The organism is Methanobrevibacter sp. V14 (genome assembly GCF_963082475.1).
Taxonomy (GTDB): domain Archaea; phylum Methanobacteriota; class Methanobacteria; order Methanobacteriales; family Methanobacteriaceae; genus Methanocatella.
On sequence record NZ_CAUJAM010000007.1, the window covers coordinates 115,343 to 346,028 of the forward strand.

Below are 230,686 nucleotides of genomic sequence, written 5' to 3' on the forward strand. Positions count from 1 at the left end.
TATGTGGTCTACTGGTATGATGGGATCTGAAAATGCTGATATTCCATTAGGTGGAAGTGTATTGGTTATTGGTATTGGTGCTGTAGGACTTTCCGCTATTGCAGGTGCAAAATTGTTAGGTGCAGGTAGATTATTTGCAGCCGGTACTCGTCCAATATCTGTAGAAGTGGCAAAGAAATATGGTGCAACTGATATTATTAACTATAAGGAAGGACCAATCGACGAACAAGTAAGAGAACTAACAAATGGGGCAGGTGTTGATTCTGTAATTATCGCAGGGGGTAATTTAGAAAACACTTGGAATGAAGCTATTTCATCCGCAAAAGCTGGTGGTACAGTTTCAAATGTAAATTATTTAAGTGGTGCAGATAATGTATTAATTCCTCGTGTAGAATGGGGATGCGGTATGTCTAACATTAACATTAAAAATGGATTATGTCCTGGTGGTGCTGTAAGAATGGAAAGACTTGCAGACTTAGCGTTAATGGGAAGACAAGATCCGGAGTTATTAGTTACCCACAAATTTGAAGGTCTAGATAAAATCGAAGATGCTTTGTATTTAATGAAAGAAAAACCAAAAGATTTAATTAAACCGGTTGTATTATTAGATTTAGATTAAATAAGAATTTATGTGATTTTTATCATTACATATTATTTAAAAATCTAGTAAATGAAAATCAGTATTATTGGAAAAGTTTTTTTTGTTAAGCTATTTCAATAATATTGATTTATCTTTCTAAATTAATAATGGTGAAATTATGATTATTGTTTTAGCAAAAGCAATACCAAAAGATAAATCTGCAAAAATTAAAGTTATTGATTTTGCGCAAGATTTAATTAAAAATTCCAAATTAGAGGATGGAAATATTGATTATAATTTATTCGAAAACGCTGGTGATAATTCATTAATGTTTATTGAACAATGGCAATCAAAAGAAATTTTACAAAAACATTTAGAAACAACCCATTTTATTAATTTCGGTGAGAACATTGAAGGCTTGCTTTCATCAGATCTTGAAATAAAAGTCTTTGAAGCATCTGAAATAGATTTATCTTGATATAGTACATAATACTATTTATTCGGTATATCAGATTTGGAAATTATTATATCAACCTGTGGAATTGGGAAATAAAAGGATAGGTCTATCTGCTAGCATATAATTTATTAAATTTAAATCCTCAACTTTTATAAGTTGAGGTCCCAATTCCAGATTTTTTTTAAAGTATTACTTCATTAATACTCGTTTATTAAATACTTTTATTAATAAATAAAACAATACATATTATATTAATATTTATTTATGGGGGAGTATTATAATGCATGAATTATCTATGGCTCAAGGTATTATTAATGCCGTACTGGATACTGCACAAGTTAATAATGCAACTGAAGTTACTAAAGTCACTATTGAAGTTGGCAGATTAGCCATGATTAATCCAGAACAGTTGGAGTTCATATTAGGTGTCTTAATAGACAACACTATTATGGCCGATGCAGAAATTGATTTTATTGAAATTCCCGCTGCAGTAACTTGTTATGATTGTGGATTTAATGGTGAAGCTGTACTTGATGATAGTGATCATTACGCTCCAATTGTTAAATGTCCTGAATGTGACAGCCTAAGTGTAGACGTCTTAAATGGTAAAGATATCATTGTAAAAAATATTGTTATAGAAAAACCTGATGAATAAATGGTGATAGTATGCATATGATTGCTGATGTAGAAATAGAAAAAAACATTATGGATGCTAATAAAAAATTAGCCGATAAAAACTTAAAAAATTTAGATGAAAAGGAAATATTCTGTGTTGATTTTGTAGGAGCCATTGGCTCTGGTAAAACAACTCTTGTAGAAGAAATCATTGACAATACTGATTATAAAATTGGTGTTCTTGCAGGAGATGTCATCTCTAAATTTGATGCAGGACGTATAGAAAAACATAACGTTCCAGTTGTAGGCTTAAATACTGGTAAGGAATGTCACTTAGATGCTCATTTAGTGGGGCATGGATTAGGGGATTTGCCATTAGATGGCTTAGACATGGTCATTATTGAAAATGTTGGTAATTTAATCTGTCCGGTTGACTTTGAATTAGGTTCACATTTAAGAATTGTAGTTGTAAGTGTCACAGAAGGTGATGATACTGTCGAAAAACACCCAATTATTTTCCAAACTTCTGATGTGGTTGTTATTAATAAAATTGACCTTGCAGATGCAGTTGGAGCAGATGCTGATAAAATGGTTGCTGATGCTCAAAAACTGAACCCGAAAATTAAAGTAATTAAATCTAGCCTTAAAGAAGGCATTGGATTGAATGAAATTATTAAAGTAATTGAAGATGCAATGAATTAATTTTTATCAGGTGGTAAACATGAAAGTATGGATAGATATTTCAAATGCGCCTCATGTAAGATTTTTTAAAGATGTAATTAAGTATTTAGAATCAGAAGGTGAGGATGTAATTGTCACGGCAAGACAATTTGGAGATATCCATAAACTGCTTGAAATGTATGATATTGACTTTATTTCTGTTGGAAAACATGGAGTAAGCTTATATGATAAATTAAGGGAAAGTACTCAAAGAGTATATAATCTTGTCGATATAATACATGGTGAAAACGTAGATGTTGCCCTTAGCAAACACTCTATTGAACTTCCAAGAATCACTTTTGGTTTAGGAATTCCAAGTTTATATGTTTTAGACAATGAACATGCTCTAGCAGCTAATAAACTAACTCTTCCTTTATGTGACAGAATTATCACACCGGACATTATTGATTTTTGGAAGATAATGAAATTTGGAGCTGATCCGAATACTATTATTCCATATGACGGTACCTCTGAATTAATGCACTTTAAAAGCTTTAAATATAATGATAATGTTTTCAATGATTTGAATTTGAATTTAAATCATAAAAAAACAATCTTAATGAGGCCGGAACCTTCACTTGCATCATATCTTGATGCGGATTGTAGAAAATCTGTTCTCTCACCTATTGTTGATGAGCTAAAAAATGTGGCGAATATTTTGATTCTTCCAAGATTTAAGGAGCAGGCCGAAATATTTGAAGGAATTGAAAATGTTCATATTTTAAAGCCGCCTGTTGATACTTCCAGTATTATTAAAAAGTCAGATTTAGTAATTGGCGCTGGTGGAACAATGAACCGGGAAGCTGCAATCCTGCAAACACCGGTTATATCTTGTTATCCTGGAGAAACATTGTCTGTTGATCAATATTACATTAACAAATCTTTAATGTATAGATCTCATGATACTGATGATGTTATAAAAAAAGCTCTAGATTTCATTGTAAATCCACATGAGAAAATCGATGTTAAAACAGATGATTTATTCCAAATTATTATAGATAATTTATATGATTTGGCGAAGAATGGTAAATAGTTATTTATAGTAATACTTACATACATACCATATAATATTTTGTTTAATCTTTTTGGGCTGGTAGCTCAGATGGTAGATCGTCGCCTTGGCATGGCGGAGGCCCCGGGTTCAAATCCCGGTCAGTCCATTTTTTATAATTTAAAAAAAGAAAATTGTGATCATAATATGTTGTTAATTGCTCAAAACCACTTACAATTAATTGTAGAAGTAGCTATAATAATTTTTGTTACATGGATTTTTGTTTTGAACTTAATTCCATTATCACTTAGTGTTGTTACCTTTTTATCCCTGTTTCTAATGGGAGGTTTCACATTGCTTTTCGGTGCGGATATTGCGCTTTTAATTATATCTTCAAGTCAAGCGGAGTTTACACATCCATTCGGACCACTTGCGCTTCTAGGTGCAGTTACTGCTTTAGCATCGCTGAAAGTAATGAAGGAATCGGGTGTAGACATACGGCCGCTTAGAAGATTTGTAATACTCTTTTTAGCAGGAATTACAATATTCGGTGGATTAATGCACAGATCCTTTTTAGTATTGTGGGTTATTGGTTTGTTCTTTGGATATTTGATAATTTCCAAATCATTTAGAGAAAAATCAGTATTTACAATGAAAAGAATTTTAACATTCTTAGGCGTTATTGCTGTTGGATTTGTACTTCTAGAGATTGTTGCAAGAGTAAGTGGTATGACAATCTTTTCACCATTATTGAGATTATCAAGAATTGAACAATACTCTTTGTCAAGTATTAAAACCGTATTAAATAATATTCAATTAATTGGTCACAATGCAAACGCTTCTTATTGGGGAGCAGAGGGTACAGCCTTTGCTGAAGGTTATATTACATTGCCAATGCAATTAGTATTGTTCTTCGGATTACCATTCCCAATGTTTTTCGGTATATTGGTAAACCAAAAAGATACAATCGATTATATGCTTCCAGGTATCTTTGGTTATGGATTTGATTTCGGAATATTGGGATTAGTTGGTTTAATGGTATTTGTACTTGGAACCATGGTTATTGGATTTAAAGTATTGAATATGTATCGTGAAAAAAGAGAAAAAAATAATAAAAAATACCTTGGTCGTGAGGTATTGTTAACAGGTGCACTAGCTGCATTCTGTGCACAATCATTAATCGGAATGTTTGTATTTAACCGATCCATTAATGGGATGGCGTTATTAACGTTTATATTTGTAGGTACATTGATTTTAGCAAATGCAGTTACACTTAAAACAAGATCATAAATAAATATAAGAGGTAGTTATATGAAAGCATTGGTGTTATTAGGTTGTCCTGAGACTCCGTCACAAACTCCGTTGGCAGTTTATGTATTTGATAAATTAACAAAAATGGGTTATGATGTAACAATTGCTGCAAACCCTGCAGCTAAAAAATTAGTAAAAATATCCGATCCGGAAGATTTTTATCATTTACAATTAGTTGACTTGGAAAGAGCTTTAAGTGATGTTAATCAAGGGGATTATGATTTACTAGTTGGATTTGTACATAAAGATGCAGCAGCATCATTTTTTGTAACCTTTGACCAAATCATTCAATGCAAATCTCTTGCATTAGTATTCTCAAGAGATGCTGATGAAGTAGCTGAATTTGTTAGCATGATTGAAGAAAGCGGAAGTAATGCTAAAATTGCAGCTGTAAGGGCTTTCCATAATCCTTCACCGGTTAAAGTCAAATTTGATAAAGCAATAAAGGAGTTTGAATAAAATGTCTTTTTGTTTAGATACATATTTACAACAATCTGATAATTATGAAATTCATGCTTCAAAAGCAGGTTTTAAAGACTGTGCAATGATTATCCGGTTTAAAGCAGATGATTTAGTATATATTAAACCTGGTGATGAAGTATTAGGAGTTCGTGTGATTGGAATTCCACCAATCCCAATCGGATTTGACCATGAAAAAGGAACAGTTTTATTGCCATACACAAAACCTTGCCATGGGACTTCTGTAGTTGAATTGCCAATTGATGAAGAAGAAATTGAAAGAATAAGAAAATTAGACACCGGTAAGAAAAAATGAAATCAACAGTTGTTGGAAGTTTTCCAATTAGTGAAAACTCCCCTTCTAACTTTAAAGACAAATTAATGAAATCATTTGGATTATATGATCCATTCAAACAATCGATAAAAGATAGTGTAATAGCTCAACTTGATGCTGGAGTAGATATTATCTCTGATGGACAAGTTAGAGGAGATATGGTTTCCATTTTCACAGAATTTATTCCTGGAATGAAAATTGAAGATGGAAACACTGTAATTGTTTCTAAAATTAGAAATCCAATACAGGAAATTTCTATTAAAGACTTGTTATATGCTAAAAAAGTTATGGGCGAGTATTATGGTGGCAATATTCCTGAAGGCAAAGGTATCAAGGGAATAATCACAGGTCCAAACACTATTGTTCACTCATCAAGAATCGCTAGTTTTTATAAAAATAAGGAAGATGCTATTATTGACATGGCACATAGTTTAAAATTTGAAGTAGATGCAATTGCAAAGAAGGTAAATCCTGTTTATATTCAAGTCGATGAGCCATTCTTGTCAACTGGTATGGTAGACATGAAAACAGCTCGTGAAGCTATTGACATCATACATGATGGTTTAGAAGTGCCATTAGCAATGCATGTATGTGGTATTTTAAAGGATGCATTTACGGACATTTCAAAATTTAATGTTGATATTCTGGACTTTGAATTCGCTGGAAATAATGTAAATTTAAGTGTTTTGGAGAAAAATGTATCACTTGTATCCAATAAAAAAATAGGCTTTGGGTGTATTGATTCTGCTGTAAATACAGTTGACAGCGAAAGTGATGTTGATGGACTTGTCACAAAAGCTATTGAAATAGTTGGTCGTGAAAATTTACTTCTTGATCCTGATTGCGGACTTAGAAGAGCGCCAAAGGATGTTGCATTTTATAAATTAAAATTAATGAACGAAATTAAAGACAAATATTCATAAAATGACAAAATATTGTAAGAGCTGTGGTGAAGAGCTTCAAAATGAAGCTTTATTTTGCGCTAATTGTGGTGAAAAAGCATCTCAAAAGCATAAAAGTTTTTTAAACAAATACATAGTATTGGCTATCATTATATTAATTGTATTAGCTATTTTTATAACTTCAACTTTTGTTTTAAACCAAACACAAACTGTAAAAGTTGACAATGTTGAATTTCAGTTGCCTGTTGATTATGTGTCCGAACCATCAAGAACAGATGTAAGTTATGATGGAAATGTAAAATCAAGTGCAATGGGTTGGAGTAATGATGAAAACTACATCGAAATTGGAGTTATGCGGATGACTGGAAGGGATAAACAGCCAGAAAGTTGCATCAACTATTGGTGGCACTCCAACAAAAATGTTGGGTTATTCGGGTTATTATTTTGAATATGAAAACGAAGGATGTGCATTTGTCTTCGGCATTAAAGATGAAGTTATTATGATTTATGTATCTGATTATGATGCATTTGATGATGTAAAAGTCATTGGAAGGGTTTAATAATAATTTATCCTATTTACATTTTGGATTTACTTCAAAACCACATATTTTATGGCAAATCTTCTTTTAGGTATGGTGGTTATATAAAGATTGAACTTGCTTGTGAATTTTCAGATTCTATAATTCAGAGGATACTGTTCATATAATATTATTTGTTTCTGTTGATAGCGGTGAGATAGAGAATCGGATATCGATATTTTGATTGTATCTAATCATGTGGAGGTATTGATGATAATGTAAACCTGAAATAAACTTCAAATGAAGTTAGATTAAAGATATTGGGGCATGTTTGTACAAATTAAAAGAAATGTGTATTTAAAAAGGAGTAATTTGCCTCTAAAAATTAATTTTGAGGATTTAAAATTTAACGATATTCATGTTTAAAGTTTTTGTCATATAGCTTAGATGCATTAAAGTCTCCAGGATCTAATACATCTCCCACTACAATCATTGCAGTTTTTGTTATGTTGGCACCTTTTACTTTTCCTGCAATATCTTGAAGGGTTCCTCTAATTATTTGCTGGTCTGGCCAAGTTGCCTTTTTGACAACTGCAACTGGAGTGGTTTCCTCATATCCTTCAAGTAATTCCTCAACTACTTTGTCAATCATGCCGATTCCTAAAAAGATACACATGGTAGCATGATGTTTAGAAAAGCTTGCAAGACTTTCACCAGAGGGTTTTGGGGTTCTGCCCTCAGGTCTTGTAATAATAACACTTTGAGAAATTTCAGGCAATGTCAATTCAGCTTCAAGTACACTGGCTGTACCGAATAGGGAACTTACTCCTGGAATAATATCATATTCAATGTCGTGTTTTTTAAGTTCACGAATTTGCTCACCAATCGCTCCATAAATTGAAGGATCACCTGTATGAACACGAGCAACTAACTTCCCTTGACTAACCGCTTCAGTTATTATCTCATCAGTTTCTTCTAAATTTAAATATGCACTATTATGAATTACACATTCTTCTTTTGCAGGGCACAAAACATTTTTATTCACAAGCGAACCAGCATAAATAATAACATCTGCATTTTCAATTACTTTTCTTCCTTTAACGGTGATTAAATCAGGATCTCCTGGACCTGCACCAACAAAGATTACTTTTCCTTTCATGATATAATTTTTTAGCCACATTATTATTTAATATTTATGTATCAAAATTGAGCTTAATTTTGAGTAAACTTTATGTATCGTTAAAATAATTAAAAATTATGGATGATAAAGGTTTTATTTCAATTGAATATTTATTTTCATTATTCATTGTCTTGATTATTGTTTGTGGAGTACTATTTTATGCATCTGCTTCAATTTCATCGAGTTTAAATATTGGAGATAGCGTTGCACATAGGATAGTTTTAGATAATGTGGCTAATGAGATATCTCAAGTAAACTCAAATGGGGTAGGTTATTCAAAAACAGTTAAACTAACTCGTGATATGGGTTATTTTGAAATAAGAGTTGAAAGGAATAAACTGATTATTGAATATGGGGATAAAAAAGGTGAAACATTGCTGCCATCAGTTAATATTGACTCAAAATATAGGCTAATAAGCGGTAGAAGTTATATTGTCACCAAAACCTCTGAAGGAGTTGAAATCAGATGATGGACAATAAGGGTCAAATTTCAGCTGAACTATTATTTTTGTTTGGAGTTTTAGTGATAGTTGTGATTTTATCAATTGCTTTTATCTCACAGGAGCAGGAATTAACATTGGCAATGGGTGCTGCTCGAAATGGCGTAATTGAAGGCAGATCCACATCTGCTTTAGCAATTTATCCAAGTGATACTTATCGAGAGTACTCTCACTTTAAGGCAACTTTATTAATCCCATATTCTGTTGAAATAGTAAATATTTCATATGCTGAATTAGGATATGATCAAAACTATGATAAAAAACGGATTCAATTCAAGGTATATGCAAAAACCTCAGATAGATTTAAAAGTGATGAATTGGTATCAATTGGAGATAGGATTAATTATAATTTAAGAAAATCAATTGCAATCAGTTTCAATTCAACTCCTTCAACTAATAAATTATACAATCCAGTATTTTCCAAACATTATGTTTACACAACCGCTAATGTTAAATGGATTTAAAAATATAACTTATTTCATGTCATTTGAAAAAGGTAAGAAAATTGTCGAATCTATAGAATTAGCATATTAAAATAACATTTTTACCTAATTCATATAATATTTTAAAATTAAACTTTAAATTAGTGATTTTATGTATGGGGATGAAGAAAAACAACAATTGATGGATGATTTGGCCGAAATGGAAACATTTAAAGTAGATGTTGGCGATGAAGGAAAAATCCTGCAAGAAGACTTGAGGAAATTCTTTATTGAAGGTGAGGGGGATAGGAAAGATTTAATTTTCAGACTGGAATTATACTTCTATGCTTTTAAGCTGTTCTGCCGTAGAAGTGTAAGGATTGAGAGAAATCAATTTATTATATACTTAAATGATTCGCTTCTTGATTATCATTTAATTAATCTTGTAAAGAATGAATGACTTAACAGACTTCGAATTGGAAATTGAAGCTGTAAGTGAAAATAATGAAGTATTAATCAATTTAAACTTCACAATTAATTTTTAAATTTTAAAAATTTTACGTGCATTGTTGGTGGTTATCTCATCAACACTTGCAACATCCATATTTTTTATCTCAGCAATTTTATGAACCGCTTTCATGACATTTACAGGTTCATTCCTATCTTCTTTTCGCATTGCAAGATATGGGCTATCGGTTTCAGTTAAAACATAGTTCAAATCTATTTTTTCAATTAAGTCCTGATGATGTTTGGAGTAACATAACATTGTAGAAAAGCTCATATAGGAATCTCCACGATTCATTATTCTTTTCGCTGTTTTTAAACTTCCACCATAGCAATGGAATACAAAATAGGGAATGTTTTCATAATCTTCAATGATGTTCACCGCCTTTTTCTCACAGTCTCTTACATGCATTACAATTGGAACTTTATATTCATTGGCAAGGTCTAAAAAACCTCTAAAGATTTCCTCCTGTCTTTCACGCAGATCCTTATCGCTAACATAGAAATAATCCATTCCTACCTCGCCAATAGCCACAATATCATCAATATATTTTCTAACATTTTCATGAGCTATTTTGATATCTTCTTGTGTTGCATTCTGTGAACTAACTGGGTGAAAACCAAAAGTAGGGTAAATAAAACCTTCATTGTCTTTTGAAAGTTTCAATACCTTTATGTTGCTATCATTACTATATCCTGAAACGATTACATGGTCTAGATTATCTTTGGCTCTTTGGATAACTTCCTCGCGGTCGCTGTCAAAGTCTTCAAAATCAATATGGCAATGTGTATCGATCATATTACACTCCAAATCTCCTGTCTCTTGCTTGATATGATCTTATTGCCCTTATAAAATCGACTTTTCTAAGTTCAGGCCATAGGGTTTCACAGAAGTATAACTCAGAGTATGATGATTGCCAAAGTAAAAATCCGCTTAAACGTTCCTCGCCGCTGGTACGTATTATGAGGTTTGGATCTGCTAGTCCGCCAGTGTAGAGGTTTTCACTTACAAGCTCCTCATCAACATCATCAATTGTGATTTTGCCTGCCTGTACATCAGCAATAATCTTTTTAAAAGAGTCTATGATTTCCAAACGTCCATCATAACCAATAGCTATATTAAATAATCTTTTATCATAATGTGCTGTTGCATCTTCAGCTTCTTCAATTGCCTCCCTTACATTTTCAGGAATCAACTCGGTTCTTCCAACAACTTTTACCTTAACTTCATTTTTATGTATTTTTTCATGATTAACCAATCTTTTGAAGTTAGTGATGAATAATTTCATCAGCCCCTCAACTTCATGTTGAGGTCTGTTAAAATTCTCTGTTGAAAATGCATAAACGGTGATTATTTCAATTCCAAGTTCAATGCTCCAATCCAGAACTTTCTCTAAGGTATCTACTCCGATTTTATGTCCTTTAACAACATCTATATTCCCCTGTAGTTTGGAATATCTTCTGTTTCCATCCATGATTATAGCAACATGTTTTGGCATTTTATTGGGGTCTAGACCGCGGGTAATGTACCATTCATATATTCTATAAAGTATGTTCTCTTCCATTTCAATCCTCTTATTTAGATAAATCATCAGCTAAGGTTAAACTACGGACATAACCTTCTATACTTTGGTCTCGACTTGTGTCTATGTATATCCTATCAATGCCAAAAGTTATAGCTCCATAACTTGGCCAGGAATTAAGCAAAATTAATGTTCTAAATATTATATTTCCAACTCTGCCATTTGGAGCAATAATAATATTTGATTTGTCCTGTATTGCTTTTTCTATTAGGATAAAGTAATTTTTAACATTTTCATCAGTATTTTCCTCGATGAGTTTTGTTAATTTTTTGCTGTCGGCAATTGAGTTAGACACTTCACTTCCCCTTCCAAAATCATCATCTCTTCCTTCAGCGAGAATTGCGATTTTAGGATCTTTGCCAAATTTCTTAAGAAAATCAACGCAGTTTAGGGCAATATCAAATCTTTCATCTACATTTTTGCCCTCATCAATCCCAACTGGAGACAATAAAAATTCATATTCCTCTCCGTTAACATAGGTTGCTCTTGATAAATTCGGGTAGTATTCTTTGAGCTCTTGCATGATGTTGGATGCTGGAAGTGAACCACGTACAACAGCAGCAATATTGTCATCAAGCACTGATTTTACCAAATCTTCATCCTTATAAATTAGTTTTATGTCCGTTTTTGGGTGTTTTTCTTTGAAAATATGACATGCCTGTATTATATTTTCATTTTCACCAACACCAATAGCTATTGTTTTCATTAATTTAATTGTTTGTATTTTAATATAAATTAAAGTTTTCTAATAAAAGCATATTTTGTGAAAAATTTTTAAATAATTAAGTAAATAGTAATTAGTAATCTGTGAAATTTGGAAGTGGATTGTGTGTTAAAACTAAATGAGTTAAGCAATTGCAGAGTTGATGATAGGGAAAAAATACTTTTGATAAATGAAATTTTACATCCCAAACATATTCTGGCTTATGAGATGGAACCCCTTGAGTTTTATGAGCCGATTAGTTGTCATGAAAAATGCGGGGCTAATTTAACTAAATATTGTCCTGAATGTGGATGTAAGTTTAAAGATGATGAAAATGTATGTATGGACTGTCTGGTTCATTTGAAAAACCTCTCGGAGGTAATTGAAGTTTGTGAGGTCAAATCATATTCGCAATTTGTTTTTAAAGGTGAAAATAAGTATTCTACTTTTGATGAGCTATTGGGTGATGACAATATCTTAAAGATTAATCAATTCAGCTTCAATATCCTTGATTATCAAAATATCATACATGACATTAAATCACAGGTATTTAGAAATTTTGATGCCATTGTCAAATCAAGTGAAATAGATATTAATAATCAATTTTTACAGGATTCATTGGATAAACCAAATTACAATGCTTTGGAAATGGAAAATTGCCAAATCTTAAATGATGAAGGGTTTATTAGATCCATTTGGTTAATGCTGTATGATGGCTGCAGGATAGCTTGTCTAAATAAAGATAAATTAATCTCCATAAATGGTGGTCCGGCATGATTTCAAATATTCCAGAGGGACTTAGATTTGAAGTTCAGCATGATAAGATAAGATTTGATCTTAACGGAATCACCACCAACTGGATGAGTCAAAGTGATGGATTTATCAAAAGAATAGATAAAGAAAACATTAATCAAAATCTTATTATTAAACATTTAACTAAGGAACTTGAAATTAAGAATACTTTGGATCAGGGAATTAGTTATCTAAAAGCTCAAAAGTATCTAAAAGCAATTGACATGTTTGATGAGGTCATATTTTATGATGATGAATATGGCGAAGCTCTATTGAATAAGTCATATTGCCTAAAAGGCCAGAAACACTTTGTAAAATCATTAAGATATTACCGAAAAGCCATAACTGCCGATGACTCCCTAAAAGACATTGGGTACTATAGGACTCTTTTAAGAAAAGCCAATAGTGAAAGAGATAACTTTCCAAGGTTGAAATTAAATATTTATGCTGGTGACGAGTATTTTTCAAAAGGGGAATTTGCCAGGGCTATTGTCAGCTATGATAAAGCATTAGCAAATCCGTCCAAATTTAAAGACAAAATATTAAATAAACTTTTAAATAAAAAAGCGAATGCTCTTTTTAAACTTAAGGACTATGGGGAGGCATTGGGGTGTTTTAGAAAATCTCAGGAAGTTAAACTTAATGATTATGCTATTTTTGGCGAAGCCTTATGTGAATATGAGTTGGAATTGGAGGTTAATGAGAAGTTCAAAGCTAAGTTGGATATCACTAAAAAGCAAATGTTAAAACAAGTTTTAATATTAAATGATTTAGGATTTTACTCTCAATCTTTAGCTATTTGTGACTTTTTATGCCAAAATCATTTTAAAGAGGATGAATTTTATTTTAAATTAATTAAAGCACGGGAAGTTTCCATTAATGGATAATTTCAGCTTCATCAAGTTTGATAATAATCATAATGGATATTGCTCCGACAAACAGAACTGCTGGAGAGATCAACCAAGATATTTTCAGATATGCTAGAAGAAATATTGGAAGACCACTAAAAATAAATAGGATTATTAGGACTTTCAAGGTTTTTGAGCCATTTGCATTGAATATATAAGTAAATATTATTAAAAATAACATTACTAAAGTAATTGAGATTATTGCATTGGTGTCTAAATCAGTAAACGCTGTTAATGTTAGTATAATTAAAATTAGTGAAATAAATGCAGCTAAACGCAGATAATTGCTCATATTAATCATTTTATTTATCGTATTTTAACTGTTTTTTGTTTGGATTTTACTAAGTTATATATCTGACTTTTACAAATAGTTTACCATGAATAAGGATTATATTATTGTAGTTATTTTAATTGTAATAATTATTGCATTAATTATTGGAATTCTTACTTTATCACCAGATATTGCCAAAGAGGATTCAAAATTAACTATGAAAATTAATTTTCCAATTAACGAAGGGGATTTAATTAAAATTAAACTTACCGACCTAAATGGAAATCCAATTCAAAATCAAACTGTAAATATATTCATAATGGACATGGATAATAAGACTTCAAAATATTCACTAACTCTAAATGAAAAGGGCAAGGCTAATTTTAAACTTGATAATTATGAAGGTGAATATATAATTAAAGTGAATTACGCTGGTAATGATTACTTTAAAGGCAATTCCACTGTTAAAAAAATCAATATTGGAAAAATTGTTAATAAAACTGAAATTCAAGGCAATAATCGTTCTATTGATAATGATGCTGGAGCATTTTACAGTTATCAAGATGAACGAATGATATATACAGGTGAAGTTCACAACGCTCCAGATGGTCATAGATGGAAACATTTGGGGGACAATGAATGGGAAAGGATAGATTAAATAGTATTGTGATAGTCAAACATGCCATTTTGTTGTGGTGAACTTAAAAAGTATTTAGGATAATTTAAATTATTTCCAATGCTCAAAAAGCATAGTATTTATTTTTTTAAATCAGGTCATTGTCCAAATGCACCTTGTAAATGTAGGGCAGGGTGAAAATTTGGATTTAACATTTTCAAGTGAATTTAAAAGTAAAAATGATTGTCTTGACTTTCCGATAATTAGCATCCTAAGGTTTTTACAGCTAGTGATTAATGAATATTATTCATCAATTTTAATTGGTTTTTATAAAATTTAGCTTTCATGTTTATATACTATTAGTTTATATAATATTAATTAGGAAAAACATTCGGGTTTTTTTTAAAATTAGTGGGGATATTATTCTGGTTTAAACTTAATTGTTTATGCTGGATGATGGCTAGTTTTGAGTGAATCAAGTGTTTTTCTAAAATCATCTCTCAATTTATCTTTTGATGGTATTAAGTGTTTTTGCAACTTACTTTAGGGGCAAACACGTTTCAAAAGTTGTTAAAATTAAATATCATCTTTTTATAAATTATTGGTGTGGAAAAATTTGTTGTATTAAAAAATGGAGTATCATTTGGTTTAAGCTTAACTGCTTGTCAGCTTTACTATGCTAATCATTTGAGGCAATAGTATCATTTGATTTAAGCTTAACTGCTTGTGCTGGGTGATATTTTAATACTAAATTTTTTTTCATTGGAGAATAATTTCTCTTAGTATCTAGTTTAAAGTTTTTACTTTAAGCTAGGTTACTACTTTTCATCTAAGCTAGTTTTATTTAAAATGAAATCAACTTTAAACGATCTGTGGGCAATCTCCAAGTGAAATAATGCTGGGGCTATTTCAAATCACTGACGTTATAGTTTGTATTTAATTTATGATTGACCATTTTCAATCGTTTTTCAAACCAATCATTACTATTTTCAGTTGTATTTATTGGAGGTGTTGCATAATATGATTTTATTACTTTTAATTCACGATCATAATCATTTATTCTCTCTAAACAAAAACATAAATGTTGATAAAACTGATAAAAATTAAACTTTTTTGCATTGATGATTTTGGTATAATGATTAATAGCAAGCTTGAAATTACCCACTCTCTCATAAACTTTTCCAATTTCCTCAAGAGCATATTTTTCTTGGATAAAATTGAACTCCTCATCATTCAAAATAAAAATTGAATCTTTGTCTTTTTTAAATTTGTCCGCTAAAAACTTATTTAATTTTTTTTCTTTTAACCTTCCATGAATTTCATAGTATTCAAGCCATTCTTTAATTTTATATTCGCTTATGTTTGTCTTTTCCATCAGTTGCCTTATTTTTTCTGTAAACCATATGAAACATCTAATAGTACAGAATTAATAGCTAAGCTAAATAATCTATTTCCATATTCTTCATCAACATAAACGCCATTTTCTTCGATGTCTCTTGCACCTTTATCAATGTTTGGATCATCATGACGGGCTTTTTTAAATCCGTATAGGCCAATTTCTTCATATTCATTGACGTTTGCCTGATTTATAACTTCCTCCTCATTGACAATGCCTAAAACTTTTGCCATTGATAATTCACCGCTTCCTCCATGAGGGCCTTCGGAAGATATTACTTTATTGTTAAATGTAATTGTTAAACCGGTTTTATCCTCAATATCCCATAATTCACCTATTAATGGGATGTTTCCCCCATGTGCATTTACGATAACAACCTTTTCAATATCTAAGAATTCTTTTGCCTGATTTAATGTAGCAGTAACATTTTTTTTTAATACGTCAAGGGAAACATGCACTCCATGGTCAATGCTGTCCAGTTCATAAGCAGGAAAGATTATTCCTAAAAATTTAGCACCGGTTAAAAGTGAAGATTGAAAAGCAATATGCGCTCCTATTTTAGCATCGGTATCAATTGGGAGGGCGGGACCATGATTTTCTAGATGTGATCCAAGTGCTATTATTCCAATTTTATGGACTCTGGGGTTTGTAATATTTCCTGCCCTATATCTTAATTCTGCCATAGTATCATCTCATAATTCAAAGTTCCAAATTTCGTCACCAACATAATGCTTAGTTTCAATAGCTTTTCCAGAATCATTTTCAACCATTTCTTCACCATCGATTAAACTAATGCCAATAGCTAAGGGTTTTCCATGTGTTTCATCAATGATTAATACAATATCTCCTGCTTCGATACCGTCTGAAGCATCTACAATTCCAGGACTCATAATATCGGCGCCATTGCTTACAAATCTAATGGCCCCCATATCTACAGTAACGGTTTTTCCATCAATTTGATTAGCAAGTGCCGCTTTAAGCGTTGGAAATGGTTTGTCATCAATCATTATGATGTATGGTTCGCCGTCTATTAAAATGAATGAATTGGGTTCTGCTTCAAGTATTTCAACATTCTTTTTACTTTTAAGTAAATCCCCATATTCTCCTAATTCTGCTCTTATTTCTTTAATTTTCTTTTTTTTCAAAAAATTTCTTTTTTTAACTTTAATTGCCATGTTAACCCGTATTATTTTTTTTTAAATAATATTTTGTATTCAAAATAAATAAATCTATTTATTTAATATGAAATATTTGTCATTTTTTGAAAAAACCTATTTAAAATCCGGATTTTCGCCATTATTGTTGTTTGATTTTTAATTACCTCTTTAGTTTAGAGTAAGGTTTCTGATAATTAAAATGGGTTATGAAGTGCAATTTTTAATATCTGTACAATATATCTGGTAACTTAAATTCCATCAATATCCTAGTTATGGGGGGTTAAAGTATTTTTGTAGTGTGGAGGATTGTTTTTAAGGGATTTTTTTGTTATTATCTTTATTTATGTTTAATTTTCCTATTTTTGCTTAAATTAAGATAACATTTATATACTAGGTTAGTTATAGTTAATAGTATTAGTTTTAATTAGGTTTTGCCTATCTTAACTTGATTATATTATGTCTAATAAAGAGTATAAATATATGCTCGATTCATATTAAAAAACTAAAAATTTGTAATAATATAAGGTGATATAATGAGCGGACAAAATGTTCAAAGACCACTTGACGCATTAGGAAAATCTGTGGATGCTCCTGTGTTAATAAAACTCAAAGGAGATCGTGAATTTAGAGGTATACTTAAGAGCTTTGATTTACACATGAATTTAGTTCTTAATGATGCAGAAGAGTTACAAGACGGAGAAGTTACTAGAAGACTCGGTGTTGTGCTCATTAGAGGAGACAATATTGTTTACATTTCACCATAGTATTATTTTTCGAGATTATATTGTTCACGATGAATTAAGGAGGTGTGTCAATGTCAAAGGGTACTCCATCAATGGGTAAAAAAAATAAAAAAACCCATATCAGATGTAGAAGATGTGGTAAAAACACTTACCATGTACGTAAAAAAGTCTGTGCTTCTTGTGGATTTGGTAAATCTAAAAAAATCAGAAGGTACAGCTGGCAGAATAAAAAACCAACTACTAGACAAAGATTAGTATAGGTTGGTTAAAATTGTGAAGATTATTTATTAATCTTCCCTTAAACTACTTTTTTATAACTTTTAACCGCTGCTTATTTTAATGCGCTATTTTTCAGATAACTTTATTAACTATTGTTAGTTTAAATTAATTTATATATAACTAAGTTATTTAGGAGGAATAAAATGACTGATTTAAATGATATTGCAAAAGAAAATGATGTAAATTTAGAGAATTCTGTTGTTTTTGTAAGGGGTGAAGATGATATATTGTCTGTAGATCTTTCTAATGCAGGCATTAAACAAAGAAGTGATGATACTATGGGTTTTACTTTTTCAATCACTCCAAAACAAGCATTGGACCTTGAAGAATACTTTAGTAGATTTGCAGCAGGTGAAAAATTCTATTATGATATTTCTCAAACTGGTTATAGACCTGCTTTTTATCGCGGATTATCTTCAATGACTAAAGAAATTAGTGAAGAAGAGGATACAAAATTTAATATTACATTATTTGCTCAAAAAGCTATTGTTGAAGCTGAAGATTCCTACTTCACACCAACATGTGTAGGTTGTGCTTTTTGTCATATTGGATTGTGATAAATTGTTTCCATCTCAATTTTCTAATAAAATTAAATTAACTTTAAAAAAAACAAATGAGAGCATTGAGCTAGATCAAAGGAGAGCTCATATCCGTGAAAATCAAAATGGTCTAATGGCTTTAAGTTATGTTGCACCAGTGTTTGAAACAATGGAGTTGGAGCGATTTTTTGATAATGTGCTTGCTAGTGAAAAATTAGATATGAATATTGGGGATACAGGAGATTTTACTGTAAGTTTTAGAGGCCTAGTTGAAGGGAAAGAAAAGAATTTCCCTCAAAATTTAGACCATAAAATTATTCTTTTACAAGAACCAACTTGTTTGGATTCAAGAATGAATGTTCAACTTACAGGATTTTCTACATTTAAATTAAAAGATGAAATTTAATATTTTGGTTAAAATTCATCTTCTAATGCATCCCATAAATCAACTGCCCAACCTTGTTTACCGTCGATTACCATATCAAGTAATCTTACTTTACCATCTCTGAAACGGAATAATCGATAATCTTGCTGTGTTTTTTTACCACTGCCTTCCTTGTTGCAGTCAAGATATATTCCTTCGTCATATTCCTGTTCAAAATCACCTGCTTCTACAAACTCACCCACTAATGAATAACCGTTTTTAACATTTTTATCTAGTCTTTCCACGGTTTTTAACCATCCTCCTTGTGCTCTGAATTTTATATCTGGGTCAATTATTGTTATTTCTTTTTGCCAGTTTATTATCATGTTACCAAATCCTTTTTAATTATAATTTGACATATCATATATAAATTGGAATTGCAAGAGAGCATTTGGAAAGTATTAACTATAATGTTGGCACTTTCAAAAACTTGTGTGATAATTAATTTTTTCGATTAATTTATTCATTTAAATTTTTCAAAATAACGGATTAATTAGCTTTAAATTATAAAAATAACTCCGAATATTAAGAAAAGTTTTTAATAAAAAACTTGAAGATATTTAAATCAAACAAGTTTTTGAAAGAGCCATAATGTTTTTATATATTAATTATATATAAGTTTAAAAACATAATTGATAATATTAGTAATTAATAATGCTGGGCTTTGAAATGAATTTATTCGAGAAATTTAATATAAAAACTGAAAATGAATATTTATATGAAATGGCATTTACACATGCTTCATATTCAACATTGCATAATTTAGATTACAATTATGAAAGATTAGAGTTTTTAGGTGATTCAGTTCTTAGTTTAATTGTATCTGAATATTTGTATAAAAAATATCCTAATTATGGAGAGGGAAAACTAACAAAGAAAAGATCTAACTTCGTATGTCAAAATGCATTAGTATATTACTCTGAAAAGTTAAAATTAAAAGATTATCTCAATATTTCAGTTGAGGAATCTAATTTGACTAAAAATGAAGTAATATCTGTAACTGCTGATATCTTTGAATCATTTTTAGGTGCTATATTTATGGATCAGGGTATGGAATTTGCAAAAGAATTCTTAGCTACTTGGATTTTCAAATACATTGATCAGGACCGTGTATTTTTTGAAGATTACAAATCTGCAATTAAGGAATATGGGGATGCTAAAGAATTACCTATCGGATACGAAATATTAAAAGAATATGGAGTTCCTCATGATAAGACATTCATCATGTCATGTTTAATTGATGGTAAAGAAAAGGGTGTTGGAAGAGGTAAAAGTAAAAAAGAAGCGGAACAATCTGCTGCAAAAAGTGCTATGCGTAAATTAAGAATTTGGAGAAAATGAATGAATGAAGAATCTGTCGGTATTGTAGAGACAAAATATCTACATATATCTGAACCAATCGTGCTGGAAAGTGGCAAAACTTTAGAAGAGGTCAGTGTAGCTTATGAAACTTATGGAGAGCTTAACAAAGAAAAATCTAATGCTATTTTAATTTGTCACGCACTAACTGGAGATGCACATGCCGCTGGCTGGCATGAAGGAGATAAAAAACCTGGCTGGTGGGATATTGTAATAGGGCCTGGAAAAGCATTGGATAGTGAAAAATACTTCATTATCTGTTCAAATGTTTTGGGGGGTTGTAAAGGAACAACGGGTCCGAGTTCAATCAATCCAAAAACAGGCAATCCTTACGGTTTAAATTTTCCTGTAGTCACTATAGGGGATATGGTTAATGTTCAAAAGAAACTTATCGATTCATTGGGAATAAACCAATTGTTTGCAGTTATTGGCGGATCTATGGGGGGAATGCAGGTTCTTCAATGGATGGTATATTATCCTAAAATGATAAAAAAGGCAATGCCCATAGCAACAACCGGAAGTTCATCTCCTCAACAGATTGCTTTTAATGATGTAGGTAGACAGGCAATAATTGCAGATCCCGATTGGAATAAAGGCAATTACTATGAAACTGATAAATTACCTGTTAATGGTCTATCTCTTGCTCGTATGATTGCACATATTACTTATTTAAGTGATGAGTCCATGGATATTAAATTTGGGCGTGGACTTCAAGACAAAGATGAAATAACTTACGATCTTTCAGTCGATTTTCAAGTTGAAAGTTACTTAAAACATCAGGGTGAGGTATTTGTCAAACGTTTTGATGCTAACAGTTATCTGATTATTACAAAAGCGGTCGATTATTTTGATTTATCTATTAAGGGATCATTAATTGACGGTTTGAAAAATGTTGAAGCTAAAACTGAACTTGTTTCTGTGGATTCAGATTGGCTATATCCAACAGAACAAAGTACAGAATTGTTAAATGCATTAAAAGCCAATAATGTTGAGGCATCATTTTCAGAAATAAAATCTAATTTTGGTCATGATGCTTTTTTACTTGAAAAAGGACAGCTAAACCACATGATTTCAAAATTCTTATCTGATAATATCGTTGAAGATATTATGATAGAACAAATAGCAACAATTCGTGGTAATGTCAGTATTCAATATGCTGCTAAATTAATGTTGGACAAGCATGTAACTCATATTCCTGTTGTAACTGATGAGTATAAGTTAATTGGAATCGTTACAAGTTGGGATTTATCTAAGTCAATCGCCACAGGTGCCAACCAGCTAAAAGATATCATGACAACAACTGTAAAATATTGTCATGCTCATGAAAGCATTGAGGATGTAGCTCGTCAGATGCGTAAATTTGACATATCATGTCTTCCGGTCGTTGATGAGGACATGAAGGTTTTAGGTTTAATTACAACAGACCAAATCAGTAATTTACTCAGTTAAATTACACTTTTTTTTAATTTTTCCCGGAGAGATATTATTTCAAGAGCTGCTAAATTCATTGAGGGTGCTAAAAAGGCTATTCCAATTACTTTTGGATATATTCCGATGGGAATAGGTTATGCTGCAATCGCCATAAAAGCGGGCATGACTCCTGTTGAAACAGTTTCAATGTCTTTTTTAGTTTATGCAGGTGCCGGCCAAATCATTGCCGCCTCAATGGTTTTAAGTGGTGCAACACTCATGACAATTATTTTAACTAATTTCGTTGTTAATTTAAGATATCTTGTTATGTCAACATGTGTCTTAAACAAAATTGAGAAATCTAATTTGCCTTTAAATATCTTAGCTGCACATTTAACTGTCGATGAATCATTCGCAATGTTTTCTTTAAGTGAAAATTCAAGTATTTGGATATTTTTAGGAATTGGTCTTACTTCCTGGTTAAGCTGGTGTTTAGGAGCCGGAATTGGTGTAGTCGTTCTAGATTTGCTCCCAATAATTGTTACAAACAGTTTCAATATCTCATTATATGCTTTATTTGTTGCAATTTTAATTCCTTCAATTAAGGAATCTAGACAAATTGCCCTTTTAGTTTTGATAACTGCTGTTTTAAATATTGTGTTAAGTCAATTTTTGGGAAATTGGTCATTAATCGTATCAACACTTTTAGGTGCTTTAATTGGAATGAATATAGTTGATGACGGATATTTGCTCTCAGGTGATTGCTAATGGATTTCATGGCGTTAGTTGTAATTGGATGTGCTTTGGTAACATTTATACCCCGTTTAATTCCAGCATTATTTATTGATAAGTTAAATTTCTCACCAAAAGTAGAAAAATTCTTAAATCTAATACCCTATACTGCCTTATCAGCTTTAATATGTCCTGGTGTATTGACTGTTGATAATCAGTTATGGTATATTGGTTTAATAGGAGCTGTTGTAGCGGCAAGTCTGGCCTGGAAGAAAGTTCCAATTGGAGCTATTGTAATTTTAACAGTAATGATTTTAATTACAGTTTATTCGATTATACCATTTTTTTAAGTCGATTTATTTTATTGATATATGAAAATAATCCATTGTCAGTTGGAAGTTTGATTAAGGGATTTTCAATACCAGTATGGATGAAATTTTAAGTATTATTAAAATGTAATATAATACTATGAGTTCAATAGTAGGGTTACAGGGCAATTTTAAAAGAAACGACATTATTTCAATGTTGGAGACTTCTAAAAATAGAGGGCCTGACTTATCAAGAGTTTTTTTAGATAAAGTTTATAATTTAGAGGATTTTGATTGTAAAAATGACTATGATTTAGTTTTAGGACATAATTTACTTAAAGTTTATGATTCTAACAATAGGATTTCTTACCCTCAACCTATTAAAAAGGATAAACTTGTTTTAGTCTTTGATGGAGAGTTATATAATTTCAATACTATGAGAAACTTTTTATCAAAAGTCGGTGTTGAAGAGACATTTGTATCTGATGCACAAATTTTAATTAATCTAATTGATTTTTATTCAAAAAAAATAGGTTTACTTAAAGCTGTAGAATCTGCAATACGCCTAATCGATGGAGATTATGCATTTGCAGTTTTTGATGGTGAAAACCTAGCTATTGCACGTGATCCATTAGGTGTAAAACCATTATTCTATGCTGAAAGAGATGATCTAAAAGGTTTTGCATCTACAAAAAGATCCTTAAAAGAAATTGGTCTAACTGACATTAACACCTTAAAACCGGAACACATACTGTATAACTGGAGGGATATATCTCCGGCACAACCCATTCATGAAAAAATCTTTGAAGGGGATGTGGCTAAAATAGAGAAGCTATTAAAATTAAGTGTTGTTAAAAGAATCGCTGGATTAGATGAGATTGGAGTAATATTTTCAGGCGGTGTTGACAGTTCGTATTTAGCATTACTTTTAGGTCAAATTGCAGATAATGTTCCATTGAAAATAACTCTTTATGCAGTTGGTGTTAAAAATTCAAAAGATATTGAATCAGCAATTTATGCATCAAAATTCTTAAACCTAAATTTAAAAATCTGTGAAGTAACCGAAGAGATGCTACGTGAAAGTCTACCGAGTGTTGTAAGAGCAATTGGTGATGATAATCTTATGAAAGTGGGTGTGGGAATGACTACTTATCTTGCAACAAAAATGATTGCTGAAGATGGAATTAAAGTAGCAATTTCAGGTCAAGGTGCAGATGAGCTATTTGGCGGATATAAACGTTATTTGAAAAGTTTTATAAATGGAACTCTAAATTCTGATTTAAGAGACGATATTGCAAATATGTATCATGTTAATCTAGAACGTGATGATGCATGTTCAATGCTTAATGGAGTTGAATTAAGACTACCTTTTTTAGACGAAAACCTAGTGGAACTAGCTTTAAACATTCCAGATAATAAAAAAATTGTTTCAATGCATGATGACATGCGTAAAAGTATTTTAAGAAAACTTGCTTTTGAAGAAGGTCTTGATTATGAAATAGCCTATAGACCTAAAAAAGCAGCTCAATATGGGACAGGTATTGATCTATATAGAATTACATTATATTATGATTCAAAATGAATTGTAATATCTGCCGATGGATGGCATAGCCAGATGAAAAAGGAGGTATATTTTATGGCAAACATTTATGTAAAATTTGACACACCTGAAGAATTAGCTAAACAAGCTGAAGAAGCATTAGAAACCGCACAAGCTACCGGTAAAGTAGCAAAAGGTACTAACGAAGTAACTAAATTCATCGAAAGAGGAAGTGCAGCATTAGTTGTTATCGCAGAAGATGTAGATCCTGCTGAAATCGTTGCACACATTCCTGTTCTCGCTGATGAAAAAGAAATTCCTTATATATACTTACCAACCAAAGAACAAGTTGGTGTAGCTGCTGGTTTAACTGTTGGTACTGCTTCCGCATGTATTGTTGATGCTGGTGAGGCAGAAGCTGCTGTTAGTGATATTGTAGTTAAAGTTGCTGAATTAAAAGAATAGATATATTTTTTTAGAATAATTTACGGTGATTTAAATGGAAGAAGGAACTCCTGCTGAAGTCATTGAAGTTTTAAAAAGAACTGGTATGACTGGTGAGGTAATGCAAATTAAATGCAGAATCCTCGAAGGTAGAGATAAAGGAAGAATTTTAACAAGAAACATTATGGGTCCTGTAAGAAAAGGTGACATGTTAATGTTACTTGATACAATTAGAGAAGCTAAAGAAATTAGGACTCCTTAAGAAGGTGTAAAATCATGAGAACTTGTTCATTCTGTAATAAAGAAATAGAAGAGGGTACCGGAAAAATGTATGTTAAAAGAGACGGTTCAATTTATTTCTTTTGCAGCAGCAAATGTGAAAAAAATATGATTAAACTTGGAAGAGTTCCAAGAAAAGTTAAATGGGTTAAAGAATGATTCAAAAAAGTTTTGTTATGATGAAACCTGACGCTGTTCAAAGACGTCTTATGGGTAAAATATTGTCTCGCTTTGAAGAGAAAGGTCTTCAAATCGTTGCATGTAAATTAATTCAAATTGATGAAGATTTAGCAAAAACTCATTATGGAGAGCATGCTGAAAAACCATTTTTCCCAAGTTTAGTTGAATATATTACTTCTTCACCATCTTTTGCTATGGTAATTCAAGGAGAAGAAGCTATTACTACTATTAGGAAAATTGTTGGAGCAACCAATCCTTTAGAAGCAGATTTCGGAACAATTAGAGGAGACTTTGGTATGGATACTGGTAGAAATATTATTCATGCTTCAGATGCTCCTGAATCTGCAGAAAGAGAAATTGGCCTTTTCTTTAACGAAGATGAAATTTGTGATTATCAGATTATCGATAATGATTTAATTTATGAATAAATTTAAAAATTTAGAATTTTATTATTAAAGAAGATTAGCATGAAAATCAGATCCCCAATTGTGTCAGTTTTAGGACATGTAGATCATGGAAAAACAACATTATTAGATTATATTAGAGGTAGTACTATCGCTGATAAAGAAGCAGGCGGTATTACACAGCATATTGGTGCTACAGAAATCCCAAATGACACTATTGAAGAAATCTGTGGTAATTTTATTTCAAGATTAACTATCAAGGATTTAATCCCGGGATTGTTCTTTATTGATACTCCAGGTCATGAAGCATTTACTAGTTTAAGGAAACGTGGTGGTGCATTGGCTGATTTAGCTGTTTTAATTGTTGATATTAATGATGGTTTTAAACCGCAAACATATGAAGCATTAAATATTCTTAAAATGTATAAGACTCCATTCATTGTTGTTGCTAACAAAATAGATAGATTATTTGGTTGGGAGACTCATGAAGGAGCTTCATTCAAAGAATCTTTCTCACAACAAGCTCCAAGTGTTCAACAAAATTTAGACACTAAAGTTTATGAAATTGTTGGCACTCTTCACAAAGAGGGCTTCCAATCTGAAAGATTTGATAGGATAAGTAATTTTGCCTCACAAATTAGTATTATACCGATTAGCGCTAGGTCTGGTGAAGGAATTATTGAAGTATTAGCAATGCTTTTGGGTCTTGCTCAGGAATACTTAACCGAACAGCTTGAAATCAATGAAAATTCTCCTGCTAAAGGTACTATATTAGAGATTAAAGAAGAAGTAGGATTGGGTCTTACTGTTGACAGTATTATTTATGATGGGGTTTTACGAACTAATGATGAGATAGCTTTAATGACATCTTCAAATGAGGTGTTAACAACTAAAGTTAGATCTATTTTAAGGCCTCTCCCTCTTGAGGAAATGAGAGACTCCAAAAAGAAATTCCAAAAATTTGATGAAGTTGTTGCAGCTGCAGGTATTAAAATAGCTGCTCCTAATTTGGATGAAGTTGTTTCTGGTTCTCCACTTAGAGTTTTAAGTGACACTGAGAACGTCAAAGAGGAAATCTTAAAGGAAATTGAAGATATTACTATTCACACTGATGATGAAGGTATTTTAGTTAAAGCTGATACATTAGGTTCTCTTGAAGCTATTGTTACATTGTTAAGAGAATTAAATATATCTATTCGTGAAGCAGACATTGGAGATGTTAATCGTAGAGATATTATTAATTCATCCATTGCTTTAAATGAAAATGATGCACATGGTGCAATCATTGCTTTTAATGTAAATGTTAATCCGAATTCTCAAGAAGATTTAGAAAATTCAGATGTAAAACTCTTTAAAGGCGATGTGATTTATCAGATTATTGAAGAGTATGAAGCATGGATTGACGAAATTGAGGAAGCTAAGAAAAAAGCATTTTATGATGCTATTATCAAACCTGCTAAGTTCATGTGTTTACCTAAATTGATTTTCCGTCAAAGTAAACCTGCTATTATTGGAATCGAATCCCTCAGCGGTACAATTAAACAAGGTCAAACTTTAATTAATAAAAATGGGGAATATGTTGGAGTAATAGTTAGTATGGAAGATAAAGGCGAAACATTACCTTCTATACCTAGAGGTCAAAGGGTTGCAATGGCTATTAAAGATGCTATTGTCGGAAAACAATTTGATGAAGGGGATGAATTGTATGTTGATGTCCCTGAAAAACATTATAAATTCATTGAAAGAGAATTTAAAGATAAATTAACTGAAAATGAGTTTGAAACTTTATACGAATTTGTAGAAATTAAACGTAAACAAGATCCAGATTGGGGTAAATTTGGTCTTTTTGAATAATAAAATAGTTATGGAAATAATTAATGGAGGAAAATACCATGGCATTCAAAGTCGTTGTGTCTCAAAAAGCTGAAACTTATCAAATGGAAGTTGATGATACTAAAGCTCTTAATGGTTTAGTCATTGGAGATGAATTTGATGGTGGAATTGTTGGTTTAGATGGTTACACTTTAAAAATCACTGGTGGAAGTGATAAAAACGGTTTCACTATGAAAAAAGATGTTTCAGGCACTAGAAGAATCAAAAGTTTATTAAGTGGTGGTATTGGTTATCATCCTAAAGCAGATGGTGTTAAAAGAAGAAAAACTGTTAGGGGAAACACTATTGCTGAGGATATTGTACAAATCAACACTGTAGTTGCTGAAGCCGGTAGTAAATCAATAGCTGATATTCTCGGTGTTGGTGATGAAGAGGAAGAATAGTTTTACTATTTTTCTTATTTACTTTTAAGTCGAATTAAAATTATTAAAAAAGGTGGTTATCTGTGAACGTACAGTCAGATGTTAACATAGGTTTAGTTGGTCATGTAGACCATGGTAAGACAACCCTTACTAAAGCATTATCCGGAGTATGGACTGATACTCACAGTGAGGAAACTAAAAGGGGTATTTCAATTCGTTTAGGTTATGCGGATATTGAATTTAAAAAATGTCCAAAATGTGATGAACCTAAATGTTACACTACTTCAGATAAATGCGAACACTGTGGAAGCGAAACTGAATTAATAAGAAAGGTATCTTTTGTTGATGCTCCAGGTCACGAAACTCTTATGGCAACTATGTTATCTGGTGCTGCAATTATGGATGGTGCAGTGTTAGTAATTGCTGCAAATGAGTCTTGTCCACAACCACAAACTAAAGAACATCTCATGGCACTTGATGTAATTGGTGTTAAAGATGTTATTGTAGTTCAAAATAAAATTGATATTGTTTCAAAAGAAAGAGCTATTGAAAGCTATCATGAAATTAAGGAATTTGTTAAAGGCACTTGTGCCGAAGATGCTTTAATAATACCAGTATCTGCTCAACAAGGTGCTAACATTGATATATTGATTGAGGCAATGCTTGATAAAATTCATCCTCCTGAAAGGGATGTTGATGATTATGCGTTAATGCATGTTGCAAGGTCATTTGATATTAATAAACCTGGTTCTGGCGCTGATAAAATTAGAGGAGGAGTTATTGGCGGTACTTTAGTTCAAGGCATTTTTAAACTTGGTGATACTATTGAAATTAGACCTGGCCCTACCAATAAAGGTAAAAGAATTACCCTGAAATCAGAGATTATTGGTCTTGAAGCTAATGGTAAACAAGTTGAAGAAATCGGTCCGGGCGGACTTGTTGGTATTGCAACAAAATTAGATCCATCTTTAACAAAATCAGATTCATTATCCGGAACTGTTGCTGGTGAGGAATTTACTTTACCTGATGTTTTAGATTGTTTCACAATGGAAGTTAAGTTATTGGATCGTGTTGTTGGAACTAAAGAAGAACGTGATGTTACTCCAATTAAAATTAAAGAGCCATTAATGATTAATGTTGGAACTGCAACTACTATTGGTGTTGTTACATCATCTAAAAAGAATAAAGTTGATGTTACTCTTAAATTACCTGTATGTGCAAGTTCAGGAGATAGGGTTGCTTTAAGTCGTAGAGTAGGGGCACGTTGGAGATTAATCGGTTACGGTATTATTAAATAGAGGTAAAATAATAATGGACTCTAAAGAAGTTGTAATTGATACCAATTTTTTTATGGTTCCTTTTCAGTTCAATGTAGACATAATCACTGAACTTGAAAACTTACTACCTTCTTATAAATTAACTACTCCAAGCTTTGTTATCAATGAATTGAAGGGTTTGAAAAGAAATACTAAGGGTAAAACAAGGTTAAATGCGAATTTAGCTTTGAAGTTAGCTAATTCTTCAAAAGTTGAAATAAAGGATATTTCATTACTTGAAAATGAAACTGTGGATGATGCGTTACTGAGAGTTTCAGAAGTCTTAGCTACGAATGATATTGAATTAAAAAATCGTGCAAAAAACAAAGGGATAACAATAGTATATTTAAGGCAAAAAAAATATATTGCTGTTGAAGGTAAAATATAATATTAATTAAACTTATTAAAAAATGAGGGATTATTTTGTATTATAAAACAAAAATTGAGGATACTGTAAGAATTCCACCTTACAAATTTGAATATCCTCTTGAAGAAGTTGCAATTCAAACTTTAAACGAAACCTATGAAGGCCGTTTAGATAAAAAACTTGGTTTACTCATTTGTGTTAATGAAATTGATGAAATTAGCGATGGAAAACTCATTATGGGCGATGGAGCTTCATATCATAATGTTGTTTTTGATGCTATTTTCTTTAAACCAGAGCAACATGAAATTTTTAATGGTGAAGTTATAGATATAGCTGATTACGGTGCTTTTGTGAGAATTGGGCCTATGGATGGTTTGATACATGTTTCTCAAGTAATTGATGATTATATTAATTATGATGCTAAAAGAGGAGCATTACTCGCTAAAGAATCAAATAAAACTTTAGATGTTGGTGACTTAGTAAGGGCTAGAGCAGTAAGTGTTTCTATTAAAGATGAATCTATTAACAGTAGAGATAATCATAGAAATTCTAAAATCCCTCTCACTATGAGACAAACAAATCTTGGCAGATTTGAATGGATTGAAGAAGCTAAACAAAAAACTAAGAAGGTTTAAAAATGAAAGCTTGTACTGTTTGTAAAATGATTTCTAGCAAAGACCACTGTCCTAGTTGTGGAAATCCAACTTCCGATAATTGGAGTGGTCTTTTGATTATAACTGATCCTACGGAGTCTAAAATTGCTCGTGAATTGAATATTGAGATTCCAGGCGAATATTGTTTAAGAGTAAGATAGAGGGTTTTTTGTGTTACATTTAGATGCAGAATTAAATAAAGATATAATATTGGAGCTTAAAAGACCTTTAGGCAAATTATATCCTAACTTTGAAGATGCAATTGATGATATTAAGTCTTCCGAGTATTTAATTTCTGTTGGTGATGCGACTTTCGCCAATCTTACAAAACATGGATTATATCCGAATATTGGCATAATTGACAATTTAATTCAGAGAAAAAATCATACTCATGAAGTTATACGTGCAGAGCATATTTTAAAAGCAGAAAATCCTGCGGGGTATTTGACTGATAATCTATGGGAAACCATAGGTAAGGCTCTTGAATTATCTAACAATGGTGAATGTTATGTAATTGAAGTGGCAGGGGAAGAAGATCTTGCGGTTCTTCCTTGTATAATATTGGCAAATCCGGAAACTACCATTTTATATGGTCAGCCTAATGAAGGATTAGTGCTTTTAAAAGCTCGTGATTTAAAAAATAAAGCTCAAGAACTTCTTAACGGATTTATTAAAATAAAATGAAGAGGTTTTATCATGGAAATTGAAATTTTTGAAGAAAAAGAAAATAAAATATTTAACAGAAAAGAAATTAAGTTTTATGTTGATTACAGTGGAGAAGCAACTCCTAAAATATTGGATGTTAAATCTAAATTAGTTGCTTTATTAAACAGTAAAAAAGATTTAGTTGTAGTTGATAAGATACAACCACACTACGGTGAACCTAAAGCATTAGCTTATGCTAAAGTTTACGATACTGTAGATGATTTAACTTACATCGAAGCTAAACATGTTGTTGCTAAAAATGAAGAACCTGAAGAAGAACCTGCTGAAGAAGCAGATGCAGAAGAATAGGTGATTTGAATGGTAAAAAAATCTGATTTATATGAAGTAGATGGAGACAAAATTGTAAGAAAAAACCAAATTTGTCCTCGTTGTGGTGATGGTGTATTTATGGCTGACCATGGTGACAGGGTTGCCTGCGGTAAATGCGGATACACTGAAATGAAAAAATAAGATTTTTTTAATCTTTATTTCTTTTTTTTATTTATTTTTGATTTTTATTTATTTTAAAGAAGGGATTCTTTTGGATAACATTAGAAATGGTCGTTTTAAGACTGGAATGACTGATGAAGCAGCTGAATACACTTCATCACTTGAAGCGGATAAAATTATTTTTGAAGCTGATATTAAAACTAATTTTGCACATACTTCTATGTTGAAATATGAAGGGATCATTGATGCTGAAATTGCGGATAATATTTTATGTGCACTCGATTCACTTAAAGAAGAAGGTTATGATGCATTAGTCTTTGATCCTTCAGTTGAAGATGTTCACATGGCAATTGAGAATTATGTTACTAATAAAATTGGTTCTCAAGCCGGTTTTATGCACACTGCCAAATCCCGTAACGATCAAGTTGCATGTGATGTTAGATTAGTTTTAAGAGAGAAAATCATTGAAATTCAAATAGGCATTTTAGAATTTATGGAAGGATTGGTTGAAATGGCTGGAGAACACTTAGACGATGTTTTCATTGGTTTTACACACTTGCAGCATGCTCAGCCAATTACAATTGCTCATCATTTAATGGCTCATGTACAGGCATTAAAAAGAGATTATGAACGTTTGGCCGATACATATAAACGTGTCAATTTAAATCCATTAGGTTCAGCAGCTATGGCCACTACTAGCTTTCCTATTAACAGACAATTAACTACTGATTTACTTGGATTTGATGCTTATTTGGAAAATTCCATGGATGGCGTTTCAGCAAGGGATTTTATTGCAGAATCTGTCTTTGATTTTGTTGTATTGTCTTCAACACTTGCAAAAATCTGTGAGGAATTGGTTTTATGGAGTACTTATGAATTTGGTGTTATTGAAATGGCAGATGAATATTCATCAACTTCTTCTATTATGCCGCAAAAGAAAAATCCTGATGTAGCTGAACTTGCCCGTGGTAAAACAAGTATTGCTACCGGTGAATTAATTACTATTTTAACAATTCTTAAGGCTATTCCTTATACTTACAACAGGGATTTACAAGAGATAACTCCTCATTTATGGAATGCGATTAAAGTAACTCAAGATACTTTGTCTATTGTAACCAAGATGTTGCTTTCAGTTGAATTTAAAGTTGACAGATGTGCAGAGCTTGCTGGTAAAAACTTCGCAACTGCAACTGATTTGGCTGACATTATGGTTCGTGAAAAACAGATTCCATTCAGAACCGCTCATAAGATTGTTGGAAGAATTGTAAATGAAGCTAGTGCAAGCAGTATGGCTGAAGAGGATATCACTTCTAAATTCATTGATGAAATTGCAGTGGAATTAGGTTTTGATGAACTGAACTTAAATGGTGATTTAATTCAAAGAGCCTTAAATCCTGCTGAAAATGTTAGAATTCGTGCTGTTCCTGGAGGTCCGGCTCCCGAAATGGTTGAAATGGCTAGAAGTAACATTAAAGAATTTTTAAATGAAGAATTCGAGAAAAAAGGAATATGATTCCTTTTACTTTTTTTATTCAAAATAATTTAGGTATTCCTAAACTTTATATACTTTTATAGACAATAAAATATTGTCGATATAATTTTTGGTTATGCGGCATGGTTATTTAATAATTTGACTTTGATGGAAACTTATTAATTATTCCTCAATGAATTCAATAAGTAAAGCTCAGCTCCATTATAGTCATCTTATTTTTATAATCATTTATTTTGAAGCTGGGACATGATTAGTGTTCAAAATAAATATAATTTCCAAATTTGATTTATTTTTGAATTATTAAAATAATTGTATAATTTTTATTCATATAAGGTATACAAAATTTTGAGTCATGTCACGTCCTCATTTTTCAAAAAAATAATTATTCAGAATCTTTATGCTTTTTAGATTTTAAATAATTTTCATGTATTTCATCAGCTAAATCTTGGTTTCCTTCAATGATAGGTCCTGTATAATCACAGTCATAACAAACCCATTGGGACCAATTTTGCGGAATGATCCATTTCACCTTATCTGATCCACATCTCGGACAAATATTTTTCATATTATTACCTCTTTTAATTTATTTTTTTTGTAAAACTCCAAATCAAATCAAGTGCTTCACCCGGTTCGAGTGCACCTGAACGAGTTTCTCTTAGTATTCTCTGTATTGAAAATTTCCTCATATATGGAAATTTTTTGTGAACTTCATAAAGAAGGGGACAACCAAATCCTTTAAACTCTTGTAAATCATATTTCCGGATTAAGGATTTTATCTCTTGTTTTCCAACACTCAAACTAGCTGGAAGGTTTAATCGATATAATGATTCTTCTTGCAAATTCATACATTGGCTGCCAGTTGCAAGCATATCTCCGAAGATAATTATTGGAATTTCTTTATCTTTTGCATATTCCTTAACTAATTCCAATGTGTTTTTAGAACATTTTCCACAAGGGTGAAGATTGCCTGTAAATGATTCTTGGATTACTTTCGTGTAGTTAGATGGAATATATTCATGAGCTATTTCTAAACGATTGGTTAGACTTTCAATATTTTGTTTAAATTGCTTTGGCAAAATTATAGTTCCCGGATCAACCGTAACTGCAATGGGATTGAAACCTAACTTTTTAGCCAATATAAGTGAAAAACTACTGTCAACACCACCTGAAAGTGCAACAAGGGCTTCTGTATTTTCTGATTGTTCAAATTCATTTTGAGCGAAATAATCATCGAAGTTGAAACTATAAATCTTATCTAATTTATTATCAATTGTTTTTTCTAGGTTTTTTAAGCCGGTTGAATTCAAGTTCAAGTTATGCAATGTTTTTTTAGATAATTTTAATTTATATTCCTTATTTAAAAAGTCGCCATAACTTTCAACATGAATGCTATTTAGACCCAATTTTTCTCTAAGTTTACCTACTACCCAACCGCCTTTTCCAATAATGGATGATTTGTCTGGTCTGTCTTCAGTTATGACCCATAATTCATTAGTTTTTTCATCAAAATATATTTTTTCAATGAAAATATTAACTTTATCATGACCGATTTCTTCTCGAATGGAATTAACTTCATTTAAAATGAATTCTTTTTCATACATTATATTTTATTTATGTTAAACTACCTTAAATATTAAACTTTTAATTATATAGAAATTAAATAGTAGTATAGAGGAGTTATATGCAATATCGTGAACTAGGCAATACAGGCATTAAAGTATCTGAAATTGCTTTTGGTGCTGAATTTTTGGTAGAAAGGTCATATGAAGACACTGAAGAATTAATTAAAGTATGTGAAGCTAATGGGATTAATTTTGTTGACTGTTGGATGAGTGAACATGATGTACGTTCCCATTTGGAAGGGCTATTAAGGATAATCGTGAAAATTGGGTAATACAAGGCCATCTAGGGGCTACCTGGCAAAACAATCAATATGTTAGGACCCGTGAAATGGATAAAGTAATTCCTGCATTTGAAGATTTTATGCAAAGATTTCAAATTGACACATTAGATTTCGGCATGATTCATTATGTGGACCAAATTGAAGATTATGAAGAGATAATGAACGGTCCATTTATGGAGTATGCTAAAAAACTTAAAGGAGAAGGAACAATAGCTCACATTGGATTAAGTACACATAATCCCGACATTGGATTATTGGCTGCTGAAAATCCAGAAATCGAATTATTAATGTTTTCAATTAACCCGGCATATGATATGTTTGGTGCAATGGATGATATTGAAGAATATAGAAAGGAAGATGCATATGATAATGAACTATCAAGTTCAAATCCTCAAAGGGCGGAACTTTATGAATTATGTCAAAATAATGGAACTGCACTGACAGTAATGAAAGGATTTGCTGGTGGAAACTTACTTTCAGATGAAACGTCTCCATTTGGCGTAGCTTTAAGCCCAATTCAGTGTATACATTATTGCTTAGAACAAAAAGGAGTAAACAGTATTTTTGTAGGTGTTAAAACTCCAGAGGAATTAATGGAGTCTCTTAAATACTGCGATGCAACACAGTCGGAAAAAGATTATAGTGAAGTTTTAAAAAATGCACCTAAACATTCATTTGAAGGGCAATGTACATATTGTGGCCATTGCGTTCCATGTGCTTCTGAAATTGATATAGCTATGGTGAATAAGTTATTTGATCTTGCAAAAAATCATGATGAAGTACCTGCGAGTGTCCAGGAACACTACAACAATTTAAAGTTCAATGCATCTGAATGCATATCCTGTGGGGACTGCGAACCAAGATGCCCATTTAATGTGCACATTGTTGATGTAATGTTGGATGTGCAAGATTTATTTGGATTTTAAGGTGATAAAATGCAATATTTAACATTAAACAACGGTATTAAAATACCAATACTTGGATTTGGAGTATATCAAATACCTCCAGAAGATACAGAACAAGCAGTACTAGATGCAATTAGTGCAGGTTATAGATTAATTGATACAGCACAAAGCTATTTCAATGAAAAGGAAGTGGGTGAAGCTATTGGAAAATGTGGAGTTCCACGTGAGGAATTATTCATCACAACAAAAGTATGGATTGAAAACTATGGATATGACAAATGCAAATCATCTGTTTTAGAATCCTTAGAAAAATTAGGCTTAGATTATATTGATTTAGTATTGCTGCACCAACCGTTTGCAGATTACTATGGTGCATATAAGGCACTAGAAGAGTTATATGAAGATGGAATCATCAAAGCTATAGGAGTATCAAATTTTTATCCAGATAGATTAACTGATATCTGTTTATTTGGACGTAAGATAATTCCTGCAATTAATCAAGTTGAAATTAATCCATTTAATGCTCAATATCCAGCTCAAGCCAATATGGAGAAAAATGGTGTTCAAATTTCTGCATGGGCTCCATTTGGGGAAGGAAAAGATAATATTTTTACTAATGACACTCTTGTTGGAATTGGTGAAAAACACAATAAGACGGTTGCCCAGGTGATATTGAGATGGCTGTTACAAAGAAGCATAGTTGTTTTATCAAAGTCAACTCATAAAGAAAGAATGGAAGAAAATATTGATGTATTTGATTTCGTTTTAGATGAAGATGACATGTTGGAAATAATGAATCTTGATAAATCTGAAAGCTTATTTTTCAATCATCAAGACCCGGAAGTTGTTGAATTGTTCAATGACCTAGTTGGAGCTATAAAAAAACAAATGCATAATGAAAAATAGTTATCGTGTTTTACTTTTGTATGGTACCAAAAAAGACTTGGATACATTAATATGGTAATTTCAAACTTTGGAGTTCATTTTAAACAAATTTTTCATCAAAATCTGTTTTCTGATGTATATTAAATAGCTAATCAGAATATCTTACAAACTAAAAGAACAAAATTGATGGTGACATGTATTTCAAATAATTTAATATAATGCATCTAACAAATATTCACATGATTATTATGCCATATGAATTTAAAAATAAAAAAAATATTTCAACAATTGGTGTTCATGCAGGTCAAGAAGAAGTTGATGAAACAGGTTCGAGAGTGACACCAATTTATCAAACAACCTCTTATGTATTTGATTCACCCAAACAAGCTGCAAATCGATTTGCACTCAAAGAAGGAGGAAATATTTACACTAGGTTAAATAACCCAACAACAGAAGCTTTTGAAAAAAGAATGGCTGCTATTGAAGGTGGAACCGCTGCTTATGCAACTGCTTCCGGAATGGCGGCGATTTTTTATGCAATAATTAACCTGACCCAAGTAGGGGACAACATTGTATCGGCAGATAACTTATATGGTGGAACCTATGAATTATTTGAAAATACTCTAGAAGAATTGGGACGTAATGTAAAGTTTGTTGACTCACAATCTCCAGAATTATTTAAGAAAGCTGTTGATGATAAAACCCATGCAATTTATGTTGAATCCATTGGAAATCCGAAATTAGATATTCCTGACTTTGATAGATTATCTGAAATCGCACATTCACATCAAATTCCATTAATTGCAGACAATACTGTCGGTATTGGTTCTGTAAGGCCATTTGACCATGGAGCAGACATCATTACATCTTCTGCAACTAAATACATCGGCGGGCATGGTACAACTCTTGGCGGAATTGTAATTGAAAAAGGGGATTTTGATTGGATGTGCGGTAAATTTCCAACACTATCCAAGCCTGATGAAACATACAATGGTTTGATTTTTGCTGAAACTTTTAAAGGATCTGCTTTTACAACAAGATTAAGGACAGTAGTTGGAAGGGATACAGGAGCAATTCCTTCTCCATTTGGATCGTTTTTACTATTGCAAGGTCTTGAAACATTGGGTTTGAGAATTGAAAGACATGCGGAAAATGCAATGGCGGTAGCTGAACATTTAGAAGCTCATCCAAAAGTTGCATGGGTAACCTATTCTGGCTTGAAATCTTCTCCTAATCATGAAATAGCTAAAAAATATGCTGAGAAAGGTTATGGGGGAATTGTTTCATTCGGTCTTAAAGCAGGTTATGATGGAGCTTTGAAGTTCATTGAAAATGTTGAATTGATCTCATTTTTAGCAAATATTGGTGATGCAAAGTCATTAGTCACTCACCCTGCATCAACAACACATTCCCAATTATCTGAAGAACAGCAATTATCCACTGGTGTAACTCCTGATTTGATAAGATTCTCTGTTGGTATTGAAGATATTGAAGATATTTTAGCTGATGTCGACCAAGCTTTAGATAAAATTTAATTAAATTTTATCTTCTTACTTTTTTAAATATTAAGTGTTTTAAATTTAAACTCTAGCTAAATCAAATTTTAATCAGCTCACATGCCATTAACTCAAAAAATAGATAAACACCAGTTTCTGCTAAAAAAATCCACAGCACACCATTTAAAACTCAATTTATTAATAGTTTAACAAATAAATCAACAAATCTGCTAAAACTAATTTTTTCTGACAATAATTCTGTTGGATATCCTTCTATAAAGTAAATACTTTATTTTACTTAAATATTTTTTTAATAATATATATTAATTGGAGGTAATATTATGGATGTATCCGAAATACTTGGCGCCACATTAGGGGCACTTATAAGTTTATTCATAGTTTTAATTATTCTATCTGCAGTAGTACACTTTGTTTTAGGAGATAATATTTTATTAGTATTTATCTTGTATATTCTCATGGCAATTATGGCAGGTGCGATATTAAGTTCTGCAGCTACAACAAAATCAACGGCAATAGTTGGAGTTATACTGACAATAATTATTGCTTTTTCAATGTTGAATTTTGGTTTTACAAGGATATTTGGTCCAGATATCAGTTTTCCATATTCAATGTTAAATTTAGGTTCAATATATACTGGATTAATTATTTCATTATTTGTTGGTTTAATTTTTGTTTTCCGTAGAAATTAATGACTATAAAACTAGTTTCACATGATTAATGGAGTTTACATACATTATATTAATTTCAAATATTATTATGAGGTTAAGACATGGTTAGATTATCTAAAAGTGTATATTTGGCATGGAATTAGGTGCGCTGAAGCCGCCAATCTCAAACAAAATTTTTTCTGAAGATGAACTATTAATCGGTATTTGCAGTATGGAAAAAATAGTATTTTGATTAATGAGAATAAGATTAATTTTAATGATGATTATGCGGAAATATCAATATTGAAAATGATGAAATAATCGATTTTTTTAAAAAATTTAATATTGAAACTTCATTCATAAGACATGAAATTCGTAAATTAAAGGGAAATGGGAATTTTGAATCTGAAAACCAAATGATTTCAAGGTCTGAGTCTTGTAAAGCTATTTTTAATGATGCAAATAATATTGCTGAAAATACAAACAGTGAAGAGGTTCGCTGTATTCACGTTTTAAAAGCCATTTTAAATAATCCTTCAGATATTATCAAGACTTTTTTTGAAGATAATAATGTGGAATTTGAGGAATTGAAAACTAATTTAAATATTAATGAATCAAAAAGATTAAAATTATCTTCTAATAGTATATTGGTTAAATATGGTACTAATTTAACTGAATTAGCTAAAGAAGGAAAGTTAACTCCTGTAATTGGACGGGACGATGAATTATTGCAGGTTATTAGAACTTTAAACAAACACAAAAAGAATAATCCTTTAATTATAGGCGAACCTGGGGTTGGTAAAACTGCTTTGGTTAATGGTTTGGCTATAAAACTTCTTGATGGAAGTATGAAAAACTTCCTAAATGATAAACAAATAATTGAAATAAACATGGCTTCTTTAGTTGCAGGAACTAAATATCGCGGAGACTTTGAAGAAAAAATAACTAAACTTGTCAATGAATCTAAGGATAATCCTAATGTTATTTTATTTGTAGATGAAATTCATACGATGCTGGGGGCAGGTTCTGGTGGCGGCAGTTTAGATGCTTCCAATATTATAAAACCTGCATTAGCTAATGGTGATTTGGTAATGATAGGTGCAACTACATTACAAGAATATCGAAAATATTTTGAAACAGATCCTGCATTTGAAAGGAGATTCCAACCGGTTGTATTGGAAGAACCTACTCCTGAAGATACATTATTCATTCTTAAAGGTTTAAAAGAGAATTATGAGGAATATCATAATGTTACAATTTCAGATGAAGCAATTAATGCTGCTGTGAATTTATCGGTGAGATATATTCCTGATAGAAACCTTCCAGATAAGGCATTAGATGTAATTGATGAAGCATGTTCTCGTAAAATTATTCCAAAATTAGATATAACTAATTCTTTAAGTATAGAATCTATTGTTAGTGAAGAAGATGTTAGAACAGTTGTTTCTGAATGGGTTGGAGTTCCTATTTCTGATGAATCATCACAATTGGATAAAGCTCAAAAAATTGAAGGATTTCTGAAATCAAAAATCATTGGTCAGGATCATGTTATTGAAAAAGTTTCAAGAAGAATTAAAAATTCTTATGCAGGCATTAATAATCCGGATAAACCTCTGGCGGTTTTTTTATTTTTAGGGCCAACCGGTGTTGGAAAAACATTTTTCTCGAAAACATTAGCTAATTTTTTATTTGATAATGAAAAATCTTTAATCAGGGTGGACATGTCAGAATATAAAGAAGAACATTCAATTTCAAAATTAATAGGTGCTCCTCCAGGTTATAAAGGCAATGATGAAGGAGGATTTTTGACTAATGCAATTAAGAATAATCCTTATTCAATCGTGTTATTAGATGAAATTGAAAAATCACATCCTAAAATATTCGACGTGTTTCTGCAGGCATTTGATGAAGGACGTCTAACCGATGGAAAAGGGAATACCATAAATGCTAAAAATTGTATTTTTATAATGACTTCAAACATTCAACTTGAAACAAGACAAGATTATAATGTTGCATTTGGAGGGACTCAGGAAGATATGAATACATTAAATATATTGGATAATTTAGCACAAGTAATGAGACCAGAATTAGTAAATAGAATTGACGATGTCATAATTTTTAATTCATTAACGAAATCTGACCACGAATCTTTAGTAAAATTGTATGTTGATGAATTTGCAAATCGCCTTTTGTCTGAAAAAGCTATTGGACTTACAATCAAGGGTTCAGTTTATAAATATCTTGTAAGTAAAGGGTATAATGCAAACTTTGGAGCTAGATATCTTAAAAGAACTGTAGAAAAGCTTGTAGAATATCCAATTTCTGACATGATTGTCAATAGAGAAGTTAAAGAGGGAAATACAATTGTTATTTCAGCAGTACGTAATGATTTAAAATTTAAGGTTAACTAAGGGTGTTATTATGAATCATGATGAAGTAAAACAAATGGTTGAGGAATTTTTTAGAGGCCAGTATGAAATTGAAAAATTTTTGGGCGCTGGAGGTTTTGCAGATGTTTATCTTGCAAAACATATTTACTTAAATGATCGCCGTGCAATGAAAATTAACAAGGAACCTTTGCCTGCTAAAAATATTGATAATATTTTTAAAGAAGCAAGAATTGCTACCTTGATTAGGCATAAAAATGTTATTAGTATGCATGATGCAGGGATTATATCAGTTTCGGGACAGGATAAAAATGGACTTTTTAATTTCGGCTTAAAGGATAGGCGTGATAAAAATTATGCCTATTTTGTTATGGAATATGTTGTAGGTGGTGATTTATGGGAATATTGGAAATCTTTTGAAAATCAGGATAAAATAATGCCTATAATTGAGGTTTTAGACATAATGAAACAAATTGCCATGGGATTGGATGTTTTGCATAATAACAATCCTAAAATTATTCACAGGGATATCAAACCTCAAAATCTTTTAATGAAAATAGAAGATGGTAAGCCACTTATTAAGATTACTGATTTTGGTTTAGCAAATGCAAAAGATAGTGATAAATCATTTGATAAATTATCTGTTGCAGGAACGCCACTTTACATGGCTCCTGAATGTTTTAAAAAGAGTTATTCTGCAATGAGCGATATTTATGCATTGGGAGTTATATTTTATCAGTTATTAACAAATAAATTCCCTTATGACATCTTACATTTTGATATGGGGGACATGTTTTTTGGAAAACCGTGGGAAAGGCAATTAAAACCTCCTAGTATGTATAATTCAGAAATATTTCCAAAATTAAATGAAATCGTAATGAAATGCTTGGCAGTTAATCCAAGGGAAAGATATAGTAATTCAGGAGAACTTTTAAAAGTTATCAATGACTTTATGGAGGATGATTTGGGAGTAGATGAAACAACTATGATTTATACTTCTGAAATATCTTCTTCAGGTTCGATTGATGAGGATGATGAAGGAAACATTAATGATCCAGAATTCAGCGAAAGTATGGAAGACATGTTGTCAAAAGCTTTCAAATTAGCTAAACAGGAAAATAAACTTGAGGAAGCTATTGAAATTCTTGAAAAAGCAATTATTAACAATATTGATGTTCGTGAAAAATATACTTATCGCCTTAGATTATGGAAAGATGAAATGCCTGATGAAAAATTAAAAAAAGAGGCGTTTAATGTATACAGTCAAAATAACCCTAGTTATTCACTTGCATGCGACCTTTTAGAGGAAGCAATTGCATATAATCCTAACTTAAATGGAAAATATGAAGGTTATGTGTGTTTATGGTCATTATTGTCAGATTTGTCTGAAAACAAAAATATTAATGAGGCGGTTGATTACCTTAATGAATTAATGGAGGATTATCCATATATTAAGAAAATGTATGAACCGGTTATTAATACTTTAAAAACATGCTTTTCCTTATACCAATCTCCGAGCCCACGAGACCTCTCTACACTTCGTATGCCGTCTTCTGCTTGAAAAAAAAAAAAAAAAATACACATACAACACCCGTAGTATTGCAACCTACAAATAAATCCCAAACTCTCCCTGTCACTTCTCGTCGACACCAATCAGCTGTTGTCTCTCTGTCGTCCCCATCTGCTCGGTATATGATTCATATCTTAAATTCTCAGTAAATGGGGAAACTATTTCTGATATTAAGTTTAATGAAACAACTGGAGTTTATACTTGTGAATATAAAATTGTATCAGCTGGTGAAAATATAATTTCATCTATTTACAATTATGGTAATGTAGAAAAATTCATCGGTATTTATAATGTTCCAAAAGAAAATGTAACTTCATTTATTGTTGTAACAGGTCAAGACAATAAATTTGCGTATGGTGAAAATGTAACAGTATTTGTAAGTTTATATGGTGTAAACGGTGCTGGATTAAACGACAATGTTATTGTTATTGTTAATAATACTCCAATTACTGTAAATGTTGTTGATGGTAAAGCTTCATTTAATGTAAGTGGATTTGAACCTGGTCAATATGCTATTTTAGGCATATTTGAAGGTAATAATAATTATAATGGCTTTAAATATGCATCCACTACATTTGATGTCTTATTGCCGGACAAAATATTGTCTATTGAAGTTGAAGATATTAAATATGGTGAAGTTGCTATAGTAAACATTACAGTAACTGATGCTAACGGTGAAAAAGAACAGGGTATTGTTATCTTAAATATTAGTGGTACTGATTATGTTGTAAGAGTAGATGGTAAGGCATCTTTAGAAATCAAAGATTTACCAATTGGTACATATCTCATAAATGCTACATTACTCCACGGTTCACTTGAAGCTGAAATCATAAATGATACAGAATCATTTAAAGTATCTATTCAGGATGAATATGATATGAATGCTATAGGTATTGAAACACATTGTGGTCAGGCTGTTGAAATTGATGTTGTTTTACCTGAAGATGTTGTTGATGGTATTGTATCTGTAACTATAAATGGTATTGATTACACAGCTAACGTTAACAACGGTAAGGCAGTTATTCACGGTCCAGCTGATTTACCAATAGGTAATTACAGTAATTTAGTTGTAACTTACAGTGGGGGCAGTAAATATGCTGATTCTTCAGTTAAAGTTAATCTTACTGTAGTCGGTGCTAATTCACAATTAAAATCATCTGCTGCTTATTATGTAATTGATTATGAGCAAATGCTAATAATATCAGTTAATGCTGATAATTTAGTGTCTGGTGAAATTGATGCATATAATAATGGAGAATATTATTCCTCATTCGATGTACAGGATGCACTTGAAAATGGAATTAGTATATCATCATTAACTGTTGGTACTCACAATATTACATTAGCATACAAAGGTAATCAATACTTTGCACCTGCTAATGTTAGTGTATTGTGTGTTGTTGAAAAAATCACTCCGGTAATTAAATCTAATGTAACTCAGGATGCTTCTGTTGGTGATATTATTACTATTAATGCAACTATATCTGGGCATACTGAAGGAAATGTAACTATTACAGTAGATGGTGAATTGGTATACAATGGCAAAACCAATCATGGCGTTGTATCTGTTGATGTTGATAGTATCGTTGCGGGTAAACACACTTATATTGTTTCTTTCTTAGGTGATGATAATTACTTAGCATGTGACAATGTAGGCACTTTTAATGTTGTTAAAGTTGTTCCGGTTATAAGTATTGGTGAGATTTCTGGTAATGTTGGTGATACTGTTAATGTAGTTGTTACTGTTGCCGGTGGAGATGCATCTGGTTATGTTTTAATTGATGGTGTCAGTGCTGTTGTTGAAAATGGTCAGGCGACTATCCCGATCAATATTTTAAATGCTGGTGAAAATACTATTTCTGTTGTTTACACTGGTGATGACAAATATAATGGTGGAACTCAAACCGCTACTTATGCTGCTGGTAAATACGCTTCTAAAGTCACTATTGTTCCTATTGTTAATGTGACTTATGGTAATGTTGTTGAAATTGCATATGTTATTGATAATGAAACTGAATCCGTTACCGTTTCTGTAAATGATGCTGCAGGAGGTACTTATGAGGCTGTTGTTAATAAAGGTGTAATTGCTGTAAGTAATTTACCTGTTGGAACATACACTATTACTATTAAAAATGGTGAAAACAATAAATACAGTGGATCTGAAGCTGATGCTAACTTTATAGTATCTAAATCTGAAGTCAATATTGTTGTTAGTTCTAATACTCCTGCTTTCGGTGAAGATGCAATTGTTAGTGTAACTCTTCCTGAAGATGTAACAGGCAATGTAACTGTTACTATTAACGGTATATCTTACAAAAATACTGTTGAAAGGGGTTCTGCAACTGTAACTATTCCTGCTAATGCTTTAACTGCCGGCGAGAATAACATTACAGTTACTTACTCTGGTGATAAGAATTATGCTTCAAAAGAAGTCAAATCATCAATTAATGTTAAAAAAGCAGTTCCAAAATTCACTTCTGATGTATCTGAAAACAATATTTATGGTGGGGATGTAACTATTACTGTTACTGCCTCTAGCGATGCTACTGGTGCAGTATCTCTCTTAGTTGACGGCAAAATTATCTCAACTGGTAAAGATTTAGATAATGGAAAAGTTGTATTTGCAGTTGGAGGATTAGCTGCTGGTTACCACTCATATAATGTAACTTATGAAGGTGATAACAATTATGAATCTAGTTCTAATTCAGGAGCATTTGAAGTCACTAAAGTTTCAACTGTAATTATCTCACAAAACTTCGCACAATACTCTTGTGAAGCATCAACTGGTGAAAAAGGAGGATATTACACAATACGTTTAACTGATGTTAATGGTAACCCATTAGCAAACAAATCCGTTGGAATCGGATATAATGGTATTCTTGCATGGTATACTACTGATGAAAACGGAACTGTTAATAAATTAATTGGTTTACAAAATGCAGGCCCATACACATTTGCAACCGCATTCCTAGGTGATGAAAATTACACAGCTTCCTATGCTGTAAATAAAATCACTATTAATATGAAACCTACATATATTAAAGCCTCTGCAAAAACATATAAAGCGTCTGCTAAGACCAAAACATTTAAAGTTAAACTCACAACAGTTAATAACATTAATGGTAAAATGTATTTGAATTCTGGTAAGAAAATAACCTTGAATGTAAACGGCAAAACCTATACTGCAAAAACAAATTCCAAAGGTATTGCAACATTTAAACTTAAACTTACCAAAAAAGGCAAATACACAGCCATGATTTCTTATGAGGGTCAATATCTGTTATATGAAAAGTCAACTAAAAGTGTAAAAATAACAATTAAATAGTGAGAAAAATTTTCTCACTTAAATTTTCTTTTTTTTAAATTCAAATTTTAGCTATTTTTATATAATATTAAACATAAAAATTTAATCACTAATATATGGTGATTAAATGAGAATACTTCTTATTCATTCTGATTATTTAAATTATACAGTAAAAAAAGAAACACCTGTAGCTGAAGAAATTGAAGAAGCTAAAAAAAAGGGTTCATTTGATGATTCTTTAGTTGTATTTACAGCTGTTGAAAAAGACGACGAAAATAATCCAGAAGGTATTGTTAAAAATTTAGTTAAAGAAGTTATCAAAACTAATGATCAAGTTAAAGCTGAAAATATAGTCCTGTATCCATATGCTCACTTATCTTCATCATTAAGTTCTCCAAAAGTTGCTGTTCAAATTTTAAAAGATGTAGAACAAGCATTATTGGATGAAAACTTAACTGTTAAAAGAGTACCTTTCGGATGGTATAAATCATTTGAAATTTCCTGTAAAGGACATCCATTAAGCGAACTTTCAAGAACAATCACTGCTGATGACGAAGAAACTAAAGTTGAAAGAAAACCTTCTAAATGGCAAATTCTTGAAGGAGATAAAATCACAGAGATTGATGATTTCAAATTTGAAAACCATGCTTTCAAACAATTAGTTGATTATGAGACCGGTCGTGGAGCATCTGATGAAGGTGAACCGCCTCATGTTAAATTAATGAGAGAAAAAGAAATCTGTGATTACGAACCGGCATCTGATGTTGGAAACCTTAGATGGTATCCTAAAGGTAGGTTAATAAGGGATTTATTAACCGATTATGTTTATAATTTAACTGTTGATCATGGGGCAATGCCAATTGAAACCCCAATTTTCTATGACTTGGACAATGAAGCAATATATCAGCATGCTTATAAATTTGGCGAAAGACAATACAGGACAGATACCAAGAAAAACTTAATGCTTAGATTTGCATGTTGTTTTGGTGCATTCCGTGTAATGGGAGACTCATATTTAACCTGGAAAAACTTACCTGCTAAAGTTTATGAGTTATCAACTTACAGCTTTAGGTTTGAGAAAAAAGGTGAAGTAGTTGGTCTTAAAAGATTAAGAGCATTTACCATGCCGGATTTTCATTCATTCTGTGCTGATGTGCAGGCTTCCTTAGAAGAATTTTCTGCTCAAACTGATATGTGTATGCAAACAGGTAAAGATTTAGAATTAGACTTTGAAGTAATTTTTAGAGCAACCCAAGACTTCTTCGAAGAACATGAAGAATGGATGTATGAAATTGCAAGTAAATTCAACAAACCTATTCTTTTGGAAGTTTTGCCTGAAAGACATCATTACTGGACATGTAAAATTGATTTAGCCAATATTGATGCTTTAGGCCGTCCAATTGAAAATCCTACTGTTCAAATTGATGTTGAAAGTGGTAAAAGATTTGATATCTCTTATCTTGGCGAAGACGGCAAGCAACATAATCCTGCTATTTTGCATTGTTCACCAACAGGAAGTATCGAAAGAGTTCTATGTGCAATGCTTGAAAAAACAGCAATGGAAATTAATGAGAAATCTCCAATGTTACCATTATGGTTAAGTCCTATTCAAGCTCGTGTAATCACTGTCGGAGAATCACATAAGGAGTTTGCAGAAGATATATATGAACAGATAAATACTGCAAAAATCCGTGTCGACATTGATGATAGGGACGAAAGTGTAGGTAAAAAAATCAGGAATGCGGCTAAGGAATGGATACCGTATATCTTTGTTGTTGGAGATAAAGAAGTTGAAACTGGTAAATTCCAAGTGACTGTTCGTGAAACCGGTGAAAAAGTCGATATGACTGTCGATGAATTAATAGATGAAATTAATCAAAAAACTATTGGCAAACCATTTAGAAGATTACCTTTACCAAAAGATATCTCAAGAAGAATCAACTTCCAATAGTTTATTACAAATAAAAATTATAATATAATATGGAGGAAATTTAATGGACCCAATGTATAGAATAGGAGAAGCTCTTATTGGAGACGGCCCAGAATTAGCACACATTGATTTACTAATTGGTGATAAACAAGGGCCTGTTGGTCAAGCATTTGCAAATGGTTTATCCAATTTATCTGTAGGCCACACTCCACTAACTAGTGTAATTAGACCTAATTTAATGACAAAACCAGCTACTTTAATTATTCCTAAAGTAAGTGTTGGAGATTTAGACGATGCAAGTAAAATATTTGGACCTGCACAAACAGCTGTTGCAAGAGCGGTAGCAGATGCGGTAGCAGATGGATACATTCCAATGGATATTGTAGAAGACATTGTTATTAATGTTAGTGTATTTATTGATCCCTCTGCAAAAGATTTCCGTAAAATCTACCAATACAATTATGGGGCAACCAAATTAGCAATCAGAAGAGCTATGGAAAACTACCCATCAATTGAAAAAGTACTTGCAGAAAAAGACCGTGGAACTCACCCAATCATGGGATTCAAAGTCAAAAAACTCTGGAGTCCACCATACTTACAAGTTGCACTTGATCTTGATAACGAACAAGTAATGGAAAAAATTATCAACGATTTGCCTGATAATGACAGAATACTCCTTGAAGCAGGTACGCCCCTTGTTAAGAAGTTCGGTGTTGGAATTATTGGAAAGATCAGAGCTTTACGTCCAGATGCATTCATTATTGCCGATTTAAAAACTTTAGATGTAGGTCGTGTTGAAGTTAAAATGGCAGCTGATGAAACTGCAGATGCTGTGGCAATTTCTGGTCTGGGTACTGTTGAATCAATTGCTAAAGCTATTCATGAAACTCAAAAACAAGGTATTTACTCAATTCTTGATATGATGAATGTAGCAGAATTTGAGCAAAAATTAGCTAAATTACCTGAAGACTTAAAACCAGACATTGTATTATTACACAGAAATGTTGATATGGAAACCTACAGAGCAGAACACGGTGAAGACACTAGTGATATGACCGAATGGGGTAATATTAAAGATATCAAAGCATCACTTGGTGAAAAAGGTTTAATCGCTGTTGCTGGTGGAATCAAACCTAATAATGTTAAAGAAGCCATTGATAAAGGTGCAAACATTATTATTGCTGGTAGGTACATTATTGGTTCAAGAGATGTAAGAAGAGCTGCACAAGACTTCTTAGAACATTTTGACCCAGATCCAGACAACATGAGACTTGCAATGGATGAAGACGAAAACATTGAAGTAAAAGAGTAAATTAGGCAAATTTCTAATTTACATTCTATTTTTTTTTAAGGTGTATTTTTCATGGGATTTTGTAATTCATGCGGAAGACCAATCGTAAAAGAAGATTATGGAACCAATAAAGATGGTAGTCTAAATAATGAGTTCTGTAAGGATTGTTATCATAATGGTGAATACACAGAACCAGATATAACATTAGAAGAGATGATTGTTAGAAAAACAAAAGAAATGATGGAAAAAAATCCTAGACTTGCTGAAACCCAAGCAACCGGTATAACTGCAATGTTTATTCCAGGATTAAAAAGATGGAATCCAGAGTTTCAAGATGATTACAAAACTCTTTAGGATCTGTTTAGTATAAATTCTTTAACTCTACTGGCTATATAATCATCACGAGTTTGATTAGATTTAATATTGTATAATTCTTCTTGCAAATCATTGAATTTGTCAACCAAATCATTATATTCTAGAAGTAGAGAATCATAATCTTTTTCTAAATTTTCATTCATTTCAAAGATTTCAGCATAGCTAGTTTTTGTATTTAAATTTTCTTGTTTTAAAATGTCATATTTATTTGAAACTTTATTGTAACTGTCATGAATTGATTCACGTTCTTCTTTGAGATTAGAACACTTGTTTTTAAGGTTTTTATTTTCTTCTTTTATGTTAGTATACTTTGCTTTCAAGTTTTCATTTTCAGTTTTAATATTGACAAATTTATTTTTTAAGTTTTCATTTTCAACGATTAACTTAGAATGCTTGTCTTTAATAGTTTCATTTTCTTTTTTTAAATTATCTTGATGTAAATTTTCATATTTACTTTCCATTTCACTTAAAGCATTAGTTTGCTTTAATAATTTTGCTTTAAGGGTTTCGATTTCTTTTTCGTATTCTAAATTTGTTGAGTCTCTACCCTCTTTTAATTGTTTTTCCAATTCCTTCACATCCTCAACATGTAAGTAATTAGCTATCTTTAAAAACTCGTTTTCTTTTTTTCTATTTTCAAATTCTTTAATTTCAGAATTTGGGATAATCAAAACATTTTCTTTGTTTTCGTAGATGTCTTCGTTTTTCGGTACTGTAATTTGGATTTGTTCTGTGATATATTTCTTTTTCTCACCACTTTTGAGTGTTCTATTATATTCTCTTGAATATTTTTTTACAATGCCTTTTCCGACTTTCATATTATCCCCAGTTTATCAATATTCTATGTTTTGATTTTTAGATGTAATAAATATTTTGTAGAACCTTTTCATCATGAGTATTACTTTTTTGTCCAGATTAGTAATAATTATATCTAAATACTTATTAATTTAATTATTATAAATTATAAAATATATATTAAAAAAATTATTGGGGTATTGTATGAATAAAAAATATATTTTTATAATGTTGTTATTATTGTTTTTATGTTTGCAAGTAAATTTTGCTGAAACATCTAATGATAATATAACTTTAGATGAAAATACTCAAGAGGATTTAGAAGATATTAACCCGCCAGACAAAACGATATTTATTATTTCAGATACTCCTGGGACAAACATTGTTGATTATGCTTGTGAGGAACTCTATAATAAAGATAATTTGTCCGGGTTTAATATTGTTTTGAGAAGTGGTGAACAAGTAAAAGGCATGAAGGAGGAAGAGTTGCATTCATTATTTGTTAACTCTGATGCATTCATTGGTGAATGGATAAGTACAGATGTCGATTCTGTTTTAACAAATTTATTGGGCAAATATCCGGAATTATCTCATAAAGAACTATTTTTAATACTGGAACTTCCTTCTGGTAATTTAAATTCTGGTTCAACTTCATTAAACTTGATTAGAAACAATACTATAAACTATAATAAAATATTTGCCTCAAATACTAATGATGAATTAATAGATTATTTCAATCATACCAAAAGAGGAACGTCTTATGTTAATGTTAACAATTATATTACAAATGAAGGATATAAATTTAACAGTATTTTAAATCAGTTAGTTCTCTATAAAGACCTAAACGATAAAAATAATCTTAAAAATCAAATTTTATACACTTTGAATCTTATTGGTTATAATTTTTCTTATAATGTTCCTGATTTCACAGGCAGTAAAAATTATGGGATTTATCGTGATAGGTGGTACTCTTTAGAAGAGTATATGAGTGTATTTTTCGATGCTTCGAGGATACGGACTGTAGGAATTTTAGAAAGTACAATGTATATTGCATCTCAACAGTTACATCCAACAATTTCAATCATTGAATCATTAGAATCAAAGGGATATAATGTTATTCCAGTTTATGCAGCTGGAGGATCAGCAGAACAATTACGAGTGATGGTTGAATCATGGACTAGTGCAGGTAGTGATATAGGTGGGTTTTTATTAAATTCTTCAAATTATGATACATATGTTGATGCAATCGTGTCTATGGTTGCATATGGTGTTGGCGGTGAAAATTTCACAAAAGCAACAGATTTTTTTGAAAAAGTTGGAGTGCCTGTTTTTAGGTCAGTTCATTCAGATTATGTATCAAATGAGATGTGGGAGTTAGGATCCACAGGTCTTACAACAGAACGTAGTGATAAATGGTGGCATATTACTATTGCTGAGACTCAGGGTATTATAGATGCAACTTTTGTTGGAGGTCAAGATTACTACATTTCAAATTTAACCGGTGCTAGAATCGTTACTTATATTCCTTATGAACGGAATGTTGATTTGTTAACTGATAGAATTGATTCATGGGTTGATTTAAAATACACTCCAAATGCTGATAAATTATTATCTATTATTTATTATAACTATCCTCCAGGAAAACAAAATATTGGTTCTAGTTACCTGAATTCAATAACAAGTATTTACAATATTCTTCATGTTTTAAAAAATGCAGGTTATAATGTTGGACAATTGCCTTCAAGTGTTGATGAACTTGAAAATTTAATGCTTAAGTGTGGTATCAATGTAGCTACTTGGGCACCGGGAGAGCTTGAAAAATTAGCCAACCAATCAGGAATTACCCTTTTATCAGTTGATGAGTATACTGCTTGGTTTAATTCTCTAGATGAGATTGTTAAAATACAAGTTACTCAAGGTCCGGTTGCTTATATTGGGGAACTTTCAAGAAGGGCCGTTGAGTTAAATTATACTGTAACTATTGGAGATACGATTGATGATTGGTATAATCAGGTTGTTGCGCTTCTTCCTGAAAAGAATCTAGATGGATCTAAAAGTATTTTAACCAATATTGTCAATGCTTTAAAGAGATATACCTCAACACGTGATGATAGTTATTTTATTTTATTTAAAAAATACTTTGAAGAATTTAAAAGTTTAAATATTTCAGGTTTAAATGGCTGGGGTGATGCGCCAGGTAATGTAATGGTTGTTAATAGAAATGGCAGTGATTATTTCGTTATCCCTGGTTTAACTTATGGTAATATTTTCATTGCTCCTGAACCTCAAAGAGGATGGGAATCCGATATTGAAAACTTATATCATTGTACTGCTGTTGCTCCAACTCATCAATATTTGGCCGCTTACTATTATATGCAAAATAAATACGATAATGCAATGATATTTGTTGGAAGGCATGCCACTCATGAGTGGCTGCCCGGCAAAGAGATTTTACTTTCAGTCACTGATTATGGTTCTGTTGTTGTCGGGGATGTTCCACAGTTATATTTCTATATTGCCGATGGTCTTGCCGAAGCCATTCAAGCTAAAAGAAGAGGTTTTGCGGTAATTATTTCACACTTAACTTCTCCAATGTCTTATACTCATGTATATGGTAATTTATCTGTCATGGCCAATAATTTAAATAATCCTGAATTGCTTCGCCAGTTAATCATCAGCAATGATTATTCTACTAATTTGGGGTTAACAAAAGAAGAGGTTCAAACAATAGATGATAATTTGATTATGGATAAGGTAAATAACTTCTTAAAAACAATGCAATCAACATTATATCCATTAGGACTTCATGCACTAGGTCAAGCTTGGAGTGATGATGATATTGCAAGTACAGTATCAGCCATGTTATCTTATAATTATGTACTCGAAAATAATCAAGGAGTGTTGAATTTATTTGATGAGCTATCAGATTATTATTATTCCCGCGGGTATAATGATTTAAATGTATTGCAAAGAGAAGTAATCTTAAATAAATCCTATGACATTGTCAATGCATTAATTTATTGGGATACTCAAAAAGTTTATGAGTTATTAGTATCACAAGACTCTAAATTCGACAATCCTATATTTTTAGCATGTTTGGAGTTAGGTAAAAAATATATTGAGTTAATTAAGTTTTCCGTCGGCAATGAATTAAATGCAATGCTTGATGGATTAAATGGGAGATACATTCCAGTTGGTGAAGGAGGAGAGTTGGTTATAAAACCGGCTATTCTTCCAACAGGCAATAACATGTTCCAAGACCAATCAAGCGAACTTCCAACAATGGAGGCTTGGGATTATGCTAAAACTTTAGCTTTATTAACTCTCGCTGGATTAAATGATACGACTGAAAAGATTATAATGGGAATTTGGTGTGTAGAAACAGCAAGAGATGACGGAGCTCTTGTTTCAACAGTTTTATATTTATTGGGCATGAAACCAGTTTGGACAAATTCGTCAAGTGCGGGTTTTGATGATGAAGGAAACCCAACAGGTAAAAAGGTAAGTTCAATGCCTGAAGTAATTAAACTGAATAATTTAATTCGTCCTAATGGTTGGAGTAAAAAAAGAATTGATGTAACTGTAATCACTAGTGGATTATTTAGAGATTTGTATTCTTCACAAGCTATTTTAATGGATAATGCATTTCGTGTATCACTTGCAAGATCATACTTCGCAATAATTAGAAATTCCACATTAATGAACTCAGAAAATGGTATATATTTAAGAGAAGCTCTTGAAGGAGTAATGGAAAGTATTAATTATTATGGGGTTTCTTCAGAGGCATTGAAAAATAATTATGTAGCTCAACATTGGATAGAAGATACTTTATACTATAAAAGTGTAGGATATAATTCTACTTACGCAGGTGAATGTGCTATAACAAGGATATTTGCACCGCCAAATGGGGATTATGGTGCAGGAATATCAAAATTAGTATCGATGTCATGGACATGGAATGATACAAGCGAATTGGCTGATTTTTATCTTGGAAGAATGGGCAATATGTACTCTAAGAAGTATTGGGGAGATACAAATCCATTAGTTTTCTTAAGAGCACTATCAAACTCAGACACAATTGTAGCTAGTCGTAATACAAACCAGTATGGAGTTTTGGATAATGATGACTTCTTTGATTATTGGGGAGGTTTGTCAATGACTGTAGAAAAAATTTTAGGTAAAGCTCCAAAATTCAATGTATTGATGTATGCTGATAAAAATAATGCATATATTTCATCATTGGAGGAAGTAATGTATAAAGAAATTGCTGCAAGATATGATAATCCTGAATGGATCAGTGGAATGATGAAAGAAGGTTATAGTGGAGCTCGTTATATGTCAAATAAATTTATAAGTAATTTACAGGGCTGGCAAGTAACAAGACCATCTGCAGTTTCTGATGACTTATGGAATAGGATTTATAATACTTATTACAAGGATAAATATGGAATTGGTGTTAAAGATTGGTTAATGAAGGGTAATAATGCTTATTCACTTATTTCAATGAGCGGAACAATGCTTACAACAATACATAAAGGTTATTGGAATGCAGATGATGAAATTATTAGGGATATAGCAAATACCTGGGCTCAAGCAACAGTTCAAAATGGTGTGGCATGTTGCGATTGTAGTTGTGGTAATATTGCAATGATGCAATGGGCTGTACAATATGTAAATCCTGATATTCTGGCTCAATTGCTTCCAAAACTATATGACGCAACTAAAAATCCAAAATTTAAAAACAATACTCAATCAACACAACCTCCAGAAAGTGATACAAATGAAAATCAAAAAGAAGCTTCAACTCAAAATCCAGTGGAGGGTTCAAATTCCTCTTCAACAATAAAAACTAATTCAACTACAACTACAACTCAAACTAATGCTCAAAATGGTGAAAATGGATATGATGAAGCATTTTCAAATGTTGGTGAAAATTCACAATCTCCTCAGGCAGGACAATCCTCTTTGGAAGGTGTTGATGTTAAAAAATCAGTTGAAATCAATCCAATTACTTCACAATCAGCTAGTGAAGTTGGTTTGTCTGTTTTAGCAGTATTAGCAATTTTGTGCTTAATCATGGTCGTTGCAGTTGGATACTTTAGAGATAGCGATAAATCTAATAGAAATCAAGATTTAGATAATCTCTTCAATGAAAAATTAGGTGATTAATTTGGATGCAGTCAATATTTTATGGCAGGTAGGTATTTTATCCGCTGTTTTAATTTTTGGAATAAAATTGGGTCTTGCAACAGGTCTTGCGAATATGTCAAAGAAATATTTGGCATTGGTTTCAATTGGTTATGGTGGGGGAGTGTTAATCTTAACTGAAATTTCTTCACATTTCACAAACCAGATTACAGATTTAATTTATACCTATAACTTTGAATTCTTCTTGATCATGGCAGTAATCATGATTTTAGCAGGAATTTTTACAATTAGAGAATATAAGGTATTTGAAAAAAATACAACTAAAGCTACATGCATGGCTGTTGTAGCACCATGCCCATGTTGTTTTGGATCAATTATTGTAAGTATAATGCTTGTTGCGCCAAGTGTTGGTTTAGGTTTGATTGATTTGAGTTTTATTGTAGCTGGAGCATTAGTTCTAACTATTGTTTTAACCTATTTTGCATCTAATTATCTAGTTAAATTCATCAATAAACCATATCCAATTGTGCTTGGCAATTTTATGTTCTTTTTAGGAATATATTTCCTATTGTCAGCATTATTTTTACCAAACATTGCAGCAATGATACAAAATCCAATGGATGCAATTACGATATCCTCACCTTACTCATTGATCGGGGCATTAATGTTGATGATTGTAATTGTAGTGATTGGGGGATTAATTTCAAGGAGAAATAGTAATTTCAATTAAGGTGATTTAATGGTATCGACAATTCCGGGAAGTGAAATATTAACATCAGCATTAAATATGATTTCACAAAGTTTACAAATTCCTGTAATCATATTTTTAGTAATCTTTGCCATATTTGCAATATTGGCTATTGGAGGTTTGATTTCTGAGTATACATCAAGAAAAAAGGTAACGCCTGATATTATTGAAGAGTTAATTTATTTGATTTCAAATGCTAATTCAATTGAAGATATTAAAAACATAATTAAAAATGCAAAAATTTATGAATCCCAAAAGGTTGTTTTGATTAAAATATTGCGTTCAAACTCTCTAACTCGTGATTCAAGGCATGCTCTTGCTAAAAAGCTAATTGAGTTTGAAGAGAATAACTTCACTAAAAAAATTGAAAAAACTGATGTTGTAACCCGTATCGGACCAACATTAGGATTGATGGGTACTTTAATACCAATGGGTCCGGGTCTCGCTGCTCTTGGTGCAGGGGATGTAAATACATTGGCCAATGCTATTATTATCGCATTTGATACAACTGTCGTTGGTATTGGAGCAGGTGCAGTTGCTTATTTTGTATCTAAAGTAAGGCGTCGGTGGTATGAGGAGTATTTGTCCAATTTAGATGCTTTGGCAGATGCATTATTGGATAAATTGAATCAATAGGAGGTTTTAGTTATGGTTCGCGATAAGTCTAAAAAACGCTTTGCTGAAGGGGAAGAAGATCCAATGGCTGGAACATCAAATCTAGTTGACGCAATGCTTGTAATAGCTGTTGGATTGTTAATTTTTGTTGTTATAAGTTGGAATATGCAAAGTGTAATATTTCAGGATTCTCAAAACCAACAGAAAGCTATTGAAGAATCATCCCCTGATGTAATTGAGGTCAATGAAGGAAAAGTTTTGAATGAAACTCCTGATACTTCTGATGATTCTGGTTCTGGATATATGGAAATGGGCAAAGTTTATAAAGATCCTTCAACGGGCAAATTAATCATGGTTGAAGGTTAAAATATTCTTTTTTTATATTTTTAAGTTTTATAAATTCATTATTTTATATATGAAATAAGTAATAATAAAATTTAAATATTTATTATTTAATATAATAAAAATAGGCATATTATTATTAAATTTAATTATATTAATTATTTTTTTAAATAAATGCTTCAATTTTATTAAAAAGGTTATGGGTAGAATGAAATTGAAAACAAAAGTTAAAAAATTGGCATTGTCATTAACTTTATTATTTGTTTTAATCATGGTTATTTCATCGGTTTGTGCACATGATTTGGATAATCCAACGGATAATTTAATTTGTAGTGATGATGGAAGTATTGAAAGTTCAGATAGGGGATCTGATTCAAAATTAGCTTATTCTCAAAGCACTTCAGGCGCATACATTAATTCTGATCAGGAAGATATTACAATCACCAAAGGAGACACGCCCAATGTTTCTGGCTCTCTTGTAGATATTGATGGAAATAATCATGATGGTGAAGATTTTCCAATAACAATATCTTCAAATGAAAAAACAGCATCTCGGGAATTATCAAATCATAAAATTAGTTGTAATTTCGATGATTCTTTGAATTTTATTGCAAGCGATAATCCATATAGTATAGAATTTGCTCCTGATGAATCTGAATACGGATCGGGATATTTAGAACAAGGTTCATCTGATCTGGACAAATCTTGGGTGAAATCGACTGTAAAATCAAGAGTAATTGAACCTTCATTAACATATGAGGGGGTTGTTTCTGGTGATGTAGAGGTAAATAGTACAAATCCTTGGACAACTAGTGGGGTACTTAATTATACAATTCCAAATAATGCAAAAGAAATTAAAAATGCAATAATATACATAAATATTTATTCTGGTAGTGGTAGTAATCCGAATTATGCTTTGGATTCTAATGCCAGTATTACAACTATCAACGGCAATGTGAATCTTGGATATGAGGAACTATTGACTTTAGAATGCAGTCCGGATGCTACTGTTTATACACTTAACGGTCATGTTACAAGAGTTTATTCAGATTATCAACTTCTTTATAATGTTACTGAAATAGTCAATGGTTTAAACGGAACTTCAGTATCTGTTAATGTTGATTCTATTCAAAAGGAGGGTTATCAGTTTGATGGTAGAATTAAATTAATCGCTTTATTATTAGCTTATGATGATGGAGATGAAGATATAATTAATTATTGGGTTGATGCTAATCAGAGGTACACAACTGAAAGCATGAATTTAGAATTTGATACTTCTTCTATAAAATACGTTGATGAATCAATGTGGAAGAATATTCTTTTATCAAGTGCAGAGGCAAGCTATAAAATTAATTCACAACCGGTTGATGATGCATTGGTACATGTATCTGGTCAGTATTATCAATTCAATAAATGGAATGTAACTGAAAGTCTTACTCCGGCTACTAAAACAACATTAACTTATTCAAATAATGGGTTTTCAGCAAAATCAGTTCTTGCGGTTTTAACTGTAAAAACCCACGAAGATCCAACTGCTGAAATCAATAGCATATCTCCGGAATATTCCGGAATTGCTTATCCTGGAACTGTTAATGCATTGAATATAAAAGTTACACCAAGTAGGACAGGTAAATATATTATCCGGCTATTGGCTGATGATGTAGTTGTAAATACTACAGAATTTGATTTGATTGGTGGTCAAAATACATTAACAATCATTGACCCAACAATTAGGGCCATTGATGAAACAACTGTTTTAAATAACAATAATAAAAATGTTAATTGGACAGTTGAGGTGGGTTACGGTGAAAACACAATCGCTACTAAAAATTTAACTGTTAAAATATTATATAATGGGTATTTGGGCAGTGAATATGCTTATGGTATTGATGGTTATGATTCATTAATGAATATTTCCTTCACCGGAGATGTTGTTGTTGATATAAAAGGAGATTCAACTTATATGTCTTCTGGTAATAGTGCAAGAACCGATGTTTGGGATGTTAATTTAGACAACAATTCAAATATTGCTGGCGGATTTATTATTGTTCCATATAATTGGTTTAATTATGCAAATGGTGCAAATGTTGAAAATAGTAACATGATTAATGCCACATTTAACGGACACTCTTTAACTGCTATCGCATTTAATCATGATAATCCAAATTTAGGATGGAACTATGGGTATGGATCTTTAATTTATGATGTAAGTGGTTTAATTAATTCTTCCGGTGAAAATTCTTTAGTTTTAAATAGGATAATCGGCGATCCTGCTTTAAATCCAAGTATTTTTGTTTACTATTATAACACTACTGGAAGCACAACACTTAAAAACATGTACATTGTAAAGGGATATGATTTATTTAATAATAGGTTTAATAAAGCAAATAGAACCAATCAAGCTAAATCTATAATAAATGTAGAATCTAATAAAATAACTAATGCAACTATTTATATTTTTGCAGCTGGTGCTGATAAAACAGACGGACATGTTGTTGTAAATGGGGAGATATTTGAAAATTGTTGGAATGGCGGTTCTAAAACTACTGATTTATTCCAAACTGATGTAACTAGTATTGTTAAGGATTCGAATAATGTATCTTTTGTATGCACCGGTGAGACTATTTCTTCTTTAGCTCAATTTATTGTAACATCTAAAGATTTTGCTCAGGTTACCGCTTCGATGAAAGTATTACAAAACACTAAAAACATTATTTATCCCGAGTTTAATAATACATTATCTATCACTGTTAATACAAATAAGGCAGGTAGATATACATTTAATTTATTAGCTAATGGATTAATTGTCAATACAACTGAAATTGATTTAAATAATGGTAATAATACTTTAAGTTTGGTTGATCCTACAATTAGGCCATTGAATGAATCTGCTAAATACATTGGATCATCTGGTAGTTATAATAATGTAGATTATCAACTTCAAGTTTTATTCAATGAAGAAAAAGTAGGTGAAACTTCTTGTCAGGCTATTGTGTTATATAATGGTTATCTTGGTAAAGATATTTATAATGAAACTGGTTTAGAGCCATTTTATAATGCCACTATTACAGGCAATATTGTTTTCTTAACAAATGGAACTTATGCCTCTGGTATCAATAAATATGATTTAACAAACTTCACTGTTAATTTAACAGAAAAAGATTTAATTGTTAAAGCATTTTTATATGTTACATATACTTATGGTGGAGCTAATGACAATATTGACATGTTCATTGTCACTTTAAATGACAATAAATTGAATCCTGTCTTTTTTGCCCGTGATCAAAGTAATTTAAAATCCAATACTGGATCAGGTGTTGTTGTTTATGATGTAAGTAATTATATCATAAATGGTACTAATGTATTGGATTTAAATAAAACAGGTTCTGCAGGAGTTTATCCAGCAACTTTAGTTTATATGTATAATACTACTGGCAGTAAACTTATAAAAGAAGTTTATATTTCTAACGGAGCTGATTTATTAGGTACTTATGGGGGATTAAACAACCCTATTCAAGTTAATTCACTCATCAATGTTGATTCATCAGGCATGATTAATGCTACTGCTTATATTTTCGCTAATGGTGCTGTAGATGGTAGAGGTACTGTTGTAATAAATGGGGAAAGTGAAAGTCATCCGTGGAAGGGTTCATCTTTATCAACAGATTTATATGTAAAAGATATGATCTCTACAATTAATGATAAAAACAATATTTCCGTAATATTCAGCGGAACTTCTGGCAGCTTTACAGTATTGCAACAAATCATTGTTTTAACCAAGAAGGTTCCTGAAAAACTTCCAACCAAAATTATTGCTCCTAGTGTAAAAACAGTTTATAACTCCAATAAAAAATTAATTGTAACTTTAAAAGACAGTAATGGAAATTTAATTGCCAATGCTAAGATTACCATAGTTTTAAATGGTCAATCTAGTGAAATAATTACAAAGGAGAACGGTCAAGCTAGTTTATCTATTCCAAGTAAATTATCTCCAAAAGACTATACTGTAAGCATTTCATATGATGGTGATGAAACACATATTAAATCCACCGCTATTACAAAAGTTATAGTTAAAAAAGCAACTCCTAAACTAATCGCCAAAAAGAAAACTTTCAAAGCTAAAGAAAAAATCAAAAAATATAAAATTGTTTTAAAAGACAATGGATATAAGGCTATGAAGAAAGTAAAGGTTAAACTCAGAATTAAAGGCAAAATCTATAATGTAAAAACTAATTCTAAAGGTAAAGCAGTCTTTAAGATTAAAAAGTTAACTAAAAAAGGAAAATACACAGCTAAAGTTATATTTAATGGTAGCAAATGTTTTAACGCAGTAAGTAAAAAAGTCAAAATCTATATTAAAAAATAGGGATGGCTCTCCTTCCCTATTCTTTCTTTTTTTACAAAATTATTTTAATTAAGTTTTATAAACTATCTTCATGAAAGTTTTTGGAATTTGTGCAAGTCCCAGAATTAATACAACAAATCATGTTTTAACTGAGGCATTAGATAAATTAAGTGGGCATGGTTTTGAAACAGAATTGTTTAATTGTCAGGCTAAAGATCTTAAACCATGTCTTCATTGTGATTATTGTTTAGAGCATAAAAAATGCATTATACAAGATGATATGGGGGAAGTTTATGAAAACCTCCAGAATTCCGATGGAATTATTCTGGCCACTCCAATTCAATCTGGTTCTATTTCAGCAAATTTATCAATAATTATGGATAGGACTCGAGCTCTGGAAGCTATTGATTATAATTTATTGAGAGGTAAAATCGGTATGAGTATTGCTATTGGTGGCGATCGTACTGGTGGTCAGGATTTTGCTCATTTAGCCAATATAACTTATTTTATGATACATGGCATTATTCCTGTTAGTGGCGGACCATTCGGTTCTAATTTAGGTGCATCTTTTTGGTCTCAAGATTCTTTAGATGGAATTAAGAAAGATGAATATGGTATGGAGTCATTAAACAGGACTTTACATGAGTTTGAAAATTTCTTAAATAAATATATTTAAATACTATAATCAAGTTAAAATACATTAAAAACTTTTTTTTAGGTTATAATATGGCTAATAAGTTGATAAGAGGTAGTTTGATAATTCTCATAGGTAACATAATTTTTCGTTTAGGTGGTTATGTTTATCGTTTTTTAATGGCTATACTTTTAGGCCCCACTGCCTATGGTATTTTAGGGATTACTCTTCCGTTTCAGGGAATTTTTCAGACTTTATCAGCTGGTGGGCTTCCTCCTGCAATAGCTAAGTATGTTGCTGAGTATGAAGCTATTAATGAGCATGACATGGCTCGTCACACGATATATACGGCTTTAAAAATAATGATATTTTTAGGTCTCTTCTTTGGAATTTTAATGATTTTCGTTGTTTCTCCATGGTTGGCTTATGGGTATCTTGAAAAACCGGCAGCATTAATACCTTTACAGATTGTTGGTCTTATTACTCCGTTTAGTGTTATTGTCGGTGCTTTTAGAGGAGCATTTCAGGGCGTTTATAAAATGGAGTATATTGTCTATACTCGTGCTGTTGAACAATTGGGGATGATTCTATTTGCTACTGCTTTTGTTTTAATCGGTTTGTCTACTGTTGGGGCTCTATGGGGTACAGTTTTAGGTTATTCCTTATCTGTCGTGGTTGCAATTTATATTTTTAAAGTTCATATGCCTAAATATATTCCAAAACCCAGTGAAAACTTTGTTTTTACAAGAAAAGATGAATTAACGCTTGTCGGAACTTTAGTTAAATTTTCAATTCCGGTTATTATCACAGCTATTGCAGAAATGCTTATTTATAATATTTGTACTATTGTCATGGGCAGATTTTTAACTTTTGAGGATATTGGATTTTTTGCAGCAGCAGATCCTATCGCACGTTTGCCGTTAATTATTTCTATATCTATTGCAACAACAATTTTGCCTGCTTCTTCGGAAGCTTTTAAACTTAAGGATAATCTAACTTTGCAGAAATATGTTTCTGAAGCTTATAAATATTCATTATTATTTATTGTTCCTATGTGTGTAGGCCTTGCATTGTTCGCTTCTCCTACTTTAAGAATTTTATATTTTAAAAATCCGGCTTATGTTGCAGGTGCATCTGCTTTGGCCATTCTTTCCATTGGAATGACATTTTATTCAATATTTGCTATATCAACTAGTATTATTCAGGGTATTGGCAATCCGAGGATTCCTATGTATATTTTAGTTGGTGGAACTATTGTAACTGGAGTTTTAAATTGGATTATGGTTCCTAGTTTAGGTATTGCTGGCGGTGCATTGGCCACCAGTATTGCTTGCTTTTTAATGATGGTTCCATGTATTTATTTCGTATTCAAATTAACTAAAACAAAGGCTCCGACAAAATCCATTGTTAAAATATTGATTGCATCATTAATAATGGGTATTTTTGCATTAATTATTCCTAAAACTACTTTATACTTGTTCCCAAGCATTTTTGCTTGTATTATTCTGTATTTCTTTGCATTAATTTTAGTTAAATTCTTCCAAAAAGAAGATATTGATAGTTTAAGGCAATTGTCATCTAAATTAGGTCCGATTGCTAAGATTGTTAATAGATTACTGAACTTAATTGAAAAATTAGAATTTAGATAAACGAAAACTTATTTAAATGTTATTAATATAAATAATAATATTATATTTCGGGGATTTATAATGACTGATGTGAGTGCAGGTGTTGAATATAAAATTAATGTCGATGGCAATTCTTTTTTATTAGATAATAAAAAATACAATTTACTTGTATCTATATTGGAAACCGGTTCTTTAACTGCATCGGCTAAGAAAATCGATGTTTCTTATAGGACTGCATTAAATTATATTGATAAAATTGAATCAACACTCGATGTTAAAGTTGTAACTACTACAAAAGGTGGAAAAGGCGGAGGTGGAGGAACCTCATTAACTGAAGAGGGTTATTCTATCTTAAAAGAATGTAAAAAGATTAATGCTATTATGGAACTCCATAAAGATGTTAATGAAATTGAAGCTGAAGTTGTCGATATTAAGGATGCTAAGGGCATAATGACAATTAAAAATGAAGAATTTCAGATTAATGCTCCATTAAATAGAAATTACGAAATCGGCGACAGGATATTAGCTTTAATTAGTTATGACAATATTTTTTTAATGTTAGAGCCACAAACTTCCAGTATCCGTAATATTTTAGAAGGTCAGATAATTGAAATGAGACTTGAAAGCGAGATTATTCGTGTTAAAGTCAATGTTGGTGGGGTTATATTATGTTGTGATATTACTGTATCAGCCGAAAAAGAATTAAATCTAAACATCGGTAAATCAGTTTACCTGGGATTTAAAGCTATGTCTGTTGCAACTTTGAAATTATAACATTTAAGAGGGAGTAGTTAATGTTACAAATTTTAGTTGATGAAGATAAATGTATCGGTTGTGGAAAATGTGAGGAGATTTGTCCTAAAGGAGCTAAAATTTGGAAAGTGGGGCGAGTTGCACGTATATTGGATTTAAGATATTGTCACGTTTGCACACTATGTGCTATGGAATGCCCTACAGACTGTATTAAAATCATACGTCCAGGTGAAGAAGACTAAATTATTGAAGCTAAAATTAATATTTTAATGGGTTAGATTATGACTAGAATTGCAAATGTTTCAAGAAAAACATCAGAAACAGATATTCAAATTAAAATGAATCTAGATGGAACTGGAGTTTACAATATTTCAACTGGTATACACTTTTTCAATCACATGCTAGAATCGTTTTCCAAACATTCAATGATTGATTTGGATGTTAAAGCACTAGGGGATCTTGAAATAGATGATCACCACACTATAGAAGATGTTGGAATTTTATTAGGCGAAGCTTTTCTTGAAGCTATTGGTGATAAGAAAGGTATTAAAAGAATGGCTCATGCAATTGTTCCGATGGATGAGTCAGTATCGACTGTCGCAATCGATATTAGTGGACGTAGTTATTGCAACATGTTTTTAAACTTTAAAAACGAAAAAATCGGAGACATGACCTCTGATATTGTAATACATTTTTTCGAATCCTTTGCTTCATCAGCAAAATTAAATATTTATGGTGCCGTCGAAGGGGTTAACGATCATCACAAGGCGGAAGCTGTTTTTAAAGCATTCGCTAAATCTCTAAAAGAAGCTATTAAAATTGAGCATGATCAAATACCTTCTACAAAAGGCATATTGTGATTAATGGATAGTGGGTTTGCTATCTTTTTAACTTATTTTATAAAATTAGACACTTTAAACTAAAAAAATAAAATGAAAGTAGCAAAGTTTGCTACTTATTCTGGTTTTGAAATTAAATTTGTTTTACAACCAGGATTTCCTTCTTTCATATGTGGGGTTCTTAAAACAGTATCATTTGCTTTTTCGATATCTCTTGCTTCTTGTGCTAAGTTAGCAGCACATGCAGCGATTTCATGAGCAGCAGCCACTAATGGAATGAAGTTTTCGAAACCTTTGGTCATGAAACAACCTTTCATGTCTAAGTTTGCAACAGATCCAGCCATTTCATATGCAGCAATAGCCTTAGCTTTTGCATATGGGTTTTCAAATCCGCCAGCTTCTGCAGCCTTTTCAGCAGTAACAATAAGTTTTGGCAATTCGATTTCTCCAGATTCTGCTTGTTCGATTACAGTATCAATGGTTTGTTGTACTAATCTTAAAGCACCGGTTTCTGCGAGAACTTTTAAAATGTCAGCATTGAAAATAGCCATTTCGGTTGGGTCTAGCCATTCTCTTTTAGCACCAATCATTGGGTCAGACATTACAATGATGTAACCTAAACCTTGTTCGTCCATTTCATCTTTTTTACCTTTACCTGGTGCATCACCAACGATAATTGCTGGAATATCTTTTGCAGATAAGAGCTCTCTTGCTTTAGCTGGTCCAGGTGCTCCTGGGTTAGGGCTTATGAAAATTGCGAAATCTGGTTTGAAATCGTCTATTTTAGGCACGACGTCTTCTACTTGTTCAGGATTCATTTTCGCACCAGATCCAAATGTTCTTACATCGATATTTGGTCTGTCTGCTCTTTCGTCTAACAATAGGTCAATTACTGGGGATGTACCAATATTCCCACTTTTAATAATAGCAATTTTTACTACCATAATATTAATCTCCTTATTTGATAATTAAAATTTTAATCTAGAATGTATTTAAATTTTATTATTTGTTTTTTAACTGCTTATTTTGTTATATTTTTATTAAACAATCAGTTATTATTAAAACAAATTTATTTAACTTAAATAACCTTATTCTTCATGTTAAATCATTATAAATGATATGGAAGGTAAAAAATGCTCTAAAAGTGAAAATATCATTTAAAAATAGAAATCAAGTGGTTCCGACGAGACTCGAACTCGTGATCCCCTCCTTGTAAGGGAGGTATCATACCACTAGACCACGGAACCAACAAGCAATGTTATGAATTTACTAATATATATACTTTTCTATTTTTCAAATTGCCTCTAAGAAAATTTTATTACTTACTAAAAATAAATAAATAAACTGGTGATAAAATGGCATGGGATGACAAGCAAACAAAAGTATGGTTTGATGGTGAATTAGTTGACTGGAAGGATGCAAATATTTCAGTACTTTCACATGTAGTTCATTATGGAACTAGCGTTTTTGAAGGAATTCGTGCATATAAAAATGACAATGGAGTAGCAGTTTTCCGTTTAGAGGAACATGTTCAACGTCTATTCGACTCAGCAAAAGTATATAAGATGGATATTCCATTCACACAAGATGAAATCGCAGAAGCAATCTTAGAAACTGTCCGTGTAAATGACCTCGATGGATGTTACATACGTCCAATTGTATTTAGGGGTTATGGAGAACTTGGTGTAAACCCATTAGGATGTCCGGTAAATGTTGCAATAGCTGCATGGGAATGGGGATCATACCTTGGAGAAGAAGGTATGGCTAATGGTGTAGATATTGGTGTGTCCTCTTGGAGAAAACCGGCTCCGGATACTTTCCCAACACTTGCAAAATGTGGAGCTAATTACATGAACTCCCAACTTGCAAAATTGGAAGCTATAGATAATGGATTTGATGAAGCAATCATGCTTGACTATCAGGGACATGTTTCAGAAGGTAGTGGGGAAAACATATTTTTAGTTGAAGGGGAAAGATTATACACTCCGTCCATGTCATCATCTAACCTTAAAGGAATCACAAGGGATTCAATCATGACTATTGCAGCTGATTTAGGTTATGAAGTTGTTGAAGAAACAATTTCCAGGGAAAGATTATACTTTGCAGATGAAGTATTCTTCACAGGGACTGCAGCTGAAATCACTCCTATTCGTTCAATCGACCGCAGGACTATTGGATTTGGTAAGAGAGGTCCGATTTCTGAAAAATTACAAACTGCTTTCTTTGATTTAGTTGAAGGCAAGTCTGAAGATAAATATGGTTGGTTATCATATATCTAAGTGGTGTAAATTATGGATATAATTCAAGGAATAATAATCGGTATTGTTCAGGGATTAACTGAATTTTTACCAGTTAGTAGTTCGGCACACTTGGTATTTGCTCAAAAGTTATTGGGTGTTGAAAGCTCTCTTGCTTTTGATATTTTTCTTCATTTGGGAACTTTAATTGCAGTATTATGGTTCTTTAGAGGGGATATTTATAAAATGCTTAAATCTTGGTGGTTAAGTATTGGAGATATCCTTCAAGGAAGATTCAAGCAGGGTTTTATGGAGGATCCTTATAAAAGACTTGCATGGTATGTAATTCTTGCAACAATTCCTGTAGGTGTTGTAGGGGTGTTATTTGAAAATTCTGTCGATGCATTATTTGCAGGTGCATTGTATGTTCCGGCATTCTTTTTATTTGTAACTGGTACTATATTATTCTTGTCTCAAAGAATGACTAGTGGCAATGTTAATTATGATACAATTACAAAAAAAGAAGCATTATTCATGGGATTAGGTCAAGCATGTGCAATATTGCCTGGTCTTTCACGTTCAGGAACAACCATAGCTGCAGGTTTAACAATAGGTCTTGATAAAGAATTTGCAGCAAAATTCAGTTTTATATTATCAATACCGGCTATTTTAGGTGCTTTTCTGTTACAGGCTAAGGATATTGGTTCTACAATGGATGCAAACTTCTTACCTGTATTTTTAGGTTTTATTGCATCAATTATCGCAGGATATCTCGCAATTAAATGGATGCTTGATTTAATACAAAATAGGAGTCTGGATATTTTTGCTTATTATTGCTGGTTGATGGGTTTAATAGTATTTATGGGTTCAATTGCCCATATTTTTTAAAATTAAAAAATTATAGAGATTTGAATTAATCTCTATTTACATACTTTTTCTATTTTTTTTCTTAATCTTTCAACTGAATTTCCTAACACTAATGCTGCAAACATTGCCCCGCCTGCTCCAGCACCTTCTTTAACAAATCCGGTTAAATAATTTTTCAATCCCTCGTGTTGTGATTCTTCAAATCTCGGGTCAACTACATTTACAGTAATATTGTCATCAATTTGCTTTAATATGCCGAATAAATCTGCAGTTTCATCATTTGCAACAAACACCGTAGTTACTAGGTTGATTCTTGAAAAGTCAAAAGTAGGTTGGATGGATTTTATAATAGCACAAACGGCAGCCATTTGCGTTCCTCCTGCTAATATGATTGGAACATCAGAACCTAAAACTAATCCTGCAATAGCTGGAAGTGTCGGGTCACCTACAGCACCAATAGCTTGCATCGCATCTGCTTCACCGGGGGTTATTCCGGCATTTTTCAATCCTTCATCAACAGTTTCTGATTTTAAATCATGGGGGTTGTATGGCATACTGCCGCTTACTTTTTCATTAGCTTCATAACCTAAGGCTTTTAGGACTCCTAATGCGGTTGTTGTTCCGGCAGGAATACTTTCGCCGATGATTAACATTTCATGTCTCTGGGATAATTCCCCACCTAAATCCTTACCATTTTCAAAAATTTCTAGGGGATTTAAAATACCTTTTCCAGTTCTAATGTCTCTTCCGTATTCTTTTCCAAAACTTACATATTCAACATCTGGTTTGATTTTGGATCCTGCATCAATAATAACAAATGGGATATTTGCAAGTTGAAGTGCTGCTTTTGTAAGTCTTGCAGGGGTTGGTGCAGATGCTCCGTCAACAACGGTTTCAGCAGCAGTTTCTGTACATCTTACTTCACCTAATACCATAAATTCAACATCAGCCGCCGGTGTATATTCAGTTAATTCCGCACTAGCTCCAGCTCCAGAAATTCCTTCAATTTTAGAGGTTTCTGTTGTCCCTATGTTGAGTAAAAATACGGTATCCTCTTCTACTTCTTGTAATTTTTCGATCAATTCAGTTGAACCATATGTGGTTATTCCATCAATCATTGTTTTCACCTTGTTTTTTCAACAAATCAATAATTATCTTATTTTGATTAATAATTTTTTTGTTTTGGAGCATGATTTTCTTTAACATCTCTTCTTGTGATAATTCATCATCAGTTTTAAATGTTTGCCCATCTCTTGCTCTTGGAGGGATTTTTATTTTATCTTTTGGAGGAAACGAACTACTTGGGGATTGTTTTAAAGGTATTGATCCTCTTGAAGCACTATCTTCTTTTGATACATAATCCACATATCTGTGAGTTACTTTATTCTTCCCTCTCTCCTCTAAAAGTTCCATCAATCTTTCATCAACTTTATCAATGCCAATCAACTCTTCCTGTTCTATTTCGTGTATTAACCTTTTTTGAATATTGTATGCATTGTAAATAGGTATTCCTCTTGTTGCACATTCGTTTTTAAACATGTCATTTATGTTAATATCACCAGTCAATTGTTTGACTCTTTTCTGTTCTAATGTATTAGCACTATAAAATCCCATATTTTAACTTTTGTATTTTGAATTTAAAAAATATTTTTATATTTTGGAATTATAATAATTAATTAATTAAATTTTTTAGTTGATTGTTTTGATAAGTTTAGGCATTGAAGGAACTGCAGAAAAAACTGGTATAGGCATCGTTGATAGTGATGGTAATATTTTAGCTATGGCTGGAAAGCAGCTATTCCCAGAAGAAGGAGGCATCCATCCAAGAGTTGCTGCTGAACATCATGCAGAATGGATTCCTAAATTAATACCGCAGGCTATTGAAGAAGCGGACTTAGACTATTCTGATATTGATTTAATTTCATTTTCACAGGGGCCTGGTCTTGGCCCGGCTTTAAGAATCGTTGCAACTTCTGCCCGTAGCTTATCATTATCACTTAAAAAACCAATCATTGGAGTTAACCATTGCATTGGTCATGTTGAAGTTGGAAAACTTGACACTGGTGCAATTAATCCTGTTTCATTATATGTAAGTGGTGGAAACAGTCAGGTAATTGCTCATGAAAGTGGAAGATATAGGATATTTGGTGAAACCTTAGATATTGCCGTTGGAAATTGCCTTGATCACTTTGGTCGTGAAATCGGTCTTGGACATCCCGGAGGGCCTGTTATTGAAAAACTGGCTAAAAAAGGTTCATATATTGATTTGCCTTATATTGTAAAAGGTATGGACTTTTCATTTTCAGGATTGCTGTCTGCAGCACTTAGGGAAGCTCAAAAAGGAACTCCTATGGAGGATGTTTGTTTTTCACTTCAGGAAACTGCTTTTTCAATGCTTGTTGAGGTAACAGAGCGTGCACTGTCTCACACTCAAAAAGATGAAGTGATGTTGTGCGGTGGAGTGTCAGCTAACTCAAGATTACGTGAAATGCTTAAAACAATGTCGGAAGAGCATGGTGCTAAATTTTACATGCCTGAAATGAAACTTTGTGGGGATAATGGTGTAATGATTGCATGGCTAGGTCTTTTAATGTGTAATGAGTTTGGACCGATGGATTTATCCCAAACTGGAATTATTCAGAAATTTAGAACTGATGAAGTGGATATTCCATGGATCGATAATAGCAAAAGTTATTTAAAATTGTCTGATGACTTAATAGCTAAAGGTGCAGAATCAAATATTGTCAAAAGTCAATATTTAGGCCAAAAAGCTGTTATTAAAGACCGTATTGTAAAAGGTTATAGGATTTCTGAAATTGATGGCAAAATTAGAAAAGCAAGATGCAGGGAAGAAGCTAAGTTATTGTCTGATGCTAAACGTGCAGGTGTTAAAACTCCTGTGTTGTACGATGTTGATTTAGCAAGAAAGGCCATTGTCATGGAAGAGATTAAGGGAGTAATGGTTAAAGACGTAATTGATGAGGATTTGGCATTTAAGATAGGTGGTGAGATAGCTAAACTTCATGCATTCGATATTATTCATGGGGACATTACCACTTCAAATATTATGCTGCAGGAGGATAAACTGGTTTTCATTGATTTTGGCCTTGGAAGATACTCTCAACTAAAGGAAGATAAGGCTGTTGATTTGCTTGTCTTAAAAAAATCTTTGCAAAGTATTGACTATAAATTGGCGGTCAAATTCTTTAATTGTGTTTTAAAAGGTTATGGGGATGAATTTATCTTTAAAACAATTAATGACATCGAGTCTCGTGGAAGATATACACATTAATTAAGCAAAGATATAATAAAAATTACTATTATAATTAAAAATATGATAACATTTATAACTGGTAACGAACATAAAGTAAAAGAAGCAGAGAATATTTTCAAAGATTATGACATTACTTTAGAGCATATTGATTTAGGTTACACGGAACCTCAGGGAAGCCTTGAGGAAGTGGCTATATCAGGTGCAAAATATGCTTGTCATGAATTAAGAAAACCTGTGATTGTTGAAGATGCTGGTTTATTCATTAAAGCTTTAAATGGATTTCCTGGAACTTATTCCCATTATGTTCAGGATACTCTAGGCAATCAAGGAATTTTAAAGTTATTAGCAGATTCCTCTGACCGGTATGCCGAATTCAGGTCAGTTATTGGGTACTGCGCCCCCAATTCTGAGCCCAAGATCTTTTTAGGCAAAGTCAAAGGTGAAATCGCAGTTGAAGAAAAAGGAGATTTAGGATTTGCTTTTGATCCAATTTTTTATGTCCCTGGCGAGGGTAAAACATTTGGAGAACTTACAACTGATGAAAAAAACCAATTTTCACATAGAAAAAATTCTTTAGAGAAATTTATCAAATGGTATTCTACTAAAGAGTGAATTTTATATTTATTGGGCTTATCCAAAAGAATATATAGAGGTTATATTATGTCAAGACCAGAATGGGTAACTTATAGTGATGAAGAAATTGAAGAAATGATTTTAAAGTTTAACAGAGAAGGTAAAAGCACTTCTGAAATAGGTATTATCTTAAGAGATCAATATGGAATTCCATCAGTTAATGATGTAACTGGTGAGAGAATCACTCAAATTTTAAAAAGAAATGGTCAAGCTGGCGAATACCCGGAAGATTTATTAAACTTAATCAGAAGGGCGGTTAACATCAGAGACCACTTGGAAGAAAATCCTAAAGATTTACATTCTAAAAGAGGATTGACCATTATTGAAGCTAGGATTAGAAAATTAGCATCTTATTATGTAAATGAAGGTGCTTTACCAGAAGGTTGGAGATATAATCCAAAAGAAGCAGCACTCCTTGTTAAATAGATCTAGTGAAGCAACCAATATGCTTAAGGAGCATATTGACAATGATAGTGTTGTTAGATTAATTTCTCACAACGATGCTGATGGCATATCGGCTGCGGCAATTATAGCTAATGCTTTAAAGGAGGAGGATGTTCAATTCCACACTACTCTTGTTCCACGTTTAAAAGAGGATATTGTAAATCAAATTAGAAGTGAAAAATATGATTTATTTATTTTCTCTGACATGGGAAGTTCATTTATTAAGGAATTCAACACTTATAAACATGATGTTATAGTTGCTGACCACCATCAAGTGGATGATACTGAATCTGATAGTAATGTTGTCCACATCAACCCTCATTTATTTGAAATTGATGGCAGTAGAGATTTGTGTGGTGCGGGTTCTGCTTATCTTGTGGTTCGTGATTTGGACAAAAAACACTTGGCATATTTTGCTCTTGTTGGAGCATTTGGTGATATGCAAGGTCAAAACGGTTTTACAGGTATTAACAGATTAATACTTGATGATGCTATTGCAAGTGGAAATGTCGAAATTCATGAAGGTTTGAAAATCGTATCAAAAGCAACAGAACCTATTTATAAATCTTTAGCTTACACCTTCTCACCACCTCTTCCAGGAATAAGTGGTGATTTGGAAGGTTCTCAGGAATTTTTAGAAAAAATGAATTTGTCTTATGGTATCAAATTCACAGACTTGGAAGATGAGGAAAAAGATTTATTGAAAGAAGCTTTAATCAGTGTTAATCCTGAAATTTTTGGAGATTGTTACACTCTTCCAAAAGAAACACCAATGCTTAAGGATTTAGAGGAATACTCTTATATTCTTGATGCATGTGGCAAGAATAAAAAACAAGGTCTTGGTTTAAGTATTGCACTTGGGGAACGTGAACAAGCTCTTGATGCAGCTTTAAAACTCCAACGTCAATATCGTGATCAAGTTGTTAAAGGCCTTGAATGGGTTAAACGTGAAGGAGCTCAACAATTGGAATCTATTCAATACTTGTACTCGGAAGATAAAGTATTAAAATCTGTAATGGGTACTATTGCAAGTATTGGTCTTTCTGTTCAACTATTGGATAATTCAAAACCAGTTATGGGATTGTCACACCTTCATAATGATATTAAAATATCCGGCAGAACAACTCGTGACATGGTTGCAAGGGGTGTTGATTTAGGTCAGGCATTAAGAGATTCTTCTGCTAATTTCAATGGAACTGGCGGAGGACATGATATTGCGGCTGGTGCCATGATACCATATGAGGCTAAAGATAATTTCCTACACTTAGTTGATGAGATGGTTGAATATCAATTAAGTAATGATTAATATGTTTTTAACAAAAAAAGAGCAAGAAATGTGTGATGGGGAGTATGGAGAAACTATTAGAAAAAGTATGGATATTCTTGTTGCATTGGGGGATATTTATGGTGCTTCTAAGTTAGTTGACATTACTTCTGCTCAAGTATCAGGCGTTTCTTATAAAACAATCGGAGATGCAGGTTTAGAGTATTTACAGGATTTGGCTAGTGATGGATCTGGAAAAGCAGTTATAAATGCTTCTTTAAATCCTCCTGGAACTGATTTAGATAATTGGAAAGAATTAGGGTTTCCAGAGTACTTTGCAGTTAAACAAAATGAAATTGTAGATGCTTATGCTGAATTGGGAATTTCTAAAACTTGTACTTGTACTCCATATTTGGTTGGCAATGTTCCAAGATTCAGAGACCATGTTTCATGGTCTGAATCTTCAGCTGTTGCATATGTAAATTCAGTTATTGGAGCTCGTACTAATCGTGAAGGTGGTCCAGCGGCTCTTGCAGCAGCTATTGTGGGTAAAACTCCACTTTACGGATTCCATTTGGAACAAAATCGGAAAGCAAACTTGGTTGTTAATGTATCCGCTGAATTAAGTGGTGCTGATTTTGGTGCATTGGGATATGTTATTGGTAAATTTGTCGGAGGGGGTGTTCCTTATTTTAAACTACAAAACACTCCAAACAACAATGACTTAAAAACTTTAGGTGCAGCACTTGCATCTTCAGGTTCAGTTGCACTTTATCATGTGGATGATGTGACTCCGGAATATAATCTTGCAGGCGAAGAAGATGTTGAGGATATAATGTTTATTTCTGATAAGGAAATTGCTGAAACTCGTCAGAAATTAACAACAACTGATCGCCAGCCTGATTTAATTTGTCTTGGTTGTCCTCATGCATCACTTGAAGAAATTAAACAAGTAGCAACTATTGTCCAAGGCAAAACCATTAAAAATAAATTGTGGATTTGCACCTCGGTTAGTGTAAAAGCAACTGCTGATAGGATGGGTTACACTAAAATAATTGAAGATGCAGGTGGAAATGTTGTATGTGACACTTGTATGGTTGTAGCTCCTATCGAAGAAATGGGCTTTGAAGTAATCGGTGTAAATTCGGCAAAAGCAGCAAACTATGTTCCATCAATGTGCGGACTTGATGTTGTTTATAATGATGTAGAAAACCTTATTCAATTCGAATAGGTTTTCCCAATTCTATTTTTTTAAAAATTTAAACTTTAAATTTAATGAAATCTATACATTATAACTAGAAATTGTGAGGATACTATTTATGAATTATTTAGTTGTTGGCGCTGGAAATGCTAGTCGGCCTGTTGCAAGATTACTTAATTTTTTAGGCCATGATGTTACAGTAACTGATTTAAAGGATATTTCAGAATTTAAAATTGAATTTCAAAGAAGCTTACTTGAAATGGAAAAAGAAGGTGTTAAGTTAGACATGGCCAATAAAGGCCCGTCCATTGAAGGTTTTGAAGCTGTTTATATGCCTCCCACTTTGCCGGATTCTGCTCCAATAGCTCAAAAAATTAAGAGTTCAGATTTAAAAGTTTTAACCAATGAAAAATTCTCTAGAATTGTCAATGATTTAATTCCAGCAGACATTGTTGGAATAACAGGAACAATGGGTAAAACCACCACTACATTTATCACAACAAGCCTATTTAAACAAGCGGGATATAAAGTATGGGCTTGCTCATCACTTGTTAATAATTTAGTTTCAGAAGCCATTGTTGATGGCATTGTCAAAGGTAAAGCTCAGGAATGTGATGTTGCAATTTTTGAACTTCCTCATGGAACCATCGGTCTTTTAAATTCTTTGGATATTAAGATAGGTCTTTTAACAAATATCGCTGAGGATCACTTGTCCGAGTTTGGAGGTTCACTTGAATTATACAGGCAACGCAAATTAGTTTTGGAGTCCATGAGCGAAACATTTATAGCAAACAACTCATGTTTTGATATCATTAGTCCTCAAAGAAAGGATGCATTATATTATGCATTGGATGAAGATGTTGATTTTAAAGGTAGTGTTGGGGATGAATCCTTAACTGTGCATTATAAAGATGGTTCTTTTACTACGCCATTCCACATGATGAGCTACTTTTTTGAAAATTCTGTCGGAGCAAGTGCTGTAGCACTAACATATGGCATTAAAAAAGAAGACATAATTGATGCTTTAACTGTGTTTAAAGGTCTGCCGGCACATATGGAAGATGTTGGCATCTACAATGGGAGAAAAGTAATTTTGGATTCCGCATTTTTATATGATGGGATGAAAATCACTCTTGATTACTTTGAAGATGAAAATGTAGTGTTGTTCTTGGATCATTTTGATACATTATCTGTAAGGGACAAGGCGGAAGTTGGTCAATTAATAAGTAATTATAACATTAAGGTTGTAATAGCTAGTGGATTTAATGAAGTAACTCAGAAGGTTGAAATACAAGCGGCTCATGAGATTTTAGATGCAATAACAAATCCTAATATTAAAAAGATAGCTGTTGACGATATTCAAGTTGCTGCTCAGGAAACATTAAAATATTCCGAATCTGGAGATATTATTCTGCATATGGGACCACTTATAGCATATGATAGACTAACTACTGTTGATAAAATCATGAAAGGACTTGAAATGGGAAGTAAAAAATATGAATAAAAATAAAACCTTCGGAATAATAGGTGTTTGCGGTGCAAACGGTAATCTGATTGCAAGAATCCTAAAACAAAGAGGATATGATGTTATAGGAACTGATTTATCATTCAAAAAGGATTGCCTGTTTGCAAAATCCCTGGAAGGTTATGATATTGAAGTCTTTTATGGTAAAGCTCCTGAATCATTTTTTAAAAAGGCAGATGTCATTATTCCTCCTGCAAGCTTATCAAAGGATTCTGAAATAATTAAAAATTGTGAAAAACCAATTTTGGAATTAACTGATGTCATTGAGATGATACAACCTGAAAAGCCAGTATTCGGAGTTACCGGAACTAATGGGAAAACAACCTCAACATCACTGCTTAAAAAAATTGCTTATGATAATGGGATAAAGCCATGTGAACATGATCTTGAAGGGATGCAGGGTAATGCAGAATATATCCCAATTCTACAGTCAAGATTAAATGGAGATGTGGCTATTATTGAAGTTGGAACATTTGGGGTTCCTGGAACTGTTGGAAGAATAGTTAATAATACTCAAATGTCTGGAGGCATTATTACAAACATTACTCCAGACCATTTAAATGACCTTGGAAGCTTCATGGATTATGCTAACGTTAAAGGGGAATTCATTAAGGAGCTTGGAATTGGCAAGTTAATTGTCAATGGTCAGGATCCAACCATTGTCGGCCTTTTGAAAAAACTTGATTTTAAAGGGGAGATTATAACCTTTGGAGTTGATGAACTTCCAGATTCAATTGGTATGAAGGAATGCGTTTGCGGACGGGAGATCGCTGTTAAGGAAATCATTTCCGGTTGTGGATATTACTTCTGTCAATGTGGCATAACAACTCCTCAGGTGGACTACATTGCGACCAATGTTGATTTAACTAACAGGACATTCGATTTGCATACTCCAACTGAAAAGTTAACAGTTAAAATGGGTGTTGACGGTCTTCATAATGTTTATAACTTAACTGGAGTCATAATTGCTGCCCATGAATTTTTAAATCTTCCATATGATAAAATATTACCGAGTATTGCTGGTTTCAATGGTGTAAGTGGAAGAATGGAAGAGGTCGGTAAAGTTAAAGGAAAAGATATTTTCGTTGACTATGCACATAATCCTGCAGGGGTAGAAACAGTTTTAAAAGAATTTAAAAAGTTATTCGGTGACTTTACCACTGTCATTACCGTATCTTCTGAGTCAGGTTATGCTGGAGATTTGGATATATTTAATAGTGTTTTAAAATTCTCAAAATTCATTGTTCCGGCTTCTGTAGCTTCACAAAAAATTGCGCTTGAAAAATTAAAGGATAATCCAAAATTAAATGACAGAATCTTTTTAAATCATGTTGATGAGTTTGAAAAAACAGGAACATTGGGAGCTTCCAAACAGGAGGTTAAGGATGGTTTAAGAAAAGCATTGAATTTGGATTGTGAAATGGTAATAGCTATTGGTGAGGCTGCCACCAAATTCAAATCTATTGTTTTTGAATTATGATTCACAAGTTTTAGGAGGAAATCTGATCACTATTGCAGCTTTTCTGGAATGGTGAACACTTCAAAAGTGGAGTTATCGGCTGTTTGATATATTATCTAATTCATTTGCATATATTAATTTTTGTTTCAAATCAATTGGGTCTGTTAATTCTACTTTACCAGCAATTTTTAGTAAGCATCAATACTGTTCAAATGCTCTCTGTTAATATATTAATAATACTTAAAACAATATGTTAATAGAAAAGGGTTTAGGTTTTATTATGGCTAGTTATATTAATCATCCATTATTGAGAAAAGATGCAATTGAATCACGTCTGTATCAACAAATTTTGGCAGGGGATGTATTAAAAAAAGGAAATACTATGGTTGTTGCACCTACAGCATTAGGTAAAACAATTGTGGCTATTTTGGTCGCCGCTGACAGACTAAACAAGGTCAAAAATTCAAAAGTACTAGTTCTAGCCCCTTCAAAACCTTTGGCAATTCAGCATGAGGAAAGTTTTAAAGATTTCATAGCTCTTCCATGTAGCTCAATAACCGGAGCTGTTACAACAGATGAGCGTGTTAAAAAATGGGAAGAGTCAAGAATCATCTGTGCAACTCCACAAACCGTTGAATCAGATTTATTAAACGGCAGGTATGATTTAAGTAATGTTTCATTAATTGTATTTGATGAATGCCATCATGGAATTGGATCTTATTCTTACGTATACTTGGCATCAAGATATATTCAAGAATCTAAATTTAACCTCATTTTGGGATTGACTGCTTCTCCAGGTTCGGATAAATACAAAATCAAAGAGGTATGTGAAAATCTGTATATTCAGAATATTGTTGTTAAAACTGAAGATGACCCTGATGTAAAACCTTACTTTAATCCAGTGGATATTGATTGGGTTAAAATTAAGATGAGCTCTGAGCTATTAAAAATTAAAGAAAATGTTGATAAATCATTAAAAGTAAGACTCAAGGCTCTAAAAAATATGGGCATTATTAAAACGGTTTCTGTTGGTAAAGTTGATATCTTAAAGACAAGAGGGAAAGTTCAAAGTGAAATAGCTCGCTCAACAAATCCTGATAAGGAATTATTTAGGGCAATATCTATTTTAAGTGCTGTAATCAATGTTCAGCATGCTCAGGAACTAATAGAAACTCAGGGAATTCAAACATTTAATAAATATGTTGACCGTTTGCGTAAGAAAAAAACAAAAGCGGCTAAATCTTTAATGTGGGATGATAACTTTTCACATGCTGTCAAACTTGCAAGGGAAGCTGAAAAACATGGTTGGGAACATCCAAAACTACGTGAAATAACTAAAATCCTTAAACAGGAATTAGGTGATGATGGCCAAACTAAACTCAAAACCTCTCGTTTTGAAGATAAAAATGATGAACACGCTTCTAAAATTATTGTATTTACACAGTACCGCGATACACTTGAGATGATACATCAGAAACTTGAAAAAGAAGGGATTAAATCGGTTAAATTCTTTGGTCAAGCATCAAAGGACGGTGAAAAAGGTCTTACTCAAAAACAACAAAAAGCAATTATTAAATCATTTAGAATGGGGGAATATGATGTATTGCTTTCAACAAGTGTAGCTGAAGAGGGTATTGATATTCCTGCCGTTGATTTAGTAGTGCTGTATGAACCAGTACCTTCTGAAGTGCGTATGATACAACGTCGTGGCAGAACCGGCCGTAAAAGAACCGGTCGTGTAAAAATCTTGATTACAGAAGGAACTCGTGATGAAGCTTATTATTGGTCAAGCATTAGAAAAGAAGACAACATGAAAAACCAATTAATTGATCCTGAGGTATTGGAGGAATTAAATGCATCAGCAATTGAGAGAATGGAAAACCAAACTAGTATAAAGGTAATTGACAGGCCTAAAAAAGAAAATGATTTTCCCGTTGTTTATGCTGATTCTCGTGAAGGGAATTCCAAAGTGATTAGGCATTTGACTGAAATGGAACTTAATGTTAAGGTTCGTTCTATGTCTGTTGCTGATTATCAGGTAAGTGATGAGGTAGCTATTGAGAGAAAAACTGCAAAGGATTTTGTCGACTCAATTATTGATAAAAGATTGTTTAAACAAGCTAAAGAATTGGCTGAAGAGTTTAAACATCCAATATTAATCCTTGAAGGTGATGATTTGTATAATGGTATGATCAATCCAAATGCTATTAGGGGATCAATGGCATCAATTGCAATTGATTTTGGAATTAGCATTATTCCTACAAGAAACTCTCAGGATACTGCAGCCATGATAAAAAGAATAGCTGTTCGTGAACAAAATGGGGAGAGAACTCCAATTCAAATTAGGACAGATAGAAAACCAGTTAGTTTAATGGAGCAACAATTGTTTATTATTGAATCCCTGCCTAATATTGGTCCGGTTAATGCTAAAAACTTATTAAAACATTTTGGAACTGTATCAAATATTATGAATGCTTCTGAAAGTGACCTGCAGGAAGTGGAAGGTATAGGTAAAAAAACAGCTAGGGATATTAGAAAAGTCATTGATTCAAAATATCTCTATTTTGAAAATGAAATTAAAGAAAAGAAACTTCTCTAGAAGTTCTCTTTCATATATTCATAACTATTTTCAATGGAATCGTAATCATTTACTTCAATGATGTAGATGCCATTATAATTTTTATCCTCCAATGCACTGACAATATGATTTAAATCAATTGAGCCTTCACCTAATGCAAGGTGAGAGTCATCATCACCAAAATTATCATGGATATGTATGTGTTTAATAGAATCAAAAATCATCTCGTCTGGGGAATGTCCTGCATGGACTGCATGACCAATGTCTAATGTCATATACAGGTCATTGCTTTCAAGAAAATCGGCCAATTCATTAACATTTTCAAAAAGCATACTTTCAAATGCCGGCATGTTCTCAAATGTTGTTAAAATTCCTAAATCCTCACCATATGCTCCAAGTTCAACCATTGACTCTTTAGCATAACTGTCCACTTTATTTTTAAAGTATTTATTTGGTAAATATGATGTAACTCCAGGGTGGACAACAACCGCTTCTGCATTAATTCTATTTGCCAAATCTATAGAGTCTTTGATTTGTCTGACCGAATTTAATCTACTTTGATTTTGCAAACTAGCAATATTAACATCCATAAATGGTGCATGAATTGTATATTTAAGATTAAAACTTTCAAGCACTTCCCTATCTATTGTTTCTTCTGGGAATTGATGAACTAATTCAGCATAATCGAGTCCTAGATTTTCGATAAATTCCAAAGTATCTTCTAAACTATATTTTATTCCTGCTAATGTTGACGCTCCGATTTTCATATTATCCCTTTTGAATAGCTGTAATTTCCAATCCCATTTCAATTGCATTGATGATGAAATCAGACAATTCTATTCCTCTTTTAATTTTAATTTCTCCCTTTTTAGATGTGGTTGCAGTTAATAGGTACTCTCCGTTAACTTGGATATCAAAATTTTTTCTTCCATTATCTCGTCCAAGTTCTAAAATTAATTGTTTTTTGGTATGGATAATGTCCACTTCGAATGGAGCTTTATTGATTGGTTTGGATTCAATAACTTCAACTCCTAAACTTATTCCAATATTTTCTTCGATTTCGGCAATCCTTTTACCACTTTTGCCAATGATTTTTGGAATGAACTCTTCTGGAATGTAAATGTTCGCCCTTTCGGGAGATATTACTTCAACATCTACTTTGGCTCTTTTAGGTATGAGTTTTTTAACTTTTCTTAAGATTTCCTGTTCTGCTATTTTATCAACAGAGGATTTGTGATTCTCTTCCGGGGAACTGCCATTTACTAAATCCATGTCCATAACAATGGTTTGCTCACCATAGGTATAAATTTCATTTTTAAGCTTGCCTGTTTCAAAATCTCTCACTTCAATAACCGGTCTTGCAAGATCAGCTTCTTTCATACCTGTTGGAACTTTAACGGTCATTTTGGTTTCATAAACACTCCTAATCTCCCCATCTTCAATATAAATGCTTGTATCTACAATTGACGGGATTACGCCAAGCTCAACTCTTGAAGCTATTCGCTGTATCGCGTCTATTGGGCGAGTTGCATGTACAACTCCAATCATTCCAACACCTGCAAGCCTCATATCTGCAAAAATGTTAAAATCACTATTTTTCCTCAGCTCGTCATAAATAGTATAATCTGGCCTTACAAGTAATAATACATCAGCAGTATTTTCCATATTTCCTTCTAGAGGAGCATATTGGGTTATTTCATCAGGTAATTGCAAATCTCTTGGTGATTCCATTGTTTTTACAACTTTATTTAATTTTGATGAGTAATATTTACCAATGGCCTGTACAAATGTTGATTTGCCTGCTCCGGGAGAACCTGAAATAAGTATTCCCTCAGCATTTGTTCTAATTCTCTCTAAAAGTTTATCGGATAGATGATATTCATTTAAATCAATATTTGCTACAGGCCTTACAATTGTAATTTCCAATGCTTCAGAAAAGGGAGGATAAGCTATTGAAATTCTATATTCACGTGACTGGACAACATAGGAACCTTCTTTATCACTTTCAAGATAGGTTTTAGGATCCATTTTTGCTTTATCCAGAATTTCATCAGCAATTTCTTTAAGTTCCCTGTAACTGTAGCGTTTTTCATTAAGTATTTCAAAGTCAACATGTCCGGGGGTTCCCTTTTTAGCCATTGGAACTACATTTTCCTTCAGGTGAATGGACATTGTATTTTCATCAAAGTATTTTTCAATTGAAAGCGGTCTTTCAATGTATTTTTGTTCATAGAAATAAACTGGAATTCCTTGAGATTTTGCAACTTCAGCCTGTACTTTGTCGTTAGTGACAAGTGTTCCCATTTCACTTCTTGCAATATCCCGGATAATGCTATCAATTTCACCACTTTTAGCATATCTAATATCGTAATTGCTTGGCCTTTTTCCTTTAAAGCTAATGGCTATTTCCCCTTCATCCTGCAAGGATTGCAATTTCTGAAGTTCTGCCAATCCTTTTCTGCCTTCAGATCTATTGTTATTTGCCTGATGTTCAAGTTCACAAACTACTGCTTCAGGTACAATAATTTCAGGATAATCTAAGTCATTTTCTTCTATTATTTTACTTATTGCACCTATAATGACCGCACTGGTGTCTGGTATTATGCATTTCATTTTAATACACGTCTTCTGGGTTAACAAGTCTTTCTAAAATTATTTCAACATCCTCTTCCTGCATGTCATCGGTATTGATTGTATTTTCTGTATTTAATTTTCTAAAAAAGCAGGATCTATAACCTTCATGGCATGCTGCACCGGTTTGTGTTATCTTTAAAACAACTGCGTCCATATCGCAGTCAACAAGGATTTCATGTACCTTTTGGAAGTGTCCAGATCTTTCTCCTTTAATCCACAATTGATTCCTTGAGCCACTCCAGTAGTGTGCACGGCCAGTTTCAATGGTTTTTGCTAAAGCTTCTTTATTCATATTGGCAACCATCAATATCTGATTGGTTTTGACATCCTGTGCAATTGCAGTAATGACTTTAACGCCATTAATTTCATGTCTGAAGTTTATATTCATTTTAATCCTCTTTCAAGTAAGTTACAATATTTTCAATATTGACCAATTCCTGTTGGCCAGTAACCATATCCTTAACGGTTACCTTGCCTTTTGAAAGGTCATTTGCACCAACAATAATTATTTTCGGAACTTTAATTTTATCTGCATAATTCATTAACTTCTTAAATTTCTTGGCATTCAAATCAACATCTGTTTTGAGGCCATTTTTCCTCAGGAGTTGTGTGATTTCAAACGCTTTAACGCTAACGTCTTTGGCAATGGGGGCAACGAAAACATCCAAGTGTGAAGGAAGTTCTTCAACTTCAGCCAACTCTTCAATGGCATTCATCAGCCTATCAAAACCAAGTGCAAAACCGGTTGATTCTACTTCCTGACCTCCAAAGACCTTTACAAGGCTGTATGATCCTCCGCCACAGATTTGCTTTTGTGCACCAAGTTCTGGAACATAAATCTCAAATACAATTCCGGTATAGTAATCAAGTCCTCTTGCAACCCCCAGGTTCAAAGTATAATTTTCAACTTGGAAAGCTTCTAAAAGGTCAATTAATTCTTTTAACTCATTCAATGCATCTTGTGACTCTTCATATGGCGCTATTAACTCTTCAACATAGTCAATAATGTATCTGTCCCCAACAAGGTCAATGAGTTTTAACAATATTTGATTTAATTCATCATTATCAATGACTGTTTTGTCTCCACTTAAAGATGCAATTAGGAGGTCCTTGTCTCCTTTATCAATAATGACCATGATTTCCCTTTGGGTTTCAGTTGAAATTTCAAAGTGTTTAAATAATCCTCTAATGATTCCAAGGTGGTTAATGTTAACATCAGCGGTGGTGATTCTAAGGGATTTGATTGCATCCGAACATAATGCAATAACTTCAGCTTCGCCTTGTGGTGTTTTAGCACCGATTAATTCACAACCAAATTGCCAGAATTGTCTGAATCTTCCTTTTTGCGGTCTTTCGTATCTAAAACAACTTCCATAGTAATAAAGTTTTATAGGTTTGGTGGAAGCTTTTTCAAGTTCATTAAGGTATAATCTTGCAACAGGAGCTGTAATTTCTGGTCTTAATGTCAGTTCCCTGTCGGATTTGTCTTTAAAATTATATAACTGGTCTACAATTTCTTCTCCAGATTTGGTGGTAAATAACTTTAATTCTTCAAATAATGGCGTTTTAATTTCTTGATAACCGTAATTTTCGAATATTGTTCTTAAGGTACTTTCAGCTTGTTTTCTTTGTCTCATTTCATCAAATAAAAAATCTCTTGTACCTCTTGGTCTTGTAAATTCCATGTTCGCTCTCCTTGTGAATAATAAATTATAATTAAAGTTTGTGTATACAAAGTTATATAATCTTTGTTTGGATTTATTTTTCTGGATGGGTGAAAAACTTTTCACGTGGTGATTTGCATCTGTAAATTTATCATATTGATTTAAAAAGCTTTAAACAATGTGTAAGTATAGGGTTATCTAGGAAATAGCTCTTATGTCCATGATGGGTAAGCTTAAATATTTTGAATTAATAGTTATTTTTATCTCAAAAATATTTTCTTTGCCGCTTTTCATTATCAACATATATGGTTAGGTGAAGAATGGGCTAATTGAACCTTTAGGAGCTATTCTTTGTTTTTAATATAATTTTTGAGAAATTATTTATATTTTCAATCTAAACTATAATTATATGAATATTAAAGGTAGTACAAATATTGTAGGTTTGATAGGTCATCCTGTGGAACATAGTTTCTCTCCACCTATGCACAATGCTGCTTTTAGTGATTTGAATATGGATTATGCATATGTTGCATTTGATGTCAATCCTAATGATTTGAAATCAGCTATTGTGGGAGCAAGGTCATTAAATATTAAAGGATTAAATGTTACAATTCCTCATAAAATCGATGTTGTCAGGTATTTGGAGGAAATTGATGAAATAGCTAGTTTAATCGGCGCGGTTAATACAATTGATTTTGAAGAGATGAAGGGATATAATACTGATGGAATTGGAGCTATTAAAGCAATTGGAGAAGTAACATCAATTAAAGATAAAAATGTTGTTGTTGCAGGTGCAGGAGGCGCTTCAAGAGCCATATCATTTTACATTGCAAAATATGGGGCTAGCAAGTTAACCATAGTAAATAGAAATGTTGAATACGCTCAAAGGTTAGCTAGGGATGTTTTAAATTCAAAATTGACGGATAATGTTTGTGCAGATTCAATAAATCGAATTAATTATTATATAAAACATGCAGATATCTTAATAGACACAACTCCAATTGGGATGCATCCTCATGTTGGGGATAATCCGATTGTCACTGCAGAGGATATGCATGAGGATTTGGTTGTATTTGATGCGGTTTATAATCCAAATGAAACGGTATTGATTAAAGAAGCTATTAGGGCCGGTGCAAAACCGGTATGTGGAATTAAAATGTTGCTTTATCAGGGAGCGGAAAGTTTCAAAATTTGGACAGGATGTGATGCTCCAGTTGACGTGATGGAGGAAGCTTTAAGAAAAAAAATTAATTTAGAATGATAATATGGATTTGATGTTTGATATTTCAGGTTTAACAAGTGATGAAGAGGAATTTTCATCATCTAAAAAAGATGTACTAAAATATTTAAAGATGATAGGGGTAGATACTCGTTTCATATCTTATACTCCTCAGAAAATCTACATCAATAATTTGAGATTTTCAAAGTTCTCAAGAACACGTGAAAAAACATTTAAAAAAAAATACCCTGAAATTGATGTGGTTAGAAATAAACTATTCCAAAAAATATGTTATAAATCGTCAAAAGTGCTGTCTGATGAAATAAAGCCCGAATCTGTAATTTTAATGCCTAAAGATAATTTCATGGTTGAGCTATTGCTAGAACCGTACACCAGAAAATATGGCGTTAAACTGGTATATGGCGGGGTTCATGATTTAAAAGTCAATCCTTTGATTTTGGATGATGAGGTTAACAATATTTTCGAGGGCATTTTTAAAGGTGAAGGTTTGAATTTAACTAAAGAGGATAATGAAATTTATCCATTAATTAACGTTTCAATAGATTGGATAAATTCCTTTTTAGAAATGGATAATCAAGAATTATTGGATTGTGAAAATAAGGATGAATTAGCTATTTCATTCAGTGAATTTTTACAGAATGTTGCTCCGCAGTATAGGGAAAATGTATTAACCGCTGCCGAGTTTGTAGATTTAAAAAATAAAAAATTAAAAGCTGAAAAGTGAAACTTGCTTATCTGTTTTCTTTTTGTCTTTCTTCTCTTCAGCTTTTTCTTCTTCAACTTCGCGAACAGTATCTTCTGCTGTAGTGCTGTCTGAAATTTCAAATGGCAATGTATCTTCAGGAGTTTCTTCAACAACATCTATCATTTGATTTTTAAGCTCTTCTGCATGCCTGTCACGTTCTTCAACACGCATTTGAGCTTTTCTTTTCTCCATTTTCTCAACAGTCTTTTTAGGTATCTTTCTTGATCTAAATCTCTTGATTTCCGCATCATCAAGTTCTAAAAAGTCGCTGATTTCCCAGGCAAGCTCATTATTTTTAAACATTATTTCAAGATAGGGAAACATTGAAATGGCAATGGAATGTGACACATGGAGTTTAACTGACATTTTCTCAGCAATTCCATCTCTTAAGTTTCTTTTCCCACGGTTGCGTCCCATTAATCCAAAGATAGTTGGGGTTTGGATTTTTGTGAATTTTTTATAGGTTTCATGTTTGGAGTTACTTACGCCAATTCCCATAAAATCGCTTGCATATTTCCAATAACCGTAGTTCCTGCTTGCAAGTGTTCTTCCAAAGAAAACATCAGCTTTTGAGATATAATCGTATGCTTTTTTAATTTCATCTTTTTTCTGGTATTCTCTTGGGATATTTTCAGCAATATATTCCATTACTAGTGTAGGGTCTTCTTCAATCCACATTGCTTCTTTTACATGAGCGGGAGTTTTACTTTTTAAAACACCGGTTATTGCATTGAATATATCTGAACGTGTATCTTTTGTAATTATATTGTCAATGTCACTTGATTTCAGAGTATTGTCTTTATCTGAAAGCGCTTGTAATGTATTAATGGCTGACCTTACATCTCCTTGTGATTTGGTGGCTATTTCTTTTAATGCACCAGGTTCAACATCAACCCCTTCTGCTATAGCTATTTTTCTTAAAAGTGCAGATATAGAATTCCATCTGGCCTTTTTCATTTTAATAACTTGACATTTAGGTTTAATGGATTGCAAACGTTTAGAATAAAAATCATTAGCTATTAAAATCATCGGATGGTGTGAAGTTTTAATTATCTCACCAATGGCTCTTACTCCTCCACGGTCATTACTTCCATGAATTCCATCCACCTCATCAAGAATAATTAATTTATAATCGTCGCCGAATAATGATCTTGCTGCTGATGATTCGCCGATCGTGTTTTTAATAACGTCTTGTGAACGTTTGTCACTAGCATTTAACTCAATATATTCTGAAAATTCTTTTGCAATAATCTGGGATAGTGTTGTTTTTCCAATGCCTGGTGGTCCAACTAAAAGCAAGGGTATTTGAGGGTCGTTATTTTTCCAACTGCTAACCCAATCAGTGATTATTTTAATCTCTTTTTTATTACCAACCACTTGGCCTAATTCTTGTGGCCGGTATTTGTCCGTCCATAACATTTCTATACCTTATAAGAATTGAGTTAATAACGCTTCAAGTTGTATTCTTGGATTTGCTCCTTCTCTTATTCTAAAGTCACACTCGGCTATTGCTTCAATTAAATCCATGTAAATACTGGCATCCATTTTGCCCTCAACAACTCTTTTGGAAACGTCTTGATAAATTTGAGTAACCATATCCTCGCCACTGGTTCCCTGTAAAACCATGGTTTCTCTTAATATATTGCGGGCACTCATAAAGTCGCCCATTAATGCTTTATTAATCATATTTCCAATATCTTGTGGTTTTGCTTTGGATACAACTTCATAAACTGCATCTTCATCTATAATCCCTTCATCAGATGCTGCAGCTTGCAAAACGTTAACGGCTTTCCTCATATCTCCTTCAGCAAAGTAAACAATGGATTCAAGTCCTTTATCATCTGCTTTAAATCCTTCACTTTCGCAAATGAATTTTAAACGTTTCTTGATTTCTTCTCCTTTAATTGGAGCGAATCTGAATATTGCACATCTTGATTGAATTGGATCTATGATTTTTGATGAGTAGTTACATGATAGTATAAATGAGGCGGTTTTTGTATACATTTCCATTTCACGTCTAAGTGCATGTTGCGCATCTTTAGTCATGTTGTCGACTTCGTCTAGAAAGATTATTCTGAATGGAGCACCTACGGGTTTCAATCTACAGAAATTTTTAATATGGTTTCTGACTGTTTCGATTCCTCTTGCATCAGATGCATTTAATTCCAAAAAGTTTTGCCTCCAGTATTCTCCAAGAATTGATTTGACTAAGGCTAAAGCGGTGGTTGTTTTACCAACACCTGCAGGACCTGTAAACATTAGGTTGGGCATACTTTCTTCACCTACATATTTTTCAAGTCTTGCTACGATTTGTTTTTGTCCTACTATGTATTCTAATTTTTTTGGTCTATATTTTTCTACCCATGGTCCGCTCATTTAATCACCTTTTACTGTAGTAACATTTATGTATTATGTAGTTAAATTATTTTTTGCTTAACTTTTTTATTATATGAAATCTAATTAATATATAATTAAAGTGAGTATTTGAAAAGTATTTTTTCAATCTCAATAAGGTGTTAAAAATGAAAGGTACATGGAAACTTAAATTAAGAATGTTATTGACCTCAGTATTCATGTTTACAATTGTATATATTCTAATATCTCTTGTAGGTTGGTATTTGGGAATAAGTAGTTGGAAATTATATATGGGTGCGAGCTTAATAATTGTATTTTTACAGTATTGGTTTGGACCATCTCTTGTTAAACGTTCTATGAATGTGAGACCATTATCTGAAGCTGAAGCACCTCATATTCACCAAATGGTTCAGGAGTTAGCTGATGCAGCAGGCATTCCAAAACCCGAAATTGGGTTATCAGAAATCAACATCCCTAATGCATTTGCTTATGGTAGAACAAGTAGAAGCGGCCATATTGCAATCACACGTCCAATTTTAGGATTGCTTGACCGTGATGAGCTAAAAGCCGTACTTGGCCATGAAATGGGCCATATCAAACATAATGACATGGCAATAACTGCAGCAGTAAGTGTTATTCCAATGATTTGCTATTATATTGCACTTTCCTTTTTGTTTTCAGGAGATAACAATAACAATGGAGGAGTTATTATTGGAGTTTTAGGTTATGTTTTCTATTTAATTGGCCAATTGCTAGTATTGTTCATCTCCAGAACTCGTGAATACTATGCTGATGAAGCAAGCGTTGAGTTTGGAAACAGACCGGCAGCATTGGTATCAGCATTATATAAATTATCCTATGGCGCGGCAGGATGTGATAAGGACACCATAGCTGAAGTAAATACTAATCGTGCTTTCTTTGTAACTGATGTAAATAATGCACAACATGATATTACTGATTTCCAACAAATTGACTTTGATAATGATGGAACAGTATCTGATGAAGAGTTAAGGAGACTTGCAAACTCAGATATTAAAATTTCAAAAACTAATGGAGTCATGGAACTGTTCTCTACACATCCGGATTCACTTAAACGGGTTAAAAGGTTAGCGGAGTTAGAATAATGAAGATGATTTTAGATGAACGTGGTAAAAAGCATATTTTAAAACATGGGGAGGAATTTCAAAGCGATTTGGGAATCGTCAAAGCCGATGTATTGGATAAAGCCGAAATTGGTGATGAAGTTAAAAGTCATTTGGACCACACATTTAAGATTGTAAAACCAACTATTAATGATTTTATAGATTTGATGGATAGGAGATGTTCAATTCTTATTAAAAAAGATATTGGTCAGGTCCTCGCCCATACTGGTTTAGGTGCTGGGGCACGTGTTGTCGATGCAGGAACCGGTGCAGGAGCCATTGCACTTAACTTTGGCAATGTTGTAGGGCCGGATGGGGAAGTATTTACTTATGAAATCAGAGAGGATTTTGCTGAAGTTGCAGGCAAGAATATTGAGAAATTTGGAATTGCCAACATTCATGTTAAAAATCAAAACATTAAAGATGGAATTGACGAAGACAATATAGATTTGATCTTTTTAGACCTTCCAAAACCGTTTGAAATATTTGAGGATGTAATGGAGTCTTTAAATGTCGGAGGATGGCTGGCGGTTTATGCACCTTATATCGATCAAGCCGAAACCGCATATCGTGTTGCTAAAAAATTAGGTTTCTATGATATTGACATTATTGAAACATTAGAGCGTGGTTTGGAAGTTAGACCTCAAGGTGTAAGGCCAAAGACCCGCATGGTTGGTCATAGCGGGTACATTGTATTTGCAAGAAAATTATAGATTATACTTTAATTGATTTTAGCTATAATCATTTTTACTATTTTTTTTTAATTTTAGCGATGACTTTAATGCATATGATGCGATGGATATAAAAATAAAATAATTGGAATAAGTTAATTATTCCATAAAAATAGCTGGCTTGTAAGGCATTGCATTTTTAGCCTTATTTTGCGGATCGTATGAATCATCTCTGTGGATTGTTACTTCATTTCCACATTCTTCTTTGATGTAGTCAAGAGCATCGGTTAAAATTTCATCTTCGTTAATTTTGCCAATGTATCTGGTTTTTGTAATTTCTTTACCGATTTTTTTAGCTACCATAGCTATTTCTTTTTTGTCATCATAGATATCAGCGCCAACGGCTCTGCCCATTATTTGACCAATATCTGGTTTTCCAACTTCATCGGCTATTTTGTATAAATCCCATTTCCAATCAGGAGCAAGATAAATGTGGATATTTTCAACCCCATCTCCAACCATTTGTTTGATGTGTGCAATATCTTTGATGATATTTTCCACTAGCTGTTCTGATTTTTCAATTACAGGATTTATTAGGGATTCATCAGCTTTAGGCCAGTTGGATTCGCTTACAAATCCCTTTCCACCATATTTTGCCCATAGCTCTTCAGAAGTATGAGGGGTAAATGGTGCCAAAAGCCTAATCCAAGCTTCCAAAACTGTGGATAAAACATAGGTTATAGCCGGATCTTGTGAGTCAAGCAAATGTTTTACACGATAGAGGTAATGATCAACATCTTTTTTGAGTAGGAATAGGGAATCCTGAAGTGCTTGTCTTGTTTGGAAAACTTCTAGAGCTTCAGTTGCATTTTTAATATGTTGATTGAGCTGGTTTAACATCCATAAATCAATTGTACGTGTCAATTCAACCTTTTCAATGTTGCTTAAATCTAAAGGGGAACCTTTAATTTCTTCAACTCTTGCTGAAAATTCTCTAAACCATTCCAGTCTTCTTTTAGTTCCGAGCACTTCTTTTTCTCTCCAATCGAAGTCTTGCCATGGTTCAGCAGAAGCCATCAGGAATAATCTTACAACATCAGCTGTGTAATCGCCAATGGCATCTTTAAGTAAAATAACATTGCCCTTTGATGAAGACATTTTATTTCCTTCTAAAAGTCCCATTCCAAATACAACGGTTCCTCTTGGCCATTTGTCTTTAGGATAAATTGCACTGTGGTGGAACATTAAAAAGCTTAAATGGTTTCCTACAAGGTCTTTTGCAGACAATCTCCAATCAAGAGGATACCAATAGTTAAACTCATCTTGAATTTCTTTGATTTTTTCATCAGGCACGGTAATTTCGCCTGAATCCTTATTTAAAAGGACTTTGTCAAAGAATGCCAAGTTTAAATCATCAGGATTCATGTCTTTTAAATATTTGGCTATTGAATAGTAAGACATATAAATTGTAGAGTCAGTTAGTGGTTCAATTAACCATTGATTGTCCCAAGGAAGTCTTGTTCCAAGCCCTACTTTTCTAGAACATGCCCAGTCATCTAACCAGTTAATGTAATATTCGAAATTGTTTTTAATTTCTTTTGGAATAATGGTTTCGCCTTCAAGAACTTCTAAGGTTTTTTCACTCCATTCTTCGCTACCATATTTCATGAACCATTGGTCATCCATGATTTTAACCACACAATTATTGCCGCATCTGCAAACAACGGGTCTTTCAGCAAAATCATACATGATTGTAGCCATATTCTCATTGATTAATTTTTCTTTTAACTCTTCACGAGCAAAACGGACTTTCATGTCGCCAAAATCAGGTATGGAATCAATGATTTTACCTTTGCTGTGCTGTGCTTTGTATAATTCATTAGTAGCTTCATGCAATTTTTCATCGTTTTGGTCTGTAATTTCCAAGCGTTCAATAATGTCTGCTGCTGGAATCTCACCATATCCTTTAAGGGTACAGACTGGAATTGGTTCCACATTTTCAATAATTCCTGATAACTTATATTTGGAGATTAATTCATCATTGTTTTTTAAATCTTGAAGTGCAATGTAGTCTGCAGGTGCATCGGCAGGTTCTGAAAATACCACTCCGCTTCCGTAAGATGCACTGACAAAACTAGCTGGGAAAATAGGTATTTCATCTCCAGTAAATGGGTTAGTTGCCATTTTACCAATTAAGTCATTAGGGTTAATTTCAGACACGATGTCTAAATCTTTAATTTGATTAGATAGGTTATAGTGAGCTTCTTTTGTAATTATCCAATTTTCTCCTTCAGCATTTACTAAAACATATTCAACATCAGGATTTAACCAGATATTTGTTGCTCCAACGATTGTTTCAGGTCTTAAAGTTGCTGTTACAAGAACTCTATCGTCAATTTGGAATTTTAAAAGGGTTAATTCATTAACACCTACTCCTTCTCCTTCAAGCAAATCGTGGTCTCCTACAGGGTTATCACAATTTGGACAGTATTTGACAGGGTGTTCTCCTTTTGCAACCAATCCTTTTTCATGCAATGTGGTGATTTGCCATTCTATGAATTTTCTATATGTTGGATCAATTGTTCTAAATTCTCTTCTCCAATCAATTGAATATCCCATTTCTTCCATTACTTCATGATATTCTGTAGAGAAGTATTTTACAATGAATTCTGGGTCTTCTAATTGGGGCAAGGTATCTTTTGGCACACCATGTACTCTTTCGTATAAATCGAGTGTCCAAGGGTCTTTTCTTTTAATCCTGTCTGCAATTCCGATAACTGGTGCACCAGTCACATGCCATGCCATTGGGAATAATACATTATAATCTTCCATTCTTTTAAATCTGGCATAAACATCAGGTACAGTATATGTACGGCCGTGTCCAATATGCATTGCTCCACTTGGGTATGGGAAAGCAACAGTTAAGAATAACTTTTTTCTTTCATCTGGGTTTGATTCAAATAGTTTTGCATCGGCCCATTTTTTCTGCCATTTCTTTTCTATATTTTCACTCACTAAATCACCATTAATTTATTGTTTTTTTAGGGCTTTCAGGAACTTTGCTTTTGTGCTGGTTCCTTATAACTTTATCAATTATCATATCAACGTCATCAACCGGAATATCTAAATATTGAGCTATTTTGGTATTTATAACAAATTTTTCGGTGTATAAATGAAGAATTTGATCAAGTAACTCATAACTCATTCCAATTTCCTCTTCATCAGTTTGATTATTCAACAATCCTGCACGTGGAGGCTTATTAATAATGTCTTGTGGAACATCCAGATATTCACTTAATTTGTAGACATCGCTTTTATATAGCTCTCCAATTGGCTCAATGTCACATGCACCATCTCCATGTTTTGTAAAGTAACCAATAAGAATTTCGCTTTTATTGCCTGTTCCACTTACAAGATAATTTTTAGCATTTGCATAATAATAAATGATTGACATTCTGATTCTAGCCTTAAGGTTTCCGATTGCTAGTTTATTTTCTTCAAGCTGTGTCATGGATAGATATTCATTTAAAATGCTATCAATATCTATTTCTTCATGTTCTATACCTAAAATTTGTGTTATTTCTACACCATGAAGCTTATCTTCTGTTGGGGTTGTTGTAGATGGCATTAAAATTCCAAATACTTTATCTTTTCCTAATGCTTCACAAGCAAGGTATGCAACAAGTGTTGAATCAATTCCACCACTTAAACCTATTACTATTCCATCAGTTTTAGATTCATCGACTTTGCCTTTAATGAATTTGATAATGTCGGTTTTTGTTTGTTCTACATTTAATTCTGGAATTTTACTAATATTATCACCCACCTTCCAATCATTTATACACTAAATAATATGTACTTTTTAATTAATAATGGTTAGTATATAATGGGCTGTGCTTCTTTCAAAAACTTGTGTGATTTGAATTTTCACTAGTTTTTGAAAGAGATTGAAAATTCAAATTCCATCTAAACGTGATATAACACGCGTATTAATAATGATAATAATTAAAAATTTCATCAGGAAAAACCTTAAGTTTCTAGGAATGATTTTTAAACAGAATTATAAATTCAAAACTAATTTTCATCAAAAATTTCAAATTAACAAAGTTTTTGAAAGAGTCATAATTTCGTATCTATTCGGATTTTTGACCGAAAAGTATATGTTACCTTATGAAAATAAATATAGTTACCAAAAGTTAGATTAATTTAAATCATATGCTTTTCATACTCATAAGCGGAACAATTTTATGAAAAAAATTTCATGAAAAAAGAGTGGTAAGTACACGAAAATCCGTGTACATACCAAAAGTAAGTTTATTTAAGGAGGTAATTTAATTGGCTTTTAAAGATTATTTCAAATTCAATAAAGATAAAACAACTTTTATTTTCGTAGGTGGAAAAGGAGGAGTTGGAAAAACTTCAGTATCATCTGCTACTGCATTATGGTTAGCAGAACAAGGCAAAAAAACATTGATTGTATCAACAGACCCTGCCCATTCATTATCCGATTCCCTTGAAGTTCCAATTGGAAATTATCCACGTGAAATCAAAACCAATTTGTTTGCTGTTGAAATTGACCCTGACGTGGCAATGGCTCAAAAGCAAGCACAATTAGATGCTCAAAAGCAAGCAAATCCTGATGATGCTGGCGGTTTGTTAGGTATGGATTTCTTAACTGATCAATTAGATATGGTGTCTTCATCTCCAGGTGCAGATGAAGCCGCTGCATTTGAAATGTTTATGAGTGTAATGAATTCAGATGAATATGATGTTGTTGTATTTGATACGGCACCAACAGGACATACATTAAGATTATTGTCCTTCCCTGAAGTTATGGACTCATGGGTAGGAAAAATGATGTTACTTAAAGCAAAATTGGGCACTGCAACTAATTCACTTAAAAAAATCATGCCATTCATGGATGCAGTAGATGATCCTCAAACTTCTGAAGATTTAAAAAGAACTAAAGAACAAATTGACAAAGCAAAAGGAATATTATCTGACCCTGATAGGACAACATTCAAAATGGTTGTAATTCCAGAAGAAATGTCAATTTATGAGTCTGAAAGAGCTTTGGAAGCGCTTAACAAACATGATATCACTGTTGATAGCGTTATTGTAAATCAAGTAATGCCTGATATTTGTGACTGTGATTTCTGTCACTCTAGACATAAATTACAACAAAAAAGATTAGCTCTAATTGACCAAAAATTCCCAGACCAATACATTGCTGAAATTCCATTATTTAAAGATGAAGTTAAAGGTCAGGAGAAATTACTAAATCTTGCTCATATTCTATACGATGATCAGGACAATGATGAAGTAGTTCAAGAACCTATTCAATTGTAAAAATAAAAATAAGTTAAAATAATTAAATTATTTTAACTTTAATTCAATCTTCTTTTTTAAAAAACCATTCACAAAATATTGCAAGTATTAATAATAAAATAGGTATTGATGAAAAGTCCATTTCATAGGATTGAGAATTAAATCACATATTACTGCGACTATGGTTATCACAATCAGTATTTGTGTGATTATATGATTTTTTTGAAATTCTCAATTAATTCACGGTTAGGAGTTTTTATAAGCTGAATAATTGTATAGATTATCAATATTGCTGCAATTATCAGAAATAACCATGTGAATATCTTTTCATCACCAATGACTCCCTGTCCAAATATTAATATTACAAATACTATGAAAAGTCCGGTAATCAATGTTTCAGGTTTCAAATCCATTTTATTTTATCCTATTGTTTCATTTCTTTTTTAATATCCATTTACAAAATTTTGCAAGTATCGTAATAGTTATTAATATTCAAACTATTATCAACACTAACTTTATAAATAAAGGGATTGCTTATGCAACATCCAATATTATAAATGTGTCAGGTTTAAACGCTTCAATTAACTTTATTATTATTGTTTCCAACTTTTATCCCAATATTTTGTTGGAACATTGAATGGTGTCCAATATTCTTCACTAAAATATTGATAAGTTTCTTCCTTGGTTAATTTTTTAACATTTCCTTTACTTATATATAATGCATCATTTCTGTTTAAGCTGCCGTCAGAATTGATTCCAACTTCTACATACTCATAAGTACCATCGTTTTTTGGAATATTATAAAACTTTTTATTTTGCATATATCCATCTCTGGTGAATGTAATATGCTCATATGCATAATGCCAATCTTTTTTATCAACAAAATTATTTTTAACATAATTTCCTGCACTATGTATTCCCATCATCAATCCAACGGTAGTGGATAGAGTTAAAACGGCACTAGTAGTTACAAGTGTTGAAGCGATACTTGCAGTTACAGTACCAATCATAGATGCGGTAACAATTAAGGGATGGATTTTATTTAAAATATTCTTAATAATATTATTGCCTCCACTATTTACTTTGTCCATAGTATTTCTAATTCCTTTAACAATGTCTTTAGGTATTATTCCAACACTACAACAATCGTTTGTTGTTGGAACTGCCGCTCCTTTATATGCGAAATCGCCATCGCTTAAAATAACATTAGCTACTCCGCTTGTTGAATTAATTATCATGGTTGAATTTTTACCATCTTCACATATAATATGAAAGATCTCTCTCATTTGAACAATGCTGAAATTATTAGCTTCAATGGATTCTAAAATGTTGTCTATTGAATTTGTAATATTGTCAATGTATCTCTCACCAACTGGTGCTAAAACATAATTTTCAATATTTGGCAAGTAAACAGAATTCATTAACCTAAACATTTTTGTATTTTGACCATCTCCATTAACAGTCATGCCCATATTGGCATTCAAAATATGTAAATAGGTATTATCTAAGTTAATGCCTCCAAGAATTGTAACTGCATTGTCCCGTTTCCAGTTTACATTAAATTCCTTTGCATAGTTGTCAGCTATTTCATCTGCAAGCCACACGGTTTCAAGGGATGCTAAAAACATTCCATAAATATTCATAGCTCCGAATTTTGATAAATATTCTGAATTTCTGTCTGTCCATTTTTTTAAAATATTTTTTGTAATCTTTTCATTAATTATCGCATAACTTTGAAGTACTTCAAAACCTAAGCTTTGTCTATACTTTTGATTGAGTCCATAACTAATTGCTTCTATTTTTTCAAGATTTTCTTCGCCGTTAATTATGAATTTGGTTATGATCTCTTCTTTTGAAGGATAACCAACAATTGACTTTCCAAAATAGCTGAAGGTTGCATTTTCATTAGTGTTTGCAAATTTAATTAAATCAGTATTGTGGTTGGTTATTTCATCATAACTTTTATAGTTGAAGTCATATATGCTTTTTCCATAAAATTTAGCTAAATTGTATTTTAGACCTAATTCATCATATTGAACAGTATAAAAGTTAACTTTGGCTTTTATATGGTTATTCTGGAGATATGTTATGGTTTCACTATAGCCCAGTCCTTTATCAATATAAATTCCAAATAAATCATCATTGGTTTCTGCATTGTTCCTATATTCGATATTGGTGTGGTTAGCTGTTGAATAAATTAAAATGCCGTTGCCCTTTAAATTATTTTTATTAAAATCGCTTTTAGTGGCACTTCCATCAAAAGGAACTAAATGAGCTTTATAACCTATCACTACAGAATCAACACCAGGAATTGCTGATTTTGAGAATAGATATTCCTTTGTTTCATTAACCCGTATCGTGAAAAGTTCATTTTTAGGCATTCTTATAATTCCATCTAGGCCTGTTTTTATTGCATAAACAGAATTGTGAAAGACATAGGGATTGGTAACATTAACATAATTTGGAATTGATGTGATATGGCTAAATAAATCATGTTTAATTCCTTTATTAACAGTAATTTGGTTAGTGTTTTTCAATCCTTCATATTCTGTAGTTATTGAGTATTTTCCTTCTTTCAAGTCAATTATCTGTGTTGCAATGCCTTTGGAATTGCTTCTTGGAGTGTAAGTTTTGCCATTTATTTTTAATGTTACTTTTTTATTTGGAGAGCCTTTCCCGTTAGAATTTAAGACTTTAACACAAAATTTGCTTCCATCACTTTCATTCATTGTCAAGTCTGATGTTTCTAGAATTGTTTTAATCGTGATGGCTTTTTTAATTGTTTCTGATGTTTTGGAATTAATGGCAGAAATGCTATATTTTCCAGGTTTCAAATCAATATCTAGTTTTCCAACACCTTTGTTATCAGTTTTAACGGTGTAATCATTGTTATTTAATTTGAATTTCACAGATGTCTGTTTAAGAACTTTTCCTTTTTTGTCATAAAACTTTGAGCAGTATTTTGACTTGTTTTTATAGTATTTTGACAAATCACTACATTTTACTGTGCTTTTGATGGTTATAGTACTTTTAGCGTTTGCTTTTTTATATAATGGCGTTTCGTCAAATTTAGTTATGGCGCTATATTTTCCACTTTTCAAATTAAGATTTATAGATGCTTTGCCTTTTGAATTAGTTTTTTTAGTATAAGTTTTACCATCTATTGTAATCTTTACTTTGACCTTTTTAATTACCTTTTTTTTAGCATCTTTAAGTGTTACAGTAAATGCACTCCCATCTTTGTAATGCATTTTCACATCAGGAGCTTTAATGTTTACTTTTTGTTTACTTTTTGAGGTTAACATCTTATTGCTTGGTTCAAGTTGTTTTTCTTGAGAACTAATTTGGTTAAGTTCTTCATCTTCAATTGTTTTGTGCAATGTTTCATTATCAATATTTGCTGCCGAAGCAACTCCGATTAGTAAAAACAGTAATAAAATGAAACATATGGTGTTTAGTTTAATGTTCATCATATCTACCTTTTGTCTTTTTTTTAACCCGACTGACAATTAATGTATGATATAATCGAACATATAAGCTTTGATTTTAAAATCAAATAGGAAAGAACTTTTAAAATGAATTTTTAAGGTTAATTTTATTCATTAATTAGCATAATGCACATATAGGTAAATTCACTTTGAGCAATATCTTCTAATGTTGCTGAAACAATTTTTTCATCAGGATAACTTAAACGTTCACAAACTACAACTTCACGGTCTTTTTCAACACCATTGTCAAGTAAGAATTGTGCCATGTCTTTAACTTTACGGGAAGGCAGTGCAATAGTTTTTTTACCATTATTAATCACAGGCAAGATGTCTTCTATATTTTCCCTGCCATGGAAAGTCATTACATTAGCGTCGTCCCATTGAATGTGGCATTTTGCAGCTGCAAGCTGAAGAGAACTAATTCCGGGAATTACTTCAATACTGTTTTTTGGGAAATTTTTTTCACCCGAAATTCTTAAAACGGTATTTAAAACTCCTGAAAAACCAGGATCTCCAGTTGATAATATGGATACGATATTTCCTTCAACTGCAAGTTCAACACCTTTTTCTAATGTATCTAATAATTCTTTAACATTAAATGCAAGTTTTCCCGGTGCATCATCAAATAAATCAATAGCACGTGTGCTTCCAACAGTATAATCACTCATTTTAACAGTATCTATGGCCTTTTTTGTTAAATATTCGCTAGATCCAGGACCAATGCCAACAATATAAATTTTACCAGTCATTTTAATCATCAATTTTCAAAGTTTCTCTAAAAGTTTCTTTTAATCCGTTAAGAGTTTCATTTGAATAGTTTTTATCTTTTTCACTATTTAATGTAAACATGGCTAATTCATAGATAATTTTATTCATGGATTGACCGTAATCAGTTAAATAATACTCTGTAGTAACAGGGCTTGTGTTCAATACTTTTTTCTCAATTAATCCATTTTCTTCTAACTCTTTTAGACAATTTGATAAAACTTTATTGCTTAAGTTAGGTTTGTCCTCTTTAAATTCTTTAAAATGTTTTTTACCAAAAAACATGTCACGAATAATTTGTATGCTCCATTTTTTACTAATTAAGCTTAAAGTTCTATCAACTGGGCAAATTGTTTTTTGCATATTTAAAAATATATTAAATTATTATATAAAAGGTTATTTTTTTTATTATTAATTTATAGTTACTTTTTCGTAACTCAGTTTCTTAAAAGTTACAAAAATTATTTAAATACTTTCATTAAATTTATAATTGACAATTTATGGAAGGATTAAAATTAACTCAGAAGAACAATTAGATTTTTTAATTAATTATTTACTTAATGAAAAAGGAGAATATATTCCTATTCCAAAAGATTATCAATTAAAGAGAAGATTGCTTCGCTTACTAATGAATATAAGGCCACCTTCAGAAATATCGGGGGAATTTTTAGAGGTTCAAGATGAATTTTTAAGCGCTGAAACATTAAATAAGACTCTAATCTCTCCAGATGATATTAAAGAAGTTAAAGGAAAGCTCATGTTGTGGCAGGGGGATATTACAACTCTAAAAGTTGATGGAATTGTCAATGCGGCTAACTCTAAATTACTTGGTTGTTTTATACCTCAACATAATTGCATTGATAATGTAATCCATTCTGCTGCCGGAGTTCAGCTAAGGGAGGAATGCAATAAAATTATGGAAATTCAAAATCATGATGAGGAAGTGGGTAAAGCAAAAATTACAAGTGCTTATAACTTGCCTTCAAAATATGTGATTCACACAGTTGGTCCTAAAATTCTAGAAGGTCAAGAGCCTTCTATGGACAAGTATGAAGATTTAAAAAGTTGTTATGTGTCTTGTTTAGATATTGCTAAGTATAATCAACTTGAATCCATTGCATTTTGTTGTGTTTCAACTGGGGTTTTTAATTTTCCACAAGATCTTGCAGCAAAAATTGCAATCGAAACGGTTAGTGATTATTTAAAATCAAATGAAACAACTTTAAAACATATTATTTTTAATGTTTTTACAGATAAGGATTATTTAATTTATAAGGAATTATTAAATGGATAAATTTATTTTAAGACTAGATGAAGCTAGTAAAGTTATTGATGAAGCGGATTATATATTAATTGGTGCTGGTGCTGGCCTTTCAACGGCTGCTGGAGTTGATTATGGTGGAAAAAGGCATGAAAGATACTTTAAAGATTTCATAGATAAATACGGGTTTAAAGACATGTATTCTTCATCATTTTATAATTTCGACACTCCCGAAGAGCGTTGGGCTTATTGGGCAAGACATATTTTTGCAAATCGCTATGATATGGGCAAAACCAATGTTTATCAGAAGTTGTTAAAATTAGTTGAAAATAAAGAGTATTTTGTAATAACAACCAATGTTGAACATCAATTTTGGATAAATGGCTTTGAAAATAAAAGGATATTTGCAACACAGGGAGATTATGGTTTATTACAATGTAGTAAAGCATGTCATGATAAATTATATCCTAATGAGAAATTAGTAACAGAACTTTTAGAAAAAACAGATGATTGCAGGGTTCCTTCAGATTTGGTTCCATATTGTCCAGTTTGTGGAGAAGAAATGGATGTTAATCTAAGAAAAGATAATTTCTTTGTTGAAGATGAAAAATGGAGGGGGATGTATAATAACTATGCGGGATTTTTAGAAAAAATCGACAATGAAAAAGTAGTATTTTTAGAATGCGGTGTTGGTTTTAATACTCCATCTATTATTCGCTTCCCATTTGAGAGAATGGCATTGTCAAACTCCAATGCAATACTTATTAGATTAAATCTAGATTATCCTCAAGCTACACATGAAAATGAAGATAAAACTATAAGTTTTGATGAGAATATTGAAGAAATCTTAGATTATTGGCTTTCAAGAGTTTAAATTTTCTATTTCTTTTTTTAAGAATTTATAAATTGATTCAGCACCGATTAAGTCTCCAGGATCTTTCCAATCGGAAGGATATAAAATAAATGGTTTTGTCTGATTTCCACCAAGACCTCCATGACTTCCAATCAACTCTTCAAATGCACAAACTTCATCATTTTCACTATCGTAGAAGCTATTAACCATTATGTCGGGCATGTTTTTAAAAGAATTTTGTCTTTTTAAGTGACGGGGGGCATTCGGCCCAAAGTTTTCAAGTGGATTTTCCCCAACTATTTTGTCATTTTCTAAATAATAAATACCATTTTGACCAATAACCATTCCACCGTTACTTATTGAATCTACAAGAACAAATCCGATTCCTGGATGATTTACAAGACCTGGAATTAAATCAGGGAATAACATTACGATTTCTTCATAATTAAGGCGCTGTCTCCATTGGGTTAGATAAATCAAACCCATATTTCCAGAACCTAAAACTATCAGTTCTGACTTTTCAGCTTTTTTAGTGCTGTGTTCTACACTTTCATATCCGGCAATATATTCCAGACTGTTGGAATACTTTTTTCTCAGATTTAAGTATTGTTCATTTTCAAAAATAATTTCAGGTTTTCTGTTTTGAATTTCTTCAAGGATGTTTTGAAGTGATCCCTCTTCATCAAATAAATCGTCACGAATGCTTTCCACATGTTTTTTAATGTTTTTTAATTTCTTATTTTCAGGTATCATTGCATCTCTAAAGTGGTCAATGCCATATTCAGTCCTATACATTTTTAGATCATCTGGCAGAAGTCTTCTTACGTAATTTCCGAGTGTAATTCCATATCTTTGTTTAAATGTGGCTCCCTTGCTTTGCCCATGATCTGATAGAACAACTATTTTATAATCTCTATCGGCCATTTCAATGGTGGTCAGTAATCTTTGAAATTGGTTATCTATTTGCTTTAAAACACCCCATACATCATTATCTTCCACTCCAGAGTGATGTGCTACTTCATCATATCCCATAAATGTAGTGTATGCTGTGTCAATCTCACCAATTAATATTTCACTTGACAACACGTCTGTTGAAGCCTCTCTTAAAATAACATTAGCTCCAGATCTAACTGCGGCATAAACAATAGTTCTTCTAAGTCGAGGTTGTATATTTTTTATTTTATGGGTTATTTGTGATTTTAATTCAACCAAAATGTCCCATAAGAATAAAACAAAGATTCTTTGGAAATTATAAGGGTCTAAAAAGATGGTATGTAGTGTTTTGTTGTAGATTCTTTTCATTGATTTTAATTTTGAAGAGGTTAATGTGAAAAGTTTACTGTCTCCTGAAAACATGTTGGAGATACTAATTCCATTTACAAGCAAACCTTCTCCATTGCTTATTCTTTTTTCAATTTCAGGTGCGTGACTTAATTTTCCAGATACGACAATTCTATTATCGTCTTCTTTTTCAACCCATCTGTAGGCAATAATGTCTTTGTTATTTCCGTGAAGGATTCCTGCCTGACTGGCTCCAGTTTGTGAGGATAAATCAGTTTCCCATTCTTTTAAATCATGGGAGTTGATGTCTATCCAACTTTTAAGGGTCGGCATAACTCCTTTATCAATTGCTTTTTTTAAAGTATTAATTGATAAACCATCAATTTCAAGCATTATAACACCAGGATATTGTTTTTTATAAGGAGTTTTTTGTTTTAATGCATTTTTTAAGATATTTTTTATATAGCTGTCATGATAATTTGTGTTTGTTATATTCACGATAAATGTTGTAACTATTGCAATAACAAGGGGAGCTTCTAAAAACCCATAAAAACCAACAGAAACTCCTGGAATGAAGTATGCTGTTATATAAAATATCAATGAATTTATTAATAATCCTCCAATACCTAATGTAACAATAATGAATTTCATTAAAAAATGTCTAAAAACTGGCCATAAAAGTGAATTGGCTATGTAAAAGGCAATTACAATAATTAAAGCATTATAACTAGGTCCAATTATAAAATCAGTACAAATGCACTCGACAAAAAATACGGCTACAATATTGGATATAATAATCAATATCGTGGTAATTATTGTATTTAGCGAGGAGATTATCTGGTTTTTAAAACTCATCCTATATCAATTCTTTTTTTATTTTTTCTTTTAAGAGTTATAATTGTAATTTCCGGTTTACAGTTAATCCTAATTCTAAATGAATTTGTGCCTAATCCTTTACTGGTGTATTGAATCATATTCTTTACTTTATAAAGGCCAACAGGATATTTAGTTGAATTCGGGCCTCTAAATGGTGTTGTTTCAAACTTGGGAATGATAAATTGCCCTCCATGTGAATGGCCTGAAAGTTGTAAATCGATTTTTCCAGTTTGAGACGATTCTTTTGCAAAATCAGGTTCATGGACAAGTAAAATTGTTGGATAATTGTCATCTAATTTTGCTAAAACTTCATCCAGTCTATCAGCACAAACAGTACATGAATCGACACCTGCCAAATTAACTTTATCATTGCCTTTTACCAATTTAACCACATCATTACTTAAATCAACAATGTCTGATTCTTTAAATATTTTTCTGATTTTATCTGAACCCATCCAATGGTCATGATTTCCTAAAACACCAAATTTTCCATCTTTTTTATTTAATTTACTAAAAGATTCTTTTAGTGAAACATCGTAATCCTCAATAACATATGAGACATAATCTCCTGTTAGTGTAATCAAATCAAAGTTTAAAGTATTGACATAGTCTACAAGATCATCTAAATATTCAGGATTAATCCATTGGCCTAAATGGATATCACACAGATTTAAAATTCTGTAATTTTGAAAATTCTCTCCTAAATTATCTAATTCAATGTCAATTTCAACAAGTTCAATATTTTCTTCACTGAATTTTTTGTCCGGAAGTGAAAAGGTCATTGCATCTTGAATTCCCTGCCTGATTTTCATTGCTTGAGGTTTTTCAATTTCATCATCTTTCATTAAATATAATATGATTTCTGAAACTATTTATAATTTTAAATACAAATAATAAAAGTGATTATTATGCTTCAAATTGCAGTTACTGGAAAACCAAATGTGGGCAAATCATCATTTTTCAATTCAGCAACAGCTTCATCTGTTGAAATGGCAAATTATCCATTTACAACCATTGATGCAAACAAAGCGGTTGCTCATGTAATAAAGGATTGTCCATGTAAAGAATTAGAAGTTACTTGTAATCCTCATAATTCAATTTGTAAAGATGGAAAAAGGTTACTTCCAATTGAATTAATAGACGTTGCGGGGCTTGTCCCTGGGGCACATGAAGGAAAGGGATTAGGTAATAAATTTTTAGATGATCTGATGCAAGCAAAAGTGTTTATTCATGTTGTAGATGCTTCAGGTTCAACAAATATTGAAGGAAATCCTGTTGATCCTGGAACTCATGATCCTCTTGAAGATATTGAGTTTTTAGAAGAGGAAATAGTAATGTGGATGTATGGAATATTATCACGTAATTGGGTTAGACTTATAAGAAAAGTAGGTGCTGAACACTTAGATATTTCAAAAGTGTTATTTGATCAATTATCTGGAACTGGAATAGCTATAGAAGATATTATAGAAGCTAAAAGAAATATTGAGCCAGATTATAATAGGTGGGATGAAGAAGATTTAATCGAATTAACTAGAAATATCTTACATATTGCTAAACCAATGATGATTGTTGCAAATAAAGCAGATTTACCTACTTCTGCTGAAAATATTAAGAAGATTAAGGAAAAATATCCAAATGTAATTCCCGCTTCAGCAGAATCTGAAATAGCACTTGTAAGAGCATCTGAAGCAGGTTTAATATCATATTTGTCTGGAGATGGCCATTTTGAAATTCTTGAAAAAGATAAATTAAATGAAAATCAGCTTAAGGCTCTAGAATATATTCAGACAAATATTTTAGATGTTTATGGAAGCACTGGCATTCAAGATGCTTTAAATTATGGTATTTTTGAATTATTGAGGAATATTGTTGTTTATCCAGTTCAGGATGAACATAAATACACAGATCAAAAAGGCAATGTTTTGCCTGATGGTTTTTTAGTTCCTAAAGGTTCTAATCCTCGTGAATTGGCTTATATTGTCCATACTGATATTGGAGATAAGTTCATGCATGCTGTTGATGCAAGAAAAAACATGCGTGTGGCAAGTGATTATGAGCTAAAAGATGGAGATATTATTAGTATTGTAACTAGAGGCTAATTCCTTCACTTTTTTATTTTTTAGATACAGGTCTAAATTAACTTTTAACTTAACATCTGATGAATTAAAGGAATATTATTTCTTAAAAGAAGAATTAGAGAGTTTTTATCAATGAAATTTAAGAGGCTCAGTTAGTAAAATTGATTTATTCATTATTTAACTTGTGAAAAGTTAGAAGAAGCCAGTATTAAACAATAGGATAATGAAACATTATCTGTTACTAATTCAAATTTTAAATCAGACGGAAATTTTAAGTGTATTGAATAAACAATAATTCATTGAAAAAGAAATATGAAAAACATTTAAATTTAAAGTAAAATTTCAAAAATGGTTAAAAGTAATCTGGATAAAGCATATGATGATGCTATGATGCATATTATGATATTTCAAATTCTAATGAAAAAAGGAAATTGGAAAACAATTTCAATAAATATGGGGACTTCTGAAAATAATAGGAATAAATCTAGATGATGTAAATGTTGGAAATATAAAAAATCTCTTAAAAGATCATGATTTAAAGAGGAATAATATGAAAAAAGTAAAAATCACAGTTATGAAAAAAGTCCGACATGATGATTTAATCGAGAAATACGAAAATCCACTTGAACATGAATGTGATGTGGAAGTAGGTGAGGTATTCATTGCAAATAGTTGGGTTAAACCTGATAATTTCTGTGATAGTGCATGGGAAAATTTATATCCATTTGTTTTAGCGTTATCTCATGGAGCTGAAGATTTTTATGAAGGTTGGATGAAAAATAAAAAATCTGCAATGATATCTTGCAATGATGGATTTCGTCCTGTCAGTTTTCTTTTAGAAACTTTAGATGAAGATGCTGATTAAATTGGTGATATGGATAAAAGTATTCGGATCATGTAGTTTACTATATTAACTTGGTAAGTATTTGATGAATGTTGATGTTATTTTAATAAGTTATGAAATGTATTTGGATAACTCAGCAACTACTCAAGTTAGCAAAGAAGTTTTAGATGAAATGATGCCTTATTTCACAGAAGAATTCGGCAATCCGTCAACTCTTTATGGAATAGGTCGCGAATCTAAAAAAGCATTAGAATTAGCCCGTCAAAGAGTAGCCGATTCAATCAATGCTAAAAAAGATGAGATTATATTTACTAGTGGAGGTTCCGAATCCGATAATTTAGCAATTAAGGGCATCGCTTTTAAATTAGCTAAAAAAGGTAAACACATAATTACAAGTGAAATTGAACATCCTGCTGTAAAAAACACTTTGGGATTTTTAGAGTCTCTTGACTTTAAAGTAACCTATTTGCCGGTTTATGAAAATGGCATTATTAAAATTGAAGATTTGGAGGAGGCAATCACTGAGACAATTTTAATCACCATTATGCATGGTAACAATGAAATTGGTACTATTCAGCCCATTGGGGAAATTGGCAGAATCGCCCATGAAAAAGGAATCAAATTCCATACTGATGCAGTACAAACTTTCGGCAAAATTGAAGTGGATATTGAAAAATTAAATGTTGATTTACTTTCATTATCCTCCCATAAGGTAAACGGTCCAAAAGGTGTTGGAGCATTATATGTTAAAAAAGGAACAAGGGTGGTGCCTCTTATCCATGGGGGAGGTCAAGAAAAAGGCATCAGATCTGGAACAGAAAACGTTTCAGGTATTGTTGGTTTTGGAAAAGCATGTGAACTGGCTGTAGAAAACCTCAAGGAACATTATGAGAAACATATTGCCTTAAGAGATGAACTAATTGAAAAGGTGCTTTCAAGAATTCCGGATTCGTATTTAAATGGGGATCCTGAAAAGAGATCGCCTAATATTGTAAACTTCAGATTTAAAGCCATTGAAGGGGAATCTTTAATTTTACTTTTAGATGCTAAAGGATATCAGGCATCTACTGGTTCAGCATGTTCATCAAATACTTTAGAGGCATCTCCAGTATTGGCAGCATTAGGTTTAGATCCTGTTGATGTTCATGGTTCTCTAAGAGTATCTTTATCTCCAGAAAGTGACGATTTCAATATCGATGAATTTGTTGAAGTAATCGCCGGCTCAGTTGAAAGATTAAGACAAATGTCCCCATTATGGAATCAGGAATTAAATTATAACAAAGTTGTAGGAAGAGAATAGGAGAGTGTTTATATGGATTATTCAGAAAAGGTATGGATCACTTTGCAAACCCAAGAAATTGTAGAATGATGGATGATGCAGATGGAGTGGGAACTGTTGGAAACCCAACATGCGGAGATTTAATGACAATTTACATTAAAGTAAAAGATGATGTTATTCAGGATATAAGTTTCCAAACATTTGGTTGTGGAGCAGCTATTGCAACAAGCAGTATGATTACTGAAATTGCTGTTGGAAAAACCTTGGAGGAAGCTTTAAAAATATCTCGTAATGATGTTGCTGAAGAGTTAGATGGCCTTCCACCTATAAAAATGCATTGTTCAAACCTTGCTGCCGATGGACTTCAAGCTGCAATTGAAAATTATTATGAAAATAATCAATAATAATATATACTCTAAATAATAAACCATTCATTATATCTAATGGAGATGTTTTATATGGCAAAAATATTAAAATGTAATGAATGTGGAAGTATTATTCAGGTGTTAGCTGAAGGCGATGAAAGTGTATGTAATGATCACATGTTTGAATTCCCTACACAAACTGAAGGGGATAAAGCTCTTAAACATAAACCTGTTGTGGAAATTGATGGGAATAATGTAACCGTTAAAGTCGGTGAAGCTGCCCATCCAATGGATGATGACCACTACATTCAATTTGTTGTTGTTGAAGCAGGTGCTGAACAATATGCCAAATGCTTCAAACCGGGAGACGTTGCAGAAGCTACATTTACTGTAAACTCAACTGATGATGTTAAAGCATTGGCTTTCTGTAATCAACATGGACTTTGGTCCAGTGAATAAGTTTAAAAATTATTTTTAAACTCCTTTTTTTCTTATTTTTTTTTCATAATAATGTTTAATTACTTGTTAGTATATAATTTATATTGTGTCTAGTTATGTTAAATTAGTAATTTTTATTGTAGTTTTGCTTGTTGTATCCGTCTCTATTGTTCTAATGGATAGTTCAATGGAAAATATTAACAAATCTATGCCAAAAATTAGTGATGGAATTGTTCAGGGGGATGCAGATTACAATGAATCCGTTAAATTATTAAATCAACGAAATTTTCATGATGCAAGTCAAAAAGCAGACGATGCGAAGGATAATTATAATAGGAGTTTGGCAAAATTATCCGAAATTTTAGATAAATATGGCAGTGATTTAAATGAAGTACATAAGAATTATATGGACACAACAATACATGAATTAAAATTAAAACTAAACGCTACTGATGAGCTTAAAGAATCAATATACTATTTGGAAAAAAATTATAATTATACCGGCTCAACCCATGGTAGTGAAGCTAATGATTTAATGTATGATGCAGTAAAATATCAAGATGAAAGAAATAATATTGTTCAAGGGAATAATGAATTATTTACTTAATATGAGGTTTTTAAATTGAAAACAAAATGTCGCAAGTGTAAGGGAATAGGTTCAATTGTGGTGGACTATAAAGAATGTGACGCCTGTGGAGGAACAGGTTTTGAAGATGATTTGTTCAATGTAGGTACTCATTTTAAAGGAGTAAACAGTAAAGCAAAAGCTAAATTTGACCTTGGAGGAGAAGAGGATATTCCATGTGAGGTATGTAATGGAAAAGGACAGGTTGAAGTATATGAGGAATGTCCTGATTGTCATGGAACCGGTCAGATTAATGTATGTAGGGACTGTGGAAAACTTCTTGATGAAAATGATATATGTCCGGAATGTAGAGAAAAAAGAAAGGTTGAAAAAATGAAATATGACGAATACGAAGCTAAAAGAAAACAACCTAAGGATGTTTATGTCTTAGATTCTTTGTGTAATATGAAAGATATGGATAAAAATAAATTATATCTGGGAAAAGTAACAAGAGTTGAAAAATATGGTTCTTTTGTTACATTAAATAATGATGTTTGGGGACTCATGAGAGGCGATGTTTCTGATTATAAAGTCGGTGATGAGGTTATTGTAGTTGTAACAGCTATTAAATCAAGAGAAGGCAAAATAGATTTCGAACCGGCGTATGTTGAATCTTATAATATTAAAAAATTAACTAAATCTATTCCAAGAACTCTTATTTCTCAATTGGATGAGAAAAAATCCAAGTTTGTTAGAATTGATGGTGAAGTCCAACAAATTCAACAGACCTCTGGACCAACAATATTCATTATTAGTGATGAAAGTGGAACTACTGAAATTGCCGCTTTTGATAAAGCAGGTGAGAGATCTTATCCTGAAATCGAGGTAGCTGATGCGGTGCAGGTTATTGGTGAAGTGAACGAACACAGTGGAAAAACACAAATAGAGTCATCTTCAATGATTAAACTTGATGAGGAAAACACTAAGCAACTACATAAATTGATAGACGATGCATTAAATGAGAGAGCTAAACCACAAGAGGTTGATTTCTTAGTCAAAAGTGATATTTTAAACAGACTCAAACCTAAAATGTATGAAGCCGCTCAAAAAATTAGAAGAGCGATACTTGATGGAAGGACTATTTTACTTAGACACCATAATGATGCCGATGGAATTTGCTCAGGTGTTGCAATGGAAAAAGCTATCGTTCCTTTAATACAGAAAGTAAATCCAAGTAATGATGCTGAATATTATTACTTTAAAAGATCACCGAGTAAAGCTCCATTCTATGAGCTTGAGGATGTTGTTAAGGACTTGTCATTTGCACTTGAAGACCAAGAAAGGCATGGGCAAAAATTACCATTAATCGTATTATTGGATAACGGTTCAACTGAAGAGGATATTGTGGCATTAATGCAAGCTAAAATCTATGATATAGAAGTCGTTGTAATCGACCACCACTTTCCAGGGGAATTGCTTACAAAGGACGTAAGGAATGGTGAAATTTATGGTGCAAGAGTATCTGTTGACGAATATGTTGATACTCATGTAAATCCATACTTGGTTGGTGGAGATTCACAATTAACTGCCGGTTGTCTTGCAGCAGAAGTAGCCCATATTATAAATCCTGAAGTAGAGGAATTAATTAAACATTTACCGGCTATTGCAGCATTAGGTGACCGTGCTGAATGCGGTGAAGTCTGCCAATACTTAGAATTGGCTGCTCAAAAGGGTTTTACAAAAGAACACTTATCAAAAGTCGCTGAATGTGTTGACTTTGAAGCTTATTTCTTAAGATTCATGAATGGTAGAGGTATAATGGATACAATTCTTGCTGTTGATAATTTCGATAAACACAGAAAAATGATTGATGCATTATACAAGGAATATCAAAAACGTATTGACACTCAACTTAGAGCGGCTCTACCAAATATCAAACAAACCCAACTTGACAATGGAATCTACATAAACCTTTTAGATGTTGAAAAATTCGCACATAAGTTCACATTCCCTGCTCCTGGAAAAACCTGCGGATTTGTTCATGATCATGTAATAAAACAATTGGGTGAAGACAAACCGATTGTTACATTAGGTCATGGGCCTGATTTTGGTGTATTTAGGGCAACTGATGCCGTAAATGAGCAATATGGATTTAATGTAAATGAAATTGTTTCTAAAATGATTGAAAGAGTTCCACAAGCAGGTGTAGATGGTGGAGGTCATGAATGTGCAGGATCTATCAAATACATTGAAGGGCTTGGTGAAGAGGTATTGTTTAAAGTAGTTGGAGAGATTCAATCATTAAAAAAATAAACTAAGGTAAAAATGGCTTTAGAGAATTACTGTAAATACTGTGGTCATAGAATACTTGCAAATGAACCATATTGTACTGGTTGCGGACACAAAACTAAATATGATGCTGACAATGATGTTCATGTTTTAATACCTCCAGTACACAATATTGGATTTTTCAATTTTCCAATTGACTTTTCACCATATATTGAATCTAAAAAAGAGGTTAAATATGAAATATGTTCCTGCGGATATATGAATGATGTCAATAATGAATATTGTTATATGTGTGGAGCTAAAAGGTCACAAAGTAAATTGTCTAAGATTTTTAAAAGAAATTCCAAACCTAAATTTTCAGTTGGCACTGTCTTATGTGAATGCGGATCAATTAATTCAAAAGACAATGTATTCTGTGAAATGTGTGGTAAAAAACTAAAGGATGAAGAAACTCCCGTATTTGATAATTACAGTAATTTTAATTTAGAATTTAAAGATTCTATTTTCTGTTTTTGCGGTGAAGAAAATGATAATGGATCACTTTTTTGCCGGAATTGTGGTTTGCCATTGAATAATTATGGCAATAATGGTGACATGCTAATATTATGTACTTGCTCTAATTTAAATGAGATTACAGCCGATTTTTGCACTGACTGTGGAGCTAATTTAAATAAGGAAGATACAAAAATAGTTTGTGTTTGCGGACATATAAATCCCAAACATTTAAAGTTCTGTGAAGAATGTGAAAGGCCATTAAATCCTCAAAAAGAATTAAAAACAAGAATTATTTGTTCTTGTGGACAAATATTGGAATGGGATATTGTGTATTGTCCTAATTGTGGAAAAAACATTAAAAGAAAGATTATACATAAAAAGTCAATTGACAATACGGTTAAAAGTCTAAAAAGTAGGTTTAGGTAGTGGTTTATTTGAGAGCTTGTGATGTATGCGGGACCTTAAATTTTAAAGAGAATAATTATTGCACGCACTGCGGCAATAAATTAATATTGGAACATATTTGTCCTGTTTGCGGTGAAACTAACACGGATGACGCTACTTTTTGTATTAATTGTAAAAGTCAAATCAATCCAATTTCTATTGAGGACTTTGATACTTTGTTCAACGAGTTTAACCAAAATCTACTGGCTAATGCCCAAATAACTTCTGAGGAATATGGCCAGATTATTTCTAATATTTTTATTAGAGCAGATTACATAGAAATTTGGGGAGAAACTACCAAAAATAAGATTTTAAATCTAGCCAGTATTTTTACACCATGCAAACCTAAATCAAGGGGTTTTGAACGTGGTTTCATATTTTTAGGTAATGGTATTTTTTATGATGACAGATTAGCTGATTCCGTCCAAATTGCAACAATTATTCATGAATTAGGACATTTTTTCTTATTCAGCATAATTGAAAGTTTATTATGTCATATTTTTAAAGTTAAACCCTCTTCAACACTTCAAAGTTTTGTCTGGTATTTTTTAACACTTTTAGAGTTTAAAATAATGAATGAATATTGCGCTCACACCGTTGAGGGAAGATTTATACCATACGGATATCAAAATTACGGTTCATTTAATGCTTTGGTTGAAAATATAAATTTTGATGAAGAATCATTAGATAATATGATAACTCTTGGAAACTCATTTGCAAATGAAATAATTGTTTTTTTAGAAAATTACATTGATGAGGAGTTAAGAAGTGAAATTAAATTACAATATCGTAAAGACCTAACTCAACCAACTTATGATTCAATATTTAAGGAAACTGATAAGTGTTTTCCTTTTGATGTTAAAAATAGTATTCTGATTCATGTTCTGTGTGATGTTTTAAAAGAAGTTTCAAAAAATGTTGAAGAATTAAAGGAATTAGAAAGTATAAAAGAAGGGATAGAATCAAGTTAATTTATTCTTCTTTTTCTTCTTTATCTTTAATATTTTTTAATACGTCCTTACCTGTATCGGTTAATCTGTATAATCTTCCTTTACGAGCTTCTTCATTTATACATTCAACAATTTCTTTGCTTTTTAATTCGCTTAGAACTTTTGAAATGTGATTGGTTCTAATCCCGCTGTCACTTGCGATTTTTGTTGGTATTTTAACATCATCACCAAGTGATTTTAAGGTTTTTTCTCGGTATTTGGAAATTTGAACATATGAAGTTAATTTTAAAAGTTCATCGTTTTCTTTTACCATGGTTATCTATTATATTACTCATGATATAAAATATTTTATAACATTATATAGTTACTTTACTCACTTCTTTAATAATTTTATAAAAATGGAATAGTTGTTCGGTTAAATTTCGACATGTATTTTTTTTAATATTTTGAGGGTGGGACACGAACTCACTAATTTTTAATTTTTTTTTACTTATTTTTCATTTAATTTTATATACTATGAAGTACAATCTATTATTATAGATATAAATCTTTATGGTTGTTTTATTTATGGTTTTAAGAGATGATACTATTAATCAGACCATGTTGGTGCCTATGGACTTGAGGAAATTGATTCCAAAAGACCATCCGTGTTATTTTATTAAAAATGTGGTTGATTATATTGATTGTTCCAAAGCAAATCGTGAGTTTGCTGATACGGCTGGAGAATTTGCTTATCCTCGTGAATTATTGCTTAGGCTAGTTTTGATGAGTGTTTTTGATGGAGGATTATCATCACGTGATATTGAACGAAGAACCCAAACGGATGTTGGTTATATGTACTTAGCAGGCATGCAGCATCCTAGTTATCGTACAATTTTGAGATTTAAGCGTGATTATTCTGATCTGATTGATGAAGCTTTTAAAATGACTATAAAAATTGCAACCGAAGAAGATTTAGTTAAAATCCACCATGTAAGCGTTGATGGAACTAAAATCAAAGCAAAAACATCAATAAACAAATTAACAAACGAACAGCAATTAAAAATAATGAAACAACATCTTGAAAAAAGCATTAAACTAGACGAAGAAGAAGATGAAGAATTAGGTGAAGAATCCGGGAATTCTGTTCCAGAAACATTAACTGATGAAGAAAAATTCAAAGAAGTCTTTGAAAAAGTCAATAAATCTTCCAAAGATGATAGAAACAAAGATAAATTAAGAGCTTCCAGTAAAAAGCTCTTAAAACAAGCAGAAGAAAACCCAGAAAAAATTCTCAAAAAGGTCGAAACGCTTGAAGAAAAACTCAATGAATCTGAAAAAGACGTTATTAGCATAAATGACCCTGATGCAAGGTTTATGAAGAATAAAAAAGGACGATGGGAATTTGATTACAATGCACAAATTGCAGTAGACGAACACAAAGGAATAATAATCGCATCACACGTTACCAATAATCCAAGCGATCATCACGAACTTATTCCAGCAATAGAACAAGTAAAATCAAATTTAAGCGAAATATACAACGAAATACCGTCTAATTTCCAAGTAAGCGCTGATAATGGATATTCCACAGACATCAACACTGAATATCTCGAACAAGAAGGATTAGATGGTTACATATCTTCACGAAAACTCTCAAGAAAAGAAAAGAAATACAATTTAACCGAAAAACCATTTTCCAAAGATAATTTTAATTACGATAACGAAATCAAGACATATATTTGTCCATTAGGACAACCATTGTACTGTGTGAAAGAATATGAATACAAAAACAAGCCAAGAATTGCTTATTGGACAAAAGAATGTAAATCATGTCCAGTACAAGAGTATTGCGCAAAAAGCCAACGATATAAAACGATTAGCGATTACGGAAATCCCTCCAAAATAAGAATGCAACGGAAAATGGAAACTCCTGAAGCACAAGAAATCTACAAATTAAGATCAAAAACAGCCGAATTGCCATTTGCAAACATGAAACAAAACATGCACTTAACAGAATTCACAACAACAGGATTAAAACAAGTAAATACTGAATTCAAACTATATGCAATCGGACATAACCTAAAAAGAATCTATAATGAAATAATCATGAAAAATAACTAAAAAAATAAGAAACAAATAAAATTTTTCTAGAAATAGAAATTAGTTAAATTTTGCGTCCCATCTTCATTTTGCTTATCCTTTTCTGATTTAAGGGAAATTTGTTTAAATTTAAATCACTTATGTTTTTGAAAGTGCCGGATAAATAAAAAATTAAATATATAACATGTGGTAAAAATAAATATATAAAATTAATTTTTTTTTAAATGAGCAATATGAAATGTAGTAAATGTGGATTTGAAAATAAATACAAAGCGAAATTTTGCACTAAATGTGGAAGTTCATTAGTTGTAGCCGTTGGTGAAAGCGAACCTAAAAGAAATAATTCCAGATATCTTATAATTGCCTTAATCGTGGTTATTATAATTCTTGCTGGAACTATTGGGTATTTTGTATTAGGTAATCCTTCACACACGGTTCAAAATGATGATAATTTACAAAGTGCTGATTCAGATGAAAGTCAATCTGTGGATAGCAGTAATGGTGAAAAATATAGCAGGGATGCTTCTGAAAAAACAAAACCTATCTCTTCATCAAAAACAGAGTCTAAAGATTGGGTGTCTATAGGCAGTTATTCGGGTTCGGGTTCGGGTTCAGAAACTATTAGTGTTCCTGAAGGTAAGATCATGGTAAAACTCTCAGCATATCCAATTAAAAACTATGCAACAAATCATTTGTACGTTACCGGATCTAGTGGGGATTCTGGTGGAGTGGATTGGGGTTCAAAAAGTGCAGTTAAGACAAAATCTGACTCATTTACATACGAATCATCTTCTGAGGAAGTATTTACCATAGATTACTATGAAACTGTAGATTGGCAAGTTGAATTCTTTAGATATCAATAAGTGATATGATTATCACTTATTTTGTTTTTTTTTTAAAGATTATTAATATATGAAGTGTAAATTGATTACTATGTTTTTTGATTTAAATATTCAAGGAAATGACTTGGAGAATAATGTTAAGTTAGCTATTGAAGCCTCTAAATATGGATGGGAGCATATTAATTTTTCATATAATCAAAATGACTTTCAAAACGCTTTAAAGTTAAGAAATGAGCTGAATGATAATTTGGGAGATATTATTGATTTTGATTATACTTTAGAGATTAAATCAACCAACGTTAATGAAATTAGAAAATTTGTTAATAAATTTAGAGATAAAACCTTGTGCGTTTCTGTCATTGGTGGGGATTTGAAGGTTAATCGTTGGGTTTTGGAAAATATTAAAATTGATGCATTGTCAAGACCTTACCTGAAAAGATACGATTCAGGTTTAAATCATATTCTTGCAAAAGAAGCCGCCAGGAATAATGTTGCAATAGAGATATGTTTTAAAGATATTTTAAGAAGTTATCTGGCTCCAAGAGCTAAAATCATTTCTAATATGAAAGATATCTATACATTATATAGGAAATTTGATTTTCCTTTAGTTTTATCATCTAGGGCGGAAACTATCTTTGATATTAAAAGTGTCCATGATTTCATTGCTGTTTTCAAACAAACAGGATTAACAGATGATGAAATCATCAAATCTTTTAATGATGCAAGGAGCATATTGGAATATAATAAAAATAGGCGTAATCTAATTTTAAAAGGTGTTAGGAGGGTTAGTGATGAAACTTAAGGTTTTGCCCCCAACACTTAGAAAAAACAATAGATATTTAACAGTAGATATTAAAAGCATCTCTGAGATTGACAAAGGCGATTTGGTTAATCTTATTTGGAATACATGTATTAGATTTCAAGGGGAATGCAGGACATCTAATTTTAATTTATGGGTTGTGCGATTCTATGAGATGGAGAAAACTGAGGAGTATAATCATTATAAATCCATAATAAGATGTCAAAGAGAGTTTGCAGATGATGTGAGGTCATCATTAGCATTGGTGAGTAAATATAATGGCAAAAGCATTTCAATTACATCTATTGGATTGTCAGGCACCATACATGCTTCTCAAAAGTTTATTTAATTACTTTTGTTATTTTTAAATAGAAAACTATATAAATAAATATCATTATAAATATTTATTGGATTTATGGAAAAAAGAATAAAAAATATTTTAATTCACGAAAATATGTGATTAAAATAACAATTTGCCTTTTCATGGAGATTCGGTTTTATTTTTTAAGTTGTCGAAATTGAAAAATTATATTTATAAAAATATGAGGAATAAATATGCAACCTTTACAAAATGCTGGATATGATAGGGCTATTACTGTCTTTAGCCCAGATGGAAGACTTTTTCAAGTAGAATATGCAAGAGAAGCTGTTAAAAGAGGAACCACCTCAATCGGTGTAAAAAGTTCAGAAGGAATTGTTTTAGCTGTTGACAAAAGAACTACTTCTAAATTAGTTGAAGCATCATCTATTGAAAAGATATTTAAAATAGACGAACATATTGGTGCAGCCACTTCAGGTCTTGTTGCAGATGCAAGAGCATTAATTGAAAGAGCAAGAGTTGAAGCACAAATCAACAAAATAACTTACAGCGAACAAATTCATGTAACTAGCTTATCTAAAAAACTATGTGACATGTTACAATTATACACACAAAATGGTGGGGTACGGCCATTCGGTTCTGCTTTAATCATTGGTGGAGTATATGATGGTAAATGTAAATTATTCGAAACTGATCCTAGTGGAGCTTTGATTGAATACAAAGCAACTGCCATTGGTTCTGGAAGGTCTGCAGCAATGGACATTTTTGAAGATAAATATAAAGATGATTTATTATTAGAAGAAGCTATTGGATTAGCTTTAACTGCTATTAATGAAGCTACTGACCATGATACTACTTCAAACAATGTTGAAATTGCAGTAATTAAAATTGAAGATGAAAAATACGAAAAACTTTCTCAAGAAGAAGTGCAAAAATACATTGATGAAGTACTTCCTAAAGAAGAGGAAGAAGAAACCGATGAATCTCAAGAAGATTCAGAAGAATAATCATTTCATAAATTAATTAGTTAGGAGATGCTTTGATGGTAAATATTGATGAAGCTATTATTGCTAAATACGAATATTGCGGTGAACATTTTGAAATATTAGTTGACCCTGATTTAGCAGCAGATTTTCGAAATCCTGACGGTCCTGATGTTGTCATTGAAGATCTTTTAGCTGTTGAAGAAATATTCAAAGATTCTAAAAAAGGAGATAAAGCTTCTGATGAATCTATGAATAAAATCTTTGAAACTACTGATCCAATCGAAGTTTCAAAGATTATTCTTGAAAAAGGGACTGTTCAATTAACTGCTGATCAAAAAAGAAGAATGCAAGAGGATAAAAGAAAACTGGTTATTAATAAAATTGCTACAGAAGCGATAAATCCTCAAAATGGATTGCCTCACCCGGTGCAAAGAATTGAAAATGCATGTAATGAGGCAAAAGTCAAATTTGATCCATTCATATCAGTTGATCAACAAGTTCAATCAGCCTTAAAAGCTATCAAACCACTTATACCAATCCGATTTGAAAAAGTTAAAGTTGCAGTCAGACTTCCAGGGTCATCAGCAGGTGGCGCTTATAATGTTATTCATGGATTCGGTGAAATTATTAATGAAGAATGGCAACAAGATGGTTCTTGGATAGCTATTATTGAAATGCCGGGTGGTCTTCAGAATTCATTCGCTTCAAAAATGGCTGAAATTTCAGGTGGAGAAGCAGAAACTAAAACCATTTAATAATTAATTAATTTTCATGCTTATGGGATTATTATGATACACGTGGAAAATAAAGATTTAGTTATTCCAGGTCAAATATTGGCCGATGACGAATACTATTCAGGAAGAGGTACCTTTAAAGAGAACGGTAAAGTTTGTTCTTCTTTATTGGGACGTGTTTCTTTAAGGAATAAAAAGATTAGAGTCATTCCTTTAAAAAGTAAATATGTTCCTAAAAAAGGAGATGTTGTTATTGGTAAAATTAAAGATGTCAGATTCTCAATGTGGGATGTAGACATCAATTCTCCATATTCTGGAATTTTACCTGCTTTTGAAGTGTTTGGTCGTGAAAAAAAAGAACTCAACAGGACATTTGACGTTGGGGATGTGCTATTTTTAAGAGTTGTCGATGTTGATGAAATCAAAAAGGCGAAACTCGGTTTAAAAGGCAGGGGAATGGGTAAATTCAAGGGAGGAATAATTGTAGATATTGCTCCAACTAAAGTTCCCAGATTAATTGGTAAAAAAGGTTCCATGATCAACATGATTAAAGACAAAACCAATTGTAAAATCGTCGTTGGTCAAAATGGTCTTGTTTGGGTTAAAGGAAACGATGACATGGAACAACTTACCCGTGAAATTATTCAATTAATTGAAGCTGAAGCCCATACTTCTGGTTTAACAAATAAAATTAAAAACAAATTATATTTAACAATTGATGGTGAATTACCACCTGAAGAAGCAGAAGATGTAGAAGAAGAATTTGTTTTAGAAAAACCCAAACTTCAAAATTTTAAAGAGGAATTAGAACAGGAAGAAGCTAACAAAGAGAAAAAAGATAAACCGGATATTGGTGAAGTTATAGAAGAATTTAAAAGAAAAAATAAAAGCAAAGATGGTTCATTATCATACAGTGATAACTCCAGCAATTCTTTTATATTAAATAATAAATGATTCTTTATGATTAGAGGTTGATACGATGTCAGATATTAGAGATGATGGTAGGAAATTTGATGAATTACGTCCTATTAAAATTGAAGCTGGAGTGCTTGAACGTGCAGACGGTTCAGCTTATTTGGAAGTTGGAGGAAATAAAATATTAGTAGCTGTATATGGTCCTAGAGAATCATACATTAGAAGATTACTTAAGCCAAATACTGGTGTAATTAGATGCAGATATAATATGGCTCCATTTTCAGTAGATGATAGGAAAAGACCTGGGCCTGATAGAAGATCCACTGAGATTTCCAAAATCACCGCCGATGCTTTAAGACCAGCATTAATGTTGGAAAACTATCCTCGTTCAATGATTGATGTTTATATAGAAGTAATAGAAGCTGAAGGTGGAACTCGTTGTGCTGGAATTACAGCAGCTTCTGTTGCACTTGTTGATGCAGGAATTCCAATGAGGGATATTGTTGTAGGATGTGCTGCAGGTAAAGTTCAAGATGAAATTGTCCTTGACTTATCTGAAAAAGAAGATAAAGAAGGTCAAGCTGATGTTCCTATAGCTATGATGCCAAGAACTGGTGAAATCACATTATTACAAAGTGACGGTGACTTGACTGGAGAAGAATTTGAAAAAGCTATTAGTTTAGCTATGGAAGGATGTCTTGAAGTTAACAAAGTTCAAAAAGAAGCTTTAATGAAAAGATATTCTATAGAATAAGGTGGAAATATGGAGATAGTACCGGAAATTACAAGAAGAAGTATTGTTGACCTTGTCCATAATGATAAAAGAGAGGATAACAGGGCAATTGATGAATATAGGGACATTTCTGTTGAAACTAATGTTATTTCTAAAGCTGAAGGTTCAGCTCGTGTTAAATTAGGTGGAACTCAGGTTATTGTGGGTATTAAACCACAAATTGGAAGTCCATTTCCAGACACTCCGAATTTAGGAGTTTTAATGACCAATTGTGAAATGTTACCAATGGCCGATCCTACTTTCGAACCAGGACCACCTAGTGACGATTCAATTGAACTTGCACGTGTAGTTGACAGAGGTATTCGTGAAAGTGAATTGGTTGATTTGGATAAATTATGTGTTGAAGAAGGAAAACATGTTTGGATGCTATTTATTGATTTGCATATTATTGATAACTGCGGAAACCTTTTTGATGCATGCGAATTAGCTGTCATGGCTGCTTTAAAATCTACTAAATTGCCTGTTGCTAATGTCGTTGATGATGAAGTTGTTTTAAGTGAAGATGAAACATTTGATTTACCTATTAACAATGAATTGGCTTTATGCACTTTCGTTAAAATTGGTGATAAAATGGTTATCGATCCAACATTATCCGAACAACAAGTAGCATCTGCTCGTTTAAATGTTGGCGTTACAAAAGATGGTCACATCTGTTCAATGCAGAAGGGTGGAGATGAACCATTAACTAAGGAAGATATTCTTTTTGCCGTTAATTTGGCAGTAACAAAAACAAAAGAGTTAATGGAAAATCTTTAAAGGTCTTCGGGACGGTTAAGATTTCTAAATTCTTTTTTTTCTATTTTTTCATCATCGATTAATAGAAATTTTGTATCTATTTTTTCAATTAATCCTTTAATGTGCAAAACATCATTTTTGATTAATTCATCAATTTCTCCAATAATATTTTTGCTGTATATTGAATGAAGAGGTTCTGATGTTTTTAATCTGTTGGCACTGTCATGGTAGGGTACAATAGCTTGGTATGTATCTTCAATTTCATTAAAGATAGTATCAATATATTTTGTTGAAACATAAGGACTATCACAAGGCAGTATTAATGCATAATCGCTGTTTATATTTGAAAGTCCAGTCATTATCCCCGGCATCGGTCCTTTATTTTTGATTTTATCTTCAACAAATGTGATGGCATAGGCGTAGTCGTCAGGGTTAATAAATTCATTATATTTATTTATTCTGGATTCGTCGTTTAAAACAATTACAACTTCACTGATGTGGTGGTTTAAAGTAGAAAGGACATGTTTGATCATAGGATTATTTTGAATAATCATAGAGCCCTTATCTTGACCCATTCTACTGCTTTTGCCTCCACATAAAATGATGCAAGATTTAATATTTTCATTAGTCATATTAAATCCCAAAATTTTTATTATTTAACATATACATCTGCAGTTTCATCAAACGGATTGGTACGTATCATCAATGCAATCATGTAGGGGTAATGTTTGTATAGGTATTTCAAATAATAAACCCACTCATGAATCAGTATGTTGTATACTCTTTCCATATCTCCATTTAAATGGTTGAAATCAGTATCATTAACAAGAGCTAAATCTTTCCTGTGTTCTAATTCTTCATCTAAGTGAAGAATCGCAGTAATTAAACTAGTAAACTCTTCTTTTTCAAGTAAATTGGGATTGTTGATTAAGTTAATAATTAATTCTCTTTTACTTGCAAGAAGTGTTCTCAAACTATCCAAAAACTCTTCCCTTTCTTCAGGGGAGATTTCTGCTTTAAACCGAACAGAAGACTCTTTAAGTTCATTTAATTTATTGTCAAAATCTTCTTCATCCCATGTTTTAATTGATTTTAAATTTTCAGTATTTGCTTTATGTTCATTAACAGTACTTAATTGCTTAATCAAGTTATTTCCAACTTCAGAAAAGAATGTACTCATTAACATGTCTAATTTTTCAAGCATAGCTTCTTTTTCTTTTCTTTCAATAATTTCATCAAGTAAAAATGCTACAAGCAAGATATCAACGGGGATGAAACCTAAATGTGTCCAAACATATGAAATAATATGTTCAGCATCCCCAAGCACTAAATAATTAGATCCATATATCACGATGATTAAAACAACCATTAATATTGAAAATTTCGCTTTCCAACTCAAATGCTTTTCCATATTGCAGTCTCCAATTTTTTTTATCTCTTTTTAGCTGTTATTATAGCTATTGGGTTTTCACTAATCATTAAAATTCCACGATCAAGGACTCGTCCATTGGAAACATTAACTTCCGTAATTTTCGGATTATATCCTAAATCTTTAAGTTTATTTATGGCTTCAACTTTAGTGTCTACTAAAATAGCTGTGATTATGATTCTCCCTTCAGGGTTTAATTTTTCATGAACAATGTCCAGGATATTTTCTAACTGCCTGCCGCTGCCTCCAACAACGGCAATATCAATATTGTCAATATATTTTAGGACATTTGCGCCATCATCATTAATTAATGTGACATTATTTCCAAGTCCAAACTTTTTAAGATTTTTAGAGGTTACTTCAATCGCTTCTGGATTGGTGTCAATTGAAATCACATCACCTGCTCTTTGGGCAAATTCACAGGTTATTCCACCAGTTCCACATCCGCAATCAACAACTCTGTCTGTAGGGGTTACTTCTGATTTATACACAATTATTGCCCTTACTGCTTCTTTTGTGGGACCTGGAACATCACAGGATTTAATAAAATCCTTATCTTCTAACATTTATTCCCACCTTTTAAATAAGTTATTTTCAATTTTTAAGGAATCTAAGATTTTTCCAACAATAAAATTAATCAGTTCATCGGCGCTGTCATGTGCCGAGTAAAAACCGGGCATTGCAGGTAAAATAATGGCTCCTTCTTGTGATAATGTTAACATGTTTTGTAAATGTATGCTTCTAAGTGGTGTTTCACGAGGAACAATAACAGTTGGTCTTCTTTCTTTCAAACTCACGTCAGCAACTCTTGTTATTGTATTTGCACCATATCCATTAGCAATTGAGGATAATGTTTTCATTGAGCAGGGAACAATTGCTAGGCCGTCCACTTTAAATGATCCACTATTTATGGAGGCGGTTAAATCATTGAACTCATAGTATTTGTCAGTTAACTTTATAATGTCTTCTACTTTGTAATCGGTTTCCGATTCGATAACAATTTTAGCTGCATCACTTATGACTAAACTGTTTTCGATATTTAATTTTTTTAAAGCTTCAAGGAGTTTTATTCCATATATAACTCCACTAGCTCCAGTAATTGCAATGACTATCATATTTTTCTCCTAGAATAGCTTAATTTGGTCATAATGTATTCCGTGGAATTTCTCACGGTCAATTTCAGGCAAATCTAAATAATGGTCTAATTTTAGTTTCTCTAATTTGGACTTTTCTTCTTGTGGAACGTAGACACTAATGTCTGGTATGTTAAATCTTGCTTTACTTAACGCTCCGATTATGTTGGATATTTCAGTCAATGGGAATAATTTGCCATCAACATTAACTTGAGTTTTCATCTCATCAAAACGGGGGTATTCGGCAATGTTTATAAAGATATAATCTTTATCAAGTTCAAAATCTTCAGCTATTTCCTCCTCTGCTTTTCTAAGGGATTCTGCTTTGATTTTGTACATTTTTTCGGGGATTTTAAAATTGTCTAAACGTATTGTTTTAACTCTTTTTGGAATGATTCTGTTATCTAATCTGTTCATTATATCATTTGTATATTCATTGTCGCAGTGTCTAAATGTTGCGATAATGTCTGAATCATCATATTTATACATCTTTTTCTCATCGATGATGTCTTCATCAATTGTTCTTTTCAATGCTCTTCTAAACATTGAATTTACAATTCTGGTTGTGTGATGTTGATATACGCTTGGATACATGAAATATCTTGAAACCAACGCTCCTTCTGCTGCTTGAACGCCTTTAATGTCAAGAATCAATCCGTCCTGTAATTTCAAATTGGAGATTATTCTTTCGTAATCGATTATTCCATAAGAAACTCCTGTATTGTGGGAATCTCTTAGAAGGTAATCCATTCTATCCACATCAAGTTCCCCTGAAACGATCGGACCCAAGGTTCCCTTTCCGTTAATAATGTCTACAATTTCGTCAACGTCGAATTTTTCTTCAAGCAAGTCTCTCATTGATGTTTTTATAATTACGTATTTTGATAATTCTTCATGGGGAACAGATAATACTCCTTCGGATACATGGGAAAATGGACCATGACCTATATCGTGTAGAAGTGATGAAGCCCTAATCAACTCTATTTCATCTCTACTTAAATCTAGTTCTTCTGCAAGTTTAGATCCAAGATTCATTGTTCCAACGCAATGTTCAAATCTTGTATGTGTTGCTCCAGGATAAATTAAACTTATTAATCCAAGCTGTTTTATTCTTCTTAAACGTTGGAATTGAGGCATATCCATTATTTTTACTTCAAAACGGTTTAGGCTAATATCTCCATAGACACTATCTCTGATAAATTTCTTTTTATCCTTCATTTTATCAGTCGCTCCAAGATCCTATCCATTCTTCACTGTCGTTCCAAATTTTATCTATTGTATTGTTTATATCTGTAGTGTTGTTTGTTAAAGTAGTGTTATTTGTAGTATTGGTTGTATTTTTTGGTTTGATTGTTGGCACATAGTCAATTTCTTCCGGGTTAAATGATTCATTATTTATGGGTATCAATTTATATGAGTCATTATCTTCGTGTATTGTTAATGTTGCAAATGCAGAACTAATACAAAATGCAATAAGGGTTAGATAGAAATTCTTTCATTAACAATGAAAAATTTTTGTTTATTTGAAAGCATAGGTGCTGAAAATTTTCATTAAGAATAAAATTTCAGAAAATGTTTTTGTATTTATTATATTATTTGTTATTTTAGCAATATCTATTTCTGGAGTTGATGCCGCATCACATCATATTAATAACGATGGTAACTTTTCGAATATTCAATATGAAGTTGATAATGCTGGCAGTGGAGATACAATTTATTTACATAACCATACATTTGTAAATAGCCATTCGACTCCAATTAATATTCATAAGTCAATCACTATCGATGGTGGTAATTATGAGGGTGATAATCACAAATCTACTTTAAATGCAAAACTTCTTTCGAGAATTTTCAATGTTAATAGTGGTGTTACTTTAAGATTAAAAAATCTAAACTTGATTAATGGAAAAAGTGTTAATGGTGGAGCTGCTTATATAAGTGGTGGTTCTACATTGTATTCTAAAGATTGTAATTTCATTAATAATAGTGCCAGTATTGATGGTGGTGTTATATATGGTGGATCTTCCACTACAGTAACAGTAAAAACTAATAATAATTTTATTAATAATAGTGCTGGTCGTGATGGAGGAGCATTGTTTTATACAGTAATTAGTAATGTTTTTAAGGGTAAGCCTATAGAATATATAAATTTTTATAATAATAAAGCGAATCATGCAGGTGGAGCCCTGTATTTTATTATGTATGGCGATATAAAAACAGCCTCCGACTTTAGAATATGGTTTAATACAGTTAACAATAATACTGCCATGTATGGTGGTGGATTATATATTTCTCTCCCTGATCAAAAACCTAATCATAACACTATGCACTTTAGGGGTAATTATTATTTTAATAATCATGCAACATGGTGGAGGATTATATATAAATAATACTAAAGGTATTTGGATACATAAATATGATTTTAAAAATAATACTGCTACATTAGATGGTGGTGCTATTTATATTAGTGATTCTGTTGAATATATTCAGGTGCATGGATGTGGTGGTGAAGGATTTATAAATAACACTGCTGGAAATAGGGGTGGAGCTATATTTTCACATTCAAATATATTCTATTTTGATGGTGGGAATAATGATCAAAAATATATTAATAATAATGCTACTAATGGTGGTTCGGCAATTTATTATATAGGAGATAATTTCATCCTTAAAGGTACTTTTATAAATAATGTGCCATGGTATCATGAAATCAATATTACTGAGGGTTATAATATTTATTGGGGTGATGTTGAAAACTTTACTGTTTCATGGCATGAAGGAGATAATGTTATTCCAGGAGTATATACGACTGCAAATAATATTGGTGGTAGTGCTGTATATTATAACTCAACCATAGGCGGTACACAACTTATTAATTCAAATCATTTTTATAAAAATAGACCAGATTATAATATTCTAAATGTACGTATTTTAGATACTGAAGGAAACGTTGTTTATAATGAAATGCTTACTATAACTAATTTTACTTTATTCCTTTTTAATAGGACTATTCCTAATTTAGCTGCTGGTAATTATACTATAATTGCAAGCAACACAGCTTCTGGTTCTGTAAATACAACTTTTAGAGTTTTAAATTTAACATTAAATGTTACAAAAAGTATAAATAATACAGAACCTAATTATGGGGACTATATCACTTATACTATTATTGTAAATAATATTGGTGATTCAATAAATGAAGATGTTTTACTAACTGAAGAATTACCAAATTCTTTAAAAATATTATCTATCAATGTTTCAAAAGGATTATATAATTATTCTAATAATTCATGGAATATTGGTCATCTTGATAGATTAGAAAGTGCAACTTTAACTATTGTTGCACGTATTAGTGGAACTGGTAATATAGTTAATAATGTTTCTGTTAAAGTAAAATCTCATGAATTTAATGCAAGCAATACAGTTCTTGTTGCTCAAAGTGCTGATTTAAGTATTGTTAAGTGTGCTAATGTTTCTAATGTTAATTATGGTGATTTTGTAGAGTATACTGTTGTTGTTACTAATAATGGTCCTGATGATGCTACTGGTGTTGTTGTTAAGGAGGCTTTGCCTGTTGGTTTGGTTTATGTTAGTGATAATGGTGGTGGTGCTTATAATCATAATTCTGGTTTGTGGACTGTTGGTAATTTAGCGAATGGTGCTTCTGTTTCTCTTAAAGTGGTTGTGCGTGTTGGTAAAACAGGTAGTTTAACTAATTTTGTTAAAGTTAAGGGTAGTGAGTATGATAATAACACAGCAAATAACATTGTAAGTACAAAAATAATTGTAAAGAAATGTGCTGATTTAATCATTACTAAAACTGCAAATGTTACTAAGGTTAAAATTGGAGACTATATAAAATACAAAATAAGTGTTACTAATAATGGTCCTGATGATGCTACTGGTATTGTAGTAACTGAAATCTTACCTAATGGTTTAGTTTATATTCGTGATAATAGTGGGGGAGCTTATAATCCTAAAACTGGTTTGTGGAATGTAGGTAAATTAGCTAAAGGCAAAACTACTACTCTTATCATTGTTGTAAAAGTGCATACAATTGGTAATATAACTATATAGTTAGAGTTAATGGTAATGAGTATGACAATAATACAGAAAGCAATGAAGCCAATATTACTATAATTTCAGAAAAGTCTCCTATAGAACCTGAAAAACTGTTGAAACACATTCTTCATTATTAATTAAGAATACAGGTAACCCAATATTTTTACTTGCGTTATTAATTTTTATTTTAATTCCGTTAAGTAGAAAAAATAAAAAATAACATTTGAAAATTTATAATTTTGTATATTTTTGTGTAAAGATATTACACAAAAATTCTTTTTTTTTTATCGTCTGTTAGTAGTCGTGACATTTATTCTTTGATGTTTTCCCAATTAGTGTGTTGATATTGGTTTTGTATTTGTATGTGTGTTCTCTTTTTATTAGTTGTTTTTCGTCATTTTTTAGGACTATTAACATGTTGAATAGGTCATATGTGGATTTAAAAGTCTTGTTCTAGGATTATTTTCCTTTTTTTCCTGTGAATTTTTCGATTTTTAATTTATCTTAATTGGTTTCTATTTTCCATCTTGAGCCGTATAATTTAAGTCATATGGTATAAATTTTTCAAGAAAAACTATAAATTAACTTCCAATACCTAATGAATGATAAAAAAATAGACACAATATCTATAATTTCAATTTTTAAAAATAGTTGTCTTAGTAGTCGATAACAACACCATTTATATCAGAAATATCTACCCATGTGGAAACGCCTTTAATTTCATATATTTTATTATTAATAATTTCATAAGAAACTTCTTTATTATCACTAACCAAGTGAATGTCGTCTCCATTTACTTGATCAACTCTTTTTATGATTCCTCCATATTGGTCGGAGTCTGCTACAACAATATCTCCAACATTAACATTATGGGTTTTATTTAAAAGAACATCTTGTCCATCTTTTAAGGTTGGAAGCATTGATGTTCCGTCAACGGTTACAATAACGGGAATTTGGTTAGGTCCAATGCTTGAATCAAGATTGACTTCAACATTGTCTAAACCGTAATACATACAAATATCTTTAACTCCGGTTTTATAAGCATCTATATCTATTGCAGTGTCATTCATTACTTCTAATGTGTAATTAGTAATGTCCTTGTTAAGATGTGTTTTATTAACAGTGGATAATGATTTGGTTTCAACGGTAATATTTTCACCATCTATGTAAATGTCAACAGAATCATGACCTAAGAATATGATTCCGGCAAAAACAGTTAAAATAAGTAAAATTATCGTTAAAATAATTTTTTTAGACATTTAACTCACTCGTTCATAATATTCAAATCCATATTTAAGAGGGCTTTCATTGTTTCGATGTCAATTTGACCAGGTGCAGTCGCATCAGTGCCTGCAGCAAAAGTAATTGGCGAGTCAAATTTAGAAGCCATAACGCGGGTATAGCTTCCTAAATCCCCCATTGAAATAGCAATAGTATTTTCGCAATGGGATAAAACAGCCAGTATTGTTAAGGTATCTTCTAAATCTTGCGGCATAAAAGCAACTTTAGCAATGTCTCCCAATTCATGTTCTTTTTCAACAATATACATTATTTCATTTAAATCAGGAGTTTTTTCAAAGTCATGGTAAGAAACAATGGTTTCAACACCGGTTTCATGGATTTCATGTATATATTCATCATCACTTTGAAGCTCAATATCAACATAATCAACTAAATCGCAGCATTCATAAAGGATATTAAATCTTTCTTCTTCAGAGCCTTTAAAAGAACCCCCTTCACTGCCAATTCTATTAGTAGCTATTATTGGAAAATCAATTTCTTTAATTGTATTTTTAATCTCGCCGATATCCGGATTTTTCAATCCATCTATTCTAAACTCTAAAATATCCGCCCCTTTACTAATACAATCATGAGCAGCTTCAATGACATTTTCACATTTCTTTTGGAAAATGGGTATTGCAATTTTTGTTTGTGAATACATTAGTTGAATATTTAATCTTAATTGTTAATTAATGTTTTTCTTAATCTTTATATAAATTAAACAACATAATATATATCAGTCGAATTTAAAATTTTATTTATTTTATTAATCAATTATATAAGGTGTTAATTTGAAAGTTACAGCTATAGGTGCAGATATTTCTAACAATGATGTATCTTGCAGTTCTAAGCTAGTAGAAACTATTGAACAAAACCTGTATACTGTTAAAGAATTAGGTGCAAAATATGCTGCATTAACTAATGTCACAGGTGATGATGTTGTTGTTAGTGCAATTGTAGAAGATTACTTACTTGAATCTGTTAATGAAGGTTTAGTTAATGTTTTAAAGATGAGTGCAGAGAATCTCGGAGATTTATATGGAATTTCTGATAATTCTGAAGATGCAGGAGAAGGAGTATCTTATGCTCAAGCAAATATAAGAGAAGATAGATATCCTGATGTTATTGTTTTAGGTTTTGATACATATGGTGGAGAACCATTTGTAGCTGATGTTGCAAACTCAGCAATAGAGGCGGCACGTGGAATGAAAAATTGCAATGATGTATCGGAATTCATTGAACCGAAAACAAGAAAAATACCTGGTGTTGGATATGTTTCACCAGAAACCGATGATCCGGTTGTTGTAGCTGCTGTTGATAACATTGAATCTGTTGGGGTTGTTGCAGGTGCTATGATTGGAGCTGCACTTGGAAATAAGAATGTTTATTTAGTTAAAAGAGGAACAAATTGTAATGTATTACCGGGTAGTGTAATATTTTCAGTTACTGCCTTTATGAATGGGAATGTAATAGATTTGGCTGTTCCGTTTGAAAATAAGACAAGAATATTAAGATAGGAGTTATATTATGATTTTATTAAATAAAGATACAAAATGTTTAGTTCAGGGAATAACCGGTAAACAAGGTTCATTTCATACAGAACAAATGTTAAATTACAATACTAATATAGTTGCGGGGCTTACGCCTGGAAAAGGCGGTCAAAAATTCTTAGACCAGGTTCCAATTTTCAATTCAATGCAGGAAGCGGTTGAAGAGGTAGAGGTCAATGCTTCCATTATTTTCGTTCCTGCAAAATTTGCAAAAGATGCTGCCTTTGAAGCAATTAGGCACTTGGATTTAGTAGTAATTATTTCAGAACATATTCCGGTTCATGATAGTATGAAGATCATGGCTTATGCAAAACAAATGAATACTACAATCATCGGTCCGAATACTCCGGGAATTATCTCGCCGGGTGTCGGTAAATTAGGCATTATGCCAACGCATATATTTAAAGAAGGTAATGTGGGTTTGATTTCAAGAAGCGGTACATTAACATATGAAATTGCAAACGAATTAACCAATGCTGGAATTGGTCAAAGTACTGCTGTAGGTATTGGCGGAGACCCTGTTACTGGGGATAATTATGTTGATATTCTAAAAAGATTTGAAAATGATGATCAAACTGAAGCAGTTGTTTTAATTGGTGAAATTGGAGGAACTGCTGAAGAAAGGGCTGCTAAATATATCGCTGATGAAATGACAAAACCAGTTGTATCATATATTGCAGGAAGAACAGCCCCTCCGGGAAAAAGAATGGGGCATGCTGGAGCAATTATCCAAGGAAATTCCGGTACTGTTGCAAGTAAAACCAAAGCTTTGAATGATGCTAATGTGGAAGTAGCTATAAAACCATCTGAAATTGTAGAACTGCTTAAAAAGGTTATGTAATGTCTTTCCAAGAAATTATTGATAAATTATTAAATGGTGAAATGAAACTTTATCAAGTTGATAAGGAAGTAAGCGCTCGTGAGGCAACCGATATTAGAAGGGAATTTTTAGAGCAAAAATATGGTCTGGATCTGTCCAATATCTCAAATTATACCCTGGATATGGAAAGAGCATCTGCTCGCAACATTGAAAATTCAATTGGAGTATTGCAACTTCCTATGGGTATTGCAGGACCATTAAAAATAAATGGCCAATACTGTCAAAGAGAAGTATTTGTTCCTCTTGCAACCTCTGAAGGTGCATTGGTGGCTTCAATTAATAGGGGAGCATCAACAATTACCTTATCAGGTGGAGTTAATGTGAGGGTGGTGTCTGATATAATGACCCGTGCACCGGCTATTAAATGTGAGGGTGTAGGGGATGCTTTAAAAATTAAACAGTGGTTTGTTGATAATTTCGATGAATTAAAGGAAATTGCAGAAAGTACAACTTCCCATGGCAAATTAATTAAAATCGATCCTATCTTGATTGTTGGAAGCTATGTCTATCCAAGATTTGTTTTCTCAACTGGGGACAGTATGGGGATGAATATGGTAACAATAGCTTCTGAAAAAATATTAGCCAAATTAGCAGATGAAACTACTGCAACTCACATTGCATTAAGTGGAAATGTATGTGTTGATAAAAAACCGGCTGCTATAAACATTGTTGAAGGAAGAGGAAAAAGCGTTATAGCAGATATTTTAATACCGAAAGATATTGTAGCTAAAAAGCTTAAAACCACAGCTGAAGCAATAGCGGAAGTAAATACTGCTAAAAATTTAATCGGTTCAGCCGCCGGCGGATCAATGGCATTCAATGCTCATTATGCAAATATGGTTGCAGCTATATTTTTAGCAACAGGTCAGGATGCAGCGCATGTTGTTGAAGGTTCTCTTGGTATTACAACAGCCGAAAGCCGTAATGGTGATTTATATTTCTCAGTAAACCTGCCTGATTTGCCTGTAGCTACAGTTGGTGGGGGGACAGGATTGGAAGTTGCTCATGAAGGATTAGAAATTCTTGGTGTAGCGGGATCTGGCAAAGCTCGTGAATTTGCAGAAATTGTTGCATCAACAGTTTTAGCAGGAGAATTATCACTTGTTGGAGCCCTGGCAGCAGGACACCTTGCAAGAGCTCATCAAGAACTTGGAAGGGGATAATATGGATGATTTTTCAGATAGTTTATATCCGGAAATAACACTTGAAACTGATGATATGGTAATGATGTTGTCTGTAAAAAAAGATTATTCTCAAATAAAAGATGCAGATAAAAGAAAAGAGGAATTCATTAAAGATTTAAATGAATTCATAAAGGAGTTTAGTGAAACTCCGGAATCCGGTGAATTCATGGATTATTATGATTAGTATTTGGAATCTATTTTTTCAAATACTTTTTTAATGTTAACTTTTGTTTCAAAACACCCTGTTCTTTCAAGCAATACTCCTTGAGGGTAAAAATCAGAGAGCAACATCATCATTTGGTTTAAATCTTCATGACAAGCTACACCAAGAACAGCTTGGAATTTGTTTTCCATAACTATTTTTTTAACAAAACTTGATCCTGGAACAATATATAATTTATATCCTAATGGTTCAGATTTCTTTTTAATAACGCCGATTGAACATAAGCCACATTCGCTGCAATTTAGGCCTTCTTTTTGAAGAGTTGCAGGACAGTCTTTATGTCTTAGACAATGGGGAAGGAATATTAATGTTTTTTCTGCTGGAATCTGCCTATATTTTTCTTTATTGAGATTATCTCTAACTTTAATAGCTATATCATCAATTAAATAATCATCTAATTTTAAAAATCGTGCTATTGTTTTAAATGGTGAATATAATAGATCTACAATATATAATAAGAATTTAGGGAATTTAATTTGATTTTTACGAGCTATTAAATATCCTAAAATAACCACAACAATAAATAAGATTATAATTAGAATAACTAGAAAAACTACTAACTGTCCTAAAAACATATAGAATGAATCCATAAATAACATTTTTCAACCTAGAATTTTTCAATGGTATAAGTTTCAATTTCTCTGTTTAATTTAACCCCTGTTGGCGTTTTAATTATTTCAAGTCCAGATAGACTGTCGCAAGAACATAAAACATTCTGTTCAGGATGGGTTCCGGGAGTAATATTGCAATTCAGATTAACTCTATCTCCAATGGATATGACAGTTTCCAAACGTTTAGTGGATGGATGGTCTTTGTTTAAGATTATTAGTGGAGATGATTCTTCACGGCTCAGGTAAGCTTGTGATTTAACAGCTCTTTTATCTTTTTTAAAGTTTGATACGGCAATTATGTCATCCGCTTCTAAAAATTGGACTATTTCTTCATTATCTTGAGTTGCTATAAATAACATTTTGTTTTCATAAGCTACTTTAACAACACCTACTATTCCAGTTTTCCCTTCAAGAAATAGCACTTCGTCATTTTTAAGATGAATATCCATATAATCACTAAAAAATAAAAAAGAGTAAATAAATTTACTCTGCAAGTTCAACATTATCGCTTTGACAGGATGGGCAAACAACCTTTTTTCCAAGTCCTTTAAAAGAATTTCCACAACTTTTGCAATGGTATTTTTTTGTTTTTAATTTTTTCAAATCAATATCGGCCATTGGGCCTCCGGTTGAGCACATGTTAAATCACCTGTTATAATTATATATAATATATATTATTTAATACTTCTTTTGATGTCATTTATTTTTTCAATAATTTTTTCATCCTTTGTAATATCAAATTTAAGCTCTAAAAAATATAATAATTGATTATATAATTTATTTTCGCCATATTCACTAATCAATTCATCAAAACATTCCAAAACAAATGGATTTACCCCAACCTGAATATTTTTACTTTCAATAATTTCAATGCATTCATTTAAAGTTAATTCAAAGTCATTGGATTGAATATAATTGATTTCGGTATATGCAAGCGGATTTGCTTCGTATTCCATACTGTATATTAATAGTGCAAGTGCAGTTTCCATTTGATTTTCTTCTATATAATAATATCCAAGGTTTCTATAACATCTTGCAATGTCTTGGGGATAATAAGCATATTGTAGAGCATCACATGTGCGAATAAAGTATTCGTTAAATGTGTAGGTGTGTACTTTGTATATTTCAGTTAACTCCAGAATAATTCTTGATGAAACGGGGTTTATTTTAATTGCCTTTTTTAAATACTCTTCTGCCTTATCGTATTGCTGGGATTCAAGGAGTAAAAATCCATAAACATAATATAGGTCAAGTAAAGGTTGGTTATCTGGAATATATCTTAATTCCTTTTTTAAACCAATATATTTTCTAAATATCATCTCTTCTAGGGGATTTGTGAAAAAGTGATATTCATTTACTTTATCGTCTTCAAAGATGCTTGGAAAACTTTCCATAAATTTCTCAAGTTTTTTCAATGGGGTTTCATAGTTTTCCTCTTCAATATCATAATAGATATCATTTAAAATATCCATAATTGGATTTTCCTTGTTTGAAATATCCGCAAATTCCTGTTTTTGCGATTCGCTTAAGCAATCCCACATCAACCGAGAGATTTCTTTAATTATCTCTTTATTGTATGGATGGTCTTTGTATACTTCAATTTGACTGGATAAGTACTTTTTATTCAATTCTTCATTTGAACCTAAATTAGATTTAATTTCATTCATGATTTCTTCATACATATTACACACCTAATGTTACTTTAATGAGTAATCTTTTTATATTACCTCTAACCTACTTTATATTGTATAAAAACTTAGTTTTATATTTTATTCAAAAAAATTTTAGGTGATAATTAAATGGCAAATCAACCAATATTCATCCTTCCTGAAGGAACAGAAAGATATTCAAAAAGAGATGCTTTAAGAATGAATATCACAGCTGCTAAAGTATTAGCCGGCATTGTAAGAACCACTCTTGGTCCTAAAGGTATGGATAAAATGTTAACAACTTCATTAGGTGATGTCACTGTCACTAATGATGGTGCAACCATTATGAGAGAAATGGAAATTAATCAACCTGCAGCTAGAATGCTTGTGGAAACCGCTAAAAAACAAGAAGAAATTGTTGGAGATGGAACTACTTCTGTTGTTGTTATTGCAGGTGAATTATTATCAAAGGCTGAAGAATTATTAGATGATGGAATTGCAACTTCTATCGTTGTTAAAGGTTATAGAAATGCAACCGCTAAAGCGGTGGAAATCTTAAATAATATTGCAATTGATGCTGATGATGAAGAAACTCTTAAAAAGGTAGCAGTTACTGCAATGAGTGGTAAAGGTTCAGATTATGCTAAAGAACACTTAGCGGATCTTGTTGTTAAAGCGGCATTAAGAATCAAGGAAGATGGAAAGTCTGACATTGACAATATTAATATTCAAAGAGTTTCAGGCGATTCTGTAGAAGATTCATTTTTAGCAGAAGGAATCATTATTGATAAGGCTCCTTTATCTAAAAACATGCCTAATGACATTGAAAATGCAAAAATTGCTATCATGAAATACCCTATTGAATTAAAAGACATTAATACAGATACCAAAATCGATATAACCGGTCCTGATCAATTTGAAGCATTCCTTAAAAACGAAGAAGAAATGATTAAGGATTTAGTTGACAAAATTGTGGACTCTGGCGCTAATGTATTGTTCTGTCAGAAGGGTATTGATGATTTGGCGGAACACTACCTTAAAAAAGCAGGAATCATGGCTTTCAAAAGAGTTAAAAAATCAGACATGGAAAGAATCGCAAAAGCTACCGGTGCTAAACTCGTAACTGATATTGAAGATTTGTCTGAAGATAAATTAGGTTTTGCAGGTCATGTGTATCTTGATAAAATATTTGACCATGAGTTAACTTTAATCGAAGAATGTGAAAATCCAAAAGCTTCCTCAATTATATTGAGAGGCAGCACTCGCTATGTTACAGAACAAATCGCAAGAGCGATTGATGATGCATTAGGTGTAGTTGCAGCCACTATTGAAGAAGGTAAAGTTCTCATTGGTGGAGGAGCTTGCGAAATTGATTTAGTAAAACAATTAAGAGAATATGCTGAATCTATAAGTGGAAGAGAGCAATTAGCTATTTTAAAATATGCCGAAGCTTTAGAAATTATTCCAAAAACCTTAATTGAAAATGCAGGTTTGGATACTATTAATCTAATTGCAGATTTAAAAGCAGCTCATGAAGATTCCTCATTTATCGGAATTAATGTATTCACAGGTAAAATTGAGGATATGAAAGAGTCTGGAGTTATTGAACCTTTAAGAGTTAAAATCCAAGCTTTACAATCTGCTGGTGAAGCCGCTGAAATGATTTTGCGTATTGATGATATGATTGCAGCAAGAAATGCACTTAACTCTACTGGACCTGATGAGTCAGGTAATGACGCTAGTGGCATGCCTCCAATGCCTCCTGCTGGTGGTATGGGCGGAATGCCTCCTATGATGTAAAATTTTCAATTTTACATTTTTTTCTTTTTTATATAATTTTTTAATAAGTTGTATACATCATTATTTTCCAAAATACATCAATTTTCATCATGTCTTTAAGGAAAGATAATTTTTCCAATCATTTTGTTTATACTTGCTTATTTTATCATTTATTCCATTACTTGCATCGTTTTTTTATTTAACTTAATCCATTTTCATGTTTTTTAATATTGTCCCTTTAAATTATAGGTTATTTTGTCTAATAAGCATTAACATTATTGTTCTAATATCTATATATTGAAGTTAGTTTAAAAATAATTTCATATTGTTTAATCGTTTTATAGCATAATTTACCAATAATTGCGATTAATATTCATTTTTCATAAATTTTCAGTCTTATTTTTAGAAATTAAACTTATTTCAACTTATTCGGTAAATAAAAAGGTTTATATAAGATATTTTTAATACATAATGGTTAAGTGAGATTATTCTCACGGTTGTTTAAAAAAATTGTTATGGAGGTAAAATATTTTGAACAAACAAATATTGCTCACTTTGTTAGCATTGCTTTTTGCTGTCCTAACAGTTGGCGCAATTTCTGCAAGTGACGTAAATGTTACAGATTCATATGCTACTAGCTTAGTAGATGACACATCAGATGTATCAGTCCCGTTGGAGAATACTGCTGGTTCATCAGAAATTTCTGTATCAAGTAATTCAAATGTTGATAATGATTCATCTAAAGTTTCTCTATCAAGTGAAGAAGTTTTAGAATCTGAAGATTCAAATAATTTATCAACTAACTCGACTAATGATAATATTCCAAGTAGTGATGATGGGGTTGCTGTTATTTCATCAAATGAAAGTGATAGTAACGTTTCTTCAACAATTGATGTATCTAAGACAATCACTGCAAAAGATATGTCTAAGTATTATAAAGGAAGCGCTCAATATACTGCAACATTCTTAGATGCACACGGTAATGTGTTAAATAATACAAATGTTAAAATTACTGTAAATGGTGTAACATATACTAAACAAACTAATGCAAATGGAGTGGCTTATCTTGCAATAAATCTTAAACCGGGATCTTATAAAGTCGTTGCTTTAAATCCAACAACTGGTTATAGCTTATCTACAACTTTTAAAGTAGTGTCTACAATTTCAGCAAGTGATATTTCCAAAGTTTACACTGATGGCAAAAAATTCACAGCAAAATTCTATAAAAGTGATGGGAAAGCACTAGCCAATAAATACATCAAGTTTAAGATTAATGGAAAAACATACAAAGTAAAAACAAACGGTCAGGGAGTGGCTAGCTTATCTTTAATTAATCTTAAAAAAGGTACTTATGAAATAATGTCTCATAATACTCAGGATGGCTTGAAAATTAAAAACAAGGTTAAAGTTGTAAGGACTACAACCACTTCTTTATCAACAAAAACCTACACTTTCCTTAAAAGCGATTCAAAAACAGTTAAAGTAAACTTAATTAATAAATTTGGTTATGCTCTGGGGAAAGGTAAAATTATCAAATTTGAAATAAACGGTAAGAAATACAGTGCAAAAACTAATGCAAATGGTGTTGCCAAAATTAAATTGCCTTCACTTGGAGCAGGTATTTATAAAATAACCTATTCATTTGCAGGTAACAGTTTTTATAAGAAATGCAGTGCAGGCAGTAAGGTTGAGATACTGGCTAGTAAAAATCCAACTTTCACGGTTAAAAGTACAAAAACCTTTGGTCATGGTGCAAATACTAAATTCCAAGTTGCTTTAACCTCAGGTAATGTTCCTTTGGCACAAAGAACTGTTACTCTTAAGGTGGATGGTAAGAACTATACCAAAACTACTGATGGTAATGGTGTTGTATCCCTTCCTATTGGTCTGGATGTTGGCAATTATACAATTTCATACACATATAACGGCGAATCTAAAGTTAACTCAAAAACAATGTCCACAGCCATTACAGTTAAGGAAAGATCAAATACTTCTTTAACTTGGAAAAGCGGATCTTCTTACTATCAAGGTGTACAAACTTATAAAGTTTTATTAAAAGATTCAAACGGCAAGGTTTTATCTGGCAAGACAGTTAAATTGACAGTAAATTCAAAAACATATTCTGCCACTACTTCTTCAAGCGGCTATGCATTATTTAATGCGAATGTCCCTACAGGAAATTACACAGTTTCATTTAAATATGAAGCTATTGGGGATAATGATAATGCCCCATCTTTCAGTTCCACAAATATCGAAGTTCTCAAAAAGAATACAACCGGATATGGATACTGGGTTTACGGTGGAGATATGGGTAGTGTCAGTTTAGGAACTTTAGCTTCTAAAGGAACCACTGACTTATTCTTAAATTTCTATGCATTAACAATAAAAACTCAAGGGGAAGTTGAATCATGGATTGCTAGTGCAAATAAGTTAGGAATGAGAGTTCATATTTGGATGCAGGCATTTTATGCTAATGGTTCATGGGTAAATCCTGTAGTTAATGGTAATGTCAATTCGGACTACTTTGAGCAAAAAATCATTGAAGCACAAAAATATGCATCTATTAAGGGAATTTCCGGTATTCATTTAGATTACATAAGATATCCTGGAAATGCATATAAGACTTCAGGCGGTACTGCAGCCATTAGTGAATTTGCACAACAAATCACTGAAGCAATTCATGATACTGACCCAAATATTATTGTTTCATGTGCTTTAATGCCTGAAACTACAAGTAATGCATATTATTATGGTCAAGATTATTCTGTAATTAGTAGGTATATGGATGTTGTAATTCCAATGATTTATAAAGGAAATTATGGAAAAACTTCATCCTGGATTAAAACTATTGCAAAATGGTTTGTAGATAATTCTGAAGGTGCTCAAGTATGGGCAGGTTTACAAGGTTATAAATCTGATGATAATGTTGTGAAATTATCTCCATCGGAAATTGCAGCAGACACACAGGCTGCACTTGATGGTGCTGCGTCTGGTGCTGTTATATTTAGATGGGGCGTAACTAACTTTGTTGATTTCAACTCATTATCTGATCAATCTGGATCTCCGTCCATTACTGGTTCAGTATCTATTTCAGATATTGTTGCTGCAGCATATAACTTAAATAGTTCTATAAAATCTAGCGGATCCATTCCGGCTTCTGTCCGTGTTGGTGGAGTAACTTACTCTACTGCTCAATTTTTATATTTGATGACTAAAGCTATTTTATATATTAATGCAGGCAAATCCTCAGAGATTTTAGCAGTAACCTCGGATGTTGCTTCAAATCCAACCAGTACCGTAAAATCCGGTAATTTATACATGTCCGAATATTTAGATTTAGCAACTAGAGTTAGTTCCTTTATTGAAAGTAAGGGTGTGGCTCCTAATTATGCCAATTCTTCATTAGGTTATATTAAATACCAGTCTTTAATTGATGCTTTTGCAAGAATTACAGCATTTTATAAAGTTAGCTTAAGACTGCCTAGTTATGTAATGTTTATTGTAGTTGTAAAATTAGATACTCCTTCTAAAACTATATCAATTAAAAATATTATTAAAGGGGCTTCTAACTTAAAAACATATTATACAAATAACAAAGTTCTTCCATCAACTGTTACAGCAGGAGGAATTACATTTACTTTAGCAGAATTCATGTATTTAATGAGCCGAGCAATTTATCAAATTGGCAATTCAAATACTTCAGATATTACTTATATTTCTGGAGTTTCTGCTCCTAGTTCTCCAACTGGTGATAGTTTAAGTATTGATTTAGGTCGGTCTGGTTTTATTGATTTAGCTAAAAATGTTGCAAGTTATATTAATACTCATAAAAAAGCTCCGAATTTCGCTAATTGCAATTCAAAAAATATTATATACGATGAACTTGTAGATGCATTCTCACGTATATTATCATTTTATAGTATTAGTTCTAGATTGCCAAAGTATGTGACTATTTCAACTAGCGGTTCAAGCTCTAGCTCTAATTCAGGTTCAATTTCAATCACTGGAACTGGTTTAAATGAGAAAAATTATCTCTCAGATTTAAGTAATTATTTAAAATCTACTAAAAATTGCCAAATAACCAATAAAATTAAAAATAAAGTTTCTTCAATAACTAATGGTTTAACTGATGATCTTAAAAAAGCTGAAGCAATATTTAATTATGTAAAATGCCACATAATGTATAGCTTTTATTATAATACTAAATATGGTGCAGATGGTACTTTGTCTGGTGGAAAAGGGAATTGTGTGGATCAATCCCATTTATTAGTGGCGATGTTTAGATCTGCAGGTCTTGCAGCAAGATATGTTCACGGAACATGTAAATTCAATAGTGGAAATACTTATGGCCACGTGTGGACTCAGGTATTAATTGGGGATAAATGGGTGGTTGCTGATGCAACCAGTTTAAAAAATTCATTAGGAAACATATATAATTGGAAAACAAGTTCATTTACCCTTAAGGGCACTTACTCAAGCTTGTCATTCTAATTAGATTTTTCCTTTTTTTATTTTTTCAGTTTCTTTTTTTATTTAGTGTGTTCTACAAAATTTAATTTTGTAATCATCCTTTAGGTTTTCCAAAACTTTTTTATATTGTAACTAATAAACATTTAATCAGTTATTAATTAAGGTGACTTTCATGGCTGATGGCAAAATAAGCGAAAATATTGAAGAATACTTGGAAGTTTTATATTGTAATGGAAATAATGGGGAACAAGTTTCTACAACACAATTATCAAAAGATTTGAATATTGCACCTGGAAGTGTTACTCAAATGCTTAAAAAATTAGAAGACCTTGGTTATATTTCATATACTCCCTATAAAGGAGCTACTTTAACAACTGAAGGAATGAAGATTGCTCAAAAAGTTACAAGAAAACATAGAATCTTAGAAAAGTTCTTATTGGATATCTTAAAAGTTAAAGAAGAAAATGTCCATGATCAAGCTTGTCAAATGGAACATGCTTTATCTGATGAAGCTGAAAGAGCAATTTGTACAATGTTACATCATCCAGATTTATGTCCTGATGATAATGTTATTCCTGCTTGTGATTTTGAATTTGGTAGTTGTCAAGAATGTTTCTCACAAAAAGATTTTGACCAAGTTATTAATAGGAAATTCAATTTATTATCTATTTCTGAATTAACTGCTAATGCTGAAGGTACTATTTCATTTATTCGTGGGAATAATGAACTTTTAGATAAAATAACTTCAGAAGGTATTAGGATAGGTCAACATCTTAAATATGAATATAATGAGAATCGTATGGGTAACTATTATTTGGTCAGTATTGATGATGAAGAGTTAAACATTATTGTAGAAATGGCTAATAATATTTTTATTAGAGTTTAACTTTTTACAACTCTTTTTTTTACAAAAATTTTATATAATATTTCTTTCAAACTTATAAGCATTAAATATAATTTATTTCTTTTTACGGTGTTTTAATGCGTGGAAATTTGTCTAATGGTATTGTTTCAATTAAAATTGAGTCTGGAAGTAAAAGACCAATAGCTTTACATGAAAAAAGTAAATTTGGTAAAATCGAGTCTGAGTTTTTACAATTATCTTTAATTGAAGCCTGCTATTTACAAGAAAAAGGTCGATTAAATATTTATGAAGATGGCAGCCTATGCAGCATAGGTTATTTAATTGATTTAATAAAGCATAAGGAACTTTATGGCAAATACGTTGTTTATCGTGATTTAAAAGATCGCGGTTTTGTTATTAAAACCGGTTTCAAATATGGTTCAGAATTTAGATTATATGATCGTGGAGGAGGTCCAGGTCAGGGGCATTCTGATTATTTGGTTAAAATTATTTTTGAAAATTATGATATTAATGCACTTGATTTTGCAAGTTATGTGAGGGTTTCTCATGGGGTGAATAAGAAACTTCTATTGGCTATTGTTGATGAGGATTTTGACATAACATACTATAATGTGGAATGGACAAGACCATAAGTTTAATTAAAGAAATCCTTTATATTTTAACATACTTTTATATTTATTGCAATAATTTTAATCATAAATTTAATTTGATATTATTAGTGGTGATGAAATGGCAGATTTAATTAATCCATGGGCATCATTTAGCCTAGATTATGATAAGTTAGTTAATAAATTCGGTATCGATAAGATTTCAGATATTATTGGAGATATCGAAAACCCTCAAAAATTGATGAAAAGGGGAGTAATTTTTGGACATAGGGAATTTGATGAAATTGTTAAGTTAATCAATCAGAATAAAGATTTTGCAGTGGTATCAGGTATGATGCCAAGTGGCCAAATGCATATAGGTCATAAAATGGTTGTGGATCAACTTAAATGGTATCAATCCCAAGGTGCAATGTTGTCTCTTCCAATAGCGGACCTTGAAGCTTATGCAGCCCGTAACATGAGCTTTGAAAAAGGCCGTGAAATTGCATTGAAGGAATACTTAACAAATTGGATTGCATTAGGCCTAGACCTTGAAAGGGACAATGTTAATGTTTACTTGCAATCTCAAAATAGTTTATTGCACAATTTAGCATTTAAATCTTCAAGTAAAACTAATTTCAGTCAACTCAAATCAATTTACGGATTTGAACATTCTACAAATATTGCTCATCTGCAGTCACCTTTATTTCAGGTTGCAGATATTTTACTTCCCCAAAGCGAAGAATTTGGAGGTCCGAAAAAGGTTGTAGTTCCTGTTGGAATAGATCAAGACCCTCATATTAGATTAACAAGGGACATTGCCCATAGACTTCATGAAAGTGAAGGATTTATTCCACCGGCTTCCACATATCATAGATTCCTAACAGGTTTGACTGGAGATAAAATGAGTAGTTCAAAGCCATCCACTGCAATTTATTTAAATGATGATACAAAATCCGCAATTAAGAAAGTTAAGTCTGCTAAAACTGGAGGGAGAGAAACTTTAAAAGAACAAGAAGAATTAGGCGGGGAAGTGGATAAATGCGTAATATATGAAATGTTGTTATACCACTTTATTGAAGATGATAGCGAACTTGAAAAAATCAGACATGATTGTTTAAATGGAACTCTACGCTGTGGGGAATGTAAAATGAGAACTGCAGAGTTCATGGAAGAATTCATGGATGATTTACACGAAAAACAAGTTGAAGCAGCAGAAATTGCTAAAATACTGATATAATGATAGAACAAATTAAATTAGCTTTCAGCGAAAATAGATTAGCCATTATAGTGGCAACAGTTATTCTTTTTGCTTCTTTAGTATTGGGTTATTTTTTAGAACCTTATTTGCATGGCTATTTAAGTCCTGTTGTTGAGCAATTGGAAGAAGGAGTTAGCAATGGCACTATTAAAGTAACATTCAATAGCATTTTTTTAAATAACATTAGAATCGTGTTTTTGATGTTTCTAACAGGATTCATTTTATGTTTTTCAGCTATAATTCTAGCTTTTAATGGGCTTTTTGTAGGATATTTTGTAGCGGATTATGGCAATTTAGTTAAATCGCTACTTTATTTAATTCCTCATGGAATTTTTGAGCTTTCTTCAATTGTCATAGCTTGCGCATCAGGTTTTGTTGCATTTAATTTCTTATTCAAGTTTTTAAAAACATTATCGATTCAAGAAAATAACTCTGTTAAAGATAAGTTAGCCATATCATTCAATGAAAGCTCTATTAAATTAGAACAGGCTATAATACTATTAATGGTTGCTTCCATTTTAATGGCAGTTGCAGGATTTGTTGAAGCTTACTTAACAATACCTATTGCAGATTATTTACTTTCAATTTTAAGTTAAATTTTATATAGAGATAATTCAAAAATATACATGTGATTTTATGATAAGATGTGTTTCATGTGGAGAAGAATATGGCGATGATGAAGTAATCTACACTTGTGAAAAGTGTGGATCTGTACTCGAACTCGTTAATGAAATCAATGTTTCAAAAGACACTTTTGACGGTAGAAAAGATAATTTGTGGAAATTTAAAGAGTGCATTCCTGTTGATGAATCAAAAATTGTTTCACTTGATGAGGGAGGAACTCCATTTTGTAAATGTGATAAGTTAGGTGAAGAACTTGGAGTAAACTTGTATGTTAAAGTGGAAGGATCCAATCCAACAGGAAGTTTTAAAGACAGGGGAATGACTGTGGGCATGACAAAAGCAATGGAACTTGGAGTAAGTACTGTAGGTTGTGCTTCAACCGGTAACACTTCAGCATCACTTTCAGCTTATGCCGCTCGTGCAGGTTTACGCTGCATTGTATTTTTACCTTCTGGAAAAGTTGCACTTGGGAAATTAGCACAAGCGATGTTCCATGGTGCTGAGGTCATGTCAATCAATGGAAACTTTGACGAAGCACTTGAAGCCATGACAGCTCTTGCATTGGAAAAACATCTTTACCTATTAAATTCAATAAATCCATACAGATTAGAAGGACAAAAAACAATAGGATATGAAATTGTCCGCGATTTGGGTTGGAAAGCTCCTGATAGAATTATTTTGCCAGTAGGTAATGCGGGAAATATTTCAGCTATCTGGAAAGGGGTTAAGGAATTTCATGATGCTGGATTTATTAAAGACTTGCCAATGATGACCGGTATTCAAGCGGAAGGAGCATGCCCTGTTACAAATGCATTTAAAAAAGGAGATAAATGTGTTGTGCCGGTGGAAAATCCGGAAACTATTGCAACCGCCATTCGTATTGGAGCACCAGTTAGTGATATTAAAGCTTTGAATGCTATTTATGATTCAAACGGATATTCTGAAACAGTAACTGATGGGGAGATCCTTGATGCACAAAGATTACTTGCAAGAACTGAGGGTATTGGTGTTGAACCAGCTTCAGCAGCATCTATTGCAGGTCTTAAAAAACTTGTTGATGAAGGTGTAGTTGATAAAGGTGAAACAATCACTTGTGTGGTTACTGGACACTTACTTAAAGATCCTAACACTGCTATTGAAGCATGCACTCAACCTACACAAGTTGATGCGGATATAGATACTTTAAGAGAGATTTTAATGAATAAATAAATTCGCTTTGATTCACTTTTACTTTTAATTTTTTCTTTTAATTTGCTTTTATTCCATGTACAAAAATGTACATTGCAAATAATACTACCAAATGCTCCCTAGGACAACTTAAAAGGCAAATAAAAATGATATATGAAAACTTAAATGAGTTAATAGAAAATATTTAAAGGAGAATTCTACAAAATAGTCGATTTAACCTCATTCTACACAACTGGGTCAATGAATATTTAGGTATGAATATTTAGTAAAACACTATAGTTTACATTTGGCGTTATAAAATGTTTTTCATGTAATTCTATTATTGAAACTGTTGATTAAATTTTTGGTATATTGTTTGGATTTGATAATGGTCATCAGACAAACTTTCAACTTGGTAATATTTGGACAAATTGTTGGATAGAGTATATACAATAGCAAATTATTTAAATGACTGATTGTATATTTAGTATACAGAGGTGTTTATTATGTTAGATGAAATCTTAGGTGATTATCCTCAAATAAAAGTAATCGATTATTTATTGATGAATCCATTTGCCGAATTATCCAAATTACAAATTGCAGTTGGAGCTAAAATCTCTAGGATTACATTAAACAAATTCATTGATGATTTAATAGATAAACAATTAGTTATTAGCACTAACTCAAAATATCGTTTAAATTTACAATCTCCAATTGTAGTGAACTTAAATATGCTTTTAGATGAATTAAACAAGACAGCAATTGAAGAAGCAATGAATTATGCTGATGAACCTTATGATGATTTAAGTGATGAAGAATTGGATGAAATTTTTGATGAAAACAGTCCTGATGTAGATTTAATCCAACTAGAAAAAGAAATTCGAATAAAAGAAAGTTATGATGTTTACATTGAAGATGTAAATGAAAATTATGTATTGATAGTATAAATTATGAGGTTTTTAACATGAGAAATGAAAAAATTCCAATCAATAAAAACATGATAATTGATCCTGATTCAGAAATAATTTATGCATCATCAGTAGGTGTAGGTGCAGATGATGAGGAAGTGAGATTAATCCTATTTAACAAACGCTTAACTTCAGACGGCGAAAACATTGAAATAATAAACGAATCAGACACCCAAATAATACTAAACAAATCCGCTGCATTCAAATTAAAAGAATTACTGGATCAACCCTTAAAATAAAATTTAGGTGGTTTAAATTGGATTGAATCAAGAACAAAGAGCAGAGGTCGAATTGACATGTTGTATTTTTTATATAGGAACAATTATTGGCAAAAAAGACACACTCCAAAATCCAATATCTGCAACAAACTAAACTGTTTTTTCATAATTTTATTTTTTTGCTAAACTTTGTTATTTTATGGACTAATTGTTTCTGCTTTTGTATTAAATTTGTTAACATTCTGAAGAATAACTTGTTATTTTATCTTATTTAATTAAATTTATTTAATATAGGTATTATTTTCATATTTGAAGCAATAATTGTATGAGTTTGTAAAATTATTTTCATTTATAAGCAAAACCACTTAAATATTGGAGCATAATCTATTATTTGATTATAAGTCAGTATATTGTCGATTGTATTCGACAATTACATTAAAATCATATGTATTGTAGATTGTACTAGATGATTATATTAAAATTATTAATATTATCAATTATATTCGACAAAATTTATATATTTTAAAATACAAAATTTAATGCAATAAGTATTGTTCGGTGAAAAAATGATTAAAAGGGAATTGTACTTAAACCAAATTGAAAGATTAATAGGTAAGGAACCTATTAAAATTATTACAGGTGTTAGAAGAAGCGGTAAGACATATCTATTAAAAAGCATTCAGGAAGAACTAAAAAACAGAGGAGTAAATGAAGAAAACATGTTTCTTATTTCATTTGAATCCATGAAATACAACAAAATAGAAAACTTCAAACAGCTCGATGAATGCATAATAAACCTGACTGAAAACACAAAAGGCAAAATTTACCTGCTATTTGATGAAATACAAAATGTAGAAAACTGGGAAAAAAGCATAAACGCATGCAGAGTAGACCTGGACTGCGACATATATATAACAGGATCCAACTCAGAACTGCTCTCCGGTGAAATGGCGACACTAATCTCTGGGCGATACTACAAAATAAACATCTACCCATTTTCATTCGCTGAATTCATACAATACAAAAAAGAAATAGAAAAAACAGACACAAAAGACTTGGAGGAACTATTTAAAGAATATGTGGAATATGGAGGAATGCCTCCAATACAACAAGTAGCACAACAAGACAAATATTCCTATCTGGGGGACATATACAATACAATACTCCTAAAAGACATTGTCACAAGACACAACATCAGAAACACAGACATACTCAACAGAATACTTGACTATGTAATAATGAATCTTGGAAAAAACTTCTCAGCAGGCAACATCGCCAAATACATGAAACACGAGAGAAGAAAAATATCAAAAGACACAATACTAGATTACATCCTATACTCAAAAAATGCATGTTTCATACATCAGGCACCAAGAGAAGACATAAAAGGAAAAAAGGTACTGCAACACAACGAAAAATACTTCCTAGTTGATCATGGATTCTATCAAGCAAAATATGGAGAAATAAAAAACATGGGTTCAATCCTTGAAAATATAGTCTACATAGAACTACTCAGAAGAGGATATGATGTTAAAATTGGAATGATAAACAAAAAGGAAATAGACTTCGTCTGCACCAAAGACAAAGAAAAAATTTATATCCAAGTAACATACCAATTAGAAAATGATAAAACAATAGAACGGGAATTTTCAGAACTTGCAAAAATAAACGATAACTTTGACAAATATGTTTTAAGCATGGACAAACTAGATTTCTCCGGAAATGGATTAAAACACAGGAACATGATAGACTTTTTAATTTCAGATTATATATAAAAATTAAATTTAAGACAATATTTGATAAACAGATGGTTGTAATTTATTGTATTAGTTGTTACTTTATGTTTCCAACAGATATTGTTGATAAAAGAAATAGCTGCTTTTTTCATTCAATTTACTTGAATGACTTTAACATTAACGGAAACCATTTCGAATATCAAATCCGATTTTGAACTGGGACATATATGCAATGGTTTCGAATAGCTGATGGTGGGCGTTAATGTTATTTAATTGAGAAGTCATATCCGTCCCAGTATTCTTTCAAAATTAATTTTTGAGTTTTGGCAGACACTCATAAATAAAAAAAGAGATGGGTTAATAACCATCTACTAAAACTTTCAATTCGCCTGTTACAATATCTATAATTAAACCATGAACAGGTACATCAGGAATCAATGGATGGTTTTTAATTTTATCAACAACATTTTTGACGTTTTCTTCTTCAGATTCAAATCCGCCAATCCACTCTTCAAGATTATATTTTGCAATATCTCCCTCTGCAATACCTCTTTCAAGCATTTTAGCTTTAAGGGCTTCAGCATCTGCACCAGCCATACCGCATTCAGTGTGACCTACAACCATTACCTCTTCAGCACCTAAATTATATAAAGCTGCTCCGATTGATCTAATTGCATCCTCGCCTACAATTGAGTTTCCTGCATTTCTAACTATTTTTGCATCGCCTCTTTTAAGACCAAGTGCTGGTTCAAAAAAGTCTATTAACCGACAATCCATACAAGTAAGGATTGCTAATTTTTTTTGCGCATGGTGTGACATCTCTGTGCCTTCAAAATTTTCAACAAATTCTTTATTGTCTTTTAATACATCTTCCAAAATGGTCATAACTATACTCCCCTTGCAATTGCTGTAAGGCCGGTACGGGCAATTTTTTTAATCCCGTAACTTTCTACTAAAGATATAAATGCATTAATTTTTTTCCTATCTCCAGTTAATTCAATTAATAATGTTTGATCAGTAACATCAATAATTTTTGCTCTGAAAATATTTGTATATTGCATTATTTCTGCTCTTGCTTTTTGATCAGGAACATTCACTTTAATAAGGCATAATTCCCTTTGAACAGCAGTTTCAGTAATATCTTTAATCTTGATAACGTCAACTAATTTATTTAATTGTTTTGTAACTTGCTCTAGGTCTTTTTGGTCTGCATGAACAGTGATTATCATACGAGATAGGCCTGCTACTTCTGATTGGCCAACTGTGATACTGTCAATATTAAAACCTCTTCTATTAAATAAACCAGCTACTTTCTGTAAAACACCAGGTCTGTCTTCTACTAATGTTGAAATAACGTGACAATTTCCATTCATTTAAATCACATCCTTTTCAAGCTTATACTCACCAATCATTTCATTAATCCCTGCTCCTGGTGGAAGCATAGGCAATGCTTCTTCTGGGTCAATAACAATATCAAGAACTATTGCTTCATTATCTTTAATAGCTTTTGATAAGGCATCACGAGTTTCACCAGGTTTAGTTATTCTTTCTGCATTTATTCCAAAACTTTCTGCAAGTTTTACAAAGTCTGGTGAATCCTTAAATTTAGTTTGTGAGTGTCTTTCATTATACAATAAACTTTGCCATTGATATACCATTCCTAATGTTCTATTTTCCAAGACAATAGCAATAACCGGCAAGTCATAATCATGAACTGTTGCAAGTTCCTGGCAAACCATCAAAAATCCACCATCACCATTAATAGATACGACAACATCTTCTGGACATGCTACTTTTGCTCCAATAGCTGCTGGGAATCCAAATCCCATTGTTCCAAGTCCTCCGGATGAGATGAATTTACGCGGTTTTTGTGTATCATAAAAGTGTGCTGCCCACATCTGGTTTTGACCTACATCAGTTGTGAGGATTGCATCAGCATTTAAAACTTCTGAAATCTCTTTTATAACTCTTTGAGGTTTTAATGGAACATTATTATAACTTACTCTTGGAAGTAATTCTTTTTTAGCCTTAATAAGATTATTAGTCCAAGATTTTACTTCATCTGAATATTTATAACCATTTAAAGTCTTATTAAGTGATTTAAGTATATTTTTTGCATCTCCAACTATTGGCAAGTCCACATCTACATTTTTACCAATTTCAGCCGGATCAATATCAATATGAATAATTTTAGTATCTGGAACGAAACTGTCTAATCTTCCAGTAGTCCTATCTGAAAATCTAATACCTACAGCTATTAACAAATCAGATTCGTTGATTGTGTCATTTGAAACTTTACGTCCATGCATACCAAGCATACCCAATGACAAATCGGTAGTTTCATCAATAGCTCCTTTACCTAATAAAGATGTCATGACAGGTGCATTAATAGTTTCTGCAAGTTTTTGTAACTCACAGCATGCATTTGAAATTATAACTCCCGCACCAGCTAAAATAATTGGTTTTTTAGCTTCTTTAATTAAATTACTAGCTTTTTTAATTTGCCTGAGATTTCCTTTCAATGTCGGATTATAACCAGGAGTAGTAATTAAATCGTCACTAAATTCAGTTAGCTCTCCTTCTTGAACTTCTTTTGGAACATCAATTAAAATTGGACCAGGTCTTCCAGAAATAGCAAGTTCAAAACTAGATTTAATCATGGAAGGTATTAAATCAGGGTCTTTAGGTTGAAAACTATGTTTAACAATCGGCATTGTAATTCCAATAATATCCGCTTCTTGGAATGCATCATTTCCAATTAAATGACTTGGAACTTGGCCGGTAATTGCCACAATTGGAGAAGAATCCATGTAAGCTGTTCCTATACCAGTTACAAGATTGGTTGCTCCAGGACCGGAAGTTGCCAAACACACTCCCACACGACCAGATGCTCTTGCATAGCCGTCAGCTGCATGAGCTGCGGCTTGTTCGTGTCTAACTAGTATATGATCAATGTCTGCATCATATAACATGTCGTAGAAGGGTATGGTTTGTCCACCAGGATAACCAAAGATTGTTTTAACTCCCATATTTTTAAGGGATTCAATTATTGCTTCTCCACCTCTCATATTAAAAACCTTTTTATATTTTATATTATACAGTTACATATGAATATAAAAATATATATAATTAACTTAAAGGATTAATATGAATATTGGTAAATATTTTTGCCATAGAATCCCCGAGAGGAGTTTCTTTATCAAAGGCCATCAGTTTCCAGTTTGTGCAAGATGTAGTGGATTTTATACCGGTTTAGCCCTGTATTTGATTGTGAATTACTTCTATCCTCACGAATATAATCTAGAAATGCTTATAATCTCAATGATTTTAATGATTCCTGTGGCAATTGATGGTTTGAGCCAATATTTTGGTCCAAGAGAAAGTAAAAATAATTTAAGATTCACCACAGGTTTTATTGGTGGTGTAGGTTTAATAATTTTTTTAAAAATAATAATGAGGTGGGGTTTGAATGTATTGTAGAGAATGCGGTGAAAAAAATCCGGAAAATGCTATCTATTGTAAAAACTGCGGAATTAAATTAAAAGAAGAAGCTAAGAAAACAACCGTGATTGAATCAGAAAATATAAACCATAACTCCAATTACACTTATATACCCAACAATACTCAAACAACAAATAGCAATAATAATTCATCTGATGATGACTGGAAATGCTGTTGCGGTTGTTTAATTGTTATTTTTATAATATTTGCGCTAGCCAGCCTATTTTAAATAGTAATATAAAACAGCTTTTTGAGCGTGCATCCTATTTTCAGCTTCATCATAAATAACAGAACAGTCAGAATCGATGACATCACTAGTTACTTCCTGACCTCTAATAGCCGGTAAACAATGCATGAATATTGCATCATCATTAGCCAGACTCATTAAATCTGTGTTGACTTGGAATGGTGCAAAATCGATTTTTCTTTGAGCAGCTTCAGCTTCATCACCCATACTTACCCAAACATCAGTATATACAACATCAACATTTTCTAAAGCTACCTCAATATCGTCGCTAACAATGATTTCAGTATTATTTTCAGTCGCATATTCACGTGCGGTGTTTAAAATATCTTCAGAAGTTTCATAACCTTTCGGACAAGCAACAGATATATTCATACCAAGTAATGGAGCAATTAATAAAAGGGAATTACATACATTATTTCCATCACCGACAAAGCAGATTTTACGGCCTTCACAACTGCCAAAATGTTCTTTTACCGTTAACATGTCAGCAAGTGCTTGGCAAGGATGTTCTAAATCAGTTAATCCGCTAATAACAGGAACATCAGAATATTTAGCTAATTTAACTACATCTTCATGTTTAATAGCTCTAATCATTATTCCATCAACAAAACGACTTAAAACTTTTGCAGTATCGGAAATTGGTTCTCCCCTTCCCATTTGCAAATCATTAGATGATAAAAAGATTGCTCTTCCACCTAATTGGTACATTCCAACATCAAAAGATACTCTAGTACGAGTAGATGATTTTTGGAAAATCATTGCTAATGTTTTACCTTCAAGAGGTTTATCCTCAATATCCCCTGCTTTAATTTTACTAGCTAAATCTAAAATATACTTAACATCGTCCTTGATGTCATTAACTGATAATAAACTATTCGCCATTTATAATCCCCTCATAAGAAAATAACATATTTCTTATTTATATATATTAAATGTTTCTATGATTTCATTTTAAAATTAATATCCCTTAATGTAGATATTACTGGAACTAACAAGAACAGATATATGAAATTACTTGAAACATTGAAATCTAAGAGATTTACAATGACAGTAAGACCCATTATCATGGAAAAAGTATTATTAATATATTTTTCCTCATTTTTAGATAGCTTTTTTATTAAAAATCCTCTTTTATGTGCATAAGAAACCATTAACATGAAAGAAATTATAGTAACAAGTATATTTAAACCAAAAATCACTTCTGAATAGAAAAAATGAGAATAAGTTCCGATTAGAGAAGTTGTAAATGGAATAAATGATATACAACCTAAAAACAATATATTAAGCCATAAATAAGGTATGTTTAAATCATTGATTTTAATAAATTCATGGTAATAAATCCAAAATGAACTAACAAGAATAAAACTGACTAAAGTATAACCAAAAACCTGTATGTTTGATTGAATATATGAAATAAAATCATTAGTGGTGAATAACTGAACATTAGGCAATGCCATGCAAAATACTAAAAGAGTCATTACCATTCCAAAAATACCATCAGATAAACCTAATATTCTTCCAGGATCAATATCAATATTACTTTCAAGAGATATTTTGAATTTGTCAAAAAATGTCATTCCTTCCTTAATTTTTTTATAGAATTTAGATTTATCACTACTAACAGAAGAAAAATCAATATTAGATATGTGTTCAGCCATAGCATCTAATTTTTTTACTTGATTATCATCAACAGTATTTTCCTTGAGTTTTTCAATATGCTGAACTAGTTCTGTTTTTAAGTTATCCATCATTCCCCAGCCACATTACCACAAAAAATTAAAAAATAGAAATTTCAATTTAAAATTTCTTTCATATGTTCAACACGTTTATTTACTAACTCGGCGGTTCCCACATCACGTCTATGGTAAACATTGCCTTTAACAAATTCACATGCTTTTTCGGCTACTTTTTCTGCTTCTTCAATAGATTCTCCACTAGCTACAATACCTAATGCTCTTGAACCAGATAAGTGAATTCCATCATCTTCAGCTGAAACAGCTGCATAAAACACTTTTGCACCGAATTTTTCGATAGCTACTTCATCCACTTCTATTAGTTCTCCAGCATATTCCGTTTCAGGATATCCATCAGGTACAATGTATTTACATACACTGGCTTTGTTTTCAAATTCTACTGTATCTAAATTTCCGTCTACAATAGATTTGCAAACATCTACAAGAGGAGTTTTTAAAAGAGGCAATACATTCATTGCTTCAGGATCTCCAAATCTTGCATTATATTCAATTAGTTTTGGCCCATCAGATGTTAACATGAACTGGCCATATAAAATGCCTTTGTATGGTTCAGCTTCTTTTGCAATGGCTTCAATAGTATCTTGCATGATTTTTACGGCCTTATCATAATTTTTCTGGCTTAAAAATGGTAATAGGCCATCAACATCAGAGTATGAACCCATTCCACCTGTTATTGCACCTACATCTCCTTCAAATGCATGAGGATGGTCTTGTGCTGCAGGCATTGGCGCTAAGTGTTTGCCATCACAGAATGCTTGGATAGTGAATTCTTCACCAATTAATCGTTCTTCAATTATAACTTGAGCAAATCCTCCCATTACATGATCAATAACTTCACAGGAGTATTCTTTTGCTTCTTCATTATCTTTAAGATGGTCTCCAACAATCTTAACTCCCTTACCGCCAGTCAATCCGACAGGTTTTACTACAACATCACGGTCAAATTCATCTAGGAATTTAGAAACGTCTTCAGAATTATCAAATACTTTGTAAATTAAAGACCCTTCAATTTCATAGTCTTCAAAGAGTTTTCTCATAAACGATTTATCAGTTTCAATTCTAGCTGCACTCTGAGTTGGTCCAACACATTTAATTCCATTTTTTTGAAGTTCATCTACAATTCCTTTTCCAAGTGGAGCTTCAGGACCAATAAAGGCAATATCTATGCCTTTTTCAGCAGCGTATTCAGCTACTTTTTCAACTTCCCCTTCATCACCTTGTTTAAATTCGGCGATTTTGGACATACCAGGGTTTACTTTACTCATGTAACAATATAATTCTACATCATCTTTTAAGCCATCTGCAATGGCATGTTCACGGGCACCAGTTCCAACGACTAAAACCTTCATAATTAATTCTCCTTGTATAAAGTATATTTTTATAAATATTAAAATTTATGTAATGAAAACCTATAGTTTTTTAAGTTTATAAAATATGGGCGCTAAATGTTAATATACCGGTCTAATGAATAAAAATAGGATACTAGTTATTATAATAATCATTATTATTGCAATTTGGAAGTTTTTGCCATTTCACATGAAAATAATACTCGAATTAATTTTTAAGGAATCCCACCTTGAAAAACTCGCCTTTAAAATTGATAAAAAATGAAATCTGATATACCTCTTCTTTTTTTATTTTCAAATTTTGCGATATATTTAAATATTAACACTTGCATATACAAGAGAGATAAATATGGATAAAAATCAGAATATCAAAATGCTTACAGGAGATCCTAAAAAGGCAATAAACAAATTATCAATTCCAATTATAGCCAGTATGTTTCTAATCTTTTCAAATAATATCATCGACAGTATTTGGGTGGCAGGATTAGGTGCAGACCCATTAGCTGCACTAGGATACATTACGCCATTATTCATGGTACTTATTGGAATCGGAAATGGAATTGGTGCTGGAGGTAATTCATTAATATCACGTTACATTGGAGCTGAAAACAAAACTTCAGCAAATAACGCGGCAATACATAACTTAATTCTAGGAGTCATATTGTCAATAATCGTGTCAATTATCTTATTAATATTTTTAGAACCTTTACTTAAAATAATGGGTGCAACCAGCGTTTTAAGTTATGCGATGGATTATGGAGTTGTAATATTCTCTTTTTCATTTGCAATGTTGCTTCCACCAATATTTGGAGGGGCATTTAGAGCAGAAGGAGACGTTAAAAGAGCAACAATACCGATTGCAATCACAGCTATAATTAACATGTCTATTGACCCAATTTTTATTTATACATTAAATTTAGGGGTCGCAGGAGCAGCATGGGCAACAGTTATTGCACACATTTTATCGGTTTTAGTGATGATTTACTGGATGCTGATTAAACAGGACACATACTTAAAATATAACTGTGACAACTTCCACAATGATTTAAACATATATAAAGATATTTTAGTCGTTGGTATTCCAGCAAGTTTAGAACAATTAATATTATCTGCACTAACCATCGTGGTTAACTTTATGCTTACACTTGTTTCAGGTCCGGTTGCAGTAGCCGTATATACTGCAAGTTGGAGAATTATTAATTTAGGAATGCTTCCGGCAATTGGAGTTGGAACAGCATCAATTTCGGTTGCGGGAGTTTCATATGGTGCAAGAAAATATGAAAATCTTAGAGTTACAGCCAGATATGCTGTTGAAATCGCACTAGTTGCATCCATAATAGTTTGCATAGCTCTAAATATATTTGCAAATCAAATCGCATTTATATTCTCATATTCAGAAAACAGTGCCCAATTAGAACCATTAATCGCAAGTTTCTTACAATTAATGTGCTTATTTATATTATATGTACCTTTTGGAGCAAGTGCAGGAAATGTATTCCAAGGTGTTGGAAAAGGAACAATTTCATTTGTTTTAACAACATTTAGGGAATTTGTATTAGTGTTAATTTTTGCATATATACTCGGATTTATATTTGATATGGGAGAAACCGGAATATACTACGGAATGCTTTTAGGTGGAGGAATCGGTTCGCTGATTTGTTATGCATGTATTGAACTTTACATCAATAGATTAATTAGGAGTCAGAGCCATGACATTTGATAGTGACATTCCTACTTCCCCTCTTGTTTCTCTGCTTTCTAGAAAACAGACAAATTATCTTAATCAAAAATTAAAAGAGGTAAATTTAAGTTCGGGATTATATCCTTTGTTAGTAAAATCATACATAAATAAAGGAATTAGTCAGGAAGAATTAGCGGATGAAATCCATATCAATGAAAGTACAGTGACTAGAAATCTTGATAAACTTGAAAAGAAAGGATTAATAACAAGAACTCCGGAAAAAAGAAAAAAAATCGTTAGTGTAACTCAAAAAGGTAGCGACATCGCTCGACAAATCATGAACTATGATGCAAAATGGGACAATATAATTAAAAAAGAGTTAACCGAGGAAGAATTTAAGAATTTTAGAGATATTCTCATAAAAATCTGTGAGGGTTTAATATGAATGAAACAATAGAAAACATTAAAACTAGACGAAGCATACGCAAATTTAGAGATGAACAAATCAGTGATGAAGAGTTAAAAACCATTTTAGAAGCTGGAACTTATGCACCAACAGGAAGAGGTGCACAATCACCAAAAATAGTTGTAATTCAAAATCCAGAAACTATTAAAGAATTTTCAGCATGGAACAGAAGCTACTTTCCAAATGAAATGCCTGAAGATATGGATCCCTTTTATGGCGGGAAAACGTTGTTGATTGTGCTGGCCAATAGTGAACTTCCAACTTATGTTGAAGATGGAGCGAGTGTTTTATCAGTGCTTGTTAATGCCTCTCATGCTGTTGGTGTTGCATCTTGCTGGGTTCACCGTGCACGTGATGAATTTTCATCAAAGAAAGGGAAAGCATTGCTTAAAGAATGGGGAATTCCTGAAAGCTATGAAGGAATTGGTCATGTAGTATTGGGTTATGCGGATACAGAAGCACCAGAACCACAACCTAGAAAAGAGGATTACATCCATTATGTGGATTAAGTAAATACGGCGTCTTCTTAAAATTTCTAAATATACAATGTTTTCAATTAGAACAAGGGAATTTTAATTAATCGAACTATGCCAAATAGTTTTTAGTAAAATGAAAACTAAATGAAAATCAAAACACCCATAAAAAAAGAGATTGAAGATGAGCCAACAACTCATCTACATTTTTTCTGGTGCTGAAACACCTAAAATATCTAAAGCGTTTTTAATAGTTGTTTTAGCTCTATCAACTAAAATAAGTCTTGCATCTTCAACGTCAGACCCGATAACTTGTTCTGATTTATAGAATTTGTTAAATGAACTTGCTAAATCCTGACTGTATTGAGTAATGTTGTGAACTCTTTGTTTATTAGCACAATCTTCAACAACCTGTGGGAATTTAGCTATTTGTCTTACTAAATCCTTTTCAACATCATTAGGAACCCAATTATCACTAACACTTAAAGAAGCAATATCCCTACCAGATTTATTAAGTAATTTGCATGCTCTAGCATGCGCATATTGAATAGAAGCACAACCTCTCTCAAAACTTAAAGCTTCATCCCATTTAAAGGTTAAGTGTTTTTCAGGCGATAATTTTGCAATAAAGAACCTAACCGCACCAACACCTATTTCTTCAGCCATTAGAGTTATCTCTTCTTCAGTCAAATCAGGATTTCTTGATTTGATTTCGCCATGAGCTCTTGAAACCGCCTCATCAATTAATTCATCAACTGATACAAATTTACCTCTACGAGTTGACATTGACCCTTCAGGAAGAGTAATGAATTCATAAAAGATTACTTCAGGAGGAGTTTGCCTAAATATCTCTTCAAAAATAACTTTAATTTGTTTAGCGGCTAATTTATGATCTGAACCTAAAATATCAAGTACAGTATCGCCTAAAGTAGATTTATATTTATGATATGCCAAATCACGAGTAGAATAAAGAGATGTTCCATTAGAACGGAGCAAAACAAATTCTTTTTCTATGTTAAAGTCGGTTAAATCGATGTATAAAACATCATTTTCACGAGTGAATCCTTCTTTTTTAATATATTTTACAAGTTCATCTACTTCTCCACTTCTTACAAATTGCCCTTCCCATACAAAATCATCATGAGTTATATTAATTCTTTTAAGTGTTTCCTTCATTCCAGAAATACAACTTGAAACTACATGCTCGAAGATTTCATTTAATTCACTGTCACTACCTTCTTCATATTTTTGAATTAACTCATCTACCTTTGCTGAAAGATTTTCATCTTCTTCAACTGCTTTATTAGCATCGAAGTATAACTTGCCAACCTTATGATCTATTTTATCTCCTTCATAATCTTCAATTTTTAGGCCAAGTTCAGTTATACCGCAAACAATGATTGCAATTTGTCTGCCCATATCATTTACATAATATTGAGTAGTAACCTCCCTTCCAGCTAATTTTAAAAGTCTTGAAAGTGAATCTCCAAAAATAGAGTTTCTGATGTGTCCAATATGTAGCGGGCCGTTTGGATTGGCTGAAGTATGCTCCAATACAATTTTTTCACCATATGCAGGAAGTTGACCATAGTTTTCATCGACCTTTTCCAATAATAATTTAGAGAATTTATTATAATCAATGAAGAAATTTACATAAGGACCGAAGTTCTGTACTTTAGAAAAAATTTCAGGAATTTCAATTTTTTCAACTAGTTCTTTTGCAACTTCCGGAGGAGAAGTCCTTAATTTTTTAGTAAGTGCAAATGCAATAGTACTTGCAAGGTCACCTAAATCGGGATTTGGTGGAAAATCCAATCTAAAATCCCTATCAATTTCTACATCATATTGATCTAATGCTTTGTTAATAGCATCAATAGCTTGTTTTTCAATTTCAAAATACATTAATTCACCTTAATAATAATTATAAACCTCTTAACCATATGGAAAGATATCCAATTTTTGGAATCACAACTAAATTATCCCCAAATGTTACAACTTTTTCTTGAATTTGGTCAGCAGTAACATAATAAGGATCCACATGGTCATTATTATCCCCTTTAATCACATACATCGTGGTTCCATTAATATCCGTAATATTAATAACTCTATGAATTACTGGTTGGTCATACCATGCAGCATCATAAACAACTACATCTCCAATTTTTACATTACTAGGATCAAATTCATGAATACCTAAGAAATCTGCTTTTTCAACCATTACAATGTCTCCTCTGTAAAATGCAGGTTCCATACTTCCTGAAACAACAACATTCAAGTGTTGAGCTGCAATTAAAACAATGATGAGAACAATTGCATAACCCACAACCTCTTTAAAATCAATATCCATAGTATTACCTTCTTCTTTTCTTAAATGCGGCTTCCAGTGCTAATTCAATAGCATCAGAAGTTTTTTGTAAATCCTCCATAGTATGAGCATTTGAAATAAAATTACATTCAAATTGAGATGGGGGAATAAACACTCCTTGTTTTAACAAGGTTTTAAAGTATCTTAAGAATTGTCTTCTGTCAGATTTTTGAACATCAGCATAATTGTAAACTGGTGCCGGATTGAAATAAATTTGAAACATTGAAGCAATACCAACAGGATGAATGTTATACTCTTCATGATCCATTATTGATTCAATATTTCCTCTAAGGAAGTTTCCTTTACGTTCTAATTCTTTATAGAATGCATCATCCAATTGTGTTAAAGTAGAAATTCCTGCTTGAACAGAAATAGGATTGCCTGAAAAGGTACCTGCCTGATAAACCGGACCTTGCGGTGCGATTAATTCCATGATTTCGGCTTTGCCACAGAAAGCTCCCATTGGAAGACCACCGCCAACAATTTTACCAAGAGTTGTCAAATCAGGAGTAACACCATAATATTCTTGTGCACCACCACGTGAAGCTCTAAAACCAGTGATTACCTCATCAAAAATTAATATAATGCCGTTTTCTTCTGTAATTTTACGAATAAATTCTAAAAATCCCGGTTTAGGTTCAATACAACCAACATTACCCATAACTACTTCCATGATAATACAAGCAATATTCTCTCCTTCTTTTTCAATAAGATCTGTTAAAGCTTCTTCATCATTAAATGGAACCGATAATGTATTTTTAGTAGTGTCTTCTGGAATACCTGGACTGTCAGGTAAAGTTGCTGCACCAGAACCCCCTTTTACAAGAACATAGTCATGTGCTCCATGATATGCGCCTTCAAATTTAACAATTTTATCTCTACCAGTAAAACCTCTTGCAAGTCTAATTGCACTCATAGTAGCTTCTGTACCACTATTACAGAATCTTACCATTTCAGCAGAAGGAATTCTATCTATTACTTCTTTTGCAAGAGTTATTTCATTTTCAGTTGGAGCACCATAAGCAGTTCCGATAGTTAATTGGTTAGAAACTTCCCTTACAACTTTTGGATTAGAATGACCTAATATTAATGGCCCATAAGCTAAACAATGATCTATGTAAGTTTTACCATCTTCATCTGTGAGTTTTGAACCACCAGCACTTTTAACAAAAAAGGGACAAGGTTTAAAAGCCCTTACAGGTGAATTTACCCCACCAGGAAAATATTTTTTTGATTCATTGAATAATTCTTCAGAATACATTTTATCACACTACAAATGTTGAATTAATGAGTTCACACATGCTACCGCAATCGGTGTTCCACCTTTTGGCCCTTCAACAATAATATTGGGAATATTAGAATTATGTAGTGCTTCTTTTGAATCAGCAGCCCCTACAAAACCAACGGGAACTCCAACAATAGCTTTAAGATTCATTTCACCTTTTGCATATAAATCCATCGCTTCAAAAACAGCAGTTGGAGCATTACCTGAAATGACTATGCCTTCAAAATCATTTGCTGCAGCATATCTCATTGCAGCTGCCGCCCTTGTGATTTGATTTTCTTTTGCAATTTTAATTACTTCTTCGTTTTTAATGTAACACTCAACTTCCCCTTCATATCTGGTAATTCCATATCTAACCATGTTAATATCAGTTAAAATAGTTTCATTATTTTTAAGGGAAGTCATAGCTGCATCTACAAAGTCAGAACTGATTCTGACTAATTTTGCATATTCAGGATCGGCAGTTGAGTGAACAATCCTTTCAACGATGTCTTTTTCTATAGGTTTTAAATCTTTAACATCATCTCCAATAAGGCTTCGGATAATTTCTCTACTTTTATTTGCAATATCCAAACCTTGTTTAGTTGATGCACCCATGAACATTTTGTCTGTCATAGTATACTTTTTGAATTAAATATATGTTAAACATTTTGTTATTGAAAAATAAATTTTAAAAAATGTTAAAATTATTTTTCACTGGCGGAGATTCCTGCCAGATAACCTGTTGAAAATGCAATTTTTAAATTATAGCCACCAGTCGGACCATGTAGATTTAAAACTTCACCTGCAAAGTAAAGCCCTGGTGTCAAAGTTGATTCCATTGTTCTTGGATTAACATGGGTAAGATCAATGCCGCCGATAGTAACTTTAGCTAAATTACTGTTAAAATCTGTTATTTCAAATGTAAATCTTTTTAAATTTTCAACAAGACGATTTTTACTTTTTTATTTACTCTGGATAATTCCAAATTACCATCCAAATTTATTTCATCTAAAAGAAATCAGTAAAACTATTTGTTAAGAACAGCTTCAGGTAATTTTTTAAGCGTGTTTTGCCCTTTTTTGAAAATCATTTGTGAATTTAAATTTTAAATCATCACGGGATAATTCCGGGCATAAGTCAATAGCTATTTCTAAATCAATATCAGGCTGTGATTCTAATAAGTTATAACTTATACTTTCTGAGATTTCATTACTTATGTTAATTATTCCGGGACCAGTTAGGCCAACATGTGAAAATAAAACATCACCGCGAACCTTAGATTTCTTATAACTTATAACAACATCCCTAATTGTTACACCCGCAATATCAGATAAATCTTTTTTGGTTACTAATGGAGATAGACCATATCTAATATCGGTTATGGGTTGTGAGGTTAAACTGTAATTATAAATACCTGAACCTGTCTTTGGATAAGTTACGCCACCTGTAGCGATGATAATCTTATCTGCTTTTAACTTATCATTTATAACAAAATCATCACTGATGCTTTTAACTTCAAAGTTATAACATATACTTACATCTTCTAACAAATCATTTAAACCTTTTAAGATATCACTGGATTTTCCAGACTTTGGAAAAATTCTGTCATCTTCTTCACTGATAAAGTCCAAATCAAATAGAGAAAGCAAATCCTCATTAGTAAATGTATAAAATGAGTGTTTTAAAAAATTTTTATTGTTAAAAAAAGTCAATAGCTGTTTAATCGGTTTTCCGTTAGTAATATTACATCTCCCCCCACCTGTTAACAATAGTTTACAGCCAAGTGAGGGATTTTTTTCAAGTAATATTACACGTGAAGTCCTACTGGCGGCAATTGCAGCCATGATTCCAGCAGGACCTCCGCCAATAATAGCTATATCAAATTTTTCCATATTTATCTATGGAGTTAATCTGTGTCTGTCCCTTGGGAAGAGCACACATTCACGGATGTTTTCGGCACCAGTAAGTACCATGGTTAATCTATCAGCACCTACTCCCCAACCAGCATGAGGAGGCATACCGTATTCAAATGCTTTTAAGTAACTTCCAAATCCGGCAGGATTTAGTCCTCTTTCTTCGATTTGTTTAACTAAAAGATCAAATTGATGTACACGAGTAGCGCCAGAAGATAATTCTAAGTTATTGTACATCAAATCGAACGCATGAGCGTATTGCTCTTCACCTTCAACAGGCATTACATAAAACGGTTTGATTTCAGAAGGCCATCTAGTTAAGAAATAAAATCCCCCCATAGTATCTCCTAAAACTTTTTCAGCTTCACGAGATAAGTCTTCTCCCCATTCCATTGATACCCCTTTGGAATTTACAATATCAACAGCTTCATCATAAGTTACATTAGGGAAAGGAGTGGTAGGCACTTCCAATTCATGACCTAAAATTTCTAACTCGTTAGCACAATTTTCATTGACATCTTTTAAGACCTGAACAATCATGTCATTTAATATTTTCATTACATCTTCGTCATCGGCAAATGAAGCTTCAGCATCAATTGAAACTGCTTCATTTAAGTGTCTTAAAGTATCGTGCTCTTCTGCCCTGAAAATTTGACCAATTTCAAATACTTTATCCATTCCAGAAGCCATCATCATTTGTTTGTATAATTGCGGTGATTGACCTAGGAACGCTTCTCTTTCAAAGTAAGTGATTGGGAATAATTCTGTTCCTCCTTCAGTAGCGGACACTACAAGTTTAGGTGTGTTAATTTCATAAAATCCATTATCATAGAAGAAATCACGGACAGTATGGAACATTTGACCTTTAATTTTGAAAATAGCTGAAACATTTTCTTTTCTAATATCTAAAAATCTTGAATCCAATCTTGTATCAATTCCAGCCTTAACTTTTTCGGTTGGATCCATAGGTAAAGGTTGATTAGCCAAGTTCAAGACTTTAACTTCTTTAGGAATAATTTCAACATCATTCGGAGCCTTTCCTGCTTCTTGTACTAAACCTTTAATAGCTACAACAGATTCTTTTCTAAGTTCTCTTAATTGTTCTAAAATTTCTGAGTCTACTTTTTTACTTGGAGCGGTAACTTGAACTCTGCCAGTTATATCACGGATGATAACGAACATTATTCCACCGAAATCACGGATTTCATGTACCCAACCCATAATAATAATGTCACTACCAGCTATTTCTGAACTGCATTGACTAGCATAATTAATCGGACACAACCTAAAAAGAATATACAACGAAATAAACACTAAAAATAAGAAAAAATATAAAAAATCTAAAAACACAAAATTCAATTAAAAATTTTGCGTCACATCCTCAAAAAAATAAAAAAAGAAATAGAGAAATTTAATCTCTAAATCTATTTACCTAAGTCTTCAAGAGCAGCACTGATTTGTGCCATAATTTGCTCGGTTTTGAAGTGTTGTTGGTTCATTGCACCAGATGGACAAGCACCTACACAAGTACCACATCCTTTACATAATGCGGAGTTAATTTGTGCAAATTCTTTACCACCTACACCGGTTGCGATAGCAATAGCACCGTATGGGCATAATTCAACACATACTTGACAAGCACCACAAATAGTTTCATCGTTAGATGCAATAATAGGTTCGATTTCCACTTCTCCTTGAGCCATTGGGATTGCTGCTCTGGATGCTGCAGCAGAACCTTGAGCTACGGAGTCAGGAATATCTTTAGGACCTTGAGCTACACCAGCAATGTAAACACCGTCTGTTAAAGTGTCAACAGGTCTAAGTTTAGGGTGAGCTTCCATATAGAATCCGTCTGCTGATTTGGAAACACCCAAAGTTTGTCTGAGATCGTCAGATCCTTCGGAGTGTTCGAGACCTACACTTAATACAACTAAATCGTAAGTGTATTCAGTTACCTTACCAAGTAAAGTATCTTCTGCTCTTATAGTTAAAGTTAAATCGTCATTTTCGATTATTTGTGCAGGTTTACCTCTGACAAATTCAATACCATATTTTTCTTGAGATGTTTTGTAGAACTCTTCGTAACCTTTACCGAATGCACGGATATCCATGTAGTAACAAGTTACTTCAGTATCAGGTTCGTGGTCAATACATAATTGAGCGTTTTTCATGGAGTACATACAGCACACTCTTGAACAGTATGGTTTACCAATTTGTTCGTCTCTGGAACCAACACAGTGGATGAATGCTACACGTTTAGGTTCAATACCATCGGAAGGTTTGATAACATGTCCTCCAGTAGGACCAGATGCATTAATCATTCTTTCAATTTCCATTGCAGTAATAACGTTGGAAAAACGTCCGTATCCATATTGATAAATTCCAGAAGGATCAAATGGATCGTAACCGATAGCAGCAATAATAGTACCCACTTCTAATTCAATAGTAGATGCTTTTTGGTTGTGATCGATTGCTTCAGGTCCGCAAGCTTGCACACATAAATTACAGTCGATACAGTAATCTTTATCAATAGTTGCACATAATGGTACAGCTTGAGGGAATGGAATGTAAGCAGCTTTTACCATACCTACACCTTCGTCGTAGTAGTTAGGTATTTCGATAGGGCAAGCTTCTACACAAGCTCCACATCCGGTACATAAATCTTCATTTACATATCTAGGTTTTTTCTCAACAGTTACTTTGAAGTTTCCGATGTATCCATCAACCTCTTTAACTTCTGCGTAAGAAATTAATTCGATGTTTTCATGTTTTGCACAGTCTACCATTTTAGGTGCTAAAATACACATTGAACAGTCAAGAGTAGGGAATGTTTTATCTAATTGTCCCATTCTTCCACCAATGGTTGGGTTTCTTTCTACCATATAGGTTTTGAATCCCATGTCACCTAAATCTAATGCAGTTTGAATACCGCACACTCCACCACCGATAACTAATGCTTTATTATCTACTGCAACTTTAGTAGCTTCTAATGGTTCGAGTAATCTAGCTTTAGCAACAGCCATACGAGTTAAATCTTTAGCTTTAGCAGTTGCCTCTTCAGGCTGACTCATGTGTACCCAAGAGTCTTGTTCTCTTAAGTTAGCAAATTCAAATAAGAATTTGTTTAATCCTGCTTCTTCTACACATCTACGGAAAGTAGGTTCGTGAAGACGAGGAGAACATGCTGCAACAACAATTCTGTTTAAGTTTTTCTCTTTGATGTCCTCTTGAATCATTGCTTGACCTGGGTCGGAACACATATATTTGTAGTCAGTTGCATATACTACGTCAGGTAAAGTTCTAGCGTATTCAGCAACATCAGGACAGTCGACTACTCCCCCAATGTTCACACCACAGTGACAGACGTAAACACCTATCCTTAATTCTTCATTATTATCTCTTTTTTCTTCTGCCATATTAATTCACCTTGTACAAGTCGTGAAAAATATCTAATATACATAAATTGCAATTTTTAAAAGCAGTTGTAAAAATTTTTACATATTATTAGATATACTAATGTAGTTAATACACATTTATAAAGCTTTCTATAAAAATCTTGGAGTAACATTTATATATAATGAAAAAAAATAGGATTATTTAAATCTTTAAATCCAAAATTAAAGCTAAATTTAAATTATTAAGTAAAATAAAGAATATTCTTACTTTTTTAATAAAATAAAAAATTTAAGTTAAGATAAATTTTCCATTTTTTGCTAAATTAACATGATTATTATCGGAAGTGTAATCAAAGAGATTACAGTGTTGATCAATATGCAGTCTGAAGTTAATTCATAATCTAATTTATATGTTATTGCAAGCAACAAAGACATCATTCCAGATGGCATGGCCGCTTCAACAATAGAAACATTATACTGTAAGTCAACTAAAGAGATTTGAGAGGCAATAACAAATGCAACTAATGGGAAAAATGCCAATTTAATAACTGATGTAAAAGCAATCATTGATTTAGATCTAGAAATTGCTGAAAAATCAATTGATAATCCTAAAGCAATCATGATTAAAGGAATTGCCCCCTGACCTAAATAATTAGTAGTATTGTCAATAACCGGCCCCAGAGAGATATTTAATAAATTAAATCCTAAACCTAAAATTACAGCCCAAAGAGGTGGAAAAAATGTTATTTTTTTAACAGCAGCCTTAACAGTTCCTCCAAATTTTAAGATTAAAACAAAAGACAGCATTAAAAATATAATTAAAGTAGCGATATCACAAAATATTGCTCTTAAAAAACCTTCCTGACCATAAATTCCTAAAGTAACAGGATAACCCATAAATGCAGTATTAGCTATCATTACAGTTACTAAAACACTCCATAATTTGATATCATCTAATTTCAATCGTTTTAAAATGAAATATGAAACTATTCCTGTGGCAAATGAAGATGCTAAAATAACAAATGGCAAAACACCTAATTTTGAAAGTGCAGATATATCGGCAGTATACAATGCATGAAATATCATGCAAGGCAATAAAATATACATTACCACTTTATTAAATGGATCAATGTCTTTTTCACTTAAAAAATCGATTCGTTTAAGGAAATATCCAAGACCAATCATTATAATGATTGATAAAATTGTTACTTCAATTGTATTCATAAATAAATATTAGTAAAAATAATATAAAAAGATTAAGAAAAAAGTTAAAAAATAAAATTAAAATTAACTAACGATACCTTCGCTAGTAATTTTAAATACACATTCCCCTTCAGGCAAATGAGGAGAATCCACTAAACGCGCAATTCTTTTTCCTGCCAATCCTTTTTTAAGCCATATTCTATAAGTAGATGCATGGCCTAAAACGTGTCCTCCAATAGCTTTGGTAGGACTTCCAAAAAAGGAATCAGGTTTAGCTTGAACTTGATTAGTTAAAAATATTGCAACATTGTAAGTATTTGCGATTTGTTGAAGAGAATGTAAATGTTGATTTAATTTCTGTTGTCTTACAGCTAAAGATTCCCTTCCAACATATTCTGCTCTAAAATGAGCCATTAATGAATCCACAATAACTAATTTAACATTAGCTCCACTTTGAATAAGTTCATTAATTTTATCAACCATTAATATTTGGTGTGCGGAGTTAAATGCACGGGCAACATGAATTCTGCTTAATACTTCTTCAGTATCCAATTCAAATCCTTCAGCAATTTGTCTAACTCTTTCTGGACGGAAAGTGTTTTCGGTATCGACAAATACACATTCCCCATCAAGTCCTCCAAGTTCTTCGGGCAACTGAACAGTTACTGCCAATTCATGTGAAATTTGACTTTTACCAGATCCAAATTCTCCGAATACTTCGGTGATGGATTGGGTTTCAATTCCCCCACCAATTAAATCATTGAATTCCTGGCTTCCAACAGTGATGTGTCCTACATCTTTTCTTCTTTCATCTACTTCTAATGCGGTTTCAAAAGTAATATTTTCAGCTCTGCGTGCTGCTTCAATAACTTTTTCTGCAACGCCTTCACCAATTTCTGCTTTTACTGATAATTCTTTTGGAGTAGCGGTAGCTAATCTCATCATATCAGCAAAACCTGCATCTTTTAATTTTTCTGCTGTTTTTTCACCAACACCTGGTAAATCACTTAATTCGACCATAATAATCACTCCTCATTTATTTAATAATATTTTTTCAAGAGTTTTTTAGGATTTAACCTATTTGTTTCAGCATATTCGTCAAAGCTAACATTAGCAATTATTTCAATTGTATATCCCACTAAATCTTCAAGTTTATCTTCGATTCCCAATCCATCTTCCATAAGGGAAACTACTTTCTCTTTATCCATTCCAATAAGTTCTTCAGCTAAATTATCAAAGAAAGTAGCTTGGATTTCACCAGTGTCGTCTTCAATTCTTGTAGGGATCATAAGAGTATAACTCGGTTCATCAAACACATGTCCACAGTTATCACATGAAAATTCATCGCCAGAATCTTCAACACTTGCACGGCAATTTGGACATTTTACAAGTATTGTTTTTTCACTGCTGACTTCTTTGATTTGAGCAGTGATATGGACATTAGTATCATCTTCTAATAATGATTCGATAGATTTAGGAACAAAAATAATTTCCATCAATTCTTCATAAGAAGGTAATTTTTCTAATTCAGATTCACTTGGCTCTAAAATAGTAGTGGCTCCAGATACATTAGCTTCTACACGATTATTTCTATCATTATATCTGAAACGAGGATTTTGCAATTTAATTGCTTGACCTAATTCAAATTCTTTGTTTGCATCATCATTCCATAGAACAACAACAACCGATCCGGTATCATCAGCAATTTCTATATTTTTAACCTGTCCTTCACCATCGTCTCTTTCAAAGGTGCGTACATCAAATATTTCTATTACTCTACCAATGATTATCTTATCCATTTCGTCTTCTTCGACTTCATCAATACTGATGTAGTCATAAAGTGTTTTTTCCAATGATTCTAATTTAGGGATGAACATGGAAGATGCTTCTTCTTCAGATAATCTGATGATTCTGGAACTTCCGCCGATGTTTAAATCTACATTATACATTCCAAGCCTAGTTCTTGCATTTTCAATCCTGTAAGCTTCACCTACCTCATAATCTCCTTGAGCTTTTACATCCCATAAAGATAATCTTACTTTGCCGGATTCATCAGCAAACATTGCTGAACGGACAATTCCTTTATCTCCACTATCTCTTTCAAATTCTCTAGGATCTTCAAGAGACAGGAATCTTCCAACAATATCAATTTCAATACCGTCATCATCCATTAGTTCTATTTCACCAATTTTGGTTGGGCGTAATTCATTTCTTAAATTGTCCAATTCATCAAATTCTTCAGCAGATAAATTTTCAGGATTGATTGTGATTTGAGTATTGAAATTAGTATTCATTGAGTATTGGCTTTGAGTGTATTCATCATAACGGACATCCCCACCAATGATTTTAACAATGTCTCCTTTGCTTATTGGTAAAGCTGTATCATCACCCCAAACTGTTACCCTTATTTCGCCGGTGGTGTCCCGGACATCGAAGTTCCTTAATTTTCCTTCAGTATTATCAGTTTTTCTTGTGAAAATTTTAACATCCTGAAGTCTTGAAACGATACCTTTAATTGAAACATCTTTTTTTTCTCTTAAATCCCCAATAGGACTGTATTCTATATTAATTTCCGGCACATCAAAGTCGCCTGTTATAATTCTGCCATCCCAGTGAGTTAAATTTATTTCAGATTCCCCATCTCTGTTTGCCCTTTCACGAGCCTGAGCTTGGAGAATTTTAATGGTATCTCCATCTTCAAGTTTTAAATCATCAATTAAGTCAACATTTTTATTCCATAATGTATAAGAGATTTGTCCTGAACTGTCTTGTAATTCAAGAGATGCAACTTTTCCTTCTTTTCCGTTTTTCTCATAGCTTCTTATGGTTGGAATTCTAACGATTCTTGCAATGATATTGACTTTCGTATCTGCTTGTATATCTGCAATGTTTGTAATTTCTTCTTCATATACTGGGAATTTAGAAGAATCCTCTTCTAATTTAACAACCGTTGATCTTGGTCTTAAATTTGCCTCAAGGCCTGAATATCCCTCTTTGATATCTACATTTTTAATTTGAATAATGTCTCCTTCTTTAACATGATCAAGTAATTTAATATTTTGAGTCCAAAAAACTGCTTTTAACTCACCGGTGCTGTCCTTTAACTCAACATTGCAAACTTTACCACTTTGACCTTTTCGGGTTTTAAATGATTTTTTGTTTGAAATTGAGATTATTCTACCTGCAACAGTGACATCCCTGCTTCCCTTCTCAAGTTTATCAATAGTATTAACATTAAATTCTGGTTTTTCAGAAATCATTTCATTTTTTTCATCTACTAGTTCGCCAACAACCATGTCGGCCAAACTAACATCTGTCATAAAGGGGTTATGACTTTCTTGCTGTCTAAAATGTTCCATTCTAGAAAAGAATTCATCTTGGGAAAGTTTATCGCTGACCTTATCATATCTTTCTTGAAGATCTTCTGTCATTACATTGGAAGATTCTTCTACTTTATTTTCAAATATTGATGTATCAACTCCGTTGTGATTTTGCACTACCATCTGTGCAGCTCCAAAATCATCAATGAAATCAATGCCATTATTGTCAGCTTTTAAATTTTCCATTTCTTCTAAGAACTCTTCTTTAGAAAGTTTATCTTTAACTTTTTCGTATTCTTGTAAAATTTTTTCTTGCATACCAAACCCTCACAGAAAAGTTAATTATAATTTTATAATTATAGCGTATATAAAGTATTAGAGAGAGCATTTGAAAAGTATTCCCAATACAATTTTTTTAAAAAATTCAATATAAATATTGGTAAAGTGCACACATGTGCAAATTACACAACAATGCTAATATGCATTAGGATTTTTCTTTAATGCTGTTTTAATCATTATAGCCAGGTCTAAACCCATGTGCCAATTTTCCACATACTCAATGTCATATTCTATGCGCTTTTTGATGGAAGTATCTCCACGGCAACCATGAATCTGAGCCCAACCTGTCAGACCAGGTTTTACTTGGTGTTTGACCATGTATTTTGGAATTGTTTCTTTGAACTGCTCTACAAAATACGGCCTTTCAGGCCTTGGACCCACAACACTCATTTCACCTTTTAAAACATTGAAAAACTGAGGCAATTCGTCAATGCTGGTTTTTCTAATGATGTCTCCAACTTTTGTTTTTCTTGGATCGTCTCTTGTTGTCCATTCAGATTTTTCCTCACTTGGATCTTGCACTTTCATGCTGCGGAATTTATACATCATGAAAGTTTTACCATTATGCCCCATTCTCTCTTGTTTAAATATGACAGGTCCAGGAGAGGTAAGTTTAATCGCAACAGCTGTAATAATCATTATAGGTGATGTAATAATAATTGCTATTATGGAGATAACGTAGTCTGACATGAATTTTAAAAATTTATTAAAATCATCGTCAAGGGGAACATAGCGAATGTTGATAATCGGAATATCCTCAATCATGTCAATAGATGGTTGAGCAGGGAAATATCTTATGTAATCTGGAATAATCTCTGCCTTAATTCCTACTTTTTCACAGCTCTCCACTAGTTCATTAATCTTATAATAATATTTTAAAGGAATAGCTAAAACAACCCTATCATAACTATTAGTTTCAAGTATATAGTCTAAGTCTTCAAATGTTCCAATAATCTGACTTCCTTCAATCTCCGCACCAACATGATCTGCCCTTCCCAAGAATCCGCTAATAACAAATCCCAAATATGAATTGTTCCTGATTTTTCTTGCAAATGAAAATGCTAAATCATTATCTCCCACAATCAGGATATGTTTTAAATTACGATGATGAACTCTTAAATTCTTTAAAATACTCCTAATGATGAATCTTTCAATGATTCCAAAGAATGTTGCTATAATCGCCAGTAAAAATAGCATTATTCTTGAAAAATCAGGTTGGTGTATAATAAACAGTATGGAAACCAAAGTGATGAATGCTAAGATATTAACTTTAATAAGTTTAGTGGCTTCTGAGAAAATATTTTTATAAGTTCTGCGAGGTTTATATAACCCAAATGCAAAGTATAAAATCAGATAAACCGGAATAATAGCCAACAATAAAAATAAAGCGTAGCTATAAAAGCCCAAATGACCTCCAATCGGGCCGAATAAAGTAGTTTTAAACCTTAACCAAAGTGAACACACAAGCGATATGGATATCACTAAAACATCAATAAAAACCAATATTACGTTTAATATTCTTTGATTCTCCTTTATCATAATAACTACCAAAAAAACTAGTTTCCAATAATATATATGTAAGAACCATTAATTAACCTTTCTTTTTAAACAAATTTAGAAAAAGTTTTAAACAGCATAAAAAGGCAATTCCCAAATAAACAATCCAATTAATCATGAAAAATGATTCATTAGCATGGTGTTTTTTATAATAAATATACATTGCACGGTAAAACTCATAAATTAATTTGGATTTCTGTTTTTTGCTGCTTGCTCCCTTAAGATGGGTGATTTTAGATTGGCCATGATAAATTATCTTCCAGCCAGCTTGCTTAATGCGATAACACAAGTCAATGTCCTCACCATACATGAAAAATGTTTCATCAAGCAAACCCACCTCATCAAGAGCTGATTTTCTCATGAAGATAAATGCTCCTGTAAGGCAATCGATTTCATAAACTCCATCGTCCGGAAGGTTGGTTAAATTATAGTCATCACCGCTTGTTTTTGTTGGAATATGAAACAGCCTGAAAAATGAATTTTTGACATTTGGAAAAGACCTTTTGCATGCAAGGTCAAGGTCGCCATTTTCCAAAAGAACCCTGCAGCCACATGCACCTACATCAGTGTGCTTTTCCATGTAATTATAGATATTTTCCAGCGTATTTTCCCATACAATCGTGTCTGAGTTTAGAAGAAGTTGATATTTGCCATTTGCTTGTCTTAAAGCTTGATTGTTTCCTGCTGCAAAACCATTGTTTTCAGCTGATGCAATGAATTTTACCTTATCTGAAAAATAATCCTGCAGGCGAGCCAAGCTATCGTCACTAGATGCATTGTCAACTACAAATATCTCTAAATCAAATGGATAGTCATAATCCATAATAGAATTTATAGTGTTTTTTGTTAGCTCAAAGGTTTGATAATTTACAACTACAACAGAAAGGTCCATGAAACTCACTGGCTATTTTTTAATAAATTTGAAAGTGTTGATTATTAGTCTGTATTCTATTTTAAAATAATTTTTCGCATTGGATGATTTGAATTTGACTTTTTTGATTTTGCCTCTAGTGGATAGACCTTCGCGAATGCCTGCCAGGTAAGCTGAACCAAAGCCTTTCTTTATAAAGAATACATATTTTATTAAAAATCCCAAAAACAAAAATATGAAGTTGGCAATTTTCAATGGTATTGGCAGATTTTTATAAACTACCCAAATATTATTTCTAGCGGCTAGCTTTACCTTGAATTCATTATAACGGCTTCCGCTTGTTGCACTTCCAATGTGATATACTATCGCATTTGGACATAAAACATTTTTGTACCCATTAATCCTTGATCTAACTGCAAGGTCCACATCTTCCATATAAGCAAAGAAATTATCATCAAACATTCCAACTTTACCCAATAATGATTTCTTATACATTGCAGCTCCCGCACAGGCTGAAAATATCTCACAAACTTCACTAAATTCTGTGGATTTGTGATTTTCTCCTCTCTTTTTAGTCCATGCAAGTAAATTATACTCGTCTCCAACATCATCGATTAAATCTTTGTTGCTGTATTGAAGCATTTTTGCTTGGGCGGAAAATATTTTATCGTCACTAGAAATTAAATCAACCAAAGCCTTAATTGAACCTTCCTTAACTTCAGTGTCGTTGTTCAGGGAAAATATATATTCATATTTAGCTTCACGAATTCCTTGATTGACCGCCGGCGAAAAACCTAAATTTTCACTGTTCTCTATTATCCTGACTGGAAAATTAAATGAATTATTTTTAATGAAATCCAGGCTATTATCGCTGGATCCATTATCCACTATAATTACTTCGCCAATATATTCAAAATCATCATTTAGCGATGCGAAAAAAGTTTTTAGGAATTTTTCCCCATTATAATTCGGAGTGACTACAGAAACCTTCATACTAATCAGATTGAATTTTTTAATTTCATCCACATTTTATAATATAATTTTGGATTTAATAAGAATAACCTTATTTTTAATTTAAATTTGCTATCCCCTTCATATTCAGATAGTTTTTCAAACAAATTTAATTCCTTCATTTTTCCCATCACTTCATCAAAATCATAACCCTTGTGAAAGAAGAAGTTCATATTTCCAAATATTGCTTTTGGAATCCTTGAGGTTATGATTAAATCTGAAAATTCTTGTTTATTGTTATTTTTATAAAATTCAGCCAAATTCTCGAAAACTTTTACAATGTCAAATCGTCTATAGTCAGTTGTGTTAATGGCTGAGTTAGGGTGTTGGACATAATAATAAGTAACATTATTGTTGATGGCGATTTCCCCTCCGTAATTGAGAGCCTTATGGGCAAATTCCGTGTCTTCACCGTAAACAATTCCAGGTGTAAATTTAATGCCATTATCTTTAATTATATCTGATTTATACATCAGTTGGAAAAAATTAAAGGTTATTTGCATATTTAATTCCATTTCAATAAATTCATGAGCTGTGATTAAGTCTTTTGAGTAAGTATCTATACTTTTTAATTCGTCTAGCTCTTTTTTAGCATATAATGTTAAACTAAAGTCTGTCTTGCCATTGTATAAACTTGAAAGGTGATTTTGTGAAATATAATCGTCTGCATCAACAAAAACCAGATAATCCCCATCTGCACCGTCAATACCCCGATTTCTTGCAACGCTGACTCCGGCATTTTCTTGATGGATGACCTTATGCGGTATCCTGCAGTCTTTTAGAGTTTCATTAATGATTTTCAGGCTATTGTCAGTTGAGCCATCATCTATGACAATCATCTCGAAATCATCAAAATCTTGAGAAACAATTGAATTTAAAGTATTGCCTATATATTTTGAAGCATTATAAACTGGAACAATTACACTAACCTTATAATTATCCATTTTACCTTCCTCTATTTAACAAGTAATTAACAATTCGCTCAGATGAATGGCCATCAATTTCATCAAATTGCATCTTAACAAATTCTGATATTCTGCTTTTATCAAAATCACCATCTTTGATTACATCAATTAGTTCATCGGAAGTATGAACAATCGGTCCCGGAACAGTAGTTTCAAAATCATAGTAAAAACCGCGCTCATTGGCTAAATAATCATCTAGATCATAAGTGAAAAAGACAGTAGGCTTATCTAAAACCGAATACTCAATCATTATAGAAGAATAATCAGTTATCAGAATGTCACTGATTAACATCAGCTCCTGCTCACTTTCATAATCGCTGACATCAATATACTGCCCATTAGCTGATATGTCCTTCCCATAGAAGTTTCTGATTTTAGGATGAAGTTTTAAAGCTAAAATATAATCATCCCCCAATTCCTGATTGAATTTCTCCAAATCAAGGTAAGTGAAGACATTGTTGTATTTGGCCTCTTCCCTAAAAGTCGGAGCATAGAGAATGATTTTCTTATCTGAAGACACATCATATTTACTGCAAAAATCCGATTTTAATTGGTCTGCATCATGATTTTCAAAGTAATAGTCCATTCTTGGAAGGCCCAAAGGCTTGATTTTGGTCTTGGATATCTGAAATGCTTCACCGTAATATTCCACAATATTTCGAGAAGTAACAATTAAATAATCAGTTTTTTCAGAAATTTTCCTTAAAATGCCTCTGCTTTTAATATCAACAGATCCTCCGAATTTTTTAGATGCTCCCGGAGCATGCCACAATTGGACAATGATGTTTTTAGGTTTAAATTCCATAAAAGCCAATGCAAAGAAATTGTCATTTAAAAATATATATCTAGAACCTGCTAACTTTTGTAAACTAGAATAGGATAACTTATCCTTATAAAAAAAGTGAAAATCATAATCGCCTTTTCTTTCAAACTCTCTTTTAATATATTCTAAGTTACCTTTAAAAGATTCGCGGGAATCCATAATAAATGAAATTCTGTTTGGCTCAACATAAGTATATCTAAATAATCTAAAGAGTAAACCATAGAGTCTATGTTTTAAATATGACATGATTACCTAAAAAGCTGCTAACAGTTCAGGAAGAACTCCAAGCATCGCCTGAATACCTAAAATGAAAATTGCTAAACCACCAATAAAATTAATAAATCTAGCATATTTCATGGCTATTTTTGTACCAAAAGTTCCGATTAAAAGCCAGCAAATAACAGCTGCAATACTTAACAAGGACAATCCAACTGGATCAACATGTGCTGAAACACCTTGAGCTGCTAAAATTAAGTTTTCAATATTGCCAAAAATTAATAAAGGAAGAAAATTCATTAATTCTGAATCCATACTATTCACCTCTAATGGAAGCAATCATTGCTTGGGCTCCTAAAATAAAAATAGCCAATCCTCCAATGAACTCAATGAAATCAACATATTCAATTAAAAACTGTGTTCCAAAAGTTCCTATAACCAACCACAAAACAACCCAAAAAATACTCGCAATTCCTAATTTAACCGGATTAACACCAGCTACAACACCTTGAGATGATAAAACTAAGTTTTCAATGTTTCCAAATATTATTAATGCTACAAAAGGTAAATATTGTTCCAACATCCAAATCACTATTTCCCAAAAAATAAATTTTAATTTCAAATTAATTATTAAACAATTATAATATATAAAAGTATCTTAAATTTAAGAATAAAAATAGATTTTAAATTGAATTATTTTAAAATGAACAAAAAACAGTATAGCAAATATTAAACAAAACAGCCCAAAAAAAGAATAAAATTGAATATTATAAAAGAGAGGTGTTTCAAATGTAACACTATCCATCCCCATACATCTTTTCATAATATTCCATATATTGACCACTTTTAACTTGAGCCGTCCAATCCTGATTATCCAAATACCACTGAATAGTTTCTTTAATACCTAATTCAAAAGAGTATTCCGGAACCCATCCCAATTCTTGCTGAATTTTACTTGAATCAATAGCGTATCGTCTATCATGGCCTAAACGATCACTAACAAATTCAATTAAAGATTCATCTTTACCTAAAGTTTCAAGAATTAATTTGACAATATAAATATTTTCTTTTTCATTGTTACCACCAACATTGTAAACTTCACCAAGTTTACCATCATGTAAAACTAAATCAATAGCTGTACAGTGGTCATGGACATGTAACCAATCCCTAATGTTTTTTCCATCCCCATAAATAGGCAATTTCTCATCTTCAAGAGTATTTGAAATCATCAACGGAATTAATTTTTCAGGAAACTGATAAGGCCCGTAATTATTAGAACAGCGAGTAATATTAACAGGCAAGTCAAAAGTTTCAAAGTAAGCTCTTGTAATTAAATCCCCACCGGCTTTAGAAGCTGAATATGGGCTGTTCGGTTGTAAAGGAGTAGATTCTACAAAGTATCCTGTTTTTCCAAGCGTTCCATAAACTTCATCAGTGGATATTTGAATATATTTATCGACACCGTGTTCTTTTGCTGCATTTAAAAGTACTTGTGTGCCTAATACGTTAGATTTAATAAAGATTTCCGGATTATTTATACTTCTGTCAACATGACTTTCAGCTGCAAAATTAATAACATAATCAGATTTTTTAACCAACTCATCAACAATAGATTTATCTCCGATATCCCCCTTAACAAATGAGTAATTGTTCTTATTTTCAATATCTTTTAAGTTTTCAAGATTTCCACAATAAGTTAAAGCATCTAAATTTATAATATGATAATCAGAGTATTTGTTAACCATATATCTTACAAAATTACTTCCGATAAATCCTGCTCCGCCGGTAACTAAAATATTTGTCATGATAATCACTAATATTTAATATTTACTTGTTTAAATGATTTTAATTTTTTATCTTTCTCGGATAAAATAATCTCATCAATTTCATCCAATGGCCAGTCAATAGCTATATCTTCATCATTCCACATGATTCCACATTCATCTTCGCCATGATAGAATTCTGTACATTTATATAAAAATTCCACCTCATCAGACAACACCAAAAATCCATGTGCAAATTTCGGTGGAATGTAGAGCTGTTTTTTATTTTCATCAGATAGAATCTCGCCATGCCATTTGCCATAAGTTGAAGAGTCCCCCCTAAGGTCAACACCAACATCAAAGACCTTGCCCCTAATAACACGAACTAATTTGCCCTGAGGATATTTCAATTGCAAATGCAGTCCTCTAAGCACTCCTTTTGATGATTTTGATTGGTTATCCTGAACAAAAGTTAAATCATGACCTGCCTTTTTAAAATCATTTTCATGATACGTTTCCATGAAGTATCCCCTATTGTCTTCAAAAACCTTAGGCTCAACAACAAACATACCATCTATATCAGTTTTCCTAAATTTAAATTTCCCCATAATATCATCTGTCAGCCAAATCAAATAAGTATTGCCCATAATCTGTCTTTTTAAGCTCATTAGCTGTTTTTAATAGCTGCTTTTCATCAATATAACCCTTGAGGTATGCAATTTCTTCAAGACATGCAATATACAGACTTTGCCTTTTTTGAACAGTTTCAATGAAATTTGCCGCTTCAAGCAATCCTTCATGAGTTCCCGTATCCAGCCAAGCCATGCCCCGACCCAATAATTCCACTTTAAGCTTGCCACGTTTTAAATACTCTTCATTAACAGATGTAATTTCAACTTCACCCCTATCAGAAGGTTTAACATTTTTAGCTATATCAATAACCTCATTATCATAAAAATATAGTCCGGGCACTATGTAATTCGATTTCGGTTTTTCTGGTTTTTCTTCAATTGACAGCACATTCCACTCATCATCAAATTCAACGACACCAAAAGCTTCTGGATTATTAGTATAATAACCAAATATTATTGCTCCTTCTCCAATACTGGTCGCCCTTTCAAGTATTTCAGTGAATCTATGGCCATGAAATATATTATCTCCTAAAATAAGCGCAACATTGTCATCACCAATGAAGTCCTCACCAATAACGAATGCTTCGGCAAGCCCATTAGGGTTTTCTTGAACCGCATACTCGAAGTTAATTCCAAGAGAAGATCCATCGCCCAACAAGTCCTTATACATTGGCAAGTCTCTAGGAGTTGAAATAATTAGAATATCTTTAATTCCTGAAAGCATTAAAACTGAAATTGGATAATAAATCATTGGTTTATCATATAGTGGCAATAATTGCTTAGAAACCGCTTTAGTAATAGGATATAATCGAGTTCCGGAGCCCCCTGCAAGTACAATTCCTTTCATAATAATCACCTATATTATTTTAAATTTTAAATAATCATTTTCACTAGCTGCATCTTCAAAAGTGTCTAAAATATCTTTATCAACTTCACTAGCATTAATTAATTCAATTTCACCATCTATCTCACATAAACAATCATATAAAGCATCTAAATTTTTACCATAATAATCTGGAAAATTTAGCGCTTCCATCAAGTAAACATGTCCCTGTCGATTAATTAGTTTGCCATCCAATTGCATTTTAGACCTCTTCAAATGTATTATAATGGTTCTCAGTATAATAGACTTTATAATCTCCAGTATTATAAACTATTCTTTTAGCACCGCGAATGGTTCCATTGGCATCAATATCACATTCAATGTATTTAGAGTCGCTGTCTGGCAATACATGTTGTCTGTTGGTAAACGTGTCTCCACCTATGCTTTTTCCAGGCGCGTATTTTTTAAGCGGTCCACCATGCCAACCCAACTCCCTAGCTTCGCTTTTTGTAATGTAATTGCCAGGGAGCTTGTGAAACTCTTTAATGTATGATGAAACCTCATCAACTGTACAATATTCCCCACCTTCAACTACGCTAACATCACCTGAATCATCACTTCCAAAGTTTAAAAAGTCAAAAAATCCTGCACTTACAGCTGAAATGGAAAATAAAGCAATTACCAATGCAATGATTAAAACTAGTTTCTTATTCATTTAATCAACTCAATATATTCTTTTATAGCTTCTTTATAATCTCTTAAAGGTTCAAATCCCTTTTCTACCCAATTTCTATTTTCTAAAACAGAATAACTTGGCCTTGGGGCTGGTCTTGCATACTCAGATGCAGTAACCGGAATAACGTCAACATCAATTTCAGCTATTTCAAAGATATACCTTGCAAATTCACACCATGAACAGCTTCCAGAATTAGTTAAATGGTAAATACCATAATAACCAGTTTCGATTAATTGAGATATTGCTCTAGCCAAATCCAGAGCATAAGTTGGAGTTCCAACCTCATCATAAACAACCCAGATTTCAGAATGCTTTTTAGCTAACTCAAGGATTGTCTTTGGAAAATTCCTGCCGTTGATTCCATAGAGCCATGCGGTTCTTAAAATAAAATATTTATCCAATATTTTTTGAATAGCTTCCTCCCCTTTGAGTTTGCTTTTTCCATAAACACTTAATGGACATATTTCATCGCATTCAACCCATGGACGAGTATTCTTACCATTGAAAATATAATCAGTACTAATATGAACTAAAGCACAGTCAATTTTTCGGCAAGCAAGAGCTAAATTTTTAACTCCATCGCTATTTACACTATATGCAAGCTCTCGGTTTTCCTCACAACCATCAACATTTGTATAAGCAGCTGAATTAATAACAATATCCGGATTATTTTCACAAATAGCATCCATGACTTGTTTTTCATCAGTGATGTCTAATGTTTTTGATGTTGTAAGAATTAATTCATGACTATCACCTAAAACTTCAGCCAAATCATGCCCCAACATTCCATTAGAACCCGTAATTAAAATTTTCATTGTATCACTTAAAACTTTTAATATATTAAAATATATATTATACTTTATATTTATAGAAGGGGAGTTGAAATCATGAAAATATGTATTGTTGGCCAAGGCTATATCGGACTTCCAACAGCGGCATTATTCAGCCGTAACCATTGTGAAGTCCTTGGGGTTGATGTTAATGAAAAAATTATTGAAAACTTGAATAAAGGAATAATTCATATAGAAGAACCGGGAATAGCCGACATTATCAAAAAAGCAGTTGAGAGAAAAATATATGCTGCCAGTTTAACTCCTCAAAAAGCGGATGCATTTATCATAACTGTTCCAACACCATACATTGCTGAAAATTACAGCTGCGATTTAAGTTATGTTATTAATGCATGCGAATCTATTTTACCTTATCTTGAACAGGGAAATACTGTTATTATCGAATCTACAATTGCTCCGATGTCAACAGATGAAACCATTAAACCAATATTTGAAAAGGCCGGATTTACAATAGGCAAAGACCTGTATTTGGCACATTGTCCTGAAAGAGTGCTTCCCGGCAAAATAATTGATGAACTGATCCACAATGATAGGATTATTGGTGGCGTAACTCCTGAATGCGCCATTAAAGCTAGTGAAGTTTATGGCAAGTTTGTTGAAGGAGAGTTAATGCTTACAGAAGCAAAAACTGCTGAATTATCAAAATGTATGGAAAACACTTTTCGTGATGTGAACATTGCACTTGCAAATGAATTAACTAAAATTTGTGCTGAAATTGGTGTTAATACACTTGACGTTATTGAAATGGCCAACAAACATCCAAGGGTAAACCTGCACTCACCAGGTCCAGGTGTTGGAGGGCATTGCCTTGCAATTGATCCTTACTTTATTTATGCAAAAGCCCCAAAGACCGCTAAAATTATCAAATTGGCACGCGATACCAATAAATCCATGCCCACATTCGTATGTGACAATGTTAGGAAAATTATTTCAGAAGGCAAAATAGCTGTTCTGGGTGTTTCTTATAAGGGAAATACTGGAGATGACAGGGAAAGCCCGGCTTATGAAATAATTGCTGATTTAAGTAAAGATTATGAAATAGCCATTCATGACCCACATATTGGAAATCCTAATTTTCAAAATCTAAAGGCGGCTACAAAAGATGCTGATTTGATTTTGATTTTATGTGATCATGATGAGTTTAAAAACCTCGATTATGGTTTAATTTCAAAAAACATGTCTGAAACAATAATATTAGATACTAAAAATATAATTAAAGAAGTTCCGGATGAAATTAAATTATTTAATTATGGAAACTTATATGAAATTTAATAGTGCAAAAGTTCCAAATTGGAACTGAAATCAAAAATTAATTGGTTGGTCGGTTTCTATTTGATAGCCACTCCATGCTTTTAGACTACTCCATTCTTCATAAGGTGCGCTCCAAAATACATCATCAGCATTCAAACCTAAAGGCAAGAATACTGTACAACATAGATAAATACTACCAGTTCCAATATTATTTTCACAAAATTCAAGTTGTGAACCATTAAATCCACAAATTAACCATCCATTAGAGTTGAAATTTTGATTGCCTGAAAATTGTTTTTGCAATACTTTTGTAAGTCCACTTCTAACTTGTCCGGGCGTGATGTTTCTTGGCAATATTTTTAATAATGCCGCCTGTGAAAGTAAGTGAAAAACACCGCAACGATAAGCCAGGGACTTTCCAACAATTGGATAAGTTCCTTCAGGAGAAATCATTCTTTCTAATTGTGAAGCTAATCTAGAAGACCTCATTAATTGAACATCTAAAAGTTCACCTTCCTGAAGACCGTATTTTCTCATAACAGTTAAAATATCATTAAGCATTGGATGAATAACTAAACTATTTAGATAATTTACCTCAAATTCTTTACCTTCAGAGTATATTGCATCTCCAAGATAGAAATCGTCTCTAAATTTAGAAATAGCATAGACCAATCTTTCTTTATCGCATTCACCTGTGAATTCCAAAAGTGCTGCTTCAATCATTGATGTATATAATAGCCAATAATTCTCATAAGGTGCTAAAATCCTAGTATTTTTAAGTTCACGGATAATTCTTGCTTGAATATCCATTGGTAAATTAAGCCAAATTTGATTTTTAGCTCTAAGCAATCCTTGAGCAAATAAAGCAACCTCAACTAAAGATTGTTTAGGTTCTACGACAAAAATATAATCATCACTATTTGGATTAACAGCATTTGAAATCGATTTTAATGCTAATTTAATGTATTTTTCACGTGTTTTTCCCTCATCGGAATTGTCAACACCCAATTCTAACCACGGTGCAATCCCATTAAATACACGGGCAAACGCTTCAAGATATGTAAATTTTTGTCCTTCCATATCATTTGATTCATAAGGCATGTTTTTTCTAAGTGTGCCTTTAGATAAGTTATCTAAAATGGGATATGCTATTTTTTGTAATGTTGAAACCCAAAAAATCCTATCTTCCCAAACAGGAAGTTCTTCCTCCATTATATGAGGTTTTTCTTCTTTTTTAAATCTTTTAAAAAATGAGTTGCTCATGAGTAATATATTGTTAAACATTATATATAAACAATCTGTCACTTTGGAGACTGTAAATATGTTGGCTCCCGATTACTTTTTTCAATATCAGGAGTTAATGAAGTAGTGCGTTGATAAATATGCCTATCATGGATTGGAATTTCTTTTTATGTACTTCTGGTGCCGCATTGGTTATTTAATTTTCTATATGGGGTTGGTATTGTCCAATTTTCATTTATGTCATCCATCAGCGAATAAATTTCATGATTCTGTAAAAGCTTTAAAAAAATAATAGATTCTATTTTCAATAATTCAACACATAACATCAAATGGCATTCAATAAAATCCACCACTGAAAAAATAACCTGATGAAAAAAATAAAATCTCAACTAAATTGGCAAAACCTGCAAACATTAAAAAGAATTTATATATCTTGTTAAACAAATACATCTACCATTATTAAGAGGTTTGATATATGCCAACTATGTCTGAAAAAATATTAGCTAGAGCTTCTAAAAAAGAAAACGTGGAAGCTGGAGATATAATTATAGCAAATATTGATGTTGCAATGACCCACGATTTAACTGGCCCTCTTTCTGTTCAATCATTTGAAAAAATTGGAGTTAAAAAAGTATGGGATTCATCAAAAATTGTTATACCTTTTGATCATCAAGTCCCAGCCGATTCCATAGATTCTGCTAATAACCATATTTTAATGAGAGACTTTGTAAAAAAACACAACATTGAACATTTTTATGATGTTAATGCAGGAGTTTGTCATCAAATACTGCCTGAACTTGGCCATGTCGTGCCCGGAGAAGTCATTGTAGGTGCTGATTCGCATACATGTACCCATGGTGCTTTAGGCGCATTTGCAACAGGCGTTGGTTCGACTGATATGGCGATGGTGTTTGCTGAAGGTAATTTATGGTTTAAAGTTCCTGAAACTAATAGGTTTAACATTACCGGCGAATTGAAAGACAATGTTTATGCTAAAGATGTCATCTTACATATTATCAGCAAAATGGGCGCCGATGGATCTACTTATAAAGCATGCGAATTTGCTGGTGAAACAATCTCAAATATGAGCATTTCAGATAGAATGGTTTTATGTAACATGGCTATTGAAATGGGTGGGAAAACCGGTTTAGTAGAACCTGATAAAAAAAGCATTGATTATGTTGAAAAACGTTCCAATAAACCATATAAAGTATTTAAAACTGATTCAGACTCCCCATCTCTTAATATAATTGATATTGATGTTAATGATTTAGAACCTCAAATTGCTTGTCCTCACAATGTTGATAATGTAAAACCGATCAGTGAGGTTGACATAGAAATCGACCAAGTATTTTTAGGTTCATGCACTAACGGTAGACTTAGCGATTTAAGAGATGCTGCAAAAATCCTAAAGGGAAACAGAATAGCTAACGGAACTAGAATGTTAGTTATTCCAGCATCAAAAGAAGTCTATACTAAAGCATTAGATGAAGGATTGCTTAAAATATTTGTTGAATCTGGAGCTCTTGTATCTGCTCCTTGTTGTGGTCCGTGTCTTGGAGGGCACACTGGAATAATTGGACCTGGCGAGGTAAGTCTCTCTACATCCAACAGAAACTTTAAAGGAAGACAGGGTTCACCTGAAGGAGAAGTTTACCTGTCTTCAGCAGCGGTTGCTGCCGCTTCAGCTATTGAAGGAAAAATTGTAGCACCGGAGTGAGATTGTGAAAGGAAAAGCTTGGAAATTTGGAAACGACATAGATACTGACATAATTGTTCCTGGGAGATATCTAATTTATACAGATGAAAAAACCCTGGCCAAACATTGTATGGAAGGTTTGGATTCGAATTTTGATAAAAAATGTTCAAAAGGTGACTTTATCGTTGCAGGTAAGAATTTTGGATGTGGTTCATCACGTGAACATGCTCCAATAGCCCTTAAAGGAGTTGGAGTGGCTGCTGTAATAGCCGAGTCTTTTGCAAGAATATTTTACAGAAATGCTACAAATGTTGGAGTTCCTCTTTTAGAGGCTCCAGGAATTAGTGAAGCTATTGAAAATGAAGAGGAAATTATCGTGGATATGGAAAATGCTACAATCACATCCCAGAATGGAAAAATCATTGAATTTAAAAAATTACCTCCATTCATGTTAGAAATACTAAATCAAGGTGGTTTAATTGAGTACCTCAAAAACAAACAGTTATAAAATTGCAGTAATTCCAGGAGATGGAATCGGCAAAGAGGTAATGGAAGCAACATTGGATGTATTAAACGGATTGGATATTGATTTTAAATATGTTTATGGTGACGCAGGAGATGAATGCCTCGAAAAGACTGGAACAGCACTGCCTAGTGAAACTTTAGATTTGATTATGGATGCTGATGCTTGTTTATTTGGCGCTGCCGGTGAAACTGCAGCAGACGTTATTGTTAAAATACGCCAAGAAATGAAACTGTTTGCTAATTTAAGGCCGGTTAAATCTTATCTCAATACTAACTCATTATTTGATGATATTGACTTTATGATTGTGCGTGAAAATACTGAAGGAGTATATATTGCTGATGAAGAGTCCTATACTGACGATGGAGCGATTGCGAGACGCATTATCACGAAAAAAGCTGAAAAACGTATTATTGAATATGCATTTGAATATGCTAAAAACAATAATAAAACAAAGGTTACGGCTGTTCATAAAGCTAATGTATTGAAAAAAACTGATGGATTGTTTAAAAAAGTTTTCTATGAAGTTGCAAAAGACTATCCTGATATTGCAACCGAGGACTTTTACGTGGATGCAACTGCAATGTATCTTATCACCCAACCAGAAAGTTTTGAAGTTATTGTAACCACCAATCTTTTTGGAGATATTTTATCTGATGAAGGAGCCGGTCTTGTTGGAGGACTTGGTTTGATTCCATCAGCAAATATTGGTGAAGATGGCGCATTATTTGAACCTGTTCATGGTTCGGCACCGGATATTGCAGGCAAAAACATAGCCAATCCAATAGCTATGATGCTTTCAGCCATTATGATGCTTAGATATTTAGGTGAAAATGAATCGGCGAATAAATTTGAAGCTGCAATATTAAAAGTACTAAAGAATGCAAATACTTTAACTGGTGATTTGGGTGGTTTGGCTACCACCACTGAAATAGCCCTTGAAGTTAAAAATAATTTATAAAGGAGAAAAGAAAATATGAATTTCAAAAAATTAACTAAAATACAATTTGCAGCACTTTTTATCATATTTATTATGGTAATAAGTGGGGTGGCAGGATTTTTACTCATTATATTTGCATAAAATAAAGGATTGATAAATATGGTAAAATATGAAATCGCAGCAGTAGTTGCGGAATTTAATTATGATATTACACAAATGATGTTAGAACTTGCAAAAGCGGAAGCGAAAAACAGAGACTGTGAAATTACTAAAGTAATTGCAGTTCCAGGCGTATTTGATATGCCTCTTGTAATTAAAAAATTATTACAAAAAGATGAATACGATGCAATTATCACTCTTGGTGCCGTGATTGAAGGTGCAACTGACCATGATCAAATAGTAGCACAGCATGCTTCCCGTAAAATAGCGGATTTGGCTTTAGAATATGATACTCCAGTAGCACTTGGTATTACCGGTCCCGGTATGACTAGAATGGATGCTCACAGACGTGTTAAAAACGCGAAAAGCGCTGTTGAAGCAGCTATCAAAATGTGCGACAGATTAAAAGAAATCTAGTGATTAAATGGAAATATTAAAACCTAAGGAATTAAAAGAGAAATTCAATGACCCATGGATTGCACCATACAAAAAAGTATTAACTATGGTAGATGGAGATAAAGTAGAACTCATAGAGTACCATCCATGTATTTCAGGGTCACATTGGTTATTACATCAATATAAAAATAATTCCAAGTTAATTGACTCAACCTATCGTGATGGAAACAAGCATGTTTACAAATGCCATGCCGGCTGTGCTCCGCTTGATTTGAAAGCTAGCTTTAATGCTGCTGGAATTGATGAGATTGTTATTGATGGAGATGAAGTCAAAATTACACATGCCGGTCTTGCAGGAGCAGGTGTTGGAGCTGGAATGTGTAGGGGAATGGGTGAAGGTGTTAAATATATTGAGCTTCTTGAAGTTGGTGGAGGCTCAAAAGTTGGAAGAGCGACTGTTGTAACACCTAAACTTGAAAAGGTAGTTATTGGTATCGATGATACCGATACCAAAGATGCAGGTGCTACTTGGACAATGGCTCATAATTTAGGGGTTGAACTTGCAAATGAAGGATTTGAATACTTAGATCATATTATCGTTCAATTATATCCTCATAACCCCCATAAAACTCAAAATTGCGTATCAATTGCTCTTAGTTTTGCTGTCGAATCATTAAAAAAACAAGAATTAATTGATAGAATTATTGAAATCCTTAAAAGAGATACTTTATCTGATAAAACCGCAATAGCCATCTTAGAAGGTTTAGATATTCCTGAAAAATTAAGAAAATATTCTATCGCTACAAAATCCGGAATGATGGATATTGAAACTGCAGAAAGTGTTGCAGAAGAATTAAATATTCCATTAATTGCAGTTACAGGCGAACAAGGAAAAGTTGGCGCTCTTGCAGCTCTTGGTCTTTATGATGATGTTGAAGAGGCTGTAAAAGCCTATGACAAAAAATAATATCTGCATAGTTTGCAGATACGCTTATTTTATTTTTTATAAATTAAAGTCAATGAAATTTTGGCTGACAAAACGCTTTATAGAAGTTGAATTTGTATCCTTAAAGAATATTGAAACGTCATGCCCTTCATATGAAAATGTTTTATTAGAATTCTCTTTAAAGTCAAAGGAAGTATAAAATTCGCCATTTACAGAAATATCATAACTAGATTCGTTTTTAAAAATTCCTGTTGAATTAGCAACAGACACATTATCCAAGAATACTTCATAAACAGACGCATTTTTATTTCTTGAAGATATAGTGAATTTTTCCTTAAATGCGGTAGAATCATTATGCCTATAACTATGACTAACACTAGCCTCCTCAAAAATCTCTTTTAAACGACTGTTTTGAATAACATCCTTAGGTTCAAGTTCTAAATCTTTTTGAACTTCTTTTGGCAATCTCAATACATCTGATTCACCATATCTTGTTTCATTTATCATATATGGTTCGCCAGATATGAAGATCGTGTCATTTATATTAATACCAAGCGTCATCATTGCATCAGCAGGCATTCTGATTTGGTCAGATTCGCCTTCAATAGCTGCATCGATTTTATAGGGACCCCTTACAGAAATAGAATTGTCATTTGGCGTATCATCAGCATAGATTATTAAATTTCTTGAGTTGGGCTCAATTGATAATACTCCATTTTCAAAGTGTGCTGCACCAAGAAATGTCGAAATCATTAAAAGCAAAACAATGATGGATATAATCATTGGAAAATGAATTTTAATAAAAGATCTCAATAAATTCCCTCGCGGAATCTTTTTAAACATTACAATTGATTTTATAACAACCTTAATAATATAATAAATTGCCATTATAAGACCGATTAGCGAAATCATTATTCCCACAGTTAATGGAATTAATTTTACGAAAAATATGGTGAATAAACCTAGAATGACCAATGACAATCCGACAATAGACATTCTAATATAATATCCAATATCATCAATCATCACAACCCTACCATACTTATTAGCACGGTTTATAATTGTTCTTACAACTTCATTAGCCATTAAATTCAAATCAGAAAGTGAAGACATGTCATGCTCAATTGCACCAATATCTACTTCAGTTATGGAAATACCTAATACATCAGCATCAATAACAATACCTACATCCACACCATAATCTTTTTCGAAATTAATCTTTTTTAATATCTCTTTACGTGCTGCAAACTGACCGCTTAACGGCTGTTCAAATGAAATTTCCGGGAAGAAAAAGTTTAAAAGCGGTTTTGCTGTAAGCTCAGTTACACGTCCACTAGCACGTGAAAATTTGGTTTTTGTAATATCTGTTTTACCGCTTAAAATTGGTTTAATCATTGCTTCTACTTTACTGGAAGTTAAATTATAAATATCTGCATCAATAAATGCAATAATATCACATTCAACTTCTTTATAACCTGTGTGTAATGCCTCCCCTTTACCTTTATTAAATTCATGAGAGATTACACGAGCACCTGCTTTAATAGCTTCAGCTTCGGTATTATCCGAAGATCCATCATTAACAACGATGATTTCATCAACAAATGATACTTTCTTAACAACCCCAACAACCTGAGCCACAGTATCCTCTTCATTAAAAGCGGGAATGATTACTGAAACTTTTTGATATTCATTAGCTTTTTCAGTTTTTAAACCAGCCAGTAAAAATACAATAATTACTAAAAACCAAGACAATATAAATTCACCATTTTTAATTTTTACATTAATATTTTTTTAGTTTAAATAGTTATAAATGTTATTATTAAACTAAACAAAAAATTATTAATTGATAATCAATAATATTGAATTAAAAAGAAAAAAGATAATTTTAGGTTGAATTTAATGATTGTTAAAACACTCCAAAAAGAATTAAACTTAGATAATTGGCAGGTTAAAAAAGTAATCAAATTAATTGATGAAGGAAACACAATACCCTTCATTGCAAGGTATAGAAAAGATGTTACCGGTTCACTTAACGATGAAACTTTAAGAAAATTTGATGAAAGGCTTAAATATTTACGTAATCTAGAAAATAGAAAAGAAAAAATCATTAAAAGAATTGATGAAATAGGTAAGCTAAATGAGGATTTGAAAACTCAAATCATGAAAGCCGAAACACAAGTTGAGCTTGAAGATATTTACAGGCCTTTTAAAAGTAAAAAACAAACAAAAGCAACCAAAGCACGTGATAAAGGCTTAGAACCCCTTGCACAAATTATTCTAAAACAAAACGCCAAAGAAAGTATTGAAAAAATAGCTAAAAAATATGTCACAAATGAAGTGAAAACTCCTGAAGAAGCTATTGAAGGTGCACAAGACATTATTGCAGAAATCGTTTCAGACAATTCCACATTCAGAAAAAAAATCCGTCAAAATACATTCTACACAGGCCAGATTGAAACAAAGGCAAAGAACTGTGAAGTTTCAACAGAGTATGATATTTATTACGATTATTCGGAAGCTGTTAAAAAAATACCCCCACATAGAATACTGGCTATTAACCGAGGGGAAAATGAAGGAATTATCAGGGCAAAAATTACCTGCAGCAGCGATGAAATTATAAAATATTTAAACAGACATATGTTGAAAAATATCTCAAAAATACCTGAAAAAGTCGAATACAATAACTACACTACCCCAATTATTAAAGAATCAGTTCGTGATGCTTATAAACGTTTAATTTCACCCACTATCGAGAGAGAAATTAGAAAGTTTTTAACCGAGAAAGCTGAAGAAAAATCAATTAGGGTATTTGCAAAAAACCTTAATCAATTATTAATGGAAAGTCCGTTAGTCGGTAAAACAATTCTTGGTTGGGATCCTGCTTTTAAAACAGGCTGTAAACTTGCAATTGTTGATGAAACAGGCAAGGTGCTTGATACTAGCTTAATTTATCCAACCGCACCACAAAATAAAGTTAAAGAATCAATTAAAACTGTTCGAAGCTTAATTGAAAAGTATGAAATTAATGTTATAGCTATTGGAAATGGAACTGCTTCAAGAGAGTCTGAAGAAATAGTAGCTCAAATTATCAGAAACACAACTGTCGAATACATTATTGTTAATGAAGCTGGTGCATCAGTGTATTCGGCTTCAAAACTTGCAGATGAAGAATTTCCAGATTTTACAGAAGGTGAGAGAAGTGCAGTTTCAATTGCAAGAAGACTTCAAGACCCATTAGCTGAACTTGTTAAAATCGACCCCAAATCAATTGGCGTGGGCCAATATCAGCATGATATGAATCAAAAAGTGTTATCTGAATCTTTAACTGGTGTTGTCGAAAAGGTGGTGAATGAAGTTGGAGTTGACCTTAACACTGCTTCTGTAAGCTTATTAAATTATGTATCAGGAATAGGTGCCACTACAGCTAAAAACATTATTAGATATCGTGAAGAACATGGTAGTTTTGAAAACAGAAAAGAACTTTTAAATGTGGAAAAACTTGGAAAGAAAACTTTTGAACAATGTGCAGGTTTTGTTAAAATTGACAATCCAAACTATCCTCTCGACAATACCACAATACATCCCGAATCATATGACGCCACATTTAAATTATTAGACAAGGTGAATTACTCAATAACAGACATTGGCACCAATTCTCTAAAATTAGATAATATTGACATTGATAAATTATCTAAAGAGCTGGGCCTTGGAGCTGAAAGCCTAAAAAACATTATTCACGAACTTAAAAAACCTGGCCGTGACCCCCGTGAGGAAATGCCGAAACCTATTTTGAGAAAAAATGTAATGTCGATTGATGATTTAGAAGAAGAAATGATAATGCAGGGAACAGTTAGAAACATTGTTGATTTTGGAGCATTTGTTGATATTGGCGTTCATCAAGATGGATTAGTTCATATTTCACAATTGGTGGCTGATAAGTTTGTTAAACATCCTCTTGATATCGTCAGCGTTGGAGATATTGTTGATGTGAAAGTTATCGAAATAGATACCCAGAGAAATAGAATTAATCTTTCAATGATAGTTTAATATATATTAAAATCAATACCTTAAACTGAACAAATTTTTTTAAGAGAGGATTTTTATATGACACCAAAAATAATGATTATTCTTGGAAGTGGATCGGATATTGCTATTGCAGAAAAGGCCATGGATATTTTAGACAAGTTGGAAATATCATACAGCTTAAAGATTGCATCAGCACATAGGACTCCCAATTTAGTTCAGTCAATTGTAATGAAAGGTACTGATGCGGGAATTGAAGTATTTATTGGAATTGCAGGACTGGCCGCCCACTTACCAGGTTCAATTGCTGCCTATACACCAAGACCAGTTATTGGTGTGCCAGTAGATGTTAAAACAAATGGTATAGATGCATTAGAATCAATTGTTCAAATGCCTTATCCATCCCCAATTGCCACTGTTGGAATTGATAGAGGAGACAATGCAGCAATACTTGCAGCCCAATTTATTGGTCTTCATGATGAAGAAGTCCATCAAAAAGTTATTAGTTTAAGAAAGGAATATGCTAAAAAAGTAATAGATAGCAATGAAAGGATTATTCAATCAATTGACAGACCTTATATCAACAATGACTTCCTAAGAATTAAAAATATTGAAATAAATAAAGCTGAAGTCGACGAAAATGAGGGCGGCTGCTGTAAAAACAAAGATGCAGAAGTAGCAATCATTGTTGGAAGGCAAACTGATTTGGGAACTGCTAAAAACGTTACAAAAATATTAGACAGACTTAAAATTACTCATGATACCAAAGTAGTCTGTCCAATCAGATCTACTCGAAAATTCATCAATTATGTTAAATCAATGAAAAAAGCTAAAATTTTCATTGGAATTAGTTCTAACTCATCACAGGTTACCGGAGGAATCGTAGGGCTTACTGCAAGACCGGTAATTGGTGTTCCATGTACTAATGAAGACGGAGACAATTATATGCTAACAACCGTTAACATGCCGCCAGGAGTTCCTGTTGCAACTGTAGGTATTAATAACGGTAAGAATGCTGGAGTGTTAGCTGGTGAAATATTATCTATTGATAATCCGGAAATTGTAGATTTATTAGATAAATTAAAAGATAAAAAAATTACATTTTAGTGATAATATGAACATTGAAGATGAAAATATTATTGAAATTACAGAAGAGCTTTCAAGCGAATATGAAATTTCTAAAGTCCTAAGAGAATATCCTAAAGACACAGTTATTATTAAAAATGTTAAAGGATTTGACATGCCGGTTATTTCAGGAATCTGCAATACTCGTGACAAAATAGCTGAATCTATTAATTGTGAAGTATCTGAAATTACTGAAAAAATTATTGATGCAATGGAAAAACCTATAAAAGTGGATAAATTCACTGATTTTTCCGAATATGACACTTTAGATATTAATTTAGATAAAATACCTATTTTAACTCATTATAAACGTGACGGCGGAGAGTACATTACTGCCGGCGTTGTATTTGCACGTGACCCTGTAACTGGTATTCAAAATGCTTCAATCCACCGCATGATGGTGCTTGACAATAAAAGATTAGTCATTAGGATTGTACCAAGAAATCTTTATACTTACTTCCAAAATGCTCAAAAAGTAGGAAAAGATTTAGATATTGCAATAGCTATTGGAATGGATCCTGCAAGTTTACTGGCAAGTACTACTTCCATTCCTATTGATTATGATGAAATGGATGTTGCAAATGCATTTAAAAATGGGGAGCTTGAATTAATCAAATGTGGGGATTTAAAACTTCCTCAAGCAGACATTATCCTTGAAGGTAAAATATCTGTAAGTGAAACTATTGCTGAAGGACCATTTGTTGATTTAACCGATACTTATGACAGTATCCGTGACCAACCAATAATTAATTTAAGCAAAATGCATATTAAAAAAGAAAATCCATGCTATCATGCTATTGTTCCAGCCGGATTTGAACATAAATTATTGCAAGGTCTCCCGCAAGAGCCAAGAATATATAAAGCCGTTAAAAATGCAGTTCCAACAGTTGAAAATGTTGTTTTAACTGAAGGTGGATGTTGTTGGTTACATGCAGTTGTATCCATTAATAAACAAACTGAAGGTGATGGTAAAAATGCCATTATGGCAGCGTTATCTGCTCACCCTTCACTTAAACATTGCACTGTTGTAGATGCTGATGTTGATGTATTTGATGCTGAAGATGTTGAATATGCAATAGCTACACGTGTAAAAGGTGACCATGATATCATTATTGTCCCTAATGTACGTGGTTCATCCCTTGATCCTGTAGCTGAAAGTGATGGTACAACTACTAAAATTGGAGTAGATGCTACCAAATCACTTAAAACATTGGAAAAATTTGAAAGAGTTAGTTTTGGAGAATAAACTAACTTTTTTTATTTATTGTTATTAATCTACATAAATATTTAACTCGACTTATGATTATGGATTAATTTAATTAAAAATAGCTAGTATAATTATTAAGATTATTAAAATATAATCAAAATAAAAGCAGGAATCTATTATTTAAATAAAGTATAATGATAATCAGAAAATAGAATTTATGGAAATATTTAGTGATTTTTTCTTATTTTTACTTTAATTTTACAGTATTGCCCTTAAATATAAATATTCTATTTTATATTTGAAATTTTATATTGAATTAAAAAACAAGCATTAAACGTGTATAATAGAGAATTTAATCCCTATTTTTTAAAATTATGAATAATATAGATTGTATGAAATTAAAGCAAGAAAATTAACTCAAAAATTGAAAAATTATGACTAAAATTTAAAACAAGTAAATTTAACACATTCGCAGATTAAAAAAAGATTAGGATTTAAAAAAATCCTAAGAGATTATAAGTTATTTATTCATAATAACTTTCACCAGTAACCCAGTTATAAACTTGAATCCTGTAAAGTGAAACATAAAATTTATAAGAGGTCTTATAACTTCCTATACGGTACTTATAAAATACATTATTATAATGCCATCCCTTTTTAGCATATTTTTTTAGTATTTTTATCAGGTTTTTCTTCATTTTTTTCTTCATTTTTTTTGATATTTTATTTAGCTTTTTCTTATATTTGTTTTTAAACCATTTAGTTTTAATTTTAAATTTCAATATGGTAACTTTAGTCCAAGATGTTGTTTTCTGAACTGTATTTGAAGTATCCACACCTGTAGAAGATAATGTGTTTTTATTTGTTAATAAAACAGGAGCATTATTTTCCATGTTTACTGCTAATTTATTTGAAGTATCTGGTGAACTATTATTTTCAGCATTAGTGCTTAAAGGTTCATCCTCAGCATTGGACAATGAATAATTCTCATCAACACCAGCACTTAAAGGTTCATCATCAACACCAGCGACAACATCTTCATCAGCGCTAGATACGGTATCATTTATATCATTTGTAGCTGAAACAATGCCGACAGCTAAACTGAATATTACAAGAAATATTATTATTTTCTTTATCATTATTAACACCTTTATATGTTTTTTATAATAGCTTATATAAGTATTTAATTATATGATTATTAATGACTCTTTCAAAAACTTGTGTGATAACTAATTTTTCGATTAATCTATTCATTTAAATTTTTCAAAATAACTGATTAATTAGCTTTAAATTATAAAAATAACTCCAAATATTAAGAAAAAGTTTTTAATAAAAAACTTGCAAATATTTAAATCAAACAAGTTTTTGAAAGTGCCTTATTAATAATATTAAATATTTCCTAAATAAACATTCATGATTCCTTTATCAAATGCAATTTCACGAGCTTTAAACAATGTGTCAGGATTAGTAGGAGTAATATTTAACATTTTATAATAAGGAAAAGCTCTTGAAAAATGTAGTGGAACATCTGAACCCAGATTATTTACAATGAAATCACATAATTTTTCAATCTCTTGGGTGGAATCATTATAACCATCAATAATAAGATTTGTAATTTCCAAATGTTTTCCATCTTGATATATTCTTTCTATATTCTCTAAGACAACATCTAAATCTGCACTGCATATTTTTTTATAAAACTTTTTAGACATGGATTTCAGGTCTATATTGAATGCATCAACAAATCCCAAAACCTCATCAAGGGATTTTGCTGAATAATATCCATTACTTACATAGATAACTTTTAAACCTTTATGTTTTGCTAAAATAGAGGTTTTTTTAGAAAAAGGTAAGTGTATAGTAGGTTCATTATAGGTCCAAGAAATTGACTTGCAATTATAATTAATTGCATTTTCCACAATCGCTTCTGGTGTTATTTCAATGCCCATGGACAATTTATCATATTCTTGTGAAATAAGATAGTTCTGACAGTGCAGACAGGCCATATTGCACCCAAATCCACCTATCGAATATGTAAATGTTCCAGGTAAAAATTTGTTTAAAGGCTTTTTTTCAACAGGATCCGATGAAAGTGATGAAACAATACCATAAGACTCATCAAATAACTCGCCATTAATATTTTTGTATTGACGGCATATTCCCACATTACCTTCAGCAATTTTACAGTAATTTGCACAAATTTCACATCGAATCTTTTGAGTTTTAGAACTCTTTTTGTACAATTCCCTACTCACTAACATAATGTTCATAGCCTTTATTTTTAATCCTTTCAACAAAACCGTTTTCTAAAGTAAGTTCTACAACATCAGAATCAGTTACCTCACCAATGACCAAACAATCAATTGGTAATTTTTCTAAATTATCTTTTGAAATGGTGAACAATAGCTCAAAGTCTTCACCAACGTGTAAAATTAAGTCCAAGTAATCTAAATTTAAATTGCAAGACAGTGATTTGAACTCCTCGGTGATATTCAACATGTCTTCATAAATCATGAATCCGAAATTATCTTTTTTTATCTCATATAATTCACTTGCAAGCCCATCAGTTATATCAGTTGCAGATGTGGCAAAATCCTTTAAAACCAAACCTTCATTAATTCTGGCTTTAGGATTTAGAGCTTTTTTAGAGTAAATATTATCTAAAGAATCTAATTCAAAACCAAGAGCTGCAAGACCTATGCTGCCTGTGATGGCTATTAAATCACCTTTATTGTAAGTATCCTTCATTAATGGCTTATCGGTTAGGCCTAAGGCAGTTCCAGTTATGATAATTTCAGATGCTTCATTAGTATCCCCGCCGATTAATGGAATATGATAATATTCACAAGCTTTCAAGACACCGTCAATTATTTCTTTAAAAGAGTCAATTGTTAAATCCTTTGGAAGAGCTATTGCAAGTAAAAAACCTAATGGTTCTGCTCCCATGGCTGCAAGATCACTTACATTAACTGTGACTGCCTTAAATCCCATGTCAAAATAAGATATGTTTTTTGGGAAGTGTCTTGACTGAATCAGCATGTCACAAGTTGAAATTATATTTGTAGAACTAAATTCAGTAATGGCTGTGTCATCGGGAGTAATATATTTTGAATTGGCAATAATATATCTTACCAATTCCTTTTCACCAATATCAGAGACTTTGAGAGTCATGAATATTAGTATAAATTTTAAAATAAATAAATATAATTAAAAAAATTTCAGAACTATAAGTGTTCTGAAACTCTCTCTTTTATAATTTCATACATTCTTGAATCAATTCCAAGAGGGTCGGTTAATACGATTTCACCATCAAATTCAACCGGTTCATCATCATGGTCATGGTGGTGATGATGATGTCCGTGATTATGATTATGGTCATCGTGGTGATGATGGTGATGATGATGACCACCAGAGACTTCACTTTCATCAAAATCACTTTCAATACCCAGCAACCCCGGAATATCCCTTTTTGTATGTAGTCCATGTGCAACAAAAACCGGTACAACAACGATTTTATCTAAATCGTTTTCTTCACTTAATTTTTTAATAGTTTCTGGAATACCTGGTTTTCTGATTTCCATAAATCCATATTCTACTGGCATATCTGGAAATTCTTCTGTATACATTTCTTTATACGATTTAATTACTTCTTCGCCATCGTCCAATCTTGAGCCATGACTTAAAAGTAATATTCCTGTTTTCTTATCAGACATATTTTAACACCTATTAGTCAATAATAATTAATTTTAAAGTTAAATTCACTTAAGTTACCTTGAATAAAAAATTTTTCAAAAAAATATATGGAAAATTTATAATTTTTTATTTACCATGTCAATTAAAATGTCAATTAAGATATCATCAGCCTTAATTGGTTCCGGATAGAGTATTTCACCATCAAAGTCCACTGGAGTTAAATCATGAGTGTGGTCATGACCGTGTCCATGGTCGTGATGATGATGCTCATGCTCATGGTCATCTAAAAAGCCTAAGATATGTGGAATATCATGAGTGGTGTGCATTCCAGGAGCAATGAATACTGGAACAACGACTAATCTTTCCAAATCATTTTCATCGACTAATTTATCGATAGATTCTGGAATGCTAGGACCACATAATTCCATAAATCCAAAACTTGATGGAACATCACAATTTTTTTCAAATTTATTATATAATTCCGTTGCAAATTCTTTATTATAATTTAATCTAGACCCATGAGTTACAAGCAAAATACCAGTTTTTGCACTGTCATCTAGCTTAGATTCAGCTAATGCTTCTTTGATTCTTTTATCTATAATATCTAAAAGTTCATCGCATGGCCCAATAGAACCTAATAACTCAATATCTCCGTCAAAATCAACATCATCTGCAATAGATAAATAATGTTCATCCGGATAATTACCATCAGGACATCTTGGGTCTTCTTCTAAAGGATCTAAACCTAATAATTGTGGAATGTCAATATTAGTGTGAATTCCTGGAGCTAAAAATACAGGTAGCGCAAGGATTTTATTTAAATCATCTACTTCATCTTTTAGAATTTCTACAGCCCCTGCAATAGCAGGTTCAGATACTTTCATATATCCAATTTCAGTTGCAAGACCTGATTTTTTGATAAACTTTTCTTTTATTTCTCCAAATACCTTTTCGGCATAAGGCAAAGTACTTCCATGACTTACAAGAATAACTGCAGTATTATTTGATAACCTTGAATTTGTATCCATAAGAGATAACTCCGTCTTTTCCATCCTCTCTAATTCTTCTGAATACCATTTCCACATCGTCACCAATTTCTAAGCTTTCAACGTCACAATCCACAAGTTGTGAAGTTAATTTTGCACCTTCTTCAAGTTCGATTACAGCTACAGCATATGGTGCGGCCTTTTTAAAATCATCTGGTGCTGATCTGATAACAGAATAAGTATATATTTTACCTTTTCCTGAAAATTGGAAAGGTTCAAGATCTCCTTTTCTTCTACAATTAGGACAAACTACACGAGATGGGAAGAATAATTCACCACAGGTGTTACATTTGGAACCTATAAGATTGTATCTTTGTTGTATATGTCTCCATGTTCTTACAGTATCGGACATGTAAATCCTCCTATAATTTTCAATATGTATAGTATATTCACAATAATATAAAAAACTATTTTTTTTATTACATTTTTTTGGGATTTTTAAAATAAGTATTACATAATTGTGTAAAATCATAGAGTCACACTTCAAAAATTAATTTATAAATTACTAGCTAAACTTTTAAAAATGAAAAGAAAGAAACTCGACTCAAAAGGCAATATTATTGCAGGTACTACGGCAATCTTGATTGTATCTTTAATATTGATTTGTGTTTTTGTTGTTGGCTCATTAAACTATATTCAAAACTCAAACATTAATTCTGAAGCCAACGATAATTTTAAATATATTATTGAAGACTATTCAAGGAATTTAGAAGTGCTCGCAGGTCAATCAATATCTGAAGCAACCGAAAAAGTATACAAAGGACTGCCTGTATGGAACAGTGAAGACCAAATTAAAAAGAACTTAAACAGACATTTAGATGAAAAAAACAAAGAATATAAAGATAAATATGATATTGACTTATCATCTGAAACAATTTCGGTTGAACCAACAGATTCGCCATGGCATGTGCTATTTAAAGTAAAATTGAATGGTAAAAAAGGCTGTGAATCGTTTTCACATGTTATTGAAAGAAATGCATCAATTGAAGGTTTGAGAGACCCGTTGCCTGTTGCAAAGCTTACAATAGCTTCTGGTATTATGGCTTATGACAATAAAATACATTATAAAACTGCCCTATCTGCTTATATGTTACTGCATAACTTTGACTCTCCAGAATCCTATATTGAAGCAACGGCACCATTAATAATAAAAAAATGCCCTTATGATCCTTATGTTCATCATGGTGATCCCGGTGTATTGAAAGATTGCCTAGATAGTGGATATTTTCATGAAAGTGCTGATGGAAGCTGCTATTTATGCAGATTGGAAGGTAAAGGCAAATGCCCCCATTATGGTATGGAAGTATTTATTCAGACACATACTCCTTTAAATAATGAATCATTATCCTGTTCAGATCATGTGGTCTTTGCAGATCACTATAATGGAAAAAAGATTGATCCTGATGATTGGGACAGTCTGATTTTAGACAGCTCACATAGAAAAAAGTATGGGTTGAGAGGAAATGAAAGTTATTGAAATAAGCATAATTTTAATAATGGTTTTGTTAATCTTTGGCGTGATTTTAACATCTGCTGAAAATTCTCTTGATAAGGTTATTAAAGCTCAAGAAATAAACAATATGGAGAAATTAACTTCAGAAGTTATTGACAGTTTAATTAATAATCCTGGAGTGCCCGATAATTGGAATGATTATGGAAAAGGAACCCCAGGTCTTGCAATAGTTAATACTGACGGCCAAATAGTGCCAAATAGTGTTAGCTATCAAAAATTAATAGCTCTTGGAAATGATTATAACAAGTTAGTATATGACAAGTTATTTAATTCCAAAATCCACACGTCAATGGAACTGATTCAAAAAGAGAGTACTGTTTCAAGTGTAAAAATTGGGGAGTTAGACGAAAGTGATGATGTTTTTTTACTTTCAAGACTAGTGAAATGCGACTTTTACAAAAGTTATGTTTTAAAAGATTTTCAAAATGAAGGAAAATGCAACAAACATCACAATCAGGATAAACACAGCTGTAATTACTTTAAAGTATTTAAAGGCAATCTTAAAAATTCAGATTACTACTTATTAATTGATAACACTGAAAAATATGATTTATCCTATATTATTGGCTCAACAAGGGTTGTTAAAGAACAATATTGGAGTAAAGCAATAAGCGACACAATATACTTAAATGACAAAATAGAATTTTATGATGATACAAGTGCTGTTGTGTTCATTCATCTAGATAAAGCAAAACCTAGAGCATTGCTTGTTTCTGTTCCAAAAGACTTCAATAAAGACTTTTTAGAATATGACTACTTTAGAACAAATGACTGTCAATTTGTTTTAAGGGCATGGTATTAAAATTAAACTAAAACCCCTAAAAAAAGTAAAGACATGCTAATCAATATTAAACTAGAAATTGAATCGGTTATGCTGGTTGAAATTGGAATTACAATATTATCAGGATCTAAATTATTATTGTAAGATGTAACTGACACATAATAAACAATGAGAATGATGATACTTACTAAAATAACTCCAGATGATGTTGATATTTCAACCAGTTTATCAAATCCAACACCTACAACACCTAAAGCATAAGAAGAGGCTTCAGCTAAAAGACCAATTACCGGAAAGATAATAACTGCTAAAATCAAACTGATTATGAAATTATGAATAGACTCCCCTTCCGGTTTTCTTAACGGTTCAATTAAACCTGAATGAAGACCGGAAGATAATCTAGCTCCTAAAATACTTATTAAACTTCCACTTTCACCTGAAAACAATGGAACTAATGTTAATAAGCTAGGATTAGTTAATAATGTTTCGACCGCTAAGTTTAAAATCCCTCCTGCTGCCCCTCCTAAAAAGGAACACAAAAGCAAAACAGGAGTGGATTGTTTTAAAATTGCATTAGTTTCATAAGATAGTTTATAGCAATGAATAAAACTAACAACGATTGCTATTAATAGTATAATAAGAATAACATCTTTAACAATGAAATTGAAGCTAATAAAATTTAAAATAAATACAGATAAAATTATAGCTGGAAGGGTAAATAAATCGCCGAATGCTGCAATAATTGGACTTGTTATATTGTCTGGATCCCAGCCATGTTCAAAACTTTTAAATGAAACAAACATGGTAATTGGAAGCATAATCAAATTTGAAATTATGCCTGCAACAATACTAATCAATATAAAATCAATTAGATCCATTGAAGGTTGATGTAATAAAACACACAATATTTTTGCTATAATGCCTAAAAATAAAGACAGCACTAATGTTAAAACAAAGGATGAGAATATATTATAATTTAAGTCTTGTGAAAACTCAAATTTTGGTGATATTATGCCGATGTGAAGATTGCTTGATAATCTTGAAGCAAATGAACCAAAAATATTTCCTCTCATGCCGATGGCTCCAGGAATTATTACTAAAAGTCCTGGAAATGTTTCAAGGAAAAAAGTCATTTTACCAAGTATAATACCGGCGATTAAATCTCCTATAGCACAAATTAACAGAGCTATGAGACTTTCTTTTATAATTGATTCGTGTTCTTTGAGAAAATCAGGAAATGTTGAAAGTACAGATAGTGAACTGCGAATCTTCTTCTGCTGTCTTTTTTTCACAATTATCACTACCTATCATATTATCAACTCTTTTAAATTTCATCATCTAATTCTTCTGAAATATCTTCAAGAGAACATGTTCCTGCAGCTAATTTTTCAAGTAAATCTGCACCTTCATCTGTTCCCTTTAAAATTAATGTATCACTTGCAAGTAATGTGGTATGTTTATCAGGTCCATAAATCCATGATGTGCCTCTTCTAATTGCAATTACTCGCATACCAGTACGATTAACCAATAATAAATCACCTAATGTATTATTGGCTAAATCAGAATCATCATTTATTGTTACTCTAACAATACTTTTATCAGATTCCTCCATGACTCTTTTAAATACTGGATGTGGTTTAAACCCAGTGATTACTAAATCAGCTAAATCTTTAGCCGCATTTGCAATACTTTCAGCGGCTTCTGCAATCTCAAGAAGTGCAGTTAACTTTTCTGCATCTTCATAAGACCTTGCCGCTACTAACGACTCTTTTTTAATTTCATAATTCATGGAGTTAACTTCATTTTCTAAAGCTAATACCTCTTCAGCGGCTGCTTTGCTATTAAATAAAACTGCTGAGTAAGCTAAGTCAACCATTAACTCCGACATATTTTTCATTTCTATTAATAAATTTTTAATTGACAATTAAATACCCCTTAAAAATCCTTTGGATTATTGTTTAATAAACATGCTCGTCTAATCTTTAATAAAATTTTTTTCTTTGTTTTTAAATCTTCAACATTTTCAAGAATGCTTTCTAAAGGTTCTCTTAAACATTCAACTGCTTTTTGAGTATGTAACCAAAGGCAATCTTTGCAGTTCCATACCCCTTTGCCTTTAATCCATTCCCCACCGGTTGAAGAATCTCCACATGGATAAAACGGACAATAACAGAAATCACAATATTGACCCTCAAAGTGACATGGATAAAATTCACATTCTCTGTTTGGTCCATGTACTATTTCACCATTTAAAAATTTTTCATAATGATTCTGTGATAGCGGATGTATTTTAGACCTAATTACATATCCTCTAGGTGTTACTAACTTATCATCCTGAACATACGTAAGATCATTTCCAACAATTAAAGTACAAGACATATTAACAATGTCTTCAGTTAAATCTTTAATTTTAACAATAGTTGTTTTAGGAGGTTCAAAAGTACTATCTATAATACCAATTAATGAATTCTCCCCTTTAACATCTAAAACACACTGTTTAAACCTTCTAAATGGTTCTTTACGTGTTTTACTTATTGGATTATAAATTGCAACAATTAAATTTGCTTCAAGTGCATATCTTAACTTCTTTTCTATTTCAGATAATGGAGTTAAAATATTACTCAAACTTATTGCTGCAAAATCATTTAATGGAGCGCCTAAATGGCTTGATGCATAATTTAGTGCAGATACTCCTGCATAAACCTTAATATCAACATCATCATATTTACTTAATATTTGATATAATACATTAGCCATTCCAAAGACCCCCGGATCTCCAGAGCTAATTAATGAAACGGTTTGGCCTTCTTTACTTTTTTTAATTGCAAACTCAGCTCTTGCTATTTCGTCACCCATTCCTTTTTTAACTATTTCTTTACCTTCAATTAAATCTTCTATTTGGTTAATATATTTCTTATAACCAACGATAACATCAGATTCTTCAATAGCTTTTAGGGCACCTAATGTCATGTTTTCTCTATTTTGACCAATCCCTATTACATTAATCATAATATCACTAGTACAATTTTAAAACAGAGGTAATTGTTAAAGTATCTTCTTCAACTTTTAAACCTGTATCTTTATATGCAGCGTTGGCTGTTGCTATTACTTTATATGATGGATCCTGGCTAATCACAATTTGTCCTGAAGTTGAATTTGGTGAAGCATAACCTAAAGCTTCAATATTCACGGTTAAATTACTATTATCCGTATCATCATAGGTTGTAATATTCATTGAATCAACATTAACTCCGTCTACTTTCGATAGCTCTTCCATTTTCTGTGCAACATCCTTTTTATTTGTAATGTTTACAGGTGTTGGATCTTTAATTAAAGCATTATTAACTTTTTCAGGGTTAAAAATCTCTTGGATTTTAGTGACCTGCATATCAATTAACCCATGAATGTTTGGAGCTTCAGCTGTAACAATAGTATAGGAACTAAAAAGACCTAATTCAAAAAATACAACAAATAACACTACAATTAAAATAATTTTAAGTATTTTATTCGCCATTTTTATCACAAACTGAATTTCTAAATATAGAATATTATAATATGCTAAATTATATTTTTAATAGATAATAAATATAACCCAAATCATAAGGTCAAATTAAAATTGTAATCCTAAATTCTCAAAGTTTATTAACATAGAAAAATAAAATTTTTATCAATATGTCAACTAATAAAATTCTATTAAAGTTTGCAAAAAAGGAATAAACCTATCACCTGAAGCATATGATAAGGTCATTAATGCAGAAAACCCTATAGATTTTGCATCTAATTTAATAGTTAAATTAAAAAGTGATAGATTCACATCAAAAGACTTGGTTTCCGTTAGTGGTGAAACTGTCGATGAACTAACAGAAAATAAAACTACTTCTAAAAAAGATAATCAAGAAACTTTAATTAATGTTAAAAAAACAGTTGATGAGACACCACAAATAACAAAGATTAAATCCGGCAAAACAGAAGTTAAAAAGCCCATTTCAATTGAAAATCTTAAAAAAGAAAATGATAAACCAGAAAAACATGTTAATAAAGAGATTCTAGAAGCTTCTGAAACTATTAAGGATACTAAAATTAAATTTAAAAGAAATGAACAAAAAACCGATGTTAAATATGATTTTAAAATCATCCAAGATACAAGTAAAAAATCATATACTAGTGGTGAACTTGAAAACTTAATTTCTTACTTTAAAAGTAGATATGAAAAACTGGCCAATATCTTATCAAAAAGACCAGAACTCAGGAATTATACTAAAATTAATGATATTGACGATTCACAACAGAGCTTAAGTTTGATATTGATGGTCAGAGAAATTAGATCCAGTAAAAATGGTCATAAAATCGTCGAATTTGAAGATGATACTGGTGAAATTTCCGTTTTGTTTTCAAATAAAAACGATGAACTGTTCAGAGAAGCTGAAAAGCTTGTCAAAGATGAAGTTGTTGGAGTTATTGCAAATAAAAGTGATGATCCGCACTTTGCTTTTGGTCAAGAAATCATTAATCCCGGTGTTTTAAAAGTTCCAGACAAAAAAATGGATTTCAGCATCGTGTTTTTATCTGACGTTCACATTGGAAGCCTAACATTCCTTGAAGATGCGTTTCAAAGATTTATTGATTGGATTAACTGTGATTTTGGAGATGAAGAACAGAGAAGAGTTGCTGAAAGTGTTAAATATCTTGTAATTGGTGGGGATATTGTAGATGGTATTGGTGTATATCCAAATCAAGATAAAGAACTTGCAATTAAAGATATTATGGAACAATATAATGAAGCTGCAAGGTTTTTAGGTAATGTTAGAAATGATATTAAAATAATTATTGCTCCTGGAAACCACGATGCATCAAGAGTAGCTGAACCACAGCCTGCTGTTCCTGAAGAATATGCAAAAGCATTATATGAACTTGATAATGTGGAATTTATTTCTAATCCCGGTGTCGTGTCCCTAGATGGAATTAATGTATTAATTTACCATGGACGTAGTTTTGATGACATGGTGATGGCTGTTAAAGATTTCACATATGAGAAAAATGATGAGATAATGAAAGAATTACTATTGAAAAGACATCTAGCACCGTTATATGGTGAACGTACTCCCCTTGCTTCAGAACTTGAAGATTATCTCGTAATAGATGAAGTGCCAGATGTGTTCCATACAGGTCACGTTCACGTTAACAGTTATAAAAAATTCAAAGGTGTTCATTTAATCAATTCAGGTACGTTTCAGACTCAAACTGAATTCCAAAAAATTTATAATATTGAACCTACTCCTGCTCAAGTTCCAATCCTTCATAAAGGAAAATATAGACATTTCAAATTTGTATAGAGGTTATTTAATGGAAAAAAATGTTGCTGAGATTATTAGTGTTTCAAAAAATGTTTATGATAAAGGACTAGTTTCCGGTAAATCTGGAAACATTAGTGCAAGGTTTGGAAATGTAATTGGAATAACCCCTACTTTAAAATCGTTATCTGAATTAAAAGAAGAGGATATTGTATTAGTTAATATGGATGGTGAAGCATTAACAAAAGGATGCCCTTCTTCTGAAGTTGATATGCACTTAGAAATCTATAAAAAAAGACCTGACGTTAATGCTATTGTACATACACATTCTCCATATGCAACTGGCTTTGCTTTTTCAGATAAAAAGCTCAAAAGATTAGAAGGTTTTGGAGAAATAAAAAAACCATATTTACCATCAATTGAATATGAAAAACCTGGAAGTAAGGAACTTGCAATAAATGCCTGTGAAGGACTTGGCAATGGAGATGTATTGCTTCTAAAAAATCATGGTGTGATTTGTGTAAGCGATCAATTAAAAGAAGCTATGTTACTTGCAGTTTTTGTTGAAGAGACCGCAAAAACTCAATTTATTACATTGATGTTGAATTCAGCTGAAGAGATTTAATTAATTCTCTTCTGAAATTACATCTGATTTATTTCTACTTTCTAATCCTTCTTTAATCATTTTAATGATTAATCCTGATAATGAAGTATCTTCATCAATTGCTAATTTTTTCAATTCTTTTTTAAATCTTTAGGTAAATTTATTGTAGTTTTACTTATATCTGACATGTATAATAGTTCAATTTATTTTAATATATATTTTTCTAAAAATGTAAAATAAATACAACACCACAAAGTATTTAAATATATTACGAACAAATATTTATCTACTAGTTATTTTACTTATTTTAAATATTATATTTTGGAGGGAGTATAATGAGTAATGAATCAGTTGACGAAGTATGTGAAATTCTTAAATATATTGCAGGTAATAACACTGTTCCTCGCAATATTAGAGAGGCAGCGAATCAGTCTTGTGATTTATTAAACGATAAAAAGCAAGATCAGTCCGTAAAAATTAGTACTGTTTTAGGAAAATTAGATGAGATTAGTAATGATCCTAACATTCCAGTACATGCCAGAACTTTAATTTGGGAAGTTTTATCTAAATTAGAAGCTATCTAATTTACTTTTTACTATTTTTTTATTATTTTAACTAACAAACAGCAATAGCTATTGTAACACCATTGTAAGAAGTTTTTTTATAAATCAGTTTTGAATCAAAACCGGCGGTTATTAAAGCTGAAGGTTCACAAACACCATAAATTCCAAATTTTGATTTTACAAATTCAGATTTACTAACATCATTTGAACTAAATAGCTTTAATTTATCTATTTCAACAAAATTAACCGGTACATTTAATTTATCAGATAATTCCAATATGCCTTTTTCGTCCTTCTTAATTTCAGCTGATGCCAGCATGTTTACTCTTTCAGTTGAAATATTCAATTCAATTAATGATTTTTTTAAGGCATCATAAATAAATTTACATTCCTTGTTTCTTTTACATCCAATTCCAACAACTATTTTTCTCTCTTTTAATATTATTTTATGTTCATCTAAGCAAACATGTATTTCATGTGTATTTATTTTTGATGAATAATAAATTGAGACATTGATTTCAAGTGTATTATTATTTAAATATTCATGTAAGTAGTCAAAATTGCAATTGGGATTAATTGTTAAAGAAATTTCCCTGCCGTCTAAAATAGCTTTATTAAAGTATAAAATCTCTTTTGTATTGTCAATTGATAAATACAAGTCACGTGCAAAAATATCAATGCCTAATTTTTTATTCACATCTGTTGACGTTGTAATGACAGGTGTTGCGTCAATTAACTTGGAAATTTTATGTGTTAACTCGTTTGCACCACCAAGATGACCTGAAAGTGTGGATATTACAAAATTACCATTATCATCAATATTCAATACAGCAGGGTCAGTTACTTTAGATTCTATTAATGGTGCAATAGATCTAATCAATATTCCAGATGCCATAATAGCTACAATTGCATCATATTCATGGAATAATATTGGAAAATAATTTTTAACATTTTTATGATATAAATCAGTTTTAATTATAGTTGAATCTAACTCTAACCTTTTTTTTAAATCAATTGCTAATTTTTGACCTTTATCCGATACAGAAATTATTGCTATTTTCATAATATCACAAATATTAATATAAATAATAAAACAATTGTCAGAGTATATAATGAAATACTTAATTTTGACAATTTAACTGCTTTTGAAATATCTTCCTTAGTTATACATTTGTTATTGTCGCCTAAAATATATGTTCCCTTTTTAATCAATTGGATATTCAATGCTCCTGCAGTAGTGGCCATTGTATAACCGGAATTAGGTGAAGGACATTTTCTTGCATCTCTAATCATTACTTTAAATGCATTTTTTCCATCTAACTTAAGCAGATAAGCTGAAAACACGATGAATATTCCTGTAATTCTTGATGGAAGATAATTTAAAACATCATCGATTTTAGCTGGAAAAAAACCAATGTTGATCAGTTCGTCTGTTTTATAACCAATCATCGCATCAAGTGTATTTGAAATTCTATACAACATTGGAATTAACAACAAATAAAACAACTGATTATTTATAGTACAATGCAATATTACTATGCCGAAAATAAAATAATAGAAAATTGGAGCAACATATGAATCTGTTATATTTTCAGTTAGACTTTCAATTGCAGCTGAAACAATAAATGATTCTGTTAATTCATCAGTATCACGACTTACAAGATATGATACTAACTGTCTTGCTTTATCAATATTATCGTATAATGCGGTTTTAATGTCAGCAGCAGTTTGTAAAAGCATGTTAACAGAAAATGTGGATGACAACAGTATTGTGAATATGATAAATAAAAATATGATGTTTATTGATGAAATTAAATATATAATGTATAATATTACACTTGAGACACAGCACACACAAGCAATAACCAACAATCCGGATAATCTGTTTTCAATTTTTATAAATATTTTTTTGAAAAAATTGGCTATTAATCCTATTATAACAACAGGATGAATTTTTGTTGGCAATTCACCAAATGCAATATCAATAACTAATGAAAATATTAAAGCTGAAACAATAAATATAAACATGTTTAGAGAGGTGATATTGTTTATTTTTATTAATAATATATCATTAAATAAATTAATATATTCAATCATAGTTTAATATATATAATAAAAAAATAAATAATTTATTATATATTTTTTTAAATAAGATGATATTATGAGCATTGAAGAAAATGTAAAACAATGGTTATCTGAAGAAGATTTCATACGTGAAGTCAGATATGATGAAAATGCAGATTTTCATTTTATTATTGAGTTTCCAAAAGATAATATAATGGAAGTTATTAAACCAAAATGTAAAGATTTTATTCTTATTGCCTGTGCTACTAAAGTTGCTCAAGAACATTTAAATTTAATGAATAATGCTGACGCTTTAACTAAAAAGGATTTCATCATGGCATTAAATTTTAGTTTAAACAGTTATTTAGTTGATTTTGAACTTAGAGTTGTGCAAGATATATTACAACAATTTGTTGTTACAGATCAGATATTTGAAGATGGTTTGACTAAACATGAATTAATTAAAACCATTAAAAGAGTATTTAAAGCTAAATTACAATGTGTTTGGTTAATTGACCAAAAATTCACCAGACCTAACATCACTGGAACTTCCTCTAATGAAAATGACATGTTCATTTAGAGACAGGGGGGTGCATTTCAAGTGTAACCTTTTCGAGGATATATTAAGATTGAAGAGGTGTATTTCAAGTGTAAACACTTGAAATTTATCTTTATTATTTTTTCTTATTTTTTAATTTAAAGAATTTTTATTTATTATCTATTGATTTAAAGTATTTTCACGCGATTTTGATTTTTTTACACTTGAAATGTATGTCTTCATTTTAGCTTTTCACATGAAAAGCATTACACTTGAAATACACCTCTCTCTGTTAATGTTAAATGATGATAATATTTTTGAAATTAATATTTTTAGGTTAATCTAAAAGTTCATAGATACTATTTTTCTTAAAAAATTACACTTGAAATTGTTATCTTATATTTGAAATTGTACTATTTCATATTTAAAATTTAATTTTCTTATATTTATTTAAAAAGAATAAATTAATATTAATATTAATTTCATGGTTATAATTGATTTTAATTAGTATTTCATTAAATAATCAATTTAATTAAAATAATTTTTATAAATAATGTTTTTTTCATACATTTTTACAAGTTTGTAATAAAAAACTTTATTAAATATTTTTTAATATATTAACACTGGAAATTATACTTATCATATTTTTTTATAATTTTATTTTTTAGGTGAAAACATGGGAAATATTTTTGAAGATGAAAACTTTATTGGGAGGTCTAAGAAAAACAATATTTTTAAAAATAAAACACCTCTTGATCATAGATTCTTACCAGATAAATTACTACATAGAGATGAACAAATAAGGCAAATTGCAAAATGTTGGGTTGATGTATTAGATGGGGTTACTCCATCAAATGTTACTTTATATGGTAAAACAGGTACTGGAAAAACAGCTACCTCTAAATTTGCAAGAGAACAACTGCTGGAATTTGCAAATAATGAAAATGTATTTGTTAAAATTGAACATATTAGATGTACTGATTATACAACAGAATATCAAGTCATTGCTGAGTTATGTAATAGACTTGGACGTGATGTACCAAATCGTGGCTGGACAAAAGCTGAAGTTGTAAATACATTTAGAAATATTTTTAAAAGACCAAGTATCCATAGAGGTAAATTACTTTTAATTGTTATTTTAGATGAAATTGATATATTGCTTGATAAAGATGGGGATGGGATTTTATATACCCTGACAAGAACAGATAATGTATCGGTTTTATCAATTAGTAATTATTTGGACTTTAAAAATTTAATTAAATCAAGAGTAACAAGTAGTTTAAATGATAAAGAAATAGTATTTCCACCATATGGAGCAGATCAATTATCAGATATTTTATCTGAAAGAGCTGAGCTATCATTTAAGGACAATGTTTTAGAATCTGATGTGATTCCATTATGCTCAGCAATGGCCGCTAAAGAAGAAGGTGATGCAAGATATGCTCTAGATTTACTTAAAAATGCTGGTGAATTAGCATTTGACGAATCTTCAAAAAAAGTGACAAGCAATCATGTAAGAAAAGCTAAAGATAGAATAGAACACAATAAAGTCAGTGAAATTTTATCTACATTACCACTTCAACAACAAAGACTTTTAGAATCTATTTTGAATTTAACAAAGAAAAATGAAGAAATTACCTCAGGTAAACTATATGAGACATACACAGATATTTCTAAAAAAGACGCTGTAACTTATAGAAGAATATTTGATTTTATTAATGACCTTGAATTATTAGGTTTAATATCAACCAACACGGTTTCACGTGGACGTGGAAAAGGAAGAACCAATATTATCAAACTTCAATGTGATGAAAACTTACTGGAAACAGCTTTTTATACTATTTAGGATTGTTTTTAATTAATGTTTTTGAAATTGCCATTCTCACAGGTACTGCATTTGCAGCTTGTGTGAAATATTTATTGTATTTAGTATTATCCACATCACTGTCAATTTCATCAATTCTAGGTAAAGGATGCATAACTATCAAATCTTTGCCTTCCAACATTTTTTGTTAATAACATAAGCACCTTTAATTTTCAAATACTTTTCAATGTCACCAAAACGTTCCTTTTGAATTCTGGTTATATATAAAATATCAATATCATCAATAACATCTTCAATGTTATCTGATTCTTCATATCTGACATTGGTTTTATTTAAATCATGAAGAATTTCTTGAGACATTCTAAGTTCAGGCGGAGATACTAAATAAATTTTAATATTTTCAAATAATCCTAAAGCATTTGATAGGGAGTGCACTGTACGACCAAATTTCAAATCTCCAATTAAAGCTATTTTCAAATTATCAATTTGACCTATTTCTCTTTTAATTGTGTATAAATCAAGCAATGTTTGAGTTGGGTGTTGTCCTGCACCATCACCTGCATTGATAACCGGAACATCCACAATATCTGATATGAATTTTGAAACCCCTTCAAGTTCATGTCTAATAACTAAAGCGTCACAGTATCCTTCAAACATTTTAGCAGTATCAGCAATACTTTCACCTTTTGACACGGAACTGGATCTACTATTTTCAAAACCAATGCCCTCTCCACCTAAACGTTTCATAGCTGTTTCAAATGACATTCTTGTTCTTGTAGATGGTTCAAAAAACATTAAACCTAATATTTTTCCTTTTAATTCCTCTGAAACTTCTTTTGATTTAGCAATATTTTCTAGTTTAGATGCTTCTTCGAGAATATATTCAATATCTTCTCTTTCAAAGTCTTTTATTGAAATTATATTTTTTAATCTAAACATTTAATCAAATCCTTTTTATATAACTATTTTAAACTTTGATGTTCCTAGTAATAATGTTTATATTATTCTTTCAATTGGCACAACTAAAATATCACGAGCACCAGCATTTCTTAAATCGTTTACAAGTTCAAATACTTGTTTTTCATCAATTACAGCTTGTACAGCAACAGTATTTTCACCAGATAATACTTTAGACATTGTTAAACCACCCATTGATGGCATAACTTCTTTGACTTTATCTAAATCAATTTCATCAACATTCATCATAATTAATTTTTTCCTATCAGCATCAAGCACACCTCTGATACTTGTGCTGACAGCTTCAATTAACTCTTTTTTCTCAGATAAGCTATCATGATTTGCAATGAGTTTAATGGTACTGTCCAAAATCGAATCGATAATTTTTAAATGATTCATTTTAAGAGTTGTTCCAGTGCTTGTTAAGTCAGTAATTAAATCTGCAATGCCAATAAATGGAGCTGCTTCAGTAGATCCACTTAATTTAACAATTTTCAAATCCAATCCTTTTTCATTTAAGTATTTTCTAGTCAAAACTGGAAATTCAGTAGCCACTTTCATGTCTTCTTTAATGTCTTTAATTGAATTTATATCAGATTCTTCAGGAGCAGCAAAGACTAATTTTGTTTGTCCAAATCTTAAATCAAATAATTCACTAACATCTGATTCGCTTTCTTTAATTAAGTCAACACCAGTTATTCCCATATCTGCAACACCATCATTGACGAATTCAGGTATATCAGACGCTCTTGCAAACATGACTTCTATATTTTCATTAAATGTTTTAGAAATTAATTTACGATTATTTTTATCGATTAATCCTAAACCTGCTTTTTCTAATATGTTTATAGAAGGTTCACTAATTCTTCCTTTTGAAGGAACGGCAATTTTAATTTTCATCATATCTTCTCAGATTTTTTTTATTGATAATAATATATTAATCATTTTATTAATATTTTATTAACTTTTAGATTTATTTTTATTTTATCTCTAATTTTTATAACTCATTTTTAAATTATAACTGAAATTAAACAAAATATTTAAATATTAAGATGTATTATATTGTTATTTAACTTATTATTAATGGTACTAATAATAAGTTATAATTGAATTTTGTGAGGTGAAAACTATGTCTGAAATACCAAAAGCTCCTATCGCAAGAATCATTAAAGAATCTGGTGCTGAAAGAGTCAGCGAAGATGCAAAGGATGAATTAGCTGCATACTTAGAAGAAGTTGCACGTAATGTTGCTAAAGAAGCAAACAGCGTTGCTAAAATCGCAAAACGTAAAACTGTTAAAGCAGAAGATATTAAATTAGCTATCAAAAACTTATAAATAGTTTTTAACTAACTTTTTTTTATTTTTTTTTAAGGTGTTATTATGTATAATACTATATTAATCAAAAATGCATTAATTTTAAACCCGAATAATTTTGAAAATAAGAAACAATCACTATTGATTAAAAATGATTTAATAGCAGAAATTTCCGATGAAATTGATGAAAGTAATATTGATAAAGTAATCGATGCAGAAGGTAAAATATTACTTCCAGGATTTATTAATACTCATACTCATTTATCCATGACTTTATTTAGAGGTTTAGCAGATGATTTAAGTTTTGATAGTTGGTTAAATGATCATATTTGGCCAATAGAAGCAAATCTTAATGGTGATTATTGTTATATTGGTGCTCTTTTAGCAGCAGTTGAATTAATTAAATCAGGAACAACAACCATTAGTGACATGTATTTTTATATGGAGGATGTTGCACGTGCAATGGATGTCTCTGGTTTAAGGGCAGTTTTGTCATATGGAATGATAGACTTTGGGGATGCTGATAAAAGAGAATCTGAGATTAAAGAAAATTTAGCTTTATACAATGCCTGCAATGCCATGGCAGATGGAAGGATTAAAGTTTTCTTTGGTCCACATTCCCCATATACTGCTTCTGAAGAATTATTAATTAAAGTTCGTCAGTTAGCGGATGAATATAATATGGGAATTCATATTCATGTTTCTGAAACTCAAAAAGAAATAAAGGATATTTTAGAAGAAAAAGGTCTAAGGCCATTCGAATATTTAGAAAAAATAGGATTTTTAGGTCCGGATGTTATAGCAGCACATTGTGTATGGCTCAGTGACGAAGAAATTGAAATAATTAAAAAACACAATGTTAAAGTTTCACATAATCCCTGCAGTAACATGAAATTAGCTTCAGGAATTGCACCTATTTCAAAATTAATTGAAAATGATATTTGTGTGGCTATTGGAACAGACGGCGCTTCTTCAAATAATAATTTGGATTTGATAGAAGAGTTAAAAACAGCAAGTTTGCTTCAAAAAGTATCCACATCTGATCCTAAAGTCCTAAATTCAGATGAAGCAATTGAGATGGCAACCATTAAAGGTGCTGAAGCTTTAGGTTTAAGTGATGAGGTTGGTTCTATTGAAGTCGGCAAAAAAGCAGACATTATTTTAATTGACACGGCTTCAGCTAATATGACACCAGATAGTTCAGCTTTGTCATCTAATATTGTTTATTCAGCAAACGGTTCTAATGTTGACACCACTATTTGCAATGGTAAAATTTTAATGGAAAATAAAAAATTAACTACTTTAGATGAAGATGAAATTTATGCCAAAGCCAGACAAGCTATAAAAGAATTAAAAGAAGCTATCTAGCTTCGAATTTTATTTCATTTTTATTTATTACTATGCTCTTTTTCCATTCATCTTTGGTTTCAGGAAAATCGCTTCTATAATGTGCCCCACGACTTTCTTTTCTCAATATTGCTGATTTCACAGTTAAAATACAAATATCGACCATATTAATTATTTCCAATGCAGTTAATAAATCATCATTATATTGCTTTGTATTTTTAACATCTAAATTAACAATTTCTTTTTCATTTCCTGAAGTTTGGCTAATGCTTCATTTAAGGTTTTTTCGTCACGTACAATAGCTACTTTTTCCCACATCAATTTTTTAATATTATTTTTAAATTCTTTTGGTTTAATCGAACCTTTTTTGATTAAAGATTCTATTCTTGAAGCTTCTGCTTTAACCATTTCATAGTTGCTTTTCAGTTCAGTTGTTTTAGCTATTTTACTTGCACTTTCACCTGCGATTTTACCGAATACTTGGGTATCAGCTAAAGCATTTCCACCTAAACGGTTAGCTCCATGAACTCCTCCACAGACTTCACCCGCTCCAAAAAGATTTTTCAATGAAGTTGATGCATCAGGATTGATTTTCAAACCACCCATAAAGTGATGTGCTGTTGGAGCAACTTCAATTGGGCCATGCTTAATGTCTACACCAACATTTTCAAATTGTAAAACCATTGTTTCTAATTTTTCTTCAATATACTCATCATCTAAATGTGAAATATCAAGGTATACTCCACCATTTTCAGTTCCCCTACCTTCTACGATTTCCTGATAGATAGATCTTGCAACAACATCACGTGTTGCCAATTCCATTTTTTCAGGAGCATATTTACTCATGAATCTTTCACCATCACGGTTTATGAGTTTTCCCCCTTCTGCCCTTACAGCTTCTGTAACAAGCACTCCTTTTTTGGATTCCGGTGCTACCATACCCGTTGGGTGAAATTGCACTTGTTCCATATCTAATAGATCAGCTCCAGCATGATAAGCTATTGCATAACCATCTCCGTTTTTTTGAAAGGTATTGGATGTTACAGGGTATAATTGTCCAGCTCCTCCACTTGCAAGGATAACGGCTTTAGCTTTAAAGTATATTATGGTGGAATCTTTTAATCTAAGGCCTATTGCACCGATAACTTGGTTTTTATCACTAACTAAAGAGGATATCATAACCTCTTCGATACATTCAATGTCTCTTTTAATAATTTCTTCTTTAAGTGCATTTAATAATTCTGCACCAGTTCTATCTCCCTGATAACAAGTTCTTCTATAGGTTTGACCTCCAAAAGGTCTTTGGTCTATTTTTCCTGATTCTTGACGGTCAAATAATGCGCCGTAGTTTTCAAGGTCAATTAGCCTTTTCGGAGATTCATTTACAAGAATTTCGACTAATTTTTCATCATTTAAATAGCTTCCACCTTTTAATGTGTCAAATATATGTGCATCAGTTGAGTCGTCTTTATCAACAGTTTTGAATACTGCATTGTATCCTCCTTCTGCCATTCCGGTACAGCCAGACCTAAATGACAGACCTTTTGACACAATTATTGCTTTTAAACCTGAATCATCAACTTCAATAGCTGCCCTTGAACCTGCTCCGCCAGATCCGATAATTAATACATCTGTTGAGATAGTTTTTATTTCCATTTCCATTACCCTGTAAAATTTTTATTAATAACTTGTTATGTTTTTTTATTGTTAAATAAATTTCTTCAAAAATATTTATTAATCAAAAATAATTAATTATTAGTATTGAATCTATATTTCTCAGATAATATTTAAGTGTTTAATATTTTAATATTGTTTAATTGAAGATATGGTAAAAATTTTTTATAGTCTTGTCTATTTATGTAATTTAATTGGAAGGTATTTGATGAAAATTGAGGGTGAAGTTACAACGGGTTTTGGAAAAGCGGCATATTTTTTATCACAGGAATTTTACACTAAAGAGTTTGAAAAAAATTTGGGATTTATACCATTTCCTGGAACATTAAATTTAATTATTAATGAAAAGTATTTAGACAATATAAATGAACTGAAAAACAATTGTAAAAACTTAATAAAACCTGATGAAGGTTTTGGTGCTGTAAAATATATTAAAGCCATTTTAAATGATGAAATTAAAGGAGCTATTGTGTTTCCAGCTAAAACAACTCATGAAGAAAATTATTTGGAATTTATATGCAAGGATAAGCTAAGGGATATAAAATCTATTAAGGATGGTGACATTTTATCAATAGAGTTTTTTTTGTAATACCATAAAGTATTTTATCTATTAATAATATATTTGATAATACGTTCTCAGGGCGGAGTGAAAGTCTCCACCGGTGGTGATTTTAAAAAAATAAGTCCACGAGCACAACGGTGTTGATTTGGTGAGATTCCAAAACCGACGGTGATAGTCCGGATGAAAGAGAAGATAATAGTTATTTTTAGCCCTGGTTCTAGTAAATAAGGAGATATTACTATGAATCATGAAACAAAATTAGAGAAAGCTTTCGAAGCAATTAGAAATGGAGAATTTGTACTGGTTTTCGATGATGATGATAGGGAAGGGGAAGTTGATATGATTATCGCTTCTGAATTTGTAAATCCTAAATCAATTGCAACCATGAGAAATGATGCTGGTGGTTTAATCTGCAATTGCCTGCATTCTGATTTTTGTGATGAAATTCATTTGCCGTTTATGGTTGACATTATGCAAGCAGCTAGTGAAAAATATCCAGAACTTAGTGAACTTGCACCAAATGATATTCCATATGATGATAGGTCATCATTTTCCATTTGGGTTAATCACAGAAAATCTTTCACTGGCGTAACAGATCATGACAGAGCAAGAACCATAAGTGACATGGCTTTAATGATGAAGGAAAAAAGATTTGATGAATTCGGTGCAACATTTAGATCCCCAGGTCATGTGTGTCTTTTAAGAGGAGCAGATGGACTTGTTAAAAATAGGCAGGGACATACTGAAATCGGCCTTGCATTATGTGAAATGGCTGGAGTTACTCCTGTTTGTGTGGTTTGTGAGATGATGGATGGTGAAACCGGAAAAGCCACTTCAATATCCGATGCTTGTAAATATGCAGAAAAAAACAATCTTATATTGCTTAAAGGCGAAGACATCATCAATGAATATTTAAAAGAATAGCTAGCTTTTACTAGCTATATAATCTGAAATAAATTTTGTATTTTGTTTAATTTTATAGGAATTATAAATGCTGAATGAGACGTATTTTCCGTCTCTCATTTTAATTTCTAAACCGTCACGAACTTCTTTTGAATTGTTTATTTCAACTACTTTATCATATGATATTCTCAATGTTTTATTTTTAAGTGCTTTTTCAATGTGAATTCCATCATCTAAAATTTTTACAATTTTTACAGCACGACGATTTTTATCGGAAGCTATTTGAATATTGCCTTCACCGTCAAAAGTATATTCCGGTATTAAACAAGTTGCTTTCCAACCATGCTTCATTTTTTTTAAAATATGAGTTTTGTCTTTTTTAGTTAGTTTGACTCCTTTTTCAGGACTTAAATTAAGTGCCATTATATCACCTTACTTTTAATTTCATCAAATGAGTAAATTTTATTAAATTCAACTTCATGGGCCATATTAATTACTGAATCGATATCTAAGTTATTTTCTATTAAATCCATTGCATGTGAAGTAAATAAATCATATCTTATTTCAACTTCTGGAATAAATCCACGCATATCTCCAGATTTTAATTTTGGAAGTTTTAAAACATTTTCAACATGTGTGTTGTTTTTAATATAAGGAACTACATTATCAAATATCTTATCATTGTAGACCTTGTTAAGTAAAATTGCTTCTACTGAAACTCCAAGTTTTTCCAGCATATTCGCATGGGAAACTAAATCGATTGCTGCAGATTCAATTCCACCTTTATTCACGCCTGATGCAAGAATCATAGGTATATTTGATGACATTGCAATTTCAGCAGCTGAAAAAGGAACTTTTTCATTTAAAATACCAGTAAACACGCTCATTACTCCTTCAATAAGTACAATATCATAGTCCGAATTATTCAACCTGTCTATTGTAGATTCAATATCTGCCCAACCTAAATGTCCAATTTTGACAGATGCGAAGTCCTCCATTTTTCCTTTGGTCAAATATAATCCAGGTATAATGTCACGTACATCTGGACCTACTTTTAGAAGGGCTACTTTATAACCTCTTTTTGTTAATGCACCTGCAAGACCGGTTAAAATGAAAGTCTTGCCAGAGTCAGACCCATTACTTCCGATCATTAAGTATTTTGGCATTTTATTTCCTTTAATCGACGGTATTTTAATACCTGTATTGATTCCGACCTCACCTTTTAAATATTTTTTAACCTCCTTGTTTCTATTGTAAATTTCATCAGTATTTGTAGCATCTATTTGTTCTAATAGATTGTTTACAATAATCGGATTTTCATCTAAAATTCCATGAATCATTGTTCCTATAACATTGCCATCATCGTTACATGCACCTGAAAAGAGGTTATAATCACCTTTTTTGTTAGTGTCGCCATAATTCATTCTTTGAACTTTTGAATAAAACAGAATTTTAGCATCACCTTCTACTTTACCATAAGTGTGAGTATGAAAACCAGTCACATCTTCTTTTTGGTTTTTTACTAAAAATGAGTTATTATATACTTTTGCAACTACACGGTCACTTGTAATCAATGGTGAGAAATCAACATCAATTATTCCAAGACCTTCTTTAAGAATCGGCACCGGAGATTTACGGCCGATATCTATTTGATTTGATAATAATTGAAATCCTGCACATATGCCAATAATAGGTTTTCCATCACGTGCCATATGTTTAATTTCTCTGTTTAATGGAATATCAATCTCATTTGATTCAATTAATGTTCCACCAGGTATTATTAATGCATCAAGTTCTTTTGAAGCTTTATTACCATTAACTAATCCGTTTTCACCTACAACATCGGTTGGCAAGTTTCCAAAATCTTCAAATCCTGGAACAGCTCCATTAATATAGGCAAGTCCAATCTTTGTCATAAAATAACCTCTACTACTCTATTGTTTTTTATTAGTATAATATTTAAAGGTATATTTCAAGTGTAAAAAATCATGAAATTTATATAATTTTCAAAAAAGTTCAAGTTCAATTATACCTAAAAAAGCTCTTTAACTTTCAGCTTTTATTATTTAAATAGAAATGCTTAAGATCCTATAGAGAAATGTGAATTCATGAATTGCATAAATAATTGATGAAATGGATTAAAACTACATGTATTTTAGGTAATTCAGTAGAAAAAAGCAGTGGTTGAAGAGTCATTGTTATTCATTAGTACGACAGCAGTTCTTTTGATAAAATAAAAGGAATAATGGATTATCTATAAATCAATTAATTAAAAAAATATGCAGATGGAAAAGTCCCATCAGAGTAATATTGCTTTTGAAGACAAAACTTTGAAATGGTTTATTTTGTGTTTTCAAAAACACTCATGGCCTTAATAATTTTTAAATCATCTAATGGTTTTGCTTGAATTTGCAAACCAACAGGAATAGAATCCACTTCACCTGCAGGGATGCTTGCTGCCGGAATGCCTGCTAGATTGGCTATCACTGTTAAAATATCGTAGGCATACATTTCCATTGGCTCTAACTTTTCACCAATTTCATGAGGAAGTTTAGGAACAGTAGGACCAACAATTAAATCAACATTTTCAAGCATTGAGGTAATTTCTCCTCTGATTACAGACCTTGCTTTTAATGCCTGTTTATAATATTTTCCACTAAATTCAGCTTCTGCAATATGTGAACCAATTTTAATTCTTCTTAATACTTCATCTCCACATACATCTTCGATTCTAGAACCATAATCCCTTCCATCATATTTTCTAGTAGCAGAGAAGAATTCTACATAGTTAATTAAGTAGTAAGTAGGTAAACACAAATCAATATAATCAAAACTCACTTCAACAAGTTCAGCACCAGCTTCAACTAATTTATTAATGGCTTTATTTACAGTTGCGTTAATTTCATCATCTGTAACCTCAATAAATTCTTTACATACAGCTATTTTCATACCTTCTAAGGAAGTGTCTTTTAATACTTCAGTAAAGTCCGGTTTATCCCAGTTGAGAGTTGTACATTCAGTTTGGTCATATTTTGCAATAGTATTTAATGCTAGTGCAATTCCACTCACATCATTTGCCAAAGGTCCAATTTGATCCAGACTCATTGATAAGTCAAGTAAACCTTGTCTTGAAACAGCACCATATGTTGGTTTGAATCCAATAACACCACAGTGAGATGCAGGATTTCTAATGGATCCTCCAGTATCCGAACCAATGGATATATCACACATTTGAGCTGCAATAGCTGCCGCACAACCACCAGAGGAACCTCCAGGAATCCTGCCCATGGCCGCCGGGTTTTGAGTAGGTCCATAGTAAGAAGTTTCGGTTGAACTTCCTGCTGCAAATTCATCCATATTCAATATACCAATGATTATACCATCTTCAGAAAGGATTTCTTCAACAGCAGTTGCGTTATAACTTCCAATATAATCTTCTAAGGTTTTGGAAGCTGCAGAAATAATTAAATCTTCAACATTAATGTTTGCTTTTATACCAAATACTAATCCAGCCAAAGTACCAACTTCATCGCCTTTTGCTATTTTTTCATCAATAGCTTCCGCTTGTTTCAATGCATTTTCTTTGTTTAATTCAATAAATGCATTAATTTCTTCGTTATTTTCATCGATAACTTTAATGAAACCTTCAACATTTTCTTTAGCTGTCATTTCTCCATGTTTAATGGAGTTTAATTTTTCAATAACGTTCATTAAAACACCTTAATAATCGTAAATTATAATACTATTACTCTATTTTTCAAGGTTTATAAAGTTGCTTTTTTACACTCATTTAGTCTTGTGACAGATTATTTTTTGATTAATTTACCCACTTAAATCATTTCAAGATAGTGGATGTATTGGCTTTAAATTATAAAAATCAACCAAAACGTCATGAAAAACTTGTTTAAAGAAATCACCTAGTTTTTAAATGAAAACTTTTTCACAAATTTTAAATATTTTTTTAAATAGTATTATAATCATGAAAAAGGCAGTGGTGTTTGATAACTCAGGAACATTGATTGAAAGGTATAGGGTTATTAAAGATGTGTTAAATGGTAATGTATTTACGGATATTAATTCTTTGGAAATTATAGAAGCGGCAGACGCTCTTGCTTTAGTTGTTCTTCAATTCAATACTAACAAACTCTTGGAACTTGATCAAAATACTTTAATTTCAGATGTTATTAAACAATTCAATATTGATTTTGACATTAGTTTCTCTACCAAGCAGGTTTCTAAGGCGGAAGTTAAAGAAATTCTTGACAATGAAAAAACAGCTGCAATCTATGATATCACCGACGGATTCGATATTTTACGTGAAAAGATTCCTACTATGGAATTGTGCAACGGGTCAGCTTTAATTGTTGACATGGATTTGGGCCAGGTTGCATATACCATTACTTCAGCAGGCAAATTTTTCCCAAAAGTTTTAGAAACGATTGAAATATTAAAGTCCCGCGGCATTGAAATATATATTGCATCAGGAGATAGAAAGGGAGCAATTAATAAATTGGCTAACATGTTAGATGTTCCCGAAGAAAATGCATATGGAACTGTTTCTACAAGAGGCAAATGTGAAGTTGTTTCTATTCTAAAAGAAGGAGGTTATAAAGTCATGATGGTTGGAGATGGTCTTAATGATATTTTAGCCTTTAAAAAAGCGGATATTAGTGTTTTAACAATCGAGCAACAGGAAGAAGTATCTCCAAAGATGTTGGATAAGACGGATTATGTTATAAATGATATTTTTGAAGTCACCAATATTGATTTTTAACTTTATTTTTTTAGCTATTTTAACTTATAACTTATATCTAATAACTTATAAAAAAATAATTAATTATAAGTTTTCAATGACTTTTTTACTTTTTAAGACATTATCAAAGTTGTTTAATTCGATAATTGCTGTATCTATTTTTTTAAGCAAATTCAAATCAAGTGTACCTTTGCCTAAGGTAATATGTTGATCTTTTTTACCATCATTATCATTTAAGTGACAATAGCTGATATTTTTTAAAGATAACATTTCTTCAAGGTTTCCGCATGTGTTTCCATGACCGGTGTCAATTGTCAAACAGCACCCAGTTTCTTTTTGAATCATCTCAATTTCTTCAACTTTATTGCCTAAAAATTTTCCATTGACCGGCATGTTTTCAACCGAAATTTCAACATTGGTATTGTCAATTATCTCCCCAATACTTTCAACAGCATATTCAAGTGCCCATTTCCTAAGATGAGGCTCATTTCTTCCAATGATTCCAGGATGCACAGTTATTGTATTCGCATTAATGCTTTCAGCATAGTGTCCACATTCAATCATTTGTTTAACACTTTCCAGTCTTATCCCTTTGTTTAGACTTGCTATGTTTATGTCAACTGTTGCAGCATGAATTCTCACATCAAGACCGCAGTCTTTAAACTCACCATTGTCATTTTCATAAAAGGGATCTTCACCTAAAATCTCAATTATTTCAAATCCGTGTTTTTTTGCCAGGTCTATGATTTTATTGTTATCTTCCATGAACACAGCTAGTGTTGTAAAACCAAGTTTCATATTAATGTATTTGTAATGTATTTATATTAAATTATTATATAATATTCTTAAAGGTGGAGTATTTATGAAAAATATAGAAACATTAAAAAAAGAAAATATGAATTTGTCTGAAAAAATTTATATTTTTGATACAACCTTAAGAGACGGTGAGCAGACACCCGGTGTTGCACTAACTGTTGATGAGAAAATCCAAATCGCTCAAAAACTCAATAACTTAGGGGTTGATAAAATAGAAGTGGGGTTTCCAGCTTCTTCAAAAGGCGAAATTGAATCTGCAAGAAAAATCAAATCTCTAGATTTGGATTCTACTTTGGTTGGTCTTTCAAGGTCTCTTAAAAATGATGTTGATGCAGTTCTTGATGCTGATTTAGAATATATTCATACTTTTATAGGTACTTCCCCATTGCATCGTGATTATAAATTGAAAATGTCTAAATCAGAAATTATAGCAAAAGCTTGCGAGGCTGTTGAATATGGAAAAGACCATGGTTTGACTGTTGAGTTTTCAGCTGAAGATGCAACAAGAACAGAAAGGGATTTTTTAGTTGAAGTTTACAGAGAGGTTGTAAGTTCAGGAGCTGACTTTTTAGATGTTCCGGACACAGTCGGTATTTTAACTCCAATTTTAACTCATGAATTAATCACAGATTTAAAGGATAGTTTCAAAATCCCTTTAAGTGTCCATTTCCACAATGATTTTGGTTTAGCAACTGCAAATACTTTGACAGCTATTGAATGCGGTGTTAATCAGGCACATGTCACTGTCAATGGTTTAGGTGAGAGAACAGGTAATTGCTCTTTAGAGGAGTTAGTTATGACTCTTAAAGCTTCATATGATATTGATTTGGGACTTGATACAACAAGATTATATAGTTTATCTAATTTGGTTGGACGTTTAACTGGAGTAAAAATGCCTGTTAACAAACCTATTGTTGGAGCCAATGCTTTTGCCCATGAATCTGGCATTCATGTTCATGGTATTTTAAATAATGCTTCTACTTATGAACCAATGTCACCTGAAATGGTAGGCCATTCTAGAAGAATCGTTTTAGGAAAACATACTGGAGCCAATGCTTTAAAATCAAAATTAAAAAAATATCACATTGATTTAAATGATAAGCAATTTGAAAAGGTTTTCAGTGAAATTAAATCTTTAGGGGATAGTGGTAAATGTGTTACTGATGATGAGTTGGTTGCTATTGCCATTACTGAACTTGGATCTGCTCGTGAAACTCCAATCATTATGAAAGGTTTAAGCATTTCAATGGGAGGCAATGTTTCTCCCACTGCAACAGTTAAATTGGAAATTGATGGGAATGAAAAAGAGGCTTCAAGCACTGGTGTAGGTCCGGTTGATGCCGCTTTAAATGCAATTCGTTTATTGGTTAAGGACACCGTTGATATTAAACTTGAAGAATATAATCTAGAAGCTATCACCGGAGGTACTGATGCATTAGCTGAGGTATTCGTTATCAGTTCAGATTCAGATGACAACAAATCAACCGGCAGATCCACTAATCAGGACATTGTTATGGCCAGTATTTTAGCAGTTCTTGATTCCATGAATAAATTATTGTTAATTAAAAGAGCGTAATTTAGATATTTTCATGCATGCACTTAGAACAAACAGGATATGTTTAAATGTTATTTTAATTCTGATTTTAAAAATAGAAGGAAGCAATAATGTATTATATGGTGTTGATGAGGGTTATAAGATAAACAAAGAGTTTTATCAAAATCTCTTTAATACATTTCTTTCAAAGAGGTATTTTGAAAGCAATATGTTTGAAGTTCCTTTTCCATGAGCCTCTACATTACTTTTTAATATAGCTTTTAAGACACTGTCTATATCTTTTTCACAATCAATTAAACTAAAACAATCACCGACAAATTTCCAGTAGTGTGCATCACTAGCACCTAATGTTGGAATGTTTTCCTTTTTTGCTAATTTTTTTGCTTTATTGTTGCAATATCCAATAATAAATCTTGCATTTTTAGTTTCTATCGCATCAATTTTCAAGTTCTTGTAATCAATTTTACATAAAAGGCCGTGTCTATAAAAACAATATGGATGAGGTATTATTGCAAGACCTCCCAAATCATGAATTTTATCTATTGTTTCTTCAGGTGATAAGCCTCTAGGTATGTTTTCCTCACACCCGAAACCAAGAATATGGCCGAGTGTGGAAGAGATTTCTATTGACGGAATTGCTAGTATATCGGTGTTCCTAGTTTTTGCCAAAACTTCGCTAGTTCCATCAACGGTATTGTGATCACTTATAGCTATTATGTCAATATTTTCCTTTTGTGCGGTTTTTAAAATATCATCAATTTTTGAGTTGGAATCGGGAGAGTATTCACTGTGAATATGGGAGTCCATCTTAAGCATTTTATCTATCCTTGAATTGTTTTAATCAAGCCAATTGTTCCGGTCATCATAACATCTCCACCGGGAGCAGCATGATGCCAATCTAGATTTGTTTTTTCTATTAGCTCTCTTTTAGGTCCGCTAACAATAACTCTCTCAATTTTTGATATTGGATTTAATACATGTGCGCCATGTCCATGGTCATTATAAACTTCTTCATTAGTAATTTCACCAGAAGCTAAACGTTTTATGTATCTTTCAAGGGATTCGTCTGTTAAACTGGAGGTAT

Annotated in this window: 229 protein-coding genes, 2 tRNA genes, 4 pseudogenes and 1 riboswitch (2 of these 236 cut by a window edge); of the genes and pseudogenes, 140 read left to right on the plus strand and 95 right to left on the minus strand. The window is 31.9% G+C overall.

Annotated elements, in window-relative coordinates; all coding sequences use genetic code 11:
* The 12 genes from Q9968_RS04535 to Q9968_RS04590 all read left to right on the plus strand — a co-directional run.
* Positions 1-619: the 3' portion of an NAD(P)-dependent alcohol dehydrogenase gene (locus Q9968_RS04535; RefSeq protein ID WP_305513900.1), read on the plus strand. The gene continues 458 nt to the left of window position 1, outside the view; only the last 619 of its 1,077 coding nucleotides appear in the window; its start codon lies beyond the left edge, outside the window; its stop codon occupies positions 617-619.
* A gap of 139 nt (positions 620-758) precedes the next feature.
* Positions 759-1,058, plus strand: coding sequence for a putative quinol monooxygenase (locus Q9968_RS04540; RefSeq protein ID WP_305513902.1), 300 nt, complete (start codon positions 759-761; stop codon positions 1,056-1,058).
* A 259-nt stretch (positions 1,059-1,317) separates the two neighbouring features.
* Positions 1,318-1,692, plus strand: a complete 375-nt coding sequence (hypA, locus tag Q9968_RS04545) for a hydrogenase maturation nickel metallochaperone HypA (protein WP_305513904.1) — start codon at positions 1,318-1,320, stop codon at positions 1,690-1,692.
* An 11-nt stretch (positions 1,693-1,703) separates the two neighbouring features.
* Positions 1,704-2,354, plus strand: a complete 651-nt coding sequence (hypB, locus tag Q9968_RS04550; RefSeq protein ID WP_305513906.1) for a hydrogenase nickel incorporation protein HypB — start codon at positions 1,704-1,706, stop codon at positions 2,352-2,354.
* 10 nt (positions 2,355-2,364) lie between these two features.
* Positions 2,365-3,405 carry a DUF354 domain-containing protein gene (locus Q9968_RS04555; RefSeq protein WP_305513908.1) on the plus strand — a complete coding sequence of 347 codons (1,041 nt, stop codon included), beginning with the start codon at positions 2,365-2,367 and terminating at the stop codon, positions 3,403-3,405.
* 54 nt (positions 3,406-3,459) lie between these two features.
* Positions 3,460-3,532, plus strand: a tRNA-Ala gene (locus tag Q9968_RS04560).
* Between the two features lie 38 nt (positions 3,533-3,570).
* A complete protein-coding gene (locus Q9968_RS04565; RefSeq protein ID WP_305513909.1) occupies positions 3,571-4,653 on the plus strand; it encodes a hypothetical protein in 1,083 nt (360 codons plus the stop codon).
* 21 nt (positions 4,654-4,674) lie between these two features.
* Positions 4,675-5,133 carry a DUF1890 domain-containing protein gene (locus Q9968_RS04570; RefSeq protein ID WP_305513911.1) on the plus strand — a complete coding sequence of 153 codons (459 nt, stop codon included), beginning with the start codon at positions 4,675-4,677 and terminating at the stop codon, positions 5,131-5,133.
* A gap of 1 nt (position 5,134) precedes the next feature.
* Entirely contained in the window at positions 5,135-5,449 is a 315-nt protein-coding gene (locus Q9968_RS04575) for a DUF1894 domain-containing protein (protein WP_305513914.1), read from the plus strand.
* Complete coding sequence (locus tag Q9968_RS04580) at positions 5,446-6,390, plus strand: methionine synthase (RefSeq protein ID WP_305513916.1); 945 nt, start codon at positions 5,446-5,448, stop codon at positions 6,388-6,390. The genes Q9968_RS04575 and Q9968_RS04580 overlap by 4 nt, the downstream gene beginning before the upstream one ends.
* A 1-nt stretch (position 6,391) precedes the next feature.
* On the plus strand, positions 6,392-6,817 hold the full coding sequence (locus Q9968_RS04585) for a zinc ribbon domain-containing protein (RefSeq protein ID WP_305513918.1): 426 nt from the start codon (positions 6,392-6,394) through the stop codon (positions 6,815-6,817).
* A complete protein-coding gene (locus Q9968_RS04590) occupies positions 6,789-6,929 on the plus strand; it encodes a hypothetical protein (protein WP_305513920.1) in 141 nt (46 codons plus the stop codon). Before Q9968_RS04585 ends, Q9968_RS04590 begins: the two co-directional genes overlap by 29 nt.
* 364 nt (positions 6,930-7,293) lie before the next feature.
* On the opposite strand, the gene cobM is transcribed toward Q9968_RS04590, so the two are convergent.
* Positions 7,294-8,046, minus strand: coding sequence for a precorrin-4 C(11)-methyltransferase (gene cobM / locus Q9968_RS04595; RefSeq protein ID WP_305513922.1), 753 nt, complete (start codon positions 8,044-8,046; stop codon positions 7,294-7,296).
* Positions 8,047-8,144: 98 nt separating this feature from the next.
* Here cobM and Q9968_RS04600 point away from each other — a divergent pair, with 98 nt between their 5' ends.
* The 3 genes from Q9968_RS04600 to Q9968_RS04610 all read left to right on the plus strand — a co-directional run bounded on the left by Q9968_RS04600 (position 8,145) and on the right by Q9968_RS04610 (position 9,449).
* Positions 8,145-8,537 carry a hypothetical protein gene (locus Q9968_RS04600; protein WP_305513924.1) on the plus strand — a complete coding sequence of 131 codons (393 nt, stop codon included), beginning with the start codon at positions 8,145-8,147 and terminating at the stop codon, positions 8,535-8,537.
* Positions 8,534-9,031 (plus strand): class III signal peptide-containing protein, encoded by a 498-nt coding sequence (locus Q9968_RS04605; protein WP_305513926.1) that lies wholly within the window; start codon positions 8,534-8,536, stop codon positions 9,029-9,031. Before Q9968_RS04600 ends, Q9968_RS04605 begins: the two co-directional genes overlap by 4 nt.
* A gap of 130 nt (positions 9,032-9,161) precedes the next feature.
* On the plus strand, positions 9,162-9,449 hold the full coding sequence (locus tag Q9968_RS04610) for a hypothetical protein (protein WP_305513928.1): 288 nt from the start codon (positions 9,162-9,164) through the stop codon (positions 9,447-9,449).
* Between the two features lie 81 nt (positions 9,450-9,530).
* Here Q9968_RS04610 and Q9968_RS04615 read toward each other — a convergent pair whose 3' ends face one another.
* From Q9968_RS04615 to mtxX, 3 genes are read right to left on the minus strand one after another with little or no spacing between them, the layout of a single operon-like run.
* Complete coding sequence (locus Q9968_RS04615) at positions 9,531-10,292, minus strand: TatD family hydrolase (RefSeq protein ID WP_305513930.1); 762 nt, start codon at positions 10,290-10,292, stop codon at positions 9,531-9,533.
* A gap of 1 nt (position 10,293) precedes the next feature.
* A complete protein-coding gene (gene uppS, locus Q9968_RS04620; protein WP_305513932.1) occupies positions 10,294-11,058 on the minus strand; it encodes a polyprenyl diphosphate synthase in 765 nt (254 codons plus the stop codon).
* A gap of 10 nt (positions 11,059-11,068) precedes the next feature.
* A complete protein-coding gene (gene mtxX, locus Q9968_RS04625) occupies positions 11,069-11,782 on the minus strand; it encodes a methanogenesis marker protein Mmp4/MtxX (RefSeq protein ID WP_305513934.1) in 714 nt (237 codons plus the stop codon).
* A 123-nt stretch (positions 11,783-11,905) separates the two neighbouring features.
* Here mtxX and Q9968_RS04630 point away from each other — a divergent pair, with 123 nt between their 5' ends.
* Both Q9968_RS04630 and Q9968_RS04635 read left to right on the plus strand, forming a co-directional pair.
* Positions 11,906-12,556, plus strand: coding sequence for a hypothetical protein (locus tag Q9968_RS04630; protein ID WP_305513935.1), 651 nt, complete (start codon positions 11,906-11,908; stop codon positions 12,554-12,556).
* Complete coding sequence (locus Q9968_RS04635) at positions 12,553-13,458, plus strand: tetratricopeptide repeat protein (RefSeq protein ID WP_305513937.1); 906 nt, start codon at positions 12,553-12,555, stop codon at positions 13,456-13,458. The genes Q9968_RS04630 and Q9968_RS04635 overlap by 4 nt, the downstream gene beginning before the upstream one ends.
* Here Q9968_RS04635 and Q9968_RS04640 read toward each other — a convergent pair.
* Positions 13,448-13,771 (minus strand): hypothetical protein, encoded by a 324-nt coding sequence (locus tag Q9968_RS04640; protein ID WP_305513939.1) that lies wholly within the window; start codon positions 13,769-13,771, stop codon positions 13,448-13,450. The two genes, Q9968_RS04635 and Q9968_RS04640, sit on opposite strands and share 11 nt — an antisense overlap.
* Before the next feature lie 85 nt (positions 13,772-13,856).
* Here Q9968_RS04640 and Q9968_RS04645 point away from each other — a divergent pair, with 85 nt between their 5' ends.
* Positions 13,857-14,408, plus strand: a complete 552-nt coding sequence (locus tag Q9968_RS04645; protein ID WP_305513941.1) for a hypothetical protein — start codon at positions 13,857-13,859, stop codon at positions 14,406-14,408.
* An 862-nt stretch (positions 14,409-15,270) separates the two neighbouring features.
* Here the strand turns inward: Q9968_RS04645 and Q9968_RS04650 are convergent.
* Genes Q9968_RS04650 through Q9968_RS04660 form a run of 3 tightly spaced genes read right to left on the minus strand, consistent with a single transcriptional unit; the run spans position 15,271 to position 16,937 of the window.
* Positions 15,271-15,741: a tetratricopeptide repeat protein gene (locus Q9968_RS04650; protein ID WP_305513943.1), complete on the minus strand. Its 471-nt coding sequence runs from the start codon at positions 15,739-15,741 to the stop codon at positions 15,271-15,273.
* Positions 15,742-15,749: 8 nt separating this feature from the next.
* A complete protein-coding gene (gene arfB, locus Q9968_RS04655) occupies positions 15,750-16,445 on the minus strand; it encodes a 2-amino-5-formylamino-6-ribosylaminopyrimidin-4(3H)-one 5'-monophosphate deformylase (RefSeq protein ID WP_305513945.1) in 696 nt (231 codons plus the stop codon).
* A gap of 9 nt (positions 16,446-16,454) precedes the next feature.
* Positions 16,455-16,937 (minus strand): RNA-binding protein, encoded by a 483-nt coding sequence (locus Q9968_RS04660; protein ID WP_305513947.1) that lies wholly within the window; start codon positions 16,935-16,937, stop codon positions 16,455-16,457.
* Positions 16,938-17,452: 515 nt separating this feature from the next.
* Between Q9968_RS04660 and Q9968_RS04665 the strand changes: the two genes are divergently transcribed.
* The 4 genes from Q9968_RS04665 (at position 17,453) to Q9968_RS04680 (ending at position 18,886) form a co-directional block, all read left to right on the plus strand.
* A complete protein-coding gene (locus Q9968_RS04665) occupies positions 17,453-17,683 on the plus strand; it encodes an LSm family protein (protein ID WP_067042787.1) in 231 nt (76 codons plus the stop codon).
* A 50-nt stretch (positions 17,684-17,733) separates the two neighbouring features.
* On the plus strand, positions 17,734-17,922 hold the full coding sequence (locus Q9968_RS04670; protein WP_305513951.1) for a 50S ribosomal protein L37e: 189 nt from the start codon (positions 17,734-17,736) through the stop codon (positions 17,920-17,922).
* A 162-nt stretch (positions 17,923-18,084) separates the two neighbouring features.
* Positions 18,085-18,498, plus strand: coding sequence for a hypothetical protein (locus tag Q9968_RS04675; protein ID WP_305513953.1), 414 nt, complete (start codon positions 18,085-18,087; stop codon positions 18,496-18,498).
* Positions 18,488-18,886: a hypothetical protein gene (locus Q9968_RS04680; RefSeq protein WP_305513955.1), complete on the plus strand. Its 399-nt coding sequence runs from the start codon at positions 18,488-18,490 to the stop codon at positions 18,884-18,886. The genes Q9968_RS04675 and Q9968_RS04680 overlap by 11 nt, the downstream gene beginning before the upstream one ends.
* Before the next feature lie 8 nt (positions 18,887-18,894).
* Here Q9968_RS04680 and Q9968_RS04685 read toward each other — a convergent pair whose 3' ends face one another.
* On the minus strand, positions 18,895-19,230 hold the full coding sequence (locus Q9968_RS04685) for a hypothetical protein (protein ID WP_305513957.1): 336 nt from the start codon (positions 19,228-19,230) through the stop codon (positions 18,895-18,897).
* Positions 19,231-19,573: 343 nt separating this feature from the next.
* On the opposite strand from Q9968_RS04685, the gene rnc reads away from it, so the two are divergent.
* The 19 genes from rnc to argH all read left to right on the plus strand — a co-directional run bounded on the left by rnc (position 19,574) and on the right by argH (position 32,819).
* Positions 19,574-20,245, plus strand: a complete 672-nt coding sequence (gene rnc, locus Q9968_RS04690) for a ribonuclease III (RefSeq protein WP_305513959.1) — start codon at positions 19,574-19,576, stop codon at positions 20,243-20,245.
* Positions 20,246-21,712 carry a homoserine O-acetyltransferase gene (locus Q9968_RS04695; RefSeq protein ID WP_305513961.1) on the plus strand — a complete coding sequence of 489 codons (1,467 nt, stop codon included), beginning with the start codon at positions 20,246-20,248 and terminating at the stop codon, positions 21,710-21,712.
* Positions 21,713-21,796: 84 nt separating this feature from the next.
* Positions 21,797-22,441: an AzlC family ABC transporter permease gene (locus Q9968_RS04700; protein ID WP_305514356.1), complete on the plus strand. Its 645-nt coding sequence runs from the start codon at positions 21,797-21,799 to the stop codon at positions 22,439-22,441.
* Entirely contained in the window at positions 22,441-22,755 is a 315-nt protein-coding gene (locus Q9968_RS04705; protein ID WP_305513963.1) for an AzlD domain-containing protein, read from the plus strand. Before Q9968_RS04700 ends, Q9968_RS04705 begins: the two co-directional genes overlap by 1 nt.
* A gap of 118 nt (positions 22,756-22,873) precedes the next feature.
* The gene (locus Q9968_RS04710) at positions 22,874-24,295 is read left to right on the plus strand and encodes an asparagine synthase-related protein (RefSeq protein ID WP_305513965.1); all 1,422 of its coding nucleotides are present in this window, start codon (positions 22,874-22,876) and stop codon (positions 24,293-24,295) included.
* A 54-nt stretch (positions 24,296-24,349) separates the two neighbouring features.
* Positions 24,350-24,718, plus strand: a complete 369-nt coding sequence (rpl7ae, locus tag Q9968_RS04715; protein ID WP_305513967.1) for a 50S ribosomal protein L7Ae — start codon at positions 24,350-24,352, stop codon at positions 24,716-24,718.
* Positions 24,719-24,752: 34 nt separating this feature from the next.
* Positions 24,753-24,959, plus strand: coding sequence for a 30S ribosomal protein S28e (locus tag Q9968_RS04720; RefSeq protein ID WP_305513969.1), 207 nt, complete (start codon positions 24,753-24,755; stop codon positions 24,957-24,959).
* Between the two features lie 14 nt (positions 24,960-24,973).
* Entirely contained in the window at positions 24,974-25,135 is a 162-nt protein-coding gene (locus tag Q9968_RS04725; protein ID WP_116669817.1) for a 50S ribosomal protein L24e, read from the plus strand.
* Positions 25,132-25,584 (plus strand): nucleoside-diphosphate kinase, encoded by a 453-nt coding sequence (ndk, locus tag Q9968_RS04730; protein ID WP_305513974.1) that lies wholly within the window; start codon positions 25,132-25,134, stop codon positions 25,582-25,584. The genes Q9968_RS04725 and ndk overlap by 4 nt, the downstream gene beginning before the upstream one ends.
* Before the next feature lie 39 nt (positions 25,585-25,623).
* Complete coding sequence (infB, locus tag Q9968_RS04735; protein ID WP_305513976.1) at positions 25,624-27,414, plus strand: translation initiation factor IF-2; 1,791 nt, start codon at positions 25,624-25,626, stop codon at positions 27,412-27,414.
* Between the two features lie 38 nt (positions 27,415-27,452).
* Positions 27,453-27,836, plus strand: a complete 384-nt coding sequence (locus Q9968_RS04740) for a 30S ribosomal protein S6e (RefSeq protein WP_305513978.1) — start codon at positions 27,453-27,455, stop codon at positions 27,834-27,836.
* Between the two features lie 62 nt (positions 27,837-27,898).
* Entirely contained in the window at positions 27,899-29,113 is a 1,215-nt protein-coding gene (locus Q9968_RS04745; RefSeq protein WP_305513980.1) for a translation initiation factor IF-2 subunit gamma, read from the plus strand.
* Between the two features lie 13 nt (positions 29,114-29,126).
* Positions 29,127-29,519 carry a PIN domain-containing protein gene (locus Q9968_RS04750; protein WP_305513982.1) on the plus strand — a complete coding sequence of 131 codons (393 nt, stop codon included), beginning with the start codon at positions 29,127-29,129 and terminating at the stop codon, positions 29,517-29,519.
* Between the two features lie 35 nt (positions 29,520-29,554).
* Positions 29,555-30,133, plus strand: coding sequence for a DNA-directed RNA polymerase (locus Q9968_RS04755; RefSeq protein ID WP_305513984.1), 579 nt, complete (start codon positions 29,555-29,557; stop codon positions 30,131-30,133).
* 2 nt (positions 30,134-30,135) lie between these two features.
* Positions 30,136-30,312, plus strand: a complete 177-nt coding sequence (gene spt4 / locus Q9968_RS04760) for a transcription elongation factor subunit Spt4 (RefSeq protein WP_305513985.1) — start codon at positions 30,136-30,138, stop codon at positions 30,310-30,312.
* Between the two features lie 10 nt (positions 30,313-30,322).
* On the plus strand, positions 30,323-30,835 hold the full coding sequence (locus Q9968_RS04765; RefSeq protein ID WP_305513987.1) for a GTP-dependent dephospho-CoA kinase family protein: 513 nt from the start codon (positions 30,323-30,325) through the stop codon (positions 30,833-30,835).
* Between the two features lie 12 nt (positions 30,836-30,847).
* Positions 30,848-31,165 carry a 30S ribosomal protein S24e gene (locus tag Q9968_RS04770; RefSeq protein WP_305513989.1) on the plus strand — a complete coding sequence of 106 codons (318 nt, stop codon included), beginning with the start codon at positions 30,848-30,850 and terminating at the stop codon, positions 31,163-31,165.
* Between the two features lie 9 nt (positions 31,166-31,174).
* A complete protein-coding gene (locus Q9968_RS04775) occupies positions 31,175-31,327 on the plus strand; it encodes a 30S ribosomal protein S27ae (protein ID WP_305513991.1) in 153 nt (50 codons plus the stop codon).
* Positions 31,328-31,397: 70 nt separating this feature from the next.
* On the plus strand, positions 31,398-32,819 hold the full coding sequence (gene argH, locus Q9968_RS04780; RefSeq protein WP_305513993.1) for an argininosuccinate lyase: 1,422 nt from the start codon (positions 31,398-31,400) through the stop codon (positions 32,817-32,819).
* A gap of 361 nt (positions 32,820-33,180) precedes the next feature.
* Here argH and Q9968_RS04785 read toward each other — a convergent pair whose 3' ends face one another.
* The gene (locus tag Q9968_RS04785; protein WP_305513995.1) at positions 33,181-33,363 is read right to left on the minus strand and encodes a hypothetical protein; all 183 of its coding nucleotides are present in this window, start codon (positions 33,361-33,363) and stop codon (positions 33,181-33,183) included.
* A 13-nt stretch (positions 33,364-33,376) separates the two neighbouring features.
* Positions 33,377-34,399, minus strand: coding sequence for an ATPase (locus Q9968_RS04790; RefSeq protein WP_305513997.1), 1,023 nt, complete (start codon positions 34,397-34,399; stop codon positions 33,377-33,379).
* 80 nt (positions 34,400-34,479) lie between these two features.
* Between Q9968_RS04790 and Q9968_RS04795 the strand changes: the two genes are divergently transcribed.
* The 10 genes from Q9968_RS04795 to Q9968_RS04845 all read left to right on the plus strand — a co-directional run bounded on the left by Q9968_RS04795 (position 34,480) and on the right by Q9968_RS04845 (position 49,491).
* Complete coding sequence (locus Q9968_RS04795; RefSeq protein WP_305513998.1) at positions 34,480-34,692, plus strand: hypothetical protein; 213 nt, start codon at positions 34,480-34,482, stop codon at positions 34,690-34,692.
* Positions 34,692-35,627 carry an aldo/keto reductase gene (locus Q9968_RS04800; protein ID WP_305514358.1) on the plus strand — a complete coding sequence of 312 codons (936 nt, stop codon included), beginning with the start codon at positions 34,692-34,694 and terminating at the stop codon, positions 35,625-35,627. The genes Q9968_RS04795 and Q9968_RS04800 overlap by 1 nt, the downstream gene beginning before the upstream one ends.
* A gap of 9 nt (positions 35,628-35,636) precedes the next feature.
* A complete protein-coding gene (locus tag Q9968_RS04805) occupies positions 35,637-36,512 on the plus strand; it encodes an aldo/keto reductase (RefSeq protein WP_305514000.1) in 876 nt (291 codons plus the stop codon).
* A gap of 227 nt (positions 36,513-36,739) precedes the next feature.
* The gene (locus Q9968_RS04810; RefSeq protein ID WP_305514361.1) at positions 36,740-38,026 is read left to right on the plus strand and encodes an O-acetylhomoserine aminocarboxypropyltransferase/cysteine synthase family protein; all 1,287 of its coding nucleotides are present in this window, start codon (positions 36,740-36,742) and stop codon (positions 38,024-38,026) included.
* 302 nt (positions 38,027-38,328) lie between these two features.
* A complete protein-coding gene (locus tag Q9968_RS04815; RefSeq protein WP_305514002.1) occupies positions 38,329-38,697 on the plus strand; it encodes a hypothetical protein in 369 nt (122 codons plus the stop codon).
* A gap of 374 nt (positions 38,698-39,071) precedes the next feature.
* The gene (locus Q9968_RS04820; RefSeq protein WP_305514003.1) at positions 39,072-41,066 is read left to right on the plus strand and encodes an AAA family ATPase; all 1,995 of its coding nucleotides are present in this window, start codon (positions 39,072-39,074) and stop codon (positions 41,064-41,066) included.
* 2,132 nt (positions 41,067-43,198) lie between these two features.
* Positions 43,199-45,937, plus strand: a complete 2,739-nt coding sequence (locus Q9968_RS04830; RefSeq protein WP_305514007.1) for an Ig-like domain-containing protein — start codon at positions 43,199-43,201, stop codon at positions 45,935-45,937.
* A 106-nt stretch (positions 45,938-46,043) separates the two neighbouring features.
* Positions 46,044-47,867: a threonine--tRNA ligase gene (locus Q9968_RS04835; RefSeq protein ID WP_305514009.1), complete on the plus strand. Its 1,824-nt coding sequence runs from the start codon at positions 46,044-46,046 to the stop codon at positions 47,865-47,867.
* Between the two features lie 52 nt (positions 47,868-47,919).
* Positions 47,920-49,158, plus strand: a complete 1,239-nt coding sequence (locus tag Q9968_RS04840; protein ID WP_305514363.1) for a bifunctional 5,6,7,8-tetrahydromethanopterin hydro-lyase/3-hexulose-6-phosphate synthase — start codon at positions 47,920-47,922, stop codon at positions 49,156-49,158.
* A 51-nt stretch (positions 49,159-49,209) separates the two neighbouring features.
* Complete coding sequence (locus tag Q9968_RS04845) at positions 49,210-49,491, plus strand: zinc ribbon domain-containing protein (protein ID WP_305514011.1); 282 nt, start codon at positions 49,210-49,212, stop codon at positions 49,489-49,491.
* Here Q9968_RS04845 and Q9968_RS04850 read toward each other — a convergent pair.
* Positions 49,488-50,330 (minus strand): phosphoserine phosphatase, encoded by an 843-nt coding sequence (locus Q9968_RS04850; protein WP_305514013.1) that lies wholly within the window; start codon positions 50,328-50,330, stop codon positions 49,488-49,490. The two genes, Q9968_RS04845 and Q9968_RS04850, sit on opposite strands and share 4 nt — an antisense overlap.
* Positions 50,331-50,559: 229 nt before the next feature.
* Between Q9968_RS04850 and Q9968_RS04855 the strand changes: the two genes are divergently transcribed.
* From Q9968_RS04855 to hisB, 10 genes are all read left to right on the plus strand, one after another.
* Positions 50,560-55,476 carry a cobaltochelatase subunit CobN gene (locus Q9968_RS04855; protein ID WP_305514015.1) on the plus strand — a complete coding sequence of 1,639 codons (4,917 nt, stop codon included), beginning with the start codon at positions 50,560-50,562 and terminating at the stop codon, positions 55,474-55,476.
* A complete protein-coding gene (locus Q9968_RS04860; protein ID WP_305514017.1) occupies positions 55,469-56,185 on the plus strand; it encodes a DUF2162 domain-containing protein in 717 nt (238 codons plus the stop codon). Before Q9968_RS04855 ends, Q9968_RS04860 begins: the two co-directional genes overlap by 8 nt.
* 9 nt (positions 56,186-56,194) lie before the next feature.
* Entirely contained in the window at positions 56,195-56,839 is a 645-nt protein-coding gene (locus Q9968_RS04865) for a MotA/TolQ/ExbB proton channel family protein (protein ID WP_305514019.1), read from the plus strand.
* Between the two features lie 12 nt (positions 56,840-56,851).
* Complete coding sequence (locus Q9968_RS04870; RefSeq protein ID WP_305514021.1) at positions 56,852-57,184, plus strand: DUF2149 domain-containing protein; 333 nt, start codon at positions 56,852-56,854, stop codon at positions 57,182-57,184.
* Between the two features lie 184 nt (positions 57,185-57,368).
* Complete coding sequence (locus tag Q9968_RS04875) at positions 57,369-61,526, plus strand: DUF3344 domain-containing protein (protein ID WP_305514022.1); 4,158 nt, start codon at positions 57,369-57,371, stop codon at positions 61,524-61,526.
* Positions 61,527-61,596: 70 nt separating this feature from the next.
* Positions 61,597-62,181, plus strand: coding sequence for a flavodoxin family protein (locus Q9968_RS04880; protein WP_305514023.1), 585 nt, complete (start codon positions 61,597-61,599; stop codon positions 62,179-62,181).
* Positions 62,182-62,231: 50 nt separating this feature from the next.
* The gene (locus Q9968_RS04885; RefSeq protein WP_305514024.1) at positions 62,232-63,788 is read left to right on the plus strand and encodes a flippase; all 1,557 of its coding nucleotides are present in this window, start codon (positions 62,232-62,234) and stop codon (positions 63,786-63,788) included.
* Positions 63,789-63,848: 60 nt separating this feature from the next.
* Positions 63,849-64,541: a TOBE domain-containing protein gene (locus Q9968_RS04890; protein ID WP_305514027.1), complete on the plus strand. Its 693-nt coding sequence runs from the start codon at positions 63,849-63,851 to the stop codon at positions 64,539-64,541.
* 20 nt (positions 64,542-64,561) lie between these two features.
* The gene (locus tag Q9968_RS04895) at positions 64,562-64,762 is read left to right on the plus strand and encodes a 4Fe-4S binding protein (protein WP_305514030.1); all 201 of its coding nucleotides are present in this window, start codon (positions 64,562-64,564) and stop codon (positions 64,760-64,762) included.
* A 39-nt stretch (positions 64,763-64,801) separates the two neighbouring features.
* Positions 64,802-65,380 carry an imidazoleglycerol-phosphate dehydratase HisB gene (gene hisB, locus Q9968_RS04900; protein ID WP_305514032.1) on the plus strand — a complete coding sequence of 193 codons (579 nt, stop codon included), beginning with the start codon at positions 64,802-64,804 and terminating at the stop codon, positions 65,378-65,380.
* A gap of 95 nt (positions 65,381-65,475) precedes the next feature.
* On the opposite strand, the gene Q9968_RS04905 is transcribed toward hisB, so the two are convergent.
* Both Q9968_RS04905 and Q9968_RS04910 read right to left on the minus strand, forming a co-directional pair.
* Positions 65,476-66,303, minus strand: a complete 828-nt coding sequence (locus Q9968_RS04905) for a F420-dependent methylenetetrahydromethanopterin dehydrogenase (protein ID WP_305514033.1) — start codon at positions 66,301-66,303, stop codon at positions 65,476-65,478.
* A 231-nt stretch (positions 66,304-66,534) separates the two neighbouring features.
* Positions 66,535-66,606 (minus strand) — tRNA-Val (locus Q9968_RS04910).
* 108 nt (positions 66,607-66,714) lie between these two features.
* Here Q9968_RS04910 and Q9968_RS04915 point away from each other — a divergent pair.
* Entirely contained in the window at positions 66,715-67,638 is a 924-nt protein-coding gene (locus tag Q9968_RS04915; RefSeq protein WP_305514036.1) for a branched-chain amino acid transaminase, read from the plus strand.
* Positions 67,639-67,650: 12 nt separating this feature from the next.
* The gene (locus tag Q9968_RS04920) at positions 67,651-68,484 is read left to right on the plus strand and encodes an undecaprenyl-diphosphate phosphatase (protein ID WP_305514038.1); all 834 of its coding nucleotides are present in this window, start codon (positions 67,651-67,653) and stop codon (positions 68,482-68,484) included.
* 32 nt (positions 68,485-68,516) lie between these two features.
* On the opposite strand, the gene cobT is transcribed toward Q9968_RS04920, so the two are convergent.
* Both cobT and Q9968_RS04930 read right to left on the minus strand, forming a co-directional pair.
* The gene (gene cobT / locus Q9968_RS04925) at positions 68,517-69,581 is read right to left on the minus strand and encodes a nicotinate mononucleotide-dependent phosphoribosyltransferase CobT (protein ID WP_305514040.1); all 1,065 of its coding nucleotides are present in this window, start codon (positions 69,579-69,581) and stop codon (positions 68,517-68,519) included.
* Positions 69,574-70,077: a hypothetical protein gene (locus Q9968_RS04930; protein WP_305514042.1), complete on the minus strand. Its 504-nt coding sequence runs from the start codon at positions 70,075-70,077 to the stop codon at positions 69,574-69,576. Before Q9968_RS04930 ends, cobT begins: the two co-directional genes overlap by 8 nt.
* 79 nt (positions 70,078-70,156) lie before the next feature.
* Here Q9968_RS04930 and Q9968_RS04935 point away from each other — a divergent pair, with 79 nt between their 5' ends.
* From Q9968_RS04935 to Q9968_RS04970, 8 genes are all read left to right on the plus strand, one after another.
* Complete coding sequence (locus Q9968_RS04935) at positions 70,157-71,755, plus strand: bifunctional N(6)-L-threonylcarbamoyladenine synthase/serine/threonine protein kinase (RefSeq protein WP_305514044.1); 1,599 nt, start codon at positions 70,157-70,159, stop codon at positions 71,753-71,755.
* A 42-nt stretch (positions 71,756-71,797) separates the two neighbouring features.
* Entirely contained in the window at positions 71,798-72,349 is a 552-nt protein-coding gene (locus Q9968_RS04940; protein ID WP_305514046.1) for an XTP/dITP diphosphatase, read from the plus strand.
* A 48-nt stretch (positions 72,350-72,397) separates the two neighbouring features.
* On the plus strand, positions 72,398-72,796 hold the full coding sequence (locus Q9968_RS04945) for a 30S ribosomal protein S15 (RefSeq protein WP_305514047.1): 399 nt from the start codon (positions 72,398-72,400) through the stop codon (positions 72,794-72,796).
* Positions 72,786-74,120: a DHH family phosphoesterase gene (locus Q9968_RS04950; protein ID WP_305514049.1), complete on the plus strand. Its 1,335-nt coding sequence runs from the start codon at positions 72,786-72,788 to the stop codon at positions 74,118-74,120. Before Q9968_RS04945 ends, Q9968_RS04950 begins: the two co-directional genes overlap by 11 nt.
* A gap of 1 nt (position 74,121) precedes the next feature.
* Positions 74,122-75,309 (plus strand): aconitase X catalytic domain-containing protein, encoded by a 1,188-nt coding sequence (locus Q9968_RS04955; protein WP_305514051.1) that lies wholly within the window; start codon positions 74,122-74,124, stop codon positions 75,307-75,309.
* Between the two features lie 88 nt (positions 75,310-75,397).
* On the plus strand, positions 75,398-76,783 hold the full coding sequence (locus Q9968_RS04960; RefSeq protein ID WP_305514053.1) for a Mur ligase family protein: 1,386 nt from the start codon (positions 75,398-75,400) through the stop codon (positions 76,781-76,783).
* Positions 76,776-78,284 carry a Mur ligase family protein gene (locus Q9968_RS04965; protein WP_305514055.1) on the plus strand — a complete coding sequence of 503 codons (1,509 nt, stop codon included), beginning with the start codon at positions 76,776-76,778 and terminating at the stop codon, positions 78,282-78,284. Before Q9968_RS04960 ends, Q9968_RS04965 begins: the two co-directional genes overlap by 8 nt.
* Positions 78,285-78,543: 259 nt before the next feature.
* On the plus strand, positions 78,544-80,862 hold the full coding sequence (locus Q9968_RS04970) for a DEAD/DEAH box helicase (protein WP_305514365.1): 2,319 nt from the start codon (positions 78,544-78,546) through the stop codon (positions 80,860-80,862).
* Here the strand turns inward: Q9968_RS04970 and Q9968_RS04975 are convergent.
* The 4 genes from Q9968_RS04975 to hisS are packed head-to-tail and all read right to left on the minus strand — an operon-like array spanning position 80,859 to position 85,160.
* Entirely contained in the window at positions 80,859-81,608 is a 750-nt protein-coding gene (locus Q9968_RS04975) for a sugar phosphate isomerase/epimerase (protein ID WP_305514057.1), read from the minus strand. The two genes, Q9968_RS04970 and Q9968_RS04975, sit on opposite strands and share 4 nt — an antisense overlap.
* 1 nt (position 81,609) lies before the next feature.
* Positions 81,610-83,454 (minus strand): PINc/VapC family ATPase, encoded by a 1,845-nt coding sequence (locus Q9968_RS04980; RefSeq protein WP_305514059.1) that lies wholly within the window; start codon positions 83,452-83,454, stop codon positions 81,610-81,612.
* A gap of 1 nt (position 83,455) precedes the next feature.
* Entirely contained in the window at positions 83,456-83,863 is a 408-nt protein-coding gene (hisI, locus tag Q9968_RS04985) for a phosphoribosyl-AMP cyclohydrolase (protein ID WP_305514061.1), read from the minus strand.
* A 1-nt stretch (position 83,864) separates the two neighbouring features.
* Positions 83,865-85,160 (minus strand): histidine--tRNA ligase, encoded by a 1,296-nt coding sequence (gene hisS, locus Q9968_RS04990; RefSeq protein WP_305514063.1) that lies wholly within the window; start codon positions 85,158-85,160, stop codon positions 83,865-83,867.
* A 388-nt stretch (positions 85,161-85,548) separates the two neighbouring features.
* Here hisS and Q9968_RS04995 point away from each other — a divergent pair, with 388 nt between their 5' ends.
* Together Q9968_RS04995 and Q9968_RS05000 are read left to right on the plus strand one after the other, a co-directional pair.
* Complete coding sequence (locus Q9968_RS04995) at positions 85,549-86,400, plus strand: shikimate dehydrogenase (RefSeq protein ID WP_305514064.1); 852 nt, start codon at positions 85,549-85,551, stop codon at positions 86,398-86,400.
* Positions 86,401-86,404: 4 nt separating this feature from the next.
* Positions 86,405-87,103: an ATPase gene (locus Q9968_RS05000; protein ID WP_305514066.1), complete on the plus strand. Its 699-nt coding sequence runs from the start codon at positions 86,405-86,407 to the stop codon at positions 87,101-87,103.
* Here Q9968_RS05000 and Q9968_RS05005 read toward each other — a convergent pair.
* A complete protein-coding gene (locus Q9968_RS05005; RefSeq protein WP_305514068.1) occupies positions 87,086-88,543 on the minus strand; it encodes a replication factor C large subunit in 1,458 nt (485 codons plus the stop codon). The two genes, Q9968_RS05000 and Q9968_RS05005, sit on opposite strands and share 18 nt — an antisense overlap.
* A gap of 9 nt (positions 88,544-88,552) precedes the next feature.
* The gene (locus tag Q9968_RS05010; protein ID WP_305514070.1) at positions 88,553-89,500 is read right to left on the minus strand and encodes a replication factor C small subunit; all 948 of its coding nucleotides are present in this window, start codon (positions 89,498-89,500) and stop codon (positions 88,553-88,555) included.
* 146 nt (positions 89,501-89,646) lie between these two features.
* Between Q9968_RS05010 and Q9968_RS05015 the strand changes: the two genes are divergently transcribed.
* A complete protein-coding gene (locus tag Q9968_RS05015; RefSeq protein WP_305514071.1) occupies positions 89,647-90,603 on the plus strand; it encodes a zinc metalloprotease HtpX in 957 nt (318 codons plus the stop codon).
* The gene (locus tag Q9968_RS05020; protein WP_305514073.1) at positions 90,603-91,334 is read left to right on the plus strand and encodes a tRNA (adenine-N1)-methyltransferase; all 732 of its coding nucleotides are present in this window, start codon (positions 90,603-90,605) and stop codon (positions 91,332-91,334) included. The genes Q9968_RS05015 and Q9968_RS05020 overlap by 1 nt, the downstream gene beginning before the upstream one ends.
* Before the next feature lie 117 nt (positions 91,335-91,451).
* Here Q9968_RS05020 and leuS read toward each other — a convergent pair whose 3' ends face one another.
* Positions 91,452-94,307 carry a leucine--tRNA ligase gene (leuS, locus tag Q9968_RS05025; protein ID WP_305514074.1) on the minus strand — a complete coding sequence of 952 codons (2,856 nt, stop codon included), beginning with the start codon at positions 94,305-94,307 and terminating at the stop codon, positions 91,452-91,454.
* 10 nt (positions 94,308-94,317) lie between these two features.
* Complete coding sequence (locus Q9968_RS05030; RefSeq protein WP_342765946.1) at positions 94,318-95,106, minus strand: NAD+ synthase; 789 nt, start codon at positions 95,104-95,106, stop codon at positions 94,318-94,320.
* Between the two features lie 521 nt (positions 95,107-95,627).
* Between Q9968_RS05030 and Q9968_RS05035 the strand changes: the two genes are divergently transcribed.
* The gene (locus tag Q9968_RS05035) at positions 95,628-96,641 is read left to right on the plus strand and encodes a TRC40/GET3/ArsA family transport-energizing ATPase (RefSeq protein WP_305514078.1); all 1,014 of its coding nucleotides are present in this window, start codon (positions 95,628-95,630) and stop codon (positions 96,639-96,641) included.
* Between the two features lie 188 nt (positions 96,642-96,829).
* Here Q9968_RS05035 and Q9968_RS05040 read toward each other — a convergent pair whose 3' ends face one another.
* The 4 genes from Q9968_RS05040 to Q9968_RS05055 form a co-directional block, all read right to left on the minus strand.
* Positions 96,830-97,033, minus strand: coding sequence for a hypothetical protein (locus tag Q9968_RS05040; RefSeq protein ID WP_305514080.1), 204 nt, complete (start codon positions 97,031-97,033; stop codon positions 96,830-96,832).
* 180 nt (positions 97,034-97,213) lie between these two features.
* The gene (locus Q9968_RS05045) at positions 97,214-100,129 is read right to left on the minus strand and encodes a hypothetical protein (RefSeq protein ID WP_305514082.1); all 2,916 of its coding nucleotides are present in this window, start codon (positions 100,127-100,129) and stop codon (positions 97,214-97,216) included.
* An 86-nt stretch (positions 100,130-100,215) separates the two neighbouring features.
* A complete protein-coding gene (locus tag Q9968_RS05050) occupies positions 100,216-100,857 on the minus strand; it encodes a cobalt-precorrin-7 (C(5))-methyltransferase (protein WP_305514084.1) in 642 nt (213 codons plus the stop codon).
* A gap of 1 nt (position 100,858) precedes the next feature.
* Positions 100,859-101,236, minus strand: a complete 378-nt coding sequence (locus Q9968_RS05055; RefSeq protein ID WP_305514086.1) for a helix-turn-helix domain-containing protein — start codon at positions 101,234-101,236, stop codon at positions 100,859-100,861.
* A gap of 127 nt (positions 101,237-101,363) precedes the next feature.
* On the opposite strand from Q9968_RS05055, the gene Q9968_RS05060 reads away from it, so the two are divergent.
* Both Q9968_RS05060 and Q9968_RS05065 read left to right on the plus strand, forming a co-directional pair.
* Positions 101,364-102,167 carry a protein-ADP-ribose hydrolase gene (locus Q9968_RS05060; protein ID WP_305514088.1) on the plus strand — a complete coding sequence of 268 codons (804 nt, stop codon included), beginning with the start codon at positions 101,364-101,366 and terminating at the stop codon, positions 102,165-102,167.
* Positions 102,160-103,008 (plus strand): hypothetical protein, encoded by an 849-nt coding sequence (locus Q9968_RS05065; RefSeq protein ID WP_305514090.1) that lies wholly within the window; start codon positions 102,160-102,162, stop codon positions 103,006-103,008. The genes Q9968_RS05060 and Q9968_RS05065 overlap by 8 nt, the downstream gene beginning before the upstream one ends.
* On the opposite strand, the gene Q9968_RS05070 is transcribed toward Q9968_RS05065, so the two are convergent.
* Together Q9968_RS05070 and Q9968_RS05075 are read right to left on the minus strand one after the other, a co-directional pair.
* Entirely contained in the window at positions 102,997-105,123 is a 2,127-nt protein-coding gene (locus Q9968_RS05070; RefSeq protein ID WP_305514092.1) for a phage holin family protein, read from the minus strand. The two genes, Q9968_RS05065 and Q9968_RS05070, sit on opposite strands and share 12 nt — an antisense overlap.
* Entirely contained in the window at positions 105,120-105,989 is an 870-nt protein-coding gene (locus tag Q9968_RS05075) for a metallophosphoesterase (protein WP_305514094.1), read from the minus strand. Before Q9968_RS05075 ends, Q9968_RS05070 begins: the two co-directional genes overlap by 4 nt.
* A 63-nt stretch (positions 105,990-106,052) precedes the next feature.
* Here Q9968_RS05075 and Q9968_RS05080 point away from each other — a divergent pair, with 63 nt between their 5' ends.
* The 10 genes from Q9968_RS05080 (at position 106,053) to Q9968_RS05125 (ending at position 114,912) form a co-directional block, all read left to right on the plus strand.
* Positions 106,053-107,243, plus strand: coding sequence for a redox-regulated ATPase YchF (locus Q9968_RS05080; protein WP_305514096.1), 1,191 nt, complete (start codon positions 106,053-106,055; stop codon positions 107,241-107,243).
* A gap of 327 nt (positions 107,244-107,570) precedes the next feature.
* Complete coding sequence (locus tag Q9968_RS05085; RefSeq protein ID WP_305514097.1) at positions 107,571-107,714, plus strand: hypothetical protein; 144 nt, start codon at positions 107,571-107,573, stop codon at positions 107,712-107,714.
* A 58-nt stretch (positions 107,715-107,772) separates the two neighbouring features.
* Entirely contained in the window at positions 107,773-108,087 is a 315-nt protein-coding gene (locus Q9968_RS05090) for a TIGR04076 family protein (protein ID WP_305514099.1), read from the plus strand.
* Positions 108,088-108,184: 97 nt separating this feature from the next.
* Complete coding sequence (locus Q9968_RS05095; protein WP_305514368.1) at positions 108,185-109,366, plus strand: cysteine desulfurase family protein; 1,182 nt, start codon at positions 108,185-108,187, stop codon at positions 109,364-109,366.
* A 32-nt stretch (positions 109,367-109,398) separates the two neighbouring features.
* Entirely contained in the window at positions 109,399-109,749 is a 351-nt protein-coding gene (locus Q9968_RS05100; RefSeq protein WP_305514101.1) for an iron-sulfur cluster assembly scaffold protein, read from the plus strand.
* Positions 109,750-109,803: 54 nt separating this feature from the next.
* Entirely contained in the window at positions 109,804-110,169 is a 366-nt protein-coding gene (locus Q9968_RS05105) for a desulfoferrodoxin family protein (protein WP_305514103.1), read from the plus strand.
* 85 nt (positions 110,170-110,254) lie between these two features.
* Complete coding sequence (locus Q9968_RS05110; protein ID WP_305514105.1) at positions 110,255-110,755, plus strand: hypothetical protein; 501 nt, start codon at positions 110,255-110,257, stop codon at positions 110,753-110,755.
* Positions 110,756-110,770: 15 nt separating this feature from the next.
* Complete coding sequence (locus tag Q9968_RS05115) at positions 110,771-113,026, plus strand: DHH family phosphoesterase (RefSeq protein ID WP_305514106.1); 2,256 nt, start codon at positions 110,771-110,773, stop codon at positions 113,024-113,026.
* A gap of 12 nt (positions 113,027-113,038) precedes the next feature.
* The gene (locus tag Q9968_RS05120; protein WP_305514108.1) at positions 113,039-113,923 is read left to right on the plus strand and encodes a zinc ribbon domain-containing protein; all 885 of its coding nucleotides are present in this window, start codon (positions 113,039-113,041) and stop codon (positions 113,921-113,923) included.
* A gap of 8 nt (positions 113,924-113,931) precedes the next feature.
* A complete protein-coding gene (locus Q9968_RS05125) occupies positions 113,932-114,912 on the plus strand; it encodes a zinc ribbon domain-containing protein (protein WP_305514110.1) in 981 nt (326 codons plus the stop codon).
* A gap of 1 nt (position 114,913) precedes the next feature.
* On the opposite strand, the gene Q9968_RS05130 is transcribed toward Q9968_RS05125, so the two are convergent.
* Positions 114,914-115,204, minus strand: a complete 291-nt coding sequence (locus Q9968_RS05130; protein ID WP_305514112.1) for a transcriptional regulator — start codon at positions 115,202-115,204, stop codon at positions 114,914-114,916.
* 254 nt (positions 115,205-115,458) lie between these two features.
* On the opposite strand from Q9968_RS05130, the gene Q9968_RS05135 reads away from it, so the two are divergent.
* From Q9968_RS05135 to rrp42, 9 genes are all read left to right on the plus strand, one after another.
* Positions 115,459-116,994 (plus strand): IS1182 family transposase, encoded by a 1,536-nt coding sequence (locus Q9968_RS05135; protein ID WP_305514114.1) that lies wholly within the window; start codon positions 115,459-115,461, stop codon positions 116,992-116,994.
* Positions 116,995-117,206: 212 nt separating this feature from the next.
* A complete protein-coding gene (locus tag Q9968_RS05140; protein WP_305514116.1) occupies positions 117,207-117,836 on the plus strand; it encodes a zinc ribbon domain-containing protein in 630 nt (209 codons plus the stop codon).
* A gap of 70 nt (positions 117,837-117,906) precedes the next feature.
* The gene (locus tag Q9968_RS05145; RefSeq protein ID WP_305514118.1) at positions 117,907-118,617 is read left to right on the plus strand and encodes a ribonuclease P protein component 3; all 711 of its coding nucleotides are present in this window, start codon (positions 117,907-117,909) and stop codon (positions 118,615-118,617) included.
* Positions 118,607-118,963, plus strand: coding sequence for an Rpp14/Pop5 family protein (locus Q9968_RS05150; RefSeq protein ID WP_305514119.1), 357 nt, complete (start codon positions 118,607-118,609; stop codon positions 118,961-118,963). Before Q9968_RS05145 ends, Q9968_RS05150 begins: the two co-directional genes overlap by 11 nt.
* A 206-nt stretch (positions 118,964-119,169) precedes the next feature.
* Positions 119,170-119,940, plus strand: a complete 771-nt coding sequence (psmA, locus tag Q9968_RS05155) for an archaeal proteasome endopeptidase complex subunit alpha (protein ID WP_305514122.1) — start codon at positions 119,170-119,172, stop codon at positions 119,938-119,940.
* A 35-nt stretch (positions 119,941-119,975) separates the two neighbouring features.
* Positions 119,976-120,674: a ribosome assembly factor SBDS gene (locus Q9968_RS05160; protein WP_305514124.1), complete on the plus strand. Its 699-nt coding sequence runs from the start codon at positions 119,976-119,978 to the stop codon at positions 120,672-120,674.
* Between the two features lie 33 nt (positions 120,675-120,707).
* Complete coding sequence (rrp4, locus tag Q9968_RS05165) at positions 120,708-121,607, plus strand: exosome complex RNA-binding protein Rrp4 (RefSeq protein ID WP_305514126.1); 900 nt, start codon at positions 120,708-120,710, stop codon at positions 121,605-121,607.
* Between the two features lie 25 nt (positions 121,608-121,632).
* On the plus strand, positions 121,633-122,322 hold the full coding sequence (gene rrp41 / locus Q9968_RS05170) for an exosome complex exonuclease Rrp41 (RefSeq protein WP_305514128.1): 690 nt from the start codon (positions 121,633-121,635) through the stop codon (positions 122,320-122,322).
* 9 nt (positions 122,323-122,331) lie between these two features.
* The gene (rrp42, locus tag Q9968_RS05175; RefSeq protein ID WP_305514130.1) at positions 122,332-123,117 is read left to right on the plus strand and encodes an exosome complex protein Rrp42; all 786 of its coding nucleotides are present in this window, start codon (positions 122,332-122,334) and stop codon (positions 123,115-123,117) included.
* Here rrp42 and Q9968_RS05180 read toward each other — a convergent pair.
* From Q9968_RS05180 to Q9968_RS05205, 6 genes are read right to left on the minus strand one after another with little or no spacing between them, the layout of a single operon-like run.
* Positions 123,114-123,728: a molybdenum cofactor guanylyltransferase gene (locus Q9968_RS05180; RefSeq protein WP_305514132.1), complete on the minus strand. Its 615-nt coding sequence runs from the start codon at positions 123,726-123,728 to the stop codon at positions 123,114-123,116. The genes rrp42 and Q9968_RS05180 overlap by 4 nt on opposite strands.
* 20 nt (positions 123,729-123,748) lie before the next feature.
* Positions 123,749-124,507, minus strand: a complete 759-nt coding sequence (locus Q9968_RS05185; RefSeq protein WP_305514134.1) for a hypothetical protein — start codon at positions 124,505-124,507, stop codon at positions 123,749-123,751.
* Positions 124,508-124,527: 20 nt separating this feature from the next.
* Complete coding sequence (cbiT, locus tag Q9968_RS05190) at positions 124,528-125,091, minus strand: precorrin-6Y C5,15-methyltransferase (decarboxylating) subunit CbiT (protein WP_305514135.1); 564 nt, start codon at positions 125,089-125,091, stop codon at positions 124,528-124,530.
* On the minus strand, positions 125,092-125,640 hold the full coding sequence (locus Q9968_RS05195; protein WP_305514136.1) for a UbiX family flavin prenyltransferase: 549 nt from the start codon (positions 125,638-125,640) through the stop codon (positions 125,092-125,094).
* A gap of 9 nt (positions 125,641-125,649) precedes the next feature.
* Positions 125,650-126,876, minus strand: a complete 1,227-nt coding sequence (locus Q9968_RS05200; protein WP_305514137.1) for an HD domain-containing protein — start codon at positions 126,874-126,876, stop codon at positions 125,650-125,652.
* 4 nt (positions 126,877-126,880) lie between these two features.
* On the minus strand, positions 126,881-127,066 hold the full coding sequence (locus tag Q9968_RS05205; RefSeq protein ID WP_305514139.1) for a hypothetical protein: 186 nt from the start codon (positions 127,064-127,066) through the stop codon (positions 126,881-126,883).
* A 127-nt stretch (positions 127,067-127,193) separates the two neighbouring features.
* On the opposite strand from Q9968_RS05205, the gene Q9968_RS05210 reads away from it, so the two are divergent.
* Both Q9968_RS05210 and Q9968_RS05215 read left to right on the plus strand, forming a co-directional pair.
* Positions 127,194-128,048: a hypothetical protein gene (locus Q9968_RS05210; RefSeq protein ID WP_305514141.1), complete on the plus strand. Its 855-nt coding sequence runs from the start codon at positions 127,194-127,196 to the stop codon at positions 128,046-128,048.
* Positions 128,017-129,735 (plus strand): DUF11 domain-containing protein, encoded by a 1,719-nt coding sequence (locus tag Q9968_RS05215; RefSeq protein WP_305514143.1) that lies wholly within the window; start codon positions 128,017-128,019, stop codon positions 129,733-129,735. Before Q9968_RS05210 ends, Q9968_RS05215 begins: the two co-directional genes overlap by 32 nt.
* A 641-nt stretch (positions 129,736-130,376) precedes the next feature.
* On the opposite strand, the gene Q9968_RS05220 is transcribed toward Q9968_RS05215, so the two are convergent.
* Positions 130,377-130,979 (minus strand): S24 family peptidase, encoded by a 603-nt coding sequence (locus Q9968_RS05220; protein ID WP_305514145.1) that lies wholly within the window; start codon positions 130,977-130,979, stop codon positions 130,377-130,379.
* 5 nt (positions 130,980-130,984) lie between these two features.
* The gene (aroD, locus tag Q9968_RS05225; protein WP_305514147.1) at positions 130,985-131,662 is read right to left on the minus strand and encodes a type I 3-dehydroquinate dehydratase; all 678 of its coding nucleotides are present in this window, start codon (positions 131,660-131,662) and stop codon (positions 130,985-130,987) included.
* A 130-nt stretch (positions 131,663-131,792) separates the two neighbouring features.
* On the opposite strand from aroD, the gene Q9968_RS05230 reads away from it, so the two are divergent.
* From Q9968_RS05230 to Q9968_RS05245, 4 genes are read left to right on the plus strand one after another with little or no spacing between them, the layout of a single operon-like run.
* Complete coding sequence (locus tag Q9968_RS05230; protein ID WP_305514149.1) at positions 131,793-132,518, plus strand: hypothetical protein; 726 nt, start codon at positions 131,793-131,795, stop codon at positions 132,516-132,518.
* Positions 132,519-132,528: 10 nt separating this feature from the next.
* On the plus strand, positions 132,529-133,392 hold the full coding sequence (gene sucD, locus Q9968_RS05235) for a succinate--CoA ligase subunit alpha (protein WP_305514151.1): 864 nt from the start codon (positions 132,529-132,531) through the stop codon (positions 133,390-133,392).
* Positions 133,392-134,594 (plus strand): hydroxymethylglutaryl-CoA reductase (NADPH), encoded by a 1,203-nt coding sequence (gene hmgA / locus Q9968_RS05240; protein ID WP_305514153.1) that lies wholly within the window; start codon positions 133,392-133,394, stop codon positions 134,592-134,594. Before sucD ends, hmgA begins: the two co-directional genes overlap by 1 nt.
* Position 134,595: 1 nt before the next feature.
* Positions 134,596-134,799, plus strand: a complete 204-nt coding sequence (locus tag Q9968_RS05245; protein WP_305514155.1) for a hypothetical protein — start codon at positions 134,596-134,598, stop codon at positions 134,797-134,799.
* Here Q9968_RS05245 and Q9968_RS05250 read toward each other — a convergent pair.
* The 4 genes from Q9968_RS05250 to Q9968_RS05265 are packed head-to-tail and all read right to left on the minus strand — an operon-like array spanning position 134,796 to position 137,131.
* Entirely contained in the window at positions 134,796-135,428 is a 633-nt protein-coding gene (locus Q9968_RS05250) for a DUF116 domain-containing protein (protein WP_305514157.1), read from the minus strand. The genes Q9968_RS05245 and Q9968_RS05250 overlap by 4 nt on opposite strands.
* A gap of 17 nt (positions 135,429-135,445) precedes the next feature.
* The gene (locus tag Q9968_RS05255; RefSeq protein ID WP_305514159.1) at positions 135,446-135,898 is read right to left on the minus strand and encodes a hypothetical protein; all 453 of its coding nucleotides are present in this window, start codon (positions 135,896-135,898) and stop codon (positions 135,446-135,448) included.
* Positions 135,899-135,932: 34 nt separating this feature from the next.
* Positions 135,933-136,088 carry a hypothetical protein gene (locus tag Q9968_RS05260; RefSeq protein ID WP_305514161.1) on the minus strand — a complete coding sequence of 52 codons (156 nt, stop codon included), beginning with the start codon at positions 136,086-136,088 and terminating at the stop codon, positions 135,933-135,935.
* Between the two features lie 35 nt (positions 136,089-136,123).
* Positions 136,124-137,131 carry a tetratricopeptide repeat protein gene (locus Q9968_RS05265; RefSeq protein ID WP_305514163.1) on the minus strand — a complete coding sequence of 336 codons (1,008 nt, stop codon included), beginning with the start codon at positions 137,129-137,131 and terminating at the stop codon, positions 136,124-136,126.
* 117 nt (positions 137,132-137,248) lie between these two features.
* On the opposite strand from Q9968_RS05265, the gene thsA reads away from it, so the two are divergent.
* From thsA to Q9968_RS05315, 10 genes are all read left to right on the plus strand, one after another.
* Complete coding sequence (thsA, locus tag Q9968_RS05270; protein ID WP_305514164.1) at positions 137,249-138,898, plus strand: thermosome subunit alpha; 1,650 nt, start codon at positions 137,249-137,251, stop codon at positions 138,896-138,898.
* A 510-nt stretch (positions 138,899-139,408) separates the two neighbouring features.
* On the plus strand, positions 139,409-143,368 hold the full coding sequence (locus Q9968_RS05275) for a pseudomurein-binding repeat-containing protein (RefSeq protein ID WP_305514166.1): 3,960 nt from the start codon (positions 139,409-139,411) through the stop codon (positions 143,366-143,368).
* A 151-nt stretch (positions 143,369-143,519) separates the two neighbouring features.
* The gene (locus tag Q9968_RS05280) at positions 143,520-144,233 is read left to right on the plus strand and encodes a metal-dependent transcriptional regulator (protein ID WP_305514167.1); all 714 of its coding nucleotides are present in this window, start codon (positions 143,520-143,522) and stop codon (positions 144,231-144,233) included.
* 95 nt (positions 144,234-144,328) lie between these two features.
* Positions 144,329-144,844 (plus strand): tRNA-intron lyase, encoded by a 516-nt coding sequence (endA, locus tag Q9968_RS05285; RefSeq protein ID WP_305514169.1) that lies wholly within the window; start codon positions 144,329-144,331, stop codon positions 144,842-144,844.
* Between the two features lie 97 nt (positions 144,845-144,941).
* The gene (locus Q9968_RS05290) at positions 144,942-146,039 is read left to right on the plus strand and encodes a tryptophan--tRNA ligase (RefSeq protein WP_305514171.1); all 1,098 of its coding nucleotides are present in this window, start codon (positions 144,942-144,944) and stop codon (positions 146,037-146,039) included.
* Positions 146,039-146,656, plus strand: a complete 618-nt coding sequence (locus tag Q9968_RS05295; RefSeq protein WP_305514173.1) for a stage II sporulation protein M — start codon at positions 146,039-146,041, stop codon at positions 146,654-146,656. The genes Q9968_RS05290 and Q9968_RS05295 overlap by 1 nt, the downstream gene beginning before the upstream one ends.
* A 40-nt stretch (positions 146,657-146,696) precedes the next feature.
* Positions 146,697-147,893 (plus strand): threonine synthase, encoded by a 1,197-nt coding sequence (gene thrC / locus Q9968_RS05300; protein WP_305514175.1) that lies wholly within the window; start codon positions 146,697-146,699, stop codon positions 147,891-147,893.
* A 464-nt stretch (positions 147,894-148,357) separates the two neighbouring features.
* Positions 148,358-148,798, plus strand: a complete 441-nt coding sequence (locus Q9968_RS05305) for a hypothetical protein (RefSeq protein ID WP_305514177.1) — start codon at positions 148,358-148,360, stop codon at positions 148,796-148,798.
* Between the two features lie 17 nt (positions 148,799-148,815).
* Positions 148,816-149,058: a hypothetical protein gene (locus Q9968_RS05310; protein WP_305514179.1), complete on the plus strand. Its 243-nt coding sequence runs from the start codon at positions 148,816-148,818 to the stop codon at positions 149,056-149,058.
* Positions 149,059-149,603: 545 nt separating this feature from the next.
* Complete coding sequence (locus Q9968_RS05315; RefSeq protein WP_305514181.1) at positions 149,604-150,812, plus strand: ATP-binding protein; 1,209 nt, start codon at positions 149,604-149,606, stop codon at positions 150,810-150,812.
* Between the two features lie 318 nt (positions 150,813-151,130).
* On the opposite strand, the gene Q9968_RS05320 is transcribed toward Q9968_RS05315, so the two are convergent.
* Genes Q9968_RS05320 through Q9968_RS05330 form a run of 3 tightly spaced genes read right to left on the minus strand, consistent with a single transcriptional unit; the run spans position 151,131 to position 153,841 of the window.
* On the minus strand, positions 151,131-151,658 hold the full coding sequence (locus tag Q9968_RS05320; RefSeq protein ID WP_305514183.1) for a carbonic anhydrase: 528 nt from the start codon (positions 151,656-151,658) through the stop codon (positions 151,131-151,133).
* 2 nt (positions 151,659-151,660) lie between these two features.
* Entirely contained in the window at positions 151,661-152,146 is a 486-nt protein-coding gene (ilvN, locus tag Q9968_RS05325) for an acetolactate synthase small subunit (protein ID WP_305514185.1), read from the minus strand.
* On the minus strand, positions 152,147-153,841 hold the full coding sequence (locus Q9968_RS05330) for an acetolactate synthase large subunit (RefSeq protein ID WP_305514187.1): 1,695 nt from the start codon (positions 153,839-153,841) through the stop codon (positions 152,147-152,149). It abuts the gene before it with no gap.
* Between the two features lie 79 nt (positions 153,842-153,920).
* Between Q9968_RS05330 and Q9968_RS05335 the strand changes: the two genes are divergently transcribed.
* Positions 153,921-154,253 (plus strand): DUF2085 domain-containing protein, encoded by a 333-nt coding sequence (locus Q9968_RS05335; protein WP_305514189.1) that lies wholly within the window; start codon positions 153,921-153,923, stop codon positions 154,251-154,253.
* The gene (locus Q9968_RS05340) at positions 154,243-154,503 is read left to right on the plus strand and encodes a zinc-ribbon domain-containing protein (RefSeq protein ID WP_305514191.1); all 261 of its coding nucleotides are present in this window, start codon (positions 154,243-154,245) and stop codon (positions 154,501-154,503) included. Before Q9968_RS05335 ends, Q9968_RS05340 begins: the two co-directional genes overlap by 11 nt.
* Here Q9968_RS05340 and argF read toward each other — a convergent pair.
* Genes argF through purD form a run of 3 tightly spaced genes read right to left on the minus strand, consistent with a single transcriptional unit; the run spans position 154,495 to position 157,624 of the window.
* Entirely contained in the window at positions 154,495-155,403 is a 909-nt protein-coding gene (gene argF / locus Q9968_RS05345) for an ornithine carbamoyltransferase (RefSeq protein WP_305514193.1), read from the minus strand. The genes Q9968_RS05340 and argF overlap by 9 nt on opposite strands.
* Before the next feature lie 56 nt (positions 155,404-155,459).
* Positions 155,460-156,272 carry a TMEM175 family protein gene (locus tag Q9968_RS05350; protein ID WP_305514195.1) on the minus strand — a complete coding sequence of 271 codons (813 nt, stop codon included), beginning with the start codon at positions 156,270-156,272 and terminating at the stop codon, positions 155,460-155,462.
* Between the two features lie 41 nt (positions 156,273-156,313).
* Positions 156,314-157,624: a phosphoribosylamine--glycine ligase gene (gene purD, locus Q9968_RS05355; RefSeq protein WP_305514196.1), complete on the minus strand. Its 1,311-nt coding sequence runs from the start codon at positions 157,622-157,624 to the stop codon at positions 156,314-156,316.
* Between the two features lie 346 nt (positions 157,625-157,970).
* Here purD and Q9968_RS05360 point away from each other — a divergent pair, with 346 nt between their 5' ends.
* Genes Q9968_RS05360 through Q9968_RS05370 form a run of 3 tightly spaced genes read left to right on the plus strand, consistent with a single transcriptional unit; the run spans position 157,971 to position 160,277 of the window.
* Positions 157,971-159,341 (plus strand): MATE family efflux transporter, encoded by a 1,371-nt coding sequence (locus Q9968_RS05360; RefSeq protein ID WP_305514198.1) that lies wholly within the window; start codon positions 157,971-157,973, stop codon positions 159,339-159,341.
* Positions 159,331-159,747: a MarR family winged helix-turn-helix transcriptional regulator gene (locus Q9968_RS05365; RefSeq protein ID WP_305514200.1), complete on the plus strand. Its 417-nt coding sequence runs from the start codon at positions 159,331-159,333 to the stop codon at positions 159,745-159,747. Before Q9968_RS05360 ends, Q9968_RS05365 begins: the two co-directional genes overlap by 11 nt.
* Positions 159,744-160,277: a nitroreductase gene (locus tag Q9968_RS05370; protein ID WP_305514202.1), complete on the plus strand. Its 534-nt coding sequence runs from the start codon at positions 159,744-159,746 to the stop codon at positions 160,275-160,277. Before Q9968_RS05365 ends, Q9968_RS05370 begins: the two co-directional genes overlap by 4 nt.
* A 165-nt stretch (positions 160,278-160,442) precedes the next feature.
* Here the strand turns inward: Q9968_RS05370 and argS are convergent, their stop codons facing one another.
* From argS to rfbD, 23 genes and pseudogenes are all read right to left on the minus strand, one after another.
* Complete coding sequence (gene argS / locus Q9968_RS05375; RefSeq protein WP_305514204.1) at positions 160,443-162,143, minus strand: arginine--tRNA ligase; 1,701 nt, start codon at positions 162,141-162,143, stop codon at positions 160,443-160,445.
* Positions 162,144-162,162: 19 nt separating this feature from the next.
* Positions 162,163-162,588 carry a signal peptidase I gene (locus tag Q9968_RS05380; RefSeq protein ID WP_305514205.1) on the minus strand — a complete coding sequence of 142 codons (426 nt, stop codon included), beginning with the start codon at positions 162,586-162,588 and terminating at the stop codon, positions 162,163-162,165.
* A 4-nt stretch (positions 162,589-162,592) separates the two neighbouring features.
* The gene (gene hemL / locus Q9968_RS05385) at positions 162,593-163,867 is read right to left on the minus strand and encodes a glutamate-1-semialdehyde 2,1-aminomutase (protein ID WP_305514207.1); all 1,275 of its coding nucleotides are present in this window, start codon (positions 163,865-163,867) and stop codon (positions 162,593-162,595) included.
* A 9-nt stretch (positions 163,868-163,876) separates the two neighbouring features.
* Entirely contained in the window at positions 163,877-164,506 is a 630-nt protein-coding gene (locus Q9968_RS05390; protein WP_305514209.1) for a cobalt-precorrin-8 methylmutase, read from the minus strand.
* 71 nt (positions 164,507-164,577) lie between these two features.
* Positions 164,578-165,765: pseudogene (locus Q9968_RS05395) on the minus strand (aminoacetone oxidase family FAD-binding enzyme).
* A gap of 6 nt (positions 165,766-165,771) precedes the next feature.
* Positions 165,772-167,088 carry an aspartate--tRNA(Asn) ligase gene (gene aspS, locus Q9968_RS05400; RefSeq protein WP_305514210.1) on the minus strand — a complete coding sequence of 439 codons (1,317 nt, stop codon included), beginning with the start codon at positions 167,086-167,088 and terminating at the stop codon, positions 165,772-165,774.
* A 122-nt stretch (positions 167,089-167,210) separates the two neighbouring features.
* On the minus strand, positions 167,211-169,202 hold the full coding sequence (locus tag Q9968_RS05405; RefSeq protein ID WP_305514212.1) for a CoB--CoM heterodisulfide reductase iron-sulfur subunit A family protein: 1,992 nt from the start codon (positions 169,200-169,202) through the stop codon (positions 167,211-167,213).
* Positions 169,203-169,499: 297 nt separating this feature from the next.
* Positions 169,500-170,405: an AEC family transporter gene (locus Q9968_RS05410; protein ID WP_305514214.1), complete on the minus strand. Its 906-nt coding sequence runs from the start codon at positions 170,403-170,405 to the stop codon at positions 169,500-169,502.
* Between the two features lie 63 nt (positions 170,406-170,468).
* Positions 170,469-171,404 (minus strand): DNA repair and recombination protein RadA, encoded by a 936-nt coding sequence (radA, locus tag Q9968_RS05415; protein WP_294998331.1) that lies wholly within the window; start codon positions 171,402-171,404, stop codon positions 170,469-170,471.
* A gap of 20 nt (positions 171,405-171,424) precedes the next feature.
* Positions 171,425-174,022, minus strand: coding sequence for an OB-fold nucleic acid binding domain-containing protein (locus Q9968_RS05420; RefSeq protein WP_305514220.1), 2,598 nt, complete (start codon positions 174,020-174,022; stop codon positions 171,425-171,427).
* A 156-nt stretch (positions 174,023-174,178) separates the two neighbouring features.
* A complete protein-coding gene (locus Q9968_RS05425) occupies positions 174,179-175,582 on the minus strand; it encodes an undecaprenyl-phosphate glucose phosphotransferase (RefSeq protein WP_305514222.1) in 1,404 nt (467 codons plus the stop codon).
* A 52-nt stretch (positions 175,583-175,634) separates the two neighbouring features.
* Positions 175,635-176,492, minus strand: a complete 858-nt coding sequence (locus Q9968_RS05430; protein ID WP_305514224.1) for a glycosyltransferase family 2 protein — start codon at positions 176,490-176,492, stop codon at positions 175,635-175,637.
* A 12-nt stretch (positions 176,493-176,504) separates the two neighbouring features.
* On the minus strand, positions 176,505-177,464 hold the full coding sequence (locus tag Q9968_RS05435) for a glycosyltransferase family 2 protein (protein WP_342765947.1): 960 nt from the start codon (positions 177,462-177,464) through the stop codon (positions 176,505-176,507).
* Positions 177,465-177,469: 5 nt separating this feature from the next.
* Entirely contained in the window at positions 177,470-178,426 is a 957-nt protein-coding gene (locus Q9968_RS05440) for a glycosyltransferase (protein WP_305514227.1), read from the minus strand.
* A gap of 1 nt (position 178,427) precedes the next feature.
* Positions 178,428-179,516, minus strand: coding sequence for a CDP-glycerol glycerophosphotransferase family protein (locus Q9968_RS05445; protein ID WP_305514229.1), 1,089 nt, complete (start codon positions 179,514-179,516; stop codon positions 178,428-178,430).
* 6 nt (positions 179,517-179,522) lie between these two features.
* Positions 179,523-179,801 carry a hypothetical protein gene (locus Q9968_RS05450; protein WP_305514231.1) on the minus strand — a complete coding sequence of 93 codons (279 nt, stop codon included), beginning with the start codon at positions 179,799-179,801 and terminating at the stop codon, positions 179,523-179,525.
* 1 nt (position 179,802) lies between these two features.
* Positions 179,803-180,069: a hypothetical protein gene (locus Q9968_RS05455; protein ID WP_305514233.1), complete on the minus strand. Its 267-nt coding sequence runs from the start codon at positions 180,067-180,069 to the stop codon at positions 179,803-179,805.
* 214 nt (positions 180,070-180,283) lie between these two features.
* Positions 180,284-181,291 (minus strand): dTDP-glucose 4,6-dehydratase, encoded by a 1,008-nt coding sequence (rfbB, locus tag Q9968_RS05460; RefSeq protein ID WP_305514235.1) that lies wholly within the window; start codon positions 181,289-181,291, stop codon positions 180,284-180,286.
* Positions 181,292-181,299: 8 nt separating this feature from the next.
* On the minus strand, positions 181,300-181,857 hold the full coding sequence (gene rfbC / locus Q9968_RS05465; RefSeq protein WP_305514237.1) for a dTDP-4-dehydrorhamnose 3,5-epimerase: 558 nt from the start codon (positions 181,855-181,857) through the stop codon (positions 181,300-181,302).
* Between the two features lie 4 nt (positions 181,858-181,861).
* The gene (gene rfbA / locus Q9968_RS05470) at positions 181,862-182,728 is read right to left on the minus strand and encodes a glucose-1-phosphate thymidylyltransferase RfbA (RefSeq protein ID WP_305514242.1); all 867 of its coding nucleotides are present in this window, start codon (positions 182,726-182,728) and stop codon (positions 181,862-181,864) included.
* A 9-nt stretch (positions 182,729-182,737) separates the two neighbouring features.
* Complete coding sequence (locus Q9968_RS05475) at positions 182,738-182,965, minus strand: barstar family protein (RefSeq protein WP_305514246.1); 228 nt, start codon at positions 182,963-182,965, stop codon at positions 182,738-182,740.
* A 1-nt stretch (position 182,966) separates the two neighbouring features.
* The gene (locus tag Q9968_RS05480) at positions 182,967-183,419 is read right to left on the minus strand and encodes a ribonuclease domain-containing protein (protein WP_305514248.1); all 453 of its coding nucleotides are present in this window, start codon (positions 183,417-183,419) and stop codon (positions 182,967-182,969) included.
* Positions 183,416-184,255, minus strand: a complete 840-nt coding sequence (gene rfbD, locus Q9968_RS05485) for a dTDP-4-dehydrorhamnose reductase (RefSeq protein ID WP_305514250.1) — start codon at positions 184,253-184,255, stop codon at positions 183,416-183,418. The genes Q9968_RS05480 and rfbD overlap by 4 nt, the downstream gene beginning before the upstream one ends.
* A 72-nt stretch (positions 184,256-184,327) precedes the next feature.
* Here rfbD and Q9968_RS05490 point away from each other — a divergent pair, with 72 nt between their 5' ends.
* Positions 184,328-185,563: a nucleotide sugar dehydrogenase gene (locus tag Q9968_RS05490; RefSeq protein ID WP_305514252.1), complete on the plus strand. Its 1,236-nt coding sequence runs from the start codon at positions 184,328-184,330 to the stop codon at positions 185,561-185,563.
* Positions 185,564-185,593: 30 nt separating this feature from the next.
* Here the strand turns inward: Q9968_RS05490 and Q9968_RS05495 are convergent, their stop codons facing one another.
* Positions 185,594-186,826, minus strand: a complete 1,233-nt coding sequence (locus Q9968_RS05495) for a DUF2264 domain-containing protein (protein WP_305514254.1) — start codon at positions 186,824-186,826, stop codon at positions 185,594-185,596.
* Positions 186,827-187,259: 433 nt separating this feature from the next.
* Between Q9968_RS05495 and hacA the strand changes: the two genes are divergently transcribed.
* From hacA to mmp11, 5 genes are all read left to right on the plus strand, one after another.
* Complete coding sequence (gene hacA / locus Q9968_RS05500) at positions 187,260-188,504, plus strand: homoaconitase large subunit (protein WP_305514256.1); 1,245 nt, start codon at positions 187,260-187,262, stop codon at positions 188,502-188,504.
* Between the two features lie 4 nt (positions 188,505-188,508).
* Entirely contained in the window at positions 188,509-188,991 is a 483-nt protein-coding gene (locus Q9968_RS05505; RefSeq protein ID WP_305514258.1) for a 3-isopropylmalate dehydratase small subunit, read from the plus strand.
* On the plus strand, positions 188,963-189,967 hold the full coding sequence (locus tag Q9968_RS05510) for an isocitrate/isopropylmalate family dehydrogenase (protein ID WP_305514260.1): 1,005 nt from the start codon (positions 188,963-188,965) through the stop codon (positions 189,965-189,967). The genes Q9968_RS05505 and Q9968_RS05510 overlap by 29 nt, the downstream gene beginning before the upstream one ends.
* A gap of 138 nt (positions 189,968-190,105) precedes the next feature.
* Positions 190,106-190,522 (plus strand): 6,7-dimethyl-8-ribityllumazine synthase, encoded by a 417-nt coding sequence (gene ribH / locus Q9968_RS05515; protein WP_305514262.1) that lies wholly within the window; start codon positions 190,106-190,108, stop codon positions 190,520-190,522.
* Positions 190,523-190,529: 7 nt separating this feature from the next.
* Positions 190,530-191,468 carry a methanogenesis marker protein 11 gene (mmp11, locus tag Q9968_RS05520; RefSeq protein WP_305514264.1) on the plus strand — a complete coding sequence of 313 codons (939 nt, stop codon included), beginning with the start codon at positions 190,530-190,532 and terminating at the stop codon, positions 191,466-191,468.
* Positions 191,469-191,504: 36 nt separating this feature from the next.
* Here the strand turns inward: mmp11 and Q9968_RS05525 are convergent, their stop codons facing one another.
* On the minus strand, positions 191,505-193,199 hold the full coding sequence (locus tag Q9968_RS05525) for a glycosyltransferase (RefSeq protein WP_305514265.1): 1,695 nt from the start codon (positions 193,197-193,199) through the stop codon (positions 191,505-191,507).
* 147 nt (positions 193,200-193,346) lie between these two features.
* On the opposite strand from Q9968_RS05525, the gene Q9968_RS05530 reads away from it, so the two are divergent.
* The 3 genes from Q9968_RS05530 to Q9968_RS05540 are packed head-to-tail and all read left to right on the plus strand — an operon-like array spanning position 193,347 to position 197,841.
* Positions 193,347-195,494, plus strand: coding sequence for a Tex family protein (locus Q9968_RS05530; protein WP_305514267.1), 2,148 nt, complete (start codon positions 193,347-193,349; stop codon positions 195,492-195,494).
* Between the two features lie 57 nt (positions 195,495-195,551).
* Positions 195,552-196,577 (plus strand): 5-(carboxyamino)imidazole ribonucleotide mutase, encoded by a 1,026-nt coding sequence (gene purE / locus Q9968_RS05535; protein WP_305514269.1) that lies wholly within the window; start codon positions 195,552-195,554, stop codon positions 196,575-196,577.
* Between the two features lie 7 nt (positions 196,578-196,584).
* Entirely contained in the window at positions 196,585-197,841 is a 1,257-nt protein-coding gene (locus Q9968_RS05540; RefSeq protein ID WP_305514271.1) for a UbiD family decarboxylase, read from the plus strand.
* 485 nt (positions 197,842-198,326) lie between these two features.
* On the opposite strand, the gene Q9968_RS05545 is transcribed toward Q9968_RS05540, so the two are convergent.
* The 6 genes from Q9968_RS05545 to Q9968_RS05570 form a co-directional block, all read right to left on the minus strand.
* Positions 198,327-198,941 (minus strand): hypothetical protein, encoded by a 615-nt coding sequence (locus Q9968_RS05545; RefSeq protein WP_305514273.1) that lies wholly within the window; start codon positions 198,939-198,941, stop codon positions 198,327-198,329.
* 249 nt (positions 198,942-199,190) lie between these two features.
* Positions 199,191-200,063, minus strand: a complete 873-nt coding sequence (gene amrS, locus Q9968_RS05550) for an AmmeMemoRadiSam system radical SAM enzyme (protein ID WP_305514275.1) — start codon at positions 200,061-200,063, stop codon at positions 199,191-199,193.
* Positions 200,050-200,973: a thiamine-phosphate kinase gene (thiL, locus tag Q9968_RS05555; protein WP_305514277.1), complete on the minus strand. Its 924-nt coding sequence runs from the start codon at positions 200,971-200,973 to the stop codon at positions 200,050-200,052. Before thiL ends, amrS begins: the two co-directional genes overlap by 14 nt.
* A gap of 53 nt (positions 200,974-201,026) precedes the next feature.
* A complete protein-coding gene (cfbA, locus tag Q9968_RS05560; RefSeq protein WP_305514279.1) occupies positions 201,027-201,515 on the minus strand; it encodes a sirohydrochlorin nickelochelatase in 489 nt (162 codons plus the stop codon).
* A 96-nt stretch (positions 201,516-201,611) separates the two neighbouring features.
* Positions 201,612-202,523 (minus strand): sirohydrochlorin nickelochelatase, encoded by a 912-nt coding sequence (cfbA, locus tag Q9968_RS05565; RefSeq protein ID WP_305514281.1) that lies wholly within the window; start codon positions 202,521-202,523, stop codon positions 201,612-201,614.
* On the minus strand, positions 202,495-202,893 hold the full coding sequence (locus tag Q9968_RS05570; protein WP_305514283.1) for a Zn-ribbon domain-containing OB-fold protein: 399 nt from the start codon (positions 202,891-202,893) through the stop codon (positions 202,495-202,497). Before Q9968_RS05570 ends, cfbA (Q9968_RS05565) begins: the two co-directional genes overlap by 29 nt.
* Positions 202,894-203,064: 171 nt before the next feature.
* Between Q9968_RS05570 and Q9968_RS05575 the strand changes: the two genes are divergently transcribed.
* Complete coding sequence (locus Q9968_RS05575) at positions 203,065-204,018, plus strand: hypothetical protein (protein WP_305514285.1); 954 nt, start codon at positions 203,065-203,067, stop codon at positions 204,016-204,018.
* The gene (locus Q9968_RS05580; RefSeq protein ID WP_305514287.1) at positions 204,005-204,856 is read left to right on the plus strand and encodes a hypothetical protein; all 852 of its coding nucleotides are present in this window, start codon (positions 204,005-204,007) and stop codon (positions 204,854-204,856) included. The genes Q9968_RS05575 and Q9968_RS05580 overlap by 14 nt, the downstream gene beginning before the upstream one ends.
* 2 nt (positions 204,857-204,858) lie before the next feature.
* On the opposite strand, the gene Q9968_RS05585 is transcribed toward Q9968_RS05580, so the two are convergent.
* The 4 genes from Q9968_RS05585 to Q9968_RS05600 are packed head-to-tail and all read right to left on the minus strand — an operon-like array spanning position 204,859 to position 208,349.
* Entirely contained in the window at positions 204,859-206,127 is a 1,269-nt protein-coding gene (locus tag Q9968_RS05585; protein WP_305514289.1) for a magnesium transporter, read from the minus strand.
* A gap of 32 nt (positions 206,128-206,159) precedes the next feature.
* Positions 206,160-206,759: a potassium channel family protein gene (locus Q9968_RS05590; protein WP_305514290.1), complete on the minus strand. Its 600-nt coding sequence runs from the start codon at positions 206,757-206,759 to the stop codon at positions 206,160-206,162.
* Between the two features lie 11 nt (positions 206,760-206,770).
* Complete coding sequence (cobJ, locus tag Q9968_RS05595) at positions 206,771-207,844, minus strand: precorrin-3B C(17)-methyltransferase (RefSeq protein WP_305514292.1); 1,074 nt, start codon at positions 207,842-207,844, stop codon at positions 206,771-206,773.
* A 7-nt stretch (positions 207,845-207,851) separates the two neighbouring features.
* Positions 207,852-208,349 (minus strand): hypothetical protein, encoded by a 498-nt coding sequence (locus Q9968_RS05600; RefSeq protein ID WP_305514294.1) that lies wholly within the window; start codon positions 208,347-208,349, stop codon positions 207,852-207,854.
* 158 nt (positions 208,350-208,507) lie between these two features.
* On the opposite strand from Q9968_RS05600, the pseudogene Q9968_RS05605 reads away from it, so the two are divergent.
* The 3 genes and pseudogenes from Q9968_RS05605 to Q9968_RS05615 all read left to right on the plus strand — a co-directional run bounded on the left by Q9968_RS05605 (position 208,508) and on the right by Q9968_RS05615 (position 211,314).
* Positions 208,508-210,168: pseudogene (locus Q9968_RS05605) on the plus strand (DNA-directed DNA polymerase II small subunit).
* 10 nt (positions 210,169-210,178) lie between these two features.
* Positions 210,179-210,751, plus strand: a complete 573-nt coding sequence (locus Q9968_RS05610; protein WP_305514296.1) for a class II aldolase/adducin family protein — start codon at positions 210,179-210,181, stop codon at positions 210,749-210,751.
* Between the two features lie 314 nt (positions 210,752-211,065).
* Positions 211,066-211,314 carry a UPF0147 family protein gene (locus Q9968_RS05615; RefSeq protein ID WP_305514298.1) on the plus strand — a complete coding sequence of 83 codons (249 nt, stop codon included), beginning with the start codon at positions 211,066-211,068 and terminating at the stop codon, positions 211,312-211,314.
* 31 nt (positions 211,315-211,345) lie between these two features.
* Here the strand turns inward: Q9968_RS05615 and Q9968_RS05620 are convergent, their stop codons facing one another.
* Positions 211,346-212,356 carry a cobalt-precorrin 5A hydrolase gene (locus tag Q9968_RS05620; RefSeq protein ID WP_305514300.1) on the minus strand — a complete coding sequence of 337 codons (1,011 nt, stop codon included), beginning with the start codon at positions 212,354-212,356 and terminating at the stop codon, positions 211,346-211,348.
* The gene (locus Q9968_RS05625) at positions 212,353-213,390 is read right to left on the minus strand and encodes a cobalamin biosynthesis protein (RefSeq protein WP_305514301.1); all 1,038 of its coding nucleotides are present in this window, start codon (positions 213,388-213,390) and stop codon (positions 212,353-212,355) included. The genes Q9968_RS05620 and Q9968_RS05625 overlap by 4 nt, the downstream gene beginning before the upstream one ends.
* Positions 213,391-213,454: 64 nt before the next feature.
* Here Q9968_RS05625 and Q9968_RS05630 point away from each other — a divergent pair, with 64 nt between their 5' ends.
* Both Q9968_RS05630 and Q9968_RS05635 read left to right on the plus strand, forming a co-directional pair.
* On the plus strand, positions 213,455-213,937 hold the full coding sequence (locus Q9968_RS05630; protein ID WP_305514303.1) for a DUF2299 domain-containing protein: 483 nt from the start codon (positions 213,455-213,457) through the stop codon (positions 213,935-213,937).
* Positions 213,938-214,571: 634 nt separating this feature from the next.
* Positions 214,572-215,741, plus strand: a complete 1,170-nt coding sequence (locus Q9968_RS05635; RefSeq protein ID WP_305514305.1) for a Cdc6/Cdc18 family protein — start codon at positions 214,572-214,574, stop codon at positions 215,739-215,741.
* Here Q9968_RS05635 and pyrB read toward each other — a convergent pair.
* Positions 215,734-216,659 (minus strand): annotated as a pseudogene (gene pyrB, locus Q9968_RS05640) (aspartate carbamoyltransferase). The gene Q9968_RS05635 and the pseudogene pyrB sit on opposite strands and share 8 nt — an antisense overlap.
* A gap of 57 nt (positions 216,660-216,716) precedes the next feature.
* Positions 216,717-217,577, minus strand: a complete 861-nt coding sequence (hisG, locus tag Q9968_RS05645; protein WP_305514372.1) for an ATP phosphoribosyltransferase — start codon at positions 217,575-217,577, stop codon at positions 216,717-216,719.
* 229 nt (positions 217,578-217,806) lie between these two features.
* On the opposite strand from hisG, the gene Q9968_RS05650 reads away from it, so the two are divergent.
* Both Q9968_RS05650 and Q9968_RS05655 read left to right on the plus strand, forming a co-directional pair.
* Entirely contained in the window at positions 217,807-218,013 is a 207-nt protein-coding gene (locus Q9968_RS05650) for a histone family protein (protein ID WP_305514306.1), read from the plus strand.
* Between the two features lie 42 nt (positions 218,014-218,055).
* Positions 218,056-219,360 carry an amidohydrolase family protein gene (locus Q9968_RS05655; protein ID WP_305514374.1) on the plus strand — a complete coding sequence of 435 codons (1,305 nt, stop codon included), beginning with the start codon at positions 218,056-218,058 and terminating at the stop codon, positions 219,358-219,360.
* On the opposite strand, the pseudogene tfrA reads toward Q9968_RS05655, so the two are convergent.
* Positions 219,353-220,995: pseudogene (tfrA, locus tag Q9968_RS05660) on the minus strand (fumarate reductase (CoM/CoB) subunit TfrA). The gene Q9968_RS05655 and the pseudogene tfrA overlap by 8 nt on opposite strands.
* A 226-nt stretch (positions 220,996-221,221) precedes the next feature.
* Here tfrA and Q9968_RS05665 point away from each other — a divergent pair.
* Both Q9968_RS05665 and ribB read left to right on the plus strand, forming a co-directional pair.
* On the plus strand, positions 221,222-221,602 hold the full coding sequence (locus tag Q9968_RS05665) for a DUF120 domain-containing protein (protein ID WP_305514308.1): 381 nt from the start codon (positions 221,222-221,224) through the stop codon (positions 221,600-221,602).
* Between the two features lie 39 nt (positions 221,603-221,641).
* Positions 221,642-221,771, plus strand: a riboswitch (FMN riboswitch).
* Between the two features lie 44 nt (positions 221,772-221,815).
* The gene (gene ribB / locus Q9968_RS05670) at positions 221,816-222,499 is read left to right on the plus strand and encodes a 3,4-dihydroxy-2-butanone-4-phosphate synthase (protein WP_305514310.1); all 684 of its coding nucleotides are present in this window, start codon (positions 221,816-221,818) and stop codon (positions 222,497-222,499) included.
* Here the strand turns inward: ribB and Q9968_RS05675 are convergent, their stop codons facing one another.
* The 3 genes from Q9968_RS05675 to gatA form a co-directional block, all read right to left on the minus strand.
* On the minus strand, positions 222,500-222,901 hold the full coding sequence (locus tag Q9968_RS05675) for a hypothetical protein (RefSeq protein WP_305514313.1): 402 nt from the start codon (positions 222,899-222,901) through the stop codon (positions 222,500-222,502).
* Complete coding sequence (locus Q9968_RS05680; protein ID WP_305514315.1) at positions 222,901-224,394, minus strand: cobyrinic acid a,c-diamide synthase; 1,494 nt, start codon at positions 224,392-224,394, stop codon at positions 222,901-222,903. Before Q9968_RS05680 ends, Q9968_RS05675 begins: the two co-directional genes overlap by 1 nt.
* Positions 224,395-224,818: 424 nt before the next feature.
* Positions 224,819-226,189 (minus strand): Asp-tRNA(Asn)/Glu-tRNA(Gln) amidotransferase subunit GatA, encoded by a 1,371-nt coding sequence (gatA, locus tag Q9968_RS05685; protein ID WP_305514317.1) that lies wholly within the window; start codon positions 226,187-226,189, stop codon positions 224,819-224,821.
* Positions 226,190-226,457: 268 nt separating this feature from the next.
* Here gatA and Q9968_RS05690 point away from each other — a divergent pair, with 268 nt between their 5' ends.
* Positions 226,458-227,252, plus strand: a complete 795-nt coding sequence (locus Q9968_RS05690; protein WP_305514319.1) for an HAD family hydrolase — start codon at positions 226,458-226,460, stop codon at positions 227,250-227,252.
* A gap of 63 nt (positions 227,253-227,315) precedes the next feature.
* On the opposite strand, the gene Q9968_RS05695 is transcribed toward Q9968_RS05690, so the two are convergent.
* Positions 227,316-228,029, minus strand: coding sequence for a sugar phosphate isomerase/epimerase (locus tag Q9968_RS05695; RefSeq protein WP_305514321.1), 714 nt, complete (start codon positions 228,027-228,029; stop codon positions 227,316-227,318).
* Between the two features lie 64 nt (positions 228,030-228,093).
* On the opposite strand from Q9968_RS05695, the gene Q9968_RS05700 reads away from it, so the two are divergent.
* Positions 228,094-229,623: a 2-isopropylmalate synthase gene (locus Q9968_RS05700; RefSeq protein ID WP_305514323.1), complete on the plus strand. Its 1,530-nt coding sequence runs from the start codon at positions 228,094-228,096 to the stop codon at positions 229,621-229,623.
* Positions 229,624-229,761: 138 nt separating this feature from the next.
* On the opposite strand, the gene Q9968_RS05705 is transcribed toward Q9968_RS05700, so the two are convergent.
* Together Q9968_RS05705 and Q9968_RS05710 are read right to left on the minus strand one after the other, a co-directional pair.
* Positions 229,762-230,418, minus strand: coding sequence for a PHP domain-containing protein (locus Q9968_RS05705; protein WP_305514325.1), 657 nt, complete (start codon positions 230,416-230,418; stop codon positions 229,762-229,764).
* 5 nt (positions 230,419-230,423) lie between these two features.
* Positions 230,424-230,686, minus strand: partial view of a DUF1786 domain-containing protein gene (locus Q9968_RS05710; RefSeq protein ID WP_305514327.1) — the 3' portion only. 766 nt of this gene lie beyond the right edge of the window; the window shows 263 of its 1,029 coding nt (coding positions 767-1,029); its start codon lies beyond the right edge, outside the window; the stop codon is at positions 230,424-230,426.

Bases quoted from the DNA above. Each gene is read 5' to 3' on its own strand.
- Q9968_RS05380 (WP_305514205.1), bottom strand. From the start codon at position 162,588: ATGGATATTGATTTTAAAGAGGTTGTGGGTTATGCAATTGTTCTCATC.
- Q9968_RS05480 (WP_305514248.1), bottom strand. From the start codon at position 183,419: ATGAATAAGAAACTAGTTTTAATCATTGCATTGGTAATTGCTTTATTT.
- Q9968_RS04960 (WP_305514053.1), top strand. From the start codon at position 75,398: ATGAATTATTTAGTTGTTGGCGCTGGAAATGCTAGTCGGCCTGTTGCA.
- Q9968_RS05665 (WP_305514308.1), top strand. From the start codon at position 221,222: ATGAAAATTGAGGGTGAAGTTACAACGGGTTTTGGAAAAGCGGCATAT.
- arfB (WP_305513945.1), bottom strand. From the start codon at position 16,445: ATGGCAGAATTAAGATATAGGGCAGGAAATATTACAAACCCCAGAGTC.
- Q9968_RS05195 (WP_305514136.1), bottom strand. From the start codon at position 125,640: ATGATAGTCATTGCAATTACTGGAGCTAGTGGAGTTATATATGGAATA.
- Q9968_RS05145 (WP_305514118.1), top strand. From the start codon at position 117,907: ATGTTTTTTGATTTAAATATTCAAGGAAATGACTTGGAGAATAATGTT.
- Q9968_RS05065 (WP_305514090.1), top strand. From the start codon at position 102,160: ATGGATAAATTTATTTTAAGACTAGATGAAGCTAGTAAAGTTATTGAT.
- Q9968_RS05445 (WP_305514229.1), bottom strand. From the start codon at position 179,516: ATGTCATATTTAAAACATAGACTCTATGGTTTACTCTTTAGATTATTT.
- rfbD (WP_305514250.1), bottom strand. From the start codon at position 184,255: ATGAAAATTTTAATTACGGGTTCTAATGGAATGTTGGGGCATGATTTG.
- Q9968_RS05475 (WP_305514246.1), bottom strand. From the start codon at position 182,965: ATGCAATTGGATGGCAAACTAATTAATCGACAGGGACATGTTTACTTG.
- Q9968_RS05630 (WP_305514303.1), top strand. From the start codon at position 213,455: ATGAGCATTGAAGAAAATGTAAAACAATGGTTATCTGAAGAAGATTTC.
- Q9968_RS05220 (WP_305514145.1), bottom strand. From the start codon at position 130,979: ATGTCTAAAAAAATTATTTTAACGATAATTTTACTTATTTTAACTGTT.
- Q9968_RS04695 (WP_305513961.1), top strand. From the start codon at position 20,246: ATGAATGAAGAATCTGTCGGTATTGTAGAGACAAAATATCTACATATA.
- cfbA (WP_305514279.1), bottom strand. From the start codon at position 201,515: ATGTCTGATAAGAAAACAGGAATATTACTTTTAAGTCATGGCTCAAGA.
- radA (WP_294998331.1), bottom strand. From the start codon at position 171,404: ATGGTCGAATTAAGTGATTTACCAGGTGTTGGTGAAAAAACAGCAGAA.
- hisG (WP_305514372.1), bottom strand. From the start codon at position 217,577: ATGAAAATTAAAATTGCCGTTCCTTCAAAAGGAAGAATTAGTGAACCT.
- Q9968_RS05055 (WP_305514086.1), bottom strand. From the start codon at position 101,236: ATGCAAAAAACAATTTGCCCAGTTGATAGAACTTTAAGCTTAATTAGT.
- Q9968_RS05650 (WP_305514306.1), top strand. From the start codon at position 217,807: ATGTCTGAAATACCAAAAGCTCCTATCGCAAGAATCATTAAAGAATCT.
- Q9968_RS05140 (WP_305514116.1), top strand. From the start codon at position 117,207: ATGAAATGTAGTAAATGTGGATTTGAAAATAAATACAAAGCGAAATTT.
- Q9968_RS04955 (WP_305514051.1), top strand. From the start codon at position 74,122: ATGTTTTTAACAAAAAAAGAGCAAGAAATGTGTGATGGGGAGTATGGA.
- purE (WP_305514269.1), top strand. From the start codon at position 195,552: ATGACACCAAAAATAATGATTATTCTTGGAAGTGGATCGGATATTGCT.
- Q9968_RS05315 (WP_305514181.1), top strand. From the start codon at position 149,604: ATGATTAAAAGGGAATTGTACTTAAACCAAATTGAAAGATTAATAGGT.
- Q9968_RS04975 (WP_305514057.1), bottom strand. From the start codon at position 81,608: ATGAAAATCGGAGCGTCAACATTAGCAGGAATAAAATATAGTTTAGAA.
- hemL (WP_305514207.1), bottom strand. From the start codon at position 163,867: ATGTATTCTGAAGAATTATTCAATGAATCAAAAAAATATTTTCCTGGT.
- Q9968_RS04590 (WP_305513920.1), top strand. From the start codon at position 6,789: ATGTTGGGTTATTCGGGTTATTATTTTGAATATGAAAACGAAGGATGT.
- Q9968_RS05635 (WP_305514305.1), top strand. From the start codon at position 214,572: ATGGGAAATATTTTTGAAGATGAAAACTTTATTGGGAGGTCTAAGAAA.
- Q9968_RS05495 (WP_305514254.1), bottom strand. From the start codon at position 186,826: ATGTTTAACAATATATTACTCATGAGCAACTCATTTTTTAAAAGATTT.
- Q9968_RS04870 (WP_305514021.1), top strand. From the start codon at position 56,852: ATGGTTCGCGATAAGTCTAAAAAACGCTTTGCTGAAGGGGAAGAAGAT.
- Q9968_RS04685 (WP_305513957.1), bottom strand. From the start codon at position 19,230: ATGATAATAAACTGGCAAAAAGAAATAACAATAATTGACCCAGATATA.
- Q9968_RS05180 (WP_305514132.1), bottom strand. From the start codon at position 123,728: ATGACTAATGAAAATATTAAATCTTGCATCATTTTATGTGGAGGCAAA.
- Q9968_RS05680 (WP_305514315.1), bottom strand. From the start codon at position 224,394: ATGACAAAGATTGGACTTGCCTATATTAATGGAGCTGTTCCAGGATTT.
- Q9968_RS05615 (WP_305514298.1), top strand. From the start codon at position 211,066: ATGAGTAATGAATCAGTTGACGAAGTATGTGAAATTCTTAAATATATT.
- Q9968_RS05040 (WP_305514080.1), bottom strand. From the start codon at position 97,033: ATGGATTTGAAACCTGAAACATTGATTACCGGACTTTTCATAGTATTT.
- Q9968_RS04770 (WP_305513989.1), top strand. From the start codon at position 30,848: ATGGAAATTGAAATTTTTGAAGAAAAAGAAAATAAAATATTTAACAGA.
- Q9968_RS04940 (WP_305514046.1), top strand. From the start codon at position 71,798: ATGATAACATTTATAACTGGTAACGAACATAAAGTAAAAGAAGCAGAG.
- rrp41 (WP_305514128.1), top strand. From the start codon at position 121,633: ATGTCAGATATTAGAGATGATGGTAGGAAATTTGATGAATTACGTCCT.
- infB (WP_305513976.1), top strand. From the start codon at position 25,624: ATGAAAATCAGATCCCCAATTGTGTCAGTTTTAGGACATGTAGATCAT.
- rrp42 (WP_305514130.1), top strand. From the start codon at position 122,332: ATGGAGATAGTACCGGAAATTACAAGAAGAAGTATTGTTGACCTTGTC.
- Q9968_RS05365 (WP_305514200.1), top strand. From the start codon at position 159,331: ATGACATTTGATAGTGACATTCCTACTTCCCCTCTTGTTTCTCTGCTT.
- Q9968_RS05080 (WP_305514096.1), top strand. From the start codon at position 106,053: ATGCTTCAAATTGCAGTTACTGGAAAACCAAATGTGGGCAAATCATCA.
- Q9968_RS04585 (WP_305513918.1), top strand. From the start codon at position 6,392: ATGACAAAATATTGTAAGAGCTGTGGTGAAGAGCTTCAAAATGAAGCT.
- Q9968_RS04905 (WP_305514033.1), bottom strand. From the start codon at position 66,303: ATGGTAGTAAAAATTGCTATTATTAAAAGTGGGAATATTGGTACATCC.
- Q9968_RS04540 (WP_305513902.1), top strand. From the start codon at position 759: ATGATTATTGTTTTAGCAAAAGCAATACCAAAAGATAAATCTGCAAAA.
- Q9968_RS05265 (WP_305514163.1), bottom strand. From the start codon at position 137,131: ATGTATGAAGAAATCATGAATGAAATTAAATCTAATTTAGGTTCAAAT.
- Q9968_RS04665 (WP_067042787.1), top strand. From the start codon at position 17,453: ATGAGCGGACAAAATGTTCAAAGACCACTTGACGCATTAGGAAAATCT.
- Q9968_RS04895 (WP_305514030.1), top strand. From the start codon at position 64,562: ATGTTACAAATTTTAGTTGATGAAGATAAATGTATCGGTTGTGGAAAA.
- hisB (WP_305514032.1), top strand. From the start codon at position 64,802: ATGACTAGAATTGCAAATGTTTCAAGAAAAACATCAGAAACAGATATT.
- Q9968_RS04750 (WP_305513982.1), top strand. From the start codon at position 29,127: ATGGACTCTAAAGAAGTTGTAATTGATACCAATTTTTTTATGGTTCCT.
- Q9968_RS05405 (WP_305514212.1), bottom strand. From the start codon at position 169,202: ATGGCAGAAGAAAAAAGAGATAATAATGAAGAATTAAGGATAGGTGTT.
- Q9968_RS05015 (WP_305514071.1), top strand. From the start codon at position 89,647: ATGAAAGGTACATGGAAACTTAAATTAAGAATGTTATTGACCTCAGTA.
- Q9968_RS04980 (WP_305514059.1), bottom strand. From the start codon at position 83,454: ATGAAATGCATAATACCAGACACCAGTGCGGTCATTATAGGTGCAATA.
- Q9968_RS04875 (WP_305514022.1), top strand. From the start codon at position 57,369: ATGAAATTGAAAACAAAAGTTAAAAAATTGGCATTGTCATTAACTTTA.
- rnc (WP_305513959.1), top strand. From the start codon at position 19,574: ATGAATTTATTCGAGAAATTTAATATAAAAACTGAAAATGAATATTTA.
- sucD (WP_305514151.1), top strand. From the start codon at position 132,529: ATGATTTTATTAAATAAAGATACAAAATGTTTAGTTCAGGGAATAACC.
- Q9968_RS05010 (WP_305514070.1), bottom strand. From the start codon at position 89,500: ATGAGCGGACCATGGGTAGAAAAATATAGACCAAAAAAATTAGAATAC.
- Q9968_RS05160 (WP_305514124.1), top strand. From the start codon at position 119,976: ATGGTAAATATTGATGAAGCTATTATTGCTAAATACGAATATTGCGGT.
- Q9968_RS04915 (WP_305514036.1), top strand. From the start codon at position 66,715: ATGGCATGGGATGACAAGCAAACAAAAGTATGGTTTGATGGTGAATTA.
- thsA (WP_305514164.1), top strand. From the start codon at position 137,249: ATGGCAAATCAACCAATATTCATCCTTCCTGAAGGAACAGAAAGATAT.
- Q9968_RS04805 (WP_305514000.1), top strand. From the start codon at position 35,637: ATGCAATATTTAACATTAAACAACGGTATTAAAATACCAATACTTGGA.
- hacA (WP_305514256.1), top strand. From the start codon at position 187,260: ATGCCAACTATGTCTGAAAAAATATTAGCTAGAGCTTCTAAAAAAGAA.
- Q9968_RS05450 (WP_305514231.1), bottom strand. From the start codon at position 179,801: ATGGATTCAGAATTAATGAATTTTCTTCCTTTATTAATTTTTGGCAAT.
- Q9968_RS05330 (WP_305514187.1), bottom strand. From the start codon at position 153,841: ATGAGAGGTGGAGAAGCAATAATTGAATCCCTTAAAAATATGGGAGTT.
- ilvN (WP_305514185.1), bottom strand. From the start codon at position 152,146: ATGAATGGAAATTGTCACGTTATTTCAACATTAGTAGAAGACAGACCT.
- cfbA (WP_305514281.1), bottom strand. From the start codon at position 202,523: ATGGATACAAATTCAAGGTTATCAAATAATACTGCAGTTATTCTTGTA.
- rfbB (WP_305514235.1), bottom strand. From the start codon at position 181,291: ATGACAAATATTTTAGTTACCGGCGGAGCAGGATTTATCGGAAGTAAT.
- Q9968_RS05050 (WP_305514084.1), bottom strand. From the start codon at position 100,857: ATGACTGGTAAAATTTATATTGTTGGCATTGGTCCTGGATCTAGCGAA.
- Q9968_RS05620 (WP_305514300.1), bottom strand. From the start codon at position 212,356: ATGAAAATAGCAATAATTTCTGTATCGGATAAAGGTCAAAAATTAGCA.
- Q9968_RS04720 (WP_305513969.1), top strand. From the start codon at position 24,753: ATGGAAGAAGGAACTCCTGCTGAAGTCATTGAAGTTTTAAAAAGAACT.
- cbiT (WP_305514135.1), bottom strand. From the start codon at position 125,091: ATGTTAGAAGATAAGGATTTTATTAAATCCTGTGATGTTCCAGGTCCC.
- Q9968_RS05425 (WP_305514222.1), bottom strand. From the start codon at position 175,582: ATGATAAAGGAGAATCAAAGAATATTAAACGTAATATTGGTTTTTATT.
- uppS (WP_305513932.1), bottom strand. From the start codon at position 11,058: ATGGAAGAGAACATACTTTATAGAATATATGAATGGTACATTACCCGC.
- Q9968_RS05085 (WP_305514097.1), top strand. From the start codon at position 107,571: ATGGTTAAAAGTAATCTGGATAAAGCATATGATGATGCTATGATGCAT.
- argF (WP_305514193.1), bottom strand. From the start codon at position 155,403: ATGGCGAATAGTTTATTATCAGTTAATGACATCAAGGACGATGTTAAG.
- Q9968_RS05105 (WP_305514103.1), top strand. From the start codon at position 109,804: ATGGCAAAAATATTAAAATGTAATGAATGTGGAAGTATTATTCAGGTG.
- Q9968_RS05675 (WP_305514313.1), bottom strand. From the start codon at position 222,901: ATGGCACTTAATTTAAGTCCTGAAAAAGGAGTCAAACTAACTAAAAAA.
- Q9968_RS05215 (WP_305514143.1), top strand. From the start codon at position 128,017: ATGCAACATGGTGGAGGATTATATATAAATAATACTAAAGGTATTTGG.
- Q9968_RS04920 (WP_305514038.1), top strand. From the start codon at position 67,651: ATGGATATAATTCAAGGAATAATAATCGGTATTGTTCAGGGATTAACT.
- Q9968_RS05255 (WP_305514159.1), bottom strand. From the start codon at position 135,898: ATGGATATTCATCTTAAAAATGACGAAGTGCTATTTCTTGAAGGGAAA.
- Q9968_RS05290 (WP_305514171.1), top strand. From the start codon at position 144,942: ATGGCAGATTTAATTAATCCATGGGCATCATTTAGCCTAGATTATGAT.
- Q9968_RS05200 (WP_305514137.1), bottom strand. From the start codon at position 126,876: ATGAAGGATAAAAAGAAATTTATCAGAGATAGTGTCTATGGAGATATT.
- psmA (WP_305514122.1), top strand. From the start codon at position 119,170: ATGCAACCTTTACAAAATGCTGGATATGATAGGGCTATTACTGTCTTT.
- mtxX (WP_305513934.1), bottom strand. From the start codon at position 11,782: ATGAAAACAATAGCTATTGGTGTTGGTGAAAATGAAAATATAATACAG.
- Q9968_RS05185 (WP_305514134.1), bottom strand. From the start codon at position 124,507: ATGGAAAAGCATTTGAGTTGGAAAGCGAAATTTTCAATATTAATGGTT.
- Q9968_RS05130 (WP_305514112.1), bottom strand. From the start codon at position 115,204: ATGGTAAAAGAAAACGATGAACTTTTAAAATTAACTTCATATGTTCAA.
- Q9968_RS04845 (WP_305514011.1), top strand. From the start codon at position 49,210: ATGGGATTTTGTAATTCATGCGGAAGACCAATCGTAAAAGAAGATTAT.
- Q9968_RS05305 (WP_305514177.1), top strand. From the start codon at position 148,358: ATGTTAGATGAAATCTTAGGTGATTATCCTCAAATAAAAGTAATCGAT.
- Q9968_RS05695 (WP_305514321.1), bottom strand. From the start codon at position 228,029: ATGAAACTTGGTTTTACAACACTAGCTGTGTTCATGGAAGATAACAAT.
- ribB (WP_305514310.1), top strand. From the start codon at position 221,816: ATGAATCATGAAACAAAATTAGAGAAAGCTTTCGAAGCAATTAGAAAT.
- Q9968_RS05600 (WP_305514294.1), bottom strand. From the start codon at position 208,349: ATGGCGAATAAAATACTTAAAATTATTTTAATTGTAGTGTTATTTGTT.
- Q9968_RS04605 (WP_305513926.1), top strand. From the start codon at position 8,534: ATGATGGACAATAAGGGTCAAATTTCAGCTGAACTATTATTTTTGTTT.
- Q9968_RS05070 (WP_305514092.1), bottom strand. From the start codon at position 105,123: ATGAGTTTTAAAAACCAGATAATCTCCTCGCTAAATACAATAATTACC.
- Q9968_RS04705 (WP_305513963.1), top strand. From the start codon at position 22,441: ATGGATTTCATGGCGTTAGTTGTAATTGGATGTGCTTTGGTAACATTT.
- Q9968_RS05095 (WP_305514368.1), top strand. From the start codon at position 108,185: ATGTATTTGGATAACTCAGCAACTACTCAAGTTAGCAAAGAAGTTTTA.
- Q9968_RS04575 (WP_305513914.1), top strand. From the start codon at position 5,135: ATGTCTTTTTGTTTAGATACATATTTACAACAATCTGATAATTATGAA.
- hypA (WP_305513904.1), top strand. From the start codon at position 1,318: ATGCATGAATTATCTATGGCTCAAGGTATTATTAATGCCGTACTGGAT.
- Q9968_RS04840 (WP_305514363.1), top strand. From the start codon at position 47,920: ATGTATAGAATAGGAGAAGCTCTTATTGGAGACGGCCCAGAATTAGCA.
- Q9968_RS05440 (WP_305514227.1), bottom strand. From the start codon at position 178,426: ATGGATAATTATAAGGTTAGTGTAATTGTTCCAGTTTATAATGCTTCA.
- Q9968_RS04865 (WP_305514019.1), top strand. From the start codon at position 56,195: ATGGTATCGACAATTCCGGGAAGTGAAATATTAACATCAGCATTAAAT.
- Q9968_RS05260 (WP_305514161.1), bottom strand. From the start codon at position 136,088: ATGTGCTCAACCGGAGGCCCAATGGCCGATATTGATTTGAAAAAATTA.
- Q9968_RS05135 (WP_305514114.1), top strand. From the start codon at position 115,459: ATGGTTTTAAGAGATGATACTATTAATCAGACCATGTTGGTGCCTATG.
- Q9968_RS04650 (WP_305513943.1), bottom strand. From the start codon at position 15,741: ATGGAAAAGACAAACATAAGCGAATATAAAATTAAAGAATGGCTTGAA.
- Q9968_RS05075 (WP_305514094.1), bottom strand. From the start codon at position 105,989: ATGAAAGATGATGAAATTGAAAAACCTCAAGCAATGAAAATCAGGCAG.
- amrS (WP_305514275.1), bottom strand. From the start codon at position 200,063: ATGTTAGTGAGTAGGGAATTGTACAAAAAGAGTTCTAAAACTCAAAAG.
- argS (WP_305514204.1), bottom strand. From the start codon at position 162,143: ATGTATTTTGAAATTGAAAAACAAGCTATTGATGCTATTAACAAAGCA.
- Q9968_RS04890 (WP_305514027.1), top strand. From the start codon at position 63,849: ATGACTGATGTGAGTGCAGGTGTTGAATATAAAATTAATGTCGATGGC.
- Q9968_RS04965 (WP_305514055.1), top strand. From the start codon at position 76,776: ATGAATAAAAATAAAACCTTCGGAATAATAGGTGTTTGCGGTGCAAAC.
- mmp11 (WP_305514264.1), top strand. From the start codon at position 190,530: ATGGAAATATTAAAACCTAAGGAATTAAAAGAGAAATTCAATGACCCA.
- endA (WP_305514169.1), top strand. From the start codon at position 144,329: ATGCGTGGAAATTTGTCTAATGGTATTGTTTCAATTAAAATTGAGTCT.
- Q9968_RS04820 (WP_305514003.1), top strand. From the start codon at position 39,072: ATGATTTCAAGGTCTGAGTCTTGTAAAGCTATTTTTAATGATGCAAAT.
- Q9968_RS05575 (WP_305514285.1), top strand. From the start codon at position 203,065: ATGAAAAGAAAGAAACTCGACTCAAAAGGCAATATTATTGCAGGTACT.
- Q9968_RS04640 (WP_305513939.1), bottom strand. From the start codon at position 13,771: ATGAGCAATTATCTGCGTTTAGCTGCATTTATTTCACTAATTTTAATT.
- Q9968_RS05020 (WP_305514073.1), top strand. From the start codon at position 90,603: ATGAAGATGATTTTAGATGAACGTGGTAAAAAGCATATTTTAAAACAT.
- Q9968_RS05295 (WP_305514173.1), top strand. From the start codon at position 146,039: ATGATAGAACAAATTAAATTAGCTTTCAGCGAAAATAGATTAGCCATT.
- Q9968_RS05335 (WP_305514189.1), top strand. From the start codon at position 153,921: ATGAATATTGGTAAATATTTTTGCCATAGAATCCCCGAGAGGAGTTTC.
- hypB (WP_305513906.1), top strand. From the start codon at position 1,704: ATGCATATGATTGCTGATGTAGAAATAGAAAAAAACATTATGGATGCT.
- purD (WP_305514196.1), bottom strand. From the start codon at position 157,624: ATGAAGGTTTTAGTCGTTGGAACTGGTGCCCGTGAACATGCCATTGCA.
- cobM (WP_305513922.1), bottom strand. From the start codon at position 8,046: ATGAAAGGAAAAGTAATCTTTGTTGGTGCAGGTCCAGGAGATCCTGAT.
- Q9968_RS04815 (WP_305514002.1), top strand. From the start codon at position 38,329: ATGGATGTATCCGAAATACTTGGCGCCACATTAGGGGCACTTATAAGT.
- Q9968_RS04740 (WP_305513978.1), top strand. From the start codon at position 27,453: ATGGCATTCAAAGTCGTTGTGTCTCAAAAAGCTGAAACTTATCAAATG.
- thiL (WP_305514277.1), bottom strand. From the start codon at position 200,973: ATGACTCTCAAAGTCTCTGATATTGGTGAAAAGGAATTGGTAAGATAT.
- hisS (WP_305514063.1), bottom strand. From the start codon at position 85,160: ATGGAATTTACAAGACCAAGAGGTACAAGAGATTTTTTATTTGATGAA.
- Q9968_RS05390 (WP_305514209.1), bottom strand. From the start codon at position 164,506: ATGACAGACAAAATGTTCATGGGTGCATCAACTAAACAAGGTTTGGAT.
- Q9968_RS04670 (WP_305513951.1), top strand. From the start codon at position 17,734: ATGTCAAAGGGTACTCCATCAATGGGTAAAAAAAATAAAAAAACCCAT.
- Q9968_RS04675 (WP_305513953.1), top strand. From the start codon at position 18,085: ATGACTGATTTAAATGATATTGCAAAAGAAAATGATGTAAATTTAGAG.
- rpl7ae (WP_305513967.1), top strand. From the start codon at position 24,350: ATGGCAAACATTTATGTAAAATTTGACACACCTGAAGAATTAGCTAAA.
- Q9968_RS04610 (WP_305513928.1), top strand. From the start codon at position 9,162: ATGTATGGGGATGAAGAAAAACAACAATTGATGGATGATTTGGCCGAA.
- Q9968_RS05570 (WP_305514283.1), bottom strand. From the start codon at position 202,893: ATGTCCGATACTGTAAGAACATGGAGACATATACAACAAAGATACAAT.
- Q9968_RS04995 (WP_305514064.1), top strand. From the start codon at position 85,549: ATGAATATTAAAGGTAGTACAAATATTGTAGGTTTGATAGGTCATCCT.
- Q9968_RS04835 (WP_305514009.1), top strand. From the start codon at position 46,044: ATGAGAATACTTCTTATTCATTCTGATTATTTAAATTATACAGTAAAA.
- Q9968_RS05370 (WP_305514202.1), top strand. From the start codon at position 159,744: ATGAATGAAACAATAGAAAACATTAAAACTAGACGAAGCATACGCAAA.
- Q9968_RS05100 (WP_305514101.1), top strand. From the start codon at position 109,399: ATGGATCACTTTGCAAACCCAAGAAATTGTAGAATGATGGATGATGCA.
- thrC (WP_305514175.1), top strand. From the start codon at position 146,697: ATGATAAGATGTGTTTCATGTGGAGAAGAATATGGCGATGATGAAGTA.
- Q9968_RS04880 (WP_305514023.1), top strand. From the start codon at position 61,597: ATGAAAGTTTTTGGAATTTGTGCAAGTCCCAGAATTAATACAACAAAT.
- Q9968_RS05610 (WP_305514296.1), top strand. From the start codon at position 210,179: ATGGAAAAAAATGTTGCTGAGATTATTAGTGTTTCAAAAAATGTTTAT.
- Q9968_RS05245 (WP_305514155.1), top strand. From the start codon at position 134,596: ATGGATGATTTTTCAGATAGTTTATATCCGGAAATAACACTTGAAACT.
- spt4 (WP_305513985.1), top strand. From the start codon at position 30,136: ATGAAAGCTTGTACTGTTTGTAAAATGATTTCTAGCAAAGACCACTGT.
- Q9968_RS05340 (WP_305514191.1), top strand. From the start codon at position 154,243: ATGTATTGTAGAGAATGCGGTGAAAAAAATCCGGAAAATGCTATCTAT.
- Q9968_RS05005 (WP_305514068.1), bottom strand. From the start codon at position 88,543: ATGTTATGGACGGACAAATACCGGCCACAAGAATTAGGCCAAGTGGTT.
- gatA (WP_305514317.1), bottom strand. From the start codon at position 226,189: ATGAACGTTATTGAAAAATTAAACTCCATTAAACATGGAGAAATGACA.
- Q9968_RS05490 (WP_305514252.1), top strand. From the start codon at position 184,328: ATGAAAATATGTATTGTTGGCCAAGGCTATATCGGACTTCCAACAGCG.
- Q9968_RS05360 (WP_305514198.1), top strand. From the start codon at position 157,971: ATGGATAAAAATCAGAATATCAAAATGCTTACAGGAGATCCTAAAAAG.
- Q9968_RS04645 (WP_305513941.1), top strand. From the start codon at position 13,857: ATGAATAAGGATTATATTATTGTAGTTATTTTAATTGTAATAATTATT.
- Q9968_RS05420 (WP_305514220.1), bottom strand. From the start codon at position 174,022: ATGCAAGAAAAAATTTTACAAGAATACGAAAAAGTTAAAGATAAACTT.
- Q9968_RS05455 (WP_305514233.1), bottom strand. From the start codon at position 180,069: ATGTTGGAACAATATTTACCTTTTGTAGCATTAATAATATTTGGAAAC.
- Q9968_RS04945 (WP_305514047.1), top strand. From the start codon at position 72,398: ATGTCAAGACCAGAATGGGTAACTTATAGTGATGAAGAAATTGAAGAA.
- cobT (WP_305514040.1), bottom strand. From the start codon at position 69,581: ATGATTGATGGAATAACCACATATGGTTCAACTGAATTGATCGAAAAA.
- Q9968_RS05430 (WP_305514224.1), bottom strand. From the start codon at position 176,492: ATGGACCTTTCTGTTGTAGTTGTAAATTATCAAACCTTTGAGCTAACA.
- Q9968_RS05350 (WP_305514195.1), bottom strand. From the start codon at position 156,272: ATGATGGATAACTTAAAAACAGAACTAGTTCAGCATATTGAAAAACTC.
- Q9968_RS05700 (WP_305514323.1), top strand. From the start codon at position 228,094: ATGAAAAATATAGAAACATTAAAAAAAGAAAATATGAATTTGTCTGAA.
- Q9968_RS04970 (WP_305514365.1), top strand. From the start codon at position 78,544: ATGGCTAGTTATATTAATCATCCATTATTGAGAAAAGATGCAATTGAA.
- Q9968_RS04565 (WP_305513909.1), top strand. From the start codon at position 3,571: ATGTTGTTAATTGCTCAAAACCACTTACAATTAATTGTAGAAGTAGCT.
- Q9968_RS05120 (WP_305514108.1), top strand. From the start codon at position 113,039: ATGGCTTTAGAGAATTACTGTAAATACTGTGGTCATAGAATACTTGCA.
- rfbC (WP_305514237.1), bottom strand. From the start codon at position 181,857: ATGGGGAAATTTAAATTTAGGAAAACTGATATAGATGGTATGTTTGTT.
- Q9968_RS05000 (WP_305514066.1), top strand. From the start codon at position 86,405: ATGGATTTGATGTTTGATATTTCAGGTTTAACAAGTGATGAAGAGGAA.
- rrp4 (WP_305514126.1), top strand. From the start codon at position 120,708: ATGATACACGTGGAAAATAAAGATTTAGTTATTCCAGGTCAAATATTG.
- Q9968_RS04790 (WP_305513997.1), bottom strand. From the start codon at position 34,399: ATGTATGAAAAAGAATTCATTTTAAATGAAGTTAATTCCATTCGAGAA.
- Q9968_RS05410 (WP_305514214.1), bottom strand. From the start codon at position 170,405: ATGAATACAATTGAAGTAACAATTTTATCAATCATTATAATGATTGGT.
- Q9968_RS05090 (WP_305514099.1), top strand. From the start codon at position 107,773: ATGAAAAAAGTAAAAATCACAGTTATGAAAAAAGTCCGACATGATGAT.
- Q9968_RS04850 (WP_305514013.1), bottom strand. From the start codon at position 50,330: ATGAAAGTCGGAAAAGGCATTGTAAAAAAATATTCAAGAGAATATAAT.
- ribH (WP_305514262.1), top strand. From the start codon at position 190,106: ATGGTAAAATATGAAATCGCAGCAGTAGTTGCGGAATTTAATTATGAT.
- Q9968_RS04885 (WP_305514024.1), top strand. From the start codon at position 62,232: ATGGCTAATAAGTTGATAAGAGGTAGTTTGATAATTCTCATAGGTAAC.
- Q9968_RS05625 (WP_305514301.1), bottom strand. From the start codon at position 213,390: ATGATTGAATATATTAATTTATTTAATGATATATTATTAATAAAAATA.
- Q9968_RS05320 (WP_305514183.1), bottom strand. From the start codon at position 151,658: ATGACCATTTTGGAAGATGTATTAAAAGACAATAAAGAATTTGTTGAA.
- cobJ (WP_305514292.1), bottom strand. From the start codon at position 207,844: ATGATTAATGTAATAGGGATTGGTCAAAATAGAGAAAACATGACATTA.
- Q9968_RS04660 (WP_305513947.1), bottom strand. From the start codon at position 16,937: ATGGCAATTAAAGTTAAAAAAAGAAATTTTTTGAAAAAAAAGAAAATT.
- aroD (WP_305514147.1), bottom strand. From the start codon at position 131,662: ATGTATTCACAAACAAAAATTGCAATACCCATTTTCCAAAAGAAATGT.
- Q9968_RS05530 (WP_305514267.1), top strand. From the start codon at position 193,347: ATGATTGTTAAAACACTCCAAAAAGAATTAAACTTAGATAATTGGCAG.
- Q9968_RS04930 (WP_305514042.1), bottom strand. From the start codon at position 70,077: ATGGGATTTTATAGTGCTAATACATTAGAACAGAAAAGAGTCAAACAA.
- Q9968_RS04785 (WP_305513995.1), bottom strand. From the start codon at position 33,363: ATGAAAAATATTTGTCCGAGATGTGGATCAGATAAGGTGAAATGGATC.
- Q9968_RS04600 (WP_305513924.1), top strand. From the start codon at position 8,145: ATGGATGATAAAGGTTTTATTTCAATTGAATATTTATTTTCATTATTC.
- ndk (WP_305513974.1), top strand. From the start codon at position 25,132: ATGATTCAAAAAAGTTTTGTTATGATGAAACCTGACGCTGTTCAAAGA.
- Q9968_RS05250 (WP_305514157.1), bottom strand. From the start codon at position 135,428: ATGGATTCATTCTATATGTTTTTAGGACAGTTAGTAGTTTTTCTAGTT.
- Q9968_RS04795 (WP_305513998.1), top strand. From the start codon at position 34,480: ATGCAATATCGTGAACTAGGCAATACAGGCATTAAAGTATCTGAAATT.
- Q9968_RS05690 (WP_305514319.1), top strand. From the start codon at position 226,458: ATGAAAAAGGCAGTGGTGTTTGATAACTCAGGAACATTGATTGAAAGG.
- Q9968_RS05280 (WP_305514167.1), top strand. From the start codon at position 143,520: ATGGCTGATGGCAAAATAAGCGAAAATATTGAAGAATACTTGGAAGTT.
- Q9968_RS05310 (WP_305514179.1), top strand. From the start codon at position 148,816: ATGAGAAATGAAAAAATTCCAATCAATAAAAACATGATAATTGATCCT.
- Q9968_RS04775 (WP_305513991.1), top strand. From the start codon at position 31,175: ATGGTAAAAAAATCTGATTTATATGAAGTAGATGGAGACAAAATTGTA.
- Q9968_RS04570 (WP_305513911.1), top strand. From the start codon at position 4,675: ATGAAAGCATTGGTGTTATTAGGTTGTCCTGAGACTCCGTCACAAACT.
- Q9968_RS05435 (WP_342765947.1), bottom strand. From the start codon at position 177,464: ATGAAGGTTTCTGTAGTCACTCCGAATTATAATGGGGAAAAATTCCTA.
- Q9968_RS05580 (WP_305514287.1), top strand. From the start codon at position 204,005: ATGAAAGTTATTGAAATAAGCATAATTTTAATAATGGTTTTGTTAATC.
- Q9968_RS04725 (WP_116669817.1), top strand. From the start codon at position 24,974: ATGAGAACTTGTTCATTCTGTAATAAAGAAATAGAAGAGGGTACCGGA.
- Q9968_RS05540 (WP_305514271.1), top strand. From the start codon at position 196,585: ATGAACATTGAAGATGAAAATATTATTGAAATTACAGAAGAGCTTTCA.
- Q9968_RS04580 (WP_305513916.1), top strand. From the start codon at position 5,446: ATGAAATCAACAGTTGTTGGAAGTTTTCCAATTAGTGAAAACTCCCCT.
- Q9968_RS05705 (WP_305514325.1), bottom strand. From the start codon at position 230,418: ATGCTTAAGATGGACTCCCATATTCACAGTGAATACTCTCCCGATTCC.
- Q9968_RS04810 (WP_305514361.1), top strand. From the start codon at position 36,740: ATGCCATATGAATTTAAAAATAAAAAAAATATTTCAACAATTGGTGTT.
- Q9968_RS05545 (WP_305514273.1), bottom strand. From the start codon at position 198,941: ATGATAAAGAAAATAATAATATTTCTTGTAATATTCAGTTTAGCTGTC.
- hmgA (WP_305514153.1), top strand. From the start codon at position 133,392: ATGTCTTTCCAAGAAATTATTGATAAATTATTAAATGGTGAAATGAAA.
- hisI (WP_305514061.1), bottom strand. From the start codon at position 83,863: ATGAATATAAACTTCAGACATGAAATTAATGGCGTTAAAGTCATTACT.
- Q9968_RS04710 (WP_305513965.1), top strand. From the start codon at position 22,874: ATGAGTTCAATAGTAGGGTTACAGGGCAATTTTAAAAGAAACGACATT.
- Q9968_RS04615 (WP_305513930.1), bottom strand. From the start codon at position 10,292: ATGATCGATACACATTGCCATATTGATTTTGAAGACTTTGACAGCGAC.
- rfbA (WP_305514242.1), bottom strand. From the start codon at position 182,728: ATGAAAGGAATTGTACTTGCAGGGGGCTCCGGAACTCGATTATATCCT.
- Q9968_RS05150 (WP_305514119.1), top strand. From the start codon at position 118,607: ATGAAACTTAAGGTTTTGCCCCCAACACTTAGAAAAAACAATAGATAT.
- Q9968_RS04635 (WP_305513937.1), top strand. From the start codon at position 12,553: ATGATTTCAAATATTCCAGAGGGACTTAGATTTGAAGTTCAGCATGAT.